The 226093-nt window shown below is 62.5% G+C and carries 217 protein-coding genes, 6 pseudogenes and 1 riboswitch (2 of these 224 cut by a window edge); of the genes and pseudogenes, 91 read left to right on the top strand and 132 right to left on the bottom strand.

The features are described 5' to 3' along the window. From QM694_RS19490 to ccmI, 10 genes are all read right to left on the bottom strand, one after another. On the bottom strand, positions 1-359 hold the 5' portion of the coding sequence (locus QM694_RS19490; RefSeq protein WP_415008564.1) for an RNA polymerase sigma factor. The gene continues 268 nt to the left of window position 1, outside the view; 359 of the gene's 627 nt are visible here — the first part of the coding sequence; its start codon is at positions 357-359; its stop codon lies off the left edge, out of view. 6 nt (positions 360-365) lie between these two features. Further along, on the bottom strand, positions 366-815 hold the full coding sequence (locus tag QM694_RS19485) for an EF-hand domain-containing protein (protein ID WP_415008563.1): 450 nt from the start codon (positions 813-815) through the stop codon (positions 366-368). A 63-nt stretch (positions 816-878) separates the two neighbouring features. Continuing rightward, on the bottom strand, positions 879-3653 hold the full coding sequence (locus QM694_RS19480; protein ID WP_415008562.1) for a bifunctional [glutamine synthetase] adenylyltransferase/[glutamine synthetase]-adenylyl-L-tyrosine phosphorylase: 2775 nt from the start codon (positions 3651-3653) through the stop codon (positions 879-881). Between the two features lie 31 nt (positions 3654-3684). Then, positions 3685-5073 carry a sensor histidine kinase gene (locus QM694_RS19475; protein ID WP_415008561.1) on the bottom strand — a complete coding sequence of 463 codons (1389 nt, stop codon included), beginning with the start codon at positions 5071-5073 and terminating at the stop codon, positions 3685-3687. Further along, positions 5063-5737, bottom strand: a complete 675-nt coding sequence (locus QM694_RS19470; RefSeq protein ID WP_415008669.1) for a winged helix-turn-helix domain-containing protein — start codon at positions 5735-5737, stop codon at positions 5063-5065. Before QM694_RS19470 ends, QM694_RS19475 begins: the two co-directional genes overlap by 11 nt. Positions 5738-5937: 200 nt before the next feature. Then, a complete protein-coding gene (locus QM694_RS19465; RefSeq protein WP_415008560.1) occupies positions 5938-7431 on the bottom strand; it encodes a Do family serine endopeptidase in 1494 nt (497 codons plus the stop codon). A gap of 100 nt (positions 7432-7531) precedes the next feature. Beyond that, a complete protein-coding gene (locus QM694_RS19460; RefSeq protein ID WP_415008559.1) occupies positions 7532-7975 on the bottom strand; it encodes a cytochrome c-type biogenesis protein in 444 nt (147 codons plus the stop codon). Continuing rightward, positions 7972-9951 (bottom strand): heme lyase CcmF/NrfE family subunit, encoded by a 1980-nt coding sequence (locus tag QM694_RS19455; RefSeq protein ID WP_415008558.1) that lies wholly within the window; start codon positions 9949-9951, stop codon positions 7972-7974. The genes QM694_RS19460 and QM694_RS19455 overlap by 4 nt, the downstream gene beginning before the upstream one ends. Beyond that, positions 9948-10394, bottom strand: a complete 447-nt coding sequence (ccmE, locus tag QM694_RS19450) for a cytochrome c maturation protein CcmE (RefSeq protein ID WP_415008557.1) — start codon at positions 10392-10394, stop codon at positions 9948-9950. The genes QM694_RS19455 and ccmE overlap by 4 nt, the downstream gene beginning before the upstream one ends. A 10-nt stretch (positions 10395-10404) precedes the next feature. After that, positions 10405-11499, bottom strand: coding sequence for a c-type cytochrome biogenesis protein CcmI (gene ccmI / locus QM694_RS19445; protein WP_415008556.1), 1095 nt, complete (start codon positions 11497-11499; stop codon positions 10405-10407). 156 nt (positions 11500-11655) lie between these two features. Here ccmI and QM694_RS19440 point away from each other — a divergent pair, with 156 nt between their 5' ends. From QM694_RS19440 to QM694_RS19425, 4 genes are read left to right on the top strand one after another with little or no spacing between them, the layout of a single operon-like run. Next, a complete protein-coding gene (locus QM694_RS19440) occupies positions 11656-12909 on the top strand; it encodes a sarcosine oxidase subunit beta family protein (RefSeq protein WP_415008555.1) in 1254 nt (417 codons plus the stop codon). A 13-nt stretch (positions 12910-12922) separates the two neighbouring features. Next, positions 12923-13276: a sarcosine oxidase subunit delta gene (locus tag QM694_RS19435; RefSeq protein ID WP_415008554.1), complete on the top strand. Its 354-nt coding sequence runs from the start codon at positions 12923-12925 to the stop codon at positions 13274-13276. Further along, positions 13273-16248: a sarcosine oxidase subunit alpha family protein gene (locus QM694_RS19430; protein WP_415008553.1), complete on the top strand. Its 2976-nt coding sequence runs from the start codon at positions 13273-13275 to the stop codon at positions 16246-16248. The genes QM694_RS19435 and QM694_RS19430 overlap by 4 nt, the downstream gene beginning before the upstream one ends. Further along, positions 16241-16843, top strand: a complete 603-nt coding sequence (locus tag QM694_RS19425; RefSeq protein WP_415008552.1) for a sarcosine oxidase subunit gamma — start codon at positions 16241-16243, stop codon at positions 16841-16843. Before QM694_RS19430 ends, QM694_RS19425 begins: the two co-directional genes overlap by 8 nt. Before the next feature lie 35 nt (positions 16844-16878). Here the strand turns inward: QM694_RS19425 and QM694_RS19420 are convergent, their stop codons facing one another. After that, positions 16879-17733 carry a methylenetetrahydrofolate reductase gene (locus QM694_RS19420; RefSeq protein WP_415008551.1) on the bottom strand — a complete coding sequence of 285 codons (855 nt, stop codon included), beginning with the start codon at positions 17731-17733 and terminating at the stop codon, positions 16879-16881. Continuing rightward, entirely contained in the window at positions 17723-17866 is a 144-nt protein-coding gene (locus tag QM694_RS19415; RefSeq protein WP_415008550.1) for a hypothetical protein, read from the bottom strand. Before QM694_RS19415 ends, QM694_RS19420 begins: the two co-directional genes overlap by 11 nt. Positions 17867-17957: 91 nt before the next feature. Between QM694_RS19415 and QM694_RS19410 the strand changes: the two genes are divergently transcribed. Then, the gene (locus tag QM694_RS19410) at positions 17958-18947 is read left to right on the top strand and encodes a GlxA family transcriptional regulator (protein ID WP_415008549.1); all 990 of its coding nucleotides are present in this window, start codon (positions 17958-17960) and stop codon (positions 18945-18947) included. Between the two features lie 178 nt (positions 18948-19125). Here the strand turns inward: QM694_RS19410 and QM694_RS19405 are convergent, their stop codons facing one another. From QM694_RS19405 to QM694_RS19395, 3 genes are read right to left on the bottom strand one after another with little or no spacing between them, the layout of a single operon-like run. Next, on the bottom strand, positions 19126-20505 hold the full coding sequence (locus QM694_RS19405; protein ID WP_415008548.1) for an ATP-binding protein: 1380 nt from the start codon (positions 20503-20505) through the stop codon (positions 19126-19128). Continuing rightward, complete coding sequence (locus QM694_RS19400; RefSeq protein WP_415008547.1) at positions 20495-21166, bottom strand: response regulator transcription factor; 672 nt, start codon at positions 21164-21166, stop codon at positions 20495-20497. Before QM694_RS19400 ends, QM694_RS19405 begins: the two co-directional genes overlap by 11 nt. Before the next feature lie 34 nt (positions 21167-21200). Beyond that, positions 21201-21530, bottom strand: coding sequence for a hypothetical protein (locus tag QM694_RS19395; RefSeq protein ID WP_415008546.1), 330 nt, complete (start codon positions 21528-21530; stop codon positions 21201-21203). Positions 21531-21753: 223 nt separating this feature from the next. Here QM694_RS19395 and QM694_RS19390 point away from each other — a divergent pair, with 223 nt between their 5' ends. From QM694_RS19390 to QM694_RS19365, 6 genes are all read left to right on the top strand, one after another. Next, positions 21754-22026: a LysR substrate-binding domain-containing protein gene (locus tag QM694_RS19390; protein ID WP_415008668.1), complete on the top strand. Its 273-nt coding sequence runs from the start codon at positions 21754-21756 to the stop codon at positions 22024-22026. A gap of 78 nt (positions 22027-22104) precedes the next feature. Next, the gene (locus QM694_RS19385) at positions 22105-22596 is read left to right on the top strand and encodes a formate dehydrogenase subunit gamma (RefSeq protein WP_415008545.1); all 492 of its coding nucleotides are present in this window, start codon (positions 22105-22107) and stop codon (positions 22594-22596) included. Continuing rightward, complete coding sequence (locus QM694_RS19380) at positions 22593-24146, top strand: formate dehydrogenase beta subunit (RefSeq protein WP_415008544.1); 1554 nt, start codon at positions 22593-22595, stop codon at positions 24144-24146. The genes QM694_RS19385 and QM694_RS19380 overlap by 4 nt, the downstream gene beginning before the upstream one ends. A 13-nt stretch (positions 24147-24159) precedes the next feature. Beyond that, complete coding sequence (gene fdhF / locus QM694_RS19375; RefSeq protein WP_415008667.1) at positions 24160-27045, top strand: formate dehydrogenase subunit alpha; 2886 nt, start codon at positions 24160-24162, stop codon at positions 27043-27045. 103 nt (positions 27046-27148) lie between these two features. Continuing rightward, positions 27149-27856 (top strand): formate dehydrogenase accessory sulfurtransferase FdhD, encoded by a 708-nt coding sequence (gene fdhD, locus QM694_RS19370; RefSeq protein WP_415008543.1) that lies wholly within the window; start codon positions 27149-27151, stop codon positions 27854-27856. A 4-nt stretch (positions 27857-27860) separates the two neighbouring features. Further along, positions 27861-28157: a formate dehydrogenase subunit delta gene (locus QM694_RS19365; RefSeq protein WP_415008542.1), complete on the top strand. Its 297-nt coding sequence runs from the start codon at positions 27861-27863 to the stop codon at positions 28155-28157. A gap of 2 nt (positions 28158-28159) precedes the next feature. On the opposite strand, the gene QM694_RS19360 is transcribed toward QM694_RS19365, so the two are convergent. Continuing rightward, positions 28160-30988 (bottom strand): caspase family protein, encoded by a 2829-nt coding sequence (locus tag QM694_RS19360; protein ID WP_415008541.1) that lies wholly within the window; start codon positions 30986-30988, stop codon positions 28160-28162. After that, positions 30985-31452: a YcgN family cysteine cluster protein gene (locus QM694_RS19355; protein ID WP_415008540.1), complete on the bottom strand. Its 468-nt coding sequence runs from the start codon at positions 31450-31452 to the stop codon at positions 30985-30987. The genes QM694_RS19360 and QM694_RS19355 overlap by 4 nt, the downstream gene beginning before the upstream one ends. Before the next feature lie 172 nt (positions 31453-31624). On the opposite strand from QM694_RS19355, the gene QM694_RS19350 reads away from it, so the two are divergent. Genes QM694_RS19350 through QM694_RS19340 form a run of 3 tightly spaced genes read left to right on the top strand, consistent with a single transcriptional unit; the run spans position 31625 to position 35135 of the window. Next, positions 31625-33985, top strand: a complete 2361-nt coding sequence (locus QM694_RS19350) for a transglycosylase domain-containing protein (protein WP_415008539.1) — start codon at positions 31625-31627, stop codon at positions 33983-33985. Between the two features lie 8 nt (positions 33986-33993). Then, the gene (locus tag QM694_RS19345; protein ID WP_415008538.1) at positions 33994-34545 is read left to right on the top strand and encodes a DUF1214 domain-containing protein; all 552 of its coding nucleotides are present in this window, start codon (positions 33994-33996) and stop codon (positions 34543-34545) included. Further along, complete coding sequence (locus QM694_RS19340; protein ID WP_415008537.1) at positions 34545-35135, top strand: hypothetical protein; 591 nt, start codon at positions 34545-34547, stop codon at positions 35133-35135. The genes QM694_RS19345 and QM694_RS19340 overlap by 1 nt, the downstream gene beginning before the upstream one ends. Before the next feature lie 237 nt (positions 35136-35372). Here the strand turns inward: QM694_RS19340 and QM694_RS19335 are convergent, their stop codons facing one another. Together QM694_RS19335 and QM694_RS19330 are read right to left on the bottom strand one after the other, a co-directional pair. After that, the gene (locus tag QM694_RS19335; protein WP_415008536.1) at positions 35373-35711 is read right to left on the bottom strand and encodes a DUF1491 family protein; all 339 of its coding nucleotides are present in this window, start codon (positions 35709-35711) and stop codon (positions 35373-35375) included. 6 nt (positions 35712-35717) lie between these two features. Then, a complete protein-coding gene (locus QM694_RS19330; RefSeq protein WP_415008535.1) occupies positions 35718-36368 on the bottom strand; it encodes a peptidoglycan-binding protein in 651 nt (216 codons plus the stop codon). Between the two features lie 186 nt (positions 36369-36554). Between QM694_RS19330 and QM694_RS19325 the strand changes: the two genes are divergently transcribed. Together QM694_RS19325 and QM694_RS19320 are read left to right on the top strand one after the other, a co-directional pair. Continuing rightward, entirely contained in the window at positions 36555-36968 is a 414-nt protein-coding gene (locus QM694_RS19325; protein ID WP_415008534.1) for a DUF5330 domain-containing protein, read from the top strand. Positions 36969-37001: 33 nt separating this feature from the next. Then, positions 37002-37448: a SufE family protein gene (locus QM694_RS19320; protein WP_415008533.1), complete on the top strand. Its 447-nt coding sequence runs from the start codon at positions 37002-37004 to the stop codon at positions 37446-37448. Here the strand turns inward: QM694_RS19320 and QM694_RS19315 are convergent. The 5 genes from QM694_RS19315 to QM694_RS19295 form a co-directional block, all read right to left on the bottom strand. Then, a complete protein-coding gene (locus QM694_RS19315; RefSeq protein WP_415008532.1) occupies positions 37412-38194 on the bottom strand; it encodes a DUF6456 domain-containing protein in 783 nt (260 codons plus the stop codon). The two genes, QM694_RS19320 and QM694_RS19315, sit on opposite strands and share 37 nt — an antisense overlap. Before the next feature lie 73 nt (positions 38195-38267). Next, a complete protein-coding gene (locus QM694_RS19310) occupies positions 38268-38729 on the bottom strand; it encodes a PAS domain-containing protein (protein WP_415008531.1) in 462 nt (153 codons plus the stop codon). 159 nt (positions 38730-38888) lie between these two features. Continuing rightward, positions 38889-39287 carry a MucR family transcriptional regulator gene (locus QM694_RS19305; RefSeq protein WP_415008530.1) on the bottom strand — a complete coding sequence of 133 codons (399 nt, stop codon included), beginning with the start codon at positions 39285-39287 and terminating at the stop codon, positions 38889-38891. Between the two features lie 66 nt (positions 39288-39353). Continuing rightward, positions 39354-40457, bottom strand: a complete 1104-nt coding sequence (locus tag QM694_RS19300) for a DUF2336 domain-containing protein (RefSeq protein ID WP_415008529.1) — start codon at positions 40455-40457, stop codon at positions 39354-39356. Next, positions 40381-41787 carry a hypothetical protein gene (locus tag QM694_RS19295; protein WP_415008528.1) on the bottom strand — a complete coding sequence of 469 codons (1407 nt, stop codon included), beginning with the start codon at positions 41785-41787 and terminating at the stop codon, positions 40381-40383. Before QM694_RS19295 ends, QM694_RS19300 begins: the two co-directional genes overlap by 77 nt. A 212-nt stretch (positions 41788-41999) precedes the next feature. Here QM694_RS19295 and msrB point away from each other — a divergent pair, with 212 nt between their 5' ends. Together msrB and QM694_RS19285 are read left to right on the top strand one after the other, a co-directional pair. After that, on the top strand, positions 42000-42395 hold the full coding sequence (msrB, locus tag QM694_RS19290) for a peptide-methionine (R)-S-oxide reductase MsrB (RefSeq protein WP_415008527.1): 396 nt from the start codon (positions 42000-42002) through the stop codon (positions 42393-42395). 5 nt (positions 42396-42400) lie between these two features. Next, positions 42401-44485, top strand: a complete 2085-nt coding sequence (locus tag QM694_RS19285) for a S9 family peptidase (protein ID WP_415008526.1) — start codon at positions 42401-42403, stop codon at positions 44483-44485. Between the two features lies 1 nt (position 44486). Here the strand turns inward: QM694_RS19285 and QM694_RS19280 are convergent, their stop codons facing one another. After that, on the bottom strand, positions 44487-45050 hold the full coding sequence (locus QM694_RS19280) for a histidine phosphatase family protein (protein WP_415008525.1): 564 nt from the start codon (positions 45048-45050) through the stop codon (positions 44487-44489). Between the two features lie 27 nt (positions 45051-45077). Beyond that, positions 45078-45216, top strand: a riboswitch (cobalamin riboswitch). A gap of 30 nt (positions 45217-45246) precedes the next feature. Between QM694_RS19280 and QM694_RS19275 the strand changes: the two genes are divergently transcribed. From QM694_RS19275 to QM694_RS19255, 5 genes are all read left to right on the top strand, one after another. Further along, positions 45247-45453 carry a CbtB domain-containing protein gene (locus tag QM694_RS19275; protein ID WP_415008524.1) on the top strand — a complete coding sequence of 69 codons (207 nt, stop codon included), beginning with the start codon at positions 45247-45249 and terminating at the stop codon, positions 45451-45453. A gap of 14 nt (positions 45454-45467) precedes the next feature. After that, the gene (locus tag QM694_RS19270) at positions 45468-46208 is read left to right on the top strand and encodes a CbtA family protein (RefSeq protein ID WP_415008523.1); all 741 of its coding nucleotides are present in this window, start codon (positions 45468-45470) and stop codon (positions 46206-46208) included. Positions 46209-46280: 72 nt separating this feature from the next. After that, on the top strand, positions 46281-46832 hold the full coding sequence (locus tag QM694_RS19265; RefSeq protein ID WP_415008522.1) for a hydrolase: 552 nt from the start codon (positions 46281-46283) through the stop codon (positions 46830-46832). A gap of 66 nt (positions 46833-46898) precedes the next feature. Continuing rightward, the gene (locus tag QM694_RS19260) at positions 46899-48077 is read left to right on the top strand and encodes an acyl-CoA dehydrogenase (RefSeq protein ID WP_415008521.1); all 1179 of its coding nucleotides are present in this window, start codon (positions 46899-46901) and stop codon (positions 48075-48077) included. After that, on the top strand, positions 48074-49162 hold the full coding sequence (locus QM694_RS19255; RefSeq protein ID WP_415008520.1) for a hypothetical protein: 1089 nt from the start codon (positions 48074-48076) through the stop codon (positions 49160-49162). Before QM694_RS19260 ends, QM694_RS19255 begins: the two co-directional genes overlap by 4 nt. On the opposite strand, the gene QM694_RS19250 is transcribed toward QM694_RS19255, so the two are convergent. Next, on the bottom strand, positions 49163-49906 hold the full coding sequence (locus QM694_RS19250; protein WP_415008519.1) for a cupin domain-containing protein: 744 nt from the start codon (positions 49904-49906) through the stop codon (positions 49163-49165). It lies immediately after the preceding gene. A 142-nt stretch (positions 49907-50048) separates the two neighbouring features. On the opposite strand from QM694_RS19250, the gene QM694_RS19245 reads away from it, so the two are divergent. The 3 genes and pseudogenes from QM694_RS19245 (at position 50049) to QM694_RS19235 (ending at position 52943) form a co-directional block, all read left to right on the top strand. Further along, positions 50049-50648 carry a superoxide dismutase gene (locus QM694_RS19245; protein WP_415008518.1) on the top strand — a complete coding sequence of 200 codons (600 nt, stop codon included), beginning with the start codon at positions 50049-50051 and terminating at the stop codon, positions 50646-50648. Between the two features lie 83 nt (positions 50649-50731). Further along, positions 50732-51773, top strand: a pseudogene (locus QM694_RS19240) (dipeptidase). A 42-nt stretch (positions 51774-51815) separates the two neighbouring features. Then, positions 51816-52943 (top strand): site-2 protease family protein, encoded by a 1128-nt coding sequence (locus QM694_RS19235; RefSeq protein WP_415008517.1) that lies wholly within the window; start codon positions 51816-51818, stop codon positions 52941-52943. Here the strand turns inward: QM694_RS19235 and QM694_RS19230 are convergent. After that, positions 52933-53589, bottom strand: a complete 657-nt coding sequence (locus QM694_RS19230; RefSeq protein WP_415008516.1) for a hypothetical protein — start codon at positions 53587-53589, stop codon at positions 52933-52935. The genes QM694_RS19235 and QM694_RS19230 overlap by 11 nt on opposite strands. A gap of 98 nt (positions 53590-53687) precedes the next feature. On the opposite strand from QM694_RS19230, the gene ribB reads away from it, so the two are divergent. The 4 genes from ribB to QM694_RS19210 are packed head-to-tail and all read left to right on the top strand — an operon-like array spanning position 53688 to position 57377. After that, positions 53688-54965 (top strand): 3,4-dihydroxy-2-butanone-4-phosphate synthase, encoded by a 1278-nt coding sequence (gene ribB, locus QM694_RS19225; protein WP_415008515.1) that lies wholly within the window; start codon positions 53688-53690, stop codon positions 54963-54965. Positions 54966-55006: 41 nt separating this feature from the next. Then, positions 55007-55465: an ATP-dependent zinc protease gene (locus QM694_RS19220; protein WP_415008514.1), complete on the top strand. Its 459-nt coding sequence runs from the start codon at positions 55007-55009 to the stop codon at positions 55463-55465. Then, entirely contained in the window at positions 55462-56367 is a 906-nt protein-coding gene (gene rimK / locus QM694_RS19215) for a 30S ribosomal protein S6--L-glutamate ligase (RefSeq protein ID WP_415008513.1), read from the top strand. Before QM694_RS19220 ends, rimK begins: the two co-directional genes overlap by 4 nt. Next, positions 56364-57377 carry a succinylglutamate desuccinylase/aspartoacylase family protein gene (locus tag QM694_RS19210; protein ID WP_415008512.1) on the top strand — a complete coding sequence of 338 codons (1014 nt, stop codon included), beginning with the start codon at positions 56364-56366 and terminating at the stop codon, positions 57375-57377. Before rimK ends, QM694_RS19210 begins: the two co-directional genes overlap by 4 nt. 34 nt (positions 57378-57411) lie before the next feature. Here the strand turns inward: QM694_RS19210 and QM694_RS19205 are convergent, their stop codons facing one another. Further along, positions 57412-58869 (bottom strand): helicase HerA-like domain-containing protein, encoded by a 1458-nt coding sequence (locus QM694_RS19205; protein WP_415008511.1) that lies wholly within the window; start codon positions 58867-58869, stop codon positions 57412-57414. Between the two features lie 84 nt (positions 58870-58953). Here QM694_RS19205 and QM694_RS19200 point away from each other — a divergent pair, with 84 nt between their 5' ends. From QM694_RS19200 to QM694_RS19190, 3 genes are read left to right on the top strand one after another with little or no spacing between them, the layout of a single operon-like run. Continuing rightward, complete coding sequence (locus QM694_RS19200; RefSeq protein WP_415008510.1) at positions 58954-59343, top strand: DUF2780 domain-containing protein; 390 nt, start codon at positions 58954-58956, stop codon at positions 59341-59343. A 16-nt stretch (positions 59344-59359) separates the two neighbouring features. After that, positions 59360-59893: a hypothetical protein gene (locus QM694_RS19195; RefSeq protein ID WP_415008509.1), complete on the top strand. Its 534-nt coding sequence runs from the start codon at positions 59360-59362 to the stop codon at positions 59891-59893. A gap of 46 nt (positions 59894-59939) precedes the next feature. Beyond that, a complete protein-coding gene (locus tag QM694_RS19190; protein ID WP_415008508.1) occupies positions 59940-61217 on the top strand; it encodes a TIGR03808 family TAT-translocated repetitive protein in 1278 nt (425 codons plus the stop codon). A gap of 9 nt (positions 61218-61226) precedes the next feature. Here the strand turns inward: QM694_RS19190 and QM694_RS19185 are convergent, their stop codons facing one another. Both QM694_RS19185 and QM694_RS19180 read right to left on the bottom strand, forming a co-directional pair. Continuing rightward, positions 61227-61994, bottom strand: coding sequence for a 2-keto-4-pentenoate hydratase (locus QM694_RS19185; protein WP_415008507.1), 768 nt, complete (start codon positions 61992-61994; stop codon positions 61227-61229). Positions 61995-61996: 2 nt separating this feature from the next. Further along, positions 61997-63844: a TPR end-of-group domain-containing protein gene (locus QM694_RS19180; RefSeq protein ID WP_415008506.1), complete on the bottom strand. Its 1848-nt coding sequence runs from the start codon at positions 63842-63844 to the stop codon at positions 61997-61999. 90 nt (positions 63845-63934) lie between these two features. On the opposite strand from QM694_RS19180, the gene QM694_RS19175 reads away from it, so the two are divergent. Further along, positions 63935-64771: a UPF0280 family protein gene (locus QM694_RS19175; RefSeq protein WP_415008505.1), complete on the top strand. Its 837-nt coding sequence runs from the start codon at positions 63935-63937 to the stop codon at positions 64769-64771. Here the strand turns inward: QM694_RS19175 and QM694_RS19170 are convergent, their stop codons facing one another. Continuing rightward, positions 64772-65506, bottom strand: coding sequence for a type 1 glutamine amidotransferase (locus QM694_RS19170; protein ID WP_415008504.1), 735 nt, complete (start codon positions 65504-65506; stop codon positions 64772-64774). Between the two features lie 135 nt (positions 65507-65641). Between QM694_RS19170 and QM694_RS19165 the strand changes: the two genes are divergently transcribed. Beyond that, entirely contained in the window at positions 65642-66613 is a 972-nt protein-coding gene (locus QM694_RS19165) for an asparaginase (RefSeq protein ID WP_415008503.1), read from the top strand. A gap of 3 nt (positions 66614-66616) precedes the next feature. On the opposite strand, the gene QM694_RS19160 is transcribed toward QM694_RS19165, so the two are convergent. Continuing rightward, positions 66617-67078, bottom strand: coding sequence for a RidA family protein (locus QM694_RS19160; protein WP_415008502.1), 462 nt, complete (start codon positions 67076-67078; stop codon positions 66617-66619). 59 nt (positions 67079-67137) lie between these two features. Between QM694_RS19160 and alc the strand changes: the two genes are divergently transcribed. Then, complete coding sequence (alc, locus tag QM694_RS19155) at positions 67138-68142, top strand: allantoicase (RefSeq protein ID WP_415008501.1); 1005 nt, start codon at positions 67138-67140, stop codon at positions 68140-68142. Continuing rightward, positions 68139-68612, top strand: a complete 474-nt coding sequence (locus tag QM694_RS19150; RefSeq protein ID WP_415008500.1) for an ureidoglycolate lyase — start codon at positions 68139-68141, stop codon at positions 68610-68612. The genes alc and QM694_RS19150 overlap by 4 nt, the downstream gene beginning before the upstream one ends. Positions 68613-68615: 3 nt before the next feature. Here the strand turns inward: QM694_RS19150 and QM694_RS19145 are convergent, their stop codons facing one another. The 15 genes from QM694_RS19145 to QM694_RS19075 form a co-directional block, all read right to left on the bottom strand. Continuing rightward, positions 68616-69335, bottom strand: a complete 720-nt coding sequence (locus tag QM694_RS19145) for a CBS domain-containing protein (RefSeq protein ID WP_415008499.1) — start codon at positions 69333-69335, stop codon at positions 68616-68618. A 105-nt stretch (positions 69336-69440) separates the two neighbouring features. Continuing rightward, a complete protein-coding gene (locus QM694_RS19140; protein WP_415008498.1) occupies positions 69441-70151 on the bottom strand; it encodes an amidohydrolase family protein in 711 nt (236 codons plus the stop codon). Further along, a complete protein-coding gene (locus QM694_RS19135) occupies positions 70148-70720 on the bottom strand; it encodes an amidohydrolase family protein (protein ID WP_415008497.1) in 573 nt (190 codons plus the stop codon). The genes QM694_RS19140 and QM694_RS19135 overlap by 4 nt, the downstream gene beginning before the upstream one ends. After that, positions 70717-71214 carry a 2-oxo-4-hydroxy-4-carboxy-5-ureidoimidazoline decarboxylase gene (gene uraD / locus QM694_RS19130; protein WP_415008496.1) on the bottom strand — a complete coding sequence of 166 codons (498 nt, stop codon included), beginning with the start codon at positions 71212-71214 and terminating at the stop codon, positions 70717-70719. Before uraD ends, QM694_RS19135 begins: the two co-directional genes overlap by 4 nt. Then, complete coding sequence (locus tag QM694_RS19125; protein WP_415008495.1) at positions 71211-73289, bottom strand: urate hydroxylase PuuD; 2079 nt, start codon at positions 73287-73289, stop codon at positions 71211-71213. The genes uraD and QM694_RS19125 overlap by 4 nt, the downstream gene beginning before the upstream one ends. Before the next feature lie 67 nt (positions 73290-73356). After that, entirely contained in the window at positions 73357-74430 is a 1074-nt protein-coding gene (locus tag QM694_RS19120; protein WP_415008494.1) for a BMP family ABC transporter substrate-binding protein, read from the bottom strand. A gap of 86 nt (positions 74431-74516) precedes the next feature. Further along, positions 74517-75443: an ABC transporter permease gene (locus tag QM694_RS19115; RefSeq protein WP_415008493.1), complete on the bottom strand. Its 927-nt coding sequence runs from the start codon at positions 75441-75443 to the stop codon at positions 74517-74519. Continuing rightward, positions 75440-76543 (bottom strand): ABC transporter permease, encoded by a 1104-nt coding sequence (locus QM694_RS19110; RefSeq protein ID WP_415008666.1) that lies wholly within the window; start codon positions 76541-76543, stop codon positions 75440-75442. The genes QM694_RS19115 and QM694_RS19110 overlap by 4 nt, the downstream gene beginning before the upstream one ends. Then, positions 76527-78074, bottom strand: coding sequence for an ABC transporter ATP-binding protein (locus QM694_RS19105; RefSeq protein WP_415008492.1), 1548 nt, complete (start codon positions 78072-78074; stop codon positions 76527-76529). The genes QM694_RS19110 and QM694_RS19105 overlap by 17 nt, the downstream gene beginning before the upstream one ends. After that, a complete protein-coding gene (xdhC, locus tag QM694_RS19100; RefSeq protein ID WP_415008491.1) occupies positions 78071-78985 on the bottom strand; it encodes a xanthine dehydrogenase accessory protein XdhC in 915 nt (304 codons plus the stop codon). Before xdhC ends, QM694_RS19105 begins: the two co-directional genes overlap by 4 nt. After that, positions 78982-81279 (bottom strand): xanthine dehydrogenase molybdopterin binding subunit, encoded by a 2298-nt coding sequence (gene xdhB, locus QM694_RS19095; RefSeq protein WP_415008490.1) that lies wholly within the window; start codon positions 81277-81279, stop codon positions 78982-78984. Before xdhB ends, xdhC begins: the two co-directional genes overlap by 4 nt. Beyond that, the gene (gene xdhA / locus QM694_RS19090; protein WP_415008665.1) at positions 81276-82724 is read right to left on the bottom strand and encodes a xanthine dehydrogenase small subunit; all 1449 of its coding nucleotides are present in this window, start codon (positions 82722-82724) and stop codon (positions 81276-81278) included. Before xdhA ends, xdhB begins: the two co-directional genes overlap by 4 nt. A gap of 9 nt (positions 82725-82733) precedes the next feature. Then, a complete protein-coding gene (gene uraH / locus QM694_RS19085; RefSeq protein ID WP_415008489.1) occupies positions 82734-83084 on the bottom strand; it encodes a hydroxyisourate hydrolase in 351 nt (116 codons plus the stop codon). 41 nt (positions 83085-83125) lie between these two features. Next, positions 83126-84067 carry a LysR family transcriptional regulator gene (locus QM694_RS19080; protein ID WP_415008488.1) on the bottom strand — a complete coding sequence of 314 codons (942 nt, stop codon included), beginning with the start codon at positions 84065-84067 and terminating at the stop codon, positions 83126-83128. Positions 84068-84077: 10 nt separating this feature from the next. Further along, the gene (locus tag QM694_RS19075) at positions 84078-85328 is read right to left on the bottom strand and encodes a glycerate kinase type-2 family protein (RefSeq protein WP_415008487.1); all 1251 of its coding nucleotides are present in this window, start codon (positions 85326-85328) and stop codon (positions 84078-84080) included. A 148-nt stretch (positions 85329-85476) separates the two neighbouring features. On the opposite strand from QM694_RS19075, the gene QM694_RS19070 reads away from it, so the two are divergent. Beyond that, on the top strand, positions 85477-85773 hold the full coding sequence (locus tag QM694_RS19070; RefSeq protein ID WP_415008486.1) for a hypothetical protein: 297 nt from the start codon (positions 85477-85479) through the stop codon (positions 85771-85773). Between the two features lie 70 nt (positions 85774-85843). Here the strand turns inward: QM694_RS19070 and QM694_RS19065 are convergent, their stop codons facing one another. From QM694_RS19065 to QM694_RS19055, 3 genes are read right to left on the bottom strand one after another with little or no spacing between them, the layout of a single operon-like run. After that, positions 85844-86827, bottom strand: coding sequence for a neutral zinc metallopeptidase (locus tag QM694_RS19065; protein ID WP_415008485.1), 984 nt, complete (start codon positions 86825-86827; stop codon positions 85844-85846). Positions 86828-86839: 12 nt separating this feature from the next. Continuing rightward, positions 86840-87832 (bottom strand): 2-dehydropantoate 2-reductase, encoded by a 993-nt coding sequence (locus QM694_RS19060; protein ID WP_415008484.1) that lies wholly within the window; start codon positions 87830-87832, stop codon positions 86840-86842. Beyond that, on the bottom strand, positions 87829-89331 hold the full coding sequence (locus tag QM694_RS19055) for an acyl--CoA ligase (protein ID WP_415008483.1): 1503 nt from the start codon (positions 89329-89331) through the stop codon (positions 87829-87831). The genes QM694_RS19060 and QM694_RS19055 overlap by 4 nt, the downstream gene beginning before the upstream one ends. An 87-nt stretch (positions 89332-89418) precedes the next feature. On the opposite strand from QM694_RS19055, the gene QM694_RS19050 reads away from it, so the two are divergent. Both QM694_RS19050 and QM694_RS19045 read left to right on the top strand, forming a co-directional pair. Further along, positions 89419-91044 (top strand): NAD+ synthase, encoded by a 1626-nt coding sequence (locus QM694_RS19050; RefSeq protein ID WP_415008482.1) that lies wholly within the window; start codon positions 89419-89421, stop codon positions 91042-91044. After that, entirely contained in the window at positions 91041-91355 is a 315-nt protein-coding gene (locus tag QM694_RS19045) for a hypothetical protein (protein ID WP_415008481.1), read from the top strand. The genes QM694_RS19050 and QM694_RS19045 overlap by 4 nt, the downstream gene beginning before the upstream one ends. Before the next feature lie 110 nt (positions 91356-91465). Here the strand turns inward: QM694_RS19045 and QM694_RS19040 are convergent, their stop codons facing one another. Then, the gene (locus QM694_RS19040) at positions 91466-92458 is read right to left on the bottom strand and encodes an aldo/keto reductase (protein ID WP_415008480.1); all 993 of its coding nucleotides are present in this window, start codon (positions 92456-92458) and stop codon (positions 91466-91468) included. 50 nt (positions 92459-92508) lie between these two features. Here QM694_RS19040 and QM694_RS19035 point away from each other — a divergent pair, with 50 nt between their 5' ends. From QM694_RS19035 to QM694_RS19025, 3 genes and pseudogenes are all read left to right on the top strand, one after another. After that, a complete protein-coding gene (locus QM694_RS19035; RefSeq protein ID WP_415008479.1) occupies positions 92509-93003 on the top strand; it encodes a DUF5063 domain-containing protein in 495 nt (164 codons plus the stop codon). A 39-nt stretch (positions 93004-93042) separates the two neighbouring features. Then, positions 93043-94358: pseudogene (gltX, locus tag QM694_RS19030) on the top strand (glutamate--tRNA ligase). An 18-nt stretch (positions 94359-94376) separates the two neighbouring features. Beyond that, positions 94377-95012 carry a glutathione S-transferase family protein gene (locus QM694_RS19025; protein WP_415008478.1) on the top strand — a complete coding sequence of 212 codons (636 nt, stop codon included), beginning with the start codon at positions 94377-94379 and terminating at the stop codon, positions 95010-95012. Here QM694_RS19025 and QM694_RS19020 read toward each other — a convergent pair. Together QM694_RS19020 and QM694_RS19015 are read right to left on the bottom strand one after the other, a co-directional pair. Next, complete coding sequence (locus QM694_RS19020; protein WP_415008477.1) at positions 95009-95773, bottom strand: phosphate/phosphite/phosphonate ABC transporter substrate-binding protein; 765 nt, start codon at positions 95771-95773, stop codon at positions 95009-95011. The genes QM694_RS19025 and QM694_RS19020 overlap by 4 nt on opposite strands. Beyond that, complete coding sequence (locus QM694_RS19015) at positions 95770-96615, bottom strand: helix-turn-helix domain-containing protein (protein ID WP_415008476.1); 846 nt, start codon at positions 96613-96615, stop codon at positions 95770-95772. Before QM694_RS19015 ends, QM694_RS19020 begins: the two co-directional genes overlap by 4 nt. An 82-nt stretch (positions 96616-96697) precedes the next feature. On the opposite strand from QM694_RS19015, the gene QM694_RS19010 reads away from it, so the two are divergent. From QM694_RS19010 to QM694_RS18990, 5 genes are all read left to right on the top strand, one after another. Further along, positions 96698-97603, top strand: a complete 906-nt coding sequence (locus QM694_RS19010; protein ID WP_415008475.1) for a fatty acid desaturase — start codon at positions 96698-96700, stop codon at positions 97601-97603. Positions 97604-97606: 3 nt separating this feature from the next. Continuing rightward, the gene (locus QM694_RS19005) at positions 97607-98341 is read left to right on the top strand and encodes a glycosyltransferase (protein WP_415008474.1); all 735 of its coding nucleotides are present in this window, start codon (positions 97607-97609) and stop codon (positions 98339-98341) included. Positions 98342-98517: 176 nt separating this feature from the next. After that, positions 98518-98811, top strand: a complete 294-nt coding sequence (locus tag QM694_RS19000) for an HU family DNA-binding protein (RefSeq protein WP_415008473.1) — start codon at positions 98518-98520, stop codon at positions 98809-98811. 149 nt (positions 98812-98960) lie between these two features. Then, positions 98961-101396: a GcvT family protein gene (locus tag QM694_RS18995; protein ID WP_415008472.1), complete on the top strand. Its 2436-nt coding sequence runs from the start codon at positions 98961-98963 to the stop codon at positions 101394-101396. Continuing rightward, a complete protein-coding gene (locus tag QM694_RS18990; protein WP_415008471.1) occupies positions 101393-101872 on the top strand; it encodes a YbaK/EbsC family protein in 480 nt (159 codons plus the stop codon). The genes QM694_RS18995 and QM694_RS18990 overlap by 4 nt, the downstream gene beginning before the upstream one ends. Here QM694_RS18990 and QM694_RS18985 read toward each other — a convergent pair. Beyond that, positions 101869-102657 carry a 2OG-Fe(II) oxygenase gene (locus tag QM694_RS18985; RefSeq protein WP_415008470.1) on the bottom strand — a complete coding sequence of 263 codons (789 nt, stop codon included), beginning with the start codon at positions 102655-102657 and terminating at the stop codon, positions 101869-101871. The genes QM694_RS18990 and QM694_RS18985 overlap by 4 nt on opposite strands. A 100-nt stretch (positions 102658-102757) precedes the next feature. On the opposite strand from QM694_RS18985, the gene QM694_RS18980 reads away from it, so the two are divergent. Next, the gene (locus QM694_RS18980) at positions 102758-103651 is read left to right on the top strand and encodes a LysR substrate-binding domain-containing protein (protein WP_415008469.1); all 894 of its coding nucleotides are present in this window, start codon (positions 102758-102760) and stop codon (positions 103649-103651) included. Here QM694_RS18980 and QM694_RS18975 read toward each other — a convergent pair. Genes QM694_RS18975 through QM694_RS18950 form a run of 6 tightly spaced genes read right to left on the bottom strand, consistent with a single transcriptional unit; the run spans position 103605 to position 110643 of the window. Next, the gene (locus tag QM694_RS18975) at positions 103605-104153 is read right to left on the bottom strand and encodes a sarcosine oxidase subunit gamma (protein WP_415008468.1); all 549 of its coding nucleotides are present in this window, start codon (positions 104151-104153) and stop codon (positions 103605-103607) included. The genes QM694_RS18980 and QM694_RS18975 overlap by 47 nt on opposite strands. Continuing rightward, on the bottom strand, positions 104146-107100 hold the full coding sequence (locus QM694_RS18970; RefSeq protein WP_415008467.1) for a sarcosine oxidase subunit alpha family protein: 2955 nt from the start codon (positions 107098-107100) through the stop codon (positions 104146-104148). Before QM694_RS18970 ends, QM694_RS18975 begins: the two co-directional genes overlap by 8 nt. Then, positions 107097-107339, bottom strand: a complete 243-nt coding sequence (locus QM694_RS18965) for a sarcosine oxidase subunit delta (RefSeq protein WP_415008466.1) — start codon at positions 107337-107339, stop codon at positions 107097-107099. Before QM694_RS18965 ends, QM694_RS18970 begins: the two co-directional genes overlap by 4 nt. Next, the gene (locus QM694_RS18960) at positions 107336-108595 is read right to left on the bottom strand and encodes a sarcosine oxidase subunit beta family protein (protein ID WP_415008465.1); all 1260 of its coding nucleotides are present in this window, start codon (positions 108593-108595) and stop codon (positions 107336-107338) included. The genes QM694_RS18965 and QM694_RS18960 overlap by 4 nt, the downstream gene beginning before the upstream one ends. 51 nt (positions 108596-108646) lie before the next feature. Next, positions 108647-109849: a multidrug effflux MFS transporter gene (locus tag QM694_RS18955; RefSeq protein ID WP_415008464.1), complete on the bottom strand. Its 1203-nt coding sequence runs from the start codon at positions 109847-109849 to the stop codon at positions 108647-108649. Further along, positions 109846-110643, bottom strand: coding sequence for a M55 family metallopeptidase (locus QM694_RS18950; protein ID WP_415008463.1), 798 nt, complete (start codon positions 110641-110643; stop codon positions 109846-109848). The genes QM694_RS18955 and QM694_RS18950 overlap by 4 nt, the downstream gene beginning before the upstream one ends. A gap of 60 nt (positions 110644-110703) precedes the next feature. On the opposite strand from QM694_RS18950, the gene QM694_RS18945 reads away from it, so the two are divergent. Beyond that, positions 110704-111918 carry a cytochrome P450 gene (locus QM694_RS18945; RefSeq protein ID WP_415008462.1) on the top strand — a complete coding sequence of 405 codons (1215 nt, stop codon included), beginning with the start codon at positions 110704-110706 and terminating at the stop codon, positions 111916-111918. A 9-nt stretch (positions 111919-111927) separates the two neighbouring features. On the opposite strand, the gene QM694_RS18940 is transcribed toward QM694_RS18945, so the two are convergent. Beyond that, positions 111928-113034, bottom strand: coding sequence for a hypothetical protein (locus QM694_RS18940; RefSeq protein ID WP_415008461.1), 1107 nt, complete (start codon positions 113032-113034; stop codon positions 111928-111930). Here QM694_RS18940 and QM694_RS18935 point away from each other — a divergent pair. Continuing rightward, positions 113033-114604 (top strand): trimethylamine methyltransferase family protein, encoded by a 1572-nt coding sequence (locus QM694_RS18935; RefSeq protein ID WP_415008460.1) that lies wholly within the window; start codon positions 113033-113035, stop codon positions 114602-114604. The genes QM694_RS18940 and QM694_RS18935 overlap by 2 nt on opposite strands. 3 nt (positions 114605-114607) lie before the next feature. On the opposite strand, the gene QM694_RS18930 is transcribed toward QM694_RS18935, so the two are convergent. Beyond that, the gene (locus tag QM694_RS18930; protein WP_415008459.1) at positions 114608-115558 is read right to left on the bottom strand and encodes a DMT family transporter; all 951 of its coding nucleotides are present in this window, start codon (positions 115556-115558) and stop codon (positions 114608-114610) included. A gap of 76 nt (positions 115559-115634) precedes the next feature. On the opposite strand from QM694_RS18930, the gene QM694_RS18925 reads away from it, so the two are divergent. Next, the gene (locus QM694_RS18925; RefSeq protein ID WP_415008458.1) at positions 115635-117086 is read left to right on the top strand and encodes an amidase; all 1452 of its coding nucleotides are present in this window, start codon (positions 115635-115637) and stop codon (positions 117084-117086) included. Here QM694_RS18925 and QM694_RS18920 read toward each other — a convergent pair. The 5 genes from QM694_RS18920 to QM694_RS18900 form a co-directional block, all read right to left on the bottom strand. Continuing rightward, positions 117080-117901, bottom strand: a complete 822-nt coding sequence (locus QM694_RS18920) for an alpha/beta hydrolase (protein WP_415008457.1) — start codon at positions 117899-117901, stop codon at positions 117080-117082. The two genes, QM694_RS18925 and QM694_RS18920, sit on opposite strands and share 7 nt — an antisense overlap. Next, positions 117898-118524, bottom strand: a complete 627-nt coding sequence (locus tag QM694_RS18915; RefSeq protein WP_415008456.1) for a dimethylsulfonioproprionate lyase family protein — start codon at positions 118522-118524, stop codon at positions 117898-117900. The genes QM694_RS18920 and QM694_RS18915 overlap by 4 nt, the downstream gene beginning before the upstream one ends. A gap of 76 nt (positions 118525-118600) precedes the next feature. Beyond that, entirely contained in the window at positions 118601-119308 is a 708-nt protein-coding gene (locus QM694_RS18910; protein WP_415008455.1) for a DUF1194 domain-containing protein, read from the bottom strand. Positions 119309-119322: 14 nt separating this feature from the next. Beyond that, positions 119323-120444: an ABC transporter ATP-binding protein gene (locus QM694_RS18905; protein WP_415008454.1), complete on the bottom strand. Its 1122-nt coding sequence runs from the start codon at positions 120442-120444 to the stop codon at positions 119323-119325. A gap of 77 nt (positions 120445-120521) precedes the next feature. After that, positions 120522-121766, bottom strand: coding sequence for an aminopeptidase P family protein (locus tag QM694_RS18900; RefSeq protein ID WP_415008453.1), 1245 nt, complete (start codon positions 121764-121766; stop codon positions 120522-120524). Positions 121767-121853: 87 nt separating this feature from the next. Between QM694_RS18900 and QM694_RS18895 the strand changes: the two are divergent. From QM694_RS18895 to QM694_RS18875, 5 genes and pseudogenes are all read left to right on the top strand, one after another. Further along, positions 121854-121937, top strand: a pseudogene (locus QM694_RS18895) (hypothetical protein); the annotation flags it as partial. A gap of 79 nt (positions 121938-122016) precedes the next feature. Continuing rightward, positions 122017-122784, top strand: a complete 768-nt coding sequence (locus tag QM694_RS18890; protein ID WP_415008452.1) for a LysR substrate-binding domain-containing protein — start codon at positions 122017-122019, stop codon at positions 122782-122784. 39 nt (positions 122785-122823) lie between these two features. Beyond that, positions 122824-124047: an MFS transporter gene (locus tag QM694_RS18885; protein WP_415008451.1), complete on the top strand. Its 1224-nt coding sequence runs from the start codon at positions 122824-122826 to the stop codon at positions 124045-124047. A gap of 31 nt (positions 124048-124078) precedes the next feature. Further along, entirely contained in the window at positions 124079-125083 is a 1005-nt protein-coding gene (moaA, locus tag QM694_RS18880; protein WP_415008450.1) for a GTP 3',8-cyclase MoaA, read from the top strand. A gap of 8 nt (positions 125084-125091) precedes the next feature. After that, entirely contained in the window at positions 125092-125973 is an 882-nt protein-coding gene (locus QM694_RS18875; protein WP_415008449.1) for a DMT family transporter, read from the top strand. On the opposite strand, the gene QM694_RS18870 is transcribed toward QM694_RS18875, so the two are convergent. After that, entirely contained in the window at positions 125964-126737 is a 774-nt protein-coding gene (locus tag QM694_RS18870) for a sulfite exporter TauE/SafE family protein (protein ID WP_415008448.1), read from the bottom strand. The genes QM694_RS18875 and QM694_RS18870 overlap by 10 nt on opposite strands. A gap of 64 nt (positions 126738-126801) precedes the next feature. Here QM694_RS18870 and QM694_RS18865 point away from each other — a divergent pair. Continuing rightward, positions 126802-127845, top strand: a pseudogene (locus QM694_RS18865) (type III polyketide synthase); the annotation flags it as partial. A 4-nt stretch (positions 127846-127849) separates the two neighbouring features. Then, a complete protein-coding gene (locus QM694_RS18860) occupies positions 127850-128368 on the top strand; it encodes an isoprenylcysteine carboxyl methyltransferase family protein (protein ID WP_415008447.1) in 519 nt (172 codons plus the stop codon). On the opposite strand, the gene QM694_RS18855 is transcribed toward QM694_RS18860, so the two are convergent. After that, the gene (locus QM694_RS18855) at positions 128369-128833 is read right to left on the bottom strand and encodes a copper chaperone PCu(A)C (protein ID WP_415008446.1); all 465 of its coding nucleotides are present in this window, start codon (positions 128831-128833) and stop codon (positions 128369-128371) included. A 52-nt stretch (positions 128834-128885) separates the two neighbouring features. Here QM694_RS18855 and QM694_RS18850 point away from each other — a divergent pair, with 52 nt between their 5' ends. After that, a complete protein-coding gene (locus QM694_RS18850; RefSeq protein WP_415008445.1) occupies positions 128886-129563 on the top strand; it encodes a DUF1194 domain-containing protein in 678 nt (225 codons plus the stop codon). A 124-nt stretch (positions 129564-129687) separates the two neighbouring features. Here the strand turns inward: QM694_RS18850 and QM694_RS18845 are convergent, their stop codons facing one another. Together QM694_RS18845 and QM694_RS18840 are read right to left on the bottom strand one after the other, a co-directional pair. Continuing rightward, complete coding sequence (locus QM694_RS18845; RefSeq protein ID WP_415008444.1) at positions 129688-131268, bottom strand: amidohydrolase; 1581 nt, start codon at positions 131266-131268, stop codon at positions 129688-129690. Beyond that, on the bottom strand, positions 131265-132695 hold the full coding sequence (locus tag QM694_RS18840; RefSeq protein ID WP_415008443.1) for a PLP-dependent aminotransferase family protein: 1431 nt from the start codon (positions 132693-132695) through the stop codon (positions 131265-131267). The genes QM694_RS18845 and QM694_RS18840 overlap by 4 nt, the downstream gene beginning before the upstream one ends. Before the next feature lie 71 nt (positions 132696-132766). Between QM694_RS18840 and QM694_RS18835 the strand changes: the two genes are divergently transcribed. After that, on the top strand, positions 132767-133414 hold the full coding sequence (locus tag QM694_RS18835) for a pyridoxamine 5'-phosphate oxidase family protein (RefSeq protein WP_415008442.1): 648 nt from the start codon (positions 132767-132769) through the stop codon (positions 133412-133414). A 2-nt stretch (positions 133415-133416) separates the two neighbouring features. On the opposite strand, the gene QM694_RS18830 is transcribed toward QM694_RS18835, so the two are convergent. Genes QM694_RS18830 through QM694_RS18815 form a run of 4 tightly spaced genes read right to left on the bottom strand, consistent with a single transcriptional unit; the run spans position 133417 to position 136987 of the window. Further along, positions 133417-133827 (bottom strand): ion channel, encoded by a 411-nt coding sequence (locus QM694_RS18830; RefSeq protein ID WP_415008441.1) that lies wholly within the window; start codon positions 133825-133827, stop codon positions 133417-133419. Beyond that, positions 133824-134180 carry a nuclear transport factor 2 family protein gene (locus tag QM694_RS18825; RefSeq protein WP_415008440.1) on the bottom strand — a complete coding sequence of 119 codons (357 nt, stop codon included), beginning with the start codon at positions 134178-134180 and terminating at the stop codon, positions 133824-133826. Before QM694_RS18825 ends, QM694_RS18830 begins: the two co-directional genes overlap by 4 nt. Positions 134181-134183: 3 nt before the next feature. After that, complete coding sequence (locus tag QM694_RS18820; protein ID WP_415008439.1) at positions 134184-135581, bottom strand: M20/M25/M40 family metallo-hydrolase; 1398 nt, start codon at positions 135579-135581, stop codon at positions 134184-134186. Between the two features lie 2 nt (positions 135582-135583). After that, complete coding sequence (locus tag QM694_RS18815; RefSeq protein ID WP_415008438.1) at positions 135584-136987, bottom strand: M20/M25/M40 family metallo-hydrolase; 1404 nt, start codon at positions 136985-136987, stop codon at positions 135584-135586. Positions 136988-137058: 71 nt separating this feature from the next. Here QM694_RS18815 and QM694_RS18810 point away from each other — a divergent pair, with 71 nt between their 5' ends. From QM694_RS18810 to QM694_RS18800, 3 genes are all read left to right on the top strand, one after another. Continuing rightward, complete coding sequence (locus tag QM694_RS18810; protein ID WP_415008437.1) at positions 137059-138612, top strand: SLC13 family permease; 1554 nt, start codon at positions 137059-137061, stop codon at positions 138610-138612. Beyond that, complete coding sequence (locus QM694_RS18805) at positions 138605-139630, top strand: universal stress protein (RefSeq protein ID WP_415008436.1); 1026 nt, start codon at positions 138605-138607, stop codon at positions 139628-139630. Before QM694_RS18810 ends, QM694_RS18805 begins: the two co-directional genes overlap by 8 nt. A 78-nt stretch (positions 139631-139708) precedes the next feature. Further along, positions 139709-140347: a glutathione S-transferase family protein gene (locus QM694_RS18800; RefSeq protein WP_415008435.1), complete on the top strand. Its 639-nt coding sequence runs from the start codon at positions 139709-139711 to the stop codon at positions 140345-140347. An 11-nt stretch (positions 140348-140358) separates the two neighbouring features. On the opposite strand, the gene QM694_RS18795 is transcribed toward QM694_RS18800, so the two are convergent. From QM694_RS18795 to QM694_RS18785, 3 genes are all read right to left on the bottom strand, one after another. Next, the gene (locus tag QM694_RS18795) at positions 140359-141051 is read right to left on the bottom strand and encodes a hypothetical protein (RefSeq protein ID WP_415008434.1); all 693 of its coding nucleotides are present in this window, start codon (positions 141049-141051) and stop codon (positions 140359-140361) included. 98 nt (positions 141052-141149) lie between these two features. Continuing rightward, positions 141150-142256, bottom strand: a complete 1107-nt coding sequence (locus QM694_RS18790) for an Mrp/NBP35 family ATP-binding protein (protein WP_415008433.1) — start codon at positions 142254-142256, stop codon at positions 141150-141152. Between the two features lie 57 nt (positions 142257-142313). Further along, entirely contained in the window at positions 142314-142928 is a 615-nt protein-coding gene (locus QM694_RS18785; RefSeq protein ID WP_415008432.1) for a uracil-DNA glycosylase family protein, read from the bottom strand. A 133-nt stretch (positions 142929-143061) separates the two neighbouring features. On the opposite strand from QM694_RS18785, the gene QM694_RS18780 reads away from it, so the two are divergent. Both QM694_RS18780 and QM694_RS18775 read left to right on the top strand, forming a co-directional pair. Beyond that, positions 143062-144558 carry a sensor histidine kinase gene (locus tag QM694_RS18780; RefSeq protein WP_415008431.1) on the top strand — a complete coding sequence of 499 codons (1497 nt, stop codon included), beginning with the start codon at positions 143062-143064 and terminating at the stop codon, positions 144556-144558. A 48-nt stretch (positions 144559-144606) separates the two neighbouring features. Next, positions 144607-146787: an EAL domain-containing protein gene (locus QM694_RS18775; protein WP_415008430.1), complete on the top strand. Its 2181-nt coding sequence runs from the start codon at positions 144607-144609 to the stop codon at positions 146785-146787. On the opposite strand, the gene cobT is transcribed toward QM694_RS18775, so the two are convergent. Further along, complete coding sequence (cobT, locus tag QM694_RS18770; protein ID WP_415008429.1) at positions 146755-147810, bottom strand: nicotinate-nucleotide--dimethylbenzimidazole phosphoribosyltransferase; 1056 nt, start codon at positions 147808-147810, stop codon at positions 146755-146757. The two genes, QM694_RS18775 and cobT, sit on opposite strands and share 33 nt — an antisense overlap. Positions 147811-147874: 64 nt before the next feature. On the opposite strand from cobT, the gene cobS reads away from it, so the two are divergent. The 3 genes from cobS (at position 147875) to QM694_RS18755 (ending at position 149564) form a co-directional block, all read left to right on the top strand. Then, positions 147875-148693 carry an adenosylcobinamide-GDP ribazoletransferase gene (gene cobS / locus QM694_RS18765; RefSeq protein ID WP_415008428.1) on the top strand — a complete coding sequence of 273 codons (819 nt, stop codon included), beginning with the start codon at positions 147875-147877 and terminating at the stop codon, positions 148691-148693. An 87-nt stretch (positions 148694-148780) separates the two neighbouring features. Further along, positions 148781-149254, top strand: a complete 474-nt coding sequence (locus QM694_RS18760) for a TIGR02281 family clan AA aspartic protease (RefSeq protein ID WP_415008427.1) — start codon at positions 148781-148783, stop codon at positions 149252-149254. Positions 149255-149324: 70 nt separating this feature from the next. Beyond that, the gene (locus tag QM694_RS18755) at positions 149325-149564 is read left to right on the top strand and encodes a DUF1289 domain-containing protein (RefSeq protein WP_415008426.1); all 240 of its coding nucleotides are present in this window, start codon (positions 149325-149327) and stop codon (positions 149562-149564) included. Between the two features lie 3 nt (positions 149565-149567). Here QM694_RS18755 and QM694_RS18750 read toward each other — a convergent pair whose 3' ends face one another. The 20 genes from QM694_RS18750 to QM694_RS18655 form a co-directional block, all read right to left on the bottom strand. Beyond that, complete coding sequence (locus QM694_RS18750) at positions 149568-150251, bottom strand: outer membrane protein (RefSeq protein WP_415008425.1); 684 nt, start codon at positions 150249-150251, stop codon at positions 149568-149570. Between the two features lie 33 nt (positions 150252-150284). Further along, positions 150285-151403 (bottom strand): autotransporter outer membrane beta-barrel domain-containing protein, encoded by a 1119-nt coding sequence (locus QM694_RS18745; protein ID WP_415008424.1) that lies wholly within the window; start codon positions 151401-151403, stop codon positions 150285-150287. Positions 151404-151465: 62 nt separating this feature from the next. Then, positions 151466-152467: a tRNA dihydrouridine(20/20a) synthase DusA gene (gene dusA, locus QM694_RS18740; RefSeq protein ID WP_415008423.1), complete on the bottom strand. Its 1002-nt coding sequence runs from the start codon at positions 152465-152467 to the stop codon at positions 151466-151468. Between the two features lie 137 nt (positions 152468-152604). Next, on the bottom strand, positions 152605-152781 hold the full coding sequence (locus QM694_RS18735; protein WP_415008422.1) for a hypothetical protein: 177 nt from the start codon (positions 152779-152781) through the stop codon (positions 152605-152607). 2 nt (positions 152782-152783) lie between these two features. Continuing rightward, entirely contained in the window at positions 152784-153185 is a 402-nt protein-coding gene (locus QM694_RS18730) for a hypothetical protein (protein WP_415008421.1), read from the bottom strand. A gap of 243 nt (positions 153186-153428) precedes the next feature. Further along, complete coding sequence (locus QM694_RS18725; RefSeq protein ID WP_415008420.1) at positions 153429-154742, bottom strand: right-handed parallel beta-helix repeat-containing protein; 1314 nt, start codon at positions 154740-154742, stop codon at positions 153429-153431. Between the two features lie 163 nt (positions 154743-154905). Then, a complete protein-coding gene (locus QM694_RS18720; protein ID WP_415008419.1) occupies positions 154906-155301 on the bottom strand; it encodes a type II toxin-antitoxin system VapC family toxin in 396 nt (131 codons plus the stop codon). Continuing rightward, positions 155298-155561, bottom strand: coding sequence for an antitoxin (locus QM694_RS18715; RefSeq protein WP_415008418.1), 264 nt, complete (start codon positions 155559-155561; stop codon positions 155298-155300). Before QM694_RS18715 ends, QM694_RS18720 begins: the two co-directional genes overlap by 4 nt. Positions 155562-155832: 271 nt before the next feature. After that, a complete protein-coding gene (locus tag QM694_RS18710) occupies positions 155833-157782 on the bottom strand; it encodes a hypothetical protein (protein ID WP_415008417.1) in 1950 nt (649 codons plus the stop codon). Further along, complete coding sequence (locus tag QM694_RS18705) at positions 157782-158201, bottom strand: hypothetical protein (protein ID WP_415008416.1); 420 nt, start codon at positions 158199-158201, stop codon at positions 157782-157784. Before QM694_RS18705 ends, QM694_RS18710 begins: the two co-directional genes overlap by 1 nt. A 55-nt stretch (positions 158202-158256) precedes the next feature. After that, positions 158257-159948, bottom strand: a complete 1692-nt coding sequence (locus QM694_RS18700; protein WP_415008415.1) for a flotillin family protein — start codon at positions 159946-159948, stop codon at positions 158257-158259. 49 nt (positions 159949-159997) lie between these two features. Continuing rightward, complete coding sequence (locus QM694_RS18695) at positions 159998-160702, bottom strand: bacteriorhodopsin (RefSeq protein ID WP_415008414.1); 705 nt, start codon at positions 160700-160702, stop codon at positions 159998-160000. Between the two features lie 27 nt (positions 160703-160729). Continuing rightward, entirely contained in the window at positions 160730-162109 is a 1380-nt protein-coding gene (locus tag QM694_RS18690) for an ABC transporter permease (RefSeq protein ID WP_415008413.1), read from the bottom strand. Then, positions 162106-163461, bottom strand: a complete 1356-nt coding sequence (locus QM694_RS18685; RefSeq protein WP_415008412.1) for an ABC transporter permease — start codon at positions 163459-163461, stop codon at positions 162106-162108. Before QM694_RS18685 ends, QM694_RS18690 begins: the two co-directional genes overlap by 4 nt. Then, positions 163458-164360 (bottom strand): ATP-binding cassette domain-containing protein, encoded by a 903-nt coding sequence (locus QM694_RS18680; protein WP_415008664.1) that lies wholly within the window; start codon positions 164358-164360, stop codon positions 163458-163460. Before QM694_RS18680 ends, QM694_RS18685 begins: the two co-directional genes overlap by 4 nt. 124 nt (positions 164361-164484) lie before the next feature. Next, entirely contained in the window at positions 164485-165174 is a 690-nt protein-coding gene (locus tag QM694_RS18675; protein ID WP_415008411.1) for an ATP-binding cassette domain-containing protein, read from the bottom strand. 58 nt (positions 165175-165232) lie between these two features. Then, positions 165233-166402 carry an ABC transporter substrate-binding protein gene (locus QM694_RS18670; protein WP_415008410.1) on the bottom strand — a complete coding sequence of 390 codons (1170 nt, stop codon included), beginning with the start codon at positions 166400-166402 and terminating at the stop codon, positions 165233-165235. A gap of 94 nt (positions 166403-166496) precedes the next feature. Beyond that, positions 166497-167429 (bottom strand): AttM family quorum-quenching N-acyl homoserine lactonase, encoded by a 933-nt coding sequence (attM, locus tag QM694_RS18665; RefSeq protein WP_415008409.1) that lies wholly within the window; start codon positions 167427-167429, stop codon positions 166497-166499. Positions 167430-167459: 30 nt separating this feature from the next. Further along, entirely contained in the window at positions 167460-168314 is an 855-nt protein-coding gene (locus QM694_RS18660) for an alpha/beta fold hydrolase (protein ID WP_415008408.1), read from the bottom strand. 31 nt (positions 168315-168345) lie between these two features. Continuing rightward, a complete protein-coding gene (locus QM694_RS18655; RefSeq protein WP_415008407.1) occupies positions 168346-168729 on the bottom strand; it encodes a hypothetical protein in 384 nt (127 codons plus the stop codon). Between the two features lie 238 nt (positions 168730-168967). On the opposite strand from QM694_RS18655, the gene QM694_RS18650 reads away from it, so the two are divergent. The 6 genes from QM694_RS18650 to QM694_RS18625 all read left to right on the top strand — a co-directional run bounded on the left by QM694_RS18650 (position 168968) and on the right by QM694_RS18625 (position 175556). Continuing rightward, complete coding sequence (locus QM694_RS18650) at positions 168968-169786, top strand: IclR family transcriptional regulator (protein WP_415008406.1); 819 nt, start codon at positions 168968-168970, stop codon at positions 169784-169786. A gap of 143 nt (positions 169787-169929) precedes the next feature. Next, entirely contained in the window at positions 169930-171057 is a 1128-nt protein-coding gene (locus QM694_RS18645) for a zinc-dependent alcohol dehydrogenase family protein (protein WP_415008405.1), read from the top strand. Between the two features lie 16 nt (positions 171058-171073). After that, the gene (locus QM694_RS18640; protein ID WP_415008404.1) at positions 171074-172570 is read left to right on the top strand and encodes an aldehyde dehydrogenase; all 1497 of its coding nucleotides are present in this window, start codon (positions 171074-171076) and stop codon (positions 172568-172570) included. A gap of 91 nt (positions 172571-172661) precedes the next feature. Next, a complete protein-coding gene (locus QM694_RS18635) occupies positions 172662-173057 on the top strand; it encodes an META domain-containing protein (protein WP_415008403.1) in 396 nt (131 codons plus the stop codon). A gap of 10 nt (positions 173058-173067) precedes the next feature. Continuing rightward, a complete protein-coding gene (locus tag QM694_RS18630) occupies positions 173068-174231 on the top strand; it encodes a M24 family metallopeptidase (RefSeq protein ID WP_415008402.1) in 1164 nt (387 codons plus the stop codon). After that, the gene (locus QM694_RS18625) at positions 174231-175556 is read left to right on the top strand and encodes an NAD(P)/FAD-dependent oxidoreductase (RefSeq protein WP_415008401.1); all 1326 of its coding nucleotides are present in this window, start codon (positions 174231-174233) and stop codon (positions 175554-175556) included. Before QM694_RS18630 ends, QM694_RS18625 begins: the two co-directional genes overlap by 1 nt. On the opposite strand, the gene QM694_RS18620 is transcribed toward QM694_RS18625, so the two are convergent. Further along, positions 175553-177931: a transketolase gene (locus QM694_RS18620; RefSeq protein WP_415008400.1), complete on the bottom strand. Its 2379-nt coding sequence runs from the start codon at positions 177929-177931 to the stop codon at positions 175553-175555. The two genes, QM694_RS18625 and QM694_RS18620, sit on opposite strands and share 4 nt — an antisense overlap. A gap of 123 nt (positions 177932-178054) precedes the next feature. Here QM694_RS18620 and QM694_RS18615 point away from each other — a divergent pair, with 123 nt between their 5' ends. Beyond that, positions 178055-178555: an Lrp/AsnC family transcriptional regulator gene (locus QM694_RS18615; RefSeq protein WP_415008399.1), complete on the top strand. Its 501-nt coding sequence runs from the start codon at positions 178055-178057 to the stop codon at positions 178553-178555. On the opposite strand, the gene QM694_RS18610 is transcribed toward QM694_RS18615, so the two are convergent. The 15 genes and pseudogenes from QM694_RS18610 to otnK all read right to left on the bottom strand — a co-directional run bounded on the left by QM694_RS18610 (position 178525) and on the right by otnK (position 190048). Beyond that, positions 178525-180486 (bottom strand): hypothetical protein, encoded by a 1962-nt coding sequence (locus QM694_RS18610; RefSeq protein ID WP_415008398.1) that lies wholly within the window; start codon positions 180484-180486, stop codon positions 178525-178527. The two genes, QM694_RS18615 and QM694_RS18610, sit on opposite strands and share 31 nt — an antisense overlap. A gap of 4 nt (positions 180487-180490) precedes the next feature. Then, positions 180491-181525: pseudogene (locus QM694_RS18605) on the bottom strand (ABC transporter ATP-binding protein). A gap of 74 nt (positions 181526-181599) precedes the next feature. Then, positions 181600-181932, bottom strand: a complete 333-nt coding sequence (locus QM694_RS18600; RefSeq protein WP_415008397.1) for an ABC transporter permease subunit — start codon at positions 181930-181932, stop codon at positions 181600-181602. Continuing rightward, positions 181922-182362 (bottom strand): carbohydrate ABC transporter permease, encoded by a 441-nt coding sequence (locus QM694_RS18595; RefSeq protein ID WP_415008396.1) that lies wholly within the window; start codon positions 182360-182362, stop codon positions 181922-181924. The genes QM694_RS18600 and QM694_RS18595 overlap by 11 nt, the downstream gene beginning before the upstream one ends. A 138-nt stretch (positions 182363-182500) precedes the next feature. Then, positions 182501-183283, bottom strand: a complete 783-nt coding sequence (locus QM694_RS18590; protein ID WP_415008395.1) for a carbohydrate ABC transporter permease — start codon at positions 183281-183283, stop codon at positions 182501-182503. 136 nt (positions 183284-183419) lie between these two features. Further along, a complete protein-coding gene (locus QM694_RS18585) occupies positions 183420-183659 on the bottom strand; it encodes a hypothetical protein (protein ID WP_415008394.1) in 240 nt (79 codons plus the stop codon). A 25-nt stretch (positions 183660-183684) separates the two neighbouring features. After that, positions 183685-184140, bottom strand: coding sequence for a hypothetical protein (locus tag QM694_RS18580; protein ID WP_415008393.1), 456 nt, complete (start codon positions 184138-184140; stop codon positions 183685-183687). An 80-nt stretch (positions 184141-184220) separates the two neighbouring features. Then, on the bottom strand, positions 184221-184427 hold the full coding sequence (locus tag QM694_RS18575; protein ID WP_415008392.1) for a hypothetical protein: 207 nt from the start codon (positions 184425-184427) through the stop codon (positions 184221-184223). A gap of 180 nt (positions 184428-184607) precedes the next feature. Then, positions 184608-185087 (bottom strand): hypothetical protein, encoded by a 480-nt coding sequence (locus tag QM694_RS18570; protein ID WP_415008391.1) that lies wholly within the window; start codon positions 185085-185087, stop codon positions 184608-184610. Positions 185088-185182: 95 nt separating this feature from the next. Beyond that, the gene (locus QM694_RS18565; protein WP_415008663.1) at positions 185183-186220 is read right to left on the bottom strand and encodes an NAD(P)-dependent oxidoreductase; all 1038 of its coding nucleotides are present in this window, start codon (positions 186218-186220) and stop codon (positions 185183-185185) included. Continuing rightward, a complete protein-coding gene (locus tag QM694_RS18560; RefSeq protein ID WP_415008390.1) occupies positions 186220-186996 on the bottom strand; it encodes an HpcH/HpaI aldolase family protein in 777 nt (258 codons plus the stop codon). The genes QM694_RS18565 and QM694_RS18560 overlap by 1 nt, the downstream gene beginning before the upstream one ends. 21 nt (positions 186997-187017) lie before the next feature. Beyond that, complete coding sequence (locus tag QM694_RS18555) at positions 187018-187326, bottom strand: putative quinol monooxygenase (protein ID WP_415008389.1); 309 nt, start codon at positions 187324-187326, stop codon at positions 187018-187020. After that, complete coding sequence (locus tag QM694_RS18550; protein WP_415008388.1) at positions 187323-188027, bottom strand: FCD domain-containing protein; 705 nt, start codon at positions 188025-188027, stop codon at positions 187323-187325. The genes QM694_RS18555 and QM694_RS18550 overlap by 4 nt, the downstream gene beginning before the upstream one ends. Before the next feature lie 126 nt (positions 188028-188153). Next, on the bottom strand, positions 188154-188789 hold the full coding sequence (otnC, locus tag QM694_RS18545) for a 3-oxo-tetronate 4-phosphate decarboxylase (RefSeq protein ID WP_415008387.1): 636 nt from the start codon (positions 188787-188789) through the stop codon (positions 188154-188156). Next, the gene (otnK, locus tag QM694_RS18540; RefSeq protein WP_415008386.1) at positions 188786-190048 is read right to left on the bottom strand and encodes a 3-oxo-tetronate kinase; all 1263 of its coding nucleotides are present in this window, start codon (positions 190046-190048) and stop codon (positions 188786-188788) included. The genes otnC and otnK overlap by 4 nt, the downstream gene beginning before the upstream one ends. Before the next feature lie 135 nt (positions 190049-190183). Between otnK and QM694_RS18535 the strand changes: the two genes are divergently transcribed. The 4 genes from QM694_RS18535 to QM694_RS18520 are packed head-to-tail and all read left to right on the top strand — an operon-like array spanning position 190184 to position 194395. Further along, the gene (locus QM694_RS18535; protein ID WP_415008385.1) at positions 190184-191011 is read left to right on the top strand and encodes a phosphogluconate dehydrogenase C-terminal domain-containing protein; all 828 of its coding nucleotides are present in this window, start codon (positions 190184-190186) and stop codon (positions 191009-191011) included. 6 nt (positions 191012-191017) lie between these two features. Beyond that, positions 191018-191791, top strand: a complete 774-nt coding sequence (locus QM694_RS18530) for a hydroxypyruvate isomerase family protein (protein ID WP_415008384.1) — start codon at positions 191018-191020, stop codon at positions 191789-191791. Beyond that, a complete protein-coding gene (locus tag QM694_RS18525; RefSeq protein WP_415008383.1) occupies positions 191784-193043 on the top strand; it encodes a ribulose-bisphosphate carboxylase large subunit family protein in 1260 nt (419 codons plus the stop codon). Before QM694_RS18530 ends, QM694_RS18525 begins: the two co-directional genes overlap by 8 nt. Continuing rightward, positions 193040-194395 (top strand): four-carbon acid sugar kinase family protein, encoded by a 1356-nt coding sequence (locus QM694_RS18520; protein WP_415008382.1) that lies wholly within the window; start codon positions 193040-193042, stop codon positions 194393-194395. The genes QM694_RS18525 and QM694_RS18520 overlap by 4 nt, the downstream gene beginning before the upstream one ends. Here QM694_RS18520 and QM694_RS18515 read toward each other — a convergent pair. Next, positions 194396-195164, bottom strand: a pseudogene (locus QM694_RS18515) (SDR family oxidoreductase). It lies immediately after the preceding gene. Between the two features lie 59 nt (positions 195165-195223). Between QM694_RS18515 and QM694_RS18510 the strand changes: the two are divergent. Next, positions 195224-196660: a protein adenylyltransferase SelO gene (locus QM694_RS18510; protein WP_415008381.1), complete on the top strand. Its 1437-nt coding sequence runs from the start codon at positions 195224-195226 to the stop codon at positions 196658-196660. On the opposite strand, the gene QM694_RS18505 is transcribed toward QM694_RS18510, so the two are convergent. Beyond that, complete coding sequence (locus QM694_RS18505) at positions 196661-197755, bottom strand: DUF4432 family protein (RefSeq protein WP_415008380.1); 1095 nt, start codon at positions 197753-197755, stop codon at positions 196661-196663. 72 nt (positions 197756-197827) lie between these two features. On the opposite strand from QM694_RS18505, the gene QM694_RS18500 reads away from it, so the two are divergent. Genes QM694_RS18500 through QM694_RS18480 form a run of 5 tightly spaced genes read left to right on the top strand, consistent with a single transcriptional unit; the run spans position 197828 to position 203883 of the window. Beyond that, on the top strand, positions 197828-198853 hold the full coding sequence (locus QM694_RS18500; RefSeq protein ID WP_415008379.1) for a LacI family DNA-binding transcriptional regulator: 1026 nt from the start codon (positions 197828-197830) through the stop codon (positions 198851-198853). Between the two features lie 11 nt (positions 198854-198864). Continuing rightward, positions 198865-200325: a xylulokinase gene (xylB, locus tag QM694_RS18495; protein WP_415008378.1), complete on the top strand. Its 1461-nt coding sequence runs from the start codon at positions 198865-198867 to the stop codon at positions 200323-200325. Beyond that, on the top strand, positions 200322-201632 hold the full coding sequence (gene xylA / locus QM694_RS18490) for a xylose isomerase (RefSeq protein ID WP_415008377.1): 1311 nt from the start codon (positions 200322-200324) through the stop codon (positions 201630-201632). Before xylB ends, xylA begins: the two co-directional genes overlap by 4 nt. Positions 201633-201650: 18 nt before the next feature. Next, positions 201651-202706 (top strand): sugar phosphate isomerase/epimerase family protein, encoded by a 1056-nt coding sequence (locus tag QM694_RS18485; protein WP_415008376.1) that lies wholly within the window; start codon positions 201651-201653, stop codon positions 202704-202706. A gap of 10 nt (positions 202707-202716) precedes the next feature. Beyond that, positions 202717-203883: a Gfo/Idh/MocA family protein gene (locus QM694_RS18480; RefSeq protein WP_415008375.1), complete on the top strand. Its 1167-nt coding sequence runs from the start codon at positions 202717-202719 to the stop codon at positions 203881-203883. A gap of 42 nt (positions 203884-203925) precedes the next feature. Here the strand turns inward: QM694_RS18480 and QM694_RS18475 are convergent, their stop codons facing one another. The 7 genes from QM694_RS18475 to QM694_RS18445 form a co-directional block, all read right to left on the bottom strand. Further along, positions 203926-205074, bottom strand: a complete 1149-nt coding sequence (locus QM694_RS18475; protein WP_415008374.1) for an L-lactate dehydrogenase — start codon at positions 205072-205074, stop codon at positions 203926-203928. Positions 205075-205078: 4 nt separating this feature from the next. Beyond that, positions 205079-206371 (bottom strand): L-rhamnose catabolism isomerase, encoded by a 1293-nt coding sequence (rhaI, locus tag QM694_RS18470; RefSeq protein WP_415008373.1) that lies wholly within the window; start codon positions 206369-206371, stop codon positions 205079-205081. A gap of 5 nt (positions 206372-206376) precedes the next feature. Next, on the bottom strand, positions 206377-208446 hold the full coding sequence (locus QM694_RS18465) for a bifunctional rhamnulose-1-phosphate aldolase/short-chain dehydrogenase (protein WP_415008372.1): 2070 nt from the start codon (positions 208444-208446) through the stop codon (positions 206377-206379). Positions 208447-208515: 69 nt separating this feature from the next. Then, positions 208516-209622, bottom strand: a complete 1107-nt coding sequence (locus QM694_RS18460; protein ID WP_415008371.1) for a substrate-binding domain-containing protein — start codon at positions 209620-209622, stop codon at positions 208516-208518. A gap of 62 nt (positions 209623-209684) precedes the next feature. Continuing rightward, positions 209685-210629, bottom strand: a complete 945-nt coding sequence (locus QM694_RS18455) for an ABC transporter permease (protein WP_415008370.1) — start codon at positions 210627-210629, stop codon at positions 209685-209687. Next, positions 210626-211603 (bottom strand): ABC transporter permease, encoded by a 978-nt coding sequence (locus QM694_RS18450; RefSeq protein ID WP_415008369.1) that lies wholly within the window; start codon positions 211601-211603, stop codon positions 210626-210628. The genes QM694_RS18455 and QM694_RS18450 overlap by 4 nt, the downstream gene beginning before the upstream one ends. Next, positions 211600-213129, bottom strand: coding sequence for a sugar ABC transporter ATP-binding protein (locus QM694_RS18445; protein ID WP_415008368.1), 1530 nt, complete (start codon positions 213127-213129; stop codon positions 211600-211602). The genes QM694_RS18450 and QM694_RS18445 overlap by 4 nt, the downstream gene beginning before the upstream one ends. Before the next feature lie 158 nt (positions 213130-213287). Between QM694_RS18445 and QM694_RS18440 the strand changes: the two genes are divergently transcribed. Next, positions 213288-214067 carry a DeoR/GlpR family DNA-binding transcription regulator gene (locus QM694_RS18440; RefSeq protein WP_415008367.1) on the top strand — a complete coding sequence of 260 codons (780 nt, stop codon included), beginning with the start codon at positions 213288-213290 and terminating at the stop codon, positions 214065-214067. Position 214068: 1 nt separating this feature from the next. Here QM694_RS18440 and QM694_RS18435 read toward each other — a convergent pair whose 3' ends face one another. Then, positions 214069-215568 carry a CoA-acylating methylmalonate-semialdehyde dehydrogenase gene (locus QM694_RS18435; protein ID WP_415008366.1) on the bottom strand — a complete coding sequence of 500 codons (1500 nt, stop codon included), beginning with the start codon at positions 215566-215568 and terminating at the stop codon, positions 214069-214071. 97 nt (positions 215569-215665) lie between these two features. Here QM694_RS18435 and QM694_RS18430 point away from each other — a divergent pair, with 97 nt between their 5' ends. Further along, positions 215666-216559, top strand: a complete 894-nt coding sequence (locus QM694_RS18430; RefSeq protein WP_415008365.1) for a LysR family transcriptional regulator — start codon at positions 215666-215668, stop codon at positions 216557-216559. Here the strand turns inward: QM694_RS18430 and QM694_RS18425 are convergent, their stop codons facing one another. The 4 genes from QM694_RS18425 to fghA are packed head-to-tail and all read right to left on the bottom strand — an operon-like array spanning position 216560 to position 220665. Next, positions 216560-217462, bottom strand: coding sequence for a sugar phosphate isomerase/epimerase family protein (locus tag QM694_RS18425; protein WP_415008364.1), 903 nt, complete (start codon positions 217460-217462; stop codon positions 216560-216562). Next, complete coding sequence (locus QM694_RS18420) at positions 217462-218619, bottom strand: aromatic ring-hydroxylating oxygenase subunit alpha (protein WP_415008363.1); 1158 nt, start codon at positions 218617-218619, stop codon at positions 217462-217464. The genes QM694_RS18425 and QM694_RS18420 overlap by 1 nt, the downstream gene beginning before the upstream one ends. Before the next feature lie 12 nt (positions 218620-218631). Beyond that, on the bottom strand, positions 218632-219759 hold the full coding sequence (locus QM694_RS18415) for an S-(hydroxymethyl)glutathione dehydrogenase/class III alcohol dehydrogenase (protein ID WP_415008362.1): 1128 nt from the start codon (positions 219757-219759) through the stop codon (positions 218632-218634). Between the two features lie 60 nt (positions 219760-219819). Continuing rightward, positions 219820-220665 (bottom strand): S-formylglutathione hydrolase, encoded by an 846-nt coding sequence (gene fghA, locus QM694_RS18410; protein WP_415008361.1) that lies wholly within the window; start codon positions 220663-220665, stop codon positions 219820-219822. Positions 220666-220732: 67 nt separating this feature from the next. On the opposite strand from fghA, the gene QM694_RS18405 reads away from it, so the two are divergent. The 3 genes from QM694_RS18405 (at position 220733) to QM694_RS18395 (ending at position 223571) form a co-directional block, all read left to right on the top strand. Continuing rightward, complete coding sequence (locus QM694_RS18405; protein WP_415008360.1) at positions 220733-221641, top strand: LysR family transcriptional regulator; 909 nt, start codon at positions 220733-220735, stop codon at positions 221639-221641. A gap of 99 nt (positions 221642-221740) precedes the next feature. Further along, positions 221741-222595, top strand: coding sequence for a VOC family protein (locus QM694_RS18400; RefSeq protein WP_415008359.1), 855 nt, complete (start codon positions 221741-221743; stop codon positions 222593-222595). Between the two features lie 10 nt (positions 222596-222605). Beyond that, positions 222606-223571: a glutathione S-transferase family protein gene (locus QM694_RS18395; protein ID WP_415008358.1), complete on the top strand. Its 966-nt coding sequence runs from the start codon at positions 222606-222608 to the stop codon at positions 223569-223571. Between the two features lie 219 nt (positions 223572-223790). Here QM694_RS18395 and QM694_RS18390 read toward each other — a convergent pair whose 3' ends face one another. The 3 genes in view from QM694_RS18390 to QM694_RS18380 are tightly spaced (at most 14 nt apart) and all read right to left on the bottom strand, a layout consistent with a single transcriptional unit that may run on beyond the window. Further along, the gene (locus QM694_RS18390) at positions 223791-224975 is read right to left on the bottom strand and encodes an amidohydrolase family protein (RefSeq protein ID WP_415008357.1); all 1185 of its coding nucleotides are present in this window, start codon (positions 224973-224975) and stop codon (positions 223791-223793) included. Further along, on the bottom strand, positions 224972-226009 hold the full coding sequence (locus QM694_RS18385; RefSeq protein ID WP_415008662.1) for a Gfo/Idh/MocA family protein: 1038 nt from the start codon (positions 226007-226009) through the stop codon (positions 224972-224974). The genes QM694_RS18390 and QM694_RS18385 overlap by 4 nt, the downstream gene beginning before the upstream one ends. Positions 226010-226023: 14 nt before the next feature. Beyond that, positions 226024-226093, bottom strand: partial view of a ThuA domain-containing protein gene (locus tag QM694_RS18380; RefSeq protein WP_415008356.1) — the 3' end only. It continues 716 nt past the right edge of the window; only the last 70 of its 786 coding nucleotides appear in the window; the start codon falls outside the window, past its right edge — the gene reads right to left on this strand; it ends in the stop codon at positions 226024-226026.

The following is a 226093-nucleotide window of genomic DNA, read 5'->3' as shown; positions in this document are numbered from 1 at the left end:
TCTTGCACCTCCGGCACATCGTCGAGCGGATTGTGCGGCTTCCGCCGCGCGCGGTCGATCACCGCATTGGAGGCGACGCGCATCAGCCAGCCCCTCAACGCCCCGGCCTGCCGCACCTGGGACGGGTTCTGCCAGAGCTTGAGAAAGGCCTCCTGGGCAATGTCCTCGGTATCTGCATGACCGCCGGTCAACCGCCAGGTGAGGCGGTAGACCGGCTGATAGTAACGGCTGACAAGCTCGCGAAAGGCCTGTGCGTCACGGGCGGCGGCGGCATGCAGCAGTTCCGCGTCGCCGCGCGATGCAGATGGTTCTTCCGCCGCGCCTCCCGCGCCTGCCCTCACACCGGCCTCGCTATACATGCCCGCTCAGTTTGGCTGGCTATCCTGCACGGGTTTTTTCAGCTTCGCCATACGGAACTGCCGCGCTTCGTCCAGCGTCACCGCGCCGTCGTGGTCCGTATCGGCGGCAGCGAAGACATCATCCACGGCCTTGTCGAGTTCGGCCACGCTGATGGCGCCATTGCCATCCGTATCGAGGCGCTTCATCAGCCGCGCCTTGCGCTGTTCAAGGCGCTTTTCCATGTAGGCGTTGAGTTCGGCTTCCGACACTTCGCCATTCTTGTCGGTGTCGAGGCGCGCCAGGCGCTGCTCAACACGCGGCTTGAAATCATTGAGGGTGATCTTGCCGTCGTGGTCGGCATCGAGGCGGTTGAATGCCTTGGTGGTGCGGGGCAGCACAGGTTCCACCGCCATGGCGGCGCCGGCAAACAGGGTTGTGCCGAGGATGGCAGCAAGCAGGATTTTCGATCGTGTCATTGGGGGTTCCTCCGTTGTTACGCCATCAAGACGGGGAACAAGAGGTGAATCCGTCGCTGGATTTCAGCCCACGGCGCCGATTTTTTCGTCGAACAGGGCGGCCGCCCGGCTTTGGGTCTCCGCCAGCAGCAATTCGGCTGCGGCGATATCGGGCGTTTCGGTGGCCGATGCCACGATGCGGTTCAGCCCGGCGGGCGACTGCGCGGGGTCGTATTGCCCGGTCACGCAGAGGCGCAGAACCTGCGTGACCCGCTGGTAAAGCAGGCTGGCCTGGCGCAGGAGGCTTTCCTCGCCGCGCCGCAGAATGCCCGCCGCTGCCAGCTTCTCCACCGCTTCAAAGGTATTCGTGTCGAGAATATCCGGGTGTTTCGCGGCATGGATAAGTTGCAGCGTCTGGGCGATGAACTCGACCTCAACCAATCCGCCCCGGGTGCGCTTGATATCCCACACGCCGCCATGGCCCTGCTCCTTCAGCATCAGGCGGCGCATGTCCAGCACATCAGCGCGGGTCTGGGTTTCATCACGCGGCTGGCACAGGGCCGCGCGGATTTCCTGCGAAAGCGCCCGCATCAATTGCGGATCGCCGCAGACGGGCCTCGCGCGGGTGAGCGCCAGCTTCTCCCATGTCCAGGCATGTTCCTTCTGATAGCCGCGGAAACTGTCGAGGCTCGTTGCCACAGGCCCCTTGTTGCCCGAAGGCCTGAGGCGCAAATCCACCTCGTACAAAATGCCCTCGGCGGTGGGGGCGGAAACGGCCGAGACAAGCCGCTGGGTGAGCCTTGTATAATATTGCGTGCGGCTGAGGGGCTTCGCGCCATCCGACAGGTCTGCATCCACCGCCGTCTCATAGACCACGATGAGGTCGAGGTCGGAGCCTGCCGTCATCTCCCGGCCGCCCAGCTTGCCCATGGCAATGACGGCACTGCGCCCGCCAGCGAACACACCATGGCGGGCCGCAGTATCATTAGTGGCAGCCTCGTGCAGACGCCCCACCAGAAGCCCCGCCAGGTCGGAAAAGGCGAACCCGGCATTGGCGGCGCTCACCGTTTCAGACAGCACGCGCACACCGATGCGGAAGGCCTGTTCCTTGCCGAACACGCGGGCGCGGTCCGCCGCCTCGTCCAGCGGAATGTCCGGGGGGATCATGGTGCGCAAGCCGCGCTCCATCTCCTCCGCCGTCGGCAATGCGCCGAAGAAACCGGGGTCCAGCACGGCGTCGAGCACCTTGGGCCTGCGGCTCAACTGCTCGGCGAGGCGGGGGGCTGTGCCCAGGACAGTGGCGAGCAAGTCAAGCAGGCGCGGATTGGCCTTGAGCAGCGAGAAGAGCTGCACGCCAGCAGGCAGGCCGCCAAGAAAGCGATCGAACGCCAGAAAGGCGTGATCAGCATCGCCGGTGCGCGACAGGGCGGTGAGCAAGGCCGGCATCAGTTCCGTCAGCAGTTCGCGGGCGCGGGCGCTCCGCGTTGCGCCATAACGCCCGAAATGCCAGCCGCGGATGGTGGCGGACATTTCGCTCACCCCCCTGAAGCCCATGCGGGTGAGGGTTTCCAGCGTTTCGGGATCATCCTCGCCGCCGGTGAAGACGAGGCTTCCGGTGTCCGTGCCGAGATCGCCCGCATCCTCGAACAGCCGCGCGTAGTGGCCCTGCACGCATTCAAAGGTCATACGCAGTTTTTCCGCGAAAGCGGCGCCATCGGCAAAGCCGGAGAAACGGGCGAGATTTTCAAAGGCCGCAGGATCCGTGGGCAGGATGTGGCTCTGCTCATCATTCACCATCTGGATGCGGTGCTCCACCATGCGCAGGAAGCGGTAGGCCTCCTTCATTTCGGCGGCGGTTTCGGGTGCGATCCATTTGGCATCCGCCAGAGCATCAAGCATCTCCAGCGTGGAGCGGCCGCGCAGGCCGGAATTGCGCCCGCCGGCAATCAGTTGCTGGGTCTGCACGAAAAATTCGATTTCGCGGATGCCGCCCCGCCCCAGTTTCACATTGTGCCCATGAATGGCGATGGTGCCGTGGCCCTTCACGGCATGAATCTGGCGCTTCAGGCTCTGCACATCGGCGATGGCCGCGAAGTCGAGATATTTGCGCCAGATATAGGGGCGCAGGCGGTCGAGGAATTCCTGGCCCAGCGCCAGATCGCCGGCGGCGGGCCTTGCCTTGATCATCGCCGCGCGCTCCCAGTTCTGGCCCTGGCTTTCATAATAGATGGCGGCGGCTTCAATGGAGATTGCCACCTGGGTGGCGCGCGGATCGGGCCTCAGGCGCAGATCGGTGCGGAAGACATAGCCATCCTCGGTCACATCCTGCATGATCGACACGAGGCGGCGGGTCATCCGTACAAAGAACATTCCCGGTTCGACGCCGGGATCGAGGCAATTCTCCATGGCATCGAACAGCACGATCAGGTCGATGTCGCTGGAATAGTTCAGCTCGAACGCACCATGCTTGCCCATGGCGAGGGCCACATAGCCGCAGCCCGCGATGTCCGCCCGCGCCGACTTGCCGCTTTGCACCGCATCATTGAGCAGCCATTTTACCGCCGCCTGAAGACACGCATCGGCGAAGATCGTCAACGCGCGGGTGACGCCATCAACATCCCACGCCCTGCCGACGTCGGCCACGGCGATCAGCAGATGGGCACGGGCTTTTGCAATGCGCAGCGCGCGCATGATGTCCGCCTGTGACGGCAAGCCTGCGGCGTCATCCACGTCGCGCAGGAGCCCCTTCAGCAGGGCATCAGCGGATTCGGAAAAAGCGCGCTCCGCAAATCCCGGGTCACGTCCCATCAGGGCGCGGAGATAGGGCGAACATTCCGATATGAGATCACGAACAGACACGCGCGAAGCATCCCGAAAGAGATACGCGCTTCTAGCCTGCCGCCTCTCGAACGGGAAGGATCAGCTTGGCGAGGAGGCCGGGATGATTGTCATCCAACACCAGTTGCCCGCCATGCAGCTTCATGACGCCCGCCACGAGGCTCAGGCCCAGTCCATTGCCCGGCAGAGAGCGGCTCTGGTCGAGGCGCACGAAGCGCTCCACCACATGATCGCGGTCTTCGGGCGGAATGCCGATGCCGTGGTCGCCCACGGCAATCACCACATGATCATCTTCAATGGCGCCGGACACCGTGATTTCGGGGCCTGCACCTTCCTGCGCGCCGTATTTCAGCGCATTGTCGATCAGATTGTTGATGGCCTGCGCCAGAAGCTGGCGGTCGGCGTGCAGAGGCAGCGGAACTTCCGCGTTGACGGTCAGTTTGCCGCCCTGCTCTTCCGCCAGAGGCTCATAAAGTTCCGCCACCTCGGCCAACACGGAACGCCCGTCGATCGGCTCCAGCCCGGAGCGCGAATGGCCTGCCTCGGCGCGGGCAATCGACAGAAGCGCATTGAAGGTCTGCAGCAGCTTGTCGGACTCCTCTACCGTCTTCTCCAGCGCCTCGCGGTATTCGCCGCTGTTGCCGGAGCGGAGTGCCGATTCCACGCGCGCCTTCACGCGGGTAAGCGGGGTTTTCAGATCATGGGCGACATTGCTGGAGACTTCCTGCAAGCCCGCCATCAGGCGGCCGATCTGGTCGAGCATTTCATTGAGCGCCTGGGCCAGCCGGTCAAGCTCGTCGCCGGAACCCGTGACGGGCATGCGGCCTGCCAGATTGCCGCCCATGATATTGCGGCTGGCATCGGTGATGGCATCGACACGGCGGAGGAAATTGCGGCTCATCAGCAGGCCGCCGCCAAAGCCCAGGCAGAGCGCAATGGCCAGCGCCCAGAACACAGTCTGGCGGATGATGTCGGCGAACTGCCGCATGGCTTCCACGTCCCGCCCGACGACGAGATCATAATCGCCCTGCAGATCGGCATGGAAGGCGCGGGCCAGATGCTGCTCGCTGTTGCCGCCGCGCTGCGTGGTGATGGGGAATTCGATCCAGTCCATGGTGCCGGTGGCTTGTTGCGGCAGCTTGTCGAGATTGCCCGCGACCGGTTGGGAGGCGGGATCGGTGAGGAGATACACCGAACCCGTGTCTTCCTTGCTGCGGCGCTGGATGGTGTCGATAATGCCGGCAAGGCCCCGCAGACGGTATTGGTCTGCAAGGCCCTGAACCTCGGCACGGATGGTCTCATCGGTCTGCCGCTCGAGCAGCAGCGCCGTGTTCCAATAGACGTAAGCCAGGATCGCGCCCACCGAGAGCGCGAACAGCACGAGATAAAGCGCGGAAAGCCTGAAGGTGGAGGTCTGGAAAAGCTTCAGGCTATGAGGCACGGATCATGTATCCGGCCCCCCGGACTGTCTGCAGCATGGGTTCGTCGAAACCCTTGTCGATCTTGGCGCGCAGGCGGGAGATGTGCACGTCGATGACGTTGGTCTGGGGATCGAAATGATAGTCCCAGACGTTTTCGAGCAGCATGGTGCGGGTGACGATGTGTCCGGCGTTGCGCACGAGATATTCCAGCAGCTTGAATTCACGCGGTTGCAGCAGGATGGGCTTGCCGCCGCGCGTGACGGTGCGGGTGAGAAGATCGATGTCCAGATCGCAGGCCTTGAGGCGGGTTTCGAGTGGCGCATCGGCCTTGCGGCGGCCAAGGCCTTCGACGCGGGCGAGCAGTTCGGAGAAGGAATAGGGCTTGCCGAGATAGTCGTCGCCGCCGGAGCGGAGGCCCTTCACGCGCTCATCCACTTCGCCAAGGGCGCTGAGAATGAGAACCGGGGTCTTGAGGCCAGCCTCGCGCACCTGGCGGATGATCGACAGGCCGTCGAGCTTGGGCAGCATGCGGTCGACGATCAGAACGTCATGCACGCCTTCCAGCGCCATGGCGAGGCCTTCCTCGCCATCGGCGGCGTGGTCGGCAATGTGGCCGCTTTCGGCGAGGCCCTTGACCAGCCAGCTTGCCGCTTCGCGGTCGTCTTCAATCACAAGAATGCGCATGCTCGACTGGATCGGCCCGTGAACGGTGTTTGAAATCTCTGTCTGTGCCATAGGTTGCATGTCCGGATGCTCCTGAGAAGGGGGTACGCGGAGGCCGGTGAAAACCGGGGAACCAGCCGGAAAGGCCGGCCTCCGCGCAAAAGGAACACACAAGGCGTTGGGGGTTGGGCGGGGCGCCCCGCGTGTTCCAGGGGTTTTCCTTAGCCGTTGCCGTTGGCGGGCAGCGCCACGAAGCGCTGGCCATCGGCGGTGCGCACCAGCATCAGCACACGCTTCTTAGCGGCAGGCGCCTTGAGGGCGTTGCGGATGTCACCGGGCTGGTGCACTTCCGCACCCGCGACCTCGAGGATCACGTCACCGGCCTTCAGGCCCTTGTCCTCGGCGGCGCTGCCGGGGGCAACAGAGAGGATCTTGACACCCGCTCCATCTTCAGCGGGCGCCACTTCGAGGCCAAGGCCGGCCAGCGTCTTGGTGGGTGCTGGCTCCGAGGTCGAAGCCATCTTCGGGTCCTTCGGCATGGTGCCGATGGTCACGTCGATGTCCATGGTCTTGCCATCGCGCACGATGGTGACGGGAACCTTGTCGCCCGGCTTGATCATGGCCACCTTGCGGGCCAGATCACGCGCATCGGCGATTTCCTTACCATCAACCGTCAGGATGGTGTCGCCGGCCTTGAGGCCAGCCGACAGTGCGGGAGAGCCTTCCGTGACATCGGCGACGATGGCGCCCTTGTCGCTCTTGAGGCCCATGCTTTCGGCGATGTCCGCGGTCACCGGCTGGATCTGCACGCCAAGCCAGCCGCGCAGCACCGAGCCATGATCCTTGAGGCTGTCGATCACCGTCTCAGCCGTTGAAGCCGGAATGGCGAAGCCGATGCCGACTGAGCCGCCCGAGGGAGAGAAGATCGCCGTGTTGATGCCCACCACCTCGCCATTGAGGTTGAAGGACGGGCCGCCGGAGTTGCCCTTGTTGATCGGCGCGTCGATCTGCAGGAAGTCGTCGTAGGGGCCGGAACCGATGTCGCGGCCACGGGCCGAGATGATGCCCTGGCTCACCGAGTTGCTGAGGCCGAAGGGATTGCCCACCGCCATCACCCAGTCGCCGACGCGCGGCTCGGTTTCGGAGAACTTCACAAAGTCGAACTTGGTGTCGGACTGGATCTTGATCAGCGCCAGATCGGTCTTGGGATCGGTGCCGATCACCTTGGCCTTGTATTCGGTGCCGTCCTTCATCTTGACACTCACCTCATCGGCGTTCTGCACGACGTGGTTGTTGGTGACGGCATAACCATCAGCCGAGATGATGAAGCCCGAGCCCAGCGCCATGCCGGGGTGCCGCTGCGGCTGCTGGCCGCCAGGCATACCGTTCCTGAACTGCGGGAACTGCTTGAAGAAGTCTCGGAACGGACTGTTGTCGGGAAGATCGGGCATGCCAGACTGGTCACCGTCATCATCGCCACCCGCGTCGGCGACATTGGCATATTTCACTTCGACGCTGATGACGGCGGGCATCACCCGGTCAACCAGATCGGCAAAGCCGCGCGAGGGATCAATGGTTGAAGCGGCGGCTGCGGTCTCGGCATGCACGGCCGTCGTCGGCAGAAGCATGGCGGAGGTGGTCATGGCGGTGGCCATGAGCATGCCGGCGGCGACGAGGCTGAGGATGCGGGGCTTACGAATGAGGGGGGACGTCATGTTCGGTCATCTCCATCGGGGATCGTTCGATGGTGAAAACCTAGTCTCCCGCCCCTTGCCCAAACATTTCAGAGCGGTGAATGTTTCGTAATCTCGATGGCTATTCCAAGGCGCGTAAAACCTGGGCTTTTTCCTCTTCCGACAGCGGCTTTTCGGGATCGCCGGAAAGCGGTTTGCGGCGGGCCAGCTTGAGGATTCCGAGCAGCAGCACGGCGAAGGGCGAAAGCCACAGAACGGCCGTTGCCGCATCGAAGCGCGGGCGCAGCAACACATAGTCGCCATACCTTGCCACAATGTAGTCCATGATCTGCCGGTCGCTCTCGCCCTTGCTGAGATGCTCGCGGATCAAGAGGCGCAAATCGCGCGCCAGCGGGGCTTCCGAATCATCGATCGACTGGTTCTGGCAGACGAGGCAGCGGAGCTGCTCCGACATGGCCCGCGCGCGCGCCTCAAGGACCGGGTCTTTCATCACCTCATCAGGCTGCACGGCGAAGGCGGGCACAGCCCACAGCAAAACCAGCAGGATGAAAATCGCGCGCTTCATTCCGCAGGCACCACTTCGGCCTTCGCAGCCCTGCGCGGCGCGCCAACGCGATAGCGCCGGTCGGCCATCGAGAAGGCGCCGCCCAGGAACATCACAAGTGCTCCGATCCACATGAGGTTCACCAGCGGGTTGAAATACATCCGCATGGCGCGCGCACCCTGGTCGTTCTCCTCGCCCATCACCACGTAGAGATCGCCGGCGAGCGTCTGGTGCAGGCCCACTTCCGTTGTTGGCATGCGGCTGGGCATGAAGATGCGCTTCTCGGAGGTGAGCGTGGTGACGTCCGCGCCGTTCTCCGTCACGCGGAAGGTGCCGCGAAGCCCGGTATAGTTCGGGCCAGTCATCGGCGTCGCGCCCTGGAATGTCACGTCATAGCCGTCGACCTTCAGGCTCTCGCCCGGCTTGATGGCGGCGATCACTTCTGTCCGCCACAGCGACACGGCGACGATCCCGGCCAGAAGAATCCCCGCCCCGCCATGCGCCAGGCAGGTGCCGATGGCCGATCCGGGAAGGCCCACGAGGCGCGCGAAACTCGTTGCAAGCGGCGCCTTGAACAGGGCGATCTTTCCGGCCAGATCGAGCAGCGCCCCCATCACCAGCCACGCCGCCAGCGCCATGCCCACGGGAGCGAGCCAAGGCCCCCGCACATTCCACACAAATACGCAGGCCGCCGCGAGCAGCGCCGCCGCAAGCCCGATCCACAACCTTCGCAAGGCCGCGCGCGCATCGCCGCGCTTCCACGCGAGGAAAGGGCCGATTGGTACAATAACAAGCAGCGCCGCCATGATCGGCCCGAAGGTCAGATCGAAATAAGGAGGGCCAACCGAAATCTTGGTGCCGTTCAGTGTCTCCAGCGCCAGCGGGTAAAGCGTTCCCACGAACACCGCCAACGCACAGACGCAGAGCAGCAGATTGTTCAGCACCAGCGCGCCCTCGCGGCTGACGGGCGCGAAGACGCCACCGGCTTTCAGCATGGGCGCCCGCCATGCGAACAGGCTTAATGAGCCGCCGATGAACACGCAGAGAATGCCCAGCACGAAAATGCCGCGCTGCGGATCGACCGCGAAGGCATGAACCGATGTCAGCACGCCCGAGCGCACAAGGAAGGTGCCGACCAGCGACAGCGAGAAGGCGAGGATCGACAGCAGGATGGTCCAGATTTTCAGCGCGTTGCGCTTTTCCACGACAATCGCCGAATGCAGCAGCGCCGTGGCGATGAGCCAGGGCATGAGGCTGGCGTTCTCGACCGGATCCCAGAACCACCAGCCGCCCCAGCCCAACTCATAGTAAGCCCACCATGAACCCATGGCGATGCCGATGGTCAAGAACATCCACGCCGTCAGCGTCCACGGCCTCACCCAGCGCGCCCACGCCGCATCGACGCGGCCATCGATCAGCGCCGCCACCGCGAAGGAGAAGGCAATCGAAAGCCCGACATAACCCGCGTAGAGAAACGGCGGATGAAAGGCGAGCGCCGGGTCCTGCAGGATCGGATTCAATCCGTTGCCTTCAATGGGCGCGGGATCGAGCCTTTGAAAGGGATCGGAGGTAAGAACGGAAAAGGCGAGGAATGCCACGCCAATCGAACCCTGCACCGCCAGCACGCGCGATTTCAGTTCCAGCGGCAGATTGTTGCCGAACAGCGCCACCGCCGCGCCGAACACGCTGAGGATCAGCACCCACAGCAGCATCGAGCCTTCGTGGTTTCCCCAGACGCCGGAGATTTTATAGAGCAGCGGTTTTGCCGAATGCGAATTCTCATAGACATTCAGCACCGAAAAATCCGAGGTGACATAGGCATGGATGAGAATGAGAAAGGCAAGCGCGATGAGCGTGAGCTGCAAAAGGGCGGCGGGCGCGGCAGTGAGCATCAGCGCACGGTCGCCACGCTGGGCGCCATAAAGCGGAATGAGGAACTGGAACAGCGCCACGCCAAGCGCGAGGACGAGCGCGAAATGGCCGATCTCGGCGATCATTGGGAGGCCTCCTTGCCCAGCTTCACACCTTTCGCCTTCAGGCTGTCGGCCACGTCCTTGGGCATATAGTTTTCATCGTGCTTGGCCAGCACCGTGTCGGCCTTGAAGGTGCCATCGGCCAGCAAGACGCCCTCCGTCACCACGCCCTGATTTTCCTTGAAGAGATCGGGCACGATGCCGTCATAGGAGACTTTCACGGATTTGATGGTGTCCGTCACCACGAAGGTCTGGTGCACGCCATCGCCCTTGTTCCAGCTTCCGGCTTCAACCATGCCGCCAAGACGGATGCGCTGGCCGGGCTGGATGTTTTTTTCCGCCAACTCACTCGGCACGACGAAAAAGGTGATGGTGCCGCTCAGCGCATAAAGCACAAGCCCCGCCGCCAGCCCCAGGATGGCGAGGCCGCCGAAGATCACAGACATGCGCTTCTGCTTGCGGGTCATTCTGTCCTGCCTAGAGGAGGTTCAGTTCGCGCGCCAGCCCATCGAGGGCCGCCTGCGCATCCGGCTTGTCCGTGAAGGCGGCGCGCGCCGAGGCCAAAGCCGCTTTGGCCTTGTCGGTCTCGCCCAAGACCGTCCGTGCGCGGATCAATTTCTGCCATCCCGCGAGATCGGAGCCATCGGCCTTGAGCTTCGCCTCCAGCCCATCCACCATGCCGTGGATCATCTGCGCCTGATCGCCCGCACTCATCGCCGCCCCGGCGGACATCTGCTCGTCGGTCAAGGCGGGCGGGCTGGCGTTGATGCCGGCGATCTCCTTTTCGAGCCTCGACCGCCACGGCGCATCGGCAGGCGAGTCGGCAAGGAAGGACTGGAACGCCGCCAGCGCCTCCGCCTGCTTGCCTTCCTGCTTGAGCGCCAGCGCCGCAAAATAGCGCGCCATCGGAAATTTGGGATCAAGCGCCAGCGCATCGCTGAAGGCGCGGTGCGCCTCCGCCGTGACCATGCCCTGATTGGCGAGATACAGCATTTCCCCGTAGTTTGAGAGCAATTCCGGCGTCTTCGGCGACAGGCGCAGGATATTGGCGAAAGCAGCCGCCGCATCGTCATAGCGCCCGGCCTTGCGGTAGGTTGAGGCCAGCACCTCCCAGCCCCGGAGGTCATCGGGCTTTTCCGCCATGTGTCGCTCGACCTTGACGACCATCGCATCGAGGTCGCCGTTCGCCACAGCGTTGTCGAGACGCGCCGCCAGCGGCACGTCCGGAAGCCGTGGCGTTCCAACCCAAAGATAGAGGCCCATCGCCACAGCCGGAACAATCAGCACGCCCAGCAGCGCCGCAATGGGGAATCCGCGATGCACCGCCGCAGCCTTGAGCTCCGGCACCTGCAGGATGCGGCGGGAAATCTCGTTGCGCGCCGCTTCCGCCTCAGCCGCGCCAATGGTCCCGCGGATCACGTCGCGGTCGAGTTCGGCCAGCTGGTCGCGGAACACCGCGCGATCATAGGCGCTGCGCGCCACGCCAGAATCCGCCCGCATGCGCAGCACCGGCAGCAAAAGCGCCGCCATCACCGCCATCGTCATGCCTGCGAAGATGAGCCAGATCATCATGGCCTATGAGATATTCTCCGGGCGGCGCAAAGCCAATTGATCCATATCATTGTTTTCATGTCGCATTGTCGCATGGCGGCATTGGGGCGTCGGAAAAAGCCTTGGTATCGGCACCCCCCTTTTGTTACATACGCCCAACCTCCCAAGGATATGCCCATGAAGCCGCGCTATTCCATCTTTTCGCTCGCGCGCAACGCGATGAATTACCACAAGGATTGGGAACGCGCATGGCGCTCGCCCGCCCCCAAGGCCGAGTATGACGCGGTGATCGTGGGGGCGGGCGGCCATGGGCTCGCCACCGCCTATTACCTCGCCAAGAACCACAAGATGACGAATATCGCCGTCGTCGAGAAGGGCTGGCTGGGCGGCGGCAACACGGGCCGCAACACCACCATCATCCGCTCCAACTATCTGCAGGACTCCTCGATCGCCATCTACGAGCTGGCGCGCTCGCTCTACGAAGGCCTGAGCCAGGAGCTGAACTACAACGTGATGTTCAGCCCGCGCGGCGTGCTGATGCTGTGCCAGACGCAGCATGAACTCCGCGCCTTCCAGCGCACCGCCCATGCCAACCGCCTCGCGGGCCTTGATTGCCGCATGGTGACGCCTGCGGAAGTGAAGCAGATCGTTCCCATCATCAATGACGATCCAAACTGCCGCTATCCCATCCTCGGCGCCTATTACCAGCCGCGCGGCGGCACGGGACGCCACGACGCGGTGGCCTGGGGCTATGCGCGCGGCGCCGATTCCCTTGGCGTCGACATCATCCAGAATTGCGAAGTCACCGGCATCCTGCGCGATGGCGGCAAGGTTTCGGGCCTCGAGACCACGCGGGGCACCATCCGTACACGGAAGATCGGCGTCGTCACCGCGGGCCACGTCTCGACCGTCATGGACATGGCGGGGGTGCGCATGCCCATCGAGAGCCAGTGCCTGCAGGCGCTGGTGTCGGAGCCGATCAAGCCGGTGATCGATTGCGTCGTCATGGCCAATACGGTGCATGGCTACATGAGCCAGTCCGACAAGGGCGAGCTGGTGATCGGCGGCGGCACCGACCCTTACAACAACTATTCGCAGCGCGGCTCCTTTCCGGCGCTGGAGCATACGATCTCGGCGCTGGTCGAAACCTTCCCCATCATCTCGCGCCTCCGCATGCTGCGCATGTGGGGCGGCATCGTCGACATGACGGGCGACCGTTCACCGATCATCGGGCAGACGCCGGTTGAAGGGCTTTATGTGAATTGCGGCTGGGGCACCGGCGGCTTCAAGGCCATTCCCGGTTCGGGCTGGGTGTTCGCCGACACCATCGCCAATGGCAGGCCGCATCCCATCGCCGAGCCTTTTGGCCTCAACCGTTTCGCCGAGGGACGCTTCATCGATGAAAGCGTCGCCGCGGCGGTGGCGCACTGACAGGAGAACAGCGATGCTCGTCGTAACATGCCCTGTCTGCGGTGCCGAAGGCGATGAAACGGATTTTCATGCCGGGGGGCAAGCGCATGTGCGCCGCCCCGCCACCTCCGATCCCGCTCACATCACCGATGAAGAACAGGCCACCTATCTCTTCACCCGCATCAATCCCAAAGGCCTGCATTTCGAGCGCTGGCGATGCGACCGCGGCTGCGGCAAGTGGTTCCACGCGGCGCGCGATACGGTGACGATGGAGTTCAAGGCCTTTTACGGCATCACCGAGCTGCCGCCCGCCGATGTGATGGCAGAGGCCAAAGGTCAGTGGGCGGAATACTTCAAGGCGCGCCTTGCCGCCGGAGACAAATCATGAGCGACAAGCCTTACCGCCTGCCCTCGGGCGGCAGCCGCATCGACCGCACCAAGCGCGTCAGCTTTTCTTTCGACGGCAAAACCTTGCAAGGCTTCGCGGGCGATACGCTCGCCTCCGCCATCATGGGCTCGGGCCAGCGCCTGTTTGGCCGCAGCTTCAAATATCACCGCCCGCGCGGCATGGTGGGTATTGGCGCCGAAGAAATGAATGCCCTCGTCGGCGTGGGCGATGGGGCGCGGCATGAGCCGAACCTCCGCGCCACGCAGGTCGAGCTTCACAATGGCCTTACCGCCATCAGCCAGAACCGCTGGCCGTCGCTCACCTTCGATGTCGGCGCCATCAACAGCAAGTTCTCGCGCTTCTTCCCGGGCGGCTTTTACTACAAGACCTTCATGTGGCCACAGCGCTTCTGGAAACATGTCTATGAGCCCTTCATCCGCCGCGCGGCGGGCCTGGGCAAGGCGCCGGAGGGCCGCGATCCCGACAGCTATGAAAATATCCACGCTCATTGCAATGTGCTGGTGATCGGCGCGGGCATCGCCGGGCTGGCGGCGGCGGATGCAGCAGCGAAGGCCGGCAAGAAAGTCATCATCGCCGATGAAAGCCCGGTGTTCGGCGGCATGGCTGATCTCAACGCCGGCACCATCGGCGGGCAACCGCTTGCTGAATGGGCCAGGGCAAAGGCCACGGAACTGGCCGCGGCTTCCAATGTGCATGTGCTGCCGCGCACCACGGGCGTGGGCCACTGGCACCATAATTTCGCAATGCTGTTCGAGCGCGTGGCGGAGCACGATCCCTCGGCTCTCGCGCGCGGTGTGCCGCGCCACCGGCTGTGGAAGGTGCGGGCGCATCAGGTGATCCTGGCCACCGGCGCCATCGAGCGTCCCATCGCCTTCGCCAACAATGACAGGCCGGGCGTGCTGCTCGCCTCCGCCGTCCGGGCGCTGGTTGAGCGCTACGGTGTCTCGCCCGGCGCCAATGGCATCGTCTTCACCAACAATGATGACGCCTATCAAACCGCGCTGGCCCTGAAGGCCGCAGGCATCGGCGTGCGCGTGGCCGACTCGCGTGCCCGCGCCGAAGGGGCGCTGCCGCGAAAGGCGCGGGAAGCAGGAATTCCCGTCGATACAAGCTCCTGCGTCTCCTCCGTTCACACGGAGTCCGGCGGGCAGGCGATCACCAGTGTCAAGATCGCCGCCTACCGCAAGGGCCAGGGCCGCGTCATCACCGAGAAGAAGGTCGATTGCGATTTCATCGCCATGTCGGGCGGATGGAATCCGGCGCTGCACCTCTGGTGCCACAATGGCGGCAAGATCAAGTTTGACGACAAGCTGCAGGCCTTCCGGCCCGACAGGCATCACGACAGGATCAGCGCCGTGGGCGCCGCCAATGGCACCTTCACGCTGGCCGGCATTCTGGCGGAAGCCTATGGCAAGTCAGCCCCCTCCTCCGAGGAACCGGCGCAGAATGCGCTGGAGCCGATCTGGTTTGCACCCGCCACCGGCAAATACAATGAAGGCAACAAGCACTTCATCGATTTCCAGAACGACGTGACGGCCGCCGATCTCGAACTCGCGCAGCGCGAAGGCTATGAATCGGTGGAGCACACCAAGCGCTACACCACATTCGGCATGGCGACGGACCAGGGCAAGACGTCGAACATCAACGGCCTCGGCGTTCTTTCGGAGGCCACCGGCAAGACCATTCCGGAAATCGGCATCACCACCTTCCGCCCGCCCTATACGCCTTTCAGCTTCGGCTCGATCGCCGGATCGCTGACCAAGAGCCTGTTCCTGCCCGTCCGCCGCACGCCGGTCTATGGCTGGCATCTCGAGCAGAACGCCACCTTCGAGCCGGTGGGCCAGTGGCGCAGGCCCTATACCTATACCCGCGCGGGCGAGGACAAGACGGGATCGATCACCCGCGAAATCCTCAGTGTGCGGAACAAGGCGGGCCTGCTCGACGCCTCGACGCTGGGCAAGATCGAGATCAAGGGGCCGGATGCGGCGGAATTCCTCGACCGCATGTACACCAACATGTTCTCGACGCTGAAAGTGGGCAAATGCCGCTACGGCCTGATGATGAACGAGCTGGGCTTCCTCACCGATGACGGCGTCACGGTGCGGTTGGCGGACGATCATTTCCTCATGCACACCACTTCGGGCGGCGCGGACCGGATTGCCGCCTGGCTTGAGGAATGGCTGCAGACGGAATGGACGCAGTACAAGGTGTTCGTGACGCCCGTCACGGAACAATGGGCGCAGTTCGCCATCGCCGGGCCAAAGGCGCGTGACGTTCTGGCGAAGCTCGAACCGTCCTTCGACATTTCGCACGAGGCGCTGCCGCACATGTCCTTCGTGGAAGGAAAGCTCGGCGCCTATCCCGTCCGCCTCTACCGCATCAGCTTCTCGGGCGAACTTTCCTATGAGGTCGCGGTGCCCGCCAATCTGGGCCGCGGGCTGTGGAACGAGATTCTGAAAGCCGGCGAGGAATTCGGCCTCGAAGCCTATGGCACCGAGGCGCTGCACATCCTCCGCGCCGAGAAGGGCTATATCGTCGTCGGCGACGAAACCGATGGCACGACCACGCCAATCGACGTTGGCATGGACGGCCTCGTCTCCAAGAAGAAGGCCGATTTCCTCGGCAAGCGCTCGCTGGAGCAGCCCTATCTCAAAGGCGCAGGCCGCAAACAGCTTGTGGGTCTTCTCACCGAAGACCCGAACGAGGTGCTGCCCGATGGCGCCTATGCGGTGAAGGTTCTGAAGGACAAGCCGCCGATGGAGATGATCGGCCAGGTGACATCCACCTATATGTCGCCGACGCTCGGCCGCTCCATCGCCATGGCGCTGATCGAGGATGGCCGCGCGCGCATCGGCGAAACGATCTCCTTCCCGCTGGAAGGAAAAACCATCCGTGCAAAGATCACCGACACGGTCTTCTACGACAAGGAAGGAGCGAAGCTGAATGTCTGAGCTTCACAGTGAAAGCCCGCTGGCCCATGTGGCGCAACCGCAGGGCCTCGCCGTCACGGTGCGCGAGATCACCGGGCGCGGCATGATCGACCTGCGCGGCCTCGCCTCCGACAAGAAATTCATGAAGGCCGCGAAGGAAACGCTGGGCGTGGCGCTGCCCACCAAGCCCCGCACCTCGGTGTCATGGGGCGACATCAAGGTGCTGTGGCTCTCGACCGACCAGTGGCTCATTCTGTGCGCGAAGGACAAGGCGGCGGAACTTTTGGCCGCTCTTCGCACCGCGCTGACCGGCCTTCATTCGCTGGCCGTCGATGTGTCGGACATGCGCGCCATCATCCGCATCGAAGGCGAGGGAGCGCGCGAAATCCTGATGAAGGGATCGTCGCTCGATTTGCTTGATGGGAGCTATGTGCCCGGCACCGTGCGCCGCATGCGTTACGCCGAAATCGCCGCCCTGCTACAGGTGATCGAGGATGACGCGTTCGACATCTATGTCTTCCGTTCCTATGCCGACTATGCGTGGACCTTCCTCACCACCAGCGCCAAGGAAGCCGCGGCGATCCGGCTGTTCGGCGCGCAGCCCGCGCCGGTTTAAGGCGGCGGGGGATTTCCCCCGCCACGCCCGCGCTTTTACCCAAGCTTGGGGCTCAGCCAGTCAAACAGCTTGTCGAAGCCGCCGAAGGGATACATGTGCGGGCCTGCCACCTTAAGTTCCGGATGGTTGAAATGCAGGTCCGCGAGGCCCGCCACGAAATCGTCGGGGGTGTTCACGGTCAAAAGCTTGGTGATGTTCATGGCCTGCTTGCGGATGAAGCGGGCGGAATTGCCCACGCCGCACATGGCGGCATATTTCACCAGCGTCTTGATGGTGGCGGGGCCGGGAACGCCCACGTAAATCGGCAGGTCGATGCCCGCAGCACGCAGCGTCCGCGCCCACTCGGCCACGGGGCCTGCCTCGAACAGGAACTGGGTGGCGATAAAGCCCTCGATCCCAGCCGACTTGAGCCAGGCCTGCTTCTGCTTCAGCGCCGCCAGCAGCGCCGCTTCGCCATGAAGTTTTGAAATGTCAGGATTGCCTTCGGGGTGGCCGGCTATGCCGATGCGGGTGATGCCATTGGCCTCGAACACGCCGGTTTCGAGAATCTGGATCGCCGCATCATATTGGCCGATGGGCTGCGGCGCGCCACCGCCCAGCGCCAGCATTTCGGTCACGCCAGCACCGGCCAATGCGGCCACACGGGCTTTGAGGTCGGCCTGGTCGCGCACGAAGCGGGCCGGGATATGCGGCACGGCCACGAAGCCCGCCTGCTTCAACTGTTTCGCCGCGTCGAGCTGGGCCGCCACGTCTGCGGGGTCAATCAGGGCGATGAACACGCGCGTGCCGGGCTTCAGCTTCGCCTGCAGGATCGGCAGCTTTTCGATCTGCTTGCCGGTGATCTCGATGGACATGCGCTGCAGGAAGGCCGAGGTCGGATCAAGGGTCATGGCGGGGGCTGCTGCGCTGGAATTGAAGGGTGCGTTCACGGTGTTTGCTCCACAAGGGATGCCCACACATGCCCGCCCCCACCGCGCAATGCCCGATGGATTGCGACAGCCGCATCACAATTGCGACCGCCATGCAAAGCTCCTGTCGTTTTCCGCGTGCGACATGACGTTAATGGACACAAGCCCAAATATTCGCCATATCAGCGGCAAGGAGCCTTCCAGCCATGTTCGGCGACAAGCCAAAACAATTGCCGCAGCACTTCGCGCTTATCCTGGTGCCGGAGTTCACGATGATGCCGGTTACCTCGGCGATCGAGCCGTTGCGGCTCGCCAACCGGGTTTCGGAAAAGCCCTATTACAAATGGACGATGCATTCTGTGGATGGCAAGCCGGTGGCCGCCTCGAACGGCATTCTCACCATGGTGGATGGCGATCTTTCGGCCATTCCCGACCATGCCACCATCATCATCTGCGCCGGCCTCAATGTGCAGCGCCATGAGGACAAGCGCCTCACCGCCTGGCTGCGCAAGATCGCCCGCAAGGGAACCGACATCGGCGCCGTCTGCACCGGCGCGCATCTTTTGGCGGAAGCGGGATTGCTGGATGGCTACCGCTGCACCATCCACTGGGAAAACCTGCCCGGTTTTTCGGAAGCCTTCCCGGAGATCGACGCCACCGGCGGTCTGTTCGAGATCGACCGCGACCGCTTCACCTCGGCTGGCGGCACCACGGCGCTCGACATGATGCTGACGATGATCGCCAGCCAGCACGGCTCCGATCTCGCTTCGGCGGTGGCGGAAAGCGTTCTCCATTCGCCGATCCGCCATCACAGCGAGCATCAGCGCATGTCGCTGCCCGCCCGCATCGGCGCGCGGCATCCGAAGCTCGTCGGCATCATCGAGGAGATGGAAGACAATCTGGAAGAGCCGCTGTCGCCCAGCCTGCTGGCGAAACAGGCGGGGCTCTCCACGCGCCAGCTTGAGCGGCTGTTCCGCCGCTATCTCGACCGCAGCCCCAAGCGCTATTACCTGGAACTCCGCCTCAAGAAGGCGCGCTCGCTGCTGCTGCAAACGGAAATGTCGGTGATCAACGTGGCGCTGGCCTGCGGCTTCTCAAGCCCGTCGCATTTTTCGAAATGCTACCGCGCCTTTTACGGCCGCACGCCCTACCGCGAACGCGGCATTCCGGTCATCCAGCAGGCTGCGGCGGGATAATCCGGCAAGAGAGCGGGTTCCGAAAAACCCGCTCTCCCGGCAAGTGAAGTCCGCGACCGGGGGTAACCTTACGGACAACACGCAGTCCCGGCGTCCGCAAAGACGCGCACTCCAGATTTTGGATGGACAGCCAATATCTAGTTGCAGTTGACGCGAAAATCAACATACGAACACTATTCTACATTGCAGCGGGTAATTTGATCTGGATTCTCAACCCCTTGGCGGGTGAATCATCAAGGCTCAACATGCCGCTGTACATCTGCGCCGTCTCGGTGACGATCGAGAGGCCCAGTCCAGAGCCTGGCTTCGTCTCGTCCAGCCGCCGCCCGCGCTTCACGGCCTCGGCGCGTTTTTCGGCGGGAAGGCCGGGACCATCGTCATCCACGGTGAGCATCATCCACTGGCGGCCGTCGGCAGACGGCTCCTTTACCGGCTGGGCAGAAACCTCGATGCGCTTCGTTGACCACTTGCAGGCATTGTCCAGCAGATTGCCGGCCATCTCCTCAAGGTCTTGCCGCTCGCCGCGGAATTTCAATCCCGGCGCGCAATCGACGGCAATCTCAACGCCCTTGTCGCGGAAGATACGCTGCAGGGTGCGCGCCAACCCGTCGAGGACCGGTTGCACCTCGGTCACGGCGCCCAAGCCCTGCGCGCGCGCCGCGCGCCGCGCCCGGTCGAGGTAAAGGCTCACCTGGTCGCGCATGACCTGCGCCTGCTCAGTCACCTTCGCCGCAAGCTGGCCCTTGTGCGCATTGGCTTCGTTGGTGAGAACGCTGAGCGGCGTCTTCAGCGCATGGGCGAGATTTCCCACCTGCGTGCGCGCGCGGTCGATGATTTCGGAATTGGACTGGATGAGAAGATTGAGTTCATCCGCGACCGGCTGGATTTCAGTCGGGAACTGCCCTTCGAGCTTTTCCGCCTTGCCCTCGCGGATCGCCGTCAGCCGCTCCTGCAGCACGCGCAAGGGCCGCATGCCAAAGCGCACCTGAACAAATACAGCGGCGAGAAGCCCGAGGCCCAGCAGCACCAGCACGCCGAACAGCGTTTGGCGGAAGGCCGCGATTTCGTCTTTCAACTCATCGAAATTGCCGGCCACCAGAAAGGAAAATTCATTATCGCTGCCCGGCAGCTTGAAGCTCTGCTGTATGGCCCGCAGCTTGGTGCCGTTGGAATCATCGAGATTGAATGCGGCAATGCCGTCCTTGTCGCGGGTCTTCAGCAGCGATGGATCAGGCTTTAACCGCTGTTCGAGCAGCGAGTCGGATGCGAGATCAGTCAGGCCCTTGCCGGGCGGCGGCTCCACTTCCCAATACCAGCCCGAAAGCGGCAGGCTGAATCGCGTGTCAGCCAGCTGCGTTGTGAGTTCGGGCGATCCCTTGTCGTCGAGATCGACATTGGCCAGCAGGCCGTCCATCACGGCGCGCAGGCGCTGGTCGAAATTGCGCTCCAACGCCGCCTGGAACAATCCGCCCAGCAGAATGGCGGCGGCGGCCAGCAGCACGAGGCTGACGAGGGCAGAGGAAAGAAGAAGGCGAAGGGAGAGTGAGTTAGCCCGCATTGTCCGGCTCGGACACGCAATAGCCCATGCCGCGGATGGTGTGGAGCACGTCGACGCCGAGCTTCTTTCTCAGGCGGCCCACGAAGACTTCAATGGTGTTGGAGTCGCGGTCGAAGTCCTGGTCATAAAGATGCTCGACCAGTTCGGTACGCGACACCACCTTGCCTTTATGGTGCATGAGATAGGAGAGCAGCCGGAACTCAAGAGACGTAAGCTTGATCGCCGTGCCGTCGACCGTCACGCGCGCGCTTTTGGTGTCGAGCAGCAAGGGCCCGCAGGCCAGTTCGCTGGTGGCATGGCCGGCACTCCGCCGAAGCAGCGCCCGCAGGCGCGCCAGCACTTCTTCCATGTGGAAGGGCTTGGCCACGTAGTCGTCAGCGCCGGCATCGAAGCCCGCCACCTTGTCGCTCCAGCGGTCGCGGGCGGTCAGGATCAGCACCGGCATTTTCTTGCCGGCGCGCCGCCATTTTTCCAGAACGCTCACGCCGTCCAAAACAGGAAGGCCCAGATCGAGGATCACACCGTCATACGGTTCCGTCTCGCCAAGGTAGTGGCCCTCTTCGCCGTCCGAGGCCTTGTCGACGACATAGCCCGCATCCTGAAGGGCAGAGACCAATTGACGGTTGAGATCGGGATCGTCCTCGACGACGAGCAGGCGCATGTCAGGTTCCTGTCAAAGCGGATAAGGGCCGTGGTCAGGGCGATACGGCACCCGTCGCCCCATCCACCCTGATCTGGCGCACAGTAGCACCGTCCTTGACCTTGACAACATAGCCAGCGCCGCGCGGCGCCACATTCAGGATCTGAACCTGCGGCATGATTTGCTTTATGTTCCGCAGTGCCATGGAGGGTGGAATGATGCGAACCGTCGGCGGTGCGACACGGACCGTCGGCACCGGTGCAACCTTCACCGTGGGGGCTACCCTGACGGTCGGCACCATGATTTTTACTTGCGCAAGGGCGGGACCGGCGGCCAAAACGGCAGCAGTCGCGGCAATCGCAACGGCACGGCACAGCTTAAGCACGGGCTCCGGTCTCCTTTCTGCCGTCCGTTCTAGCCGCCGTTAACTGAATGGCGGATGAACGGGAATGTGACTTCCGTCACAGACTAGAAAATCAGCACCCGGCACAGGGAATTCAACCCTTGCCCGACGCTTTCTTCACCCCCTCAGGAAAGACCAGGCCCGCCACCTTTTCCAGTGACCGGCCGCCGATGTAACCCCCCATTCCGATTGACAGAACCGCCGGATTGTCGACCGTGCCTTCCTCTCCGCCCAGGCCCACCCCTCGCCCCGGCTTGAGACGAATTCGATCATGAATCTCTTCGCCTCGGTGCGTTCGATGGGGCTGGCCAGCATCATGCCGGAGAATTTCCTCAATGTTTTGGGGCCGATGCAGGGAATCCTCGCCGTGCCGCTGGTGGAACCGCACGTGCAGCACACGGTCGGCCTGGTGGCGATCAGCCGCGAGCCGCTGTCGCCCCTCATCACGGCGCTGTTCGCGGCAGCAAAGAACTTTTGAACGATTCCATCATTCGTGCCTATCATCCCATAGGCCGGGGCGATTGGCGTTCCGCCATATTTTCGGGCATAAAACCGCATGACCGGAAAAACCACTTTGATCAATGCCTTGCCTCCCGCCGCGCAGGCGGCCACGGCAATGGCCCAGCGTCACGGCAACCGGCCCGACGCGCTCCTCGAAATTCTGCATGACCTGCAGCATGAGGAAGGCTTCATCGCCGAAGCCGCCCTCCCCGCGCTTGCCAAGGCGCTGAACCTGTCGCGGGCGGAAGTCCATGGCGTCGTTACCTTTTATCACGAGTTCCGCCGCGCTCCGGCGGGCCGCCATGTGGTGAAGGTCTGCCGCGCCGAAGCCTGCCAGTCGATGGGCGGCCGGGCGCTTGAGGCGGCGATCCGCAAGAGCTTGCAGATCGGCTTCGGCGAAACCACCTCTGATGGCGCGATCACGCTGGAGGCGGTCTATTGCCTCGGCAATTGCGCGCTCTCGCCCGCCATCATGGTGGATGAGAAGCTCATTGGCCGCGTCGATGCGCGGAAGTTCGAAGCGATCGCCACGGAGCTCCGGGCATGATCAAGGTCTATGTCCCCCGCGATTCCGCCGCCCGCTCGATGGGCGCGGATGAGGTTGCCGCCGCCATCGCCACCGAGGCGGTGCTGCGGAAGATCGGCGTCGAGATTATCCGCAACGGTTCGCGCGGCCTCCTGTGGCTTGAGCCGATGGTCGAGGTGGAAACGCCCCGGGGCCGTGTGGCTTATGGGCCGGTGCAGGTGTCCGATGTCGCGTCGCTGTTCGCGGCGAAGTTCCATGAAGGCGCCAATCATCCGCTGGCGCTGGGGCTGATCGAGGATCATCCCTATCTCAAGAACCAGGAGCGCCTCACCTTCGCGCGCTGCGGCATCACCGATCCGGTGTCCGTCGTCGATTATACCGCACACGGAGGATTTGACGGGCTCAGGAAAGCGCTCACGCTTGAAGGCACGGCCATCGTGGCGGAGGTTTCGGAGTCGGGCCTGCGCGGGCGCGGCGGGGCGGGCTTTCCCACCGGCATCAAGTGGAAGACCGTCCACGACGCCAGGGCCGAACAGAAATATGTCTGCTGCAATGCCGATGAGGGCGACAGCGGCACTTTCGCCGACCGCATGGTGATGGAGGGCGATCCCCTCATGCTCATCGAGGGCATGACCATCGCCGGCATCGCCACCGGGGCCCCCAAAGGTTTCGTCTATATCCGCTCGGAATATCCGGATGCCATCGCCGCCATGAAGCAGGCGATCAGGGCGGCGGAAGCAGCAAACTGGCTGGGACGGAATATTCAGAGTACCGATAAATCCTTCACGCTCGAAGTCCGGCGGGGGGCTGGCGCCTATATCTGCGGCGAAGAGACGGCGATGCTCGAAAGCCTCGAAGGCCGCCGCGGCATGGTGCGCCCCAAGCCGCCCATCCCGGCGCTCAACGGCCTGTTCGGCAAGCCCACCGTCATCAACAATGTGCTGAGCTTCGCCGCCGTGCCCTATATTCTCAGCAAAGGCGCTGCGGCCTACAAGAACTACGGCATGGGCCGCTCGCGCGGCACGCTGCCTTTCCAGCTTGCCGGAAACATCAAGCATGGCGGCCTCGTCGAAAAGGCCTTCGGCGTAACGCTCCGTGAACTGATCGATGTCTATGGCGGCGGCACCTTCAGCGGCCGCCCGGCGCGCGCTGTGCAGGTGGGCGGTCCCTTGGGATCCTACGTTCCCGCCTCGCAATTCGACATGCCCATGGATTACGAAACCTTCGCGGCAGCGGGCGCGATGGTGGGCCACGGCGGCATGGTGGTGTTCGACGATACCGTCGACATGGCCCAGCAGGCCCGTTTCGCCATGGAATTCTGCACGATCGAATCCTGCGGCAAGTGCACGCCCTGCCGCATCGGCTCGACGCGCGGCGTCGAGGTGATCGACCGCATCATCTCAGGCCAGGAGCGCGAGGAGAATCTCGAAATCCTCTCCGATCTCTGCCAGACCATGACCGACGGGTCGCTCTGCGCCATGGGGGGCCTGACCCCCATGCCGGTCATGAGTGCCGTCCGGCACTTCCCTGAAGATTTCGACCGGCCAGCCAAACTGCAAGCTGCGGAGTGACGCCATGAAGCCCATGACCCTCATCAAGGAAACCGACTTCGGAACGCCAGCCGTTGCCTCGCCCAATATGGTGACGCTGGAGATCGACGGCCACGCCGTCACGGTGCCCGAAGGCACGTCCATCATGCGCGCCGCCATGGAGCTTGGCACCAAGATCCCCAAGCTCTGCGCCACGGACTCGCTCAACAGCTTCGGTTCCTGCCGCCTCTGCCTCGTCGAGATCGAGGGCCGCAAGGGCACGCCCGCCTCCTGCACCACGCCCGTCGCTCCCGGCATAAAAGTCCGTACACAGACGGACCGGCTGGCCAAGCTCCGCAAGGGCGTGATGGAGCTTTATATCTCCGATCATCCGCTGGACTGCCTCACCTGCGCCGCCAATGGCGATTGCGAACTGCAGGACATGGCGGGCGCCGTGGGCCTGCGTGAAGTGCGCTATGGCTATGAGGGCGACAATCACGTCTTCGCCCGCAAGAGCGATGGCGAGGAGAATTTCCGCTTCAAGGCGAAAGATCAGTCGAACCCCTATTTCACCTTCGATCCCGCCAAGTGCATCGTCTGCTCGCGCTGCGTCCGCGCCTGCGAGGAAGTGCAGGGCACCTTCGCGCTCACCATCGACGGGCGCGGCTTCGCCTCCCACGTCTCGGCCGGCATGGACGAGAATTTCCTCAATTCCGAATGCGTCTCCTGCGGCGCCTGCGTTCAGGCCTGCCCCACCGCCACGCTCACCGAGAAGTCGGTCATCAAGCTGGGCCAGCCCGAACATTCGCTGGTCACCACCTGCGCCTATTGCGGCGTCGGCTGTTCCTTCAAGGCCGAGATGAAGGGCGATGAAGTCGTCCGCATGGTGCCCTACAAGGACGGCGGTGCCAATGAGGGCCATTCCTGCGTGAAGGGCCGCTTCGCCTGGGGCTACGCTACCCACAAGGACCGCATTACCAAGCCGATGCTCCGTGAACGGATCACCGATCCGTGGCGCGAAGTGTCGTGGGACGAGGCGATTTCTTTCACCGCGAAGAAGTTCACCGACATCCAGAAGAAATATGGCCGCACCTCGATCGGCGGCATCACCTCCTCCCGCTGCACCAATGAGGAAGTTTATGTGGTGCAGAAGATGATCCGCGCGGCGTTCAAGAACAACAATACCGATACCTGCGCCCGCGTCTGCCATTCGCCCACCGGCTACGGCCTCTCCAAGACTTTCGGCACCTCGGCTGGCACGCAGGATTTCAAGTCGGTCGCCGAGTCCGATGTCATCATGGTCATTGGCGCCAATCCGACGGACGGCCATCCCGTCTTCGCCTCGCGCATGAAGAAGCGTCTGAGGGCCGGTGCGAAGCTGATTGTCGTCGATCCGCGCCGCACCGACATGGTGCGCTCGCCCCACATCAAGGCCGACTATCACCTGCCGCTTCTGCCCGGCACGAATGTCGCGGTCATGAATGCGCTCTCGCATGTGATCCTCACCGAAGGGCTCGAGAACCGCGCCTATATCAACGAGCGCTGCGACACCATGGAGTTCGCGCGCTGGGAAGCCTTCATCAAGGACAAGAAGAATTCGCCCGAGGCGCTGGAGAGCGTCTCCGGCGTTCCCGCCGCCGATGTCCGCGCCGCCGCGCGCCTCTTCGCCACCGGCGGCAATGGCGCAATTTATTATGGCCTGGGCGTCACCGAGCACAGCCAGGGTTCCACCATGGTGATGGCGATGGCCAACCTCGCCATGGCCACCGGCAACGTCGGCCGCAATGGCGTGGGCGTCAATCCGCTCCGTGGACAGAACAATGTTCAGGGCTCCTGCGACATGGGCTCCTTCCCGCATGAGTTCCCCGGCTACCGCCATGTGAGCGACGACGCGGTGCGCCAGATGTTCGAGCAAGTATGGCAGACCTCGCTCGACTCCGAGCCCGGCCTCCGCATTCCCAACATGTTCAACGCCGCCGTCGAAGGCACATTCAAGGGCATGTTCGTGCAGGGCGAGGATATTGCCCAGTCCGATCCCAACACCAAGCATGTGAACGCGGCTCTTGAGTCTCTCGAATGCCTGGTGGTGCAGGATCTGTTCCTGAACGAAACCGCCGCCTTCGCCCATGTGTTCCTGCCCGGCACCTCCTTCCTCGAGAAGGACGGCACCTTCACCAATGCCGAGCGCCGGATCAACCGCGTGCGCATGGTCAAGGCTCCAATGCAGGGCAAGCATGAATGGCAGGCGGTGTGCGAGATCGCCACCGCCATGGGCTATCCCATGAGCTACACTGATCCCTCCGAGATCATGGACGAGATCGCCCATGTCACGCCCACCTTTGCGGGCGTCTCCTTCGCCAAGATCGAGGAGATGGGTTCCGTCCAGTGGCCGTGCAACGAGAAGGCTCCGAACGGCACGCCGCTCATGCATGTAAACGGCTTCGTGCGCGGCAAGGGCCGCTTCATGATCACCGAATTCGTGCCCACGCCCGAGCGCACCAACCGCTCCTTCCCGCTCATCCTCACGACGGGCCGCATCCTCTCGCAATATAATGTCGGCGCGCAGACGCGGCGCACCGGCAACGTGGCCTGGCACCCGGAGGACGTTCTGGAAATCCATCCGCATGACGCGGAGCTGCGCGGCATCCGCGACGGGCAGATGGTGTCACTCGCCAGCCGCATCGGCGCCACCTCGCTCAGGGCGATCATTTCAGACCGCATGCCTCAGGGCGTCGTCTACACGACCTTCCACCACCCGGTGACGGGCGCCAATGTCATCACCACGGATAACTCCGACTGGGCCACCAACTGCCCTGAATACAAGGTGACGGCGGTGCAGGTTACGCTCTCCAACATGCAGTCGGAGTGGCAGAAGGAGTGGGAGGCCCGCGAGGACGGGAACAAGCGCATCGCGGTGAAACCCCTTGTCGCGGCGGAGTAACACCGCCGCTTCCCCTCATGCCCCGCGGGAGGAAGAGAGAGGTTCCAGCTTAGCCCGCGGAACTCTGTACACGGAGCATGGGCCGGAGTGCGTCTCGTGGCAGGTGCCGGAAGAAACGCCGGTGGCGATCCAGTTCAATTCGAAGCCCTATGCGGTGATGATGGCGACGCCCGCCGATCTCGAGGATTTCGCGGTTGGCTTCGCGCTGGCCGAGGGCATCATCTCCCGCGCATCCGATATTCGCGGCGTGCTGGCGCTTCCCACCGATGACGGCATTGCCGCCGATATTGCGGTTGACGAGGCTCGCCTCAATCAGGACCGCATGGTCAGGCGCAGCCTCGAAGGCCGCACCGGCTGCGGGCTCTGTGGCGTGGAAGATATCGGCGACGCCATCCGCATGCCCGGCGCCCGCGTTCCCGATGTGGACTTCCAAGCAGAGGCCATCGCGCGCGCCTTCGCCGCGCTCCCCGGCCGCCAGCCGATCAACGCCGTCAACCGCAGCGTCCATGCCGCCGCCTGGTGCTCCGTGGACGGATCAATTCAGCTTGTGCGCGAGGACGTGGGCCGCCACAATGCGCTGGACAAGCTGATCGGCGCCATGGCGCGGGGCGGCATCAACCCGCGTTCCGGCTTCGTGGCGATGTCCAGCCGCTGTTCATTCGAACTGGTGCAGAAATGCGCGCTCGCCGGCATTGGCGCACTGGCAACTGTTTCTGCGCCCACCGCACTTGCGCTCACGCTGGCGCGCATCGCCCATCTCAAACTTGCCGCCCGCGCGCCGCGCGGCGTGATGATCTTCGACAAGGATTGATCCCATGGAAGTTTCCGACATGGTCCGCATGGCCAACCAGATCGCCGCCTTCTTCCAGAGCTATCCGCACGAGGAGGCGGTGAAGGAAGTGGCCGATCACATCAACCGCTTCTGGGAGCCGCGCATGCGCGTCGCCTTCCTCGATTACATTGCGGCGGGCGGCAAGGGGCTGGATCAGCTCGTCAAGGATTCGGCCTCCCTGGTGCGCGAGCCGAAAATCCGCCCCACCGCCAAGACCGGCACCGCGCACGCCCATTCCGGCGGCCAGCTTGAGGACGGATTGGAGACCGCCGACGCCTGATGTCACTTGAAAATGGTGAGCGCCTGCGCGGCGGTGTTGCGCATCTGGGTGATCATCAGCTTGTCCATGAAGCTGCCGTACTGCTGATAGACCGCGATGGATTTATCGTAACTGGCGAGCGCCTGCTCCACCTCGGCCTTCACCATATGCTTGGTGCCCAGCATGAACTGGATGGTGGCGACATCTTTCATCGCGGAAGCCCAGTCGAGGGGCGCCTTCTCCTTTGACGTCGCATCGAGCACCTGCAGCAGGACCACTTCCGCCTCCTTCATCGAGGCGTCGCCCTTTTCAAAAATCCCCTTGCCCTGAAGCGTTGTCGCGAGACCGGCGGAGGATGAGCGCCACTGGTCGGGGAACTTGTCGCGCGTATAGACCTCAAGCGTGGCGCGATAGGCGGCCACGGCTTCATCCGCCATCTTGATATCGCCCTTCGAGGTCGCGAGCGCCGAGGTGGTGGAGGCGAGAAGCGCCTGCGTTTCCGCCCATTGCACGGCGTTCACCTCGCGCGAGCGCACGGTGAGCGCACCGCGATATGCCTCCGCCGCCTGTTCCGTCAGCGCCTCGTCGCGGTTCATGCTGCCCACCACCTGCAGCGCCAGCCCGTAGGAATTCATGGTGCGGGCCCAGAAATCGGGAACCCGTTCCTTGGTCATTTCCTCGAAGGCCAGCTTGAACACCGGAATGGCCTTGGCGATCTGATTGATGTCACCGCTCATCGCCCCCTTGTTGGTCATGGCGATGGCGAGGCTCGCCTGCGCCTGCGCCCAGTCGAGCGGGAAGGTCTTGCGGTCGAACACCTCCAGGCATTGCGTGTAGGCGGCAATCGCCTTCTCGATCAGTGACACGTCATGGGCATTGGCCCCCTGCACGCGATAGGCGATGCCGAGATTGAATTTGGCCTTGGCCCACAGTACCGGGCTTTGGGCGCGCGTCAAAACGGTCAGCGCCTCCTCGATCTCCGCCGCCGCCCCCTTGATGCCGCTCACATCGCCGCTGCGCGAGGCCATATCGAAATCGAGGCTGGCGAGATTGACAGTGGCCTGCGCCCACGAAAGCGGGTCGGCGTCTCGGCCACGCGCAGCGATCGAGGCGAGGAAGGCGGTCCGCGATTGCGCGAAGAGATCCGCGTCATTGCGGCGGAGCGCCAGATCATGCAGTGCAATGCCGAGATTGGATTGCGTGATGGCGATGCCTTCCTGCCCGTCCAACCCGCCGCCGGGCGCGAGGATGTCGCGGTAGATCGCCACCGCCCTATCGAGATCGTCCGTACCCGTCCCAATTTCACCGATCCGCAGATAGGTGTTGGCGAGGTTGTTCTGCGTCTTCGCCCATTGGATGCGCTGGCCTTCGGGCGGAACCTCGCGATAGACGAGCTGATAGAGCGTCACGGCGGCATGAAGCGACTCCGTATCGCCTTTCTGGGTGCCGTGGGATTGCAGCGCATCGGCCTGCCGGGTCAGATACTTCGCAGCCAGCAGCGGGTCTTCATTCTTCACCCAGTCGAAGGCGGCGTTGTAGTCCTTGGCGGCGGCGAGAAAGTCGAAATCGAGTTCGGCGGCGGCGGCGCTCTTGTCCATCACTTCGGCATTGGCGATCTTCTTGGCCTTGAGCTTCGCCTCCACCGTCTCGATGGTGGCGCGGCCCTGCTCGATATGGGCCTTGGCCTGTTCGAGGAACTTGCGCGCCGTCTCGATGGCTCCTTCCTTCAGCGCCTGATCGGAAGCTGAGACGAGCTTCGCCAGTTCCGGATCATCCGTGGACAGAGCATTCTGCTCGCCCACCATGTCCTTGAGGCGGGCGGCCTGCGCCTTCAGCAGCGCATCGAGCTGGGCCGGGTCTTTCGGAAGGTCCTTCTCGCCCAGCGCCTTCAGCACGCCATAAAGCGTATCGAGCGGCACGCCGCCGGATTTGGCGATGTCCTCCACCTTCTTGCGCTCGGCGTCGGGCAAATCGGAAATCGTCAGCAGCAGCTTGCGGCGCTCACCGGTGATCTGGCCTTCCGGGCTGTCGTCCTCCTGCCCGGGTGCGCCGAAGAAGAGCTGCTTCCGCAGGCTCTCGTTCACCCATGGCCGCTGCTTCGTGCCGGTCTTGAGATAGACTTCCTCCGTCACCATGCGCATGACCAGCCCGAACTCCTGGCCCTGAAGGGCCGAGAGGTGGCGGAGGATCGCCGCCGCATAGGGGCTGTTCTCGCCGGGCGCGCCATCGAGCGCCGGCTGGCCCGGCTCCGCGGCATAGCCGATGAGCGTTCCCAGCGTTTCGCTGGAGTCGCTTCCAACCGGCGCGAAGCCGCGCGGCGTGCCCAGCCCTCCGGCTGCCACTTCCACGGGCTTTCCATCCTTCTTCGCCAGAGCGCCCGGCGGGAAGGGATTGGAGCGGCAGGCATCGACAAGGAAGATGGTGACCGGCACGGTGGATTTGAGTTCGTCCAGCGTGGCGCTCAGGGGCACCAGTGTCTTCTCCACATCTTCGAGCGAAGAGACATCCGCATCGATGGGCACCAGCCAGTTGTCGCCGCCCGCCTCGATGCCGTGGCCGGAATAATAGACCAGCGCTACATCAGCCCCTTCGGCATCCTCGCTGAAGCGTTCGAGATCGCGCTTCAGCTTCTTTCCATCCCGGTCGCTGACGGCGGTGACCTCAAAGCCCAGTTTCTCCAGCAGGTCGCCGATCGATTTGGCGTCATTGGCAGGATTGGGCAGGGCGGGAAGATGGCTGTATTTCGACTGGCCGATGACCAGCGCCACGCCTTTCAGCGCCTTGGCCTCCTCCGCATGGGCGGGAAAGGCCGCTGCGCACCAGAGCAGCAGGGAGATCAGCAGGTATTTCATCGGTTCAGTTTGCGCCGTGCCTTCGGAAGCCGCCAGATGTGGTCAAGAAGATCGTCAACACTAAGGCCTTCCTCTGAATAGGCCTCGCCCGCTACGCTGATCCCGGCTTCCGTCACCGTCTCGGCCCGGCCCGAAACCAGCGGATGCCACCATGGCAGGGATTTTCCTTCCGACAGCAGGCGGTAGGCGCAGGTATTGGGAAGCCAGCCCAGTTCCGGAACATTCTTCGGGGTCAAGGTGACGCAGTCCGGCACGATCCGCGAGCGGTTGGGATAATCCGTGCAGCGGCAGGTCTTGAGATCCAGCAATTTGCAGGCGGCGCGGGTATAGAGAAATTCGCCGCTATCCTCGTCTTCCAGCTTGTTCAGGCAGCAGCGGCCGCAGCCATCGCAGAGGGATTCCCACTCCGCGCGGTCCATTTCGGCCAGGGTTTTCGTCTTCCAGAACGGCTGTTCAGCGGGCATTTCCGGTTAAGGACCGCAAAGGAGGCACCCTTGTCAACGCCCCCGTTAACGGCGGCGAAAGCATTCACTGGAACCCTCCGGCATTTGTCTCTAATTTGATGGACCGGAAACGGGTTGGGAAAGGCGCTGGCGGCTGGCGCGCTTTCGACACATTCGTTTCCTAGCTGTCATCTTGCGTAGAGTATCCGGTCAGCCTGTGGCGAAAGAGCAGTTCCAGAACGATGTCACACGTTCCCTGTGGAAGATGGATGGCGCCATCAGTTCCGCGGTGTTCGAGTCATGGCAGACGCTGAAAGGCTGGGGCTCCGCCTATTCTTCTTTTCTTTACCGCTTCAAGGTCACCGGCCTCAAACGTCTGGTCGTCGATCTCCTGGATGACGGCGCGACCTTTGGCACCGTCATTGCCTTCGGGCTGCTGGCCTATGCGCTGCCACCCTTCTCCGGCACGGGGGACGTGTGGAACCGCGGCCGCGAATATGCGGTCACCTTCACTGACGCCAATGGCGAGATCATCGGGCGGCGCGGCATCCGGCAGGACGATGCGATTTCGCTGGACGAGATTCCGCCGCACCTCATCAAGGCGGTGCTGGCCACCGAGGACGCCCGCTTCTTCGATCATTTCGGCGTGGATGTGATTGGCACGCTCAGGGCCATCGTTCACAATGCGCGGGGCGACGGCAGCCTGCAGGGCGGCTCCTCCCTCACCCAGCAGGTGGCGAAGAACCTGTTCCTCTCGCCCGAGCGCACCATCCGCCGCAAGGTGAATGAAGCCTTCCTCGCCATGTGGATCGAGGCGCGGCTGTCCAAGCAGCAGATCCTGAAACTCTATCTCGACCGCTCTTATCTCGGCGGCGGCAACTATGGCGTCGAAGCGGCCTCACAATATTACTTTGGCAAATCGGTGCGCGATGTCACGCTGCCCGAGGCGGCGATCCTCGCCGGGCTGTTCAAGGCGCCGACCAAATATGCGCCCCACGCCAATATCGAGGAGGCGCGGGCAAGGGCCAATGTCGTCCTCTCGCGCATGCTCTCCGCAGGCTTCATCACGCAAGGCGAGCTGCTGCAGGCGCAACGGGCGCAGGTTTCGATCGTCAGCCAGAAGATCACCGACAGCCCGGACTGGTTTCTCGACAAGGCCTATCGCGACACGCTGGACATCGTCGACGCCAATCATCTGAACAGCGACTATGTGCTGGAGGTCAAGACCACCATCGACATGAAGCTGCAGACGGCGGCGCAAAAGATCATCAATGACGTGATCGACACGCAGGGCGAGCAGTATCACATCACCCAGGGTGCGGCCGTCACCATGACGCCGGGCGGCGCCATCAAGGCCATCGTCGGCGGCCGCGATTACGAGGCCAGCCAGTTCAACCGCGCCGTGAGCGCGCTGCGACAAACCGGATCGGCGTTCAAGCCCTTCGTCTATCTCACCGCGCTGATGGAAGGCATGAAGCCCACCGACATGGTTTTCGACGGGCCGGTGTCGATCGGAAACTGGTCTCCCGGAAATTACGGTGACAAATATGCGGGCCGCATCACGCTCGCCAATGCGCTGGCGCATTCCTATAATTCCGTCACGGTGCGGCTGCTGCTCGGCCTCGGCCATCCCTCGATCAAGGCCGGGCTTTCCAAGATCATCGACACGGCCCATCGCGCCGGCATCAAGGGCGAACTCGATACCTGGGCGCCGATGGTTCTGGGCACCAGCTCGCTCGCTCTTGTTGACTTAACCACGGGCTACGCCACCCTGGCCTCAGGCGGCAAACTGGCCGAGCCCTATACGGTGACGGAAATCCGCCGCGCCAATGGCGATCTCATTTACAAGCGCGATGACGCAGGCTTCGCACCGCCGCAGGTGCTGCCGGAAGACAAAGTCGCAGATCTCAATTCGATGCTCATGGGCGTCGTAAAAGCAGGCACCGCGAAAAAGGCCGACCTTGGCTTTGCCCCGCAGGGCGGCAAGACAGGCACCAACACGAATTACCGCGATGCGTGGTTCATGGGCTTCACGGCGCATAACGTCACAGGCGTGTGGTTCGGCAATGACGATTCCACGCCGATGAAGGAAGTGACCGGCGGCCTGATCCCCGCTCCCACCTGGAAACGCATCATGCTGGTGGCGGAAGATGGCGAGAAGCCGGAAGGCCTGCCCGGCATCCCGCTTGATGATAGCTACACGCAGGTGGCCTCCGCCACGCCCGCCGATGATCAGGATACGGATGAAACGGACCAGGCCTCGGCGGATGCCATTCCGGCGCAGGCCGATTCAGGCGGTGACGTGAACCAGGTTCTGAACGGCATGTTCAGCCTGTTCGATGAAACGCCGCCGCCGCCCAAGACCAAGCCTGCCAAGCCCGCCGCGCCCAAGGTTGCGCAGAACAAGCCCCCCACGCTGGTGCTGCCGAAGGCCAACACGGACCAGTCCGAATCGCGCAAGCAATCGTTCTTCGAGTCCATCTTCGGCGGCCTTGACGGTGGCGACCGCCCGAAGAAAAAGAAGAACAAGAAGCCGCTGTTCAGCTTCTATTAGGATCAGGGATGAGGCGCACTTTCGGAGGCCCGATCATTGTCGCACTCGGCGCGCTCGCGGGACTGGCGAGTGCGGGGGCGGCGATCACCTTCCTGGGCGTTGAACCGGCGGTCAAGGGCGGCCCGTGGGACTATCGCGACATCGCCCCCACCGACAAGGCGTCGCCTTATACGCTTGGCCATTATCTGATCGGCGGGCGCGTGCCGCCCGCTTCCGGCCAGATGCGGGAGTTGCAGGCGACGCGCGACAATTCAGGCAATACGCTCGACGGCGACTGCGATTTCATTCTTGAGGCGAAGCAGGCTCCAACCCTGTGGTGGAGCATCGCCGCCACGTCCGGGCCGGCGCGTGATCCGCGCGGCGTCATCTCATCCGACACAGCCGTGGCGGAAGCTGATGGGCGCGTGGTGATCACCGTCTCCCGCCTGCCGCAGACCGGCAACTGGCTCCGGCCACCATCAGGTTCGGACTATACGCTGCTCTATACGATCGCCACGCCATCGGCCGCTTCGTCCACGGCGGCCCTGCCACTCTTCACCATCACCAAGGGTGGGTGCTGATGGGAAAGCTTTACTGGATCGCCGCCGCCTTCTTCGCCGCCCTTGCCACCCATGCCGCGTTTGTACTCGCGGTTCCGGCCTATACGCTCGACAGGTCGCTGGCGGGCGTTCTCGAACATGCGGGCGCCAATCATTTCGTGGTTCTGAAGCCGGAGGATCAGCAGCGGCTGTTTCCCGGCTATCCCTCCAATTCCGTTGCAGGCATTTGTGCCTTCGATGTTTCGAAGGCGGATGTCAAATTCACCGCCGATATGGCGCCCGGCTATTGGACGCTGACGATCTATTCGCGTTCGGGACAGGTGCTCTACGCGCTCAACGATACGCAGGCCGGTTCAGGGCAGTTCACGGTGAAGCTCAAGCGTGCGCCGGGATTGATCGAGATGCTGACCCAGCCGGGTTCCGATGACGCGATTGCCGAAGCGGGATGGAATGTCGATACGCCGGAGCCGCGCGGCATCGCCGTACTCTGGCAGCCGGCCAGCGATCCGGCGGAACGGGCAGGAATTCAGCGTGGTCTCTCAAAGACCACCTGCGCGCCCATGCCGCCCAAGGTTTCGGTCAGCGCGCCTTCCGCGGCGAAGAAGGCGTAAGGCGCTCAGCGAGGCTCATGCTCTCGCGCTCGATCCGCACGCCCGGAAAAATAATCACTTCAGCCGAAGCTTCGCCCTGAGCCCGGCCTGTTTTGCCGGTGCGGTCCATCGGGAACTCAATCACAGCAGCCATCGCATCACTCTCGATTCCGTCCGCCCACCGCGGAACATGGCGAGAATTAACGCGCGTTTATCTTAAAACTTTCCTAAGCCTGTGCGCCAAAGCGGATTCAATCTTCACATCTTTGAAAGCGTGAGGCCGCCAAGGCCGGTGCGGTCTTCGATTTCGACGACCCAGATATCAGGATCAACCTTTCGCCGCCGCGCCAGAAGCGTATCGATTGATTCCTGATTCGCCGGGAATGGAATCTCTTCAATCCACAGCCTTTCCCCATCTTCGCTGAAGGTGGAGCCAGGCGGCGCTCCGAGAAAATGAAACGTGCCATCGAGATGATTGACGATCACATAGATCGCGCCTGCTTCTTCAGCACCCTTCTTCAGGACGGCGCCAAAATGGCCTTCCGCCTGCCCCCTGCGGAGAAAGGCCGCCACCCAGATGGCGCTCTTCAGGCGCATGGGCGATCAGTTCGACGAAATATCGGACTGGCCAGAAAGTTTTGAAAGTTCGGCGAGAAGATCCGGGGTGATCTTGCCGGTCTCGGCGAGGCCGCGGTCATGCTGGAACTTGGTGATGGCGCCCTTGGTCTGGTCATTCATCTTGCCATCGATCACGCCGGGGCTATAGGCAAGTTCGGCAAGGCCTGTCTGCACACGGCGTATCTGGGCGCGCGCTTCGGCATCGGGATCAGGCTCGACGCTGCCGGTGAAGATCGAAGCCTCGGCCACCTCGCGGGTATAGCGGATGTGATCGGCAAGATCGGGCGTGGGTTCGCCCGTCACCGTCAGGCCGTTGGCCTGTTGATAGGCCTGGATCGCCTGTTTGGTGCGCTTGCCGGTGACGCCATCGATATCGCCCTTGTAGTAACCTGAGGCGAGAAGCTGGCGCTGCACCTCTTCCACCACGGGATCGTATTTGAGCTGGATCGTCGTGCCGCTGGCGGCAGCGACATTCTGCGGATTATTGCCCTGCGCAACATCGGTGATGCCAGACTTTCCGCCCTGCAGCCAGAGCGTATTGTAAAGCACGCCCGTGCTGATCACCCCGATCGCGGCCCAGGCGAAAACAGTGGCCAGTTTCCACCGCCTTGGCTCGTCATCATACTCTTCGCGCATCGGAGAATTCCAAACTCGACCCACACCGCCGGGAAGGCAGAGATTGCAGCAGACGCGGTTAACACCGCCTTTCCGAACCATCGCTGGACGGGAATTAAGAGAGTGTTAACGAGATCATTAAATTTAGAGTCGACTCCCACCCCCCGTTTTCATCCTGCAGCAAGTGCAATCCTGTAAATCCGGGGCATGCGTATCATTCGGACCATCATACTTCTCACCGGGATCGGCGTTCTGCTGCCGTCTCCGCCTGAGACGGCCCATGGCCCGGACCAGGAGCAGGAGCAGGCTGATGTGAGCGCGCCCAGCGTGATCGGCAGCGCCACCATGGCCTTTGCCGATGTCACGTCCTTCTGCGGCCGCCAGCCCGGCGTATGTCAGACGGCGGGATATGTGGCGGGCAAGCTCGAGGCCAAGGCCAAATACAGCGTGAAGCTGATTTACGAGTGGGCTTCCGAATCGGCGGGCGATCCGCAGCCCCCACTGGGCAATCAAGCCAGCGCCGGTGATTCTGCGGCAAAGGTGGCTACTGACGATGGCCAATCCACCCTGAAGCCCGACGATCTCATTCCCGCCTGGCGCGCCCCGCCCAAGAAGAGTTGAGCCCAGGGCCATTCCCCCCTATCTGTGGCGGCGATGGACATTGACGATCTCAAAGCCGATTTTGAACTGCTTGAGGATTGGGAAGACCGCTACCGCCATGTGATCGAACTTGGCCGGGGCCTCGCACCCTATCCGGAAGACAAACGCGATTCCGCGCATAAGGTGATGGGCTGCGCCAGCCAAGTCTGGCTCACCTCCGATGTGTCCGGCCCTGCATCCGATCCGGTTCTCACCTTCACCGGCGACAGCGATGCGCTGATCGTGAAAGGCCTCATCGCCATTGCGCTGATCATCTATTCGGGAAAACCGGCGCGCCAAATTCTGTCCACTGATGCGGGCGTGCTGCTGCGCGAGCTGGGCCTCTCCGAACACCTCACGCAGCAGCGGTCTAATGGATTCGCCTCGATGATTACCCGCATCAAGAGCGACGCGCTGGCAGCCCTTCAGGCCTCGCCAGGCGAAGGGATGGCGGGCCGGTAATCCGCCGCGCCCCAATGGCCAAAGGGCTGCTTGCGGCGTGCCTGCTTGAGAAAGCCGTAGTGGCGCGCCAGCGCGGTGAGGGCCAGTCCCAGCACCGCCTTGCCGCTTCGCTGCGGCAATTCGAGCACGCGCTCGGCCTGCTCGATCCCGGCGGAGAGGCAGCAGACTTGCACGAGAATGCTCGCCAGTTCCGGCCCCACCACATCGAGCGCCCGCTGCAACGCCTCGCGGGCCGAAAGCGCGCTGTCGGAGAGATCGGCAGCCGCGTTCCGCCCCGGCCGCCCCGCCGCGGCCGACATGTCCCAATTGGCGGTCACACGAGCGCCAAGGCATCCCCGCTCATAGTCGGCGCGCAGTTTTTCACCGGCCATGAACTGCTCCGCCGAAATCAGCGCGCGGCCTGCCCTGTCCTTGCGCGCCCGCAGCCAGGCGAGCGGGCTTTCGGCGGCGTTGATCTCCGGCATCCGGATTTCCGACACCGCAGGCGGCCGCTGGTCGCCGAAGCTCCCGCTTCGCGCCATGCGCTGCCGCAGCGGCTCAAGCCCGCCACCCTTGCGCGGCACCAGATGGCCCTTCGCCACAAGTTCTGTGACGGCTGCTGACAGAATCCTGTCAACCGGGCGGGCATAGTCATTGCGGCGCACATAGACGCACCACTCGGTACCCCGTTCGATCACGTAGCCTTCTCCCGCCAGAAGGCGGTCGAGCAGGCGGGCAGCGGAGCCGGGATCGGGGATGTGGGTCATGCGGCACTTCTCCTTGTTTCCAACAAGACTACCGCAAGGGAATATAGGAATCAAGTCCTATTATATTTTCGTATCAAGCCATTGCTTGTGACATCAGCGATTCGTCTTCCGCCGCTGACTGGAAATAATCCAGGCAGAGCAGCATGCCTACGCCGCTGTGGCGGTCGCGGCTGAGCGGCAATTTCAGCCAGTATTGCACCAGATGTTCCTTGTTCACGCGGGGGCCGCGCACGATGCCCTGCGTGGGCTTGCCCTCCTCGATGGTGCGGCGGAAAGCGGCGACCCAGTAGTCGCGCTTGTCGCCCAGATCCAGCTCGTCAACCTCGAGCCCGGTGATTTCACGGTCATACACATCGCGCAACCTCGTTCCCGCGAGGCGCACACGGCATCCGCCGGTTTCAGACTGAACATCGATCAGGCTGATATTGGGAAGAAGCCTCGGGATATGGCCGGGGTGAATGTCGCTCCGGTCCGGCATGGCGCGGCCTGCGGCCTTGCTGATCCAGTAGTCATAGAGCTGGCGCTGCTCGGGCACGACAAGTTGCGCCCTGAAAGCGATATTTGTTGTTCCCGCCGACACTTTTCCCCGCCGTCCGCGAATCAGGGGTTCGTTCCCCGTTGGGGTTTTATGAATTGGCGTTAACGGTTCCGCAAGAGTCCGCAAGGGGAACAGACTTGATTCGTATACGGAGCATCAGCCGGAGCGTTTCTGGCCCAGCCCCATGCGCCGCGCCAGCTTGGAGCGCGCCGCCGCGTAATGCGGCGCCACCATGGGATAATCCGCCGGCAGACCCCATTTCTCGCGGTATTGGTCAGGCGTGAGATTATAATGCGTGCGCAGGTGGCGCTTGAGGGATTTGAACTTTTTTCCGTCCTCGAGGCAGATGATATAGTCGGAGGTCACGGACTTCTTGATGCTCACGGGCGGCCGGCTTTCAGCTTCCGCTAGTGGCGCGCCGGCCATTGCGGCATCCAGCGCGCGCACTGTGTCGGCAATCAGTCGCGGCAGATCGGCTTGCGGCACCGTGTTGTGGCCGACATAGGCCGCCACGATCTGGGCCGCGAGTTCCACAGACCTGTTCTTGCCATCCATGACTGAAGACCACCCCCCTCGCGACTCGTTCCTGCCTGAATATCGCGAGGGTGCGGCGGGCGCAGCTTAATTCTGGGGGGCGTAGGGTCCGGCCTTCTGCACGAACCAGTCCCAATAGGTCAGCAGGATGCGGGACTTGTTAAACGACAGCGTGTCGAAAATACCTTCCAGCTCGGCCAGCGAACGCCCGGGGCGCAGGATGCTGAACGCGCCATCGCGCAGCCGCTCCAGCGCGGGCCCGAATTTGCTGCGCGGGAACCCCATGGCCTTGAGCGCGACAGTGATCGATTCACCTTCCGCGTCGGACAGGATGCGGCGGGCCGTGGCGTGGCTGATGCGGCCCATGCCGGCCATCATGGCGGCCGCCAGCTCCAGATCGCCATCAACGATCACGTCGATCAGTTCGTCCAGCTTTTCCTTGGCCGGGAACTTGGCTTCGCCGCTGCTCTGCCCCGCCAGCGTGATCTTGAGAATGCGGTTGAGGTTCTCGGAGTCGGTGAGGAAGCGCGAGAAGATGAAGCGGCGCAGTTCCGGCGGCACGAACCAGAAGAGCTCAAAGGCGACGGTGGCGGGAAGGTCGGGCCTTGTGGTGAGCGGCGCCAGCAGCGCGTTGTGGCGGCTTGCAAGATCGGCGAGCGTATAAAAAGCCTCATGCGAGAAAGACGCGCCGGGATTGCGGATGAGCGTCAGCAGCACCGATGCATCGCCGATTTCAATCAGGTGATCGCACATCAGGGGTGACAGCACACGGCGGCGTGCGATCATGCGGCGCTTGGGGGAATCGCCTTCATTGGCCGCCGTCATCAGATCCTGATCGGTGATGTGCATGCAGCGCTCGACCAGCGGAGCCACCACTTCCGCACGGGGATCGCGGATAAGCCGCGCCACCAGCAGGGGCGGCGGGCTTTCCATGATCGCGATGCGCTCCACCACTGCGACAAGTTGCTTCACGGGGATTCGGGGCACCATGCGGAGCAGCGTATCGGCGGCGAGCGCGCGTTCCTGCGGCAGGGCCGTGCCGACACCGGACGACATCAGATCGATGAGAGAAATGGCCAGTTCGCCAGATGCCTCGTCGGCCTCGGGAGTTTCCTCAAGAGGCCGCTCCGGGAAGCCAGCGATCGGGCGCGACCCGGCACCAAGGGCTTCCGGCCTGGCTGGCTTGCGCAAGAGCTGTGAATTCGGGTCCGAGCCGTTCCGCCAAGACCTGAGCAATCGGCTCATCTGCGACGGAGGGCGGAAGGCTTTCCGGCAGGGGCGCTGTGAAATGCAGGCCGTCCGCGTCGTCTTCTTCAAGCTGCGCCGCGATTTCCCGCAGAAAGGCCGCGCGCTCCGCGGCCGTGGGCTTGGCGTAGATGGCGTCGACGACCGACTTCATCATCGAGTCGCGGAGTTTTTCGGTGAGCGGCGTGGTAAGTTTGGGAGAAAGCTGGGTGTCCGGCGTTTCGGCAGGCGTATTCGAAAACAGCGGCTTGAAAGGCTCGGCACTCGCCTGAACGTCTTCTTCGGCGGCTTCGCCCGCCAGCGTGTGCCCGGGCTCGAAATCCTGCTGTTCGCCCGGCTCCACACGCTCGATGGGCGGCTCCCCATCGGCATTATCTTCGGCCTCCTGGCTCAGAGACCGAAACTCGGGCAATGCCATGGTTTCAGGCTGCAGTTCGAAAGCTTCATGGGGATCAGACCCGTCCCGCACGGGTTCTGCGGCGGCGTCATCGACAGCCCATTCCGGCTCTTCAGGCGGAGGGACCACTGGGGCTGCAGCCTCCGGTTCGAAATCCGGTTCCGCTTCTTCTTCCGCGGGAGCGGGTGCTGTGTGCAGATTTGCTGTTTCCGGTGACTCCGGCTCATCGAAGACCGGCACGTCTTCAGCGCCGCCATCAAGCCCCTGCAACTCCGCGAGGAAATCGAAATCGGCCGTTCCTTCGTCTGCAGACTGCCATTCGGAAATACCCGGAAGCGCATCGTCCTCTTCTGCCCCGGATTCCACAAGATCGGGCGCGGCGAGGGCTTCGGAGACTGGCGCGTCGGGCTCGAGGCTGGCGATAGCAGGTTCAACTTCCGCTTCCGCGTCAAACGGGGCGGCCTCCTGTTGCGGAATGTCCTCGATGGCTTGGGGCTCCGCCGCCAGCGGTTGCCAGGGTGAGAGAGGCGCAAAAACCGGGAGGACCACATCCGGCAGTGGCGGGGCCTGCTCCTCCGCCAGCGATTCGTGAAGCTGCGGCAAAGGATCGGGCGTGAGGATCGCGGGCTCTGCAGTGCCGGGGTCCGGAACCACGGCCTCCCCAGCATCGAGTTGTTCGATGACAGGTTCAGGTTCCACGAACAGTTCTGGAATGGCGGGGAGCGGTTCCTGCGGCTCATCCTTGCGGAGGAGGGCGGTGAGCGCGCGGAAAGAAGTGGCGGTGATGCGTTTCCGGGCCTTGGCTGTGGCGCCAAACGCAAGCATGGCGGAGCCAGGGAGGCCGGCTTCGTCGTGAACCTTGCTGTCGGGATCCGTCATGGCGTCGCGCAAAAAATATCCTCCACCAACAAGACATGAAGGGGAAGGCTGTAAAACTCTTTAAGTTCACCGGTTTGCCCGGTAACCATGCCACATTGGCTGGGCTTATGGTTAAAGGCTGGTAAACCGTGGCTCGCCAAAGCGTGACTTCCGCGGGCTTCCCAAGACCGGCCCGATCCCCCATCTTGGGGGCTGAAACAGGGACATGACTCATGGACAAGACGAAAAAGACCGATGCCGAGTGGAAGAAGGAGCTTTCACCCGAGGCCTACCACGTGCTGCGCGAACACGGCACGGAGCGGGCGGGAACCAGCCCGCTCAACCATGAACATCGCGAGGGCACGTTTTATTGCGCGGGTTGCGGCAAGCCATTGTTCGCATCCGATACCAAATTTGATGCGGGATGCGGCTGGCCGAGTTTCTATGAAACAGCCTCAGAGGATGCGGTGGAGACGAAAATCGACCGCTCGCATTTCATGACCCGCACGGAAGTGCTGTGCGCCGATTGCGGCGGCCATCTGGGCCATGTCTTTCCCGATGGGCCGGAGCCCACAGGCCTCCGCTATTGCATGAATGGCGTGGCCCTCAACTTCAAGCCCAAGGCATAAGACCCATGGACAAGCCCACTGTGACGCCGCCCCTGGCGGAGAAGCGCCCCCATGCCGAGACGCAGCACGGCATCACCCGCAGCGACGACTATCACTGGCTGAAAGCGGAAAACTGGCAGGAGGTGATGCATGATCCTTCCGTCCTCCCCGCCGATATCCGGAGCTTTCTCGACGGCGAGAATGCCTATCACGAGGCTGTTATGGCCGATACGGCTTCCCTTCAGGAAAAGCTCTTCGCGGAGATGAAAGGCCGCATCAAGGAGGATGATTCTTCGGTGCCGGCGCCAGATGGTCCGTACTCGTATTATTCGTCCTATGTGACTGGGGCGCAGCATCCGCGCTTCCTGCGCAAGAAACGCGACATGACAGGGTCGGAGCAGCTTCTGCTCGACGGCAACAAGGAAGCAGAGGGCCTGGAATATTTCCAGATCGGCGGCCTCACCATGTCGCCCGATCACAGCCTGATGGCCTGGAGCTTCGACGGCAACGGCTCGGAATTCTATGAGCTGAAGGTGCGCGATGCCGCTTCGGGCGCTGAACGATCCGATATTCTTGAGAATACCGCAGGCGGCGCGACATGGGCTGCGGATGGCAAGAGCTTCTTCTACACGCTGCAGGATGAAAACCACCGGCCGCTCAAGACCTATCACCACGTTCTCGGCCAGCCGCAATCGGCGGACAGGCTGGTCTATGAGGAAAAGGACACAGGTCTCTTCACGGGCGTGGGCAAGACCTCATCCGACAAGTTCATCGTGATCGACATTCACGATCACGATACATCCGAATTGTGGGTCATCGACGCGGCGCGGCCCAACGATGGGCCCCGGCTGATCGCGCCCCGCGAGAAAGGCATCGAGTACGATCTCGAACACTGGGCTGACCGTTTCATCTTCAAGACCAATCGCGGCGGGGCGGAGGACTATAAAATCGTCTCGGCGCCGGTGAGCGACCCATCGCCCCAAAACTGGACCGACCTGATCCCGCACCGCCCCGGCTGCTTCATCGTCTCGATGTTCATGCTGAAGAACTGGATGGTGCGCATGGAGCGCGAGAACGCGCTGCCCCGCATCGTGGTGCGCGACATGACGACGGGCGATGAACATGTGATTGCCTTCGAGGAAGAGGCCTATTCGCTCGGCTTCGGCGAGATGCGGGAGTTTGATACCGACATCCTGCGTTTCACCTATTCCTCCATGACGACACCGGCCTCGGTCTTCGATTACAACATGCGCGACCGCACGCGCGTGCTGAAGAAGACGCAGGAGGTGCCGAGCGGGCATGATCCCAAAAACTATGTGACGCGCCGCATTCAGGCGCCCGCCCATGACGGCGAGTCGATTCCGGTCACACTGCTGTACCGGAAGACCGCGAAACTCGATGGCTCGGAGCCCGTGTGGCTTTATGGCTATGGCTCCTATGGCATTTCGATTCCGGCCGGCTTCAACACCAATATTCTTTCGCTCGTGGATCGCGGCTTTATCTACGCCATCGCCCATATCAGGGGCGGGCAGGAAAAGGGCCGCGGCTGGTATCTCAACGGCAAGCTGGCGAAGAAGACCAACACGTTCCGCGATTTCATTTCAGCGGGCGAGCATCTTGTGAAGGAGGGCTTCACGCGGCGCGGCCATATCGTGGCGCAGGGCGGTTCGGCGGGCGGCATGCTGATGGGCGCTGTCGCCAACATGGCGCCGGACCTGTTTCGCGGCATCGTCGCGGAAGTGCCTTTCGTGGATGTGCTGAACACCATGCTCGACGACACGCTGCCGCTCACCCCGCCGGAATGGCCGGAGTGGGGAAACCCCATTGCCGACAAGGCAGCCTATGACACCATCGCGGCTTATTCTCCTTACGACAATGTGGAGGCCAAGGCCTATCCGCATCTTCTCGCGGTGGGCGGCCTCACCGATCCGCGCGTGACCTATTGGGAACCTGCAAAATGGGTGGCGAAGCTCCGTGAACGGAAGATTGGCGACAGTCTGCTGCTGCTCAAGACCAACATGGGCGCGGGGCACGGCGGCGCATCAGGGCGTTTTGACCGGCTGAAGGAAGTGGCCTTCGTCTATGCCTTCGGGCTGAAGGTGGCGGACTGACTTAAAGTTCCAGAAGGCCGCGGCCGAGCGCACGGAGCGCCCAGCGGCGGCCATCATGGCGGAGGTCCGTCTCCGTGAGTGGGGCGATGTCGATTCGCCAGAAGGCCTCGAAGGGCGTAGACAGGACGCCCCCGATGCAGGCCCGGATGAAGGCGGCTGATGTGACGGCGATCACGGCCCCGTGGCCCTCGGCCATTGTATTCAGCCAATCGCCCGCGCGGGCGATGAAGTTTCCCAGGCTCTCGCCGCCATGGCCTGCGAAATCCGGGTCGCTCAACCAGCGGGCCAAATCCTCCGGCGCGATGTTGGCGAGGCCTTGGCCTGCCCAGCGGCCAACGTCCATGTCCTGCAAAGCCGGTTCAACAGTGCCGGAAAGCCCCAGAAGAGTGGCAGTTTCCTGCGCGGCACGGCTGGGGCTGACAAGAACCTGAGCGTATCCCTGCTTGACTGGCCCGGGGCGGTGTTTCCGGAGCGCCAGTTCCTCCAGCGGGTCATCGGCGGGAAAGGCGCTGACCCGGGTGGCTGCCGTGGCTCCCTGGCAGATCAATGTGAGACGTCTTGTCATGTTCTTGGCCCGTCCGGCGCCCCCGCCCTTCGTTGACAGTGCGGCTGATGTTCAATACTGTCCTGCTCATTACTGTTTGGGGAAGCCGGTGAAAAGCCGGCACGGTCGCGCCACTGTAACCGGGTTCATCCCGAAAGTCAGACCCTCAACCCGTATGAAGTTGCTGAAACAGGACGCGTCATCCTAGGAGATCATCATGTCCACTGCCGTATTGGCCCCCGCCCGCCCCATTCCCATCCCCGTGGGCGCCATTTTGCCCTGGGCGATCTTTGCCGGGCTCATCTGTCTGCTGGCCATCTATTTCGTGGGCGCCGAGGAAGGCGCAACCTCGATGATCCAGGGCATGTATGTGCACGAATTCGTGCATGATGCGCGCCACCTGCTCGGCTTCCCCTGTCACTAGAGGGGTGAACGCACATGGTTGGATCTCTTCTGCTCCGCGGCATGATCGTGGGGCTTCTCGCAGGTATTCTGGTGTTCGCATTTGCGCGGACCTTCGGCGAGCCGATGGTTGACCGGGCCATCGCCTTCGAGGAACAGGAAAGTGCGGCGAAGGGCGAAGCGCCCGAACCTGAACTCATCAGCCGCGCCACTCAGGCAAGTGTCGGCCTCGCTACTGGCGCCCTGTTCTTCTCAACGGCGGCGGGCGGCATCTTCGCGCTGGTCTTCGCCTATGTGTATGGCCGCATGGGAACGCTGGGCGCGCGCGCCACATCGGCGCTTCTGGCGCTGGCCGCTTTCGTTTCGATCGTGCTGGTGCCGCAGATCAAATATCCGGCCAATCCTCCGGCGGTCGGCAATCCCGATACGATCGGCGCCCGGACGGAACTGTTCTTCATTATGATCGTGCTATCCATTGCGGCCCTGTGCCTTGCAGTGGGCCTGGCACGGCGGCTGTGGGCGCAACATGGCGGCTGGAATGCCTGCATGATCAGCGCCATCGCCTTCATCGTGGTGATCGCGGTGATCCAGCTGCTTCTGCCCACGGTCAATGAAGTACCGGATAATTTCTCGGCGGTCGTGCTCTGGCGGTTCCGAATCGTGTCCATCGGCATGCATGTCATCCTCTGGACAATGCTGGGTTTCGTGTTCGGCGCGCTGGCGGAAAAGGCCCTGGAAGGCGGCTCGCAGCGTAGACTTGCTTACGCGGCGCGCTGAAATCTGTTTCAGTCAAAAAGAAAGCCTGCCCCAAAGGGCAGGCTTTTTTATTCTTTTCCGGGGATGTTCCGTATGCTGATCAATGCCCTAAAATCCTTCCTCCTGCTGATCGACATGCAGGAGAAGCTGCTGCCCGCCATGGCAAACGCGCAGGAGGCGGAGCATCGCTGCGGCATTCTTCTCGAGGCGGCGAAGACTCTCGATGTGCCGGTCATGACCTCGGAGCAATATCCCAAGGGCCTGGGCCATACGGTCCCCTCACTCCAGGACAAGCTCGGCAATGCGCCGGTGTTTGAAAAGTCCGCATTTTCCTGCTGGCGCGATGAGGCGATGAAAGCCGCATTGATCGCGCAGCATGAAGGTGGGCGGCCGCAGGCCATCATGGCAGGAATCGAATCGCATGTCTGCGTGCTGCAAACGGCTGTCGATCTCGCACAATCGGGCTTCGCCGTCTATGCGGTGGCCGATGCCATGAGTTCGCGCGCAGTTTCCTCCATCCCCCTGGCGCATGACCGGATGCGGCAGGAAGGGGTTGAGATCGTCAGCACCGAAATGGCGGTGTTCGAATTGCTGGGCCGCGCCGGAACGCCCGCCTTCAAGGCACTTTCGGCCCTCATCCGGTAGGGGCTTCCGCCATTTGACTTTTGCGCGGCAGTTTGGCTCATAGGCCCCGACGCGAAGGAGTATGCGATGGCAACCGCCGAATTCAACTGGGAAGACCCACTCGACCTCGAAAGCAGCCTCACCGACGAGGAGCGGATGATCCGCGATTCCGCCCGTTCCTTCGCGCAGGACAAGCTGATGCCGCGCGTCAAATCCGCCTTCCGCGACGAACGCTTCGACCGCGACATCATGAACGAGATGGGCGACATGGGCTTTCTCGGCGTGATGACAGGAGCCGAGCATGGCGGCTCCGGCCTCGGCTATGTGGCTTACGGGCTGGTGGCGCGCGAGGTGGAGCGGGTTGATTCCGGCTACCGTTCGGCGATGAGCGTCCAGAACTCGCTCGTCATGCATCCGATCGAGGCCTATGGCAGCGCCGAGCAGAAGAAGAAATATTTGCCGAAGCTCGCCACCGGCGAATGGGTGGGCTGTTTCGGCCTGACCGAGCCTGATGCCGGCTCCGATCCGGGGGGCATGAAGACCAAGGCGGTGAAGACAGCCGGCGGTTACTTGCTGAATGGCACCAAGATGTGGATTTCAAACTCGCCCATTGCAGACGTGGCGGTGGTGTGGGGCAAGACCGAAGACGGGGTGATCCGCGGCTTCCTCGTCGACCGTGGCATGAAGGGGTTTTCGACTCCCAAGATCGAGGGCAAGATTTCGCTCCGCGCCTCGGTGACGGGCGAGATCGTGCTCGACAATGTGGAAGTGCCCGAAAGCGCGCTGCTGCCTAATGCCAAGGGCCTCGGCGGCCCGTTCGGCTGCCTCAACAAGGCGCGCTTCGGCATTGCCTGGGGTGTCATGGGAGCGGCGGAGGATTGCTGGTTCCGGGCGCGGCAATACACGCTCGACCGCAAGCAGTTCGGAAAGCCCCTGGCCGCCAACCAGCTGGTGCAGAAGAAGCTGGCGGACATGCAGACGGAGATCGCGCTGGGGCTTCACGGCTGCCTGGCGCTGGGCCGGGCGCTGGAGCGCGGCACGGGCGCGCCGCCCGCCATTTCGCTGATGAAGCGCAACAATTGCGGCAAGGCGCTGGACGTGGCCCGCGCGGCTCGCGACATGCACGGCGGCAACGGCATCTCGGAAGAATATCACGTGATCCGCCACATGGTGAACCTCGAGACGGTGAACACCTATGAGGGCACGCATGACGTTCACGCCCTGATCCTCGGCCGCGCGCAAACGGGGCTGCAGGCGTTTCAGTGAAGGCAATCCGCCGCCGCCTTTTGGAGTTGGCCATCTCGTTAATGGCCTTCACCGGAACTGCGGCGGCTGCTGCTCCACCCGATTTGTCGCCGCTCCGAGTCGGAGAGAGCGTGGAGATCAAGGGATTTCACAAGACGCCTGACACTGTTCAATCGCTCCCCGCACTCCAGTTTTGCAAAGCAAAGCCATATCCGCAGAACTGTGATAATCTGCTGTTTCGCTTCGTGCGATTTACCGATCAGAGTTATTTTCTGTTGGTGAGCGAATCCAGTTTCACGACATCAACGCGGCTTTACGTTTCCACGGACGGCGGCCTTCAACCCGTCTTCCTAACAACCGGAACACCGGGGAGCGGATTTCAGGCGGATGACATTCTCGGCGGCGTCAGCTTTGATGTTGATCAGCAGACGCTCGAGATAAGCTGGTTTCTCGATCATTGCGGAGCCGATACGCCATGGCAGCCTGTGTATCACTATGCTCTGGAGGGCACGAAGTTCAACCTTGTGCGCATTGATGAAAGCCAGTGCCTGAGTCACGAGACGCGGCCCTTGTGGCGTGCCGGAGCATCAGCAAAGCCTGCAAGCGACTGGCCTCAACCTCGGCGCGGGCAGGTTCTCGAATTTACGGGGAGCAAAAACATTCCCGCTTCCATCCGCTCGGTGCCGGGGACATTGGCTGGAAATTGCGCGGATGAGAAAGACAGCGACAATAAGATTTACAATCCGGCACTGGCATATTTTGAGACATCCGGCGGCAGGACTTTCGCGCTCTTGGAGTGTGAGGGAATGCACGGCGGATTCACAAATGTTTTTGAAAGGACCGACGAAGGCGTGATCCGCCACTCTTTTGCCGACAGTTTCGATGACGGATTTTTTGCTTCGGACTATCTGGGTGAGACCGGAATTGTCGATCCCGCCTCCGGCGAAATCTCATCGTTCCAGCTGGAAGGGGCATGCGGCGAGACCGGGCAGGATTTCCTGAAGACATACCGCCTCTCGCCGGACGGATTTGCCCTTGTCAAATTTGAAGGCAGGCGCTGTCTTGGCGGACCGTGGCATGTGATCTGGGAATTGCAGAAGCGCTGATCACGCCTTCGGCTGGAAGATGCAGTAAATCTTCTTGAGGGTGCCTTCGCTCTTCCAGGCGTTGGGCGTGCCAAGCGGCACGAAGAAGGTGTCACCGGCCTTGAAGCTTTGCTTTTCACCCTTGTCGTCGGTGAAGGTGACGGAGCCTTGGAGCAGATGCATCAGCTCGTGGCGGGTGAAATCGATGAGCTTCCGCTCATAGCCCGTGGTCTGCCACACGCCCACCGTGAACTGGCCTGACGGATCGGTATAGACCTCGCGCGTGTGCTGGGTGGGCACAGGCGAATTGAGCATCGCGGCGGGCGGCGGGGCCGAGGGTGCGAGCGGCGCTTTGGTATCCACGATGATGGTTCCGGCGGAGGCATCCACCGTCTCCGGCCCGTCAAAGATGACGAAGAATTTTTTCACATGGCCGGGTTGCGTCCACCGGCAACGGAGGCCCTTGGGGATGATGAAGCTCTGCCCGGCCCTGATGGTGACGCTGCGCTTTTCCTCGACGATCACCACTTCGCCTTCGAGCACCTGCATGAACTCGGTGACGGGATAGTCCATCCAGCGGCTTTCGTTCGCGCCCTGCTCCCAGATGCCGGCGCTCAGGCCCCGCGCCTTGTCGTCCAGCCAGAGATGACCGTTCTGCTTGCGGGTGCCGCTGGTGATGTCTTCGGCGGGAAAATCATCCCACGCCTCCAGCTTGGCGGAGGCGGAGAACGGAATGATGCGGGGTTTCGTCGGGTTGGCGTCCATGGCGGCAGTCTAGCGCAGGAAATTCCGAAAGCAAGGCGGGCCGGAACTGCGGGGCCGCCATGCGCGTTCACTTATGTTCACTCGGTTGCACTGCAGCCGTCTTGGCCCTAAAAAGCCTTTCCCAAGTTTGAGGAGAAAAACAATGGCTCTGGAACTGCCCGCCCTGCCCTACGCCTATGACGCGCTTGGCCCCTATATGTCGAAGGAAACGCTGGAGTTTCACCACGACAAGCATCACCAGGCCTATGTGACCAACGGCAACAATCTGCTGAAGGACAGCCCGCTCAAGGACAAGTCCATCGAGGAGATCTGCAAGATCGCCTTCCAGGAAAAGAACGCCGGCCTCGTGAACAATGTGGGCCAGCACTATAACCACCTGCATTTCTGGAACTGGATGAAACCCAATGGCGGCGGCAAGAAGCTGCCGGGCGCGCTCGAAAAAGCGATCACCGCCGATCTGGGCGGCTACGACAAGATGCGCACCGATTTCGTGCAGGCCGGCGTCACGCAGTTCGGCTCCGGCTGGTGCTGGATCGCGGTGAAGGACGGCAAACTCGTCATCATGAAGACGCCCAACGGCGAAAACCCGCTGATGCACGGCGCGCAGCCCATCCTTGGCTGCGACGTGTGGGAGCACAGCTATTACATAGACTACCGGAACCTCCGGCAGAAATATCTCGAAGCCTTCGTCGACAGCCTGGTGAACTGGGACCACGTCGAATCCCTGCGCGTGAGCGCCTGAGCGTTCGCTAGCATGTAACGCATCTCCACGGGCCGGGGCGGACAAGCCGTTCCGGCCCGGTTTTATTCGAGGGAACAGTTTTGATGACACCGGTGTTCGACGGCCACAATGATGTGCTGCTGAGGCTGTGGCAGAAAAAATCCGAAGGGGCCGTTCAGGATTTCATCAAGGGCGACGGGCAAGGGCATCTCGACCTGCCACGCATGAAGAAAGGCGGCTTCACGGGCGGCTTCTTCGCGGTGTTCGTGCCGAACCCGCATGACGCACTGCCCGATGAAGACGACATGAACCCGCCGCCAGCCGGGGAGGTCAAGACCAACGCGGCCTTCACGCCCACGCTGGGCATGGCTTCCTTGCTGCTGCGCATCGCGCGCGAGGCGCCGGATCAATTCCGCATTTGCACGACCGCCGAAGACATTCGCAAGGCGATGGCCGATGGCGCCGTGGCGGCGATCTTCCATATCGAGGGGGCGGAGGCGATTGACGCCGACCTGCAATCGCTCGACGTGCTCCATGCGGCGGGCTTGCGCTCGCTCGGCCCCGTATGGAGCAGGCCCAATATTTTCGGCGAGGGCGTGCCGTTCCGCTTTCCCTCCTCTCCGGATACCGGCCCTGGCCTGACCGATACGGGCAAGGCCCTGGTGAAGCGCTGCAATGAACTCCGCATTCTCATCGATCTCTCGCATCTCAATGAAAAAGGCTTCTGGGATGTTGCCGGCTTGAGCGCGGCCCCTCTGGTTGCCACGCATTCCAATGCGCACGCGCTCTGCGCCTCATCGCGCAATCTCACCGACGAGCAGCTTCAGGCCATCGGCACATCAAAAGGCATGGTGGGGCTCAACTATGCCAATGGCTTCCTGCGCGCCGATGGCAGATGGACGAGCGAGAACGGCCTCGAACTCGATGCTGCGCCATCTCGACCACATGATGAAACATGCGGGCGAGGATCATGTGGGGCTCGGCTCCGATTTCGACGGCGCGCGCATTCCCTCGCAGATCGCCGATGCGGCGGGATTGCCCAATCTCATCGCCGCCATGAAAGCCCACGGCTATGACGACGCGCTGATCGAAAAGCTGGCGTGGAAGAACTGGATAGCTGTTCTGGAGAGGACATGGGGCGGGTAAGCAATTCCGGCTCAAACGGGGGGAAAGCGCGACGGGCCAACGATGTATGATCAAGAACTCAAACTGCTTGCTCTTTTCTTAGGGCTCCCTGCCGGGTTTGTGATCGGAAGCGTTGTTCACGAATTCGGACATGCCCTCGCGGCGCTGGCAATGGGCAGGCGCGTCTATCAAATCACCATCGGCCGCAGGAGATTAATGCTAAAGGCCAATCTTGGCTTTACCTGGCTTTACATCGGCAGCAATCCTGTTTCAGGTTATGTTCTGGCGAGCGCGCCTAAGCAGGATGCACCTTGGGCCAATCGATTTTTCTTACTCTCTGGCCTTCTCGCCAACACCGCATTGATGTTTTCCGCAGGCACGCTTGGGATTTTTATAGCCGGCGCGCATGAGGTGGCGGCGGCGCTTTTATACGGCATTGCCGTTGCTCAAGGCGTTATGATTCTAGTGAATACTATTCCAACTGAATACTGGCAGAACGACGGATCACGTCTGATAAATGATGGCCTGCGGTTATGGCGAAGTTTTTTTCCTTCAAAATACCCACTTCCTGCCGATGTGAAGGATTCCGTTGAAGCAATGATCCGTCCATACGCCGCCAGCGGCAATGTTGACCTTCTCTCGAGGCGATCACTCGAAGAAATTCTCGACGTTTTCTATTCCCTGCATTGCAGTATTCCAACCCTACCGCTTGTCATGCGGGCCGTTCTGGAACCTGGCGAGAATGCTCAACCTCTTCTGCCTGCGGTAGAATGTTTTCTGATCGATCATGCCGCTACGAATTGGCTGTTCACGGAAGATCGCCACCATCTCATTGACATGGATCGCCTCACGGCGCGGGGCATGGAGATTGGCGCGAGCCTGCGGGCGATGCGGCAGACTCGTGCCTCCATACTCGTCGAACTCGGACGTTACAAAGAAGCCATCGCGTTATTTCTCTCTACAGCCGACGTGCCAAACTCGCCGTTTGAAGACGCTCTTGTTTCGTATTTTCTTGCCAGAGCCCACGCAGGCACCGCCGACCTGGCGCAGGCGGAGAAATATTTGGAGAAACTTAGCGCTTTGGCAGCCTCGCCAGATGCATCGCCGCGTATCGCGCCGCTAGCGGAGAAGGCTCGCAAGGTGATCGACGCAGCAGCACAAGCCGTCCATCGCCCGGTTCCTACACCCTAAAATCGAAACTCGCCCTGGCGGGCTTTGCCGTTTCATCGACGGTGAGGAGCTGGCAATTCGGCAGGCCTTCGGCGATGTCGTCGGTATCGAAGGTGAGCTTGTCGCCGGGCCTGGCGGGCACGATAAGCTGGGTGGTGAGTTCCGGTTTGCCCGGCGCCCTGATCTTGAAATGATAGTGGCGGGTGCGGCCCGTGTACTCGCCGGGATAGATGGTGGTGAAGCGGTAGGCGCCGTCGGCGCCCGTCACCACGTAGCCGCGGAGCGCGATCTCCTCCGGCTTATAGTCCGTGGACGGACCATTTCCGTTGGGGTGGTAGGAACCATTGCTGTCGGCGTGCCAGATTTCCACCTGCGCGCCGGAAACTGGTTTCGCAAAGTCCAGCCCTTCATAGACATGGCCCGAGACTTCCACCGCCTCGCCGGGCAGATTGGTGAAGTTCAACATGCCGTCCTTGAGCTCGCCCACCCCCGAGACGTGATAGGGGCCCTCTGTCGCCTCCACGGTGATGGCGCAGGCGGCCTTCTCGGCTGCTGTCAGCTTTTTGACCGGCGGGCCGAAAAACGGAAATTGCAGGCGCGAGCCGAAATATCCCGCCACGCCGCCCGCCAGCGCCGCCCAAATTGCTGTCCGCCTGTTGAATGCCATGTGCTTGATCTCCCTCGCTTCTTCCTTTCATTGAAAGACGGCATTTTGCGGGAATTCCGGCACTTGCAGGCAATTATTAGTAATGCTAATAATTTCCCATGAAACTCGCGGACTGGCTGGCTAATAGCGGCACATCGCAATCCGAACTGGCGCGGCGGCTGGGGATCACCCAGGGCCGCGTGTCGCAGCTTGTGGGGGGCGCGCCGCCCTCGCTTGAGCTTGCGGTGAAAATCGCCGCCGCCACGGCCAACAAGGTAACGCCTCAGGATTTCAGGGACCCCGACATGACCGATATTGCACAGCTCGATTCCGTTGAAGACGCCATCAAGGCCATCGCCAATGGCGAAATGGTCGTCGTGGTGGACGACGATGACCGCGAGAACGAAGGCGACCTGATCGGCGCCGCTTCCAAGATCACGCCCGAGCAGATGGCCTTCATGGTGCGCCATACCTCCGGCATCGTCTGCACGCCGATCACCGCCGAAGACGCCAAGAGGCTGAAGCTCGACCCCATGGTGGCGCTGAACGATGCGCCGATGGGCACCGCCTTCACCGTGACCATCGACTACAAGGAAGGTCTCACCACCGGCATCTCGGCCAAGGAACGCGCCGCCACCGCCCATGCGCTGGCCAACAAGAATGTGCAGGCCGATGATTTCGTGCGGCCCGGCCATATCTTCCCGCTGGTGGCGAAATCGGGTGGCGTGCTGATGCGCTCCGGCCATACGGAAGCGGCGGTTGATCTCGTGAAGCTGGCCGGGCTGCATCCCGCCGGCGTCATCTGCGAGCTGGTGAATGACGATGGCTCCGTCAAACGCGGGCCGCAGGTGATGTCCTTCGCGCGCGAGCATGGCTTCAGGATCATTTCGGTGGCCGACCTCATCGCCTATCGCCAGAAGCGCGAGCGGCTGGTGGAGCAGACGGCGCAGTTCGACGTGCAGACGGCGATCGGCATGGCCAGGGGCTATTCCTATGTGACGCCGTTCGATGCGGTGGAGCAGCTGGCGCTGGTGTTCGGCGATGTTTCGGGCGGCAAGAATGTGCCTGTCAGGCTTCACCGCGAAAATGTGCTGGAAGACGTGTTCGGCAGCCGCCGCACGCTTGATGGCGTGTTCGAGGTTTTTAAGCGCGAGGGCAGAGGCATTCTCGTCTATCTGCAGGAAGGGACGGCCGGCGTTCCGGCCAGCCAGCTTCAGCCGGAAAAGAGCGGCAGCGCCGCGCAGCGCGAGAAATCCTGGCGCGATGTGGGGCTGGGCGCGCAGATCCTGCGCGACCTCAACGTCTCGTCCATCCGCCTCATCTCCTCGAGCCAGCGCCACTATGTGGGCCTCTCCGGCTTTGGCATCGAAATCGCCGAGACGATCAAGGTGGGGTAAGCCCTTCCTGAGCGGCGGGAAGTTCCGCTAACCTGCCCGTTATGCCGCGCCTCAAGCCACGGACCAAAGCTGAAACACCGCCGCCGCTCATCGGCTGGCGCGAGCGGGTGCGGCTGCCGGAACTGGCCGTGGGGCGCATCATGGCCAAGATCGATACGGGCGCGCGCTCGGCGGCGCTGCATGCCGAAGACATCCAGACCTTCGGGCACAGGGTGCGCTTTACCGTGCTCGTCAACGAGCGGCAGCATCATTGCGAACGGCCGATCATCGGGCGGCGGCGCGTCAAGAGCACCAGCGGCCACAGCGAAATGCGGCTGGTGATCGAGACGGACGTCAAGATCGGCGATCACCGCTTTCCCATCGAGGTGACGCTGACCGACCGCACCGACATGGGCGTTCCCATGCTTTTGGGCCGGGCCAGCATCCGCGGGCGCTTCGTCGTTCATCCCGGCCGCTCCTTCATCCTGTCGCGCAAGAAACGAAAAACCAAAGCATCATGAAGATCGCCCTCCTCACCCGCAACCCCAAGCTCTATTCGCATCAGCGGCTCATCACGGCGGCGCAGGCGCGCGGCCACGAGATCGTGCCCATCGATTATCTGCGCTGCTACATGAACATCACCTCCAAGAAGCCGGACGTGATCTATCACGGCGAGAAGCTGAAAGGCTTCGACGCGGTGATCCCGCGCATCGCGGCGTCTCATACATTTTACGGCCTTGCGGTGCTGCGGCAGTTCGAGATGATGGGCGTCTATCCGCTCAATGAATCAGTGGCCATCGGGCGCTCGCGTGACAAGCTGCGCTGCCTGCAGCTTCTGGCGCGCGATGGCGTGGGCCTGCCGGTGACGGCCTTCGCCAATGACACGACGCGCACGGATGATGTGATCGCCATGGTGGGGGGCGCGCCGGTGGTCATCAAGCTGCTGGAAGGCACGCAGGGGATCGGCGTGGTGCTGGGCGAAACGCATAAATCGGCGCGCTCGGTGATCGAGGCGTTTCATGGCGCCGAGGTGGCGATCCTCGTGCAGGAATTCGTGAAGGAATCGGAGGGGCGGGACATCCGCGCCTTCGTGATCGGGCGGCGCATCGTGGCCACCATGCAGCGCACCGGCTCCAAGGGCGATTTCCGTTCCAACCTGCATCGCGGCGGCACGGCCACGGAAGTGGAACTGACGCAGCTTGAAAAAACCACCGCGCTCAAGGCCTGCAAGAGCATGGGCCTGAACGTGGCGGGCGTCGACATGCTGCGCTCGGACCACGGACCGGTGGTGATGGAAGTCAACTCCTCGCCCGGCCTTGAAGGCATCGAGAAGACCACCAAGGCCGATGTGGCGGAGCAGATCATCACCTTCCTCGAAAAGAATGCGCGGCCCGGGCGCACCAAGACGCGGGGCGCGGGATGAAGCCGTTCCGCATCGGCGACCATCAGATCGCAGCCGGCAGCCGCGCCATCGTGGATCTGCCGGTGAGCGCGCTTTCCACCCACACGCGGATGAACCTGCCGGTGCATGTGCTGCACGGCGAAAAGAAGGGGCCGGTGTTCTTCATCTCGGGCGTGGTGCATGGTGATGAGATACAGGGCGTTGAGATCGTGCGCCGCCTGCTGCAGCACCAGTCGCTCGTCGAGATCAGAGGCACGCTGCTGGCGGCACCCATCGTCAACAGCTTCGGCTTCATGAACCATACGCGCTACATGCCGGACCGGCGCGACCTGAACCGTTCCTTTCCGGGGTCGGATCGCGGCTCGCTGGCGAGCCTGCTGGCGGATTTGTTTTTCCGCGAGGTGGTGCTGCGCTGCCAGTATGGCATCGACCTTCACACGGCGGCGCTTCACCGCACCAACCTGCCGCAGGTGCGCGTGGCGCCCGGAGACCCGGAACTGCTGGCACTGGCTGAGGCCTTTGCGCCGCCGGTCATCCTTGTTTCAAAGCTGCGGGAAAAATCGCTCAGGCTTTCCGCCAAAGAGAGCGGCGTGAAGGTGCTGCTCTATGAGGGCGGCGAGGCGCTGCGCTTCGACGAGCAGGCGATCGACGCGGGCGTGAAAGGATGCCTGCGGGTAATGGAGGCGGTGGGCATGATCACGGAGGCGCCGCGCAAGAGCGAGCATCAGATGGTGGCGGTCTCGACTGCCTCAAGCTGGGTGCGGGCACCCGAAGGCGGCATCCTGCACACCATCCGCCGCGCCGGTGACCGGGTGGGGAAGCAGGAAGTGATCGGGGTGATCGCCGATCCCCTCGGCGCGCAATCCGTGCCCGTCGTGGCGGAGGATGACGGCATCATCGTAGGCCGTACCAATCTGCCGCTCGCCAATCGCGGCGATGCGCTGTTCCACATCGCGCGGGTGAAGCCCAAGGCCGGCGTAAAGGCGAGGGAGCAAGCCGCGCCCCTATTTGACGAGGACGAGATTATTTGACGGCCAGCCCTTCTCCCCTTGCGGGAGAAGGAGTCTACCGCTTGAACAATCCGCCCAATATGCCGCGCACCAGGGCGGTGCCGACGCTGCGGCCGATGCTGGAGGCGGCGTTCTTGACGAAGCGGTCCGTTGCCGTGTCGCGCTGCGGCGCTGGGCGAGAGGCTTTGGCCTGCGTTTTCGCGGCCGTGGCTTTCGCCTGTGCATCGGCGGCCTTTGACGCTTTCACTTGCAGTTTTTCGTAAGCCGACTCGCGGTCCACCGCCTGCTCATATTCTCCGTACACGGGGGAATTCTTGATCGCCTGCTGCCGCTCGGCATCGGTGATGACGCCCATGCGGCTGGAGGGCGGGCGGATCAGCGTCCGATGCACCATTTCGGGCACGCCTTTTTGATCGAGCATCGACACCAGCGCCTCGCCCTTGCCGAGTTGCGAGATCACGTCCTCGGTTTTGAAGGCGGGATTGGGCCGGAATGTCGTGGCCGCCACCTGCACGGCCTTCTGGTCGCGCGGCGTATAGGCGCGGAGCGCGTGCTGCACGCGGTTGCCCATTTGCGCCAGCACGCTGTCGGGCACGTCGAGCGGGTTCTGCGTGACGAAGTAAATGCCGACACCCTTGGAGCGGATGAGCTTCACCGTCTGCTCGATCTTCTGCACCAGAGCGGGCGGCGCATCGGCAAAGAGCAGATGCGCCTCGTCGAAGAAGAACACCAGCTTCGGCTTCTCCTGATCGCCCACTTCGGGCATGCCCTCGAACAGTTCCGACATCAGCCACAACAGGAAGGTGGCATAGACCTGCGGCGAGGTGATGAGCTTTTCGGCGGCAAGAATATTCACGTAGCCACGGCCATCGCCAGTCTTGCGCATGAGATCGTCTATCTTGAGCGCCGGCTCGCCGAAGAATTTTTCGCCGCCCTGCTCCTCGATCACCACGAGGCGGCGCTGGATGGCGCCCACCGTCATGTCGGTGACGTTGCCGTAGTCGGTGGTGATCTGCTTGCCGCGCGAGGCAAGGTCCTTCAAAAGCGCGCGCAGGTCCTTGAGGTCGAGAAGGGCAAGCCTCTCCTCATCGGCGATCCTGAAGGCGATATTGAGCGCGCCCTCCTGCGCATCGGTGAGGCCCATGAGGCGCGACAGCATGAGCGGCCCCATCTCGGTGATGGTAGCGCGGATGGGGTGGCCCTTTTCGCCGAACACATCCCAGAAGATGGTGGGCGTGGGCGCGAAATCATAATCCGTCATGCCGATTTTCCTGGCGCGCTCCACCAGCGCGTCTTGGCGGGCGCCAGCCTGGCTGATGCCGGAGAGATCGCCCTTCACATCCGCCGCGAAAACGGGAACGCCGAGCCTTGAGAAGCCTTCCGCCATGATCTGCAGCGTCACCGTCTTGCCGGTGCCGGTGGCGCCGGTGATGAGTCCGTGCCGGTTGGCCATCGCCAGCAGCAGGTCTTCCGGCTTGGTGCTCCGGCCAATGAACACGGCGTTATCAGTCATTCCAGTCTCCGAAAGGGCAGGTCGATTTTGCCGTTGAGTCTGCTATAGATAGGCGACAGACGCAAACGGAAGACGGGAGCCTTTATGCAAGAACTGATCGGCAGGCTGGTGGCGCAAACCGGGCTTTCGGCTGAGAAGGCGGAGCGGGCGCTCGGCATCATGCTGGGGCTTCTGAAGACGCAAGGCAATCAGGCGAAGGTGCAGGAGCTGATGGACAGGCTGCCCGGCGCGTCCGAGCTTGCGGCGAAATTCGGCGGCGATGGCGCGGCCAAGGGCGGGCTTCTGGGCATGCTGGGCGGCGGCCTGATGGGCGGGCCACTGGCCGCGATCTCGAAGCTCACAGCGGCGGGGCTTTCGATGGACCAGATCAAGCAGGTGGGCACGCTGACGCTGGATTATGCGAAAGAGAAAGCCGGAGCACCGCTGGTGAAAGAGGTGGCTGGCTCCATTCCGGGATTGAGCGGCTATGTGTGACACCCCTGCGCGATCGATGCTAACACGCGCGCTTGCCATGTTTGCACTGGCGGTTCTGCTATGCGGCTGCGTGCTCGATGCGCCGGAGCCTCTGTTCAAGGAGGCGGAGGGGGAGATGATCTTCGGCAAGTCTGAGGCGCGGTTCGAGGGCTGGGCTCTCGACCATGGCACATGGTCACGCGCCGACAAGGATGCGGTGCTGATCCTCACCCCGGAAGGCCAGCACTATGTAATGAAGACGCCGGACCAGAAGCCGGAAGATGGCAAGGCCACCGTGCTGGCCGTTTCACTGCAAGGCGGGTGGTATGGGCTTCAGGTGGCGGAAGACACCAAGCCGCCGATTTATGCGGCGGGGAAATTTGACGGGAAAGATTTTTTCGTGACGCCCATCATGTGTTCCGACCTCAAGAAAAAATCGCTTGGCGGAACCGCCGTCACGTTCGATGGCATCGATTGCCACGTGAAAGCGGGACAGGACGGCAAGACACTCCTGCGCGATATTGCTGGCCATCTTGATCCCCCTGAAATGAAGCTCGTTCCCGCGCCTTGATCGGGGCGGCTTGGGAGTTGCATCACACGCGCAGGAGTGTGCCACAATGACCCTCGCGCGACGATCCCTGCTGGCCGGCCTGGCCGTCACCGCTGCCGCGCCCGCGCTGGCAAAGTCTTCTGATTTCAAAGGCTTGAAGACGGCACTTGAGAAAGCGATTCAGGGCGATGGCGTGCTTGATCTGCCCGCCGGGCGGTATGTGACCGACACGCTTGAGCTGGCGCAGCCTCTCTCCATTCGGGGCGTTCCCGGGCGGACAATACTAGCGGCGAAGGGCGGAGGCCCCCTGCTCTCGATCACCGGCACGGCGCATGTCACCCTGTCGGGCGTTACGTTCGACGGCGGCGATGCTCCGCCTACGGAAGATCAATCGCTGGTGTTCTGCGATACGGTGGAAGACCTGTTGATCGAGAACTGCGCCTTCATCAATGGCAAGGGCAGCGGGCTCCGGCTTAAATCCTGCGCGGGCCGCATCAGCGGAAACCGATTTTCCGCCATCGCGCAGACGGCGCTGTTCTCGCGCAACGCAAAGGGTCTCGAGATTTCCGGAAACGACGTGCGCGATATCGGCAACAACGGCATCCAGGTGTGGACGTCCGAAAGCTCCGAGGATGGAACGATCGTCAGCGGCAACCGCGTGGCGCGCATCGCGGCGAAGGCGGGCGGCGACGGGCAGAACGGCAATGGCATCAATGTCTACAAGGCAGGCAATGTGATTGTTGCCAACAACCGCATCAGCGATTGCGCCTTTTCCGCCGTGCGCAACAACCAGGGCTCCAACTGCCAGATCACCGGCAATTCGATCTCGCGCACCGGCGAGGTTGCGATCTACTGCGAGTTCGGATTCGAGGGCGCGGTGGTGTCCGGCAATCTCATCGCCGATGTGGCGTTTGGCATCTCCATCACCAATTTCAATGAAGGCGGCAGGCTGGCGGTCGTTTCCAACAATGTTGTCCGCAATGTCTCGGGCGGCGGCACCCTGCCCTATACCTCCGCCGTGGGCATCGGGGCGGAAGGTGATACGCAGGTGACCGGCAATGTGGTGGAGAATGCCGCTCAGACCGGCATCGGCCTGGGCTGGGGAAAATATTGCCGCAACCTCTCCGCCACCTCCAATCTCGTGCGCAACTGCGGGCGCGGCATCACGTTCTCGGTTTCAGACGGCGCGGAGCCGGTAATGATCACCAACAACCGCATCGCCGGATCGAAGCAGGCCGCCATTCAGGGCATGGACCAGAAGGAGCCTGTGGGGCCTGATCTGGCGGAGAATGGCGGGATTGTTCCGTCGAAAAGCGTGATTTCCGGAAATCTCGTCACCGCCTGACGCCGGCGGCTATATCGTCCGTGCGCTGATCGACCCCAGCCCGCCATAATCGGCGGTGATCCGGTCTCCGGGTTCGAGCGCCATGGGGGTGATGCAGGTGCCCGTGGTCACGAACTGCCCCGCCTTCAGGCCGCCGCAATAGCGCGCCGCCTCGTTGACGAACCACGCCAGTGCGATGACCGGCCCGCCCAACACGGCCTTCCCCGTGCCCTCTGCCACTTGCACGCCATTGCGAAAACCTGTCACCCGATGCTCAGCAAGGTCGATGCCGCGCCAATCCGCCTTGACCTCCGGCCCCAGCACCAGCCAGTTTGCGCACGCCGTATCGGCGATAAGCTGCGCGGCCCCCACTTTGGTGAAATCCTCATAGCGGCTGTCGGGAATTTCGAGCGACAGATGCAGGGCCGAAACGGCGGCAAGGCATTCCTCCTCCGTGTATGGATGATCGCGCGGCGGCAGTGCGATTCCGAAGCGGAAGGCGAATTCCGCCTCCGCCACCCGCATGGCATTTCCCGCCAGCGAAACCGCCGCTCCCGGCGGCAGAACGCGCTTCGCGTAGATGCGGCCAACCAGCGGCCCGTCGACATTGATATGCTTCTGCCCCGCCACGCTGGTGGCGGCGATCTTCCAGCCCGCCACCCTATCTCCGGTGAGCACTTCCATGTCAGCCGCAACACGATAGCCTTCCGCCCGGCCCGTAGGGCGGACAGGCTCGGGCAATTCGGCAAGGCGCTTCCCGGCGTTCCAGTAATCGAGCAGCACTTTTGCGGCGTTCAAGATCAGGCCTCCAGTCGCGCCAGCAGCGCGTGATAGCGCGGATGCTCCCGCACGACATCGAGATCGCTGTCCTTCAGCATGAATTCACGCAGGGATTTGAGCGAGCCGGGGCGGAGCGCCTGTTCAAGCCTGTCCAGCGAAGGTTCAATCTGCCCCAGCACCGCATAGGCACAGGCCAGATTATACTGCATGTAGCGGTCATCCGGCTCCATGATGGCGGCGCGCTCAGCCCAGTCGCGCGTGCGGTCGGCCTCGCCCAGATAGGCGAGAAGCCCCGCGCCGAAAGCCAGCGCGTCGGCATCATCGGGCCGGTCGGCCACCGCCTTTTCGGCCCGCGCCAGTGCTCGCTTGGCGGCGGCGGTCGCCTCCTGTTCACGGCCCAGAGACTTGAAGCACATGCCCTGAAGGCCAAGCGCCCGGAAATCATCCTGCTTCACATCGGCGGCCTTGCCAAACAGTTCCGCCGCCCGTTCAAAGTCGCCGCGGTTCAGGCAATTGCGGCCATAGAACAGATTGGCTTCGAAGAGATCCGGCTTGTAGGTCAACGCCGTCGTGAAGCTGGCGTCCGCCTCTTCGTATCGCCCTGCCGTGTAGAGTGCGAGGCCGCGCGAGGCATGCGCTTCGGCAACAGATGGGTCGATCGCCAGCGCTTTCTCGCTTTGGGCCAGGATATCATCGACGGAAATGGACGTGTCGCCCGCATCGAGGAGATGGGAGTCGCAATCGGCGATGCCCGCATGGGCCATGGCATAGTTGGGATCGATCTCCAACGCCTTCACGAACAATTGCTTCGCCAGACGCAGCAGCCGTTTGGTGTGACCGCGGTTGAAGAAGCCCCGCCCCATCAGATAATAGCGGTAGGCTTCCGGATTCTCCGTCGGGCGCTGACGCAACGTCGCCATCTCTCCCGGCATGATCCGCACACGGAGGGCTTCGACAATGGCGCGCGAAATTTCGTCCTGCAGCTTGAAGATGTCGTCGAAATCGCGGTCATAGCGTTCGGCCCAGATATGGCCGTTGCTGTTGCCGTCAATGAGCTGGGCGGTGATGCGCACCCGGTTGTTGACCTTGCGCACGCTGCCTTCCAGCACATATTGCACGCCCAGCCGCTGCGCCACCTGGTCCACTTCCACAGCCTGCCCCTTGAACACGAAAGCGGAATTACGCGACACGACGAACAGCGCGGAAATCTTCGAGAGGTCGGTGATGATGTCTTCGCTGATGCCGTCGCTGAAATATTCCTGCTCCGGATCGCCGCTCATGTTGGCGAAGGGCAGCACCACGATGGACGCCTGATGCACGGGCGCGGCGCGCCTGCGCGGGGCCTTGCTGGAGAGAACCGACACCACTTTATAAATCTGCAGCGGCGGAGAAATGTTCTTCAGCTGCCTGCGCCCCATGTCCTCGAAGCCGAAGGGCACATGGCGGTGGACATGATTGTACACGGATTCCGAAATGCAGATGCCGCCGGGCGGCGACAGCAATTCAATGCGCGCCGCCACGTTCACGCCGTCGCCATAGACGTCCGTTTCATCGGCGATGATGTCGGAGAGGTTGATGCCGATGCGGAAGGCCATGCGCTTTGCAGGCGACAATTCGGCGTTGCGCGCTTCATTCGCTTCCTGAAAATCCACCGCGAATTGCACCGCATTCACGACGCTCACAAATTCGGCCAGGAAGCCATCGCCGAGAAACTTGATCGGCCGGGCGCCGCGCTTGGCCATGAGCGGTTCGATCAGCGCCGAGCGTCTGATCGTGAGATCGGCCAAGGTTCCGCTCTCGTCCGCCTCCATGAGGCGGGAATAGCCAGCGATATCCGCCGACAGGATTGTCGTAAGACGCCGTTCCACAATATTGGCCCAAAACCGCAAGTTGTTGCAGGATAGGGTCAACAGGCGCATGGAGCAAACTGAATCGTGGGATTTTCGGGAGTTACGGGAATGCGGGCCATGATGCTGCCGGATGGCCACCGCCTGCATTTGCAGGATGGGCCGTTCGACCTGGTGATCGGCGCTGACGGGCCGGAGATGGAGGTGCATCGTGCCTTCGATGTGGCAATTGCCCGATTTTCCACCGTCCGCGCCGAGTTGAACGCCGAGATTTCGCTGCTCCGTCAGCCCACGGAGCGTTTGCCGGAGGGTGCTGTGGCGCGGCGCATGTATCGCGCCACGGCTGAGCACGCCAGGTCCGGCTTTATCACGCCCGTGGCGGCAGCTTCAGGCGCGGTGGCGGAGGAAGTGCTCTATGCCATGGTCTCCGCCGCCGCCGTCGAGCGAGCGCATGTGAACAACGGCGGCAGCATCGCCATCCATTTGACGCCCTGGCAGGAGTATCGGGCGGGCGTGGTGGACCGGCCGGATCATCCGCTACTGGTGGCGGAGGCGCTGGTGCACTGGACGGACGCCGTGCGCGGCATTTCAACCAGCGGCTGGCAGCGGAATTTTTCCTTCGGCATCGCCGATGCGGTGACAGTGCTCGCCGCCACGGCCAGCGGAGCGGAAGCGGCTGCGATGCTGGTGGCCAATGCCGTTGATTTGCCCGGCCATCCGGCGATCACGCGTGTGCCCGCAAGCGATCTTCGCCCGGAGAGCAGCCTGGGGGCCCGCCTTGTGACGCAGCATGTGGGAGACATCTCGCCGGGCGATATTCAGCAGGCCCTGGCGAACGGCGTGAGCGTGGCGGAAACGCTTCTGGCGCGGGAGCACCTGATCGCCGCAGCGCTGCATCTGGGCGGGGAAACGCGGATCGTTGGCGTGCTTCCGCTGGCGGCCTCCTGATCAGGCGGCGGCGCGCAGGGCCCGAGCGTCCAACAGGTTGGTGAACAGCGCCCGGCTGTGCTTCGCCATCAGCGGCATCAGCGGCAGGGCCTGCGCCCGCACCCGCTCATAGGCGCCGGCACCCAACGCCTCGTCCAGCCATTGCCGGTATTGCGGCAGATGCGCCCAGCGGTCCACAAGGTCAGGCGTCAGTTCGCCATGAAACTGGGTGGCCAGCGCGCAATCGCCAAGGCTCATGATCTGCACCGGCGACACGGCGGAAGATGCCAGAACCTCGGCACCCTCCGGCAATTGCTTCACCTCGGCATGATGCCACTGCATGAAGCGGAACTGCTTCGGCAGGGCCGCCGTCATGGCGTGACAGCGGCCAGTGCCGGTGAGCGACACCTTGCCGATTCCCACTTCCGCTGCCTTGGCGAGTCCCACCGTGCCGCCCGCTGCCTCGGCCAGAAGCTGCAAGCCCAGGCACACGCCGAAATACGGCCGGTTGCGCGCCATCACCCATTCGCGGATGGCCGCCTTCTCATCGATCAGCCAAGGGTTCGCGCCGGTCTCCCACACATCCATGGCGCCGCCCATCACCAACAGCACGTCATAGGGTGCCAGCGACGGGATGGCCTCGCCCCGGTGCAACATCACCGTATCGAGCGTAACGCCGCGTTCTTCCAGAAACGCGCCGTAAAGACCGGGCGGTTCATCGTCCATATGCTGGAAAACCAGCGCGCGGCTGAGCATCGGCGGCAATCCCTTGAAAGAAGAAGCGGCGTAAATAGTGAGCGCTGCGCGAATCGCAACGGTCGCTTTTGTCGCAGGAATCCGTTACGGCCTGATTACGGCCGCAGCAAGAACCGCGCAGAGAAGGAGCCTCCCATGCCCAATCCCGTCATCGCCGAAGTTACGCGCGGCGGCATCGTGGAGAGCCGCCATACCGGGGCTTTCGCGGTCGTTAACGCTGACGGGCAGATCGTGAGCGCGGCGGGCGACATTGGTTCAGCCGTTTTCCCGCGCTCGGCGGTGAAGGCCTTCCAGTGCCTGCCGGTGATCGAGAGCGGTGCGGCGGATCATTTCGGACTGACGGACGAGGAGATCGCGCTCGCCTGTTCCTCCCACAATGGCGAGCCTGAGCACGTGCGCGTGGCGCGCGCCATGCTGGCCAAGTGCGGCAACAGCGAGGAGGACTATGAGTGTGGCGCGCACTGGCCAATCGACAGCGTGGCGGAGCATGCCGCCGTGCGCGCTTCCGATGCGCCGCTGCAGGTTCACAACAATTGTTCGGGCAAGCACGCCGGGATGCTGGCGCTGGCTCGACAGCTTGGCGCGGAGCGCCATGATTATGTGAAGCCCGGCCATCCCGTGCAGCAGGCCATCGCCGAGACCATGGGCGCGCTGTGCGGCTGCGATCTGGCGCAGCAACCCGTCGGCATCGACGGCTGCTCGGTGCCCACATGGGCGATCCCGCTCCGCAATCTGGCGCTGGGCTTTGCGCGTTTGCCGTCGCGCCCGGCGGGCCAGCGCATCATTGCCGCCGTGCGTGCCCATCCTTTCATGGTGGCGGGAACAAAGAGATTTGACACCGATCTGATGGAAACCGTGCCGCGCGCCTTCGTGAAGACGGGGGCGGAAGGCGTCTATTGTGGAGCGATCCCCCATGCGGGGCTCGGCATCGCGCTTAAATGCGATGATGGCGCAGGCCGCGCGGCGGAGGTGGCGATGGCGCATCTTCTCGCCAGCCTCGACGTGTGGACGCCTGACGAACGCGAGGCGCTGGAGGCCTTCAGCCGCAAGCATCTCCGCAACTGGCGGAAGCTCGACGTTGGCGAAGTGCGCTGGCCCGCGCCCTGATCGTCAGGCCTTCACCGCGAAGAAAGCGGTGATCTCAACCGTAATGTTCTGCGGCAGGCTGCCCATGCCGACGGCGGCGCGGGCGTGGCGGCCCTGCTCGCCGAACACCTCCACCATCAGGTCGGAAAACCCGTTGATGACCTTCGGCTGCTCGGCAAATCCGGCAACGCCGTTCACCATGCCAAACACATTGAGCACCCGTTCCACCCGGTCGAGGCTGCCCAGCATGTCGCGCACGATGGCGAGAATGGCGAGGCCGGTACGGCGGGCATGAAGCTGTGCCTGCTCCACCGTGACGCCCTGCCCCACGATGCCTGACGCGAAGCTGCCATCTTCCAGAAGCGGCCCCTGCCCTGACACGTAGAGAATGCCATTGTGGATGACGCCCGGCACATAATTGCCCTTGGGCGTGGGCGGCGGCGGCAGGACAATGCCCTTGTTTTTCAGATTTTCTTCCGCGCTCATGCCTGTTTCCTCCGTGATTTCCGGCGTGCTAATTCTTCTGTGTCACACGGAAGGCAACCATGGCAACCACCACTCCCGAGCTTCCCTCCTTCGCCCGCAACGCCATCAATCTCGCGTCGCCCCGGCTTGGCGCCAAGGCGCTTTATGCGACGGATGAATTCTTCGCCGACAAGGCGCGCATGCTGGCCGATGCGCCGGCCAGTTTCGATCCCGACAAATATGACGACAACGGCAAATACATGGATGGCTGGGAATCAATTCGCCGCCGCCATGGGGGCCATGATTTCTGCATCGTGAAGCTGGGCGCGCCGGGGGTGATCCGCGGAGTCGACATCGACACCAGTTTCTTCACCGGCAACTATCCGCCCGCCGCATCCCTTGAGGCGTGCTCCAGCGCGCGGGATCCTGATGACAATACGGCGTGGACAGAGATTCTTCCCGCGGTGTCGCTCGGACCTTCGGCGCATCATTTCCATGCCATCGCCAGCGACACGCCATGGACGCATGTGCGGCTGCATATCTATCCCGATGGCGGCGTGGCGCGCCTCCGTGTCTACGGCGAGCCGGTGCCTTCCTGGGAAGGCAAGGACAAGTCCGCCGTGCAGGAGCTTTCGCTGGCCAACAATGGCGGGCGCATCATTGCCTACAACAATGCCCATTACGGATCGGTGTGGACGCTGCTGACGCTGGGGCGCGGCATCAACATGGGCGACGGCTGGGAGACGCGGCGGCGGCGCGAGCCCGGCAATGACTGGATCATCGTGAAGCTGGGCGGCACCGGCGTGATCGAGAAGGTGGAAGTGGATACCTGCCACTACAAGGGCAATTATCCCGACCGCTGTTCGCTTCAGGCAGCACTGGTGACCAACGCCACCGATCAATCGATCGTGACGGAAGCGATGTTCTGGCCCGCGCTGATGGGTGAGCAGAAGCTCGAGGCCAACCGCATTCACAGCTTCTCCGGCAGTTCACTTTTGCTGAAAGAGCCGGTCAACCATGTGAAGCTCAACATCTTCCCCGATGGTGGCGTGTCGCGGCTCAGGATTTTCGGAAAGCTGGCGTGACAGAGCTACGCGCCACCCCGCTTACGCCAGAGGATTTCGCGCCTTTCGGCGAGGTGATCGCGTGGGAGGGTGCGCAGCCGATAACGATCAATCAGGGCTATGCGCAGCGGGTGAACGGGCTGGCGCGCGTCGATGTTGGTGAAGGTCTCGTAAATGTCAGCCTGTTCGCCGGAAAGCCGCGGCCATTGGCTGTTGCGGTGATGGAGCGGCACCCCTTGGGCTCGCAGGCTTTCTATCCCCTGCAGGACAGGCCTTGGCTGGTGGTGGTGTGCGGGAACCCGCGCGACACTGGCAGCTATCGCGCCTTCACGGCCAGCGGGCGGCAGGGCGTGAATTATGCGCCGAACGTGTGGCACCATCCGCTGCTGGTGCTGGATGCGCAAAGCCGGTTCATCGTGGTGGACCGGAGCGGCCCCGGCGCCAATCTGGAGGAAGTGCTGCCGCCGGAGCCGATTTCGATTGTGCTCTGACGCTTACTCCGCGTCCTCACCCGGCCAGATGATATAGGTGCCCGATACCGGCTCCATCCAGGCGATGTGGTTGACGACGCTTTTCACGCCGCTCACATTTTCCGCCACCACGGCGGCGGCCTTGCGGCAATGATCGTCGAACACGGTACCCTGCAATTCGACAGCGCCGTCCTTCACGATGGCGCGGATGGCGCCATTGCCGGCCCAGGGCTGGTTTTTCAGGGCCTCCACAAGCGTTGCGCGGATCGCTTCGTCATCCTGCGAGGCAGGCGTCGAGGCTGGCCTCGCGCGCAGCATGGCGCGCATCAGGTCGGAGCGCGAAACGATGCCAACGAGCTTGCCGTTATCCACCACAGGCATGCGCTTGATCCTGCGGCTGGTCATCAATTCCACCAGATCATCGAGCGATGCCGAAGACGGGACCGTCGCCACATCCGCCGTCATCACGTCGGCGACCTTGCGGCCAGCCGCGTGGGTATATTCCTGCGCCAGCTTGCCGGAGGGCTGGAGAAACTCGATCCAGCGGGGGCGCTTCTTCGCCGTTCCCAATTCGCTGCGGCGCAGGAAATCACCTTCGGTGACGATGCCCACGAGCTTTCGGCTGGAAGTGATGACGGGAAGGCCGCTCACCCTGTTGCCCAGCATGAGGTTGACGGCATCGGCGACCTCAGTGCCGGGTTCGACGCCGATCACCGGCGTGGTCATGATGTCTGCAACGCGCATGCGCTTTCTCCGGAGAAGCCTGAAAACTGTGGTGGGCATACTCCCGACTGTCACGCGCCGGCTATGATTTGCATCAAGCCAGCAATGCGTTTTCCGCGCAGGGGGTCAGCGTGCGGCGTGCCAGCGGCGGCCCGCGATATAGGTGGCGGAAACGGCGCGGTCATCGCCGAGGATCATCAATGAAAACAGAATATCCTCGAGGGATTCAGACAAGGCATGGCGGGCCTTGAGAACCGGCGTCGCTTCCGGGTCCAGCACCACGAGATCGGCGAATTTTCCGGCCTCGAGCGCCCCGGTTTCAGCGTGGATGTGAAGCCGCTCCGCATTGCCGCGCGTGGCCATGTGAAAGAGCTGGGCGGCCGTGGGCTTGTAGCCGTTCAGCATCTGCACCTTGTAGGCCTCGCCCAGCGTGGCGAGCATGGAATAGCTGGTGCCGCCGCCCACATCGGTGGCAACGCCCAGACGCACGGGCCGACCCTCTTTCCGCAAATGCGGCATGGAGAGAAGCCCGGAGCCCAGAAAGGTGTTGGAGGTAGGACAGTGGACCACCGTTGATCCCAATTCCGAGAGCCGCGCCGCCTCGCGCTCCGACAGATGGATGCCATGCGCGAAGAGGCTCTTCGGCCCCAAGAGGCCGAAGCGGTCATAGACGTCGGTATAGTCCCTGGCCTTTGGGAACAAGTCCCTGACGAAGGCGATCTCGCGGGCGCTTTCGGAAAGATGCGTCTGCATCAAGGCGCCGGAGAGAGATTTCAGAAGTTCTCCGGCCAGCGCCAATTGCGCTTCGGTCGAGGTGATGGCGAAGCGCGGCGTCACGGCATAGCGGAGGCGCGCGCGGCCATGCCATTTGGCGTAAAGCTCGGCGGACTCGCAGGCGCTTTTTCCAACTCGTCCTGAACGGCAGGGATGGCATTGCGGTCCATCATCGTCTTGCCGGTCAAAAGCGCCATGCCGCGCCGCTCGCCAGCGGCAAACAGCGCATCGGCGCACACGCGATGCACCGAACAGAAGGCCAGCGCCGAGGTGGTTCCCGCAGCAGCAAGGCGGTCCAGAAACGCCTCCGCTGCCTGGTCAGCATAGGCCGCGTCGCCATAGCGGCTTTCCTCGGGCCAGGTGAAGCGGGCGAGCCAGTCCAGCAGGTCCTTTCCGGGCGCGGCGAGCATCCGGTATTGCGGGAAATGAATATGCGGGTCAATGAAGCCGGGAAGGATGAGGCATTCGCCATAGTCATCCGCCGTGAGCCCCCGGTAGTCTTCTGGCAATTGTGCATGATCGCCCGCCCAGGCAATGCGGCCATCGTCGCCGATGACCACAGCGCCCTTCGTGTGATGAACGGGAGAGGCATCGGCCGTGAAACTGACCGTCTGTCCACGGATGATCTTCATGCGCTGATACGGTCCTCGATGCGGAAGCGGAAGATGCGGGCGATCTGGCGGAGCGCCATGGCGAATTCATCGTCCGGGCTGTTGTTCACGCGCTCCGCGAAGCTTTCCAGAATCTGGTGCTTGCCCGCGCCCTTCACCGCGAAGATGAAGGGGAAACCGAAGCGCGATTTATAGGCCTCATTGAGCGTGGTGAAGCGGTGAAATTCTTCCGGTGTCAGCGTGTCCAGTCCCGCTCCCGCCTGTTCCCGTGAGGAATCAGCGGTGAGCCTGGCGCGGGTGGCGAGATCGGGGTGGGCGCGAATAAGGGCAAGTTGTTCTCCATGCGTGGCATTCTGGAGCGCCAATTCAAATGCGCCAATCATCGCTTCCCGATCAGTGAAAGGCCGCGCCCGCAGCGCCGCCTTCGCCACCCAAGGCGAATGCTCGGCCACGTCGCCAAAGGCAGACATGAAAGCATCCGGCGGCATGGCATTCACCTGCGCTAGCGTTCTCATTGCGCGGCGATCCATGCGCCGAGCTTTGCGCGCTCTTCATCGGTCATGCCGGTCTTGTTGCCCAGCGGCATGGCCTTGTTGCGCACCGCCTGCGTTTCGATCTCGCGGGTATAGCGGCGCAGGTCCTCAACCGTATCGAACATGATGCCTTTCGGTGCGGTGTGAATGATGAAATCGGTGGGATGGGCGGAGTGACAGGCTGCGCAGCGGTTGGCTGTGATCGACAACGCATCGGCATCGGTGACGGTTCCATTGAAAACCGGCAGCGTCGATGGCTGGGTGAGGAGAAGCGCCAGCGCCAGCGCCGCGCCAATCAGCGGCAGCGCCCATGCAATATCGGCCTGCGCATCGCCCACTTCGGTGCGCACGAGGAAATAGCGCGCCAGGGCGCCGGCAACCACGATCAATCCGGCCAGTAGCCACGCATGCGGGTGATCGGTGATGAAGGGATAATGATTGCTCACCATCATGGCGAGCACCGGCAAGGTGAGATAGGTATTGTGCAGCGAGCGCTGCTTGCCGATGGCCCCCAGGCGCGGATCGGGCGCTTCGCCTTTCACGAGAGCCGAGGTGATCTTCCGCTGGTTGGGGATGATCACCATGAAGACATTGGCAGCCATGATGGTGCCGATGAAGGCGCCGATATGGATGAAGGCGCCCCGGCCCGAGAAGACGTGCGTGTAGCCATAAGCCGCGCACATGATGAGCACGAACACCGCCAGCGCCAGCCATCCCGTGTGGCGTCCCAAGGGGGAACGGCAGAGCGCGGTATAGATGATCCAGCCGCCCGCAAGACTCGCCACGGAGATGGCAATGGCTTCCCACGGCGAGAGCGCCATGACGGCGGGGTCGATCAGATAGGTGGAGGCCTGCACATAATAGAGCAGCACCATCAGGCCGAAGCCCGTGACCCAAGTGAGATAGGCCTCCCATTTGAACCAGATCAGGTCTTTCGGGAGCGAAGCGGGCGCGGAAAGATATTTCCGCACATGATAAAAGCCGCCGCCATGCACCTCCCATGCTTCGCCTGCAACACCTAACGGCAATGGCACATCCTTGCGGAGGGAAAAATCGAGCGCCACGAAATAGAAGCTGGTGCCGATCCAGGCGATGCCGGCGATCATGTGGCCCCAGCGCAGCAAGAGCCCCGGCCAATCGAACGACAGAAGTGGTGCTGTGCTGAGCCACCATGCGAGAACCAGCGCCGCCGCGATGATGGGCAGCGTCCAGCCCGTCTTGCTTAAGGGGTCGCTCACTTCGGTGCGCACCAGGAATTGCCGGAGCGCGGCACCTCCCACGAAGATGGCGCCGGCCAGAAGCCAGGCGTGGGGCGCATCGGTGATGATGGCGTAGTGATTGCTCACCATCATCAACAGAACCGGCAGGGTAAGATAGGTATTGTGCAGTGAGCGCTGCTTGCCGATGGCGCCAAGGCGGGGATCGGGCAGTTCGCCACGGATCAGCGCGGCGGTGATCTTCCGCTGGTTGGGAATGATGACCATGAAGACATTGGCGGCCATCAGCGTGCCGGTGAAAGCGCCGAGATGGATGAAAGCGCCACGGCCCGAAAATATATGCGTGAAGAAGAAAGCAGCCGCAAGGACGAGAGTGAGCAGGAAGATGGCAAGGCCGCGTGTGTTGCGCCCCAAAGGAGAACGGCAGGCGGCATCATAGACGATCCAGCCGCCCGCCAAACTCGCCACCGAAATTGCAATGGCCTGCCATGGCTTCAGATCAAGGACGGCGGGATCGATCAAGTTGGCGGCGGGATTGAGATAGTAGGCGGCAATCAGCAGCAGGAAGCCCGACACCCAGGTGAGATAGGCCTCCCATTTGAACCAGGTGAGATGGCCGGGCAGGCTTTCGGGCGCTGAGAGATATTTCTGCACATGATAAAAGCCGCCGCCATGCACCTCCCACGCCTCGCCGCCGACGCCGGCAGGCAAACCGTCCGGCTTCCTCAACGAGAAATCCAGCGCCACGAAATAGAAGCTCGTGCCGATCCAGGCGATGCCCGCAACCAGGTGCCCCCAGCGGATGAGGAAGTTCAGCCAGTCCGCGATGAACGGGTCCATATGCCTTCCTTCGCAACAACGCCTGCCGCGGCATGATCCACGGCAGGCGCTTTCGTCCGTGTACTGCCTATTGCGGCAGCTTGTCGTCGATGCCCTTGATGTACCAGTTCATCGAGTTGAGATCGGCGTCGGAGAGAGACTTGCCCTTCTCGCCCACCACCGTTCCATCCTGCTTGGTGATCGGGCCGGCGAAGGGCAGCAGCGCGCCGGACTTGATGTCGGCCACCGATTTTTCGGCCATGGCCTTCACGTCATCCGGCATATTGGTGAAGGGCGAGAGCACAACCATGTCCTGCGCCATGCCGCCCCAGACGTCTTCCGACTTCCACTTGCCGTCCAGCACCTTCTTCACTTCCTGCACGTAATAACCGCCCCAGCTGTCGGTGTTGGCGGTGAGCTGCGCCTTGGGCGCGAACTTGATCATGTCGGAGGACTGGCCAAAGCCCAGCTTGCCCTGCTCCTCGGCGATCTGCAGCGGCGCTGTCGAATCCGTGTGCTGCACGATGATGTCGGCGCCCTGGCCAAACAGCACCTTCGCCGCATCGGCTTCCTTGCCCGGATCATACCAGGAGTTCACCCAAACGATCTTGACCTTGAAGTTGGGGTTCACCGACTGGGCGCCCAGCATGAAGGAGTTGATGCCCATCACCACTTCCGGAATGGGGAAGGAGACGATGTAGCCGGCGGTGCCGGTCTTCGACATCTTGGCGGCGATCTCGCCCATCACGTAGCGGCCTTCATAGAAGCGCGCGTTGTAGGTCGAGACATTATCGGCACGCTTGTAGCCCGTTGCGTGCTCGAAGAACACATGCGGGAATTTCTTGGCTACCTTGATGGTGGCATCCATGAAGCCGAAGGAGGTGGTGAAGATGATCTTGCACTTCTCGCGGGCCAGTCGCTCGATGGCGCGCTCGGCATCCGGGCCTTCGGCGACGTTTTCGAGATATTTCGTCTCCACCTTGTCGCCCAGTTCCTTCTCCACTTCCTTGCGGCCAAGGTCGTGCTGGAACGTGTAGCCGCCGTCGCCCACCGGGCCTACATAGACCCAGCATGCCTTGAGCTTATCCGCCGCCGATGCGCTGCCGGTGAGCAATGCCGTGCTTGCCATCAGGGCGGCCGCGGCGATCATCCAAGTCTTCATCTTCCTCTCCATCTTTCGACGCCTGTGTTGCGGCCTTTTTGATTTGCCCCCCGCCGTGGCCGCATGCCCGGCGAAACGCGAAATGCCTAGCGGTCGGGCACGAAGGGCTGACCAAGGCAAGCGGGTGTATTGGCTCTGGTGAGCGCACGATTGCCCGAGATGACCACCAATGCAAGGATGGTCACGATGTAGGGCAGCGCCGTCAACAGTTGCGAGGGGATGCCAAGGCCTTTGGTCTGCACCGCCAGCCCCAGGATGGTGATCATGCCGAAGAGATAGGCGCCGATCAGCACGCGGCGCGGCAGCCATGATCCGAAGACGACCAGCGCCAGCGCGATCCAGCCCCGGCCCGCCGTCATGTTCTCGATCCATTGCGGCGTATAGGCGAGCGACAGGTAGCCGCCGGCCAGCCCCGCGCAGCCGCCGCCAAAGGCCACGCAGGCATAGCGCACGGGGATCACCGGATAGCCCAGCGCATGGGCGGACTGGTGGCTGTCGCCCACCGCGCGGATCACCAGCCCCGCCTTGGTGCGGAACAGCACGTATGAGACGAACGCGGTGAGCAGGAGTGAGACGTAAACAAGAATATCCTGCCCGAAGACGATGGGGCCGAGCCATGGAATGTCGGTGAGGCCGGGAATGTAAATCTTCGTGAGCTTCGCTCCGGGCTGGCCGACATAGCCCTCGCCGATCAGGCCTGAAAGGCCAAGCCCCAGCAGCGTGAGCGCCAGACCTGTCGCCACCTGATTGGAAACGAGCGTCAATGTGAGGAAGGCGAAGAGCAGCGACAGCGCCACGCCTGCGAGAATGGCGGCGAATATTCCCACATAGGGCCCGAAGGCTAGCGCCGCGCCGAAGCCGCACACGGCCCCCACCGCCATCATGCCTTCAACGCCCAGATTCAACACGCCGGAGCGTTCCACCACCAGTTCGCCCATGGCGGCCAGCAGCAGCGGCGTTGCCGCCGTGATGATGGTGAGGATGATGGAAACCAGTTCGCCGTGATTCATCATGCGCCTTTCAGCTTGGCGGCGCGGTTGAAGACCAGGCGCGGGCGGTAAAGGATCATCGAGTCGCAGGCGAGAATGTAGAACAGCAGGATGCCCTGAAAGACGCGGGCGATCTTGTCGGAGATGCCGAGCGACACCTGCGCCGCTTCGCCCCCCAGATAGGAAATGGCGAGCGCCAGCGCCGCCACCAGCGCGCCGATGGGATTAAGGCGGCCAAGGAAGGCGACGATGATGGCGGTGAAGCCATAGCCGGGCGAAATGGAGGGCTGAAGCTGTCCCACCGTGCTCATCACCTCGCAGATGCCCGCCAATCCGGCGAGGCCGCCCGACAGCAGGAAGCAGAACCATACGGCACCTTCGCGCGAGAACCCGGCAAAGCGCCCGGCGCGGGGTGAAGCACCCAGCACGCGGATTTCAAATCCCTTCAGGCTCTTGCCCATCAGCACCGCCAGCGCCACGGCGGCAATGACCGCGAAGAGGACGCCGATGTGCAGCGTGCCGTCGAAGCTGGGCAGCAATTGCCAATCCGTGAAGGGGATGGTCTGCGGGAAATTATGGCCATTGGGATCACGCCACGGCCCGCGCACCAGCCAGTCGAGCAGAAGCTGCGCCACGTAGACAAGCATGAGGCTCGTCAGGATTTCGCTGGCGTTGAAGCGGTTCTTGAGAAAGGCGGGAATGGCCGCCCATGCCATGCCGCCGAGAATACCGAGCAGCAGCATGGCGATCAACGTGAAGGGCGTGTTCCAGTCCGGAAAGAATACCGGAATGGCCGCGCCAAGGATCGCGCCTGCGGTGAGCTGGCCCTCGGCACCGATGTTCCAGACATTGGCGAGATAGCACACCGAAAGCCCGGCGCCGATCAGCGCCAATGGCGCTGCCTTCACCGCGAGCTGCTCCAGCGACCAGAGATCATCCGGGTCACCCGTCCAGAGATATTTCAGCGGATCAAGGAAATAGACATGCAGCGCCTCGAAGGGATTGAGGCCCTGCAATGAGAAGATGACGAAGCCGGTGAGGACGGTGAGCAGAATGGCAATGACGGGCGACAGGAACACCATCGCCCGCGACCGCTCCTGCCGTTTTTCAAGCAGGAACTGCATGGCGCTCCGTGTCCTTCTCATGCGCGCCCGCCATCAGCAGGCCGATTTCCTGCAGGCTGATGTTCCCGGCGGGATAGGCCTTCGACACCTGGCCGCGCGAGATGACGGCGATGCGATCCGCCACTTCGTAGATTTCATCAAGGTCCTGACTGATGACCAGCACAGCGGAACCGCCACGCGCCAGATCGATCAGCGCCTGGCGGATGGTGGCGGCGGCTCCCGCATCGACGCCCCATGTCGGCTGGTTGACGACGAGAATGCCGGGCCTGCGGTCCAGTTCGCGGCCGATCACGAATTTCTGCAAATTGCCGCCCGACAGGGCGCGGGCTTCAGGATCGGGCTTTCCCTTCCGCACGTCGAAGGCCTTGATGACGCGCTCGCTCACCGTGCTGGCGCCGTTCTTTTGCAGGAGGCCGCCCTTGACCACGGATTGATCGGAGGAATGGCGCGTCAACACCACGTTCTGCGACAGGCGAAAGCCCGGCACGGCGCCATGGCCCAGCCGTTCCTCGGGCACGAAGGCGGCCCCCTTGTCGCGCCTTGCGTTCACGCCCATGTGGCCTGCCGGAACGCCATCGATCACCAGCATATCGGCGCCGGGCAGGCGGCGTTCGCCGGAAATGGCATCGAAGAGTTCCGACTGGCCATTGCCTGCCACACCGGCGATCGCCACCACCTCGCCCGCCGCCACATCCAGCGTGACATGGCGGAGCGCCACGGAAAATGCTCCGTCGGCTGACAATGAGAGACCGCGAAGCTCCAGCCTTGGTTTTCCGGCGGAGGATATTTTTTCGCTGTGAAGCTGGTGAATGTCCGCGCCCACCATGAGGCGCGCGAGACTGGCCGCCGTTTCCGTCTTCGGATCGACCTCGGCCACCACTTTGCCATGACGGAGAATGGTGGCGGTGTCGCAGAGGCGCTTCACCTCCTCAAGGCGGTGGCTGATATAAAGCACCGCGCAGCCTTCGCCCGCCAGGCGCTTGAGCACCACGAAAAGCTGGTCCGCCTCCTGCGGGGTGAGAACGGCGGTGGGCTCATCCATGATGAGAAGGCGCGGTTCCTGCAGCAGGCAGCGCACGATTTCGATGCGCTGGCGTTCACCAACGGAAAGATCAGCGACGGTGGCCGTGGGTTCGAGCGGCAGGCCATAGTCCTTCGAGACGCGGGCAATCTTTTCCGAGAGTGCCGCGAGATCAAACGCGCCGGGCATGGCAAGGGCAATGTTCTCCGCCACGGTGAGCGCCTCGAACAGCGAGAAATGCTGGAACACCATGCCGATGCCGAGTTTGCGCGCGGCGGCGGGATTGGGAATTTCAACCGGCTTTCCCAGCCAGCGGAATTCGCCGGAGGTTGGCTGCAGCGCGCCATAGATCATCTTGACGAGGGTGGATTTGCCCGCCCCGTTCTCACCCAGGAAGGCATGAATTTCGCCGGGGCGGATGCGCAGCGTCACATCATCATTGGCGCGCAAGGTGCCGAACACCTTCACGACATGGATCGCCTCGAGGAGATACTCCTCCTGCTCCGTCACCGCTTTGCCCCTTCTTGCAGTGCAACATGGTGGAGCGGATTATCCGCCGACGCAAGACGCAATGCCTCGTCCAGCACAAGAATCTGCGCGGCTGTCGCGGCGGCAATCACCGCCGGTTCCTTGCCCGCAATGCCCGGCACGCCGATGGGACAGATCAGGGCGGCGACGCGATGATCCGGCACACCTGCGGCTTTCAGGCGATGTTCAAAGCGGGCGCGCTTGGTGGCGCTGCCGATCAACCCCGTGTGGGCAATCGCCCCGTTGCGCAGCGCCGCATCGGTGATTGCCAGGTCAAGCGCATGGCTGTGGCTCATGATGAAGGCGAAGCTGCCTTTTTCCGCTTCGGTGGCCTCCCGCACCGGATCGGCGGCGGAGAGCGTGACGTTGGATGGCACAGCGGCTGGAAAAGCATTGGGGCGCGGATCGACCCACCGCACGGCACAGGGCAAAGGCGCCAGAGCCATCACCAATGCGCGGCCGACATGGCCTGCGCCGAACAGCAGGATGGCGCGCGTGCTTCCGCCGAACTTCAGCGTGACGCCATTGCGGGTGAGGTCCAGATCGCCTTCCGCCTCGCGCGCAGCGAGGGCTTGCGCCTCGTCAAGCTGGGTGGATGAGAAGGCTTCGGTCATCAGCGTCACCCGGCCGCCGCAGCACTGGCCCATGTCTGGCCCCAGCGCGTGGGCGGTGAGGCGCGCGGCTGGCCCCCGCTCCATCAGCGCCTGCGCCTGCGCCATAGCCTGCCATTCCAGCGTGCCGCCGCCGATGGTGCCGTGATAGCCCATCGGCGTCACCACCATATGCGCGCCCGCATCGCGGGGCGCCGAGCCCTGCGTCGACACGACCGACACCAGCGCGCAGCGGCCATCGCGCTCAAGTGCCAAGGCGATCTGCTGCCATACACGGCTCATGCCATGGCCCTCACCGCATTGAGGATCGCTTCCGGCGTGGCTGGTGCCTGCAGCGGCGGCACCTCGCCGGGCTTCAATCCGGCGATGGCGTCGAAGATCGCCGACCAGACGGAAATCGCCAGCATCAGCGGCGGCTCGCCTACCGCCTTCGACCTGTAGATGGTGGGCTCGCGGTTGCCTTTCGACTCAAAGAGCTTCACGCGGAAATCCTCCGGCACATCGGAGGCGCAGGGAATCTTGTAGGTGGAGGGCGCGTGGGTGCGGAGGCGGCCTTCCTTGTCGAACACCAACTCCTCGGTGGTGAGCCAGCCCATGCCCTGCACGAAGCCGCCCTCGATTTGGCCGATGTCCAGCGCCGGATTCAGCGAGCGCCCGACATCATGGAGAATATCAACACGGTCCACCCGCATCTCGCCGGTCAGCGTGTCGATGGTGACTTCGGAACAGGACGCGCCATAGGCGAAATAATAGAAGGGGCGGCCTTTTGCCTTCTCGCGGTCCCACACGACCTTGGGGGTGGCGTAGAAACCCGTGGATGACAGCGACACGCGCGCGGCATGGCAGCGCCTGGCCAGTTCTCCGAAGCTCATGCGGTGATTGCCGGCGGAGACGTGGCCTTCCGCGAAGGCAATGCGCGATGCCGCCACGTTCCACAGTTTCGCCGCCTCGCCGGTCATCCGCTCACGGATGATCTCCGCCGCCTGCTTGGCCGCCATGCCGTTCAGGTCCGCGCCTGATGAAGCGGCGGTGGCGGAGGTGTTGGGCACCTTGCCCGTCGTCGTGGCGGTGATGCGCACCTTCTCGAGGCCGATGCCGAAGATTTCGGCCACCACCTGCGCCACCTTGGTGTAAAGCCCCTGCCCCATTTCGGTGCCGCCGTGGTTCAGATGCACGGATCCATCGGTATAGACATGCACCAGCGCGCCCGCCTGGTTGAGATGGGTCAAGGTGAAGGATATGCCGAATTTCACCGGCGTCAGCGCGATGCCCTTGCGCAGTACGCCGCCCCTACTATTGAAGGCGGCAATGGCCTTGCGGCGGGCGCGGTAATCGGAGGTTTGTTCCAGTTCGCCGATCACTTCGAGCGCGATGTTGTCTTCCACCTTCATGCCATAGGGCGTGACATCGCGGCCCTTCGCATAGAGATTGCGCTTCCTCACATCGAGCGGATCGAGGCCCAGCCGCTGCGCGATGGCGTCCATCATGCGCTCGGCGAAGATCATGCCCTGCGGCCCGCCGAAGCCGCGGAAGGCGGTGTTCGATACGGTGTTGGTCATCAGCCGGCGGGTGCGGATGCGGGCCGAGGGATAAAAGTAAGCATTGTCCGCATGGAACATGGTGCGGTCGTTGATGGCGCCGCTCAGATCGGCGGAGTAACCGCAGCGCGAGAAAAACTCGACATCGGCGGCGCTGAGCTTTCCGTCACGGTCAAACCCTGCCGCATAGGCGATGCGGAAATCATGGCGCTTGCCGGTCATCATCATGTCGTCATCGCGGTCGAGGCGGCATTTGACGGGGCGCTTCAGTTTCTGCGCGGCGATGGCCGCCAGCGCCGCCCATTGCGCTGCCTGGCTTTCCTTGCCGCCGAAGCCTCCGCCCATGCGCCTGCACTCGCACGTCACCATCGCATCGGGCAGTTTCAGCGTACGGGCGATCAGGTGTTGCACTTCCGTCGGGTGCTGGGTGGAGCAATAGACGGTCATGGCGCCGCCCTCTTCGGGAACGGCGAGCGACACCTGGCCTTCGAGATAGAAATGCTCCTGCCCGCCCAGATCGAATGTCTCGTGCCAGCGCAAGGGCGCTGCGGCCAGCGCCTTCGTCACATCGCCGCGCGTGAAGGCATAGGGCGGGAGAATATCCTCCGTTTTCATCGCCAGCGCATCGGCGACGCTGACGGCGGGCGGTTCGGCGGCGATCCCGATTTTGGCGAGGCGGGCGGCACGGCGCGCCTGGTCGCGGGTTTCCGCCACCACGGCGAAGATCACCTGGGCGTGGAAGAGGATTTCCGCCTCCGCGAGGATGGGATCGCCGCCGATCGACGGGCTCACGTCATTCTTGCCCGGAACATCTTCATGGGTGAGGACCAGCACCACGCCCGGTGCTGAACGCACGGCGGAGAGATCGACGGACAATATCTTTCCGCGCGCACCGTCTTTCGCGAAGCCGGGCGCCACATGCAGCAGTCCTTCCGGTTCGCGCATGTCATCGATATAGGCGGCGCTGCCCTGCACATGCAGCGCGGCACTATCGTGCTTCTGCGCCTTGCCGACCGTCATGGTGGCGAGCGGCTTCATGCGGGAATCCGGATGCGGGTTTCAGCGGGTGTGCGCCCTGCGCATTCCATGAGGGCGCGGCGGAGCAGGCCCTTGGCCGCTTCGATGCGATAGGCGGCAGAAGCACGCATGTCACCGATGGGCTGGAAGTCCTCAGCCAGCGCCTGCTCCGCCGCAGCCCATGAGGCAGCGTTATGCAGAGAGAGACCGGCGAGCGCGGCTTCTGTATGCGCAGCACGCTTGGGCGTGGCGGCCATGCCGCCAAAGGCCACGCGGGCCGAGGCGATGTGGTCAGCCTCCACCGTGAACCTGAACGCGGCCATGATGGCAGAAATATCCTGGTCGAAACGCTTGGACAGTTTGAAGGCGAAGAAGCGCTCGTTGCCCTTCAGCTTCGGCACATCGATGCGCCAGACGAGTTCGCCGGGTTTCCGATCCTGCTTCCCATAGGCAATGAAGAAGTCTTCGAGCGCAAGGCTGTGTTCGGCATCGCCGTGGCGGAGCGTGAGCGTGGCATCGAGCGCGATGAGCATGGGCGGCATGTCGCCGATGGGGGAACCATTGGCGATATTGCCGCCCACCGTGCCCGAGGCCCTCACCTGTGCGGAGCCAATGCGGCGCAACACTTCGCCCATGTTGGGGCTCAAACCCGCAAGATGGCTCAAAGCTTCGGCATAGGTCGCGGCGGCGCCAATGGAGAGTGTGTCCGACGTCTCCACAATCCCGTGCAGTGCCTTCACGCGGCCGATGTGAATGATTTTTGGAAGCGCGCGCATCTGCTTGGTGATCCACAGGCCGACATCGGTTGCGCCCGCGAGGATCGTGGCATCGGGATGGGCGGCAGCAAGCGTCGCCAGCGACTCCGGGGACGCGGGTGCGGCGAAGAAGCTGTTCTCGCTGCCGATGAAAATATCCTCGCCGTCAGCCAGCGCCTGCAATTGCTGCGCCGTCTCCTGCGTACCCCAGTCATCTTCTGCCTGTCCATCACAGGCGTGAAGCGCCGCGTCGACGATGGGACGATAGCCGGTGCAGCGGCAGAGGTTTCCGGCAATCGCATCCAGCACATCCGCGCGGCCCGCCACCCTGCCCCTGTGCGAGAGCGCGAAGAGCGACATCACGAAGCCCGGCGTGCAGAAGCCGCATTGCGAGGCGTGGAAATCGACCATCGCCTGCTGCACGGGATGAAGCGCGCCCTCCCGCGCCAGATCGTCCACCGTCACGAGTTCCTTGCCGTCGATCTGGCCCAACATCAGGATGCAAGCGTTCACCGCTTCGTAAATGACGCGGCCATCGCCAGGCGTCCCCAGCACCACCGTGCAGGCGCCGCAGTCACCCTCATTGCAGCCTTCCTTGGTGCCGCGCGATTTTTCCTCAAGCCTGAGATAATCGAGAAGGGTGCGGGTGGGCGGGACATCGTGAAGCTCGACCATCCTGCCGCGGCGGAGAAACCGGATGGTGGCCCTCACGCCCATGCTTCAGCTTCCGCGATAGGTGGAATAGCCGAAGGGCTGGAGCAGCAGCGGCACATGATAATGCGCCGAAGGATCGGCGATGCCGAAGCGGATGGGAATGACATCGAGAAAGGCAGGCTCCGGCAGGGCCGTGCCCCGGGCTTTCAGATAATCCCCGGCGTGGAAGCGCAGTTCATAATGCCCACGCATCAGCGCCGCACCTTCGAGCAGCGGGCCATCAACCCTGCCATCGGCATTGGTCTGAACCGTCTTCAGATGAATGGCGCCGCCGTCGAGCAGGTAAAGCTCAACCTTCATGCCCGCCGCCGGCACGCCCGCCGCGGTGTCCAGTATATGCGTGGTCAATCGGCCCATTGCAAAAATCTATCACAGGCTTCGGCGTGCGCAAAAGCAGATTAGCGGCCACGCTTCGTGCTGTTTTTTCGCACAGGCGCTGCCTTGAAAATATGCATGGCCGCCGTTTCCAGAAAGGCATTTGTGGCGGGCCTGCCCTGCTGCCCCTTGCGGTGAACCATGGTGAAGCGGTCTATCGGCAGGCGGCGGTCGGTCAGGGGAATCCAGCGCAGCGTTCCGGCTTTCAACTCCTGGCCGATGCCGATGATCGTCTGAAAGGCGATGCAGTTTCCTTCTCGCGCCAGCGCCGCCATGAGGCGGAGCGAATTGCATTCATAGACAGGCCTGATCTTGCGCGCGGCGGGAATGCGCATCAGGATCGTGCGCAGGCTCAGGCCCTGCGCGGGCCAGGCCACGGCATGGTCGAGGCATTGCGCCAGCGTCAGCGCCTTGGCCTCAGCCAGCGGATGGCGCGGCGACAGGACGGCGCCGATCTGGAAATCCCGCGATGCGCCGATGGCCAGCCCGTCGAGCGAAGATGGATTGAAGGTGAAGCCCACATCGGCCTCATGGTTCAGCACCATTTCGGTCACGCGGTCAGACCCCGCGACGGTGATGGTGGCCTCGATGCCGGGGAAGCGTGCCGAAAATTCCATCAGCAGGCGGGGCAGCACCTCCACGGATATGCTTTCGACGGTGGCGATCCGCACGCGGCCGCGCTTGAGGCCGCGCAGCGCCGAGAGCCGCTCCAGCGTGTCTTCGTGGCCGTGGGCGGCGGTAATCAGTCCGTCTTTCAGGATTTCGCCGGCGGGCGACAGCGTGAGATGGCGGCCACTGCGGTCAAACAGCACGAGGCCAAGCTGGTCTTCAAGCAGGATGAGTTGCCGGCTGATGGCGGAGGCGGCGACATTCAGCACCCGCGATGCGGCACGCACCGAGCCTGTTTCGGCGACGGCGAGAAAATAGCGGTAGCCAAGGGCGGCAAAGCTTCCGTGATCCGGCATGGTTTCTCCGTCAACGGATCAATATGGCGCGGAAATCATTGACATTGGTGTGGGTCGGCCCGGTGATCACCTGATCGCCCAGCGCCTCAAACAGACTATGGGCATCGTTGTTCTCAAGCATGGCAACGGGATCAAGGCCCAGCGCACGGGCGCGCTCCAGCGTATCGGGTGCGATGATGGTGCCCGCCACAAGCTCCATGCCATCAACGCCATCGGTGTCGGCGGAAAGCGCATGAATGCGCGGCTCCCCGCCCAAGGACACGGCGAGCGACAGCGCAAACTCCACATTGCGCCCGCCCCGTCCATTGCCTTTCACCGTGACTCCGGTTTCACCGCCGGACAGGATCACGCAGGGTTTCGCCACCGGCGCATCATATTGCAGCACCTGTTTGGCGATGGCGGCATGGACCTTCGCCACTTCCCGCGATTCACCTTCGATGCGGTCGCCGAGATAGAGGACGTTCAACCCCATCGCTTTCGCACTGGCCGATGCGGCCTCGAACGATCCGTGCGCCGAGACGATCACGCGGGTGTCGTTGTCAGCGCGCAAGGGGCCTCTCGGAACATCCGGTGATTGAAGCCAGCGTTCCACCGATGGCGGAGCGGCGATGCGATAGCGGCGGAGGATCGCCAGCGCATCGGCATTGCGCGTGGGATCGGCGACGGTCGGTCCCGATGCGACGATCGCCGGATCATCGCCCGGCACGTCCGAGAGTACCAGCGTGTAAATGCGCGCTTCCCCCGCCGCGCGCGCCAGAAGCCCGCCCTTCACGGCGGAGACATGTTTCCTCACGCAATTCAGTTCAGCGATGTTGGCGCCGGATTTCAGCAGCGTGCGGATCAACCCGAATTTCTCGTCCATGGCGATGCCGGGCGCGGGCTTCGCCATCAGCGCCGAGCCGCCGCCCGAGATGAGCGCGATCAGCAGATCGTCCTTCCTCAGCGTGGCCGCGAGGGCCAGCGCCTTCTCCGCCGCAGCGAGGCTCGTTTCATCCGAGACGGGATGGCTGCCGTATACCGTTTCGATGCGCTTGAGCGGTGACGCATAGCCTTTGGGCGCCACCACGAAGCCCTCCAGCGGCCCCGGCCAGTTGTCCTCAAGCGCCTCCGCCATGGTGATCGACGCCTTGCCAGCCCCGATCACCACGGTGCGGCCTTTGGGAGCCACGGGAAGATTGGCGGCCACGGCCCTCGCCGGATTTGCAGCATCCACCGCGGCGCGGAACAGCGCGTTCAAGATGGTCCGTTCGTCGTCACGCATGAAACCGGCCTCCTTCGCGCGCGTGTTTGCCATGCGATGGGCCGCCCCGCCAGAGGTTTGCGGCTGTGGTGGCAGGAATTACCGACTCTGTTACCTCTTGCACATCCGGCTTAAGCCGGGGGCAACACATCCCATTGGGGGGACATTTATGGAAACACTTCTTCCGCTCGTCATTCAGCTCATCTCGGGCGCGGTCGGCGGCAACATTGCCGGTGCTGCACTGAAGGACAAGAGCCTCGGCGCGCTTGGCAACACGATCGCCGGAATCATCGGCGGCGGCCTTGGCGGCAAGCTGCTCACCATGCTCACGGGTGCGGCGGCCGCGGCCCCAGCAGCCGGCATCGACATCGGCACGCTGGTGCAGCAGATCGCCGGCGGCGGCGTGGGCGGCGCGATCGTCATGATCCTCGTCGGCCTGATCAAGAACATGAACAAGACGGCTTGAGTTCTTCTGCTTCGGCAAACGAAACGGGCGCCTTACGGCGCCCGTTTTTGTTTGGGGCTTTTAGAATGCCTCAATGGAAATCGCTGCTAAAGGTGTTGCAGTCGTTCAGGCTCTTGGCGGCAAAGCCGGTCTTGAACCAGCGCACACGCTGCTCGGATGTGCCGTGCGTGAAGGATTCCGGCACCACATAGCCCTGCGAGCGCTTCTGCAGGCGGTCATCACCGATCTGCGATGCGGCGTTGATCGCCTCGTCGATATCGCCCGCTTCAAGAATATGCTTCGTCGCATCGGCTTCCTGCGCCCAGATGCCGGCGAAACAGTCGGCCTGCAGTTCCATGCGCACGGAAAGCGCATTGGCCTCCGCCTCACTGGCCTGCGAGCGCGCCTGCTGCACCTTGTCGGCGATGCCAAGCAGGTTCTGCACGTGATGGCCCACCTCATGCGCCACCACATAGGCCTGCGCGAAGTCGCCGGGCGCGCCGAGTTTGGTTTTCATGTCCTGATAGAAGGAGAGGTCGATATAGACCTTGTGGTCGGCCGGGCAATAGAACGGCCCCATGGCCGATTGCGCCATGCCGCAGGCCGATTGCACGAAGCCCGAGAACAGCACCAGCGTGGGCTTCTCATAGGTCTTGCCCATCTGCTGGAATTCCGCCGTCCAGATGCGGTCGGTCGAGCCCAGAACGCGGGCCACGAAATCCTTGCCCGCATCGTTCGACACGTCATTGCCGGACACGCCGCCGCCGGTGGTGCCGGAATCGGTCACATCAGTGTTGGTGCCGGGAAGGGTGATCCCTGTATCGGTGCCGCCGCCGCTCATGCCGCCGCCACCATTGATCATCTGGATGAGATCAACGCCGAACACCATCTTGGCAATCAGATAGATGATGACCAGCAGGATGATGGTCTTGAGGCTGAAGCCGCCGCCGCCCGCGCCAATGGGAATGTTAAAGCCGCCGCCCCGCCCGCCGCCGGGAAACCCGAAGCCGCCACCACCGCCCTGCCCGCGCCGGTCTTCAATGTTGTCACTGGGCTGTTCATTGTCGAGACGCATTGCGTCACCTCCTCATTCGACGGCCTTGCGGGCCACGGCCGGCCTCGTCCGGTATTTGACGAGATCGTAGACCATTTTCAAGCCCGCCGCACCATGACCGGTTTTTTGCGCCAATTCGATCACAACCCCAAGCAGCGCATCGAGTTCCGTGGGGCGGCCGGCATCTGCATCCTGCAGCATGGACGAGCGGTGCGCGCCCACCTTTGCCGCCATGCCGATGCGCTCATCGATTCCGACGGGAAAGGTGACGCCCAGGCCGGTGGCAATCGCTTCCGCCTCTTCCATCATGGTGCGAATGACGCGGCGGGTGCCGGGGTCTTCGGCCAGATCGATCAGCGTCGCCTCGGTCAGCACGCTCACCGGATTGAAGGAGAGATTGCCCCACAGCTTCAGCCAGATTTCATTGCGGAGGCTGGGCTTCACCTGCGATTTGACACCCGCCTCATTAAGCAACTGGCTGAGCTTGGTGACGCGCTCCGTCTTTTCGCCCGAAGGCTCCCCCACCGGCATGCGGTCGCCGTAGTGATGGGCGATGACGCCGGGCGCTTCCACCTCTGCCGCCTGCCAGACGACCGTGCCCAGCGCCCGCTCCGGCCCCAGTCGCTCCCAGATGACGCCGCCGGGATCGACGCTCTCCAGCCTTGTGCCGTCATAGGGGCCGCCGTGCCTGTAGAAATACCACCACGGCAGGCCATTCTGGGCAAAGAGGATGGCGGTGTCCCGGCCGATCAGCGGCTGCATCGCGTCGATGACGCCGCTGACAGCATGGGCCTTGATGGCGAGGATGATGAAATCTTGATGGCCCAGTTCGCGCGCGTCATCAGTTGCCCGGACGTTCATCACATGGGTTTCGCCAGCCTGTTTCAGCGTGAGGCCATTGGCCCTGATGGCTGCGAGATGCGGTCCCCGCGCCACCAGCGAGACATCGCTCTCGCCCTTCAGCGCCAGCTTGGCGCCCACCAGCCCACCGATCGCCCCCGCGCCGAAGACACAGATTTTCGTCATGTCAGTCCCAGCTTTCCGGCGAGCCCGATGCGCTGCAGCTTTCCCGTTGCGCCTTTCGGAATTTCAGCGACGATGAGAATGCGCCGCGGCACCTTGAAGGCGGCAAGGCGCTGGGCCGCAAAGCCGCGCAGCTCCGCCTCATCGGCGGTGAGACCCTCGCGCAGCACGATGGCCGCTGCCACGTCCTCGCCCAGCTTCTCATGCGGCATGGCGAAGGCCACGGCCTGCATCACGGCTGGATGCTGCAGCAGCACTTCGTCGATCTCGACGGGCGCCACCTTCTCGCCACCCCTGTTGATGATCTCCTTCAGCCGTCCGGTGATCTTGAGAAAGCCATCCGCATCCATGAAGCCCTGATCGCCGGTGTGGAACCAGCCATGCGCAAAGGCCTCTGCATTGGCTTTGGGATTGGCAAGATAGCCCTTGGTGACATTGGGCCCGCGCGTCACCACCTCACCCTCCTCGCCCACGCCGAGCAATCGTCCATCGGGCGACATGACGGCCACCTCCGGCCCCGCCGCGCAACCCACGAGGCCGGGCTTGCGCAGGCCCGGCGGCAATTGGCTGGAGGTCATCTGGTGGGCATTCTCGGTCATCGCATAGGCTTCGATCACCGGGCAGCTGAAGGCCTTTTCAAGTTCATGGAACACGGGTGCCGGAAGCGAGGCGGAGCTTGAGCGGATGAAGCGCAGGGGATTGGCGGCAATCGCGTCCCGGTTGCGGTCGGCGCGCGCGAGGATCGCCTGATGCATGGTGGGCACCGCCGTGTACCAGGTGGGTTTCGCCTCAGCCATCCAGCCGAAGAATTTGAGCGCGTTGAAGCCCGGCGTACAGAACACCGACCCGCCCGCCGAAAGGCTCGCCAATATGGCCGCCACCAGCCCGTGAATGTGAAACAGCGGCATGATGTTGAGGCAGCGGTCGGCTGGCGAGAGCGCCAGCGTGAGCTTGATATGACTGGCGGAGGCGAGAAGATTGCCGTGTGTCAACGGAACGATCTTAGGCCGCGACGTGGTACCGGAGGTGTGCAGCACCAGCGCCACATCTTCGGCGCCGGCAAGGCCATCGTCTTTGGCCGGCCCCGCCGCATCGCCCGAGATCGTGAATGACCCCGCTTCGCCTTCAGGCTTCAACCACAGCACCGGCAATCGCAGCCGCTTTGCCGCCGCGATGGCGGGCGAGGCGCTGCCCTCCTCCACCAGAAGTGCCGCCGCCTTCAGGTCCTCCATATAGAAATGGAACTCATCCTCGAGATAGGCGGGATTGAGGGGGGCCGCCGTCAGCGCCGAACCACAGGTGACGAAAGCCGCCGCCATGTCCGGCCCATTGGGGAGGACAATCGCCAGCGTATCGCCATGCCCCAGCCCCAGCGCGTTCAACGCATCGCATGTGCGGTCGCACAGGGCGGCGAAGGCGCCAAACCCGAGCGGCTGCCGGTCTGGCGCCAGAAGGGCCTTTGTCCCCGGCGCCTTGGGGGTGAGAAGGGATTTGAGGATCATGTGTTTCCTCAAGTCTTGCGCGGCTTTCAACAGAGCGTCAACGCCCGCGCAATTGCTGGGAGGAAAGCCTTCCGCTATGACGCCGCCATGACCGACAGACTTTCCATCGCGCTGGCGCAGCTCAATCCCACGCTGGGCGCCGTTTCAGCCAATCTCGCCAAGGCGCGGGAGGCGCGCGCGGCGGTGAAGGATTGCGACCTGATCCTGTTTCCCGAGCTGTTCATCTGCGGCTATCCGCCGGAAGATCTGGTGCTCAGGCCGTCTTTCGTCGAAGCCTGCAAGGCGGCGGTGGAAGAGCTGGCGCGCGATACGGTGACGGGCCCCGCCATCCTCATGGGCACGCCGTGGCGCGACGGCCCGCTGCTTCACAATGCCGTGGCGCTGCTCGCCAACGGCAAGGTGGAAACGCTCCGCTATAAATATGATCTCCCCAATTACGGCGTGTTCGACGAGAAACGCGTGTTCCAGCCCGGCCCCGCCCCCGGCCCCATCTCTTTCAAGGGCGTCCGGCTCGGCGTTCCCATCTGCGAGGATGTGTGGACGGAAGAGGTGTGCGAGACGCTGGCCGAAACGGGAGCGGAGATTCTCCTCGTTCCCAATGGCTCGCCCTTCGAGCGCAACAAGGATGACGTGCGGCTGAACCTCATCGTGGCGCGGGTGACGGAGACGGGCCTGCCGCTTGCCTATCTGAACCAGGTGGGCGGGCAGGACGAGCTGGTGTTCGACGGCGCCTCCTTCGTGCTGAATGCCGACCGTTCTCTGGCGTTGCAGATGCCGATGTTCGAGGAGGAGATCGCCGTCACCCAATGGCAGCGGGGCGAAAACGGCTGGCATATGCTGCCGGGCGAAACCGCAAAGCTTCCCGAAAACGAGGAAGAGACGTGGAAAGCCTGCGTGCTGGGCCTCCGCGACTATGTGCTGAAGAACCGCTTTCCCGGCGTGGTGCTGGGGCTTTCGGGCGGCATCGATTCCGCCGTCGTCGCCGCCATGGCGGTTGATGCGCTGGGGGCGGAGCGCGTGCATTGCGTGATGCTGCCCTATGCCTATACCAGCCGCGACTCCCTGGTTGATGCCGAGGAATGCGCCAAGCTGCTCGGTGTCCGCTATGACGTGGTGCCGATCAAGCAGCCGGTCGAGGGATTTCTGTCGGCGCTGGAGCCGATGTTCGAGAACACGCAGCGCGGCATCACGGAGGAGAATATCCAGTCGCGCTCGCGCGGCGTGATCCTCATGGCGATCTCCAACAAGTTCGGCTCGATGGTGCTGACCACCGGCAACAAGTCTGAAATGTCGGTCGGCTATGCCACGCTCTATGGCGACATGAACGGCGGCTATAATCCGATCAAGGATGTCTACAAAACGGAAGTCTACCGCCTCGCCGCGTGGCGCAACACGCAAGGCTTCGTGATCCCCGAACGCATCATCACCAAGGCGCCGACGGCGGAACTGCGCGAGAACCAGAAGGACCAGGATTCGCTGCCGCCCTATGACGTGCTGGACGATATCCTGAACGGGCTTGTGGAGAACGAGCAGCCGGTGGCCGAGATCGTCAGGCGCGGCCATGACGAGGCGCTGGTGAAGCGCATCCAGCACATGCTCTATATCGCCGAATACAAGCGGCGGCAGGCAGCGCCCGGCGTCAAGATCACCCGCCGCAACTTCGGCCGCGACCGGCGCTATCCGATCACCAATGCGTTCCGGGACGGGCGATGAACACAAAGGACTTCTCCAGGCAACAGAAGGCGGCGGAGAAAAAGCTGGATGCCGCTCTTGAGCGCGTCACGGACCAGAAGACATTCGTTGCGTTCCTGCTTGCGCTTTCCGAGGACTATGCGCTGGAGCGAAAACTTCAGCCAGAACCGGACTGGATGGTGGAAGGGCCGCTCGGCTGGGTCAATTTTTCGATTGATGCGTTCCTGGAGGCTGGCGCATACCAAACCATTGACAGCGGTTATGAGAATCTTTCCGCCAATATCTGGCGGCGATGTGCCGAAATCATCGCGGCTGGCAAGTTCTACGAATGAAGCGGTCTCTTTAAGATTTAACGCGAAGCATTTCCCTCATCTCTCGATGGCCGCCCTTCATGTTTAGCCCGGCCAGGGAAATAAGATCGTGATAATTCCGCTCAAAAAGATCAACAATACTTCTCCGTCCCCGCCTCCTGCTGATCGGAATAGCGGTGGCCGTGGGCGAAGCCGGGCGGGAGGATGGTGTCGATCTCTTTCATGTCGGCTTCGGTGAGAGTGATCGCCGCGGCGGCGGCATCATCGGCGAGATGGCTGGGGGTGCGCGTGCCGGGAATGGGAATGATGTGCGGTCCCCGCGCCAGCACCCACGCCAGCGCCAAGGATGCCGTGGTCCAGCCGCGCGCCTTCGCGTAATCGCGGAAGGCCCGGATGCGCGCCATGTTGCGGGGATAGTTTTCGGCGGAAAATCGCGGCAGGCGCTTCCTGAAATCGGAGTCCGGAAACTGCCGCGGATCAAGATCGACATCGCCCAGAACGCCGCGCGCCAGCGGCGAGAAGGCGACGAAGGCCGTGCCCAATCTTTCGCAGGCCTGCAGCATGCCCAGTTCCGGCTGCCGCGCCCAGAGCGAATATTCATTCTGCACGGCGCGCACGGGATGCACCGCCGCCGCGCGCTCCAGCGAGGCGGGCGAGATTTCGGAATAGCCAAAGCCGCCGATCTTGCCCTCGCGCACGAAGCCCGCCAGCGTCTCCGTCACCTCTTCGATGGGAATGGCATGGTCGCGGCGGTGAACATAATAGAGGTCCACATGATCGACGCCCAGCCGCTTCAACGAACTCTCGAGGCACTGGCGCAGGAAGGCGGGAGAATTGTCGAAGCGGCGCGGATCGGGATGAATGCCGCCCTTGGTGGCGATGGAAAATCGCTGCCTCGCCGCCGGATTCTTCCTGAGATAGGCGCCGATGAATTCCTCGGAGGTGTAGGGGCCATAGATCAGCGCCGTGTCGATATGGGTGACGCCCAGATCGAGGCAGCGGTCCAGCGTCTTGTGGCTGGTTTCCATGTCGGTGGGACCGAAAAAGCCGCCGAAGCTCATGGCGCCAAATCCCACTTCGCCCACCGGCGGCCCATCCGCCCCCAAAACTCTCTGCTTCATCATGTCTCTCCAGCCAATAAAGCCGTTTCAGGCAACGGGCACCAAAGAGTCAAATGCCGATATTGAACATCTCTCCCGCTTATGTGAGCGTTGTAGACATGGGTGAAACACAAACCATATCGTTGATCAGGGATACCCTTCACCTGCTGCTGGATGGCGAACCGCCTTCCACCGAGCAACTGGCCGAGGCACTGGACCGGCTGATGGCGGCCCTCCATGCTTCTCCGGCAGGAGATGTCGCCGAAACGGCGGCGGAGCTGCCGCATCAGCCTTATGACGAGCGTTACTTCGCGCTTAAAAGAAGATTTCCTGACTTTGGATTATACGCAATTGCCGACCCATCCGATCTCAGCCTTGCAACGCCGATGACCGGCGATGCAATCGATGATCTTGCAGACATTTCCACCAATTTGGAAGAAGTGCTCTGGCGCGCAGAGCACATCGGAATCGAAGATGCTCTCTGGCATTTCAGGTTTCTTTACCAGACCCATTGGGGCCAACATCTGCGTGAGTTGGCGCTCTATCTCCATGCCAAAATCTATGCCTAGCGTTGACGCGCGCACGCCTTGGGGCTACCGCACAGCGCCATGACCCACGTCCGCTTCGCGCCATCGCCCACCGGGCGCATCCATATCGGCAATGCCCGCACCGCCATCCTGAACTGGCTGTTCGCCAAGAAGACCGGCGGGCAATTCCTGCTGCGCTATGACGACACGGACACGGTGCGCTCGACGGAAGAATTTGCGCGCGGCATCGCCGAGGATGTGGCGTGGCTGGGCATCACGCCGGACCGAGTGGAGTGGCAGTCCAAACGCTTCGCCCGCTATGACGCGCAGGCCGATCATCTGCGTTCCTCGGGCCGACTCTATGCCTGCTACGAAACGCCGGACGAACTGGATCGCCGCCGCAAACGGCAGATGGCGCGCGGGCTTCCCCCATCTACGACCGCGCGGCACTGAAACTTTCGGCGGAGGAGCGCGCGAAACTTGAAGCGGAAGGCCGCAGGCCGCACTGGCGCTTCAAGCTCGATGGCAAGCGCGTGGAATGGAATGATCTCATCCGCGGCGTACAGCACATCGACACCGCGACGCTATCTGATCCGGTGCTGGTGCGCGAAGACGGCACCTATCTCTACACCTTCACATCGGTGGTGGATGACATCGATCATGCCATCACCCACGTGATCCGCGGCGAGGACCATGTGGTGAACACGGCGGTGCAGATCGAGATCACCGAAGCACTGGGCGGCGGCATTCCCGCTTACGCCCATCACAGCCTGCTGACGGGCGCGGACGGCAAGGGATTGTCGAAGCGCCTGGGCTCCCTCTCCATCCAGTCGCTGCGCGAGGCGGGGCTGGAAGCGATGGCGGTGGTGAGCCACGCGGCGCTGCTCGGCACATCCGACAATATTCATCCGTGTGCGGATTATCGCGAGCTGGTGGAGGGCTTCGATCTCGGAAAGCTGTCGCGCGCGCCCGCACGGTTCGACGAGGCGGAACTCCGCCATCTCAATGCCAAGCTTCTGCACATGCTGCCGTGGGAGGCGGTGAAGGAGCGTCTGGGCTATGGCTCGGAAGCGTTCTGGCTGGCCATTCGCGGGAATATCGAAATACTATCCGATTCAAAGGCTTGGTTCGATATCATCACAAACAGAATCAAACCCGTGGTGGCGGAAGAAGATCGCGCGTTCGTGCAGTCCTCGGCGGCCTTGCTGCCGCAAGAGCCATGGGGCGCGACGACATGGAAGACATGGACGGATGCGCTCAAAGCGCAGTCGGGCCGCAAGGGCAAGGCGCTGTTCATGCCGCTCCGCCTCGCCCTCACCGGCCTCGATCACGGCCCCGAACTTGCGCAGCTCCTGCCACTGATCGGGCGCGAGCTGTCACTTGAGCGGCTGCAATGACCGGTCCATGATGAGGCCATGATCCTCATCGGCCAATATGACTCGCCTTTCGTGCGCCGCGTGGCGGTGACGCTTGCGCATTACCACATGCCCTTCACGCGCAATCCGCTGTCGATCTTCGGCGATGCGGAAAAGGTGCAGGCGCTCAATCCGCTGCTGCGCGTGCCGGCGCTGGTTCTCGAAAGCGGCGAAACGCTGATCGACTCGGGCGCGATCCTCGACCATCTCGATGAGCAGGCTGGCCCCGCCCGGGCGCTGATCCCGCCGCACGGAGCCGAACGGCGGAAGATCCTGCAGGCCATGGCGGTCTCCACCGGCATTTCGGAAAAGATCGTGGCGCTGTTTTTCGAGCGTCTGTTTCACAAGAAGGACGCCGTGAGCCACACGCTGGAGAAGCGGCAGCTCTCGCAGATCGCCCATGGCCTTGCGCATCTCGAACGGGAATGCGGAAGCCCATGGTTCATCGACAGCCGCATGAGCCAGGCCGACGTGACCATCGGCTGCATGTTGAGTCATTTGAAGCTCCGTATGCCCGAGCTGTTTCCGGCCACCAAATATCCCAAGCTCCACGCGCTTTCGCTCCATTGCGAAACGCGCGATGAATTCGTCGCCTGCCGCCCCGGCGAGGATGAGACAGTGCCGTCCGCGTCCTAGGAGAGAATGAGGCCGCCGCGCTTTTCCATCTCCTCTTCGAGGCGCAGGATGCGGTCATAATCTTCCGGTTTGAGAATGCTGGCTCCGCTGATGAAAAGCCGCTGCCGCGCCTCGGCCAGTTCAGGGTCCGCGAGCGCGGCCGAAAGGGCATTTCGCAGCACTGTCACATCGCCTGCCACGGTCACATAGGGAAGCCCCGGAACATGTGGCGAGCGGCTAATTTCCTGTAATCCCTCCAGAAGCTCTGGTTCGTAACGCTTCACCATCGCTACACAGACGGCATCGATCGCGCACACATCGGCCGCGCCATCGCGCACCGCCACGAGGGATTTCCGGTGGCCGCCCGTCTCCAGCGCCGAGGCGAAGAAACGGCCCTTCTCCGCCAGCGGCGCGAAGACGAGTTTCAGCGCCAACATGCCGGACATTAAGTCATGACCGTTCAAGGCCGAGCGACTGCCGCGAAAGGCGTCCAGCGGCTTCTTCTCCCGCGCGAAGATGAAGCTGCAATAGTTTGGCCCGTCGCAGCCGTCGCAATCATAATGCGGGGTGGCGACGAGCTTCAGCCTGCCCCGGAATTCATGCGTGAAGGGATAGCCGCAGGTCTGGCTGAAGACCAGCGCGGGATCGCGCCACGGAGCGGCGTAATCGCCTTCGCGCGTCAGCGCGATCGACAGCCCGGCATGGCGTGCGATGCCTGTCCACCATTGATCCGTCGCGTCCCGCACTTGCGGAAAATCATACATGGGCAGCGAGGCAATCATGGCGTGTCCTTCATCAGCCTGCGGATCAATGTAGGCACCTCATTGGGCTGCACGCGGGCATTGCGGATGAGATCATCGAAATGGCGGGTGAGCAAGCGCACGTGGTCGGGCGACGTGAAGACCAGAAACTCGGCTCCCAGATACAGCGCCGCGCGCGTCTGACCGAACACGGTGTAAGGAGCAGAGAAGCGCTCGCGCCCGTCAAACAAAAACCAGCGGTAGGCGGGGTAAAGCTCTTCCGCCACATCGGCCATGTGCTCAAGCTGCCGCCGCCGGTCACGCAACGACAGTTTTCCCCACATGCCCTCCCCGCGCGCAAAACCTTCCAACGCCTGGCGGGACGTGCAGACTTCGATTTCGCTTTCGGCCTTGCGCATGTGAGCGATGCGGCCCCGCGCCCATTCCGCAAGTGCCGCAGCCTCGGCCATGGAATAGCGGGCATTCTCATAGGTGATGACGGCCTCGGTCTTGAGTTGGTCAGGTAGACCCGAAGGCACATAACGGATCTTCGCGCTTTTCGCTTCGGCATGCCAGAGCGCCAGTTGCGCGCTTGAGGGATCATCCGCCCCTTCCGCCACCGTAGGCTGCGCCGTGATGCCGGCGGCGGAGCCCCTGGCGTCCGACAAGCCCAGAAGCCAGTCCACCGACGCCCCGTTCACGCCTGCGATGCGCGCGATGGTTTCAGCGCGCGGCAGGCGGACATTCTCTTCGGACAGAAGCTGCGACAGGGTGGAGCGGTCCAGCCCGGCGCGGGCGGCGAAGCGCGCGCGGCTTTCGCCCGTTCCGGCGATCAGGCCGGTCAGGCGCTCCCGGAAAATGGAAACGATCTCACGCTTGGGCATGTGTTTACAATCGTCACCATTGTAGACGTTTGTGGATCAGTATCAACAGATTTGCGGCAGATGACGGAGTATGATTTCCCACATGATGCGCCGCTCCGCTATCGAATGGCCCACCCTTGCGCTCATCGCTGCCGACTACGCGGTATTGGCGCTGATCGTCTGGCACCACGCCATGCTGCCGTGGTGGATCATCCTGCCCATCGGCGCCTGCTGCGCGGCGCTTCACACCTCTTTGCAGCATGAGGTGCTGCACGGCCATCCCACCCGCAGCCGAGTTCTCAACGAAGCGCTGATTTTCGTGACCCCCACCTTCTGGCTGCCCTTTCCGCGCTACCGCGAAACGCATTTGATCCACCACAATGACGCGCATCTGACCGATCCCGCGCGCGATCCCGAATCCTATTATCTTCTGCCGGAGGACTGGAACGCTCTGCCCGGCCTCAAGCAGCGGCTTTACCGCCTCAACAATACGCTGGCGGGCCGCATGATCATGGGACCGGCCATCAGCATCATCCGCTTCTGGTCATCGGAGTTCGCGGCAATCGCGCGGGGCGATGCGCCAACCGCGCGCGCCTGGGCCTATCATGCCGCGGCTTCAGCACTCACCATCTTTTTGATCTCGGGCGTGGCGGGCATGCCGCTGTGGCAATATCTGCTGCTCATCGCCTATCCCGGCATCGGGCTGGCGCTGGTGCGCTCCTTCTGCGAGCACCAGGCAGCGGAACGTCCCGAACACCGCACCATCATCGTCGAGGCGTCGACCTTCTGGTCGCTGCTCTTCCTCAACAACAATCTGCATGTCGCGCATCATGTGCGGCCCGCGCTGCCCTGGTATCAGCTCCCCGCCTATTACCGCGCCGAACGCACAGCACTGATTGCCCGCAACAACGGATACCTGATGAAGGGCTATCACGAGATTTTCGCGCGGTGGTTCCTGACGCCGAAGGAACCGGTTCCCTATCCGCATCCGGAGTGGCTAAAAGACTGAGCCATGCTCAGTTTTTCGGTGATCATCCCGACGCGCAACCGGCCGCAGTTCCTGCGCGGCGCCGTGGAAAGCGCGCTTGCGCAATCGCATCCGCCGCTTGAAGTGCTGGTGGTGGATGATGGCAAGGGCGCGGCCTCAACACTTCATGGCCTGTCTTCCGTGAAAATTCTCGACAACACAGAACGCGGCCCCGTGCCGGCGCGCATCCTCGGTGTCGAGCGCGCGCAAGGCGATGTGATTGCCTTTCTCGATGATGACGACTGGTGGACGGACAGGAGCTGGCTGGCAAAGGCTGCAGTGCGCTTTGCGGAAGGCGCCGAGTTCTGCTTCGGCGATGGCACGCTGGTGTTCGATGATGGCCGTCCCGCCCTGCCCTTCGCTTATGATGCCAATGCGGAGACGCTGGCACGCGACAACACGATCCTCATTTCCGCCGTCTGCTACCGCCGCATGCTGCATGAAATTCTCGGCGCGTTCGATGCCACGCTTCCCTATTATTGGGATTGGGACTGGTATCTCCGCGTGGTGCGGAGCGATGCGTCTTTCGTGCATCTTTCTGAGCCTGTGGTGGCCATCCGCGTTCACGCGCAGAACATGTCGGGCGCGGAGCAGGAGCAGATGCGGCGGGAAAATCTCGAGCGGCTGGCGGAAAAACACTGGCTCCCGCCCATTCCGCTAAAAAACCATCTCGATATTGCCGAGGCCGGAACGGCAGATCAGAAGCCTTCCAAACTATGAGTCATCCCCTTGGAATGGCTTGCTTATTTCATTTTTCAAATTAGTGACGCGGCTTTCCCCCTGCAATTTCGGGCGTTTTTGCGGCGCTGCACTTTAAAAAGCCCATGAAATAAGGGTTTTCACGAATCACTCGTTGAGCTAACGCTCAGCCCGCCAATTCGACAAAGGAGAGAGAAATGGCTGACGAGAAGATTCTGACGATCCCGCTGTCCAAGCTGGCCGGCGAGTTGGCGGAAAAGCACGAGATGTCCAAGAAGTCCGTGAACGAGCTTCTCGGCGCTTTCGTCGATCTCACCGTGAAGAATCTGAAGAAGGGCCACAAGGTACGCGTCACCGGCCTCGGCATTTTCCAGGTGAAGAAGCGCCCCGCCCGCCTCGGCCGCAACCCGGCCACCGGCGAGCAGATCAAGATCAAGGCGTCCAAGAAGCTGGCGTTCCGCGCCGCCAAGGAAGTCAAGGAAGCGATCTAAGCGATCCTTTCCGTGTTTGAGAATGGCCCTGCCCTCACCGGCGGGGCCATTTCTTTTGATGAAATCTTTTCACCACAGAGGCACGTTGCGAGCGGCAGCCGCAATCGTCTATTGAGGGTGAGAAATCCCCATTCCATCAGGAAAATCAGATGAAAACCCAGGCGCGTGTTGTGGTGATCGGCGGCGGTGTCGTCGGCTGTTCGGTGCTTTATCATCTCACCAAGGCGGGGTGGAAAGACGTGGTGCTGGTGGAGCGCGACATTCTCACCTCCGGTTCCACCTGGCATGCGGCGGGCGGCTTCCACACGCTGAACGGCGATCCCAATGTGGCGAAGCTGCAGGGCTATACGATCGCGCTCTATAATGAGCTGGAGAAGATTTCCGGCCAGGCCTGCGGGCTTCACCGCTCGGGCGGGCTGATCCTCGCCGATACGCCGGAGCGCATGGAATGGCTGAAGATGGCGCATGCCCGCGCCCGCTATCTTGGCCTCGAGACCGAGATCATCTCCATGGCGGAGGCCAAGAAGATGCATCCGCTTCTCGAAGAGAAGTTTTTCGTGGGCGCGATGATCGACGCGGCGGACGGCAACCTCGACCCGGAAGGCACCACCCATGCCTATGCCAAGTCGGCGCGCATCGCCGGCGCTGAAATCTATCAGGACACCAAGGTCGAAGAGCTAAAACCCCGCGCCGACGGCACATGGGACGTGATCACCGCCAAGGGCAACATTCACGCCGAGCATGTGGTGAACTGCGGCGGCCTGTGGGCGCGCGAGGTGGGCCGCATGGTGGGCCTCGAACTTCCCGTCCTCGCCATGGAGCATATGTATCTCGTCACCGACGAGATGCCGGAGGTCGTCTCCTACAACAAGGAGCGCGGCCATGAGCTGCCGCACATCATCGACTTCAAATCGGAAATCTACATGCGCCAGGAGCGCACCGGCATGGTGCTCGGCACCTATGAGCGCGCCTGCGTGCCGTGGAGCCCGAAGCAGACGCCGTGGGGCTTTGGCCGCGAGCTGCTGCAGCCCGATCTTGACCGCATCGCGCCCAATCTCGAGCTTGGCTACAAGCATTTCCCGGCGCTTGCCACGGCGGGCATCAAGCGCGTCATCAATGGGCCTTTCACCTTCACCCCGGATGGCAACCCGGTCGTCGGCCCGGTGCAGGGCCTTAAAAATTTCTGGTGCGCCTGCGGCGTGATGGCGGGCTTCAGCCAGGGCGGCGGCGTTGGCCTTGCCCTCTCACAATGGATGGTGAATGGCGATCCGGGCTTCGACGTGTGGGCCATGGACGTGGCGCGCTTCGGCGAATGGGCCACGCGCAGCTACACCAACGAGAAGGTGCGCGAGAATTATTCGCGCCGCTTCTCCATCCGTTTCCCCAATGAAGAACTGCCCGCCGCGCGCCCGCAGCAGACGACGGCGCTTTACGACACCATGCTGGCGCAGGGCGCGGTGATGGGCGACAGCTGGGGCCTTGAGACGCCGCTGTGGTTTGCGCCCAAGGGCGTTGAAGCCAAGGACATCGTCTCCTTCCGCCGCTCCAATGATTTCCCGCATGTGAAGGCCGAGGTGATGGGCACGCGGAACGGCGTGGGCGTGACGGAGATCGCCAATTTCGCCAAATACCGCTTCACCGGCCCAGGCGCCGAAGCCTTCCTGTCGCGGCTGATGACCAACAGGATGCCGAAGACCGGGCGCATCATCCTTACGCCGATGCTGAACCCCGCAGGCAAGCTCATCGGCGATTTCACCATCGCCAAGGCCAAGGATGATTGCTTCTACATGTGGGGCTCAAGCCAGGCGCAGAAATATCACATGCGCTGGTTCGAACAGCATCTGCCCACCGATGGATCGGTGAAGATTCACCGCTATGACATGGGACTCGTTGGTCTCTCCATCGCCGGCCCTAAATCGCGTGATGTGCTGCAGGCGCTGACCGACGAGGATGTCTCCAACGCGGCCTTCAAGTTCATGGACCACCGCGCCATGGACATTGCCAACACGCCCGCCCTCATCAACCGCGTCACCTACACGGGCGATCTCGGTTATGAAATCTGGGTGGCGCCCGACTACCAGCGCCGCCTCTATGCGGAAATCATGCGCGCCGGTGCGCCACATGGCATCGTCAACTTCGGCATGCGCGCGCTGCTGTCGATGCGGCTCGAAAAGAATTTCCCCACCTGGTACCGCGAGCTCCGCCCCATCTATGGCGGATTTGAAGCGGGGCTCGACCGCTTCATCGACATGGCCAAAAATGATTTCATCGGCCGCGAGACGGCAATGGAAGAAAAGCTGAGCGGGGGCACGCTCCGCCGCGTATCGATGGTGGTCGACGCCGCCGACGCCGATGTGCTGGGCGATGAGCCGATCTGGCACAAGGGCAAGGTGGTGGGCTGGGTCACCTCCGGCGGCTTTGCGCATTACGTCGGCCAGTCGCTGGCGCAGGGCTATGTTCCGAAGGAACTGGCGGGCGACACGGCGGAGGGCGCGTTCGAGATCGAAATCATCGGCGACCGCCGCAAGGCCCGCATCATCACCGAACCGCTGTTCGATCCCGAAGGCAAGAGGATGCGGGGGTGAAACCCGCCTCCCATCCCGATGCGCTGCGGATTCAATCTCTGCTTGGGCTGCAGTTCAGCGTGGTTGAATTCGAGGACAGCACCAAAAGCTCGGCGGATGCTGCGGCGGCGATTGGCTGCTCGGTGGCCGAGATCGCCAAGTCGATCGTGTTCAAGACGGTGAAGGGACAGGAGCCGGTGCTGGTGATCGCCTCGGGCAGCAACCGGGTGGATGAGAAGAAGATTTCCGCTCTGCTCGGCGAGAAGGTGAAATCCGCTGACGCCGAATTCGTGCAGCGCGTCTCGGGCTTCATCCCCGGCGGCGTTGCGCCGGTCGGCCATCTGACACCGCCAAAGGTCTTTCTCGATCAGGATCTCAAGGCTTTCACCACAATCTGGGCGGCGGCGGGCACGCCCAATGCGGTGTTTGAACTGAGCTTCGCCGATCTTGAACGCCTCACCGGCGGGGTGACGGGCGATGTGGCGAAAGCGCCTTAAGCCGCGCGGCCGTAGAAGCCCATCTGCTCTTCCCTGCTGAAGGTCACGCCGGGGCGGTCGAAATAGGAGAACACGGCGATCAGCCGCGCGCGGTTACCTTTCACCGTGCCCACCTTGTGGGCGGTGTTCTTGCCACGAAAGACATTCAGCGTTCCGGCGGAAAGGATCAGCGATTTCACTTCAGCGTCTTCGCCGCGCAGCAGCTTCGCCACGCCATCGTAATTCGGATCATCGTCGCTGCGGAGATCGCTGCGGTAGATGAATTCGCCGCCGCCTTCTGGCGCCTGCAAGAGCAATGTGGTGGTGAATTCGCTGCGATCAAAATGCCAGTTCAGCGTTTCGCCCTCGCGATAGGCCATCACATTCACGCGCGCCAGCGCATCGCGCATCGGGAACAGTGCATCCTTCTCCATCGCCGCGGCGAGTAAGGTGATGAAGGGCGGCCACTCGTAGATCCACAGCGGCACCGCCTGCATGATCTGGTCGGCGCATACCGTGTGGTTCACGGTATCGCACAGGTGAAGGGCGGGATGATCCGGGGCAAGCCCCGGAATCTCCTTGCGGAAATAGATGTTGTGCCGCCGCTTGTGGGTGAAGGAAAGCGTGTCCATCACCGGCATGATTTCAGCGATGGCCTTGGCGATGGCCTCGGGCTTCACAAGGCCTTCCAGATTGAACATGCCGTCGCGCTTCAGATCGGCGCGGCAGCGGGCCACCAGCGCTTGCCAGTCCGGGCTGCCGGGGCGATCCAGCGGATAACGGTCGAGATCGAGAATGGCGCGCATGGGCAAGTCTCCTTCTGCCGCAGCAAGCGCCGCTTCGGCTTTCCGCTCAAGCCAGAAAAATGCTAGGCTGGATTAGAAAATATAAGTCAGAGCATGTGACATGGCCCAGCTCCCGCCGCTCAACGCCTTGAAATCATTTAAATCGGCTGCCCGCACCGGCAGCTATGTGGCCGCCGCTGCCGAACTGAACGTCACGCCAGCGGCCATCAGCCAGCAGGTGCGGACACTTGAGGCCTTCCTCAAGCGCAAGCTGTTCACCCGCTATAACAACCGCATCGTGCTCACCGATGCGGGGCAGGCCTATTTTGCCGCGGTCACGCCATCGCTGGACGATATCGCCACCGTCACCTCCCGCGTCATGACGGGCAACACGCGCTCCAAACTCGTGGTGAGCGTTGTTCCCTCGCTCGCTGAAAGCTGGTTCATGCCGGCATTCGAAGCATTCGCCAAGGAGACGCCGCGCCTGCGCATCGATTTGCGCATTGAAGAAGCCATGCCGGATTTCACGGTGGCGGGGATCGATCTCAGGCTTTGTTATGGTGGCAAGAATGAGGGCGCGCAGATCACCGAGCCATTGTTCCGTGACGAGGTTCTGCCGCTCTGCTCTCCCGCACTCGCACAAGATGTCTCATGCGAGACAGCAGACGACAGCCTGCTCATCCATACGGCATGGGGCGAAAGCTATGGTTCGCATCCCGGATGGACGGAGTGGCTGGCGCGGTACATGCCATCGCGCCGGGTGGATGCGCGCAAAGGCCATCACGCCGGTTCGTCTTTTCTGGCCCTTGAGTTCGCGCGGCGGGGGCTTGGAATCGCGCTCGGGCAGCGGGCACTTGCGCGTGAGATGATTCAGAAAAACCAACTCGTTGCTTTGCATGACGGCACGCTGCCGCTCGGCCAGGATTATTGCGCCGTCTATCCCCTCGCCCGCGCGAAAGCGCCGGGACTTAGGGAGTTGCTGGCGTTCCTGAAAACACAAGCGCAGCATCCGTGAGCCACTCCCACACCGTCATGGCGAAGGTGCGCATGGCGTAGAGGTGAAACCTGTTCTCATCAACGCAATGCACCAGCACCGGCATGTGGTGCAGGCCGGTCATCGCGAACATGCCGGGGGTGAACACCTTGGGGTGAAAGTCGATGGCCATGCCCTTGGCGAGGACATCACGCGCCGGGCCGCCCTCGATCAGGATGCGGGTGCGGCTGTGCGAGAGTGGCACGACGGCGCAGAGGCCGTGCAATTTCTTGGCAACATCGTCCGCCTCGGGGCCGATGATCCACAGTTGCTCTGGCCCGGTGCGCAGGAGCGTGCGGCCTTCGTGTTCCACGGCCACGCCGATCTTTTTCGGCAGCGCCCCCACCACGGGGCTGAGCTTCTTCTGGAAATCCTTCGAAAGGCCCGATGCCTGGGTGAGCGAGAAGCCGCGATGCTCCGCGATCTTCAGCACATCGCTTTTGTAGGGATGCGCCGCCGCCAGTGCCGATACGCGCTCAAGCATTGAGCCTCGCTCCTTCCCTGTCGATGAAATGCGGCGAGACGATCTTTGCCCTGGTCAGTTCGTCCTTCAGCGGGAAGGCGCAGATGATGTCCTCGCCCTCATGCTTGAGGCCGCCCTGATAGAGGGCCAGCGCAATCGTCTTGCCGAGTTCTGTCGACCATGTGACGGACGTGATATAGCCCCGGCCATGGCCCTTGATCTCGTCACTGGATGAAAACAGGATCGAGCCGCCGCGCAGCTTCTTCTCCGGCTCCAGCAGTTCCAACCCCACGAGGCTCCAGCGTTCCGGCGCCTGATAGTTTTCACGGAAGCGCAGCGCCTTGCCGGCATAATCCTTTTCCTTGCCCGCCATGCGGCCAAGGCCCAGATCGTCCAGCGTGTTGCGGTGATCGAGTTCGAGACCCGCCACGTGGCCCTTCTCGATGCGGAGGCTCGCCAGCGCCTCAAGGCCATAGGGCCTAATGCCCATCGGCGCTCCTGCCTTCAGGACGTGTTCCCACAGCGGGATGGCATAATCAGCCGCCACATGAACTTCATAGGCGAGTTCGCCCGAGAAGGAGAGGCGCAGCAGCCGCACGCGCACGCCCTCATGCAGAATGTCGAGGCAGCCCATATAGGGAAGATTGGCGTTCGACACGTCGGCATCGGGGAAGGCGAGCGCCAGCGCCTCCCGCGATCTGGGGCCGGAGATCGCCATGCCTGCCCATTCATCGGTGAGCGAGGCCACCTGTACGTTCAACTCCGTCCAGTGGCATTGCAGAAGATATTCGAGCCATGACATCACCTCGCCCGCCTGCGCTGTCGTGGTGGTCATGTAGAAATGATCGTCGGCCAGCCGCGTGGTGGTGCCGTCATCCAGCACCACGCCGTCATCGTTCAGCATCACGCCATAGCGCGCGCGGCCCACCGGCAATTTGAGGAAGCCGTTGACATAGACGCGGTTCAGAAACTCCGCCGCATCCGGCCCCTGAATGTCGATCTTGCCCAGCGTCGAGACATCGGCGAGGCCCACACCCTGCCGCACCAGTTCCATTTCCTTCACATAGGCCGTTTCGGGCGTATTGCCCGCCCAGGCATAATACCAGGCGCGTTTCCACAGCCCTGCGTCGATGAATGTCGCGCCATTGGCCGCGTGCCAGTCATGCAGCGGCGAAAGGCGTGACGGGCGGAAATGCCGGCCAATGCTCCGCCCGGCGATGGCGCCCATGGTGAGCGCCGAATAGGGCGGGCGGAAGGTGGTGGTGCCCGCTTCGGCAATCGACAGCCCGCGCTGCTCAGCCATCATCGCCAGCGCGTTGATGTTGGAGGTCTTGCCCTGGTCGGTGCCCATGCCGAGCGTGGTGTAGCGCTTCAGGTGCTCGACCGAGAGATAGCCCTCGTCATGGGCGTTCTTCACGTCCTTGGCCGTCACGTCATTCTGGAAATCGACAAAGGCCTTGCCCTTCGCCTGTTTCGATGGCGACCAGACGGGCGCGATGGCATAGCTCCGGTCGTGCATGGATTCGAGGGCCAGCACCGGCTTGGTCTTGCCGTGTCCCACATGAGACGAAGTAGCCGCGCCCGCCACGGCGCCTTCGGCAATGGCTGCCGCCAGACCGAAGGTGCCCATCATCGCGCCCGCGCCGAAATGGCCTGATGCGAATCCGCCGGGAACGAAACCGGCAATCGTTTCCTCATAGCGGGGCTTGATGCCGCCGTGGGAGGAGAGATGCACGGCGGGAGACCAGCCGCCCGCCATGGCCAGCACATCGCATTCGACATGCGCGCCGTGCGCACCCGAAAGCTTCACGGCGGTGAGGCCCTTGGCGCCCTCCACATCGGCAATGCCGGTACCCGGAAAAACGGCGATGCCCGCCGCCGCCACCTGCCCGATGATCGCAGGATTTACACGCCCGCGATGGTCAGCCACCGTCACGGCAACGCCGGATGCCGCGAGATCGAGCGCCGTCTGATATGCGGTGTCGTTGTTGGTGAGGATCACCGCGCGTTGTTCGGGTGCCACGGCGAAGCGGTTGAGATAGGTGCGGATGGCGGAGGCCAGCATGACGCCCGGCCGGTCATTGTTGGGGAACATCAGCGGGCGCTCCAGCGCGCCCGTTGCCAGCACGATGCTCCGTGCACGGAGCGAGCGCAGGATCATGCGCGGCTCGCCCTTCTCGCCCGCGGGCTTCAGGTGATCGCGGCGCTCCGCCAGCACGGCGAGATTGCCGTCGTAAAGCCCCTGCACGGTGGTGCGGGTGAGGATGGTGACGTTCGGCAGCGTGGAGAGCTCGGCAATCACCCCCGAGGCCCAGCCCGCATTGGCTTCATCGCGCGCCGAGAGAAGGCTGCCGCCCAGCTCCAGATCCTGCTCGGCCAGCACCACGCGGGCGCCGCTGCGGCCTGCCGTCAATGCCGCGGCAAGCCCCGCAGGTCCCGCGCCCACCACCAGCACATCGCAGAAAGCGTGGACGTGTTCATAGCGGTCGGGATCACGTTCATAGGTTCCCGCCCCCAACCCTGCCGCCTTGCGGATGAAGGGCTCATAGAACATCCACGAGCCTTTGAACGGCCCCATGAAGGTCTTGTAGTAGAATCCGGACTGGAACAGGGGCGCGGCCAGCGAATTGACGGCCATCATGTCAAAGCCGGGATTGGGCCAGGCATTCTGCGAGCGCGCCATGAGCCCTTCCACCAGGTCGGTCATGGTGGCGGGAATATTCGGTTCGGTGCGCCCGCCCTCGCCAAGCGTGAACAGCCCGTTCGGCTCTTCCACCCCGGCGGACAGGATTCCGCGCGGGCGGTGATATTTGAAGCTGCGGCCAATGACGATGTGATTGTTGGCGAGCAGCGCGGAGGCCAGCGTGTCGCCCGCGAAACCCGGCAGGGCAGCGCCATTATACGCGGCGCGCACCGGCTTTGCACGGTCGATGCGCCCACCTGAGGCGAGGCGCCGGAACTTGGTCATGACGCCTCCCCCACCTCATTGGTGGCGGTGTTGCGGGCCAGCCTGAACCAGCGCCTGCAGCCCAGCACATGCTGCCAATATTCCGTATGCGGACCTTTGGGGTTGTCGAACAGGAAATAATAATCGTGCCACGCCTTGAGACCGCCAGTGCCATGGGCCGGGCGCTGCTTCGTGGCATCGCCGCCATAGCGGAATTCGGAATGGTCGCGGGGGCCGCAATGGGGACAGGGAATGATCATTGCTTGTAGGTCCAGTTGCCGATGCCATAATCGTCAAGCTCGCCGCCCTTTTCAAAGCGGTCGAGGGAATAGCAGCGGTTCAGCTCATGTTCGGCGTCATGCGCGATGGTGTGCGCGAAGGTCCAGCCGGAAGCGGGCGTTGCCTTGAAGCCCTGATAGCACCAGCCGCCGTTCAGATAGAGATTGCGCACCTCCGTACGGCAGATGAAGGGGCTGCCATCGGGCGTCATATCCATGATGCCGCCCCAGTGGCGCAGCAGCCGCAGCCTTGAAATGAACGGCATCAGTGACACGGCTGCCTCCGCCACCTCGCGGATTTTCGGAAACTGGCCGCGCTGCGTATAGGTATTGAAGCCGTCGATATGGCCGCCGAAGACGAGGCCGCCCTTGTCGGACTGCGAAAGATAAAACAGCTCCGCGCCCCACGACACCACATGATGCACCATGGGCTTGATGGGCTCGGTCACGAAGGCCTGAAGGATATGGCTTTCAACCGGAAGCCTCAGCCCCGCGAGCTTCGCCACATGCGAGGTGTGGCCCGCCACGGCGATCCCCACCTTGCCCGCATTGATGCGGCCGCGCGTGGTTTCCACGCCGGTGACGCGGCCCTCTTCCATCACGAAGCCGGTGACCTCGCAATTCTCGATGATGTGGACACCATGCTGGTCGGCGGCGCGGGCGTAGCCCCAGGCCACCGCATCATGGCGCACGGTTCCGGCGCGCTTCTGCAGGATGCCGCCATAGACCGGCCAGCGCGCCTCACTTGAATAATCGAGATAAGGCAGCAGCTTCATCACCTCGCCGCGGTCCAGCAATTCGGCATCAATGCCGTTCAGCCGCATGATGTTGCCGCGCCGTGCAAACACATCGAGCTGGCCGGGATTGACGGCGAGAACGATCTGTCCCCGCTGCGAGACCATGCAGTTGAAGTTCAGGTCATGCGAGAGGCCTTCCCACAGCTTCAGCGAATGCTCGAAGAACTGCGTGTTGCCGTCGATCACATAGTTGGAGCGGATGAGCGTGGTGTTGCGCCCCACATTGCCGGAGCCGATATAGCCCTTCTCGATCACCGCGACATTGCGGATGCCGTGGTTCTTGGCGAGGTAATAGGCGGTGGCGAGGCCATGGCCGCCGCCGCCCACGATGACCACATCGTAGGAGGGCTTGGGATCAGGGGAATGCCAGGCCCTGGGCCAGGGAAGATCCGGCTGCAAGGCATGGCGGGCGAGGGAGAAGGCGGAATAGCGGTTTGACACGGTATTGCGTTGCTAACAGAACTTCGCGCCGCCTCGCAAGGTCAGGAAAATTCACGCCTTGCGGCGGCGGCGTTCGGCCCATTCCGTGCACAGGAAAGCGAGAATGCCCAGCCCCAGATAGCCGCCCACCAGCGACATGACGGTGCCGTCATAAAGCCTGCCGATCAGGCTTCCGGAAACCAGCGCCAGCAGGGTGGACAGCGCCCCCGAAATGGCCGACGCCATCCCCGCGATGCGGCCCATCGGCTCCATGGCGATGGCGTTGTAATTGCCGAACAGGATGCCGCAGCAGAAGAAATTGCAGAAGAGATAGACGCCAAGCGTGATGAGCGGCGGGTGGCCGTGATAGATCAGCGACAGCACGAAGAAGATGGCGGAAAGAATGATCTCGGCCCGGAGCGCCCATTTGGACAGCTTCCGCATGCCATAGCGCACCACGAGCCGTGCATTCAGCATCATGGCCAGCGCCAATGCCAGCGCGAAGGCGCCGAACCACAGCGCGAACCAGTCGCCCTGATTATACTGCTCGGCGAAAATCTGTTGCGAGGTGCCGACATAGGCGATGAAGCCGCCGAAAATGCAACCACCCGCCAGCGTATAGCCCAGCGCCACCGGATTGGTGACGACGGCCACCGCCGCCTGCGCGATGGTGGCGAGCGCGAAGGGCTGGCGGTATTCGCGCTTCAGCGTTTCCGGCTGGCGGAAATAGAGCAGGAGCCCGGCGATGCTGGCCATGCCGATGAAGCCTAAAAAGATCAGCCGCCAGCTTCCGGCAAACAGTACGAGCTGCCCCACCGAGGGCGCGATGATCGGCACCAGCATGAACACCGACATGACGAAGGACATGACCTGCGCCATGGCTGCGCCCTTGTAGCCGTCGCGCACCATGGCGATCGCCACGATGCGGGGGCCCGCCGCGCCAAAACCCTGAATGAAGCGGCCCACCAGCAGCATGGTGAAGCTACCGGAAAAAGCGCACATGGCGGCTCCCACCAGATAGAAGCACAGGCTGCCGATAATGGCGGGCTTTCGCCCCGTACTGTCGGAGACGGGGCCGGAGACCAGCGTGCCCAGTGTCATCCCCGCGAAGAACAGGGTGATGACAAGCTGCCGGTCGTTTTCATGCGCGGCGCCCAGCTCATGGGCGATGATGCCCAGCGCCGGCAGCATGGTGTCAATCGACATCGCCACCATGGCGGTGAGCAGCGCCACGATGATGATGAACTGGAGATTGGGTTTCTGGACGTCCGTCATGTCACATAATTCAGCATACGGAGAATATCGAGATAGTCTTCGGTCTCGAAGCGGATTGTGCGGTTGCCGATGTGGGAGGCGCCGGGATAATGCTGGTGGCGGGTGGCCAGCACCGGATCATTATAGGCGATTTCCATCACGATCTTTTCCGGCACCTGCAGCAGGCACTGCTTGAAGTCCGACCTCAGCGCGTGTTCGGCGCTTTCATAGATCGCCTTGCAGGCGGCATCGGGCGTCATGGAGAGCGTCGACTGGCCCCGCCCCTCCTTCACGGCGCAGCGGGTGATGTGAACATTGGTGGCCTCCACCTCCTCCATCAGGCCCTGATCGCCCGACACCATCACTGTGGGAACGCCCAGCATGGAGGAGGCCAGCGCGTGGATCAGAAATTCCGACGCCTTGACGCCGTTGAGGCGGATTTCCGCAGCATCGAGCGACAGAGTGTGGGCGAGGCTGTTGGTCTCCGCTCCCGCACGGCTGTGATAGCCCACCATCATCACCGCATCGAAGCTCTTGTCCAGCTCCTGCACCATGCACAGGGGATGGCCCGCCCAGGCGCGTACGATCCGCACGCTGCCGGGGAGTTTCGAGAGAATCAGGTTGCGGCCCGAGGAATGGGCGTCCTTCACCAGGATTTCCGTAGCGCCCGCCGCCTGGGCGCCCTCGATGGCGGCTACCGCCTCGCGCGTCATGATTTCGCGGAATTCGTGATAATCGGCGTGGCCCTTCTTCGCCTCATCCCAATGGGTGATGCCGGCGCAGCCTTCGATGTCGACGCTGATGAAAACCTTCATGTCCAATGCTCCTCGGGTCCTTCTAGCCGCTCTTGCGATGCGGGGGAGGATTGATAGAAGATGGCAGCCATGCAGATCAATCCTGCCACATCAACCGTCTCGCTCGATCCTTGCGACCCGGAGTTCTACCAGAATCCCTATCCCTTTTATGATGCAATCCGCGCCGCTGTCCCGGCTTTCAAATGGGAACAATATGGCTACTGGTGTTTCGCCACCCATGCGGATGTGAGCGCGCTGTTGCGCGACCGCCGCTTCGGGCGGCAGATCCTGCATGTGGCGACGCGCGAGGAGCTGGGCTGGCCGGACACGCCTGAACGCCTCGAACCCTTTTATGACTTCGAGCAGCATTCGCTGCTGGAACTGGAGCCGCCCGTCCACACGCGGCTGCGCAGTCTTGTGAACCGCTCTTTCCTGTCGCGGCAGGTGGAGCGGCTCCGCCCGATGATCGGAGCACTTTCGCATTCGCTGATCGACCGTTTCCCGGCGAAGGGCGAGGCAGACCTTCTAACAGAATATGCCACACCCATTCCGGTGATCGTCATCTGCGACCTGCTCGGCGTTCCGGCTGACATGTCGCAACAGCTTCTGTCATGGTCGCATGACATGGTGGCGATGTATCAGGCGCGGCGCGACCGGGCGGTCGAGGATGCGGCGGTGAAGGCGACGCTCGATTTCAGCGCCTTCATGCGCGGCTATATCGCCGAGCGGCGGAAGGCGCCAGGCAGCGATCTCCTGTCAGAACTGATCCGCGCCGAGGAGGAAGGACAGAAGCTCAGCGAGGATGAACTGGTCACCACCGCCATCCTACTGCTCAATGCCGGGCATGAGGCAACCGTTCACGCCATCGGCAACAGCGTGAAGGTGCTGCTGGAGCAGGATATCAGAAGCTGTATCGGCCCGGGCCATGTGGAAGAGGCGCTCCGCTACGATGCGCCGCTGCATCTCTTCACCCGCTATGCGCTGGAAGATCTGGAATATGGCGGCATCCGCTTCCGGAAGGGCGAGAGCGTGGGGCTTTTGCTGGGGGCCGCCAATCGCGACCCGGCGCGCTTTGCCGATCCCTCCCGGTTCGATCCCGCCCGCGCGCCCAATCCGCATGTGAGCTTCGGGGCGGGCATTCATTTCTGCATCGGCGCGCCGCTGGCGAGGCTCGAACTCGAAATCGCCCTGCCTGCGCTATTCAAGCGCCTGCCGAACCTCCGCCTCGCCGAAACCCCACACTACCGCAACAGCTATCATTTCCACGGTCTGGAGCGGCTGAGAGTGGCGTTGTGACGGCTCAGGCTATTGGCAATGATTGAACATGCACATGGCGGGTGCCCACACGTGCTCATCCTCACCGACCATGCACAATCCCTCGCTGGCCCCTCGCGCTGGGTGGTCATCACATTTTTTCGATGTATCGCCCAAAGGAACCCGGCAATGGAATGACGGCGGGCCTGTTCGAAACCACTTTCCCTGATAGACGGACAGAAGCCGGGGAATAACTCCGCGTTGCGGCCATTCGCCCTCACGATTGACCGTGTGCGGAGCAATCACCAGGCTGAGAAGCAATTTGCTGCAACCTTTTGCATCGCAATCGAAACCATCACGCTGCAGGTCATGCTGCAATTCCAGCCATGTTGCAGGCTCCGCTTGGGCAAGGCGCGTAAATTCCGGTTCAGTCTTCATTCCCTGCTGAAAAGGAAATTTGGCACAAAGAGCTTCGCCTTCGGGAATGGTATTGTTCACCATCGCATCGAAAACCGCTCGGAAAGCCACACTGGATTGCCCTGCCGGGCCGCCAAAAAAGCAAACGCGAAACATGCCGCTTGCGGGTGAGCTGGGCACCGTTTCGCAAGCTTCGAAGGCGGACTTTAGATTTCCCTGCACACTATCGATCGCGTTGGATGCGGTGACATCTGCCATGGACTGGCTGCTGCCGATCAGATTGAGGACAGGCGCGAGCGGCACATCCGCAGACGAAGGCTTGAGCGTCTTCTCACAGGCCTCCTCATCAACTGCCCTCAAACTCGGCTGGCCGAGATGGAGAATTGCCGGTTCATGCGCTGGCGCGTAATCAACCGCCGCCATGCCACCGCAGGAAATCTGGATGGCGTGAAACTGCCGGACAAGGGTGGCCGCTTCGTCTCCGGGCTGGGTCTGGTCCGCCAGCGCAGGCGCACAGGCCAACAAGACTGCCGACAGCCCAATCCTGATTCTCACAGTTTCCCCCTGAAATGCCCATTCGCCAACTCTTTCAATCCTTTCGGGCAGCAAGGTGGCGGAGCGGCAGAGGCCACGGGAATGGCGTCGTTTCCGGGCCATGGGCTGACGCTTCTCCCCGCGCCGGGCGGGGGTGTTGAGCGTAAACAGCCTCGCAGGTGAAACTTCCTCAACAGGCTTGCCCATGACCGACGTTCAGCCCGCCCCCACCGGACGCCGCGCCCGCGGAGGAGCGGACGCCCGCCGCGCCGCGCGCACCTCCACCGCCATCAGGCAGGCAGGCTTCATCCGCCGCAAGATCAAGCTCTATGAGCCCTTCTCCGACGAGCAGCTTGAGCTGATCGAACGCAATGCCGAAACGGTGCTGCAGGAAACCGGCATCGACTTCTACGAAGACGAAGAAGCGGTGGCGATGTGGAAAAACGCCGGCGCCGATGTGAAGGTTTCGGAAAAAGACCCCCGCCGTTTCCGCGTGCGCTTCCCCAAGGGGCTGGTGCGTTCGCTCATCAAGACGGCGCCGCGCGAATACACGCAATATGCCCGCAACCCCGAAAACAACGTGGTGATCGGCGGCAACAACACGGTGTTCGCCCCCGTCTATGGCCCGCCCTTCATCCGCAATCTCGATGAAGGCCGCCGCTATGCGACGATCGAGGATTTCCGCAACTTCGCCAAGCTCGTCTACATGCTGCCATCGCTGCATCACGCGGGCGGTACGCTGTGCGAGCCGGTGGACATTCCGGTGGCCAAGCGCCACTTGGACATGACCTATACCCACATCAAATATTCCGACAAGCCGTTCATGTCCTCGGTCACGGCGGGCGAGCGCGCGGCAGATTCCGTCGCCATGTGCGAGCTTCTGTTCGGCAAGGAGTTCGTGGATCAGAACTGCGTGATGACCTCGCTCATCAACGCCAACTCTCCCATGGTGTGGGACGGCGTGATGCTGGGCGCGCTGAAAGTTCTGGCGCGCGCCAACCAGGCGTGCGTCATCTCGCCCTTCATCGTGGCGGGTGCCATGTCGCCCACCACCACCGTCGGCACGCTCACCCAGATTCTGGCCGAGGCCTCGGTCGGCATCGCCTTCACGCAGCTTTGCCGCCCGGGTGCGCCCGTGGTGTTCGGCACCTTCGCGGCGTCGATGTCGATGCAGTCGGGTGCCCCCACCTTCGGCACGCCGGAACCGGCGCTCGTCACCTTCGGCGCGGCGCAGCTGGCGCGGCGGATGGGCGTTCCCTTCCGCTCGGGCGGCGGCCTGTGCGGCTCCAAGATTCCCGATGCGCAGGCGGCTTATGAAAGTTCCAACACGCTGTGGCCCACGCTGCTGTCGGGCGTGAACTTCTGTCTCCATGCGGCGGGCTGGCTGGAAGGCGGCCTCGCCTCCGGTTATGAAAAGCTCATCATGGACGCCGACCAGCTTTCGATGTTCCAGAAATTCTGCGAGGGCGCTGACTTCACCGAGAACGGGCAGGCGATGGATGCCATCGCCGAAGTGGGGCCGGGTTCGCATTATCTCGGCAGCACGCACACGCAGGCCAATTTTGAAACGGCGTTCTGGCGCTCAGGCCTTGCCGACAACAATTCCTTCGAGCAGTGGCGCGATGACGGCGAGAAGGACATCGTGGTGCGCGCCAACACGCGGTGGAAGAAGTTGCTGTCTGACTATGAAGCGCCCGCTCTTGATCCGGGCATCGACGAGTCGCTCACCGAATTCATGGCCAAGCGCAAGGCCGTGCTGCCGGACTCCGTCAGCTAACGGTCACGCCGCCTCGATCTCGACCGGCAGCGTTTCGCGTTTTGCGGGCGCGCGCTTCTGGTCGGCCACCGCGAAGATGGCGATGCCGGCAATCACCATGGCGGAGCCGATCGCGTCGAAGATGGTGAAACTCTCGCCCAGCACAGCCACCGCCAGCGAAATGGTGACGATGGGCGAGATCGAGGAAATCATCGCGTTGGACTGGGCGGTGACGCGCGACAATCCGGCATTGACCAGAAAGCTCGGCAGCACGGTGGCGAAGATGCCGCAGCCGAAGGCCAGCCAGTAGAAGCGGTGTGAGGCCGAGAAATCCACCCCGCCCGACACTACGATGTAGTGGATGATGCAGGCCACCGCCGAAGCGGAGAGCGCCACGCCGGTGAACAGCAGGCTTCCCATCACGGTGATGAACTTCTTGGCCAGCAATTGATAGATCGCGAAGGTCAGCGCGCAGCCCAGCACCAGCACGGTGCCGATCACCACGTCATGGCCTCCTTCCGGCAGGGCCTTCAGGAACACCAGCAAAAGCCCGGCATAGGTGACGGCGGAGCCTAGCACGCTCATCCAGGTGATCCGGCCGCCGAAGAACATCCAGCCGATCACAAGCACCATGACGGGATAGGTATAGAGCACCAGCCGCTCAAGCTGCGCGGTGATGTAGATCAGCCCCTCGAAATCGAGCAGCGAGGAGAGGTAATAGCCGAGGCAGCCCGCAAGGATGGCGCTGATCCATAGTCTACGCGGCGGCAGCGGCTTGCCGTCTCGTTTGGCCTTCCACACCACCCAGATCACCGCGCCGAGAAAAAACGGCAGCGAGGTCGCCATGCGCAGCGCCAGCATCAGCGGCGCATCCACCCTTTCCATGTAGGCGAGCTTGATGAAGATCGCCTTGGTGGAAAAGAGCGCAGCGCCGGTTGCCGCATAGACATAGCCGAGCAGGGTTTGACGGTTCATGCGGCTCCTCTTAGAAGTTCAGTCCGGTTTTGTCGCGTTCTCCCCTCCCCGTTTCCCGCATAGGTCGTCTTCCGCCATGACTGAACTCGTCTTCAAGCCCGCCCATGAACTCGCCACGCTCCTCAAGGAGCGCAAGATTACCTCACGGGCGCTCCTCGATGCCTGCCTCGACCAGTTCGCGCGCTACAACGCGAAACTCAACGCGGTGATCGTCACCGATATCGAGCGCGCCAGGAAAGCCGCCGATGCCGCCGACAAGCGCCTCGCGGAGGGAAAGCCAATCGGCCCCTTCGACGGCGTGCCGATGACCGCCAAGGAATCCTTCGACTGGACGGGCACGCCCTCCACCTGGGGCGTTCCGGCGCTGCGCGAAAACATCGCCAAAACGGACGCGGTGGCGATCCAGCGTCTCACGGCAGCGGGCGCCATCATGTATGGTAAGACCAATGTGCCGCTGATGCTGGCCGACTGGCAGAGCTATAACGACATCTACGGCACCACCAACAATCCGTGGGATGTGACGCGCGTGCCCGGCGGCTCGTCGGGCGGTTCGGCGGTGGCGCTCGCCACCGGCATGAGCGCGCTCGACATCGGCTCCGACATCGGCGCGTCGATCCGCAACCCCGCGCATTATTGCGGCATCTTCGGCCACAAGCCCACGTGGAACGTGGTGCCCTATCGCGGCCATCTGCTGCCCGGCATCGTGCACACGGGCGACATCACGGTGGCGGGCCCGCTGGCGCGCTCGGCAAAAGACCTGTCGATGATGATGGAGATACTGGCCGGTGCGGACGGGGCGGAGGCGCGCGGCATCACCATTTCGCTGCCGCAGGCGAAGCAGACATCGCTCAAGGATTTCCGCGTCGCCGTCATGCTCACCGATCCGGTGAGCGAGGTGGACCAGCCGATCCAGGACATGATCGGCAAACTCGCCGACTGGCTGACACGGCGGGCGGGCAAGGTGTCGATGACGGCCAGGCCCGATTTCTCGACCCGCGAGGCGATGGACGTTTATGTGGCGCTGCTCCGCGCCGCCACGGCGCGGCGCCAGACGGATGCGGACTTTGCCGCCAATCAGGCGCGCGTGGCGGCGTTCGCGCCCGATGACGACTCCTATTTCGCCAAGATGACGCGCGCCTATGTGCTGCCGCACCGCTCATGGCTGGTTGCCAATGAGCGTCGCCACCAGATGCGGCTGTTGTGGGAAGCCTTCTTCGATGACTGGGACGTGCTGATCTGCCCCGCCGCCGCCTCCGATGCCTTCGTCCACAATCATGTGGGCGAGCGGCATGAGCGCACCATCCCGGTGAACGGCCATGAGGTGGCGGTGACGGACCAGCTCTTCTGGGCGGGCTATTCAGGCTGCTTCCTGCTGCCCTCCACCATCGCACCGCTCGGCCTCACGCCGCGCGGGCTTCCGGCGGGCGTGCAGATCATCACGCGGGGCTATGGCGACATGACGTCGATCCGCTTCGCCGAGCTTCTGGACAAGCATTATTGCAGCTTCACGCCGCCGCCCGGCTATTGAGGCAGCGCAAACACCTTGCGGAAAAAGTCCGTTTCGCGCCCGAAGGTTTCGTCGTTGAAGATGATGTGCCCGGCCCCCGGAATGGTCACGAACTGCTTGGGCTCATTGGCCATTGCGAAGAGCTTCTGGCCCAGCGCATAGGGCACCGTTACGTCCTTGTCGCCGTGCTGGATGAGCAGCGGCGCATGCATCTTGCCGATCTCATCACCAGCCGCGATGGGATTGCGGATCAAAAGCCTCGCAGGCAGCCACCAGTAATGGGACGCCGCGACATCGGCCATCGAGGTATAGGGCGCTTCCAGCGCCACGGCGGCGGCGGGACGCTGTGCCGCAAGCAGAACCGAAATGCCGGTGCCAAGGGATTCGCCCACCACGGCGATGTTTGACGGCGGAATCCCCTTGGCCGCCAGCCAGTCATAAGCGGCTTCGGCATCGGTCACCAATCCCGTGCCGCTGGGCGTGCCGGTGCTGCCGCCATAGCCCCGGTAATCGATGAACAGCGCACCGAAGCCCTGTTTGGTATAGTAAGCAAAACGCTCGGCGCGGCCGCTGAGATTTCCCGCATTGCCGTGCAGGAACAGGATGGTGGGCATGCCGTTCGCAGCGGGCGCGTACCACGCGACGAGTTTTTCACCATCGGGCGTGGCGATGGTTTCTTCCGCCGCATTAGCCAGGCCCAACGCAGCAGGCGGCACGCGCGTGGCATCGGCGCGGAACAGCAGCTTTCCCTGCATCAGATAAACGGCGATCACCAGAACGGCGTAAGCCGCGATCGCCGCCACCACTGCAGTCCTGAGCGCCGTGAAGAGCGTCACGATTCAACGAGCCTCGCGGAAGTGCCCGTGTCGTGCGTCCAGCTCCACACGGCGAGCAGCGGCTTCTCATGCGTGATGGTGGCGTGAATGACATTGGAGGGATGCCAGATCACCGCCCCTTGCGGTTTTTCAACGAATGGCCCGTTGCCCTTCTTCCATTCCGTCGGCCCCGTGAGCGGCCAATAGAGTTCGGGGGCGGGATGATAGTGATCCTTGTAGTGCCGGTTCGGCCCCAGCATCAGAATGCCCAGCAGAAAATCATCGCCCTTGAAGAAGCCATGGGGGCCGACGATTTCCGCCCAGCCATAATTTTCGGAAAAGCCCTCGCCCAGGATGGCATCGGTATAGCTCGCCGATTGTCGCCACCAGAAATGCCCGTCGAGTGCCGCCAGCGCCGCCGCCAGATCCGGGTCCATCAGCATGGTTTCGGCCACGCATTCGGAATAATGCCGCAGCACCGGCAGCGTGGTGGGCTTTGGCGAAAGGAAGGCGCGGGCGCTCACGTCCTGTTCGGCCAGGCGCTCCAGCACCGGCTGCACGCCCTCGGCTGGCCTTGCATGAAGGCCGCGCGCGATGGCGCCGATCAGCCAGCGCGAATCTTCAAATGTTTCATCATGGCTCATGCGGCGGATTTAACACGAAAGCGCAGCGAATTCCCAAGCGTCATCCAGAGTTATGGTTGGCGATCATGCTTTAGAATCAGGAAATGCCGGGGCCGGTGATCTCGCGCAGCAGCTTCTTGTGAATGGCTTCGGCATAGGACTCATAGTCTTTGGCGGGAATAACGAAATGACCTTCCCCGCCCACCACCTGGCGCTCGAAATAAGTATCAAGCGTCGGCCATTCGTTCATGATGGTCACCGCGTTGATGGTGACCCCTTGCGCCACCAGGCGGTCGCGCACGGCATTCACCGGCGGGCCGACATTGTTGCGGCCATCGGAAGAGACATCGATCACCTGCCGCGGCGCGCGGGGTGCCGTGGCAAAGAGGGCATCGCCAAACAGAAGTGCCGCTGAAATCGAGGTGCCGCCCTCCGCCAGCTTGCGCGGCATGGCGGCCAGCGTGCGGCCCACCTCGTCGGCATCGGCGTCACCGGAGAGAATGACCCACGGCAGGATCACCGCCTGCGTATCGGCGTCCGACCATTCATAGGCGGTGATGGCGATCCGCTGATGCGCGCCGGCGCGGATGGCCGCCTTCACATCGGGGCGCATGAGCGCCTGCCCCAGCCCTTCCATCTGCTGGCGGAACTCGGATGAATCGACGCTGAAGGAACAGTCGATCGCCAGCACCAGCGCGAGATCGACCTCCGTATCGTCAGCCCGCGTCGGCGCGAGAAGGAGAAAGCCCGCAGCCATGACCGCGGCAAGGCGTGAGAGGAAAGTTCCGCTCCGCCCGCCCGGCATGCGCTAGCCCGCCATCAGTGCGCGAACTCGACGTAATCAAGCGCGCGGCAATCGGCGGCTTTCCAGCCGACATTCACCTCGCGGCCTTGGGCCACGGCATCGCTGCCCATCGCCTTGTTCGGCACCTTCACCACGAAATCATTGTGGCCCGCCACTTCAAGCCGGGCGCGGATATGGTCGCCCAGATAAATCAGTTCGGCGATGCGGCCCTTGAGCGTCACATCGGCTGAGCCCTTGGCGGGGTTGATCTCGACGCGTTCGGGGCGCACCGACAGCAGGGTCTGATCGCCCTTCTGCTTCACGTTCACCGCCAGCGCCTTCACCATGTCGCCTGAATCGAGCTTCACGGTGCAGGTCTTGCCGTCGCCGATATCGGCCACGCGGCCTTTCAGCTTGTTGTTCTCGCCGATGAACTGCGCCACGAAGGAATTGACGGGGCGCTCGTAAAGTTCGGCCGGCGTCGAAAGCTGCTGCACCACGCCATCGTTGAACACGGCAATGCGGTTCGACATGGTGAGGGCTTCCGACTGGTCATGGGTGACATAGACCACCGTCACGCCCAGCCGCTCGTGGATATGCTTGATCTCATATTGCATCTGTTCGCGCAGCTGCTTGTCGAGCGCGCCCAGCGGTTCGTCCATCAGCACCAGTTCCGGCTCGAACACCAGTGCCCGCGCCACGGCAATGCGCTGCTGCTGGCCGCCCGAAAGCTGTCCGGGGCGGCGGTTGCCCATCTGCGGCAGTTCCACGAGCTTCAGGATCTTCGCCACGCGGTCCTCGACCTCGGCCTTGCCGAAGTTCCTCACCTGCAGCGGGAAGGCCAGGTTCTCGTTGATGGTCATGTGCGGAAACAGCGCGTAGTTCTGGAACACCATGCCGATGCCGCGCTTGTGCGGCGGCACATTGTTGATGGGCTGGCCCTTCAGATAAATCTCACCATGGGTGGCGGGTTCAAACCCCGCCAGCATCATTAGCGTCGTCGTCTTGCCGGAGCCCGATGGCCCCAGCATGGTCAGGAACTCGCCCTTGGGAATATCGAGGTTCAAATTCTTAACGACCAGCGTCTCGCCGTCGTAGCTTTTCTGCACGTTCACAAAGCGGACGATAGAGTCCGGAACCGCTGCTTCCTTGGCCATGCTTCCCCTGCTCAAGATTTTTGCTTGTTGTTGCGGTGCATCATAAGATGGCAGGGCGGGCTTGGAAAGAAAAACCTTCAGCGGCTCGTGCGGCTTTTCTTCCGGGCCGGAACGATCAGGTGCTCAGGCCCATAAGGGAAGCCGGTAATATTGCGGTTGCCCTTTTCGGTGATGACCAGAATGTCATGCTCGCGGTAGCCGCCGGCCCCCTTGCGGCCTTCCGGCACCATGATCATCGGCTCCATCGAGACGACCATGTTGGGCTCCAGCACCGTGTCACAGTCCTCGCGCAGTTCGAGCCCACCCTCGCGGCCATAGTAGTGGCAGAGGACGCCAAAGGAATGGCCATAGCCGAAGGTGCGGTATTGCAGCAGGTCATGCCCGGCATAGATGGCGTTCAGCGCCTTGGCGACATCCGAGCATCTGGCGCCCGGCACCAAGAGCTTCTTGCCCTCATCATGCACCTTGCAATTGATCTCCCACAGGCGGAGGTGTTCCTTCGACGCTGTTTCGGCAAACAGCGTGCGCTCCAGCGCCACATAATAGCCCGCCACCATCGGAAAGCAGTTGAGGCTCAGGATGTCGCCGCGCCTGATCTTGCGCGAGGTGACGGGATTATGCGCGCCATCGGTGTTCACGCCGGACTGGAACCATGTCCAGGTGTCCATCAGTTCGGCATTGGGAAATACCCGGGCGATCTCGCGCACCATGGCTTGCGTGGCGTGAAGCGCCACCTCATGCTCGGGCGCGCCCACGGCAATCGCCTCGACGCAGGCCGCGCCGCCCAAGTCGGCGATCTTCGTCATCTTCGAGATATGCCTGATCTCCTCCGCCGACTTGATCATCCGCAGCCGCATTGAAGGTGCAGCCACATCCACGAACTCGACGCCCGGCAGCGCATCCTGCAGGGCCTTGCGGAAATCGAGGTTCACATGGTCGAACTCGATGCCCAGCTTTTTCACGCCCGGCAGCAGGCCCTTCACGGCGGTGAAATAGTTCTCCCGCGACCAGTCGGTATAGGTGACGTTATGGCCGAAGGTGCGCCTTGCGGGCTGGCCGCCGTCAATCGCCGCCGTCACCGAAGCCGCCTGGCGCTGGGTGATGACGAGGCCATAGCGGCGGCCGAAATAACAATAGAGGAAATCCGAGAGATAGCAGATGTTGTGATAGGAGGTGAACAGGCAGGCATCGACGCTGCTCTTCGCCATCCAGCCGCGGATGGCATCCTGCCGCCGCTGCATCTCGGCGGCGGAGAAGGTGGGCTTCGGCTTCCTGCCGTTGTTGCGGTAGTCGACGAGGGCGGGGCGTTCAAGCGCGGTCATGGGGCATCTCCAAAATCGCGCCCCTTGTTGGATGAATCCGCGCTTGTGTCAAAAGATCATCACTCACATAATCCATGAAGGAAATTCATGGGAAACGCCGTGACACGCCTGCCCCCGCTCAATGCCCTCAAATGCTTCGAGTCCGCCGCCCGGGCGGGCAGTTTCTCGAAGGCGGCGGAAGAACTGCACGTCACCCAGTCTGCGGTGAGCCACCAGAATCCGCCTGCTGGAAGACTGGTTCGGCCAGAGTTTGTTCGAGCGGCAGGGGCGGCGCACCATCCCCACCGCCAAGGGACAGGAGCTGGCGCAGGCGCTGGGGGAGGCTTTCGGAATCATGGGCGTGGCTTGCCGGAGGATGGCGCAAAGCGATTCAGGACCGGCGCTCACCATCGCGGCTTTGCCCTCGATCGCAACGATCTGGCTCATACCCCGCATGTCGCGGTTCTTTGCCGCGCATCCGGAGATCGCCATCAAGGTGGTCTATGCCTTCGACCGGCCCGAGCTCAATTTTGACGACTATGATCTCGCCATCCTGTGGGGTCCGCCGGACTGGCAGAACTGCAAGATGACCAGGCTTCTGGCCGGAGACACCGTGGCCGTGTGCAGCGCCAGCTTTCTCGAAAAGGAAGGCCCCTTCGCCGATCCCGATATCCTCAGCCGCAAAACCCTGCTGCACGACACCGACCGCACGGGCTGGCAGAGCTTCATGCGGGCCATCGGCCTCAAACACGCCGGGCCCGCCGCCGGGCCGATCTTTCAGGATTTCAACCTGCTGCGCGCCGCCGCACTTGCCGGTCAGGGCCTTGCCCTGTGCCCGCGCGCCCTGATCGAGGACGATCTGGCGAGCGGGCGGCTGGCCCAGCCCTTCGCCGCCTCCATCAAGCCCGACCATGCCTATTGGCTGCTGGAGCCCGAGGACGGGCAGAGTCGGCAGGCCGCAGCCATTGCGCTTCTCAAGTCATGGTTGCTTTCGCAGGCCGACAGCGCGCCGCCGCGCATGCCTTCCCTGCAGGGATAGCGTTGGCCGGACTGGAGGATTTCCCTTATGGAAGCGCCCATGTCGACAGCAACCCTTGATACGCCTTCGCGCGCCTATACGGGCACCGTCTATGCCGTTCTCTTCGCGGTGACGGCCGGCCATTTCTTCAATGACACGATGCAGGCCATCCTGCTGTCGATCTATCCCATGCTGCGCGAGGCCCATGCGCTCACCTTCACACAGGTGGGCATCATCACCATGGTGTTTCAGGCTACGGCCTCCGTGCTGCAGCCCATGGTGGGCTATTTCACCGACAAGAAGCCCCTGCCCTTTTCGCTTCCGGTGGCCCCCGCCGTTACGATGATCGGTCTCATCACGCTGGGCCTTGCCGCCAATTATGAAATGCTGCTGATCGCCGCCGCCTGCATCGGCATCGGCTCTTCCATCTTTCACCCCGAAGCCTCGCGGGTGGCGCGTCTCTCCTCCGGCGGGCGCTATGGCTTCGCGCAATCGATGTTCCAGGTGGGCGGCAATTTCGGCACGGCGGCGGGGCCGCTTCTGGCGGCGCTGTTCATCATTCCGCACGGCCAGCAAAGCGTTGTCTGGTTCGGCGCGCTGGCGCTGCTGTCGATCGCCGTCCTCTCCTATGCCGGCAGCTGGTATGGCCATCACATTTCGCCCAAGAACGGGGCGCGCAAGGTTGTGGCGCAAACGGGCACACTGCCGCGCAGCACGGTGCTGATCTCGCTTGGCCTGCTGCTGTGCCTGATGTTCTCGAAGTTCCTCTATACCTCCAGCATGAGCAGCTTCTACACCTTCTACCTGATCGACACGTTCCACCTGTCGGTGAAGGAAGCGCAGGTCGATCTGTTCATCTATCTCGCCGCCTTCGCGGCGGGCACACTGCTGGGCGGCCCCATCGGGGATAAAATCGGCCGCAAGGCGGTCATCTGGTTCTCGGTGCTGGGCGCGCTGCCCTTCACGCTGGCGCTGCCCTATGCCAATCATTTCTGGACGGTGGCGCTGTCGATCCCCATCGGCTTCATCCTGGCCTCGGCCTTCTCTGCCATGCTGGTCTATGCACAGGAACTTATGCCGGGCCGCGTGGGGCTGATTTCCGGCCTGTTCTTCGGCCTGGCCTTCGGCATCGGCGGGGTGGGAGCAGCGGCGCTTGGGACTGTCGCGGACTGGACCTCGATCAGCTTCGTCTATCACGTCTGTTCCTTCTTGCCGGCGATCGGCCTGCTCACCATGTTCCTGCCCAATACGGCGGAACTGAACGCCAAGCGCAGCGCGGGTTGACGTTAACCGCGCCTACGGGCAAAGGTTGGCTATGGCGAAGACAGACATGATCGACCCGTTCGGCCGGGCGATCACATATCTCCGTGTTTCGGTGACGGATAGGTGCGACTTCCGCTGCGTCTACTGCATGGCGGAAGACATGACCTTTCTGCCCAAGCGCGACCTGCTGTCGCTCGAGGAGCTGGACCGAGTCTGCTCGGCCTTCATCGAAAAGGGCGTCAAGAAGCTCCGGCTCACGGGCGGCGAACCGCTGGTGCGGCGAGGCATCATGACGCTGGTGGAAAGCCTTGGCCGCCACCTCCGCAGCGGCGAACTCGAAGAGCTGACGATCACCACCAACGGCAGCCAGCTTGCGAAATACGCGGATGAACTGACCCGGCATGGCGTGAAGCGCATCAATGTCTCCGTCGATACGCTGAATGACCAGAAGTTCCGCGCCATCACCCGTTGGGGCGAATTGGCGAAGGTGAAGGACGGCATCCGCGCCGCGCAGGCGGCGGGGCTGGCGATCAAGATCAATGCCGTGGCGCTGAAGGGCGTCAACGATGCGGAAATTCCCGAGATGATCCGCTGGGCCCATGGCGAAGGCATGGACCTGACGCTGATCGAAACCATGCCGCTCGGCGACATCGACGGCGACCGCACGGACCAGTATCTGCCACTTTCGCAGGTGCGCGCCAGCCTTCTGGAGCGTTTCACGCTTGAGGACATTCCCTACAAGACGGGCGGCCCGGCGCGTTATGTGAGGGTGAAGGAAACCGGCGGCCGGCTGGGCTTCATCACCCCGCTCACCCATAATTTCTGCGAAAGCTGCAACCGTGTGCGCATGACCTGCACCGGCACGCTCTATATGTGCCTGGGCCAGGAAGACGCTGCCGACCTCCGCACGCCGCTCCGTGCATCTGAAGGCAATGATCTTCTGAACGCGGCGATCGACGAGGCCATCGGTCGCAAGCCCAAGGGCCATGACTTCATCATCGACCGCCGCCACAACCGGCCCGCCGTCTCCCGCCACATGAGCGTGACCGGCGGCTGAACCTCTTCATGCCCGACCGCTTCCTGCCTGCCCAGGCCAATGCGCGCGCAGGATTCTACATGGTGGTGGCGATGGCGTTTTTCGTCTGCAACGACACGCTGGTCAAATATGTTGGCGCTACCCTGCCAGTGGGAGAACTGGTGGTGCTGCGCGGCATCGTGGCCTCGAGCCTGATCCTGCTGATGGCGGCGCGGCAGAAGGTGCTGGCCGCCCTGCCGCAGGTGGCGAGCAGGCCGGTTCTCATTCGTGCCGCATTCGACGTGGCGGCGACGCTGCTGTTCATCATCGTGCTCATCCACATGGGCATCGCCAACCTCACCGCCATCATGCAGGCGGTGCCGCTGGCCGTCGTCCTGCTGTCGGCGCTGTTGATGGGCGAGCGGGTCGGCTTTCACCGCAGCGCCGCCATCGCGGCCGGATTCATCGGTGTACTGATGATCGTCAAGCCGCTGCCGTCGAGCTTCACCCGCTATGACCTGATCGCCCTCCTCATCGTCGCCTGCGTGGCGGGGCGCGATCTGATGACCCGCAAGATCCCCACCCGCATTCCCAGTTCCATCGTGGCGCTGGTGAACGCGGTGTTCGTGATGCTGGGCGGCGCAGTGCTGTCGCTGTTCGAAGGCTATGCGTGGCCAGAAGGATGGCAGCTTCTGGTCATCGCGGCGGCGGCGTTTTTCCTGGCGGGCGGATACACCATGATCGTGCTGACGCTGCGCACCGGCGACATCACGGCCTCGGCCCCCTTCCGCTATTCCGTGCTGGTGTTCGCGATCATCTCCGGCATCCTGGTGTTCGGCGAATATCCCGATGGCTGGGCGCTCCTTGGCATGGCGCTGATCGTGGCGGCGGGGCTTTATTCTGCACGGCGCGAGGCGGCGCGTCAGAGATAGCGCCAGAAGGCCAGCGCGGTGAGGCACACCGCCCAGACGAGGATGCAATAGCGCACCACATGCGGCGGCACGCGCTTGGCGATGTTCACGGTGAAATAGCCGCCGACGATGGCGCCCGACATCATGATCAGCGACGGCAGCCAGCGGATCACCCCGGCGCGCGCGAAAATCACGATGCTCACCAGCGTCATCAGCGTGATGGTGATGTTGCGGATGGCGTTCGCTTGATGGATCGTCATGTGGGAGAAGATCGAATAGATGGCGAACATCACGATCCCCATGCCAAGGCCGAAATAGCCGCCATAGACGAACACCAGAAATTCGAGAATGAACGACAGCCACATCCAGCGGCTGCCGTCGAAGGCGAAGTCGCGCTCCAGCTTCTGCTTGATCCATGGCCCCAGCGCGAAGGAGAGCGTGGCGAAGGCGAGGAGCCAGGGAATGGCCTTCTGGAACGCCGCCTGCCCCGTTTCGATCAGGATGATCGACCCCAGGATGCCGCCCACCACGGCCAGCACCAGCCGGAGCCCCAGATATTTCCGGACACTCTGCAATTCGCCGCGATAGACCCAGGTGCCGACGATATTGGCGGGCACCACGGCCACGAAGTTCGAGGCATTGGCCTCGATCTCGGTCATGCCGGCGGCGAGCAGCAGCGGAAAGGTCATGAAGCCGGCGCCGCCGGCCATCACGTTGATCACGCCGGCCAGCAGGCCGCCCGCAAAAAGAAGAATGATTTCCTTGATTTCCAAGATCAATCTCACGGATTTGTCATTCTTATGCATGGCATGATGGTGCTTCGGCAAGCGTAGGACCGCAGAGGAGACATGCATGCCCGCGCAATTGCTGAGCCTTGCCACCGCAACGCCAAGTCACGTGTTGCAGACAGAAGATGTGATTCACGAAGCGGCCGCCATTTTCGCCGGTCATCATCAGGATTTTGAGCGGTTGAGGCCGGTGTTCGCCAATACCGGAATCCGCACACGCCATTCCGTGCGGCCCTATGGCTGGTTCCGGTCCGGCAAGGGCTGGCCAGAACGTAACGAGGCATTCATCGAGGGCGCGTCCGCCCTGTTTCGCGACGCTGCGGGCAAGGCACTTGCGCAGGCGCACATTGCGGCAAGCGGCATCGGCACTATCGTGACGGTTTCATCCACCGGCGTCGCGACTCCCACGATCGAAGCGCGCGTCCTGAGCGAAATGGGTTTCAGGGACACTGTGCGGCGCGTGCCGATGTTCGGGCTAGGCTGCGCGGGCGGCGTTTCGGGGCTGTCGCTTGCGGCAAGGCTGGCGGCAGCGGACCCCGGATCGAAGGTTCTTCTTGTGGTGATCGAGCTCTGTACCCTCGCCTTCCGGCCTGATGAGATGACCAAATCCAACGTCATCGCCACGGCGCTGTTCGGCGATGGCGCGGCTGCCGCCGTTCTCTCCACCACTGGCGAAGGCCTGGCAGCGATTGAACACGCAGGCGAACATACGTGGCCCGGCACCACGGATATCATGGGCTGGCGGATGGATCCGCAAGGCTTCGGCGCCATCTTCTCACGCTCGATTCCCGATCTGGTGCTGTCAGACTTGAGGCCCGCGGCGGACGGATTTCTCACCCGTCATCGCCTCGCCCTCCCGGACATCTGCAGCTATTCCTTTCATCCCGGCGGCGCCAAGGTGATCACGGCGCTGGAGACGGCTTTCGCGCGTTCGCCCGGTTCGCTTGTTCACGAACGGGAGGTTCTGTCCGGATTCGGCAATATGTCCGCACCGACCGTGCTGTTTGTGCTGGAACGCGGATTGGCGGAAGGCCAGAGCGGGCGGCGCTTCGTTGCGGCGCTTGGGCCGGGCTTTACCGCCAGCTTCCTGACCGTGCTACAATAGCGCCATGAACTGGACCATTTTCACCATTCTCGGCCTCGTCACGCTGCAACGGCTGCTGGAACTCTATATCGCCCACCGCAATACGCGCCGCCTGATCGCCAAGGGCGGCTTCGAGGTGGGCTCGAACCATTACCCGCTGATGGTGCTGCTGCACGCGATCTGGCTGGCGGGATTGTGGTATTTCGCGTGGAACGGCACCGTCGAATGGCCATGGATTTTTGCCTATCTCGTTCTCGAGGCGGCGCGTGGCTGGATCATCGCGGCGCTGGGCAGCCGGTGGACCACGCGCATCATCGTGGTGCCGGGGGAAGAGCTTGTCGATGAGGGCCCATATAAATACTTCCGCCATCCCAACTACATTGTGGTGGCGGGAGAAATCTTCATCCTGCCGATGGCATTCGGTCTTTTGTGGTATGCGGTTCTGTTCGCGGCGCTGAATGCCGCGATGCTTTACTGGCGGATACGCTCGGAAGATGCGGCGCTCAAACCGCTGCGGGATGTGGACAAAGTGCCCGAGGCCTGATCAGGGAGTCATCGCGCCAACACCGCCCACCGGCACATCGGCATGGATGGTGCCGGCCTTCGCGAAGGTGAGGTCGAGGCCAATGTGGCCGCCCTTCTTCAATGGTGCCTTCAGCCCCATCAGCATGATGTGCAGGCCGCCCGGCTTCATCACCACCGTTTCCCCGGGGGCTATGGCAAGGCTTGCCACCGGCGTCATCGAGGCTACGCCATCCTTCATCTCGGAATTGTGCAGATGCGCCATCTGCGCGGCATCGGTCGCCACGCCCGTGAGTTGGTCCGCAACACTCCCCGTGTTGGCAATCGTCACATAGATCACCCCCGTCTCCGCCGTGGGAGTGGCGGAGGCGCGGGCAAAGGCCTCGCTCACGATGACGTCATTGGCCCTGGCGTCGGCAACCGTGGTCAGGATAGCGGCCAGTGTCAGGGCCGTGGCGGTGATGAGTTCCAGAATCAACTTGCGCATGGAGAAACCTTTTCATCCGATATGGGCAGGGATCGGGCGAGGCGCCCGCGTCATGGCGTCGCGCGGGCTGCTGGCGCTTTGTCTGTGCATCGGCGCGGCGGCCCGCGCCGAGGATACGCCGGTCTTCGTGGAACTGGTGCTGGCGCTCGATGCTTCGGCCAGCGTCGACAACCGCGAATTCCGCCTGCAAATCGAAGGCCTCGCCGCCGCCTTTGCCGATCCGGAGGTTCTGAAGGAAGTGGAGGCGCTGAAGCCCCTGGGCGCTGCCGTTGCGGTGGTGCAATGGGGTGGCCCCGGTGACAGCCGCGTGGTGCTGCCCTTCATCCCGATCGCCAGCGCCCGGGATGCCAAGGCTTTCGGCTATCGCGTGCGCCTCATCAACCGGTGGATCAGGGCCAGCACCACCTCGATTGCCTCCGCACTCGACGACAGCCGCATGCTGATGGACAAAAACGGCTATGACGGATTCCGCAAGATCATCGACGTGTCGGGCGATGGCGCCGACAATGGCGGGCTTGATCTCGACGCCGCGCGGGCGCGCGCCAAGGCGGACGGCATCACCGTGAACGGCCTGCCGATCATGGCCGATGATCCAACGCTCGCCGATTATTACGCCGCCCACGTCATCACCGGCCCCACCGCCTTCATCGAACCGGCGCGCGATTTCGACGACTATGTGCGGGCAATCCGCGAGAAGCTGCTGCGGGAACTGCGGCCGGTGGAGTCGTGACCCGTTTATGTTGACATGTCACCCCGGCGAAAGCCGGGGCCCAGGCTTGCCGCCCTTTCAATGCTTGAAAGTCTGGTTCCCGGCATTCGCCGGGATGACAGATGATGACGATGGAATGGTGCCTCTACCTCTCCAGCGCCCGGTCATCCGCCGTGGCGGGAATCCACCAGGCGCGGCCGCGGGGCGTTTCCACATATTCGGGCCACGGAAAATCGATGGGCGGTTCATAGTCACACCAGGGCGCGGGATCGGCGCTGGCGGTCTTGCGCGCCCGGAACTCTTCCTGCGCGCGGGCAAGTGCGTTCCTGTCGGTCATCAGATCAAGGATGGTTCCGGCGATCGTCTTCCCCGCCGTCATGATGGTGGGATCGATGCTCGCCGGAATGCCGCCCAGCGCATTCATCACCCAGTCGGGATAGGCAAAGCCCGGCGGGGCCTTCAGCACGGGACGGGCGATATAGAAGCGCACCGTGGGCGCGAACCATGTCATGTCGGTATAGTCATCAGAAGTGTAATGCGTCTGCCAGGCGGGAATCGTCTGGCGGATGCGGCGTTCGGCCTCTTGCGGTTCGATCAGTTCCGACAGTTCATCCGCATACGGATTGTCCATCGGCGTAAGGCCCAGCTCCTTTTGGATGGCGCGGGCCGCCTGCACAGCCTCGGCGCCATAGCTGGGCGCTCCCGCCTTCCAGAGATTGCGATAGGTGATCTCCGCCATGGCATGATTGGCAAGGCCGGGCTTTGATTTCGAGACCCAATGGCGCTTCACCGTGCAATGGGATGCAAGGGCCGCGGCCGCGGCGTTGCGGTCGAGTACGTCATAGATGTTCTTCAGCATCGCCACATCGGGGCAGCGGGCGGCGAACATGATCATCGCCATTTGCGCGGCCAGATTGTCGGCGGTGGCCTGCCCCGAGGCGAGGATGGTTTCGTTCAGCGTCCAGGTGCCGGTGTGCGGCAGCATGTGGTCGCGCATCATTTTCGACAGCGTATACATGGCGACGACCGCATCATTGGCGCCGGGTGCGCGCGCCGAGGTGTGGGCGGCGGGAATGGGGCCGCCTTGTGCATCGGCCAGCCAGGTCTCGGGCGTTTCGCAGAGGAACTCATAGATTGCCGCATAGTACGGCCCGCAATGGGTGTCCCAGCGCGCCGTGTTGCAATAGGGCATCATGTAGAAGGGATGGAAGGAGATGATGGCGTCGAGGCCGTTGTAATAACCCCTGGCGGCATGGATAGGCTTTGATCCGCGCACTTTTTCCGCAGGCTCGCCCATGAAACGCAGCGTGCCGGTGATGCCGTGCTGCTGCATCGCCGCCTTGGCCGCCAGTGTTCCCACCAGCGATCCCATGCCAAGGGCTGAATGGGGATCGGTGTGGCCGCCCGCGAAACGCGACAGGCCCTTGCGCGGCGCACGGTACGTATCGGCGATCTGGCAATTGCCGGGCACCGCGTCATATTCGGCATAGGCCATGATGGTGGGGCCGGGGCCATTGCTCCATGTGGCGGAGAAGGCCGTGGGCATGCCGCCCGAGCCCTGCTCCACCGTAAAGCCTTCGGCGCGCAGCTTCTCCACATACCACTGCGACGAGCGGTATTCGCGCCATGCCGTTTCGGCGAGATCCCAAATATGGGCATTCCATGCCGACCAGTGCGGATGATTGTGCGTCACCCAGTCGAAGGCGGTTGATTTTGCGTCGGTCATCGCGAAAGCACTCCCATCAGGTTGCGGGCCGAGGCCTCGAGGTCTTTTTCCGCAAAGCCGGCGAAACTCAGCACCAGGCCCTGCTCCTTCCTCCGCCCCGCATAGTCAGCCGAGAGCGGATGCACCTCGACGCCAGCTTCGGCAAGCGTATGCGTCAGCGCTACGTCATCCGCGCTGGCCGGAAGCCTCAGCAACAAAGTGAGCCCGGCGGGCGAAGCATCGAGCGTGTAGAGGGTTCCATCGCCGGGTTTCAGCGCGTTCAGCAACGCGGCGCGGCGGTTGGCATAGATGCGGCGCATGCGGCGGATGTGAATGGCGAAAGCCCCGCTGGCAATGAATTCCGCCAGTGCCGGCTGCGCCATCAGCGAAGGCGGTGAACCATGCGACAGGCGCTCCTCGCGGAAACGCGATGTCAGCCCATGCGGCACGACGAGAAAGCCCAACCGCAACAGCGGCGAAAACACCTTCGAGAAGGTGCCGGAATAAATCACCCTTGCCGTGCCTCCCAAACTCATTAGCGCGGGAAGCGGGCGGCCGACATAGCGGTACTCGCTGTCGTAATCATCCTCGATGACGATGGCATCCGCCTCCGCCGCCCAGTCGAGAAGCTCCAACCGTCTCGCCAAGGGCATGGTCACGCCGGTTGGATATTGCCGCGCGGGCGTCACGAAGGCGGCGCGGGCATCCGGCGCCTTGTCGCGGCCCTTCGCCACCGAAAGGCCATCGCCATCGACGGGCACCGGGATGGTGGCAACGCCTCCCAGCGAAAACACGCGGCGCGCGGTTGGGTAGCCCGGCTCCTCCATCCACACCCTGTCACCCGGCGAGAGAACGGCGCGGCTGATCAGGTCGAAGGCATCCATCGCCCCCGCCGTCACGATCACATCAGCCGCGTCACAGGAGATGCCGCGCCATTCAAAGAGGTGGCGGGCAATCGCCTCGCGCAGCGGCAGCCAGCCGAAGGCATCATTGTGTTCGAGAAGTGCGATCGATGGATTGCGCCACACGCGCCCCACCAGCCGCCCCCACTCGTCATGGGGAAAATTCTCCCAGTCCACGAGGCCGGAGCGAAAGGGCTTGGCGGGCTGGCGGCGCTGGTCGGCACGGTGGGCCTTGAAAGGTGCAGCCTTCACGGGCGCGGTCAGCAGCGCCTCAGGCAGAACGGGCGCAACGCGGGTGCCGGAGCCGGTGCGGGTTTCGATATAGCCCTCGCTCAGCAATTGCTCATAAGCCTCGACCACCGTGGCGCGCGCCACGTCCAGCTCTTCCGACAGGGCGCGGGTGGAAGGCAGCTTGGCCTGAGGCTTCAGACGCCCGGAGAGCACCAGCGCCCTGATCTGGCGGGCGATCTGTTGCTGAATCGGCTCGCGGTCGGCGCGGTCGATGCCGATCTCGCTGGCGCTGGTGCCGAGAAGTGGTCTGTTCATTGGAGCAATTTTTGGTCCTTTCCATCAGACCATATCGCAGCCATTCAGCACGCGCAAATGCGAGGACAGCCATGAGTGAAGCCCCCAGCGAACTGACGCGCGTGAAGCGCATGCACAAACGCGCCAAATATGACGAGGAAACCGTGCACGGCATCCTCGACGCCATGCCGATCTGCAATGTCGGTTATGTGTTCAACGGCAAGCCGGTGGTGACGCCCACGCTTCAATGGCGCGAGGGGCACCACATCTATTGGCATGGCTCCTCGGCCAGCCGCATGCTGGAACATTGCGAGGAGGCGGAGGTCTGCGTCTCGGTGTCGATCATCGACGGCTTCGTGATGGCCCGCTCTGCCTTCAACCATTCCTGCAACTACCGCTCGGTGATGGTCTTTGGCCGCGCCTTCAAGGTGACGGATGCGGCGGAGAAGGAAATGCGCCTCAAGAATTTCACCGACCAGCTCTGGCCGGGCCGCTGGGACATCCTGCGCGCCGCGACGCCCAAGGAAATGAAGGCCACCACCGTGCTCGGCCTGTCGCTCGATGAATGTTCGGCCAAGGTGCGGAACGGCCCGCCCGGCGATGACGAGGAAGACTATAGCCACCCCGTCTGGGCGGGGATCATCCCTGTCCGCATGGAGGTTCTTCCGCCTACGGACGATCCGCGCCTGCTGCCCGGCCTGACGCCGCCAGGGCACGTCGAGGACTTCCGCATCGGCTAGGCTCAGGCGGTGCGGCGGACGAGCTCCACCATATAGGCTGTCGACCAGCCGAAGAGGAGAAAGCCGTTCGCCGCCGTCATGCCCGAGAGCAGCCGCCAGTCCGGCGGCAGGGTGATGTCGCCAAAGCCGACGGTCGTATAGGAGACGAGCGCGAAATAAAGCGAGGGCTCCAGCGTTTTGAACGCGCCGGTGAGCAGGAACACCACCGCCCACAGCCAGACATTGATCGAATGCACGAGCAGGATGAACAGCACCGCGAGGATGATCGCGCCGGTGTTGGCGAAGCGGTGCAGATAGCGGCGTTCAAAGCGCAGCAGCATATCGAAGCGCGTTGACAGCAGGTTGAACATCTCCGCCTGAATCGCCACGCTGATGGCGATGACCAGCGAGCCGATGGCGAGTTGAAAAATCACCGGTCCTCCACCTGAACCCTGCGGATCAGGCCATCCTCATCGAAGGTCACCGTCTCGACGCCAGAGCGCAGCGTCTGCTGGCCGGTGGTTTTCGAGGTGGCGGCGAGACGCCATTCCGAGCGCACCCTGTCCGGCGCCACCTGCTCCATCACATCGTCAACCGCCACCTGGTCGGGATATTCCGCGAAATAGCCGGACATGGCGGCGATGATGGCGCGGCGGCCCACCAGCACGCCGACGCCCGGCGAATGATATTCAGCGTCAGCGGAAAAGAACTTCGACACCTGCACCGGGTCATAGGCGTTGAGCTGCGCGTGATAGGCCTCAACCCGCGCCACAAGATCGCGCGCCATCGCTCACTCCGCCAGGGCACCCATGATCCTGATCCAGCTCCGGATGCCGCGCCGGAAACTTTCGAGATCATATTTCTCGTTGGGGCTGTGGATCGCATCATCGTTGAGGCCGAAGCCGACGAGGATCGAATCCATGCCGAGAATGTCCTTGAAGGAGCGGCAGATGGGAATGGAGCCGCCCGAGCCCATCAGCACCGTGTCGCGGCGGAATTCATCCTTCAGCGCCTTGGCCGCCTTGGTGATCAGCGGATTGTCCTCGCGGATTTCGGTGGCCGGGCTGCCGCCGCCGCGCCCCGAAAAGGTGATCTTGCAGTCGGCGGGCACATGCGCTTTGGCGAAGGCCTGAAACGCCTTCAGCACTTTCTTCGGGTTCTGCTTGCCGACGAGGCGGAAGGTCAGCTTGGCATGGGCGGTTGAAGGAAGAACCGTCTTGGTGCCGGCCCCCGTATAGCCGCCCCAGATGCCGTTCACCTCCGCCGTGGGCCTGGCCCAGATCTGTTCCAGAACGCTTTTGCCCTTCTCGCCCGCCGCCGCCTTGAGGCCGACATCGCCCAGGAACTTCTTGTCCGAGAACTTGAGAGACTGCCATTGCTTCCGGGTGGGCTTGGGCAGATCGGCCACGCCATCATAGAAGCCGGGGATCGTCACCCTGCCTGATTTGTCGTGCAGCGCCGCGATCAGTTTCGTCAGCACACGGATGGGATTCATGGCCGGGCCGCCATACATGCCCGAGTGAAGGTCAATGCGCGGGCCGGTGATGGTGATTTCCTCATGCACGAGGCCGCGCAGCCTCGTCGTGATGGCCGGCGTTTTGGCATCCCACATATTGGTGTCGCACACGAAGGCAGCATCGCAGGACAATTCTTCGCTGTTGGCTTTCAGGAACGGGATCAGCGAGGGCGAGCCGGACTCCTCCTCGCCCTCGATCAGGAAGGTGGCCCTGATCGGCAGCGATCCGGTGGCGGCGATCCAGGCGCGCGCCGCCTCCACGAAGGTCATGAACTGTCCCTTGTCGTCGGCGGTGCCGCGGCCATACATGCGCATCACGCCCCTGGCATCTTCCTTCACCGTCGGCTCGAAGGGCGGCGTCTTCCACTGGTCCAGCGGGTCGGCGGGCTGCACGTCATAGTGGCCGTAGAAGAGCAGATGCGGCGTCTTGGCGCTGGCGTCCTTCGGCGTGTAATGCGCCACCACCATGGGCCGTCCGGGCGTCGGCCTCACGCTGGCCTCAAAGCCCATCGCCTTCAGATCTTCCACGACCAATTCCGCCGCCTCCTGGCAATCGCCTGCATGGGCGGGGTCGGTGGAGATCGAAGGGATGCGCACGAGATCGAACAGCCGCGCCAGCCCCTGGTCGAAATCGAGCGCCGCGACATCGAGAACGGATTTCACATCGGCCATGGTCAAACCTTTCCGGAAAGTTCAGCGATAATGCGCGCCCAGGTGCGGATGCCCTTGCGATAGGACTCGACATCATATTTTTCATTGGGGCTGTGCACGCGGTCATCCTCAAGCGCAAAGCCCACCAGCAGACTGTCCACGCCAAGCCGCTTGCGGAAGGATTCCACGACCGGAAGCGATCCGCCGGAACCCACCTCGACGGCGGGCCTCCCCCATTCCGCGTTCAGCGCCACATGGGCGGCGGCGATATAGGGCGTGTCATTGGCAACGGTGATGCCGGAGCTGTCGCCGCCGAAATCCTGAAAGCGCGCCTTGCAGTCTTTCGGCAGCAGCGCTTTCACATGGGCGCGGAAGGCTTTGCGGATTTTCTTCGGGTCCTGTCCCGCAACGAGACGGAAGCTGATCTTGCCGGTGGCTTCCGATGGCAGCACCGTCTTGGAGCCGGCCCCGCGATATCCGCCATAGATGCCGTTCACCTCGGCCGTGGGCCTCGCCCACATCTGTTCCAGCGGTGAAAAGCCTTTTTCGCCCGCCGGGATTTTGAGGCCCACGTCGCTCAAAAATTTCTTCGGCGAGAATTTGAGCTTCGCCCATTGCTTGCGCTGCGCGGGCGTTGGCGGCTTCACGCCATCATAAAAGCCCCTGATGGTGACGCGGCCGTTCCTGTCGTGGAGGCCGCCGAGAATCCTGGCCAGCACCTTGATGGGGTTCACGGCGGCGCCGCCGTAATAGCCGGAATGAAGATCGATCCTCGGCCCGGTGATCGTCACCTCATCGCAGATGCAGCCGCGCATCATGGTGTCGATGGCGGGCGTCTTGGGATCCCACATGCCGGAGTCGCAGATAAACACGGAGTCGCAGGCAAACTCCGCCGCATTGTCCTTCAGGAAAAGGTCGAGATGGGTGGAATCGCCCTCCTCGTCACCCTCCAGCAAAACGGTGAGGCGGAACGGCAGTTGGCCATGGACCGCAAGCCATGCCCGGCTGGCTTCGAGAAACGTCAGGAGTTGGCCCTTGTCGTCGGAGGCACCACGGGCAAAGATGCGCTGCCTGCCGTCCTTCCCCGTCCTGATCTGTGGTTCAAACGGCGGCGTTTCCCACAGGTCAAGCGGGTCTGCTGGCTGCACGTCATAATGACCATAAAACAGGATATGCGGCGCATGGGGCTGGCTTTGCCCGGCAGGAGATTTTCCGACGACAACGGGCTGGCCCGTGGTCTCGCGGGTTTCCGCCTGCAAGCCCAGTTCGCCCAGCAGGCCCACCAGCCAGTCCGCCGCCTTGCGGCACTCGCCATGATATTTGGGATCGGTGGCGACGGTCGGAAAGCGGATGAGCGTGAACATGCGCTCAAGGCTTGCCTCAAAGCCTTTTTCCGCCGCTGCCAGCACGGGTTCAACGTCGGCCACGATCACTCCTGCCCTTCATGGAATCGGGCGCAGTTTCCCATGCTGACGGCGTGCGCCGCAAGGGTTACGCCATGACGGCAGCGCCTGCCTCCTTCTCGCTGGCGCGCGACAGCCTGCAGGCGCACCAGCCGCAAACCCGCATCGAGCGGTTCCGGCGGCGCGGCTACCAGCGTTACCGGCTGGTGATGTCGAACATCGACTTCGCCTTCCTGTGGCGGAAGCGCTGGTTCATCATCACCATGATCGTGGGCTTCACGCTGATGGCGCTGCCCACGCCTTCGGGCCTCACGCATCAGGGGCAGATCGTACTCTCCATGTCGATCATGGCGACGATGCTGTTCGTCTCGGAAGCCGTGCCGCTGCCCACCGTTCCGCTGCTCATCATTATCGGCGAGGTTCTGCTGCTGAAAGCCGATCCCACCGCCGTGGCGCAAAGCCTGATGACCGATTCCGTTCTCTTCATCATGGGCTCGCTGATGCTGGCGGTGGCCATCGTCAAGCAGCGGCTGGACAAGCGCATTGCCTGGTGGATCGTCCGCTTCACCGGCACCAACGTCTACTGGATTAGCTTCGGCATCACGGCGGTGTGCGGCACGCTGGCCGCCTTCATCGGCGAACATACGGTGGCGGCGATGATGCTGCCGGTGGGCGTCACGCTCATCACCCTCACCTCGAACGACCCGAAGAAGGTTCACAATCTCGCGGCGGTGATCCTGTTCTCGATTTCCTATGGCTGCTCGATCGCCGGTGTCGCAACGCCCTCCGGCGGCGCCCGCAACGCCATCATCATCAGCTACTGGAAGGATTTCTTCTACGATCCCGTCGATCCCGCCACCCGGCGCTATCTCATGGATTATGTGAGCTGGATCATCTACGCCTTCCCGATGTTCCTGATCCGGCTGCCCATCGTGGCGGCGCTGCTGATTTTCACCTTCAAGCCGGAGATGACGGATATGTCGCGCGCCATCAGCAGGCTGCGCACGCAGGTGTCGATGCAGGGGCCGATGCGCGGCTCGGAGCTGATGACAATCATCATCTTCCTCTGCACCATCCTGGGCTGGGTTGCCTTCTCGTCCAGCGTCGGCCTCGGCGTGGTGGCGATCTCGGGCGCGGCGGCGTTTCTCGTGTTTGGCCTGGTGCGCTGGGAAGACATCAATTCCGGCGTCAACTGGGGCGTCGTGCTGCTCTATGCGGCGGCAATCTCGCTGGGCGTGGAAATGAAATCGACGGGGGCCGCGCAATGGGTGGCCAGCAGCGTCATCGGCGGCATGCAAGCCATGGGAGCCGGCAGCGATTTCGGCTTCAATGCGGTAATCTCGCTCCTCACCATCGGCGTCTCCAACACCATGACGGCGGGCGCCGCGGTGGCGGTGCTGGCGCCCATCGTTCTCAAGACGGCGGTGGCAGCACACGAAGACCCGCTGAGCGCCGGCTTCATCATGGCGATCTCCTCGGCCTTCGGTTATCTCACGCCCGCCGCGCAGCCCGCCTTCACCATCATCTATGCGTCGGGCTATCTCAAGGGCTCGGACTTTTTCAAGATCGGCATCCGCATGATGCTGCTGTCGCTCGCCGTGCTGCTGCTGATCGCCACCTTCTACTGGCCGCTGCTTGGCCATGGGTAAAAGGATCGCCAGCTTCTTCCGCCGCTCCACGCTCTCCGACCGGCAGGAGGCGGCGGTGCAGAAAACGCTGCAGCATCTCCGCGCCCAGCGGCGCAGCCGTTTCCGCATCCTCGCCTGCATCGACGGGAGCGAGGAATCCTTCGTCTCCGTCCGCGCCGCCGCCCGCATGGCGGTCACCCCGGATTGCGATATCATCATCCTCTATGTGCGGCCCATCGATACGGGCCTTCATTCCGGCGGCCTGCAGGTGCGGCTGGCCCGGCAGAACATGATGGAGGCGGGCTTCGAGCTTCCGGGCGTGCGCCATCTCAAGACGGCGCTCGCCATCCTTCAGGACGAAGGGATCGACACCACAGACTGGCCGCGCACCACCGAATATCAGGATGCCTGGAACGATCCGGCAGGTGACACCAAGGTCGAGTACAAGGAACCTGAAGGGCGGAGCGTCGTCCTCAAGCTCAAGACCGCGCCTGACGTGGCGAATGGCATTCTCGATCAATATGAACTCGGCCCCTACAATCTGATGATCCTCGGCGAACCTTCGCGCTGGCGGGGCGAAGTGCGCGCCTTCTTCGATGCCGGGATCGTGCAGATGATCACCACGCTGGCGCCCTGCTCGGTGCTGGTGGCGCGGCAGAGCCTCGAGAAGCGCGGCTATTTCATCTGCACCGATGGCACCTCGCGCTCCATGCAGGCGGTGCGGCGGGCGGCGGTTCTGGCGCATATGACGGGCGAACCCATCACGCTCTTTTCGGTGGCGACCACGCAAGAGGGCCGCGCGGCGGCGGAAGAAGCGGTGGCCAATGGCAAGGCTTTGCTCAAGGCGATGAAGATTCCGGTCGCCGAAACGAAAGTGGCAGTCGGCAGGCCGGATGAGGAAATCGTCGAGTCTGGCTCGCTCTACCGCGTCATTGTGGTGAGCGATGAGGGCCGCTCGCGGTTCCAGCGCCTGCTGCGCGGATCGCTGGCGACGAACGTGGTGCGCAAGGCGCGCACCTCGGTGCTTGACGTGCGCTAGGCGCAGATCGCGCCTCGCAATTGCCATGTTGCGCCAGCACTCAATTACAATCACAGTAACGCAAGGGATATGAAGGCCATGGCGGATTTCAAGCTCTATTGCTTCGCGGAATCAGGCAACGCCTACAAGGCGGCGCTGATGCTGGAGCTGTGCCGCCTCGACTGGGAGCAGGTATTCGTCGATTTCTTCAATGGCGAAACGCGGGCCGAACCCTACCGCAAGACCGTGAACGAGATGGGCGAGGCGCCGGTGCTCGTCCATGACGGCAAGACGCTCACCCAGTCTGGCGTCATCCTCGATTATCTCTCAAGCCTCACCCGCAAGTTCGGACCCAAGAGCGAGGATGAAGGCCGCGAGATCTGGCGCTGGGTGCTGTTCGACAATCACAAGCTCACCGCCAATCTGGCGACGCTGCGCTATCTCATCCAGTTCGCGAAAACCGGCGAAACGCCGGTCACCGAATTCCTGCGCGGGCGCTGCGTGAACGCGCTCAAGATCGTGGACGGGCATCTCATGCAAAACCATTTCATGCTGGGCAAGCGCGCCACCGTGGCCGATCTCTCGATGTGCGGCTATCTCTTCTATGGCGAGGAGCTGACCGTCCCGCTTGATCCCTACACGAATGTGCTGAACTGGCTGGACCGCATCAGGGCGCTGCCCGGCTGGAAGCACCCATACGATCTGATGCAGCGCGCCTATCCGCCCAAGAAGGCGTGAGGCCTCACGGCTTATGACGGAGACATGGCCTCGACATATTCGTTGAGGTGTTCAAGGTTCTCGAAGCGCATCCAGCCTTCGTCGGTTTCCGCTTCCACCGTGCCGTCCGAGAGAATGCGGGCCGGACGATTGTGGATGGTGCGTTCCTCGACCACGTAAAGCTGTTCGCCGCTGCTCTCCTCGGCCTCTTCCTCGTCTTCGGGCGCTGCCTCTTCGGCGGCAACGAGAGGCTCATTGGCTTCGGCATGTTCCGCAGGATCAACCTCTTCCACGGCCTCGGCCACCGCGACGGTTTCGGCGGCGGCGGGTTCATCACCAAACGCCTGGCGGATATTGCTCTTGGCCTGCTCCAGTGCGCGGATGGTTTCGGTGACTTCGGGAGAGACGTCGGGGGCCGTTGCGGCGGCTGCCGTCGCCACGGCGGCGGTCTCCGCCGCACGGCGGCCGAATTCCGGGATCGAAGCTGTGGCGGGCCGCGGTTCCGCCGTGCGGGCTGGCCTGGCCGGTACGCCGCCTTCAATTGCCGCGATCACGCCGCCAAGCCCGAACGACAGGATGCCGCCCACCAGCGCCGTCATCGCCACTTCCGGCGTGATGCCGAAGCCCGCCATCTCCCCGGAGGTTTTGGAGAAGAAAATCATCAGGCCAAGCGCCACCGCGGCGGCCGTCAACAGCACCCCCGCGATCATCATCAGTTTCGACATGGCGACCCTCCCCATCGGTCACAGGCGATTCGCCCACAGCCATTTTGCATTAACAAGCGTAATGATGGTTAATTTTTCCGCAAGGCTGGCGGTTCTCCTCAGTTTTCGACCACAATCCGTGGGGCCGCCCGGCCCAGATTACCACCTTCGATAGCGGCCCACACCTTTTTCGCGATATCCCGGTAAATCCCGGCGTGCAGCCCTTCCGGCACCGTGGCGGCCACCGGTTCGCCCCGGTCTGAGCGTTCGCGTACATCCTTGTCGAGCGGCACTTCGCCCAGGAAGGGAACGCCAAGCCGTTCCGCCTCCTCGCGCGCCCCGCCGTGGCCGAAGATCTCATGGCGCTCGCCGCATTTTGTGCAGATGAAATAGCTCATGTTCTCGACGATGCCGAGAACCGGCACATTCACCTTGCGGAACATGTTGAGGCCCTTGCGCGCATCGATCAGCGCCAGGTCCTGCGGCGTCGAGACGATCACCGCGCCGGCCAGCGGCGTCTGCTGGGCGAGGGTCAGTTGCGCATCGCCGGTGCCGGGCGGCATGTCGACGATCATCACGTCGGTCTCGCTCCATTCCACCTCGCGCAGAAGCTGGGTGAGTGCTGACATGACCATGGGACCGCGCCAGATCATCGGCGTATCTTCCGGCACCAGGAAGCCAATGGAAATCACCTCCACGCCGAAGCGTTTCATCGGCTTCATCTTCTTGCCTTCGGCGTCGGCCGCCTCGGGCTTGCCGTCCAGCCCGAACAGCTTCGGCATCGAGGGGCCATAGACATCGGCATCCAGCACCGCCACCCGGAGACCCAGGCTATGCAGCGCCAGCGCCAGGTTGACGGCGGTGGTCGACTTGCCGACGCCGCCCTTGCCCGAGGCCACCGCCACAATATGCTTGATGCCCGGCACGCCCTGCCCGCGCGGCGCCGCCTGCTGCGGCTGCGGGGCACGGCCGGGCGTGCGTTCGGCGGTGAGCGCGATCATCGCCCGCGACACGCCGGGGATGGCCAGCACCGCCTTCTCGGCGGCGGCGCGCGTGCCTTCCATTGCCTTGAGCTGTGCCGGATCGGTTGTCAGGGCAAACATCACCGAACCGCCGTCAATGGCGATATCCGACACGAGGCCCGCCGAGACGAGATTGCCGCGCCCGTCCGGCGCCGCGATCCGCTTCAGAACCTGCGTGACATCATCCTTGCTGACTGCTGCCATGTGTCGATCCTCAATTTCAGGCCGGAGATAGACCGGGGGGGCCAGGTGCGGCAAGGCCTACATCCTCAACGCCACTTCAGCACGCAGCACCGGCAGAAGCTCCGCCTCGAACCACGGGTTCCGCTTCAGCCAGCCGCTGTTGCGCCATGAGGGATGCGGCAGGGGAAACAGCATCGGCGTCCGCGCCAGCCCCTGCCGCCAGTTGCGCACAGTGTCATCCACTTTGCCCGCCCAATCCTTCCCCATGTGCCAGCGCATCGCGTGGGAACCCAGCAGAATGATCAGGTCAATCTGCGGCATGGCGGCCATCAGGGATGCGCGCCAATGGGCGGCGCATTCAGGCCGGGGCGGCAGGTCGGCGCCATCGGCGGTGAGGCCGGGAAAGCAAAATCCCATCGGCACGATAGCAATCCTGCTATTATCGTAAAATTGTTCTGAACTTACATTTAGCCAGTTGCGCAGGCGGTCACCGGAAGGATCGGTGAAGGGTGCGCCCGACGCGTGGACGCGCGTGCCCGGTGCCTGCCCGGCAATCAGAATACGCGCGGTTTTGCTGGGCCTGAGCACGGGCCGCGGCTCATGCGGCAGCGGCTTGCCGCGCGGCTTCTCCACGCAGATGCGGCACCGCGCGATGTTAGTGAGTAATGTCTTAAGCGCCGGGGACTTGGCCATTCCGTCAAAACTATCTTCAATTTGAGCAACCCCGAAAATCCCCCTTTAGGAACACCAGACGTAGCTTGCTTCAAATTTGGTGCAACCCGGATGGGACTGGGGTGGTGGGATGAACCAGGATAACGCGGCTCAAATGATGCTGGACAGGCAGAACTTCAAGCCAGACCAAACTGCCGGAGACAAATCCGGCCTGCCTGCGGGCGACGATATTCCGTGGCAGCGCCAGCTGGTCGGCATGTTCGTGCGCAACCAGCTTCAGGTCGCGCCGGCCATGCCCATTCTCGGCCTCCTGCTGGTGTTCACCAGTATGCTGTGGTCGAAGCCGATCGTCTCCATCTGCTGGTTCCTCGCGGCAATCATCTGCCAGGGCGTCCAGTGGTTCCTGTGCCAGAACTACGACAAGAAGCAGAGGACACCCATCGAGCAGAGCGACTGGATCGGCATGCTGGCGGCATCTGAACTGCTGCTGGCCATGTGCTGGTGCCTGCCGCTGTTCATCTTCTGGAACACCGCAAGCACCACGCAGCAGATCTACCTGATCGCGCTGGTGATGGCGGCCATCCCTGTGCGCCTCCTGATCGTCAACAACTTCATGCCGGTGCTGATCGCCGGAACGGGCATGCTGACGGTGGGCATTGTGGCGCGCTGCGTGACGGCGCCCGAACCCATTTATCTGGCGCTTGCCGGAACGATCATCGCGCTTGAGGTGTTTTTCCTGATGGTGGCGCGCAACCTGCAGGAAACGGCGCGCGACATGCTCATCTACAAGGCCCAGAAAGATACGCTGATCGAAAATCTGCAGGGCGCCATGGCGCGCGCGGAGGACGAACGCCGCAAGGCCGAAGAGGCGAGCCGCGCAAAATCGGCATTCCTCGCCACCATGAGCCACGAGTTGCGCACGCCGCTCAACGCCATCATGGGGTTTTCGGAAATCCTCAAGCGCGAGATGTTCGGGCCGCTGCATGTGCCCGCTTACCGCAACTACGCCGACGACATTCATCATTCCGGCCATTACCTGCTGGCGCTGATCAACGATATTCTCGATCTCTCCCGCATCGAGGCGGGGCGGCGCGAAGTTCAGGAAGAACCCGTCAACATTCTCATCGCCGTCGAGGAGGCCAATCACCTCGTGCTCATGCGGGCGGTGGAGAAGAAGCTCGATGTCCGCGTGGATGTCCCGGCGGCCTTGCCCAAGGTGCTGGCGGACAAGCGCGCCGTGAACCAGATCATGATCAACCTCCTCTCCAACGCCATCAAGTTCACGCCGGCGGGCGGCAGGATCAAGGTTGCAGCCGGCCGCACGCCATCGGGCGGAGTCAGCATCAGCGTGTCCGACAATGGGCCAGGCATCCCGCCGCAGGAAATCGAACTGGCACTCGGCGCGTTTTCACGCGGCAGCTATGCCAAGCGCAAAGCCATTGATGGCGCGGGCCTTGGCCTGCCGATCGTCAAGGGGCTGATGGACGTGCATGGCGGAGACATCGAAATCCGCAGTGAAGCGGGCACGGGCACCGAGGTTACCGTGACGTTCCCGGCCAAGCGGGTTCTCGACGGGCCGCGCGGCGAGGTCATGGCAGCACCTTCCATAGCGTCAGAAAGCCAGCGCAAACTCATTGCGATCACTGGTTAAATTCCCTCGCAATCTCCCAGTGATCGTTAATGTTTCCGGCGTAGTGTGATGCTCCATTCACAAAGCTCGACCATGCCGGAAAGCAAGCCCTTCGTCACCGATTTCGGACTGAAAGTGTTCCTGCCGACCCTGGCGGCAGCGGTGGGCATGGCCTTGCTGCTGCTCTATCTGTTCAATTCGATTTTCCAGGAAACCAACAATCTCGACGATGCCTATGCCCGCCGCGCCGCGGCGGCCGCGGTGATGTCGTTGCAGGAGCAGCTCGAGTCCACCGTGCAGGACAACGCGCGCTGGAACGATGCCGTGGAGCACAGCTACGGCACAGCGGACCAGGAGTGGCTCGCCTATAACTGGACCGTCGATGACAACCAGACCCTCTATGACGCCGTCTTCGTGGTTGATCCGGCGGGCAACACGGTGTTTTCGTCCGAGCGCAATCTCAGCCCGGGGATCCGCGACGCCGTCACCAACTATATGGATCCCGATATCTCGCTGCTCCTGGGCAAGCTGCCCGCGCGCGGCGGGGCATTTGCCAAGGCGTCCGGGCTCGTCGGCAGCCGCCAGGGCGTGAGCGTGGTTGCAGTCGCCACGATCGTGCCGAACAGCAGCGACGTCGCCATGCCGGATGCCCCCACGCTCAGGCTCGTTCTGGTGCGCACGCTGACGCCACGCGTCTTCGAAAAGCTGGCCAAACAATTCGTGCTGGATGGCCTGCATCTCCAATCCACGGCAGAACTTTCGCAGACAGCCCTCGATATTCACTCCCCGTCCGGGCAGACCCTCGGCACGCTGGCCTGGAATGAACGCAGCCCCGGCTGGGCGCTCCGCACCAAATACGCGAATATCGTATGGTCGGCGATCACCCTGTTCCTGGCCATGGTCGGCGCGCTCATCTATATCTGCTGGCGCGGGTTCCGGCAGGCGCATGAAAACCGCGCCGAAGCGGTATCGGCCTCGCTCCGGGACGAGTTGACGGGGCTCGCCAACCGCCGCCACCTGATGACGGTGCTGGCCGAAAAACTTGCCGACGCCCGGCAATCGGGCGGCGGTCTGTCGGTCGTCTATGCCGATCTCGACGGCTTCAAGGAAGTAAACGATTCCTACGGGCACGAAATTGGCGACCAGCTCCTAAAAACGGCAGGCCGGGGTTTTGCCGCATTGGCTGTGGATGCCGACATGGTGGCGCGGCTGGGCGGCGATGAATTTGCCATGATCGTGTCGGGCCCCAATGCGGCGGGGCGGGCGCGTAAGATGGCGCAGGCAATGATCGCCTTCGTGGCCGAACCGCTGATGCTGGAGCATGAGGTCACCGGGGTGACCATCAGTGCCGGAGTGGTGGACGCCACCCACGACGATGCCGACATCGAGGAGGTTCTGCGCCGCGCCGATGTCGCCATGTACGCGGCCAAGTCCGCGGGCCGCAACCGCCTGCACAGCTATGATCCGGCGCTCGACTGGAAACGCGAAGAACATCGCGCCATCGCCCGCGAACTGCGCGAGGCGATGGATACCGGTACGCTGAACGTCGCCTATCAGACGATTATCGATGCGCGCACGCGCCGGACGGTGGGTGTAGAGGCGCTCGCACGCTGGCCCAATTCGGACGGGCGGCATTTTGGCCCCGAGATTTTCGTGGCGGTGGCGGAACAGTTCGGGATGATCCACGAACTGGGCCTCATGGTGATGCGCCAAGCCTGCCACGATGCCGCCAGATGGTCCAATATCTTTGTTTCGGTCAACGTCTCGCCGATCCAGTTTATGAACCCGGCCTTCGCCGAAACCGTCGAGAAGGTGCTGCGCGAGACAGGCCTCGATCCACACCGGCTTGAGCTTGAAGTCACGGAAAGCGTGATCATCAGCAACGCCGACCGCGCCGCCGCCATCATCGAGCGCCTGCACAATATCGGCGTTTCGCTGGCGCTCGACGATTTCGGCACCGGCTATTCCAGCATCGGCCATTTGCGCCGGTTCAAATTCGACAAGCTGAAGATCGACCGCTCGATGGTGGCGGACATCCTGCACCAGCCCGCCGCACTCCGCCTCGTGCAGGGCACCATCGCCATGGCGGATGCGCTGGGCATGCGGGTCACCGCCGAAGGCGTTGAGGACGAGCATCAGGTTTCGGTCCTGCGCCTCGCCGGATGCAGCCAGTTCCAGGGCTATCTGTTCTCGACGCCGAAGCCCGCCGCCGAAATTTCAGCCGCACACATCGAGCGCCAGTCGGCCTAAGAACTCCTTGCCGCTCACGCCAGCGCTCTCGAAGGTCGCCATGTCGTTGTGAAGGTTCACGGCCGCCTTCACCAGGCCTGCCGCCATGGCCGCACCTGAGCCTTCGCCCAGACGCATGCCGAGATCGAGGATGGGCTTGAGCCTCAGCTTCTCCAGAAGCGCCCGGTGCGCGGGCTCGGCCGAGACATGGGCAGCCATGCAATGATCGAGCGCATCATCGCGCATGGCGAAGAGGATGGCTGAGGCGGCGGTCGCCACATAGCCGTCGATCAGCACCGGCACATTGCGCAGCCGGGCGGCCAGAACCGCGCCCGTCATGGCGGCGAGTTCGCGCCCGCCGACCCGGCGCAGCACCTCCAGCGGATTGCCGAGGTGTGCGCGGTGCAGCGCCACGGCACGGCGCACGGCATCGGCCTTGCGCGCCAATCCGGCGCTGTCGACGCCCGTTCCCGGCCCCACCCAGTCCTCAGGCTTGCCGCCGAACAGGGCATGTGAAATCGCCGCCGCGATGGTGGTGTTGCCAATTCCCATTTCACCGATACACAGCAAATCCGCGCCTTCGATGGCCTCCATGCCATAGGCCATGGTGGCCGCACAGTCGGCCTCGTCCAGCGCCGCATCCTGCGTAATGTCGCGGGTGGGATGATCGAGCGCCAGCTCAAACACCTTGAGGCCGAGGTCAAAGGTCTTGCAGATCTGGTTCACGGCGGCGCCGCCGCCCTGGAAGTTCGCCACCATCTGCGCCGTCACGGCCTGCGGATAGGCCGCCACCCCTTGCGCCACCACGCCATGATTGCCCGCGAATACCGCCACCACCGGACGCTCGATCCGGGGCGGATAGCGATGCTGCCAGCCCGCCACCCATTCCGCCATCTGCTCCAGCCGGCCAAGCGCCCCCGGCGGCTTGGTCAACCCCGCATCATGGGCCTTGGTTTTGGCGATGGCCTCCGCATCCGGCCCCTCGATGGCATTCACAAGGTTGCGAATATCGTCGAACGGCAATCCGTTTGATGCATTTGTCATTTTGCGGGAACACTCCTATTCACAGGGCATTATCTCATCACAGGATTCGGACGGCGCGCGCAACATGAGCGACGAGTTTGAGCTTTCCAGCGAAGGCCGCCGGGGTTTCCGTCCTTTTGCCGAGTTTCTGGTCGCCCTGCGCTTCCTCACGCGCCTGCCGGTGCCCTTCATCCGCACGCTCGATCCACCCTCCCTTGCCTCCTCGATGGGCATGTTCCCGGTGGCGGGCGCGGTCGTCGGGGCGCTGACGGGCGCAGTTCTGGTGCTGGCGGCCTTTGCACGGTTGCCAGACTATTTTTGCGCGGCGCTTGCTTTGGGCGCGGGCGCGCTGATCACCGGCGCGTTGCATGAGGATGGGCTGTCTGATGTCGCGGATGGTTTCGGCGGCGGGGCGACGCGCGAGCACCGGCTTGACATCATGCGTGACAGCCGCATCGGGGCCTATGGCGCCATGGCGCTGATCGTCGTCACGCTGGCGCGGGCTTCGCTCTATGTGGCGCTGCTCGATGCGCCGCCGCTCCATGTTCTCGGCCTCATGGCGGCGGCGGCAGCCTTTTCGCGCGCCCTGATGGTGGACCTGTTGTGGGCCACCCGCCCCGCCCGCACCGATGGGCTTTCGGTGATGGCCGGAAGGCCCAGCCGCAACACCACGCTGATCGCCCTGGCAATCGGCGGCATCGGGGCTGGCGTGGCGGGCGCCATGATGCTGGTGCCGGCTGCAGGCCTCGGCGCGCTAGTGGCCGCCGGCGTCGCGGTCGCCATGGTGCGCGCCCTGGCGATGCGCAAGATCGGCGGGCAGACCGGCGATGTCTGCGGCTCCGCGCAAATCCTGGCCGAAACGGCGATGCTCGCCGTCTATGCGGCAACCCTTTCTTTACCGTGATGAAAAGGGTGAACGCCCCGTTCACCATTCCTTGAATTCGTGCCGTCCAGTCTCGGGCCAGACCGAACCGCACAATGGACGCCCGCCATGCGCCTGCCCTTGCTGCCGCCTTTCCTCGCCTGCGTCATGCTCGCCGCCGGCGGCTTTCCGCCTGCCCATTCCGATGACGCGCTGCCGGAATTGCGGTTGATGTCGGCGACGGAGCTCAAGGCCGGCACCAACGGGCATTTCGTGACGCGCGCCGAGATCAACGGGTCAGATATCACCGTGCTGGTCGACACCGGCGCATCCGCCGTGGCGCTCAGCTATGAAGATGCGGAGTCGGCCGGGCTTCATCCCGGCAATCTCGATTTCAATATTCCTGTGCAGACGGCCAATGGCACGGCGAAGGCCGCCAGCGTCAAGATCGACCGCATCGAGATCGATGGCGTGAAGGTCGAGGATGTCGATGGCATGGTGCTGCCCGAAGGCGCACTCCACGGCACGCTGCTGGGGATGAGCTTCCTGTCCCGCCTGTCCAGCTTCAAGGTCGAGGATGGCGTCCTCTATCTCAAGGACTAGTCGCGTTCAGGCGATCAAGTGGCGCTTGCAGGCTTCTGCAACGGGCGGGCTTACCTAGATTCAAGACGTGATGAACGCATCCTCCCATCCCGCCATCGAAACGCCCTGCATCAAGGTGTGCGTGATCGATCCCGAGACCGGCTTCTGCATCGGCTGCGGGCGCACGGGCATGGAGATCGGAGGCTGGCTGGGGCTTTCAGCCGATGAGCGCCGCGCGATCATGGCGGCGCTGCCAGAGCGTGTGTCCACCCTCACGCAGCGCAAGACCCGGCGCGGCGGCAGGCGCGGACGGTTGGGTGCGGCGGGTTAAAGGCTAGAACCTGAAGTTCATGCCTGCACGCGCCACGTGGAAATGGTTCTTGCTGGTGATGTCCATGTCCGCGTCCTCATAGACATCCTGGCTCTGCATCTTCACGTAAAGATATTCACCGAACACGGTAACGCTGTCCGACAGGGCATATTCAAGCCCGGCACCCGCCGTCCAGCCCATGCCGGTGTTAGATTTTGAAAAATTGTCGGTCCCGTCATCGAGGTTCGTCTTCGTGTGGGCGTAGGCCAGGCCGCCCGTTGCGTAGACAAGCACCTGGTCATTGAAAACAAAGCCCGAGCGGAGGCGCGTGGTGCCAAACCAGTCAATGCGCTGGCCAGCATTGGCGTCGGTATCGTCATCATGGATGGTCAGGCGGCCATCGATGTGGGCCCACTGCAGGTCTGACACGATGCCGATGAGAAAGCCGGAGCCGGGATCGTTCCAGTCGTAGCCAATCTGCCCGCCGGCCATGAACCCGCTGGACGTGACGTCGACCGATGCGGGATCCCCGTCAATGGTGCCGCGCAAATCCACCCGGCCGCCGCCATAACCGCCGTTGATGCCGGCGTAGAAGGCGCTCCAGTCGGAAACCGGCGCAGGGCCAGGGCCTGATGAACCATAATCGGCCGCCGCAGCAGGAGCCGCCATCACCACGGCTGCTCCGATCAAAGAAACAAAGTAACGCATGTCCACCCTCGCATTCCTGGCGCGGGGGAAATCCTAAATTTTCATGGTTAAGTTTCTGCTAAGCCGCCCGGTCAGAACTGGATCGCCAGATTCTGCTTCGCCGGAATAGGTATTGAGATCCTTGTTCAGGAGGCCGCCCGCCTCGGCCGTCAGGGCCAGTTGCGCATTGCTGCCAAAGCCGAAGTTCAGGCCCAGTTGCAGGCGCAGGTCGGCGTTCGGATCATTGCTTGCCTTCAAGCCATCAGGCTTGGTGCGGCTCAGGAAGGTGTAATCGAGCGCCGCACCGGCCCACGGCTCCATCGTCGTCTTGTCGGAGAGGTGAAGCGTCTTGCCGATCTGGATGCTGGGCGTGAGGGCAGCGGTCTGAACCGTCTGATCGTTGACCGGCCCCGACTTGGCGTCCATCCACTCCTTCGAATAGCTCAGGCTGACGGCGGGGGTGAAACGCCAGTTGTCCTTGTACCAATAGCCGGTGATCGCGCCTGAGGTCTGCCAGCGCGGGCCTTCATAGCGCACATCGCCGCTCTGCTTCGTGGTAATGTCCGAAAGCAGCGTGTTGGCCGAAAACACGATGTTGTCGGTCAGCATGATGCCGAGATAGGCGCCGCCGCCCACGCCGCTCGAACGGGTATCCACGGAATCGCCGTCGTAATGAGACGCTTCAACCGATCCGAGGAGGCCCAGCGTCACCTTGCTGGTGAGCTTGTAATCGATTCCGAGCAGGCCGTTGAACAGCGGCCCGTCGAGATCGAAGTTTCGCTCGCCATTATCGTTCCAGGTATATTTGCCGTCGAGCCAGGTGTTCCACTTCGGGCTGGGCGCTGCGGCCGGAACATCGGCCGTCGGATCAATGTGAATGCCGTTGCCGCCCACCAGGCGCTGCAAGGCCTCGTCCTCGCTCAGGCCCGTCATGCCGGCGGGCATCATCTCGTCAGGCCCCAGGCCAAAGCTGGTGGCGAGCGCGCGGGAGACGGCATCATTCAGATGAATCTGCACCTCGCGGCTGTTCTGCTGGGCGGTGCATCCGGCGGGATAGCTGTAATTGGGGCGGTAATCGCCATCCCAATAGCGGCTGGGCGTATCGCAATCCGCGTAGGCGGCGGCAGGCGCCGCCACAAGCAATCCGGCGGCAATCAAAAAACGCGTGTTCATCCCAAAAGCCCGGCAGTTTCCCTGACGTCTTGTAACACAATCAAAGGGTGTTTCGCCACCCGCTATTCGGCGGCGGCGGGAAGATGGGGGGAATGGCGCTGCATTTCGGCAACAGCCCGGTCGATCACCTCCAGCCCTGCCCCCGGCCTTGTTCCCTGTTCGGAGAGCACGCGCCGCCAGTGCTTGCCGCCGGGCAGCCCGTGAAACAGGCCCAGCATGTGGCGGGTGATGTGCTGCAGCCACACGCCCTTCGCCAGTTCGGCGGCGATATAGGGCTTCATGGCCTCCACGGCTTCCACCGGATCATGCAGGCGCCCGGCCTCTCCGAAAAAGCGATGGTCCACGGCGTGAAGGATCCATGGCGTGTGATAGGCGGCGCGGCCCAGCATCACGCCGTCGGTTTGCGCCAGATGCGCCTCCGCCTGATCCAGCGTCTCGATGCCGCCGTTGATGATGACGGTCAGTTCCGGGTGGCGTCGCTTCAGGGCATAGACGCGCTCATGGTTGAGCGGCGGAATTTCGCGGTTCTCCTTGGGCGACAGGCCTTTCAGCCACGCCTTTCGCGCATGGACGATAAAAGTAGTGCAGCCGGATTGCGCCACTGTGGTGATGAAGCGCTCGAAATCCTGCTCGTCATCCTGATCGTCGATGCCGATGCGGCATTTGACTGTCACGGGAACGCGCACGGCATCGCGCATCGCACCCACGCAATCGCGCACCAGTTCCGGCTCGGCCATCAGGCAGGCGCCGAAGCGGCCGGACTGCACGCGGTCGGACGGGCAGCCGACATTGAGGTTGATCTCGCAATAGCCGAAATCCTCGCCCACCCGCGCCGCCTCGGCAAGAAGGGCCGGCTCGCTGCCGCCAAGCTGCAGAGCCACCGGCTGCTCGCCCAGGCTGAACCCCAGCAGCCGCGAGCGATCACCATGCCGCACCGCCTGCGCGGTGACCATCTCGGTATAAAGCAGCGCGCGCGACGACAGCTGACGGTGGAACATCCGGCAGTGCCGGTCCGTCCAGTCCATCATCGGGGCTACGGCGAAGGTTTTTTGCCTATTTATCAATAGAGTATCTCTATCGTGTGATGGGAATATACAGTAACATGTGAAAATTTATTGTCTTCATTTTCCGTTCGCCTGGTAACGAGCCATTGGGCGCAACATTATTCTTTTCGCCTGGAGGCGCTCCAGCATACATGCAACTAATTGTATCGGGAAGCGATTAGCTCCTCGATTTGTTTTTCAGCCTCACGAATATTTTCTACCACGCCTGTGTACTTGTTCTTTCGGGCTCGCTTCCGCACCGTTTGCAGTTGTTGCAATATTTTTCCGAGCTCCCCATGCTCTGGAAAAATATAATTGCTAGCAACCTTTTTCATGGTCAATCCACATCGCATGCAATCCTAGACGTTTCCGGATGTGCTCGCTCGCCGGGGTGTGGTTGAAGCATTTCGAGGTATAGTTCTCGCAACGCCTGCATTTCTTCGGTCGTGAGGGCCGGGATTGCCGGAGCATTGACGCTCAATGACCGAATGAATTCCTGCTCTTCCGGTGTCGGAACCTTGTAGGTGGCGAGTCCCGAAGCTTCGTAGAAAGCTTTACTCAAACACCATCGCAATTTCTCGAATACGGTTTCTCTTGCATTTTGGTGAAGTGATAAAATCATATCGGAAATGTCCGAAGCTTTCTCCCTGAGTGCCTTTTCCGGTACGAGAAAGGTCCCATCCCAATCCGGATGGTCAAGCGCCATCGCGTCCGGACTCGCCTGTCCTGACTTTTTCATTAGAAAATCCATACTTAGAGCCGTCGAGCCGAAGATGAGGCTCAATTCCGTAACGTAATGTGTTTCCTTTGACAGGCAACCAACTACAGGATGCAGTTTTGAACCTTGTTTGGTTCAAATGTATCGAAAACCCTATGAATCCAGCCGTTATTAGAGGTTGAATTTTTTTTAATGTTTTTTCGAAGCAGGCGTTGAGTGCTTGCGGCGCACCTTGCGTATCGCCTTCCCAGAAGGTGACCAGCTTCATTGAATTTGGGCCACGGCCGGATCAATCAGGTATTGGTTCCATCTGAAATTGGAAATCTTGTTGCCGATGAGCTTGTTGCCGCTTCCAGCACCTTGCTGGGCCAGAATCCCAACCTTGCCGTTCCGCCCTAGATCAATAAGGTTGTCTTTTATGGTGTTGTTTCTCGGCAATTGGGTTGTGGATCCGTTCGCAGTTATGCCGATGCCAAAGGTAGTGTTCGGCTCCCACGAATGGATAGTGTCAATTCCAGTAATCGTATTGCTCAAAATCACGTTTCCGGATGTATCTCCCACATCGGGAGAATTGGAGCCAGACAGGACGATCCCGCCCAAGCCAGCATTGGTAATCTGATTCAGTTGTACCCTGTTCTTTTTCGCACCATGGATCAACTTGATGCCGAAGTTGTAGGTGTTCCTGATCCGGTTTCGGGAAATCATGCTCGTGTTTCCGAAGTGGTCGATCCCTTCGCCCACGAAGCGAATGTCGTTGAGCACAAAATGAAGGCCCGAGGTAAGGGGCTTTACCGTATTGATGCCGTCTGTCTGATAACCAAACTTTGCCAGAAACACCGGCCCGACTGTGAGCCGCCATATCTTGTTTTGCGTGACAAAAACATTCTTTGACGGCGGATCGTCATTGTCAAATTCAATGCCGGTGATCTGCCCGTAGGTTTCGGCGTTGGTATAGACGTCGTGGATGAAGTTTTTTCGGACAACGCCTCCGGAAACTGCGCCGAGATAGACCAGCCCAAGGGACTTGCTGAAATTCGAGATGTCGTTGTTCTCAACATCAACGTCGAAGCAGTGCTTAAACGCAATCGCCTTCACGTAGCGATTGTCAACGTAGGTTTCAGGCTTGATGACGACGCCACGCACGAAGGGCTCGTCAATATAGTCGGCTCGAATTCCGACCGCGTTGGAGGCATAGCGCGTAGAGGCAGAGTTTGAGTCGTTGTCGAATTCGCCTATTCCCGTTCCCATGAGGATCGTTGAAGTGCCGTCTCCTTCTATGCCGCCGCCGTCCTTGCTGATAATCAGCGAACGCGTGATCCTGTATTGCTTGTTTGGCTCAAGATGAAGCACGCCTTGCTCATCAAGCACCTTCTGCATGTCCGCCGTATCATCAACATATGCGGTATACCCTTCATCGCTCAATGACCCTGTAGGATAGAATATCTTCACGTCATCAGCTTGCACCACGGCTGGCAATGCAGCGGCCAATACAAGAACGGCAACGGCATTCCAGAATCCCTTGGTGCAGAAAGCAGCAGTTTCGGCGACGACGCGAATGCAGCCGGGCAATTGGATCATGGGAGACTCGGAAGGAGCGATCCATGCCAAATTGAGGATGATGCCCTGTGCGAACCTTGCAATCTTGGTGCCTGCAGGGCGTCCCCAAGATCAGTCTATGGAAACATCATCCCAGGATGGGCAGAACCCGCCAGCGTGCTTAAAATACAAAATTTTTAAAATCTTACCAACTTACTGAATGCAAATCCGGCACGCGCGCAAATGCCTTGTCGCGCGTGACGAGCGTGGCATCGGCTGCCAGCGCATGCGCGGCAATCATCATGTCGAGCGGCGAAAGGATCACGCCTTTCGCTTCGCAGGCCGCGCGCAGATCGCCATAGCGCCGCGCGGCCTCATGATTCCAAGGCAGCACATCGACCCGAAAAAGGAACTGCCCGACACGTTCGGACAGAGCTTTCGGGTAGCCGCGTTTGGCAAGGCCATAGGCCAATTCGCCTTCGGTGACGGCGGAAATGGCAATATCAGTTATCGGAAGCGATGCCAGACGGTGGGTGATGTCCTGGCTGTCGCCCCTGATGACGTGGCTGGCGATATTCGTGTCCAGCATCCAAAGCGTCATTCCTTCCAGCCCTTGAATGGATCGCGGTCTTGTGGCGGCTGGTTCCGGTCAGCCGGCCCCATGAAGCCGTCCTCCACGCCGTCCTTGCCGTAAAGCGCGAAGAGACCATCCCATGACTCTGGCTTGCGCGAGAGAATGACATCGCCAGTCCGGGGATCGCGACGCACAAACACCTCGCTCCCCTCGAAGCGGAATTCCGCCGGAAGCCGGACCGCCTGACTTCGGCCCGTCGTGAAAATCTTGGCGGTTCTGGACGTCATGACATCATGCCCTTCTGGTATGTATCATGATATATATCAATTGAGTGCTGACCTCAAGGGAGGACCGCCTCCACCCAAATTGACAGAGTCAATTTCACCCGCATCGAAACAGCATGTTTTTGGCAACCAAAATGCAACGCCAGAGCATGTTTTCGCACCATTGCAGCATCAAAAAGCATCGAAAATGCAACGTTTTCTTCTCTAGGAATATGTTCCACGTGAAACATCGGCCGTGGAAATTTCCATTCCCGGCGGCAGCGATTTTTTGACCTCAGCGCCCGAACGTCCAGGCGAGGAGCGCAATGCCGGCCCCGATGGCAAGGACGATCCACACCAGCGCCGCCAGCCTGTCGGTGTTCATGCCGGGGTTGCGCTCGGGCATGCGGTAGACCTCTTCCGGCCCTTCGATCCGCTGCGTCACAGGCTTCGCAAGCTCCATGCGGTAGGCGAGGAACCAGATCATCCCCACGCCCAGCGCCCAGGCGATCATCACCCACACGATGAGCGAGGGAAGGCCGAGGATATTGCTGGCGCCCTGATCGGTGGTGCGCACGAAGGCGGCGTTGCCCATCACAAGGCCAGGCCCCACGCCGAGGAACAGCCAGGCCAGAAACACCGACCACGCCGTCGACCACAGAAGCCCGACGCGCGGCGAGCCCTGCAGCACCGCGCCCACGAACTGCGCACGCGCCTGCCAGAGCGCGCCCTGCTCGCGCTTTCGCGTGATGACGGAAATCACCAGAACCGCCAGCAGGTTGAAGAACATGCCCCACAGCGCCGAATGCATCGTCCAAGGCCAGCGGCCCCACGGCAGTTCAACGCCCACGAAGCGCAGCATCCAGTGGCCCGCATCCTCCGTCAAAATCACGCAGACCATGCCGATGATCGCTCCCGCCGCCGCCGCCTGCCGCGTGATGCCGCGCGCAAAGCAAATCCCGATCAGCGCGGGCACGAGCTGGAAGCTCAGGGGAACGCAAAGCGCCGAGAGCGCCGCTGTTGCCGCCGGCAAGGATGCGGACAGCAGCGCCGATATGACGACAAGCACCGCGATGGTGACGCGAATCAGCACGGTGGCCAGCCCGTCATCAAGGCCCTTGTGAAAGTTCCGGCGATAAATATCGGCCACCAGGATATTTGCCGCCGTGAAATGGCAGGCCGCTGCAAACACAAAGGCCAGCGACACCAGGCAGAAATAGAGCGCCGCCAGCATCCACGGCGACCAGCGCGCCAGATCAGCCATCATCGCCTCGATCACCGCCGGCTGATTGGAAGCGATGCCAAAACCGCCAGCTACCAGCGCCAGTACGAGGGTGAGCCCGCCGAACACCGCCGCCGTCACCCACGTCTGGCCCGGCGCGATGCCGCGCGTGTTGCGGCTGGCGACGACAAGCTGGTGAATGGCCGGAGACGCCTGCACCCCCATGAAGCCGATGACGGAAGAGAACACCATCATCGCGGTCCATCCGCTGCCCGATGGCGCGTCGAGCCCCAATCCGCGCGTGAACTGGATGACGCCGCTGGTGGTGAACAATGCGGCCGTGTCAGCACCTTTCGCCTCGACCGCCGCCAGCGTCGCGGCAAGCGCGCCATAGCCATTGGAGAGATAGAGCGTCAGCGCGATCAGCCCCAGAATGCCTGCCACGCCCAAGACCCCTTGCAGTGTGCCCAGATAGACAAGCCCGCGGATTCCTCCCGCCACCAGATAGGCGGCAAGCATGAAAGACAGCAGCGCCAATGAATAGAGAGGATTGAACCCGGCGCCCGAAACATCGCTGAACAGCAGCGCCATCTCCGCCAGCACCCGCCCGCCCAGCGTCAGCGCGAACAGAACGGCGATCATGGCCGAAAGCACGGAGAGCGTCTTGCTCTCGTAAAAATCTTCAAGGAAGCGCGCCTGATTGTACGATCCGAAGCGCAGGCTCAGCGCCCAGATACGCTTGAAGAACAGAACGCCGGTCAGCGGCACCACTACGCCGCCAAGGGCTATGGCCGCGAAGCCGAACCCCTGCACGGCCACGCCATCGGCGAAGTTCATGGCCAGAAACGGCCCGAAGCTGGCGGCACCAATGGTCATCACGGCCATGAAGGGCGCCGCCGCCCGCACCGGGCGCAAAAAGTTCTGAACAGGCGTTGCCTGCCGCGCGGCGATCCGCGCCCAGAACATGAGAACGGCGAGATACGCCGTTCCGAATGCGAAGAGCCAGATGAGCGGCGGCGCCATCATTCGTCCTGCCCGTCCGCGCCCCGGGTGTGGAAGCGGGAAAACATCCCGCGCACGCCGAAGCGGTGAACGAGATAGGCGAGCACGCTGACGAGGAGCACGAACATCAGGGCGCCGGCGATATATTGCCCGGTGAGCGTGGCTCCGCCCGTCATCCATCCCATCACGACGAGAGCGGCGATCACCGTTCCCGCCGCCGTGCCAAAGGCGATTTCGCCCTGCGTGAAGTCGGTTCCGAACACCGCGTTGACGATGATATGCCCGATGAAGCCCGCCACCAGAACCGCAACGCCGCTCAAGCCAAGCAGCAGGGCGTTGGCCGAGATTCCCTGGAGAACAAGGCACAGGCCAAGCGTGCCGAGCGTCATCCACACGGCGAAGACGGCGGCCCGGCGCTCGATTGTTTTCTCATTCTCCATTCAGGCCTCCGCAGCCGGGCAAGACGCGGGCTTGGCAAAGCCCGCGATGGCCCCGCTACTTGTCCTTCTTCCGCTGTGCTGGCTTTTCTTCCGGCGCCAGAGGCGGCTTCACCGCATCGGGCTGCGTGTAGACCAGCTTCGACAGGTTCTGCAGGTTTTCGATCTTGTGCACGCTGTCGCCCGACATGCCAATCTCGCCCAGCATCATGTCAACGAAGGGCGCATGGGTGCGGTAGCGGAGTGCTGAGCTCACCACCTGTTCCGCGAGGTTTCCATCCGGCGGCACGGTGTTGCCAGGTGTGCCGCCTCCACCGCCGCCATTGCCGCCGGCGGTGACACCAGCCAAGCCCTCCACCTGCACGATCTTGATCTCGCTGATCTTTTCCATCGGCTTGACGCTTTCGCGGATGATGGCGGGCAGATTTTCCATGAGGCGCTGATGAAGGCCGCTGCGGCGGCTGGCATCGGAACGCATGTTCTCCGCCTCATTGGCCCACCGCTTGCCTTCGGCCTCAACAGCGAAACGCTCCTTGAGCGCGGCCACCGCAATCCGGTCGGCATCGGCCCTGTCCTTGGCGGCGGCTTTTTCAGCCTCGGCTGCCACCTTGAGGCGGATCGCCTCGCGTTCGGCCTGCTGCTGCGCCTCTAGGATTTCGACGGCCTTGCGGCGGTTGGCGATTTCCATGTCGCGCACGGTGAGGGATTTTTCCTGTGCCTCCACTACCTTGATGCGCGCCTGCTCGGCCACCGCCAGCATTTCAGAACGCTCCTTGGCCTTTTGCGCGAGCGCAATTTCCTTCTGCTGCTCCTCGATGGCGCGCGCCTGATCGCGCTGGATTTCCAGCAACTGGATCTGCTGTTCCAGTTCGATGCGGGCGCGTTCCACGGCCTCGCGTTCCTTGATGCGGCGCTCCTCGATCTGGCGTTCACGAAGGGCGCCATCCTGCGCTACTTCGGCACGCTGCTGCGCCCGCCGCAGGGCGACTTCGCTCTCCTGCGCCAGCCTGGCATATTCGCTTTCGCGCTGCAGGTTGAGCGTGAGCTTTTCGGCTTCCAGATTCTTCTTGCGGATGGAGATGGCCGTATCCTGCTCGATGTCGTTGCGCTTCTTCTTGCGTGACTCGATCTCCTCGGTGAGGCGCGTCAGGCCCTCGGCATCGAAGGCGTTGGACGGGTTGAAGAGCTTCATGTCCGTCTGGTCGAGTGAGGTGAGCGACACGGCCTCGATCTCCAGCCCGTTGGGCGTGAGAGTCTGGCCCACCTCATGCTTAACGGCCTTGATGAAGGTGTCGCGATGCTCGTGCATCTGCTCCATGGTCATGGAGGCGGCGACGGCGCCCATGGCGTCGACGAAGCGGCCCTGCACCAGTTCCTTGAGGCTTTCCGAGTTCATGGTGCGGCTGCCCAGCGTGCGGGCGGCGGTGGCGACCGATGCGGCATCGGGGATCACGCGCACGAAGAATTCAACGATCAGCTCGACGCGCATGCGGTCCTTGGTGATGAGCGATTTCTCGCGCACCCGCTGCACTTCGAGTCGGAGCGTGTTCATGCTCACTTCCGTCCAGTCATGGATGATGGGGAGCACGAAGGCGCCGCCGCCCATCACCACCTTTTCGCCGCCGAAGCCGGTGCGCACGAAGGAAATGTCTTTGGTGGACCGCCGGTACAGCCAGTGCAGCAGATAGGCCAGCACGGCGATGATGATCGCGACGAGAATGACGATTGCAATGATATCTGCGCCGTTCATGGGGCCATATCCTTCTTGGAACAGGTCTTGGTCAGGGAGGGTTGCGCGCTCATGGCTTGTCCTCCGGGCTTTCAATCAGGGCGATCGCCAAAAGCGCCAGGCCAAAGGCGATGCGGTTGGGAAATTCAAACAGGCTGTAAGTGAGGCTGACGGCGCCGGAACTCACCACATTGCCGCTGCTGAGCAGGAACTGCACCAGCGGATAGATGGCCCAGCCGATGGCCACGATGAGCCGCAGCCAGAAATAGCCGCGGCGAAGAACGGGCATGCGGGATTTCGCCACTACTTCATCCATGCGGCCGAAAAACAGTTCTCCGAGAACATAGAGCCACAGGATGATGCCGATGAGGAAACTCAGCGTGGCGTTCATGTAGCCCGCATCACCGAGATAGCGCACCAGCACCATGAGCGCGGTGATGCCGATCATCCGCCAGAAAAGCGCCACAGAAAGCGCCCCGGCCTGGCGCACCGCGAAGTAAAGCGCCGCGATCTGCAGCGGCATCGAGACGAACCAGCAGGCGTAGAAATAATCGAGCGGCGTTGCCGCCGTGGCGATCCAGGCATTCCGCGCCTCCTGGGTGCTGAGCGCTCCTGCGAGCGCGGCAATGGCAGCCAGCAGCACCGGCAGCTTCCAGCCGCGTCTGACCCAGCCGGTTCCCACGAGAAGCAGCACCGCGGCGCAGGCCAGCGCCAGCAGGGCGGTGGAAAATCCCGCCGCCACCAGGTCTGACGCTTTCATGAAGTTTGATGACATGTGTTGCTCCGGCGCTTTCTCTCTCGATCAGATTTGGGTGCGGATGTGCGGTGAACGGGCATAGAGCGCCACCATGGGCAGGATCAGCAGCCCGAAGATGAATTGCTGCCACTCGAACTCGAGTCCCAGCCCGACGAGGAAGGACGTCAGGACCTGCAGCACGAGCACGCCGATCACCGTGAAGCCATAACCGCCATTGCCGCCGAGCAGCGAGGTTCCGCCGACGACGACGGCAGCGATGGTCATGAACAGGTAAGGATCACCCACCCCGATAAAGCCGCCGCCGCTCCAGCCCAGCAGCAATGATCCGGTGAAGGCCGAGAACGCGCCGCTGATGATATAGGCCCAGAACCAGTAGGCGCGCTCGGAGATGTTGACGCGGCTGGCCGAAACCCGGTTGACGCCAAGCGCATAGAGATACCGCCCGTAGACAGTGTAGTTCAGCCCAAAGATCAGCACGATGGCGACAACGGCCCAGATGGCGATGACGGCCGGGAAATTCATGCCGAAGGTGGTGCCGTTCATGGCGGCGATGTTGCTGAGCCACGGGGGCACCACGCCGAACACGTTGCCGCTGTAAGCAGAGCCAAGCGAGGTGATGATCTGCGTGCCGCCCGACACGGCAAAGCCCACGCCCAGCGTGACGATCAGCGCCTGCCCTTGCAGCCTGTAGCTCAGGATGCCGTTGATCAGACCCACGAGGGCGCCGCCGAGGATGATGAGGATAAAGGCCAGCCACGGCGGCACGCCAAGGCCGATGATATAGAGCAGCAGCACATTGGCGCCGCCGATGACGAAGGGAATGGAAAGATCAAGCCCGCCCAGAAGCGCCACCAGCGTTTGCCCCACGCAGGCAAGCCCAAGGAACGCCGCAAAGACCAGCATGGACTTTACGTTGTCCAGCGAGGCGAAGCCTTCGATGGTCATCGAGCCCACCGAAAAGAGCCCGGCCAGCACCATGAGGCCGATGAAGGACGAGCGGTTCTCCGCCATGTAGCGGCTGAACTTCACCGTGAGCACGATGATCGCAATGAGGATCAGCGCCGAAATGATGGAGTAGATGTTGAAGAAGCCGTCAACGGTGATCGACAGGATGGCGAAGAGCGCCGCGAAGATCAGGAAGCCGATGATCGCCAGCTTGTGCTGCGCCCAGGCGGCGCGCGCCTCGGACGGCTGCGGCACCGCACCCGCGATCGCCTCGCTCGCCTGGAACTGAACGGCCAGGAACCGCCACACCCAGACGGAAAGCGCGAGGGTCGCGACGGCGGACAGGATGATATACTGCACCGGCAGCGATTGCTGGAAGCCAAGGACGACGCCGCCCGCCGTCAGGCCGAGCGCCAGCAGCAGCCCTATCAGGCGCGTCATCAGGCCAAGGCGCGGCTGCGGTGTATATTCGATGCTCATGGCTTCACCTGAGCGCCCATCAGGCCATGAGAGATCGCATAGGCAACAAGCAGGATGAGCGCGATGACCACCACATATATGGCGGGCGAAATATCACTCTTGCCCGACCGCTGCACGAGAATGCGCAGCAGCAGCGGAATGGTGACGCCGACAAAAGCAGCCGACAGCCAATAGGTGAGAAGCGATGCGTGCCCGCCTGCGGCGAAACCCAGATCGACAGGCGTGAAGAGCTTGGGCGCCGGGCCGCTGGCAAGCTTCAGGGCAGCGTAATTATAAGTGGCGTGCAGGATCACGCCGAATGCGCCAACCGCCAGCACGACGAAATAGAGAAGCGCCGAAAACTTGTGAACATGGCGCTGTATGAACGGCAGGATGAGGGTCATCAGCAGCGAGATCACCAGGATCGCGCCATAGGAGAGCTGGGTGACGAAGCTCTGCACTGTGCCGAAATTGAAAGTCGAGAGGCAATAACTGATCAAATAGATATTGATGGCGCCCAGCAGCGAGCCCATCACACCCGCGCGCCCCCCGCCCAGCGATGCGCCACCCAGCACCAGGGCGGTCACCGCCGTCAAAGTGTAGGTGGTGCCCTGCCCCGGATCTCCCGAACTGATGAGCGAGGTGAAGCAGATCGAGGCCAGCGCCGCGAAGATGCCGGAAATCACATGCGCGCCGATGCGGACCTTGGTGATGGGAATGCCAGTCGTGAAAGCTGCCCGCTCATCCGAACCCATGAGGCGCAGATGGGTGTAGAAGGCCGTGCGCTTGAAGAGAAGCCAGAAGACCGTGGCCAACACCACGATGGCAAGGGACGGCGAGAACACGGAAGTTCCCGCGCCCCAATCCGCCATGAAATCCGGCGCGACGCCGCCCGGCCTTGGCAGGATCACCAGATTGATGCCGGACAGCGCAAGGTAGCCGCTGAGCGATACGATGATTGGCTGCACGCGCACGTAAATCACGATCAGCGCCATTACGACCTGATAGGCGATGCCGGCGAGAATGCAGTAGATAAACACGGAAATGGGAGACCCGATGAGGCCTGCGCCGACGAGTTGGATCATCGTGACGTTGATGAAGCTGATGAGCGGGCCAATAGCGAGATCAACCGTTCCCCGCCCGGCGATCACCGTGGCCATCAGCGCATAGGTGGCAAGGATGAGCGGCGCCGCCACGATACTGGCCGCGCCGATGCCAGCCGATGAAATCAGCATGGGCGAACGAATGACGGCCATGATCAGCAGCGCGAACATGAGCGTGATCGGCATCAGCAGTTCGACGCTGGACGTGCCGCCGCGCGCCGGACGGGATTCGGCCTCCTGCGCGGGAAGGATGAGTGCTTCCGCCGTCATCGCGCACTCCGCGACACGACTTCGCCGTTTTGCCCATATTCAACCACGCGGATGTGGCGGCGCTCCGGAACAGGAACGGGCGATTCCACCAGCCGGATCGGCGGGCGCGGTGTTTCTTCCTCAGACGGGAACATCTCCGGCTTTTTATGTTGCAGGGTGCCGGCACCCTTCTGCCCAAACATCGCTTCCAGAATGCACCGGCCGTCCAGCGTCTCGCCGTCGAAAGACGCAAAGGGGCTGCCATGGCGAAACACGATCACCCGCGTGGCAAAGCCCATGAATTCCTCAAGCTCGCTCGACATATAGACAACGGATTTGCCGCTTACGGCAAAGGCCCGCAGATGCTTATAGAGTTCCGACTTGGCGCCCACATCGATGCCGCGCGCCGGATCGTTCAGCACCATGATATTGGGTCGCATGGCGAAGCCCCGGCCGATCAGCACCTTCTGCTGATTTCCGCCGGAAAGCGAGGTGATGCGGTCTCCTTTGTCGCCATATTTGATGAGCAGGTTCTCCGCGCCGCGCCGGAACGCGGTGGCAAGCGCGGTCCAGTCGATGATGCCGAGCTTTCCGCCATGGGTGCGCTGGCGGTAAAGCGGCATCACCATGTTCTCGAAAATGCTGAGCGAGGCAAAAATGCCTTCGCGCTTGCGGTCGCCCGACACATAGGTGACTTTCGAGTCCGACGCCGCCGACAATCCGTCGATGAGTTCGCTCTTGCCGTCCGGCTTGAAGACCTCGACGAAACCCGAAAGCGGCGGCTGGACACCGGCCAGAGTTTTCACGAATTCGCTTTGCCCCTGCCCGTCTAGCCCGACGACGCCAACCACTTCGCCCTTGAGCAGTTCGAAATCGAACGGCGCGCCAGCCGGCCAGACCACCAGATTTTTCCCGCGCATGATGACCTCGCGCGCTTCGGGGCGCGGCGGCTTCTGGTCATGCGAAGTCTTGGCGTGATCACTGCCGGACATCAGCGAAAGAAGATTGGCTTCGGTGATCTGGCCCTTCTCGAGCACGCCGACATCACGGCCATCTCGCAGCACGGTGGCTCGGTCGGAGATTTCGATGAGTTCGGCAATGCGGTGCGTGACGATGAGGATGGTGGTGCCGGCATCGCGCATCTCGCGCATCTTGGCGAACAGGCGGCGCGTGCTGTCGAGATCGAGCGCCGCTGAGGATTTCATCGAGAATGAGGATTTTCGGATTCGCCAGCATGGCGCGGGCGATGGTGATCCACTGTTTGATATTCAGCGGCAACGTGCCCGCCAGCGCCAGGGGATCGACGGCTTCGCCGGACAGTTCGCGCATCATGCGCGCCGCGCGTTCAATCTTTTCGTCCCAGGGAATGACGTTGGAGAACAGGTCGTCGGCGCCCATGAAGAGATTGTCGACGACACTGCATTCATCCGCCACCAGCACTTCCTGAAACACGGTGGCGATGCCGATGGCTCGGGATTCTGCCGGCGTGGTGGGCGTCTCGCCAAGAATCGACACCGTACCGGAGTCAATCTCGAGAACGCCGGAGACAACCTTGGCCATGGTGCTCTTGCCGCAGCCATTGCCACCGACGACCGCGTGGATCTCGCCCGCCACGGCGGAGAAGGAGCAGCCGTCCAGCGCGCGTGTGGGGCCAAAATACTTCTTCACATTGGAAACCGCGATGGTGACGGGCTTCCCCTGCGAAGATGTTTCGATGGCCGCTTCACGCTTCACTGTGCTGTTCCGGAGAGACATGCCGCCCGGCTTTCGCCGGACGGCACATGATCAGTGATCAGGGCTTGTAAGCCGCCGGATCGGCGGGATGCACGAAGAACTGGTCGAGCACCGGTCCGCCCCACTTGTCGGAGCCGACCGCCAGCCATTCCTGGCTGTTCTCGTCGCAGTTTTCCGGCACCAGCTTCATGATGTCGTCGTGGGTGAGCTTCACCGGCGCCATCAGCACCGACTGCACCTTCGGACCCTGGCCTTCAAGCGTGCGCATCATCAGACCCCACGCCATTTCCATTTCGTCCTTGGGCGGCCAGCCCTGAATCGCCACGTCGATCAGCTCAGGATTTTTCCGCCAGGTGCAAAGCGCCCCAAGCTCGCCGCCAATGGCGACCTTGATGCCCTTGCGGCCGGACTGCGCCAGCGCGCGCAGCACGCCCATTTCAGCGGCGGACTGGACGACGATGCCGTCAAGCTTGCCGGGGTGCGTGGCGAGCCACTTCTGCACTTCGCCCTGCGCCACCTGGTCCGTCCACATGCCGGCGATGGAACCTACCACCTTGATGCCGGGCGCCGACGCAAGGCCCGCCTTCACGCCGCGGTCCTGGCTGTCGGACGTCGACGTTCCGGGAATGCCTTCGACGACAAGCACATTGCCCTTGCCGCCCAGCGCATCGGCCATCGACTTGCCGATCTCGAATCCCGTCACCTGATAGTTGGACGAGGTGTTGATCGAATATTCCGACGTCGCGTAGCCGGTGAACGTGACGACCGGTACACCCTTGTCATAGGCATATTTGATCGTCTGGTTCAGGGCGGTGGGGTTCGAGCAGCAGATGATCAGGCCATCAACGCCCTGGTCGATCAACTGGCGCATCTGCTGGATCTGCGTCGAGTCGTTGAGATTCGACTGCGTGACGATGATGTCCTTCACGAGACCCAGCTTCTGCCACTGGGGAACGATGTTCTTCAGCAGATGGTCAAGCGCGTTGGCGCGCCAGGTATTGCCGGCGTAGGAACTGGCATAGCCGATGAGCCAAGGGCCCTTCTTCGCCTTGAAGGTGCGATAGGGGCTGGGGCCGATCGGCTGCGCCGGATCGATCATGTCCTTGTTGTAGAGCTGCTTCACGAGGTCCGGGCTCAATTCGTCAAGCCCGTCCGCCTTGGCCTGGCCGGCCAGGGCGGCAAGGCTGACCACGCAGGCTACCGCCATCGATTTCAAACTGAATTTCATTCTCTTTCCTCCCGTTGGTCTTGACCGTCTTGAATCCCGCTTTGGGCCGGGGTTGTGGGGCGGTTTCATCCGCGCTTCCGGCGCGGAATTTTGCTTAGTCGTAAAAAGAGTCAGGCGCCTTGCGGAAATTCTTCCACAGGACGGGGTCATGGCCGGTCACCACTTGGGCGCCGGTCATCTCGGCGACGCGGCGCAGCTTGGCGACGGAATGCGCAGATTCGACCGCTGATGTCAGGAAGCCAGGCAGCGCCTTGTCGTTCCAGTGATCTATTGTGTAAGCCGCATCGACGGTGAGCAGGATGGGGCCTGAATTCGGCAGCGTAATCAGGAACGACTGGTGCCCCGGCGAATGGCCAGGCGTGAAGATCATGCGGATCACCCCATCGCCAAAAAGATCGAAATTGTCGGTGTATTCACCACCGAGGAATTTCCAGTCGAGGCCCGGCCGGTCGAAATCGGCGCGGATATAACCCGCCGCCGCGAACCAGTCCGGCTTGAAAGCATATTCATATTCAATACTCTGCACGATGTGCTGGGCGCGCGGGAACCGGCCAATGGCGCCGGAATGATCAAGATGCAGATGCGACTGCACGACATAGCGCACGTCATGCGGCTCAACGCCCACAGAACGGCACTGGTCGACGCAATTGTCGCGGATGTTCATGATGGGGTCATAGGCATCCACCACATGGCCCCAGTGGGCGCGCGGATCGATCGCCGCCTCGATGGCATTGCCGCCGTCGATCACCACATTGCCGAGCGGATGCTTGATGAGGAACCACGGCACGGGGATTTCGTAGTCCTCGTCGCTGAAGTTCATCTTGATGTATTTGAGCTTGGTGCGCAGCGTTCCGGTCTGGAACATATAGAGCTTGATGTCGGAATTGCCGCGCCCGCTGGTGACGCTCCTTGCCGGGGCGAGCGTGAACGGCCGCGGGGCGAGATGACTTTGCGTTCCGGCCGGAGTAACCGACCGGCTGTCCATCTCGACCTGCCGCCCCTTTTCGTCAAAGCTTACGATTTTCATATCTAATCTCGCGTTTCCTTGGGGCGTTCGTCAGGCCGAGGCCTTGCGATCGATGATCTTCAGGGCTTCGATGAGATAGGTGCGGAACACCGGGTAATTTTCGCTCATGGGGAAATGCCCGATGTCTTCCATTTCGATATAGATGCCGCCGGGAATTTTGCTGGCCGTGGCTTCGGTGGCCTCGGGCGGGGTGAGATAGTCATAGGTTCCCGTCATCATCACCACCGGGCAGCGCCGTGTATCGATATTCTGCAGATCGTTCCGGAGATCATGATCGACGGAATAGAAATAGAGATCGCCGCGGAAGGCCTCTGAACCTTGCGTGTAATAATGCCAGGTCAGCCAGCGGTCGCGGTCTGGGCTTTGCGGCGCCATTAGATCCCACACGCCGCTGGCGCAGACCTGCGCGGCATTGGCATGGGGATGACGCCACCATTCGAGGAAAAAGCCCGGTGCGTGCGCGGCGGCTTCAACCGGGATCACGGCGCGGAATCGGTCTGGATAATGCAGCGCCAGTTGCAGCGCGACGTTGCCGCCGAAGGAGGAACCCATGAAGATCGGCTTCTCAAGCTCCAGCGCATCGCAGAACTTGACGATGAATTTCATGTAGTGATCGGCGGTGAGGCGGTATTCCTCTTTCCACCATTCCTTGTTGAGCGGCGGATCGGACTTGCCATGGCGCGCAAGGTCGTAGGCAATCACGTCATATTTGGCGGTGATGTCGGAATCTTCCAGAAGGTCGCGCCACTGATGATTGTGGCAGCCTGCCGTGTGCTGGCACACCAGCGGCTGGCCCCTGCCGTTGCGCAGGTAGAACACCTTGTACTCGCAGCCATCGACATCGATCGTCACGTAGCGGCCGATGACCGGGGAATGCTTCACCATTTGAAATCATCCTTGTGCATCGGGGCCGCCATCACACCGGCACGCCGGTCTTGCGCAGCAGTTCGAACTGCAGCGTGATGTTGCGGAGGTTCTGCATCAAAACCAGCGTATTGCCCTCGATCTTGAGATCCTTGCGGAAGGAGGCGGCCCAGATTCCATGATACATGGGCTTGGGCACCGGCCTTGCGAACTCGCGCCATGTCTCGGCGGAGGCCCTGAGCGCGAAGTCATAGGCGTCCATGGGTCCGGGGCTGATGTTGATGCGGTAGACCTTGCCGTCAACCATCTCGATGATGGCCTTCTCGGAGCCCATGTCATAGAGATAGGTGCAGGTGAAATCCTTCGCCATGGCCCCAATGGCGGGATCGCCGTCCGAGGCCTCGCCAAAGCGCACAGCCCACTCATTCATCCGCATCGTCATCTCTTCCTGAGCACAAGCCCAGGCGCGAAGCAGGAAAAACCGCGCTTTCAGGGCGCGATTTCAATCAAACCACAATTGCGGAGGCTGATCCTGTTTCCACCCATTGCCTGCAGTTCATTTAGCTGAACTTTGTCTTGTAAGCTGAACCATAATTGAGCTATGCATTGGAAGTCAAGACTTGAGGCAGATGCCAGCCAAAAAAACAACGGCATCGCCGACAATGGGACAGGAAATGCCGAAAGCCATCCACGCCACAAAGCGCGCGCCACGGAAGAAACAGGCCGCCGCCCTCGTGCCGGCGCTCACCCGCGGCGCTGCGATTCTCGATTTCATCGCCGAGTCGAAACAGCCTGTAACAGCCCAGCAAATCGCCGACGCGCTGGATCTGCCCAAAAGCAGTGCACATAATTTGTGCGCCACGCTGCTCGAGCTGAATCTCATTTTCCGCAAGGCCGACCAGACCTACACGATCGGCCCGCATGTGATGCGCTGGGCGAATGTGTTTCAGCAGCGGAGCGACGTTGCGGCGGAGTTTGCGAATATCTGGGATGAAAGCACCGGCCTGCCGGGCGCTACGATCGCGCTTTCGGTGCGCGATGGCGCCGAGATTGTTTATGTTGCGACGCGCAATTCCGGGCGCACGCCGGGGATGAACTTCCGCATCGGCATGCGGCTTCCCGCTGCATTTACGGCAACCGGCAAGGCGCTTCTCTCGCATTTGCCCGATGCCCGTATCGCTGAACTGTTTGAAAATGGCTTTCCCAAACCCCTCACCCGCTATTCCGTGCAAACGCTAGAGCGGCTGATGACCGATGTGCGGAAATACCGGAAGGACGGCTATTCCATCGACAATCAGGAAACCAGCGAAGGCATGATCTGTTTCGGAAGCGCGGTTCTCGATTCGGGCAATCATCCCATTGCCGCCATTGCGGTAAGCATTCCCGCCAGCGATCCGATTCTCAAGAACCGCGATACGGTGATCGCCGGTGTGAAGGATTTTGCCGGGCGCATTTCAAGGCGGCTCGGCGCCACGCTCGAGGAGCCGCAATAACATGGCGATATGGCCTGTAGCGTTTTTTGATAGTTTGAATTTCACATCGCGGGGTTTCTAGTGGCAGCGCGCAAAACCTCGCAGCAACGGGAACACGGGCCGCTTTCCGACAGCGCGCCTGCGCAACGAGGGAGGAAACGAACATGAAAATCCAGGCAGCGGTACTTGAGGAAATGGGCCGCCCCGGCCCTTACGCCAAAGCCAAACCCATGGTGGTGCAGGAGCTTGACCTTGAGGCTCCCCGCTCTGGTGAAATTCTGCTGCGCATCGTCGCCGCGGGCCTCTGCCATTCCGATCTTTCCGTCATCAACGGCGACCGCCCGCGCCCCGTGCCGATGGTGTTGGGCCATGAGGCAGCGGGCATCGTGGAGGCTGTCGGCCCCGACGTGCACTCGCTCAAGGTTGGCGATCACGTCGTCTGCGTGTTCGTGCCGACCTGCGGCCATTGCTCGCCCTGCCAGCAGGGCCGTCCGGCGCTCTGCGAAAACGGTGCGAAATCAAATGGCGCGGGCGAGATGTTGGCGGGCGGCTTCCGCTTGAGCCGTAAGGGCGAGCGCGTGTTCCACCATTGCGGCGTCTCGGGCTTCGCAGATCATGCCGTTGTGTCGCAGCATTCGGTTGTGAAGGTCGACAAGGAACTGCCGCTGCATATCGCGGCCCTTATGGGCTGCGCCGTGCTGACGGGAGCGGGCGCCATCTTCAACACCGGCAGCGTTCATCCCGGCGCCACCACCGCCGTTGTGGGGCTGGGCGGCGTGGGCCTTGCCGCCATTCTGGGCGCGGTGGCGAGCGGCGCCGAGCGTATCGTCGCAGTTGATACGCTCGATTCAAAGCTCGCCTTCGCAAAGGAATTGGGCGCCACCGATACGTTCAATGCCGCCGATCCCGATGTCACCGCCAAGGTGCGCGAGGCGACCAAGGGCGGCGTCGATGCGGCGCTTGAATTCGCAGGCTCGGCGCGGGCGCTTGAATTTTCCTATTCGATCACCCGGCGCGGCGGCACCACGGTAACAGCCGGGCTTCCCAACCCCAAGGCAATGATGCAGCTCGCTCCTGTCACGTTGGTGGCGGAAGAGCGCACCCTCAAGGGTTCCTATCTCGGATCGGGCGTGCCCACGCGCGATATCCCGCGCTTCCTCGGCCTTTACAACCGCGGCAAGCTGCCGGTGGACAAGCTGATGACGCATCGCCTCAAGCTTGGCGAAATCAATGAAGGCTTTGACCGTCTGCATGAGGGTCAGGCCATCCGGCAGATCATCGATTTCGCCTGAGACAACGGAGCTTTTCATGCCGCGCCAGCCCGCCACCAAGACCTATCAATGCTTCATCGGCGGCGAATGGGTGAATGCCTCGACCGGCGAGAGTTTCGACTCCTTCGATCCTTTCACCGGCAAACCCTGGGCGCGCATTCCCAAATGCGCCCCTGCTGATGTGGACCGCGCGGTCGAGGCCGCGCGGCGCGCCCTGGAGCACGGCGCATGGGCGGCCATGCATCCCTCCCAGCGCGGGCAATTGATGCGGCGCTTCGCCGATCTGATCGCACGGGACGCGGATCATCTGGCGGCCATCGAGGTGCAGGACAATGGCAAGCTGATCGCCGAAATGCGCGGTCAGGTGGGCTATATCCCGCAATGGTATCACTACTTCGGCGGCCTTGCGGACAAGATCGAGGGCGGCGTGCTGCCGATCGACAAGCCCGACATGTTTGCCTACACGCGGCATGAGCCGGTGGGCGTGGTGGCGGCCATCACGCCATGGAACTCTCCCCTCCTCCTCACCACATGGAAATTGGCGCCTGCCCTCGCGGCGGGCTGCACGCTGGTGCTGAAGCCATCGGAATTCACCTCCGCCTCAACGCTCGAACTCATGAAGCTGGTTGAGGAGGCAGGGTTTCCGCCCGGCGTCATCAATGTGGTGACGGGATTTGGCGCCGATGTGGGCGAGGCTTTGACCACCCACAAAGGCGTCGACAAGATCGCCTTCACCGGTGGCGAAGCCAGTGGCCGCCACATCGCGCAAAATGCCATGGCGGGTTTCAAGCGCGTCAGCCTCGAACTGGGCGGCAAGTCGGCGCAGGTGATTTTCCCCGATGCCGACATCGGCAACGCCGTGAAGGGCGTCGTCTCCGGCATCTTCGCGGCAACCGGGCAGACCTGCATCGCAGGTTCGCGCGTGCTGGTGCATGAAAGCGTTCATGACCAGTTTCTGGAGCAATTCCTGGCGCTGGCGAAAACGGCGCAGATGGGCGATCCCATGGAGCGCACCACGCAGGTGGGCCCGGTGACAACGCAGTCGCAATTCAAGCGCATCCTCTCCTGTATCGACATGGCGAAGACGGAAGGTGCCGAATGCGTGATGGGCGGGGTTCCCTCCACCAGGCCCGAGTGCGGCGACGGCTGGTTCATCGAGCCGACGGTTTTCGACCGGGTGAAGAACTCCATGCGCATCGCGCAGGAAGAAGTGTTCGGGCCTGTGCTGTCCGTCATCACTTTTAAGGAAGATGACGAAGCTTATGCTCTGGCCAACGATACGAATTATGGCCTGGCCGCCGGCATATGGACGGCAAGCCAGCGCCGCGCCTTCACGGCAGCAAAGCGGCTGAAAGCCGGCACGGTGTGGACAAACTGCTACCGCGCCGTGAGCTATATGGCGCCCTTCGGCGGCATCAAGCATTCGGGCCTTGGCCGCGAAAGCGGGCAGGATGCGATCTATGACTTCCTCGAAACCAAATGCGTATGGATGGACTATGGCCCCGCGCAAGCCAATCCCTTCGTGATGCGCTGACGCCCAACGCGACGCCAGCCTAACGCCCGCGCCATTTGAAGCAGCTGGCGATGCTGTCTATAACGGTCCTCCGAAGCGTGAGGATCAAATCATGAATAAAGTTCGGACTATCAGTGCGGCGATGTTCTTCGTTTCTGCTCTGGCATGTCAGGCTGCAGAAGCACCAAAGCTTGACGGTGAATGGCATATCATGTCGGTGACGGGAGCTGACGGCATCGACAGTGGCAAAGCGGTGCTCAAATTCGATGGTGGCCATGCCTCCGGCACCATCGGCTGCAACCGTATCGCCGGCGGCTATAAGTCATCCGGCGACACCTTCACCTTCGGCGCCATGGCGGCGACGATGATGGCCTGTCCGCCGCCACTGGACATGCAGGAGCAGGCTTTTCTCAAGGCATTGGAGAACGTGAAGACCGTTGCGATCAAAGGCGATGAGGCAGCACTGAAATCCGGTGACGGCGCCACACTTATCGAACTGAAGCGTTAGGACAAATAATATGCTGGAAAAATTCGCAGCCTTCAGCGAGGCGGAGCACAGGGCGCGGCTGGCGCAGGTGCGCGCGCTGATGAAGGACAAGGGCATTCACTGCGCCATCAGCATCGCGCCGGAGTCGCACTACTATTATGGCGGCTATGACTCCTGGGTCAGCGTCAACAGCCCGCAGGCGCTGATCTTCACGGCGGACGATGACGCGCCCACCATCGTGCTGCGCGACACCGATCTGTCGCTCGCTTATGAAAGCACATGGGTGCGCGATATCCGCCCCTACCGCCTGATGTTCGACAATGTGGCTTCGGCCATTGCATCGGTGGCGAAAGAAAAAGGCGCCACGCGCGGCAAGATTGGCATTGAGACGCAAAGCTATGCGCTGCCGCACGCATTGGGCCTGGCGCTGGCTGAGCAATTGAAACCTGCGGAGATCGTCGACACCACAACTCTCATGGGCCTGCCGAGACTCGTCAAATCTCCGGCGGAATTCGCGTATCTGCGCGAGGCTGCGCAACATGCGAGCGCGGGCCTTAGCGCCATGCGCAAGACGATGCGCGCGGGAATTACGGAAATTGCGCTTGCCGCCGAAATTGAACACGCGATGCGCTTTTCAGGCAGCGATTACTGGTCGATCCCCACCGAGCTTTCGGGCGGCACGCGTTCGGCCGGCGGCCACGCCACGCCACGCAGCAGGATCATCAAGAGCGGCGATCTCGTGCATGCGGAATTCGCAGGCGTTTCGGCGCGCTATCACACCACAGCCATCCACACCATGGCGGCAGGTGAACCCACAGCGCGCGCACGCAAGGTTTATGAGGTGGCGCGGCAGAGTCTCGCCGCCGGGATATCGGCGGCGGGCGATGGTGTTGCGGTGGGCGACATCGAAGAAGCGTCGCTGGAGCCGGTACGCTCGGCAAATATGGAGGATGCCGCCGTAATGCGCTTTGGCTATGGCATCGGCATTGCCTATCCGCCGATCTGGCTGGAGCCTTTGCAGATCAGCCGCGGGCCGAACCAGCGCCTGCAGAAAGGCATGGTGTTCGTGCTGCATTCCTATCTGCAATTTCCCGATGAAGGCCTCGGTGTGATCCAGGGGGGCACCTATGCGCTAACGGACAAGGGCGTGGAGATGCTCATTGGTAGCGGCGACACGCCGCTTGAGGTGGCGTGATGCCGGTCGAGATCGGCAAGGTCGAGAGCGATACGCAGATTCCCGCCGAGACGGATGTGGTGGTGATCGGAGGTGGCATCATTGGCGCATCTACCGCCTATTTTCTCGCCGAAGCGGGACAGAGGGTGGTGCTGTGCGAAAAGGGCGTGATCGCGGGCGAGCAATCGAGCCGCAACTGGGGCTGGTGCCGCTCCATGGGGCGCGACCCGCGCGAAATTCCGCTGATGCTTGAAAGCCTGTCGATCTGGCGCGGGCTGAACCGCAGGCTAAATGATGAAACCGGATTTCGCCAGACCGGCACGCTCTACATCTGCCCCGATGACGAGGCCTTTGCGAAGCGCGAGGCGTGGCTTCCCTATGCGAAAGAGCATGGCATTTCCTCGGTGCTGTTGCGTGGGTCCGAGGTCAACAAGGTTCTCACGGGTGCTGTGCCGGAGTGGAAGGGCGCGCTTCACACGCCGGCCGACGGGGTAGCGGAACCCAGCCTTGCGGCTCCGGCGATCGCGCGCGCGGCGCAGAGGCTAGGCGCCATTGTCCTGCAGAACTGCGCGGTGCGCGGACTGGACATGCAGGCGGGCCGCGTGGCGGGGGTGGTGACCGAGAAAGGGCGCATCCGCGCCAGCCGCGTGGTGCTGGCGGGCGGCGCATGGTCCAACCTGTTTGCCGGAACGGCTGGCGTGCGTTTTCCGCAGTTGAAGGTGCTGGCCTCAGTTCTGCGCACCGGCCAAACATCGGAAGGCCCCGCCATCGCAGCATGGGGACCGGGCCTCGCGCTGCGGAAGCGCCTTGATGGCGGCTATACGGTGTCGAGCGGTTCGGTGATCGCGCCCATCGTGCCTGACAGTTTCAAGTTCTTCTCCGATTTCCTCCCGGTGCTGAAACAGGAGTGGTCCGGACTCTCGCTGCGCTTCGGGCGCGATTTCTTCGACGAATGGGCGCTTACGCGGCGCTGGGCGCTTGATGCCGTGTCGCCGTTCGAGAAAGTTCGGACACTTGATCCCGCACCATCCGCCTCATCCATCGCGCTGGCGCGGCGCAATCTGGAAGAGACATTCCCGGCCTTCCGTTCCGTGCCCACGGCGGCCAGTTGGGGCGGGATGATCGACGCGACGCCCGATCTGGTGCCGGTGATCTCGGAGATTTCCTCCGTACCCGGATTGATTCTTTCATCGGGCTATTCCGGCCACGGCTTTGGCATCGGTCCAGGCGCGGGGCGGCTGACGGCGGATATCGCGGCAGGGAAAACGCCAGTGGTTGATCCAACGCCATTCCGCTTCTCGCGCTTCACCGACGGCAGCAATCCCAGGCCGTTGACGGGTTTCTAAATCCGTTCGGAAATTGGTTGCCCGTCCACCAGCGCCGATGCGGCCTTGACGATGCTGGCCGCGTCTATGCCGTGATGGCGGTAAAGATCGCCGATCGATGCGGATTGTCCGAAATGCTCAACGCCCAGCGCGATGGTGCGATGGCCACGTACCGATCCAAGCCAGGCCAGCGTGGCGGGATGCGCGTCGGTCACGGTGAGAATCGTGCAGTCACGCGGAACATCGGCCATCAACCGGTCCGCAAGGCTTGCCCCGCTTGGCGATCCGCGCATGCGCGCGCGCTGCGCGGCGGTCCATCCGGCATTCAGGCGGTCTGCCGAGGTGATGGCCAGCACGCCCACATCGCGCCGCGCCTCGCCGATCATGGCCGCGGCGGACACCGCTTCCGGCGCGATCACGCCCTGATAGGCGATCACCACCTCCGCATTGGGGCCCGGACGGCGCAACCAATATGCGCCTTCAATGACGCCTCGCGTGAAAGCAGGATTGTCTCTCCATACCGGCTGCTCCAGCGGGCGCGTGGAGAGCCTCAGATACACAGAGCCGCCGGTTTCATCGCGCAGCCAGCTTTTCTCACCCGGATCATGCTCGCCGCCGCGCTGCAGATAATCGAAAGACCAGGCCACTATGGCGGCCAGTTCGTCGGCAAAGGCCGGCTCAAAACTGGCAAGGCCATCCTGCGCCATGCCGATCAGCGATGTCCCGATCGACTGATGCGCGCCACCCTCGGGCGCCAGCGTAATCCCGGACGGCGTGCCCGCGATGATGAAGCGCGCATCCTGATAGCAGGCGTAATTCAGCGCATCGAGGCCGCGCGCGATGAAGGGATCATAGACAGTGCCTATGGGAATGAGCCGTTCACCGAAATGGCTGTGCGCCAGCCCCGCCGCGCCCAGCGCTAAAAACAGATTCATTTCCGCAATGCCCAGCTCGATGTGCTGCCCTTGCGGCGAGAAAGCCCATTTCTGCATCGAGGGAAGCGAGCGGTCGCGGAATGTATCCGCGCGCGCATCACGGGCAAACAGGCCGCGCCGGTTTACCCATGCTCCGAGATTCGTTGAGACGGTGACATCGGGCGACATGGTGACGATGCGATCCGCCAGCGCCCCGCCCTGCCGCGCGATCTCATCGAGGATGCGGCCGAACGCCGCTTGCGTGGAGATCGTCCGTTCACTGAGTTTTATGGGAGCGGCTCCAGGCACATGAGGGGCGGACCTCCGGCGCTGGACTTCGTCAAAGAACGGCACGCGCTTCAGAAAGTCCGTGAAGGAGGCCGCATCTTCAACAGCCGCGAGGGGATCCCATTCCTCGCCCTCGGGAACGCCCAGTTCACCACGCAGGCTTTCGATCTGTTGCGGCGTCATCAGCCCGGCGTGATTGTCCTTGTGGCCGGCGAGCGGCGTGCCCCAACCTTTCACCGTATAGGCAAGGAATACCGTCGGCCTATCATCCCTCACCTTGTCAAACGTGTCGCACAGCGTCTCAAGACAATGACCGCCGAGATTGGCCATCAAGGTAGCAAGTTCGGCATCGGACCGGCGCGCAATCAGAGATACTGTTTCCGCATCGCCGCCAAGATCAGCCAGAAGCTGGGTTCGCCAAGCGGCACCTCCCTGATAAAGAAGTGCGGAATAAAGCGCATTGGGACAGGTTTCGATCCAGTCCATGAGCGCCGCACCACCAGGCTCTTCAAAAGCTGCGCGCTGCAGGGCGCCATGCTTCACGCGCACGACGCGCCAACCGAACGCTTCAAAGACGGATTCAATGCGCTGCCACAGGCCCTCATGCACCACGCCATCAAGACTCTGGCGGTTGTAATCGATCACCCACCAAACGTTACGCAGATCGTGCTTCCAGCCCTCCTGCAAACATTCATAGACGTTGCCCTCGTCAAGTTCCGCATCACCGACCAATGCCACCATGCGGCCCGTCCCGTCGTTGCCCCATCCATGCGCCGCGACATAATCCTGCATGATCGAGGAGAAACATGTGATCGCCACGCCAAGGCCGACAGAGCCTGTTGAAAAATCAACATCGTCCACATCCTTGGTGCGGCTGGGATAGGCCTGCGCGCCGCCAAAAGCGCGGAAGTCCATGATCTTCTGCAGCGGCAGGCGGCCCATCAGATATTGCGCGGCATGAAACACGGGCGCGGCATGCGGCTTCACAGCCACGCGGTCTTGTGGGCGGAGCGCGTGAAAATAAAGAGCGGTGAGAATCGACACGGCGGAGGCGCAGGAGGCCTGATGGCCACCCACCTTCACGTCCCCCTCCTCCTTTGGCCTCAGGTGATTGGCATTGTGAATCATCCACGACGCCAGCCAGAGCAGCCGCTTTTCAACAGTCGCCAGCGGAAGCGTGTCATTGCGGATCATCGCCGGGGTCCTTTCACATGATCGACCATGCCATGCCAAACGGCACAGGTGTTGTCGAATCTCATTGCTGCGATAGAGCTTTTCGGAATAATGTGCTGGCAATTTGCATTTATGAGGAATTTTATGCTGGATGACGCTGACCGCCGGATTTTGAAGGTGCTGCAATCCGCCGGGCGGATCAGCAATGTCGAGTTGGCGGAGCGGGTTGGCCTTTCTCCATCGCCCTGCCTGGCACGGGTGAAGGCGCTGGAACAGCGCGGGGTCATCAAGCACTATGCGGCGCTGGTCGATCCTGACTCCGTGGGCCTCGGCATCAGCGTGTTCATCCAGATCACGCTGGAGCGGCAAATCGAAAAATCACTCGATACCTTCGAGAAGCGCATGGCGGCACTCGATGAGGTGATGGAATGCTATCTGATGACCGGTGACAGCGACTATCTGATCCGCGTGGTGGTGGCCGATCTCCGCGCGCTTGAACGCTTCATCGTGCGGGACGTCAGCACCATTCCGGGCGTCGCCAACATCCGCTCCAGCATGGCGCTGAAGCAGGTCAAATATAATACCGCGCTACCGCTCGCCGGAGCCGCTTCGCCTCAAAGGGGCAGGAAACGCGCCACGGCATAGGGTTCGAGATCGACGCCGCCCACCTTGCGCAGCGTCTCGCCCTTGCCTGAGAGCCACGCGGGGGATTTGCAAGCCGCCTCGAAGCTTCCCGCGTCCAGCACATGCAATGCCGCCGCGCCTTCAACGCCCTTCACTTTTACGGCCTGCTTTTCTCCGGTGAGATTGGCGAGCCACAGTATAGCGCCAGCCTTGGACTTGTGCGACAACGCGGCGACTTTTGCCGGAGAGGAGGATTGCGTGGCCACGCGCTTCATGCCGCCGGCCGGGGCCAATCCAGCCAGCACATGATAGGCGGGATAAATCTTCGCGCTGCCGCCATCGAACCACGGCTGCGCCTCATCACCCTTGCGATAGATGATGCCTTGTGGGCCAGTAAGGGAACCGAGCGCCACGGCGTCGACACCCGCTTCCGCGGCGCGGGCGAGGTAACCGAGATTCCACGCCGCCGCATAAAGCGCGCGCTGGCGCGGATCGATGGTGGAAAGGCATACACGGCCATTTTCCGGATTGGGCGCTGCGGCGCGGCCATAGGGATTATCGCGGCAGGGAATGTTGGTGGGGCCAATGTGATAAGGCGTCTTGCCGATCATCGCCCGCGTGGAGGCGAAGATCCATGGCAGCGACTCCAGCGTTTCCATCACCGAGATATCATCCGCCGCATGCACGATGGGGCAGCCGGAATGGGTGACGAAATCAAACACGCCCTGCGGCACGGGCTTGCGGTTAAGTTCGGTGAAATAGGACAGCATGCCGCCGCCCACCTTCACGCCCGGGAAAGACGCGCGGACGGCTGTGGCCATCTCTTCATAACCCGGCCCCCAAGGCCGCTGCGCGCCGGGCTGGAAGGATTTGAGATCATGCGCCTGGGTGACGACGACACTCTTAGGCTTCAGTCCTGCGCCATGCACCATCTGCGCGATGGCTTCGACTTCCGAGGCGGCGCCCTGCTGCGCGGGAAGAATGATTTCCAGTTTCACCGGCTTTCCCGTGCGCTCCGCAAGGGCACGGAAAGCTTCGGCTGCTGCCGCCTGGCCATCCTGCCGTCCATCGATCTGGCATATAAGTTCGGCGGGATTGGCGAGCGACACAAGAGGCCCGGCGGCCACGGCATGCTGAGCCTCCGCCATGGACACCGCAGCGCCAATGCGCGGAATGGCATTCTGCGCGCCGCCCAGTTCCACTTCGATCTTGCCGGACGCGCGCTTGCCCGAAGACTTGGCAGGCTTGCCCGCAATCGACAGCGTGATGGACTGCGTGAACGGTTCACCCTTCCTCAGCGTGTAAGGCCAGGGATCGAGCAGTGAGCACACATAGGTTTTGTAGGAGGCATCCATCCAGTTGCGATGATCCTCCATCTCGAATTTGTTGCCTTCCATCAGCACCGTCACCGAAAGCCCCGGCACCGGTTCGTGCTTCAACTGGCGGATTTCAAAGATGGGCTGGCCCGGGCTGATGAGCTTGGGGAAATTTGCCTTCTCTTTTTTGCCGTCCGTATGGACGACTTCGACGGGTCGGCCAGCCACGCCATCAAGCGGATGCAGCACCACGAAACCGGTGCGGCAGGTGAGATAATCGGAGAGCGGCGTGCCGGTGGCGGAAAAACGCAGCGTGCCCTTGGCGGTGGCCTCGATCTTCGCGTCAAATTTCAGAGACTGCTCGCCATCCCTGCAGATGGCAGAATAGGTGATTGTGAAAGCCTCCTTCGACTGGCGGACTTGCAGGTCTTGAATGTTTGGCGAATAGGTTCCCCAGTTCTTGTCACGGCTGAGCCAAGCGATGCCACGCAGAATTTCAAGCCCATTCCATGAAATATAACGGAGCGCGCCGCTGTCGAAGGTGGCCGAAAGTGGCCCGGCGCCGACAATACGGCGCTTTCCGTCCGGCACTTCGGTGCCAAAGAGCTTGATGAGGCGGCTGGGTTTCTTCGCCATTGGATCAGTCCCGGATCACAGCTTCGGTTTTTGGATCGATGATGATGGCGCGCGTCATGTCGATGTCGATCGAGGTTTTCTCGCCCGCCGCGCTCACGTCATGGGCGGCAAATTCCGCCGTGACACTGGCCCCGCCGAGCGGCATGTTCACCTGCATGCGCGAGCCCGTGGGCTGAACCAGTTCCACCGTGACGGGCACGCGCGCATGGTTCGCGGCAAGCGCGGCGCCGGCCTTGGCGATGTGCTGCGGGCGGATGCCGAGGGTCACAGCATCTCCTGCCTTGACGCCTTTTGGCAGCCGCATGTCCAGCGCCGTGCCATCGCTCAGCGTCACGCCTCTCGGCGATACGGTGGCGGGAATGAAATTCATTTTCGGGCTGCCGAGGAAACCCGCCACGAAGCGGCTGGCCGGCCGCTCGAACAGATCAAGCGGCGAGCCCTCCTGCTCGATCACCCCGTCGCGCATCAGCACGATGCGGTCGGCCAGCGTCATCGCCTCGATCTGGTCATGCGTCACATAGATCATCGTGCGGCCCAGCTCCTGGTGCAGGCGCTTGATCTCCCCCCGCATCTCGTCGCGCAACTGGGCATCGAGATTGCGACAACGGCTCGTCGAACAGGAAGAGCCTGCGGATTGCGCACGATGGCGCGGCCGATGGCGACGCGCTGGCGCTGGCCGCCCGAGAGCTGGCGGGGATAGCGGTCGAGCAACGCGCCGATGCCGAGCATGCGCGCGGCGCGATCGACGCGCTTTGCGATCTCACCCGCTTCGGCATCTTGCGGGCCTCGCAGCGCCGAAGCCGATATTGCGCCTCACCGTCATGTGCGGATAGAGCGCGTAGTCCTGGAACACCATCGCCACGTCGCGGTCGCGCGGGCGCATGTCGTTCACCACCTCGCCGTCGATGCCGATCGTGCCGCCGGATGACCTCCTCGAGCCCTGCGATGATGCGCAGCAGCGTGCTCTTGCCGCAGCCCGACGGGCCGACGAGCACGGTGAACTCGCCGTCCGGCGATCGTCGAGATCGATGCCGCGCAGCGCGCGTGGAACCGCGCCGTAATCGCTTGTGCAGGCCGTTGATCTTGACTGTCGGCCATCTCACGTCCAATCCGTCATCCGCGCACCGCGCCGAGCGTCAGTCCGCGCACCAGATGTTTCTGCGCCAGCGTGCCCAGCACGATCGACGGCACGAGCGAGACGATGGCCAGTGCGCTCGCCTCGCCATATTGCGCGCCCTGGAAGCCGAGGAAGGCGCGGAACACCGTCGGCAGCGTGAAAGCGTTGCGGCTGGTCAGGATCAGCGCGAAGAAGAACTCCGTCCAGCAGGCGATGAAGGCGAAGACTGCCGCCGCCACGATTCCCGGCACCGCGAGCGGCACGCCGACGCGCCAGAAGGACTGCCAGCGCGTGCAGCCATCGACCAGCGCCGCCTCCTCAAGCGACACCGGCAAGCTGGCGGAAATAGGCGAACATCATCCACACCGTCACCGGCAGGGTGAACACCGTATAAGCGAGGATAAGGCCGATCTTGGTGTCGTGCAGACCGACCATGCGGTAGATCAGGAAGATCGGAAGCACGATCGCGACCGGCGGCAGGAAACGCTGCGACAGCACCCAGAAGGAGAGATGCTGCCCGCCGGTATTGAAGCGCGCGAGGCTGTAGGCCATCAGCGTGCCGATGATCGCCGACAGAATGGTCGCAGCGATCGAGATGATGAGGCTGTTGATGAGGCCTTGCAGTCCGCGATAGGCGAAAAGCGCCGCGGTGTAGTGGATGATCGTCGGCTCGTCCGAAGGAAACCACACCGGCGGAATGGCGAGATAGTCGTCGCTCGGCTTGATCGAGGTGACGAACATCCAATAGAGCGGTGCCAACACGAAGAGCGAGATAGACGAGAAGATGAACGGCCGATCGCCAGCGATCGACGACGCTGTGCGCCCCCGCCATCATCGTGACACCTCCGGCATTCAGCAGGCGGCGCACCAGCAGGCTGACAATGGCGAGCGTCAAGATCAGGAAGATCCAGCTTCCCGCCGTCGCCTCGCGAAAGATGGAACTGCGTGAAGCCCAGCGTGTAGAGATAGAAAGACGCGGTATAGGTCTTCGTGCCCGGGCCGCCGCCGGTCATGCATGAAGATGGTATCGAACATCTTGAGCGCGTCGAGAAGCCGGAAGGTGAGCGCCAGCAGGATCATCGGCGCGATATAGGGAATGGTGATGTTCCAGAAGGTTTTCCAGGCGCCGACGCCATCAAGCTCCGCCGCCTCGTAAATGTGATGCGGCACGGAAGTGAGGCCCGCCAGCAGGATCACGAACATGAAGGGTGTCCACTGCCAGACATCGGCGAGGATGATGGCGAAGAAATTCCACGGCGCGTTGATCAACCAGTCGATCGTCACCTCATGGCCAACAATCTGGCTGAGAATGTAATTGGTCGGACCAAAGGGCCGTTGCAGCAGCAGCGCCCAGGCCTGGCCGACGATCACCGGGCTGATGAACAATGGAATGATGATGAGCGCCATGATGACGCCGCGGCCGCGAATGTCTTTCACCATCGCCAGCGCCAAGGCGAGGCCCAGCAGGAATTCTATCAGCACGGTCGAGGTGGTGAGGATAGCGGTCACAACGACGGACCAGCGCGCGACGGGATCGGCCAGCACGCGGGTGAAATTGCGTAGGCCCACAAAAGCGTGACCGGGAACGCTGAAATCATAATTGACGAAGGCTACCCAGATGGAAAACAGCAGCGGATAAACCGAAAACACCAGGATCAGCGCCACGGCCGGCGCCACCATCAGCCATTTGAAGTGCTTTTCGCACCAGGCGCTGAAAGCCGGAGCTCCTAGGCATCCGTCCGTGATCGGTGGTGGTCATTCAAAATCCTGTGGAAGGAGAAAGCCGGGGCAGCCCGATGAGCTGCCCCGGTTTGCATCAATCGAGCTTCACCGCCATGCCGAGCTTTTCCACCGTATTATCGGCGGAAGAACCAGGCAGCTTCTTGTATTCCTCGTAGAAGGCTTTCTGCGAAGTCCTCGCCCAGGCGGTCGGTCGTCGGCATCCCACTCGGCGGCGGCTGTTTCCAGCGCCGTCTTCGGGATCGGCCCCGCCCCAGACGGATGAGCACATGCGGTCCAATGAGAGCGCATAGTCCTGCCAGCCTGGCATGATCATGTCGAGCACGCCCTTATTGGCTGATTCACAGAGATTGGAGAGATATTCCTTCGCCGTCGGGAACAGCGACTGATAGAGCTCCGACTTGAAGTGCGACAGGCGATACGGATCGCGCAGCGCATAGGGCACCATCACGCGGGCGAGCGAGACCGGCGGCGAGGTCGCTCCACTGCATGAAGAGATAGGCCGCTTCCGCATTGGCCGAATCCGCCGCCAGCGCCTTGTTGTAGCCCGTGGCATGTTCCGGATTGCCAGGCACCACGGCATAGCCGACCTTGTCCTTCACGACCGACTGCGGGACGAAGCTGATCGCCTTGTCGCTCTGCGAGTAGTTGGCGGTCATGCGTCCGGTCGGCGGCCAAGAATAGATCATCGCCACCTTGCCCTGCAGCCACGCCGCCCACACCGACACGGCATCGAGCTCGTTGTTGCCGGGCATCGAGGCCGCATTGGCGGCGATCATGTTCTTCAACGTCTTCATGCCGGCAGTCAGAGGCAAGCTGCGCCTTCATGTCGCCATCGAAGAACACGCCGCCATTGGCGCGGTACTGCTGGAGGAAGTCATACTGGTTGCCCGGGCGAACCGGCCTTGCGGAAATGCGCCGCGCCATAGACGTTGGGCGCCATCTGGTCGGTGATGAACTGCGCCACCTGGGCATAGTCCTCCCAGGTCTTTGGCACTTCCAGCGCCTTTCCGAACTTCGCCTGATAGGCATCCTTCATCTTCGGGTCCTCGAAGATGTCCTTGCGGTAATAGAGGGCGAACATGTCGCCATCATCGAAGAAGCCCCAGATCTTGCCCTTGTAGGTCGGCAGCGCCTTGAACAGGGGGTGATAGTCGTCGAGGTCCGCCTGGTGTTCATGAACTTGGCGATATAGTCGTCAAGCGGCGCGATCACCCCGCCGTCGGCGAGAGACGGCGTCCATGCCGGCTCGATGTCGAGAATGTCATAGGCACCGGAATTGGCGATGTGCTCGGCCACCGGCTTCGAATACTGGTCGGGATGCGAGAGTTCGACCACATTGGACTTGATGCCGGTCAGGCTTTCCCACACAGGGCCGGAGATAATTGCGCGGGTCCAGCGCCTGCAGGCCCGCCTCATAGGTCATGTTGAGGGTAACGCCCGAATACTGCTTCGCCGCCTGCACGGCGCGATAGGCAGATCCATCAGCCGGGCCATCGGTTGAAGCCTTCATGGCAGCCGCCTGCGCCTTGCCGAGCGGTGTCGATGGATCAGCGAGATCGAGCTTCGCCTGCGCCAGCGCGAATTGCGCGGTGGCCGGGATGATCGAGCCCGATATGGCGAGCATGCCGGTGAGCTGCCCGAATTTCTTGATGAAGCTGCGGCGCGTCGGATCGCCCCTCAGCCAGGCGTCGACATCGGCGGCAAGCCCTGCCTCGAAGTCGCGGCGTTCACGGTCGTTCATGATGTGGGTCCTCCCATGACGTTTTCGGTTTGGTTTCATTGTGTCACTGGTCTGCACGTTGCGGGTTTTCTCCCGCTTCTTGTCCTCCTGATCGGTCAGGCGTTTTTCCTGTAGGCGGCAAGCTTGGCCTTGAATCCTGGGCGGTCAAGCACATCGCGGTTCACGACGCCGCGCGGGATTTCACCTTTCATCACATCGAGCACGGCCCTGACATCGGCGGCGCCATTGCCGGCAAAGCACTGGTCTGTCCAGCACAGCGCATGTGGCGCCACAATGATGTTGTCGAGCCTGAACAGCGGATCGTCCGGATCGGTCGGCTCCTGCTCGAACACATCGAGCCCGGCGCCTGCGATCTTGCCCGAAGCGAGCGTGGCGGTGAGGGCCTTCTGGTCAACAAGCGGCCCGCGCGCGGTATTGATGAAATAAGCCGTGGGCTTCATCAACGCCAGGCGCTCGGCGTTCACGAGGTGATGGGTTTTCTCCGAGAGCGGGCAATTCACGGTCACGATGTCGCCGCGCGCGAACACATCTTCAAGCGACACGAGTTCGATGCCCAGATCCTGCGCCACTTTCGGATCGGCATAGGGATCATGGGCGATAAACTTCATGTCGAAGGGCCTGGCAAGACGGAACATTTCCGCACCGATATTGCCGACGCCGACGGAGGCGAGTGTCTTGCCGACCAGCCCCACGCCCATGTGCTGGCCCCGCGCATTGAAGCCGGGCGCACCCTGCCGCGCAAGCTTGTCTTTCACCATCATCTTGCCGGTCAGCGCCAAAATGAAGGTGATGATCGACACCGCAACCGGGCGGCGCACGCCATCGGGCGTGATGCACAGAGCGATGTCATTCGCCGTGCAGGCCGGCACATCCACCGTGTCATAACCCACCCCGAAGCGGGCGATCACCGAAAGCCTGCCGCTCTCCGGCACGCTTTCTGGCGCGAAGCGGTGCGCCAGCAGGATCAGCGCGTCGAAATCCTCAAGCTGATCGCCACGCAGCGGATTGGCGTTGTCGAGATAGACCATCTCGACGCCCTTGGCCGCAGCCAGCGGTGCGGTGTCAAAATCCTTGAACACCGGCGAGCCGTCGCTCTTGCGGAAATCACCGGAGAGCGCCACGCGATAGACCATCACACGCACTCCGCCCTGAGCTTGCCCATGGCATCCGCCAGCGCATCGCGCAGCACCCACACATCGCCGGAATAGCAGATGAAATCGAAGCCCTGCTTGTAGTGGTCCGTGCCCTGCTGGACATTGGGCACGAGGCGGCCCAGAGATTTCTTGTGCTCCTTCGCGGCGGCGATGATGCGCTCCATCGCCGCCTTGAATTTGGGATGGCCGAATTCACCGGGAATGCCGAGCGAGACGGACAGGTCGAAGTGCCCCACCCACAGCGCGTCAACGCCGGGAAGGGCCGCGATGCTATCCACGTTTTCCGCGCCATCAGCCGTTTCGATGAGGCAAATGACGGCGGTGCGGTCATTGGCGGCTTTCAGTGCGTCCGCAACTGGCGCGGAGCGGTAGTTGTCATGCGCCAGGGCCAGCCCCACGCCGCGCTTGCCCATGGGGTGATATTTCACGCTGTCTACCATGGCCTGCGCTTGTGCAACGGTTGAGATCATCGGCGCGATCAGGCCTTCGGCGCCCATGTCACAGGCGCGCGCCAGCATGTCATTCTCCTGTCCCGGCACACGCACGATGACCGCCACATCCGCCGCCTCAAAATAGCGGATGGCGCTCTTCAGCGTCTCGAAACTGAACCCCGAGTGCTCCATATCGAAAAACACGAAATCGCATCCCGCAGCCTTGACAAGATGGCCGATGCCCGGCGTTGCGAATTCGACGATGAAATGCCCGAGCTTGGCGCTTCTGGTGCGCATCATTTCCTTCAGGCGGGTTCTTGACATGGCTGCTCTACTCCCAAAGATTCACGCGCGCGATCCTTCGCATACGAGTTTGAAGTCTTTGACCGTCTTTCCTTCCACCAGCGGCGCGCTGTCCCGGTCGAACACCGCGAAGTGCGGCGTCTTGAGATGCGCTTCAAAGGCGGCGCGGTCCTGATAGATCTCATAAAGAAACACGGTGTCATCCCGTCCCGGCGGCACCAGCACGTCAAACCTGTGGCAGCCCTGTTCGTCACGGCAGGAGGCGCGGGCGTTTTCATCCATGAGCTTGCGGAAGGCCGCCATGGCGCCGGGCTTCACCTGAAACGTCACGGTGATCACATAGCCGCTCATGGCGTTGCCTCCCGCACTTTCCAATAGTGATCGCGCACTTGCTCGAGGTGACTGCGCATCGCTTTCGCCGCAGCGTCTTCATCGCGCGCCTTGATGGCGGCGAAGATTGCCTTGTGTGCTTCGCAGGCCTGATTGAGCTGTCCGGGAAAATTGAGCGTCACGTGGCGCTGCTCCATCAGCCATTCGAGAATGGCCGAATGCAGCACCCGGTAAATAGGGTTCTGCGGAATCACGGCGATGGCATAATGAAAGCCCACGTCGGTTTCCTCGAATTTCCGCAAATTGCCGACCGACGCGAGATTTTCCGCCAGCGCCCGTTCGAGATTTCCAATGTCTTCGTGCGTTGCCATGCGGACTGCATCGCGCACGAGGCCGGCTTCAAAGAGAATGCGGGCGTCCTGGAAATGCCGGATGCCTTCGGCCTCCGAGAGGAGATAACGCGCCGACCCGGCGAGCGACGACATCATCGCCTCGGGGCTCGGCGCTTTCACACGGGCGCGCGCGCCGTTTCGCAATTCCACCAGCCCCATCTTCTCCAGATGGAAGAGCGCCTCGCGGACTGCGGGCCGGCCGACGCCAAACTCCTTCATCAGATCGCGCTCGGAGGCAAGCTCGTCGCCGGGCGCAACATCACGATCACGGATCCTCGTTTCGAGAATGTCCGCAACCTGCTCGTACAGTCGTGCCCGCTTGAGAACCATAGGTTGGTATACCTGTTATACCAGTCGATGGGACGCTATGGAGGCTTCACAGGAAAGTCAATGTGCACTGCACAAAAGTGCGGAAAAGCCTGCAATGCAGAGGTTTCTGTACCCTTGGCAACTCTGTCAGGCGGAGGGAAAGCGCCGCTTCAGGTCGGCGATCTGGTTCGCGGAAAGATAGCGTGTCGGCCGACCGTGCAGCAGCAGATAGAGCCTCGCCGTTTCTTCCAGTTCCTCGATCGCATCCGTCGCGGCGGAGAGCGTGGTTCCGGAGACGACAGGCCCATGATTGGCCAAAAGCATGGCGGAATGTCTGGCCGCCGCGCGGCCCACCGCTTCGCCCAACGTCCTGTCGCCCGGCGCGTAATAGGGAATGAGCGGAAGCTTGCCGACGCGCATCACATAATAGGCCGTGATGGGCGGCAGCACATCCTCATGGTCAATGCCGTCAAGGCAGGACACGGCGACGGAATGGGTGGAGTGAAGATGCACCACGGCACCTGCTCCCACGCGCTCGCGGTACATGGCGAGATGCAGAAAACTCTCTTTCGTGGGAGCATCTCCCGCAACATGGCGGCCTTCGAGATCAATCTTCGAGAGCGCATCCGGATCAAGGCGGCCCAGCGAAGAGCCAGTGGGAGTCATCAGCCAGCCATCCTCAACCTTCACACTGATGTTCCCGGAACTGCCGAAGGTGAGTCGGCGCTCGAACATCGAGCGCGCGATATCGACGATCAGTTGGCGTGCTGCGCTCTCTTTCATGACAGCACCTGCAACGCTTCCGTGAAAAATGACGGGCCGCCGAAATTGCCGGATTTCAGCACCAATGCAAATCGTTCGCTTCCAATGGAAATTGTCGCGGGAACGCCGGGCACGATCTGGGGGCCGATTTCCAGTTGCTTCACGCCCAGCGCCTGCACCACGGCGCCCGATGTCTCGCCGCCTGCCACGACGAAACGGCGGATGCCGGAAGACGCCAAGCTCTTGGCAATGTCCGCCATGGTTCGCTCGATCATCTCGCCCGCATGCTCGCGGCCGAATTCAGCCTGAACGGCCTTCACCTTCGCGGCATCGGCTGTTGAATAGATGAGGATGGCATTGTCACCCTCATGAGCCTGAGCAAACGCCATCGCGTCTGTGAGCGCGGCCCCTGGCATTTGCACGGCCTTGCTCGCGTCGATCTCGAAGGCCTTGCCGCCAGCCCTGATAAAATTCTCCACTTGGCCCTGCGTGGCGGTGGAGCAACTGCCGGAAACGATCACCGCGCGGCCACAGAGTTTGGGCAATGACGCGGGCCTTGCCTGTGCGGGCAGGATGCCCGCTTTCCTGAAATTCGCAGGCAGTCCCAAAGCAATGCCGGAGCCGCCTGTGATGAGAGCCATTCCGCTACAGGCTTCCCCGATGGCGAGAAGATCCTGATCGGCAACCGCATCGACGATGGCGTGGGAAATACCCTGTCCTTTCAGGCTTTCAAATTCCTGCATGATCCGCGCCGCGCCCTGGCGCACCGCATCGTGTGCGACGAGTCCTACCGTTCTCGAAGTCTGGCGGCCCAGAACGCGCACCAGATTTAAGTCCGTCATCGGCGTGAGCGGATGATTGCGCATGCTCGATTCGGAGAGGAGATCACGCCCCACGAACAGGTGTCCCATGTAAATCGAGCGCTTGTTTTCTGGAAAGGCCGGGCAGGCGATGGTGAAGCTGCTGCCCAGCTCATCAAGAAGCGCATCCGCCACGGGGCCGATGTTGCCTTGATCGGTTGAGTCAAAGGTAGAGCAGTATTTGAAAAGAATTTGCCGTGCGCCGTTCCGCTTTAGCCAGCGGCAGGCTGAAAGCGATTGCGAGACGGCTTCAGCGGCGGGAATGGTGCGCGACTTCAGCGCTACGACAATCGCATCGGCTTCAGGCGCCGCGCCATCCGGCACGCCGATCACCTGCACGGTGCGCATACCCTGTATCGTCAGCGTATTCGCCAGATCGGTGGCGCCGGTAAAATCGTCGGCAATGCAGCCCAGGATCATGCCCGGCTCCTCCCAGAGTGTTCCCGGTCATCTTGCCGAAAAGGCATGTCGGGTCAACGCCGGGCGCGTGCGGCGCACATTGACTGGACGAAGCAGCCATGAAAAGAGTGCGCGAAATTTCAAAAGGACAAAGCCATGTCAGTGATCGCGCTGTTCGGCGCCGGCGGTAAAATGGGAATGAGGCTTGGCGCCAATCTGCAGAAAGCTAAAGCCAATGTTCGTTATGTGGAGGTGAGCGAGGCAGGCAAGGAGCGCCTGAAAAGCGGCCTCGGCGTTGATGCCGTCGATCCAAGGAGCGCGCTGGCGGGCGCGGATACGGTCATTCTCGCGGTGCCCGACACGTTGATCGGCAAGGTGGCGACCGAAATCATCAACGATCTCAAACCCGGCACCATGATCATCATTCTCGATGCGGCAGCGCCTCATGCCGGTCATTTGCCGAAGCGCGGCGACATCACCTATTTCGTGACGCACCCCTGCCATCCGCCGATCTTCAACGACGAGACCGATCCCAAGGCCAAGCGCGATTTCTTCGGCGGCATCGCGGCCAAGCAGCACATCGTCTGCGCGCTCATGCAGGGGCCGGAAGCGGACTACGCCAAGGGCGAGGCCATTGCCAAGATCATCTGGGCGCCGGTGATGCGCTCGCATCGCGTGACGGTGGAGCAGATGGCCATCCTCGAGCCCGGACTTTCGGAAACCCTCTGCGCCTCGCTTCTGGACGTGATGCGCGAGGCGCTTGACGAGGTGGAGCGGCGCGGTGTTCCGCGCGAAGCGGCGCGCGACTTCCTGCTCGGCCACATGAATGTGCTGGGCTCGGTGATCTTCGGCGAAACGCAGGGCGTGTTCTCCGATGCCTGCAACAAGGCGATCACCTTCGGAAAACCGGTCCTGATGAAGGACGACTGGAAGCGGATATTCGAGCCGGAGGAGATCATGGACAGCATCCGCCGCATCACCTGAGGTTTCATGCGCTTCTCCGCCAACATCGGATTTCTTTATAGCGACCGGCCCCTCCTCGACCGCATCCGCGCGTCGGCCGAGGCGGGCTTTTCAGCCGTCGAAATGCACTGGCCCTATGACATTCCCTCTCAGGAGGTGAAGGCCACGCTCGATGCCTGCGGGCTGCCGATCCTTGGCGTCAATACGCCTGTCGGATCACAGCCCGGCGACTTTGGTCTGGCGGCAATTGCCGGACGCGAGGCGGAATTCCGCGAGAGTTTCGCGATGACCCTCGCCTATGCGCGGGCCATCGGCGCCAGCGCCATCCATTGCATGGCGGGCGTCGCAGATCCGGACGCGGCAATGCCGGTGTTCCTCGCCAATCTCGACCACGCGGCAAAGCTGGCGGAGAAGGAGAACGTGACGCTGTTGCTTGAACCGATCAACCAGCGCGACAAGCCGGGCTACATGCTGCGCAACACGGCCCATGCCTTGCGCGTCATCCGCGAGCTGGGGCACGGCAATGTGAAGCTGATGTTTGACTGCTATCATGTGCAGATCACGGAAGGCGATGTGACCGAGCGCTTCGAGGCGGCCCTGCCATTCATCGGCCATGTGCAGATCGCCGCGGCCCCCAGCCGCCAGGAGCCCGATGGCGGTGAACTCAACTACGAGTATGTGCTGGGCGCGATGAAAACGCTCGGCTACGAAGGCTGGATCGGCGCTGAGTACAAGCCCCGTAGCCGCACCGAAGATGGCCTTGCATGGCTCGCTCGATGGAAAGACAAATTCGATGCTTGAGCGTATCGAAGCCGATTATCTCATCGAAACCGCGCTTGATCCCCGCAAGGCAGCGGAGGTGATGGCGGGCGAGCAATCGAGCGGCACCTTCATTGCCGTGCCGGGCGAAACGCCGGAGTTGAAGGAACGCTCGGCGGCACGCGTCGAGAAACTGGAGATTATCGGCGAGGTCCCATCACCCTCGCTTCCCGGCGGCAAGCGCGCCAAGGATAATCCTCATGGGCCCATCCAGCAAGCGCATGTCACGCTGTCATGGCCCGCCGCCAATGTGAACGCTTCGCTTCCCAACCTTCTGGCGACACTGGCTGGCAATCTTTTCGAGTTGGGCGAGTTTTCGGGATTGCGGCTTCTGGACATGCGCCTCACTGCCGATTTCGCCAAGGCCTATCAGGGTCCGAAATTCGGCATTGCCGGCACACGCAAATTCGCCAATGCGCCGAAAGGGCCGCTGATCGGCACGATCATCAAACCGTCGATCGGCCTGTCTCCCGGGGAAACAGCCGCGCTCGTTGACCGGCTCTGCGCTGCCGGGATCGACTTCATCAAGGACGATGAGTTGCAGGGCGATGCCAGTCATTGCCCCTTCGATGACCGCGTTCGCGCGGTGATGAAGACCATCAACCGCCACGCTGACAAAACGGGCAAGAAGGCCATGTATGCCTTCAACCTGACAGGCGATCTCGACCAAATGCGCAAGCGGCACGACCTCGTATTGCAGGAAGGCGGCACCTGCATCATGGCCAGCATCAATTCGGTGGGCCTCACAGGCATGATCGAACTGGCTCGCCACACGGCGCTGACGCTGCATGCGCACCGCAATGGCTGGGGCTATCTCACGCGCGCGCCAGCGCTCGGCTTCGACTATATGGCATGGCAAAAAATCTGGCGTCTCGCGGGCGTCGATCACATGCATGTCAATGGCATCGGCAACAAGTTCTCCGAAAGCGATGAAAGCGTGGTGCGCTCTGCCCGCGCCGTGGCGCAGCCGCTTTTCAAAGACAAGCCCTGCATCATCATGCCGGTGTTTTCATCCGGCCAGACCGTTCTGCAGGCCCGCGCCACCTTTGAAGCGGTTGGCGGTGATGACCTGATCTATGCGGCAGGCGGCGGCGTGATGGCCCATCCCGGCGGCCCCGAAGCCGGCGTACGAAGCCTGCGCGAGGCGTGGGAGGCGGCAATGGCGGGCGTTGCCATCGAGACCCATGCCAGGACGCACCCCGCCCTTCAGCAGGCGCTGGGCACATTCAAATGAATGAGGCGCTGCCCGCCGGGCTGCTGCTTGCATTCTATGGCGATGATTTCACCGGCTCCACCGCGACGCTCGAGGCACTGGCATTTGCCGGCCTCAAGACCATCCTGTTCTTTGAAACGCCGGACGAAGGATTGCTCAACCGTATCGAGGGCTATAAGGCCATCGGCATTGCGGGGTTGTCGCGATCCAAATCACCGCGATGGATGGAGGAGCATCTGCCGCCAGTGTTTGCGGCGCTCAAAGATACGAAGCCGCAAATCGCGCATTACAAGATTTGCTCCACCTTCGATTCGGCACCAAACGTTGGCTCGATCGGCAAGGCCATCGCGTTGGGAGCGGCAACATTCGGCAATGACTGGACGCCGGTGTTCACCGCCGTGCCGCAACTGGCGCGCTGGCAGGCCTTCGGCAATCTGTTCGCGGGCGCAGGCGGCATTCCCTATCGCATTGATCGCCACCCGGTGATGAAGCGCCACCCGGTAACGCCGATGCATGAGTCCGACCTTCGCCTGCACCTCGGCCAGCAGACGGACTGGAAGATCGGGCTCATCGACCTTGCCGATCTCAAGAGCGGAAATGCGGACAGGAAGATTGCTCGGGAAACCGCAGATGGCGCGAAGGTACTGCTGGTCGACGCCATTGATGACGAGACGCTTGCGGCGGCCGGGCAGATCATGTGGGAGGGCCGCGCAAGAAGGCCGTTCACCGTGGGATCGCAGGGCGTGGAATATGCGCTGCTGGCGCATTGGCGCGCGAACGGTGTGTTGCCCCCTCCTCCTCCCCTCCAACCGATGCGGAAGGTTGAGCGCTTGGCCGCAGTGTCCGGTTCGGTTTCTCCGATTACAGCACAGCAGATCCGCTTTGCCGGGCGACACGGTTTTGACGTCATCGCGCTTCAGACGCGCAAGGCCGTTGATGATCGCGCATGGGCGGAGGAACTGGAGCGCGTAAAACGATCAGGGCTCGCGGCATTGCGCGAAGGCCGCGATGCGCTGATCTGTTCCGCGCGAGGGCCGGACGATCCGGAGGTGGCGGCATTGAATGCAGCCATCGCGGCAGCAGGCTCGGAAAAGGAAGCCATCAGCCTGAAAGTGGGCTCAGGGCTTGGCCTCGTTCTCAATGAGTTGGTCCGCGATGCGAAGCTTGAACGGGCGGTGATTTCGGGCGGTGACAGTTCAGGGCAGGCCTGCATCGCGATGGGTCTCTCCGGCGTCACGGCGCTGGCGCCGCTGGCCCCCGGTGCGCCGCTTTGCAAGGCCCTCGCCCATACGTCTCACCTCGATGGGCTGGAGATCGCATTGAAAGGCGGTCAGATGGGGGCCGAAGATTTCTTCGTGCGCGCCAAGGGCTGACTACAGAACAGACGTGATGCCGCCATCGACATAGAGCACATGGCCATTGATGAAGGAGGCCGCATCGCTGGCGAGGAACACCGCCGCGCCCATCAGCTCATCCACCTCGCCCCAGCGGCCGGCAGGCGTGCGCTTTTCCAGCCAGGCCGTAAACTCCGGATTCTCCACCAGCGCCTTGTTCAGTTCGGTGCGGAAATAGCCGGGTCCGATGGCATTCACTTGCAGGCCATGTTTCGCCCAGTCCGCGCACATGCCCTTGGTGAGCATCTTGATCGCCCCTTTCGTGGCCGTGTAAGGCGCGATGCCGGGCCGGCCCAATTCACTCTGAACGGAACAGATATTGATGATGCGGCCCCGTTTGCGGGAGATCATATGGCGGGCCACCGCCTGCCCCACCAGATACACGCTATCGATATTCACCCGCATCAGTTCGCGCCATTTCTCGAAGGGATAATCCTCAAGCGCGGTGCGAAACTGCATGCCCGCGTTGTTGAAGAGAATATCAATTGAGCCAATGGTGTTTTCGATCCGCTCGACGGCAGCCGTCACGTCCGGTGCAGATGTCACGTCGAAGGCGGCGATGTGAACCGTTGCCCCTTCCTTCCTGAGCTCCATGGCAGCGGTTTCAAGGCGCGCGGCATCGCGGCCGTTCAGCACAACGGAAGCACCTGCCTGTGCCAGCCCCCCGCGCAATGGCGAGGCCCAACCCCTGACTTGACCCGGTGACAAGGGCCAGCCGCCCGGCAAGACCGAAAAGATTGGCTGTCATGGGATCAAACCGGAGGAATTTCGTTCATGGCTTTCTATATGCTACGCCAAGAGGCCGCCATGACACAGATGATTTTCCCGTTCGACAACAGCTATGCCCGCGACCTTCCCGGTTTCCACGTTGAGTGGAAACCTGCGGCGGCGCCTGAGCCAAAGCTCGTCAAATTCAACGCCGCATTGGCCAGCGAACTGGGGCTCGATGCAACGGCGCTGGAGGGCGAGGTTGGAGCGGCGGTTTTTTCCGGCGCGGCCATTCCCGAAGGTGCAACACCGATCGCGCAGGCCTATGCGGGGCATCAGTTTGGCGGCTTCTCGCCACAGCTTGGAGACGGGCGGGCGCTGCTTCTGGGCGAGATCGTGACGCCCACGGGACAGCGTTTCGACATCCAGCTCAAAGGCTCAGGACGCACGCCTTTTGCGCGCGGCGGCGACGGCAAGGCGGCCATCGGCCCGATGCTGCGCGAGTATCTTGTGAGCGAGGCGATGGCGGCGCTCGGCATTCCGACAACGCGCGCGCTAGCCGTGACGCTTACGGGCGAAACCATCTACCGTGACTCAGCACTTCCTGGTGCTGTGCTCACGCGCATAGCGGCAAGCCATATCCGCATCGGCACCTTCCAGTTCTTTGCCGCGCGCAGTGAAACGGACAAGGTGAAGCAACTGGCCGATTATGCCATCGCCCGGCATTTTCCAGAGCTTGTCACGGAAGATAATCCCTCTCTCGCCCTCCTCGCGCGGGTTCGGACATTGCAAGCTGCGCTCGTGGCACAGTGGCTCAGCGTGGGGTTCATCCATGGGGTGATGAATACCGACAATGCCGCCATCTCCGGCGAGACCATCGACTATGGCCCCTGCGCCTTCATGGATGCTTACGATCCCCGCACCGTATTCAGTTCCATCGATCATCAGGGCCGCTATGCCTATGGCAACCAGCCGCTGCTGACGGGCTGGAACGTCGCGCGCTTCGCCGAAACGCTGCTACCGCTGATCGACGCCGATCAGGAACGCGCCGTTGCTTTGGCCACCCAATGTGTTGAAGGATTCGAGGCTGATTTTCACGGCACGTGGACGTCGCTGATGCGCCGGAAACTGGGCCTTGCCGGTGAAGATGCAGGCGATGCGACGCTGATTGCCGATTATCTGGTGCTGCTTGAACAGGCTGAAGCCGACTTCACATTGTCCTTCCGCCATCTGGCTGGTCTGGCGCGCGGTGAGGAAACGGAATTCTTTTCCACAGCCTTCGCGCCATGGCTCGCGCGCTGGAGGCCACGGCTGCATGCCGCGTCGGCGTTGGACATGGATGGAGTGAATCCGCTCTACATTCCGCGCAATCATCTCGTCGAAGAGGCGCTGGCCGCCGCCACGCAAGGTGGCATGGCGCCGTTCAATGAGCTGCTTGCCCTGCTGCAAAGCCCCTTCGATGAACAGCCGGGCAAAGAGCGTTATGCCGAACCGGCGGCGAAAGACCCAAGCTACAGGACATTCTGCGGCACCTGATCAGACCGAGTCTCTCACCTTGCCGATATGCTGCGCCATCGCGGCGGCTTCATCCCCACTCAATGCGCCGAAGGCCATGGAGCAGCGGAAAGCCTCTCCGGGCGGTACAATGACGAGATTGCCCTTGGCCTTTTCCGCCGTGTAGCCATCGGCATCCGCCGTGGCGGGGAGAAACAGGCCCAGCGCAGCCTGGTCCGGCGTGCGGCACATCCAGCGCACGCCGCGCGGCAATTCCGAGGGGCGGTGGCTCACCAGATCGGCTGTGCCATCGGGCAGCATCTGGATCGAATGCGCCCAGCCATCGGCATCCGCCTTGAAATCAAGCCCCATCACCAACTCCGGATCGATGGCGCGGCCGGGCACGATGTCACGGTGCAGCCAGGGCTTTGCCGCCACCTCGGCAATCATCGCCTTGAAAGCCTCGCTGGGCTTGAAGATCGGCGGGATGGTCGTCCGTACACGGAAGGCCTTTTCGTCATCCGGCACCGTGTCGAAGATCGTAGCCCCATCAACCGGGCGGAAATTGATGTGGGCGAGGTACATCACCTCCATTGGCGTGGCCTTGAGATTGTGGACGGCCACATCCATGGTCATGCGCCCGGTGCCCGCGTGCAACTTGAGGACAGGCTGCGTCTCGCAATTCTGCGCGAAAGCCACGGTGTAGCGGGTCTTGCCGGTGAGCGCGATATAGGCCCCTGCCTCATCCTCGCCGAGCAGAAGCTGTGCCGCGTGGTAAGGCGCGTGCGGCACCTCGCCATGCAGCGGATGCGCATCGCCCGGCCCCGGATTTCCCATTGCCGTCACGCCGCAGTGCAGGAAGAACGCACCATAGTTTTGCAGATAGTTCGTTGTCGCCACGGGATCATCGAACATGCTGCGCATGGTGAGCCGCCGCCCGTGAAACGTCGCATCCCAGATCTGCTGGCCATGAAACGGCAGCACGATGATCTCGCCCACGTTGTTGCGAATGCGAAGAGCCGTGACGCCGGATGCATAACGGAACGCGCTTGCAGCAAAATCAGGCGTTTCCACAATCACAGTTTCGGCCGATGTGAAATTCACGCCATCCAGCTTGATGGCCGCGCGGATCGCCATGGACAACCTCCCATTTATTGATATACGCCTATCAGGAATTGATACAGACCGGCAACGGCAGTCTACGTTCAGATGGGAAAGGCGACAATCGAGGATGTTGCGCGGCAGGCGGGCGTAAGCGTCGCCACGGTGGACCGTGTGCTCAATGCAAGGGCCGCCGTGCGCCCCACCACGGTGCAGCGCGTGCAAAGCGCTATCCGCCAGCTCAACTACCAGCCTGACCGTCTGGCGGCCAGGCTGGCGCGGGCGCGTGAATACCGCTTCTGCTTCGTGGTGCCCGAGGGCAGCAACAGCTTCATGGCGAGCCTCGCGGAAGAAGTGCGCGCCGCAGCCACGCGCATGCTGCAGGAACGTGTCGCCATCGACCTCGTCCTTGCCGATGTGTTCGACGCCGAGGTGCTGTCCTCCAGCCTTGACCGGATCGGCGACAATTATGATGGCGCGGCCATCGTGGCGCTCGATCATCCGCGGGTGCGCGAGGCGATCAATGCGCTGACCGACCGCGGTGTCTCCGTCGTGACGCTGGTGTCGGATGTGCCCTCCTCGAAGCGCGCGCATTTCGTGGGCGTGGACAATTCGGCCGCCGGGCGAACCGCTGCGACTCTGATGGGACGTTATCTCTCAGGGCGCAGCGGCACGGTGGGCATGATCGCCGGATCGCTGGCGCTCCGCGATCATGTGGAACGGCAATTCGGTTTCGAGCAGGTGATGGGGCAGGAATTCCCGTCGCTCCGCGTGCTTCCCGTGCGCGAGGGCCGCGATGACTGGCGCAAGGTGGAAGCGGTAGCGCAACAGTTGCTCGAAGAGCACCCGGACTTGATAGGGCTCTACAATGTCGGGGGCGGCACGCGCGGCATGATCGCGGCGCTGGAGCGTTCGCGTCATTCGCCCCGTGTAGTTGCCATCGCGCATGAGTTGACGCCAAAAACACGGCCTGCGCTGGTGAACGGCACCATCGACGTGGTCATCAACCAGGATGCCGGCCATGAGGTGCGGAGCGCCATCCGCATCCTGATGGCCAAGGCCGACAAGACGCCCATCGTGGATGCCATGGAGCGCATCCGCATCGACATTTTCGTCCGCGACAATCTTCCTTGAGGAAAGCACCCATGTATCTCGGTCTCGATTTTGGAACATCATCCGTCAAGGGCGTGCTGATCGACGGCAAGCAGAAGATCATCGCCACCGCCAGCGCGCCACTCAAAGTATCACGCCCTCATCCCGGCTGGTCGGAACAAAATCCCGATGACTGGTGGAAGGCGTGCAACATCGTCGTCAAGACACTGGGCAAGATGAAGCCCAAGGCCATCGCCGCCGTGGAAGGCATCGGGCTTTCCGGCCAGCAGCATGGCGCGACGCTGGTGGACAAGGCGGGCAAGCCGCTCCGCCCCTGCATTCTCTGGAATGACGCGCGCTCGTTCCGCGAATGCGATGACATCATCAATGCCGAACCAGGCATCGTCGAGCATGCGGGAAATATTCCGCTTGCCGGTTATACGGCGCCCAAGCTCGTGTGGGTGAAGAAGCATGAGCCCAAGATCTTCGAGCAGGTGGGCAAGGCGCTACTGCCCAAGGACTACATCCGCTTCCGCATGACGGGTGAGTATGGCTCCGACATGTCGGATGCCTCGGGCACCTTCTGGCTCGATGTCGCCAACCGCAAATGGTCGGAAAAGCTGCTGCGTGCATCGGGCATGCGGATAGACCAGATGCCCAAGCTCTATGAGGGTACGGAATCCACAGGCCAGCTCACGCCATCGGTCGCCAAAAGCTGGGGCATGCCGAAGCGGCCCGTGGTGGCGGGCGGCGGCGGCGACAATGCGGCTGCGGCCTGCGGCATCGGCGCCATCACCGACAATGCGGCTCTGGTGTCGATCGGCACCTCGGGCGTGCTGTTCGTTTCTAACGATCAGTTCCGTCCCAATGCGGCACGCATGGTGCATGCCTTCTGCCACGCCGTTCCCAACACCTGGCACCAGATGAGCGTGATCCTTTCGGCAGCGGCCAGCCTCGAATGGCTGGCGGGCGTTCTTCAAACGCCCGCACCCGCGCTCACGAAAGCCCTTGGCACCAAGATCAGCGGCTCCTCACCCGCACTGTTTCTGCCCTATCTCTCCGGCGAGCGCTCGCCAGTGGGTGATGCGCAGGTGCGAGGCGTATTGATGGGGCTGGGCCATGAAACCGACCGCAAGGCGCTGACTCATGCGGTGCTCGATGGCCTCGCCTTCGCCTTCCGCGATAATTTCGATGCCCTGAAGGATGCCGGCACCAAGATCAAACGCGTCACCGCCGTGGGCGGCGGCACCAAGTCCGAACTGTGGCTCAAGATCATTGCCACGGTGCTGGGCGTTCCCGTCGATCTTCCGGCGGCGGGCGATGTAGGCGGCGCGTTTGGCGCGGCGCGCCTCGGCCTTATCGCCGCGACGGGCGCTGATTTCCATGAGGTGCTGACCGCGCCGAAGACAGCCCGCACCATCATGCCCGACCCCAAGCTGCTGGATGCCTATGAGGCGCAATACCGCCGCTACCTTCAAATCTATCCCGCAATCAAGGAGATTGGCAGATCATGAATTTTTATTCGATCAAGGAACCCATCCGTTACGAAGGGCCGAAAAGCGAAAGCGAACTGGCCTTCCACTGGTATAACCCCACGCAGAAGGTGATGGGCAAGACCATGGCGGAGCATTTGCGCTTCGCCGTGTGTTATTGGCATACGCTGTGCTGGCCAGGGCTTGATCCGTTCGGCGGTGACACGTTCCTGCGCGCCTGGCATCACGACAGCGACGGCATGCATGCGGCGCGCACCAAGGCCGACATCATGTTCGAGACGCTGGATCTCCTGGGCGTCGAGTTCTTCACCTTCCATGATCTCGACATTGCGCCCGAGGGCAACTCGCTCAAGGAGTTCAATGCCAATGTCACGGCCATCGCCAAAATCCTGGAAAGCAAGATGGCGAAAGGCAAGAAGAAGCTGCTGTGGGGCACGGCCAACATGTTCTCCAACCGCCGCTTCATGGCGGGGGCGGCAACCAACCCCGATCCCGATGTCTTCGCCTATTGCGCCGCGCAGGTGAAGCACTGCATGGACGTGACGAAGGATCTGGGCGGCGAAAACTATGTGATGTGGGGCGGGCGAGAAGGCTACGAAACGCTGCTCAACACCAACATCGGCCACGAGATCGAACAGGCCAAGCGCTTCCTGTCGCTCGTCGTCGATTACAAGCACAAGATCGGCTTCAAGGGACCGATCCTGATCGAGCCCAAGCCGCAGGAACCGACCAAGCATCAATATGACTATGACGTCGCCACCTGCTATTCGCTGATCTCCTCGCTCGGCCTCGAGAAGGACGTGAAGCTCAATGTCGAGCAGAACCACGCGATCCTCGCCGGCCACACCTTCGAGCATGAAATCGCGCTGGCCTCGGCGCTCGGGATTTTCGGCTCCATCGACATCAACCGCGGCGACTATCAATCGGGCTGGGACACCGACCAGTTCGCCATGAACATTCCGGAGATGGCATTGGCCATCTATGAAATCCTCAAAGCCGGCGGCTTTACCACCGGCGGCATGAATTTCGACGCCAAGGTGCGCCGCCAGTCGATCGACCCCGATGACATCCTGCATGCCCATGTGGCCTCAATGGATGCCTGCGCGCGCGGGCTTCTGATCGCTGCGAAGATGATGGAGGACGGCAAGCTCGCGAAACTCGTCAGTAGCCGCTACGCCAAATGGAATACGGCGGAAAACAAGGCGATGCTTGCCGGCAAGGAAAACCTTGAGCAGATCGCGGCGCGCGTGCTTTCGAAGGGCATCGAGCCGCAGCCCGTTTCAGGGCGGCAGGAATATTACGAAAATCTGCTCAACAGCTATATCTGATCAAGGGAGACCCTCATCATGGCAACCAACATCAAGGGGCCAGCCATTTTTCTGGCCCAGTTCGCGGGCGATGCCGCACCGTTCAATTCCTGGAAATCGATCACCAAATGGGCGGCGTCGCTCGGCTACAAGGGCGTGCAGATTCCGACCTGGGATGGCCGCCTGTTCGATCTCAAGAAGGCCGCCGAGTCCAAGGCCTATTGCGATGAGGTGGCGGGCGTTGCGAAAGAAAACGGCGTCGCCATCACCGAACTTTCGACCCATCTGCAAGGCCAGCTTGTGGCGGTGAATCCCGTTTATGATGAAGCCTTCGATGCCTTTGCGCCTGCCGCCGTTCACGGCAAGCCGAAGGAGCGGCAGGCCTGGGCTGTGGGCCAGGTGAAACTGGCGGCCAAGGCGTCGCGCCATCTCGGCCTCAACAGCTCCGTCACCTTCAGCGGCGCGCTGGCGTGGCCCTTTGTCTACCCTTGGCCGCAGCGCCCCGCAGGCTTGATTGAATCGGCGTTCGGCGAACTGGCGAAGCGCTGGAAGCCCATCCTCGACATCTATGACGAGAACGGCGTGGACATGGGTTATGAAATCCATCCTGGTGAAGATCTGTTCGACGGCGCCACGTTTGAAATGTTCCTCGATGCGCTGAAGGGCCACAAGCGCTGCCAGATCAACTATGACCCATCGCATTTCCTGCTGCAGCAACTCGACTATCTTTCCTTCATCGACATCTATCACGAACGCATCTGCGCCTTCCATGTGAAGGATGCGGAGTTCAATCCGGATGGGCGGCAGGGTGTCTATTCGGGCTTCCAGCCGTGGGTGAAGCGCGCTGCGCGCTTCCGGTCGCTGGGCGACGGGCAGGTGGATTTCGCGGGCATCTTCTCGAAGCTCGCCGCCTATAATTATGATTCATGGGCGGTGCTGGAATGGGAATGCTGCCTCAAGCATCCTGAACAGGGTGCCGCGGAAGGCGCGCCCTTCATCGCCGATCACATCATCCGCGTCACTGAAAAAGCCTTCGACGATTTCGCGGGCGGCAAAACCGATCAGGCGCAGATCAACCGGCTGCTGGGCATCTGAGGAGGTTTCGATGGCAAAGAAGAAACCGGCGGCAACAGGCCGCGTGCGCCTCGGCATGGTGGGCGGCGGACAGGGCGCCTTCATTGGCGCCGTGCACCGCCTCGCCGCGCGCATGGACGACCAGTACGAGTTCGTGGCGGGAGCGCTCTCCTCCGACGCCGCGCGGGCCAAGGCATCAGGCGCGGAACTGAATCTAGCGCCCGGCCGCATCTATGCAGACTACCGCGAGATGGCGAAGGCAGAAGCGGCGCGGGAAGACGGCATCGAGGCGGTCTCCATCGTCACGCCGAACCACATGCACGTGCCGGTGTGCAAGGCCTTCGTGGAGGCGGGCATCCACGTGATCTGCGACAAGCCGCTGGCCTTCAGCCTCAAGGAAGCGAAGCAGCTTGATGCGCTCCTCAAGAAGAAACCGGGCCTCATCTTCGGCCTCACGCATAATTATTCCGGCTATCCGATGATCCGGCAAGCGAAAGAAATGATCGCCGCCGGAGCGCTGGGTGATATCCGCTATGTGCAGGCGGAATATGCGCAAGGGTGGCTTGCCACCGATCTGGAAAAGTCGGGCCAGAAGCAGGCGTCCTGGCGCACCGATCCCAAGCAATCGGGTGCCGGCGGCGCGGTGGGCGACATCGGCACCCATGCGATGCAGCTTGCCAGCTTCGTCACGGGCCTCTCGCCGGATGAGCTTTCGGCCGATCTCACCAGTTTCGTGAAGGGCCGCAAGCTCGACGACAATGTGAGCGTGATGCTGCGCTTCAAGGGCGGGGCCAAGGGCATGTTGTGGGCCAGCCAGATCGCCATCGGCAATGAGAATGCGCTGACGCTGCGCATCTATGGCACCAAGGGCGGGCTCGAGTGGGCGCAGGAGAATCCCAACTATCTGGGCTTCACGGAGCTGGGCAAGCCGCGCACCATCCTGACGCGCGGCGGCGCGGGCGCAGGGCCTGCGGCCTCACGCGTCACGCGCGTGCCGTTCGGCCATCCGGAAGGCTATCTCGAAGGCTTCGCCAATATCTATACCGAAGCGGCGCGCGCCATCGTGGCGGCGCGCAGCGGCAAGAAGCCCGCCAAGGAGGTCACCTTCCCCGGAATCGCCGATGGCGTGGCGGGCATGGCCTTCATCGAGGCCTGCGTGAAGTCCTCGGCCAAGAATGGCAAGTGGATGAAGGTCTGAGAAACGAAATCAAAGAAAGCCGGGCCTGCGCGCCAGGCTTTTTTATGCGCCAAAAGGCGGCAGGAGATTGTGCCGTCCCACATGGGTGATGAGGCGTTCGCCGCACAGCGCCATTGTCGTATCGAGTTCCTTGCGGATGATCTCGATGGCGCGCGTCACGCCTTCCTCTCCCATCGCACCCAGCCCATAGAGGAAGGCGCGGCCGATATAGGTCGACTTGGCGCCGAGGCAGAGCGCCTTCAGCACATCCTGGCCTGAGCGGATGCCGCCGTCGAAATGCACTTCGATGCGGTTGCCCACGGCGTCAACGATTTGCGGCAGCATGGCGATCGACGATGACGCGCCATCAAGCTGGCGGCCGCCATGGTTCGAGACGATGATAGCATCGGCTCCTGTGGAGACAGCACTCCGTGCATCTTCCGCGTCAAGAATGCCCTTGATGATCAGCTTGCCGCCCCAGCGCTCCTTGATCCAGGCCACATCATTCCACGACAGCTTGGGATCGAACTGGTCCGCCGTCCAGGAGGAGAGTGAAGACAAATCGCCAACACCCTTCACATGGCCCACGATGTTGCGGAAGGTGCGGCGCTTGGTGCCCAGCATGCCTAAGCACCAGCGCGGGCGCATGGCCATCTGCATGATGCTGCCGGCGGTGAATTTGGGCGGAGCCGAAAGCCCGTTGCGGATATCCTTGTGTCGCTGGCCCAGAACCTGGAGATCAAGCGTCAGCACGAGGGCTGAACAGTTTGCCGCCTTGGCGCGGTCGATCAGATTGCCGATGAACTCGCGGTCCTTCATCACATAAAGCTGGAACCAGAAGGGATGGTTCGTGGCCTCGGCAATATCCTCGATGGAGCAGATGCTCATGGTCGAGAGCGTGAAAGGAATGCCGGCCTTCTTGGCGGCGCGGGCGGCGAGGATTTCGCCATCCGGATGCTGCATGCCGGTGAGCCCTGTTGGAGCCAAGGCCATCGGCATGGAGACGGGCTGACCTACCATCTCAGTCGCCAGCGAGCGGTTGGTCATGTCGACCGCCACGCGCTGGCGGAATTTGATCTGTTTGAAGTCATCGACATTGGCGCGATAGGTGCCTTCGGTGAAGGAGCCTGAATCGGCATAGTCGTAGAACATGCGCGGCACGCGCGCCTTGGCAAGGGCCTGCAGGTCCTTGATTTCGAGTATCTGCTTCATGCCTTCAAACGATCCCGGCAGTCACCTCGCCCGATGCGGGGCGTTCCTTCGCCTTGGCGTTCCGATAGCCGGAAGCGCGGTAGACCGCAATCGGGTCAATTGCCCCGCCCTTGCGCCGCCGGGCTTCAGCAATGATCGGCGAGACATCGGTGTTATAGGCCTGCTTCAGCAGGCGGTGGCCGCCCAGCGCATCGCTCGCATCCTGCATCTCAGCAAGCTCCGCGCGTTTCACCAGCGAAGCCTGTACGAAGGCGCGGAGGATTTCCACCGCCGAACCAATCAGGCTTTCAATGGGATCGCTGACATTGTGCGACTGGTCGATCATGTAGGCGGGCGAAAAGCCCGGCGCCTTGCGAAGCTCCGCATCCACCAGTTCGTTGAAGATCAGGAAGAGGCGGAACGGCTCGATGGCGCCCGAGTCGAGATCGTCATCGCCATATTTCGAATCGTTGAAGTGGAAGCCTGCAAGCTTCTGCACGCGGATCAGCCGCGCCACGATCTGCTCGATGTTGGTGTTGGGCGCATGATGGCCGAGGTCCACGAGGCAGCGCGCCTTTGGCCCAAGCTCCGAGGCAGCCATGAGGCTCGAGCCCCAGTCTGAAATCACCGTCGAATAGAACGCCGGCTCATATTGCTTGTGCTCGAGGAAGACCATCCAGTCCTTCGGCAGCGCCTCATAGATCTGCTTCAGCGAATCCATGTAGCGGTCGAAGGATTTGGAGAGACTGCTCTGCCCCGGAAAATTCGAGCCGTCGCCGATCCACACGGTGAGCGCCGTTGAACCGAGCTTCCTGCCGATGTCAATGCATTCGAGATTGTGTTCGATGGCCTGTTGCCGCGTGGCGCTGTTGGCATGGCTGAGCGAGCCGAATTTATAAGAAAGCTTCTGGCCCTTCTGATCCTGAAAGGTGTTGGAGTTCATGGCGTCGAACCCTAAGTCCTGCGCCGCCGCGGCCTGTCGCAGGGCCGAGTAATCCGAAACCTTGTCCCATGGAATATGCGGCGACACGGTGGGCGTGGCTTTGGAGAGCTGGTGGATGACGCCGCAATCCTCGATCTTGTCGAAGAGGTGGCGGGGTTCTCCCGGCCCCGGAAAGCGCGCGAAGCGCGTGCCACCGGTGCCCACGCCCCAGGTCGGCACGGCCACGGCATAGGCCATGGCGCGCTGCGTCGCCTGCTCGATGTCGATGCCGCGCCGCGCCAGTTGCCTGCCCAGATGCGCATAATCCTCGGCGAGCGCGGCTTCGTTTTTGCGGTTCTGTTCGCCGATGAAATCCGCGCTGATCGAGAAGGACATGGATCTTACCTCGTGAAGGATGCGGCATTGCCCGCATCGATGTTGAGGAAATTGCCGGTGGACTTGTTGGAGAGATCACTGGCGAAGAAATAGACGCCCTCGGCGATATCTTCCGGATAGACCGAGCGCTGCAGCAGCGAGCGCTTGCGGTAATGCTCCTCAAGTTCACCCTCGGTGATCTTGAGCGAGGCGGCGCGCTGCTGCCGCCACGGGCCCTGCCAGATCTTGGAGCCGCGCAGCACGGCATCGGGATTGACCACATTGACGCGGATGCCCGAAGGCGCGCCCTCCAGCGCCATGCAGCGCGCCAGATGAAGTTCCGACGCCTTCACTGAACAATAGGCCGAAGCGCCCGGGGAAGCCGCCACCGCATTCTTGGAGCAGATGAAGATCATCGAGCCGCCGAGGTTCTGGCGCTTCATCAGCTTGTAGGCCTCGCGCCCGACGAGGAAATAGCCGGTGCCGAGGATGGAAATATTCTTGTTCCACAGATCGAGTGTGGTGTCTTCCACCGCCGCCGCGAGCGTGATGCCAGCATTGTTGACCGCGATGTCCAGCCCGCCATAGGCAAGGATCGCGGCGTTCATCGCCTCGATCACCGCGTTCTCACTGGTCACGTCCATGAGCACGCCGCGCACATTGTCCTTGCTATAGGTCTTGGAGAACCCGCCGACGACTTCATCCAGCGATTTCTGGTCGATGTCGGCCAGCACCACATTGGCACCCTCGGAGAGCAGCTTGGAGGCGATGGCCGAGCCGATGCCGCCCGCGCCGCCCGTCACCAGCGCAACACGGCCCGCGAGGCTTTTGGGCTTCGGCATCCGCTGGAGCTTTGCCTCCTCCAGCAGCCAGTATTCGATGTTGAACGCCTCCTGCGCGGGCAGGCCCTGATAGGCGCTCACCCCGTTGGCGCCGCGCATCACGTTGATGGCGTTGATATAGAATTCCGCCGCGATGCGCGCCGTCGCCTTGTCCTTGGCGAAGGAGAACATGCCCACCTGCGGCACGAGGTAGATCACCGCATTGGGATCGCGCATGGCCGGGGAATTGGGATGTTTGCAGGCTTCGTAATAGGCTGCGTAATCCTTGCGGTAGCCGTCGATGAGCTTGTCCAGCGCCGCTGCATCGGCATCGTGCGGAATGATCAACGGGCGGATTTTTGTGCGCAGGAAATGGTCGGGGCAAGAGGTGCCAAGCGGCGCCAGCGCATCCAGTTCCTTCGAGTTGACGAATTCCAGAACCTCCGGCGCATCGGTGAAATGGCCAGACTTCATTTCCGCGTTGGAAATCCGACCGCGGATTTCCGGCATCAGGCGGATGGCGGCGGCGCGGCGTTCGGCATCGGAAAGCGTCTTCACCTTTTCGCCGCCGAAGGATGGCTTCTTGCGGTTGCGCTCCAGCCATACCGCCGCCTTGTTGATGATGCGCAGCGTTGTGTCGTAGCAAGTCTTGGCGTCATTGGCCCAAGTGAACAGGCCGTGGCTGCCCAGCACCACGCCCACATATTCGGGATGGTCTTTCGCCATCTGGCCAAGCTTGATGCCGAGATCGATGCCGGGGCGCTGCCAGGGCAGATAGCCCATTTCGCCGCCGAAGATTTCTTTCGTCAGCCGCTCCTGATCCTTTGACGCCGCGATGGCGATCACCGCGTCGGAATGCACATGGTCGACGTGCTTGTAAGGCACATAGCCATGCAGGCAGGTGTCGATCGAAGCGGCGCGCGGGTTGAGATTGAAGGTGCAGTGATTGAGGTTGTGCACCATCTCGTCTTCCTGATCGAGGCTCTGATAGAGGCCTTTGAGGCTTTCGAGCTTGTCCATGTAAAGCGTCGCGAAACCGTCGAGCTTCATCGAGCCGATGTCGCCGCCCGATCCCTTGACCCACAGAACCTCGGCCTTCTTCTTGGTGAGAGGGTCCACCATCTCGACTTTCGCCGAAGTGTTGCCGCCGCCGAAATTGGTGATGCGCAGATCCGCGCCCAGAAGGTTGGAGCGATAGAGCAGCAGGCCCGGCTCATCGAGCTTTGCGGCCTTGGCATCATCCCAGAGGGAGGGAACGGTGATGGAATTGTCCATGGATCGGTCTCGCTTGTTGAATGAAGCTGCGCCGGAAAGGCCCGGCGCAGCGCGTTGCGTTTCAAAAAATCAGAAGTCGAATTGGCCGATGTTTTCCTTGGTGAAGGTGTAGGGCGCGCCGAGCAGAATCTCGGAGCCGTTGATCACCTGAAGTTCACCGAGCTTGCCGGCCTTCACGGAGGTGGCGCCCGGCTTCAGCGTGCCATCAGCCGCCGCGCGCAGCACATACATGGCGGCGTAGCCCAGATCGACGGGGTTCCACAGCACCACGGACTTCACGCAGTCCTTCTCCACATAGGGCTTCATGGCATTCGGCGTGGCAAGGCCGACGACGGCGATCTTGCCGCACATGTTGGCCTGCGTGACGGCTTCAGCCGAAGCCGGCGTCGCCACCGAAGTCATGCCGAAGATGCCTTTCAGCTGGTCGCCATATTTGTTGATGAGCGTGGTGGCCTGGTTGAAGGACAGGTTGTTGTCTTCCTGCGCTTCCACGGTTTCCAGCCACTTCATTTTGGGATGGCACTTCTCCTGATAAGCAGCCATTTCGGCGATCCAGCGCGCCTGGTTGGGCGTGGTGAAGGTTGAGGTGACGATGGCGAATGCGCCATCCTCGCCGATTTCCTTCGCCATGTTGTCAACCAGCGCCTTGGCGATGCCGTTGAACTGCGCCTGGTTCACGAACCACTGGCGGGCGTCGGGCGTCGAGTTGGCGTCATAGCCCACGACATTGATGCCCTTCGACAGCGCCTTCTTCAGCACCGGCGCGATGGCGACGGGATCATTGGCGGCGAACAGGATGCCGTCCACTCCGCTCGTGATGTAATTGTCGAGGAAGGTGATCTGCTCGTCGATATTGGCCTTGGTCGGGCCATCGGTCTTGGCGTCGACATTGCCCAGTTCCTTGGCGGCGTCGGCGATGCCCTTGGAGGTGGCGTTGAAATATCCGATGCCGATCAGCTTTGGCACGTCAACAACGGTGATCTTCTTGCCGTTGCGGTCGGGCGCGCCGGTGGGCTGGCCGCCGTCATAGGGCATGGAGGCGGCAGCAGCCGCTGTTCCATCGCAGGCCAGCGGATTGGTCGCCTGATCGTCGCCGCCGGTCCACGCCGAAGCCGCCAGCGCCGTTCCGCTCATGAGGCCCAGCCCCAGGAGCACGCCCAGTGTCATTCTCTTCATGGTCTCTTCTCCCATTCATCCCCAGCCACTGGCGGTTGGCTTTCAGGGGATACCTCCCAGTTTCAGCCGCCTCTGTTCCTGTCAAAAACAGCGCCCGCGAGAATGGCGCCGATCAGCACCACGCCGATGACGACGATGGTGCCGTCTCCCTTTACGCCCGACAGCGCCAGGCCGTTCTTCAGCGCCTGAATGAGGATCAGGCCCAGCGCCGTGCCGATGATGGTGCCGCGCCCGCCGAAGATCGACGTGCCGCCCAGGACGACGCCGGTGATGACGTCGAGTTCAAGCCCCGTGCCCATGTCGGAGCGCGTTGTCGTGACGCGCGAGACGAAGATGATCGCCGCCAGCGCCGACATGAATCCGGCGGCGGTATAGATCCACAGCTTCGTGGCATTGACGCGAATGCCGGAGAAACGCGCCGCCACTTCATTGGCGCCGATCGCATAGGTGGCGCGGCCAAAGGGCGTCATGCCGAGGATGACCGCGGCAATCACCGTGGCGATGCCGAGTATCCACAGCTGGAAGGGAACGCCCAGCACCTCGCCCTGGCCGAAAAAGAAAAACCATTCGGGATAGCCCCGCACCGAGCGCGCCTGGCTGATGCCTTCGGCAAGCCCCCGATAAAGCGCCAGCGTGCCCAGCGTGGCGATCAGCGGCGGCACATTGAAGCGGGTGATGATGAGGCCGTTGCCGAAACCCGCCAGCGTTCCGCAGGCCAGTGCCGCCGCCATGGCAAGCGGCAGTGGCATTCCCACATTGTGCCAGAACACGCCGAGCAAAATAGCAGTAAGGCCGAGGATCGAACCCACCGACAGATCGATGCCGCCCGTCACGATCACGAAGGTCATGGGGAGCGCCACGAGACCCACTTCCGACATCAGGCGGCCCTGGTTCAAAAGGTTTTCAGCGGTGAAGAACTTGTCGGACTGAAACGCCAGCACGATCAACGCCAGCACCGTGAGCGCGGCCAGGATCGTTTCATGGCGCAGCCATTTCGAGGCGGTCATGTGGACCTCCGGCGGCGCGCCATGTCGGCCAGCACGGTGGCAAGGATCATGAGGCCCAGTACCGAGCGCAGCCAGTAGGCCGAGACATTGAGAAACACCAATGACGAGTTGATCGCCGCGAAGAGAATGGCGGCCAGCGTCGAGCCGATCACCGTGCCCGTGCCGCCGAGGATCGACACGCCGCCGATGACGGATGCGGTGATGATGGTGAGTTCCAGATTGGGTGGCACGGTGGACTGGATCACCTGCAATTGCGTGGCGTAGAGAATGCCGGCAATCCCGGCGAAGAGGCCATGCAGCGCGAAGACGCCCACCACGGTGCGCTCGGGATTTAGGCCCGCCGCGCGCGCGGCTTCCGGGTTGCCGCCCACCGCATAAATGGCGCGGCCAAAGGCCGAGTAGCGCATGAAGATGGCGGCGAGAATGGTGAGTATCACCATGAACCACACGGCGGAAGGAAGATTGAACAGCCGCATCTGGGCAATCATGAATCCCGGCGGCAGATCGCTGATCCACGCGCCTGCCGTGGCGCTGATCAAGCCGCCCTTGAGGATCGACAGCATGCCCAGCGTCACCACGATCGATGGGATTTTCGTATAGGCGACAAGAGCGCCGACGCCCGCATTCACCGCCATGGCGAACAGGATGGGAATAAGCCAGCACAGCCAGATCGGATAATGGTTCACCGCCAGCGTGCCGGCGATGGTGGCGATCACGCCGATGAGCGAGCCCACCGAAACGTCGATATGGCCGGAAATGATCACCATCGACATCCCGATGGCGGCGACAGCGATATAGGCATTGCCGGCGAAGATGGAATTGATGTTGGTGTTAGAGAGGAAGCGCGGATTGTAAAGGCCCACGCCCACAAACAGCACCGCGATGGCCAGCAAGACCACAAGCTCCTGCCCGTAACCGCTGATGAAGCGGCGCAGGGGCGAGCGTGACGCGGAGGGAAGCGCGATATCGGTCATGCCGCCCGCTCCGCCCGTCCCGCATGGGTCATCATCGCCTGGCCCACGGCCTCGGGCGTTGCGTCTTTGCGCGGGAATTCCCCGGCGATGCGGCCGCTGTTCATCACCATCACGCGGTCGCTCATGCCGAGAACCTCGGGCAATTCGCTGGAGATCATCAGGATTGCCATGCCCTCATCCGCGAGCTTGCGCATCAGCACATGGATTTCCGCCTTGGCGCCCACGTCGATGCCGCGCGTCGGCTCATCGACGATCAGGATTTTGGGGTTGGTGGCCAGCCATTTTCCCAGGACCACCTTCTGCTGGTTGCCGCCAGAGAGCTGGCGCACCAATTGCCCGGGGCCCCGCGCGCGGATGCCGAAGCGCTTGATCGCCTCAACTGCGTCCTGCCTGATGCGGGCCGTGTCCATGAACAGGCCGCGCGTCAACCGCTTCAAGCCAGCGAGCGCGATATTGTCCTCGATCGTCTGAATGCGGATCAGGCCCTGAAGCCCGCGATCTTCCGGCACATAGGCAATGCCCAAATCACGCGCCGCCTCGGGGCTGGCGATACTGACAGTCTTGCCATCGACGAGAATCTCTCCCGCCGTCGCAGGCGTGATGCCGAAGATCGTCAACGCGGTTTCGGTGCGGCCTGAGCCAACGAGACCGGCCAGACCCAAAATTTCGCCGCGCTTCAGCGTGAAGGAAATGTCGCGGATGACATTGCGATACGAGACGCCGCGCAGTTCCAGCGCTGCCGCCCCTGCCTCGCCATGGCCTTGCGGATAAAGACGGTCGATGGCCCGGCCCACCATCATCGCCACAAGCTGGTTTTCATCCACTTCACCAATCGCCTTCGTGCCGACATGCGCGCCATCGCGCAGCACCGTCACGCGGTCGGCCAGCGCGAAGATTTCCGGCATGCGGTGGCTCACATAGACAATCGCCACGCCGCGCGCCTTGAGCTTGCGCACGATGGCCATCAGGCGTTGCACATCGGCTTCGGCCAGCGCCGCCGTCGGCTCATCCATGATGACGATGCGCGCATCCTGCGAGAGGGCGCGGGCAATTTCGACACGCTGCCGGTTTGCCACCGAGAGGCTGCCGACCTTCTGGTCCACATCCAGTTCGCGGCTGTCGAGATCATCGAGCAGGGCGCGGGCGCGGCTGCGCATTGTAGACCAGTCAAGCGCGCCGAGTTTGGTGCGCGGCGCCTGCCCCAAGAAGATATTCTCTGCCACGGTCAGTTCGGGGAACAGCAGCAGTTCCTGATGCACGGTGGCGATGCCCGCTGCGTGGGCCTCACGCGGCGAAGCGAAGGTCACCGGCTTGCCGTTCACCCGCATCTCGCCGCCGCTCGGCTGGTGCAGGCCGGCGATGATCTTGATGAGGGTGGATTTGCCCGCGCCGTTTTCGCCCATCAGGGCGTGCACTTCGCCGGGGCGCATGTCGAAATCGACATTCGTCAGTACACGGATTCCGCCAAAGGATTTGGAAACGCCTTTCAGCTCAAGCAGCGGGCTTTCCGGCATCCCATCCGTCATCGTGTCTGCGGCTCCCATTCGCGGGCCGTTTACAGCCCGTCATTGATGAGCAATAATAAACATCTGTGAGCAAATAGCGTCAAGTGAGTTAGTTCATGAGCATTTCATGACGACCGCAATGCACAATTGACGAACTTCGCTCACAACGGGAGAGTTCCATGACTGAAGCGGAGCGGCATCGCCTGATGCTCGATTTCCTGAAAGACCGGCCCTTCGCGTCGGTGCGCGATCTTCTAATGATTGTCGATGCTTCGCCTGCCACCATCCGGCGCGACATCCAGAAACTTCACGAGACGGGCGCGGTGCGCAAGGTGTTCGGCGGCATCGCGGCGGCCGAACATTTGAGCGCGCTTGAGCGTCTTGCCGCAAAGCCGTTTGAAGAAAATCAGATGCTCGGCGTTGCAGCAAAAAAATCCATCGCCGAGGAAGCCGCCAAGCTTGTGCGCGACGGCGATGCGCTGATCATCCATGGCGGCAGCACCTGCCATCTCTTCGCGCTGCTGATCGCCAATCGCAACCTGCGCATCTATACCAATGCCATGCCGCTGGCGGCCGCCCTATGGCAAAAGGGCTCCTGCCAGGTCACCGTGGCGGGCGGCGATCTCTACCGCGAGCCGGGTGTCATCTATTCGGCGACCGCCGGGCCGCCAGAATTCTATGCGTCAAAATTCTTCCTGGGCGCGCAGGCCATCACATCGGCGGGCATGTTCGAATCGCATCCGCTCATCGTGCGCGAGACGGAAAAACTTATCACCCGCTGCGACGAGGTGATCGTGCTGGCCGACAGCCGCAAATTCGGTTTACGGGCGCGCCATCAGGTGATGAATCTCAACCGTATCGGCACGCTGGTGACCGATGACGGGCTCTCGGACGCCAATCACAAGATGCTCACCGACGCGGGGATCAAGGTGGTGATCGCCCCGCGCCGGCCGGAATAGTTTACCGCATCGTCGGCATCACGAACTCGGCGCCGGCGCGAATGCCGGTCGGCCAGCGGGTCGTGATGGTCTTGAGGCGGGTATAGAAGCGGATGCCCTCCGGCCCATGCATGTGATGATCGCCGAACAGCGATGACTTCCATCCGCCGAAGGAGTGGAACGCCATGGGCACCGGGATCGGCACGTTGATGCCCACCATGCCCACCTGGATCTGGTTGGCGAATTCGCGCGCCGCATCGCCATCACGCGTGAAGATCGCCGTGCCGTTGCCGAATTCATGCTCGTTGATCATCTTCGCCGCCGCGTCATAGCTTTCGGTGCGGACGACCGAGAGCACAGGCCCGAAGATTTCTTCCCTGTAGATTTTCATGTCGGTGGTCACGTTGTCGAACAGCGTGCCGCCGATGAAATAGCCGTTCTCATAGCCTTGCAGCTTCAGCGGGCGGCCATCGACGACAAGCTTGGCGCCTTCTGCGACACCCGCGTCGATATAGCCGCGAACCTTGTCGAGATGCTGCTTCGTAACCAGCGGGCCCATCTCGGCTTCGGGATCAGTGCCCGGCCCGATCTTCAGAGCCCGGACTTTCGGTTCGAGCTTGGCCATCAGCTTGTCCGCCGTCGCTCTGCCCACCGGCACGGCAACCGAGATCGCCATGCAGCGTTCACCAGCCGAGCCATAAGCCGCGCCCATCAGCGCATCAACGGCCTGATCCATGTCGGCATCCGGCATGATGATCATGTGGTTCTTGGCCCCGCCCAGCGCCTGGCAGCGCTTGCCGGTGCGGGCGGCGGTTTCATAGATATAACGCGCGATGGGCGTCGAGCCGACGAAGCTGATGGCGCTGATCCCGGGGCTGTGCAACAGGGCATCGACAGCTTCCTTGTCGCCATGCACCACGTTGAAGACGCCGGGCGGAAGCCCCGCCTCTTCCAGCCACCTGGCCATCAGCAGCGAGGCAGACGGATCGCGCTCAGAAGGCTTCAGGATGAAGCAGTTGCCCGCCGCGAGCGCGACCGGAAACATCCACATCGGCACCATGGCCGGAAAGTTGAAGGGCGTGATGCCGGCCACGACGCCCAGCGGCTGGCGCACCGCATGGCTGTCGACGCGGGTGCCGACGTTCTCGGTGATCTCGCCCTTCAAAAGCTGCGGCGCGCCGGTTGCGAATTCCACCACTTCAATTCCGCGCTGCACCTCGCCCTTGGCGTCGGAGAACACCTTGCCATGTTCGGCGGAGACCACGGCGGCCAGCTCATCGGTGCGGTCTTCGAGAATGCGCAGGAACTTGTTGAGGATGCGGGCACGGCGGAGCGGCGTGGTGCTGGCCCAGCCGGGGAATGCCTTTAGGGCCACGTCGACCGCCGCATTCACATCCGCCGTGCTGGCGAGGGTGACGGTGCCGGTCTGCTCGCCGGTGGCCGGGTTGAACACGGGCGCCGAGCGGGTGCTTGTGCCTGTGAAGGCCTTGCCGCCGACGTGATGGGTGATCTGGGTTGCCATGGTTTTCCTCCGCATGTGATGCGGCCTTTTGCGCCTTTCAAAAATGCACATCAATGCGAAGTCTTGCACTTTGGTTGTGCAAATTTTATCATCAGCCATGGACTGGGACAGAATCCGCGTTTTCCTCGCCGTGGCGCGCGCCCGGCAATTGCTGGGGGCCGCGCAGCAACTGGGGCTGAACCATGCCACGGTGGGGCGGCAGATTACCGCGCTTGAGGAAGAACTCGGAACCAAGCTCATCGAGCGGCAGACCAATGGCTGCACGCTCACCGAAGCCGGAGAGGCACTGCTGGACAGTGCTGAAAAGGTGGAAGCGGAATTGCTCCGTGCCGGCGCTCGGCTGTCGGGCACCGAGGCAGCGCTCACCGGCACGGTGCGCGTCGGCGCGCCCGATGGCCTCGGCAATTATTTCCTGGCGCGGGAATTGGGCGCGCTGGCCGAGCAGCATCCCGGCCTCACCATTCAGCTCGTGCCCCTGCCCCGCACCTTCTCACTGTCGCGGCGCGAGGCCGACATCGTGGTCACGCTGGACCGCCCTAAGCAGGGCCGCCTGATCATCCGCAAGCTCACCGATTATTCGCTCAGCGTCTATGCCGCCAAATCACATCTGAAAAAGCACGGGAGCATCCGCGCGGTTGATGATCTGGCGGGCAGGCTCTTCGTCACCCATGTCGAGGATTTCGTCTATAGCCGGGCGCTTGATTACGCGGCGGAACTCGGCAAGCTCATGCAGCGCCATTATGAATGCGGCAGCGTGGTTGCACAGATGGAAGCGGTACGGGCGGGCCACGGCATCGGCATCCTGCACGACTATGCGGCGATGAATTATCCCGAACTCGTCCGCGTTTTGCCTCAAATCCGCTTCACCCGCACCTATTGGCTGATGTCGCATCCCGATACGCATGACACGCGGCGGGTGGCCGATGTTTATCATCATATCGCGGCGCGCGCGCAAGCGGCGCGCAGCCGCTTCGTGCTGCAGGACGAATGATTACTTCCGGTATTTGTCCACGTAGCGCTGGATTTCCTTGCGCATGAAGCGGCTCGACTCTTCCGCCCTGTCTTCCCAAGCGAAGACGCAGGCCGTCACGATGCCATCGAATTTAACCTCGGCCAGCGTGCCGAAGAAGATATCCCAGTCTACTTCGCCCTGCCCGATGTCCAGATGCTGGTGCACCGTCACCTTGGCGCCAGGCGGGTTGACGATATAGCGAAGCCCGGACGAGGCCTTGTGGTTCAGCGTATCCGCCACATGCACATGCGCAAGGACGGATGCGCAATCACTGATCATCTGCGCAATGTCATCGCCGAAATAAAATGTGTGCGGCGCGCAATAGAGAAACTTCACGTTCTTCGAATTGATCATGCGAATCATGTCGACCGCCGGGTGCAGCGTCTCCACCCAGTCTTCCGGGTGCGGCTCGATATGGAGATTGATGCCTTCCTTCTCGAATACCGGCACCAGTTCTTCCATCGAGCGCCACCACGCGGCCTCGCTCGATTCAACCGAATAATGCCCGCCGCAGCAGTTGGAGAGGCTGGCGCGATCGGGCGACGGCCCGCGGCCAAATTCGGAATTCATCGTATCGACGCCCATTTCCACGGCGATCTCGATGGCCTTCTTCCAGTAGGAAACAGCGGCCTTGCGCTCATCCTCATGCGGGCTTGCCCAGCGATACATGGGCAGCAGCGAGGCGATCTTCACGCCGTGGTCCATCAGCGACTTTTTGAACTCCCGCATCCGCTCGGGGTAAGCGCGCGGCTGCACCCACCAGGCGAGGAAATCGGGGCGCGGCGAAAGCTCAAGATATTCATAGCCCATGTCCGCCGCGAGCCGCGGCAACTCAGTCAGCGGCAGATGCCGGTGCATGTGCGGATCAAGCGCGATCTTCATTATTCTGCCGCCATCGGAACTGGGTCGAAGCGGCGTTCAAAGCCGCCCAGCTTTTCGGCGATATATTGCGCGAAATCGAAATTGGGCCGTTCGAGATGGCTCAGGTGCCCGGCCTTCGCCGCCCCCGCGCTCACGCCCCTGAACACGCGCTCGGTGCAGCCCCGGTCTTCCACGTTCACCTCATCGAGCAGCACTTTCAGCTCAGCGAAATGTTCCTGTGCTTCGGGCGCAATGGCGAAATCCGGTGAAAGCCCGCCGCCGAAAATGATCCGCACCTGTCCCGGCCCATGGGGATGCAGCGAGAGATACCAGAAATAGCCGGGCGTGAGCGTGATGAGCAGGCTCGGATAGATAGCGAGGAGAAATGTCGTGCGCCGCCGCTCGCCGGTCATCCGCATATTGTTGGGATGGGCCAGCGCGATCTTGAGGCGGTCATCCTTCAGGATGGTGTGATAGTTGAAGGCGCGCCTGCCTGCCGGGCAGATCATGTCATCGAGCCGCGACAGCCCGCCAATGGTGCCGGCATGGCAGACGGGCAGGTGATAGCTCTCCATGAAATTCTCGGCGAGGATCTTCCAGTTGGTGTCCCAGATGTGAGTCTCGCGGAAGGACTCGACATAGTCCGCCATGCCGTAGTCGGCGATCAGCCCTTCCACCTCGCCAAGCTGTTCGGAAACCGGCGGCGCATCGGGATTGAGCGACACCATGATCCAGCCCAGCCAGTTCTCGCATTTGAGCTGCGGCAGGCGGTATTGCGCCTTGTCGAAACATTCATTGTGCGTCATGGCGGGCGCGCCGCGCAACGTGCCGTCGAGATTGTAGGTCCAGCCGTGATAGGGGCAGGTGATCGAACGCTTGTTGCCGCTGCCTTCAAGAAGCGTCGACATGCGGTGCAAGCACACGTTGGATTGCGCCTTGAGCGATCCATCCCTGTCGCGCATCACGAAGATCGGCTGGCCCGCCAGCTCATAGGTCATGTAGTCGCCGGGATTGGGCAGCGCGCTGGCGCGGCCAAGGCACACCCAGTCGCGGGCGAAGATATCCGAGACTTCCGCCGCATTGAAAGCGGCGCTGGTATAAACAGAGGGCGGCATGGCATGCGCCTGGCTGAACGGCACGCTCACATTCCGCAAGAGATCATTCAGCGGCTCGATCATGCTGTCCTCCCGTCAGAACACCACGACGCTGCGGATGGACTTTCCCTCATGCATCAAATCGAAGCCCTTGTTGATGTCCTCGAGCTTCAGCGTATGGGTGATCATCGGGTCGATCTGGATCTTGCCGTTCATGTACCAGTCGACGATTTTTGGCACATCGGTGCGGCCGCGCGCGCCGCCAAAGGCCGTGCCTTTCCAGACGCGGCCCGTCACAAGCTGGAAGGGCCGCGTTGAAATCTCCTGCCCCGCGCCCGCCACGCCGATAATGATCGACTGGCCCCAGCCGCGGTGCGAACATTCCAGTGCCATGCGCATCACCTTCACATTGCCGGTGCAGTCGAAGGTATAATCCGCGCCGCCGATCTGGTCGGCGCCGCGCTTCGTCATGTTGACGATGAAAGCCACCAGATCGCCTTCGATCTTCGAGGGGTTGACGAAATGGGTCATGCCGAAGCGCTTGCCCCATTCCTTCTTGCCGTCGTTGAGATCGACGCCGATGATCATGTCGGCGCCCGCCAGCTTCAGCCCCTGAATGACATTGAGGCCAATGCCGCCCAAACCGAACACGACGCCCGTGGCGCCCGCTTCCACATTGGCGGTATTTAGCACCGCGCCGACGCCTGTCGTCACGCCGCAGCCGATGTAGCAGATCTTGTCGAAGGGCGCTTTCTCATTGACCTTGGCCACGGCGATTTCCGGCAGCACGGTATAGTTCGAGAAGGTGGAGCAGCCCATGTAGTGGTGGATCTTCTGCCCCTTGTAGGAGAAGCGCGACGTGCCGTCGGGCATCACGCCCTGCCCTTGCGTGGCGCGGATGGCGGTGCAGAGGTTGGTCTTGCGCGAAAGGCACGACGGGCACTGGCGGCATTCCGGCGTATAGAGCGGGATCACGTGATCGCCCTTCTTCACCGAGGTGACGCCCGGCCCCACATCCACGACAATACCAGCCCCCTCATGGCCGAGGATCGCCGGAAACAGGCCCTCGGGATCAGCGCCAGACAGCGTGAATTCATCGGTGTGGCAAATGCCGGTGGCCTTGATCTCCACCAGAACCTCGCCGGCCTTCGGGCCCTCCAGATCGACGTCTACGATTTCGAGCGGCTTTCCGGCGGCAAAGGCAACGGCGGCGCGGGTCTTCATGGCAACCTCTTGGGGTAAATCAGAACGGGGGGCGGACTGTCGCGCAAATGCTGCGATGATTCAAGACGCGCCCAGATAGCGCGCATGCCAGGCGACATGCTCGGCCATGAAGGTGGAGATGAAATAATAGGAGTGGTCATAGCCCTCCTGCATCCTCACATGCAGCGGCATCCCGGCCTTGGCGCAGGCCTCTTCCAGAAGCCATGGACGCAAACCGTCATTCAGGAAGAAATCGGCGCTTCCCTGATCCACCAGCGCATGCTCCAGCCGCGCGCCATCCTCGATCAGCGAAACGGCGTCATAGGCGCGCCACGCCTTTTCATCTTTGCCGAGATAGGCCTCGAAGGCGGGCTTCGACCATCCGGCGGTTGAAGGCTGCACGATCGGCGCGAAGGCCGAGCAGCTTGCGAAGCGCCCCGGATTACGCAGCGCCATCACCAGCGCGCCGTGGCCGCCCATCGAATGCCCGGTGACCGCCTGCCGCGTCATGTCGGCGGGGAAATTGGCGGCGATCAGCGCCGGCAACTCATCGCGGACATAGCTATACATCCTGTAATTGGCCGCCCACGGCGCTTCCGTCGCATCCACATAGAAACCAGCGCCCATGCCCATTTTCCAATTGTCCGCCACATCGGCCACGCCCTCGCCCCGGGGGCTGGTGTCGGGGCAGACGATGATCACGCCATGCTTGGTGGCGGCGGCGCGGTATTCGCCCTTCTCCATCACATTGGCATGGGTGCAGGTGAGGCCCGAGAGATACCACAGCACCGGCAGCTTCATGCCCTTGGCATGGGGCGGCACATAGACGGCGAAGGTCATGGGGCAGCGGCAGGCCTCGCTCATGGCGGAATAGATTCCCTGCACGCCGCCATGGCTCTTCACTTCCGATTTTATCTCCAGCGTCATGGGCGTTCTCCTCGTGCTTTGGCGAATGTGCGGCGAACTGATAGTCTGTCCGGCGACTGGAGGCCAGATGGAACGGCTGGATTGCGACCGCATGTTTGTAGCGGTTCTGGAAACAGGAAGCTTCGCGCGCGCCGCGCAGCGCCTCGGCACGAGCTCGGGGCAGGCCTCCAAGATGATCTCGCGGCTGGAGCAGGATCTGGGGGTAAGGCTTCTCAACCGCACCACGCGCGCCATCGCCGCGACGGAAGTGGGCCAGGCCTATTTCGAGCGCATCCGCGATCTGCTGGAAGAGATTGACGCGCTGGACCAATCGGTCAAAAGCCAGTCGGGTGCGGCCACCGGCAAGTTGAGGCTCACGGTGCCCGTTTCCTTTGGCACCAGCCAGTTGATCCCCGTGCTCATGGACTTCGCCCGCACCTATCAGGACATCGATCTCGACGTGAGCTTCTCCGACCGGATCGTGAGTCTCGTGGACGAAGGATTCGATGCGGCTGTCCGGGTGGGAAATCCCGCCGACACAAGCCTCGTGGCGCGGAAGCTGTGCGAGGCTAGGCTTCTGCCCGGCGCGTCGCAGGAATATCTCGACGCCCACGGCGAGCCGCGCGAGCCTGCCGATCTGGCGCGCCACGTCTGTATTCTCGATACCAATGTGCGCGAGCCCACGCTCTGGCGCTTCCGCGACGGCGGGCATGACACCACCATGACGGTGAGCGGCCGCCTGCGCTTCTCCAATGCCGAAGCCTGTCTCGCTGCCGCGGCGGGTAATCTCGGCATTGCCTATCTGCCCACCTTCATCGCCGGGCCAGCCTTCCGGGATGGCCGGGTGGTGCCGCTGCTGCGCGCACATGAGGCGCCGCCGCGCGGCATCCATGTGCTTTATCCACCGGGGCGGCACCTCGCCATCAAGGTGCGGGTTCTGGTGGATTTTCTGGTCTCCCACTTCCGGGGCGATCCGGAGTGGGACAAGGGTTGGTAGTATTCCTTCCTGATTGGAAGGGATATCATCCCTTTGAGGGGCGTTCACAACCCTTCGGGAAAGGCCCATTTGAGGATCATCCCATTCAGGAGGAACACCATGACCGTCCTCGACAAACCCAAGACTTCTGCCCCCGAAGCCGAACGCATCGCGTGGACTGCGCCCTTGCACATCGGCACCGTCACCCTCGTGGTGCGCGACCTCGCCCGCATGAGCGCCTTCTACCAGCAGGTGGTGGGCCTAACTGTCATCGCTGAAACCCCGGGTTCGGTGAAACTGGGCGCGGGCGGCTTGGCCTTTCTGGAACTCATCGAAAACCAGGAGGCGCGTCAGCGCTCGCGCCGCGAGGCCGGGCTGTTTCACACCGCCTTCCTGCTGCCGTCGCGCGGCGATCTCGCCCGCTGGCTCGGCCATGTGACCGCTAACCGCGTGCCGCTTCAGGGCGCATCCGACCACATCGTCAGCGAAGCCATCTATCTGGGCGATCCGGAAGGCAATGGCATCGAAGTCTATGCCGACCGTCCCCACAAGGACTGGCAGATCCGCAATGGCGAAATCCAGATGACGACCGAGGCGCTGGACATCGAGGATCTGATGAAGACGGCTGGCGATGCGCCATGGGCCGGAGCGCCCGCCGGAACCTTCGTGGGCCATATCCATCTGCAGGTGGGCAACATCCCGGAGGCGGAGAAATTCTATGCCCAGCTTCTCGGCTTCGACATGACCTACCGCATGCCGAGCGCCAGCTTCTACAGCACCGGCGGCTATCACCACCACATCGCCACCAACATCTGGAACAGCCGGGGCGCTCCCGCCGTCACCGATGCGGCGACGGGCCTCAAGGGCTTCGAACTGGTGGCGCGCGATGACGCCGCTTTCGCGGAAGCGGAAAAGCGCTTCGGAACGGCGCTCGCCGATCCGTGGGGCACCGCCATCACCCTGAAAAAGGCTTGAGGAGTCCGCAATGCTTGTCGATGGAAAATGGGTGGCCGACTGGCAGCCGGTGCAGGCCAAGGACGAGAAAGGCGGCTTCGTGCGCCAGGTCTCGAGCTTCCGCAACTGGGTGACACCCGACGGAAGCGCTGGCCCCACCGGCAGCGGCGGCTTCAAGGCCGAAGCCGGGCGTTATCATCTTTATGTGGCGCTGATCTGCCCGTGGGCCAGCCGCACGCTGATTGGCCGCGCGCTGAAAAAGCTTGAGGACGCGATCACCGTAACGATCGTGGAGCCGCAGGTCACCAATGAAGGCTGGCGCTTCGCCACGCCGGACCCGGTCAATGGGGCCAGCTACATGCACCAGATCTATACCAAGGCCGATCCGAATTTCACCGGACGCGCCACGGTGCCGGTGCTGTGGGACAAGAAGACCGGCACCATCGTCAACAATGAATCAGCCGATATCCTCCGTATGCTGAATGACGGCTTCGGTGCGCTTGCCTCGCCGCAGTTCGATCTCTACCCCGAGGCTCTCCGCCCGGAGATCGAGGCGCTGAACCCGCGCATCTACGCCATGCTCAACAATGGCGTTTACCGCACCGGCTTCGCCACCACGCAGGAGGCCTATGAAGAGGCGTTCTGGGGGGTGTTCTCCATGCTCGATGAGCTGGAGCAGCGGCTGGCGAAGGGGCCCTATCTCTTCGGGCAGGCCTTTACCGAAACTGATGTGCGGCTGTTCGTGACGCTGGTGCGTTTCGACGCCGCCTATCACGGCCTGTTCAAGGCCAATTTGCGCCGCATCGCCGATTATCCCAACCTGTCGGCCTATCTGCAGCGCGTGATTGCCATTCCCGGCGTGCGCGGCACGGTGAGCATCGATCACATCAAACGCGGCTATTATTCCATCAAGGCGCTCAATCCCACAGGCATCGTTCCGGTGGGGCCGGATTTGCCGGGGCTGGACGAGGTGAGGCCGCCCGCCCTCGCGGCATAGCGCCGGGGAGAAAGCAGAAGCCCGGACAGCATCAACGTGAAGCCCGCAGCATACCAGGCATCGCGCATCCATTCGCCGGGCATCATCACAAGCTGCACCGAGGTGAACAATACCCACGCGAGGCCGCCTATGATGACGACGCGCGCGACTGCCAGCTTCAGCGAAGCGATAAATCCACTGTTCATGCGCCTGAGATAGCGCGCGGATGTGACAGCGCGATTACGGAACCGCGACGATCAGTTTTCCGGCTTCGGCAATAAGCCGGCCATTCCGCACGATCATGCGATCTTTGGGCCGCGCCGCCACCGCCTCGCCCAAGGTTTCCGCAGCCACCAGCATGAAATTGGCGGGCGCGCCCACGCTCAACCCATAGTCGCTGAGGCCAATGGCGCGCGCGGCGGAGGCTGTGGCGCAATCGAAGGCTTCCGCCAGTTCCCCATCCTTCGACCAGTCATAGTGGAAGGCCAGCAGGAAGGCGCGCTCCAGCATGTCGCCATTGCCGAAGGGTGACCACGCATCGCGGATGCCGTCCGATCCGCAGCACACCGTCACGCCCTGCTCCTTGAGATAAGCAACGGGTGGAATTTCAATATCGGCGGGGGCGGAGGTCATGAGCGAGATGCGCAAATCGGCCAGCCGCCGCGCCAATCCCTCAACGCGCGCGCGCGGCGCCTGCCCCAGGCAATAGGCATGGGAGATCATCACGCGCCCGGCAAGGCCCGTGGCCTCGGTGAAATCGGCGATGCGGCCAATCTCCCACAAGCCGAGTTCGCCCCTGTCATGAAGGTGAATGTCGACGCCCACACCGTGCTTCACCGCCAAATCAAAAACAATACGGAGATGCGCTTCAGGATCGTCATCAATGCCCGCCGGATCGAGCCCGCCCACCGTTTCAATGCCCATCGCCAGGGCGCGGTCAAGCAATTCCGCCGTGCCGGGTGCGATCAGCAGGCCGGTTTGCGGAAAGGCCACGAATTGCAAATCCACGAGATGGCGCCACGCTTCGCGCAGGTCCAGCATCGCCTCGACATGGGCGAGGCCAACATCTGGGCCCACATCGATATGCGAGCGCACGGCCAGCGAGCCTTGGGCGATCATGTGCTGAAGAAGCGCCCCGGCGCGCGTGCGGATCGGCGTCTTCACCGCTTTCAGAATGGCGCGCTCATTGGCGATCATGTCCTTGAGCGTAGGGCCCGCCGTATTGGGACGCCACGGCTCGCCCCAAAGCGTCTTGTCGAGATGCACATGCGGCTCGACGAGCGAGGGCAGCAGCAAGCGGCCACCGCAGTCAATCTTCGCATCACCCCGCCGCTCATCATCAAACGCAGCGATGCGGCCATCGGGAGACACCGTCAGGGCGGTGGCCTTGCCGTCCGGTGTTCTGAGATTGTGAAAGACAGTCATGGAATTTGCATTGCTGTGTTGGCGGCGAAACAGAGATCGAGAATTTTCTGCAACTCCGCCGCATGGCGGAAGGAGGGTTCGGCATTCCTGCCATCCACAATCGCCGAAATGAAGCGGCGGTAGATCGTCTCGACCGGATCGGCAGCCACGCGCCGCCATGCTTGCGTATGTACATCCTCGCCCGTGCAGGCGCGAAGCTCTGTCCACTCCATGCCGTGATCGATCCCGATGGCCCCCTTGGTGCCGAACACATCCAGCTTCAGCACATTGGCATAACCCGTCATATAGCGGCTGGCGTGAATCACCCCCAGCGCGCCATTGGCGAATTCCACCGACAGCATGGCGCTGTCATTGGCATCCAGCGTGTATTCGCCAATCCTGCCGCCCTCAGCCTTGTTGAAGGTCTTGAGACGCGCTTGCAGCGACACCGGCATCATGCCGATGGCATAGGTCACGAAATCGAGAATGTGAATGCCCACATCGCCCAGCACGCCTTTGGAGCCATGCGCCTCCGAGAGCCGCCACAGCCAGGTCGGATCGGTTTTCCAGTCGCCCCAGTGATGGCCGACGAGCCAGCTTTGCCGGTAGGAGGCTTCGACATGCCGCACCTCGCCGATCTCACCGGCCCCGATCATCGCCTTCGCCTTCCGCAGCGCCGCGACATTGCGATAGGTGAAGTTCACCATGTTGATAACGCCAGCCTCTTCGGCAGCTTTGGTCATTTCATCCGCCAGCGGATAATTCTCGGCCAGCGGCTTTTCGCACAATACGTGCTTTCCCGCCTTCAGCACCGCCATGGTGGTGGGATGATGCGCGCGGTCGGGCGTGACGTTGGAGACCGCATCGAAGCCGCCCCACGCGAGCGCTTTGTCCAGCACACCAAAGGACTTTTTGATTCCGAAACGGCCTGCGAATTTTTCCGCCCGCGCTACATCCACATCGGCGCAGGCGGCAAGATCAACGCGCGGATCGCTTTGAAAAGCGCGCGCATGGCTCGCCGCCATGTTGCCGGTGCCGAGCAGGAGCAATCGGATCTTTTTGGCGGGCATCAGCGGTATCCGGCCTCGCCGTCATCGTGCAGGCGTGGCCCTTTCACCTGCAGCGGCACGGGCGCCTTG

The sequence above is a fragment of the Aestuariivirga sp. genome (genome assembly GCF_047602625.1).
Taxonomy (GTDB): Bacteria; Pseudomonadota; Alphaproteobacteria; order Rhizobiales; family Aestuariivirgaceae; genus Aestuariivirga.
This window is presented reverse-complemented; position numbering and strand designations above follow the sequence as displayed.

Bases quoted from the DNA above. Each gene is read 5' to 3' on its own strand.
- QM694_RS19485 (WP_415008563.1), bottom strand. From the start codon at position 815: ATGACACGATCGAAAATCCTGCTTGCTGCCATCCTCGGCACAACCCTG.
- QM694_RS19470 (WP_415008669.1), bottom strand. From the start codon at position 5,737: ATGCGCATTCTTGTGATTGAAGACGACCGCGAAGCGGCAAGCTGGCTG.
- QM694_RS19465 (WP_415008560.1), bottom strand. From the start codon at position 7,431: ATGACGTCCCCCCTCATTCGTAAGCCCCGCATCCTCAGCCTCGTCGCC.
- QM694_RS19460 (WP_415008559.1), bottom strand. From the start codon at position 7,975: ATGAAGCGCGCGATTTTCATCCTGCTGGTTTTGCTGTGGGCTGTGCCC.
- QM694_RS19455 (WP_415008558.1), bottom strand. From the start codon at position 9,951: ATGATCGCCGAGATCGGCCATTTCGCGCTCGTCCTCGCGCTTGGCGTG.
- ccmE (WP_415008557.1), bottom strand. From the start codon at position 10,394: ATGACCCGCAAGCAGAAGCGCATGTCTGTGATCTTCGGCGGCCTCGCC.
- ccmI (WP_415008556.1), bottom strand. From the start codon at position 11,499: ATGATGATCTGGCTCATCTTCGCAGGCATGACGATGGCGGTGATGGCG.
- QM694_RS19440 (WP_415008555.1), top strand. From the start codon at position 11,656: ATGAAGCCGCGCTATTCCATCTTTTCGCTCGCGCGCAACGCGATGAAT.
- QM694_RS19435 (WP_415008554.1), top strand. From the start codon at position 12,923: ATGCTCGTCGTAACATGCCCTGTCTGCGGTGCCGAAGGCGATGAAACG.
- QM694_RS19430 (WP_415008553.1), top strand. From the start codon at position 13,273: ATGAGCGACAAGCCTTACCGCCTGCCCTCGGGCGGCAGCCGCATCGAC.
- QM694_RS19425 (WP_415008552.1), top strand. From the start codon at position 16,241: ATGTCTGAGCTTCACAGTGAAAGCCCGCTGGCCCATGTGGCGCAACCG.
- QM694_RS19420 (WP_415008551.1), bottom strand. From the start codon at position 17,733: ATGACCCTTGATCCGACCTCGGCCTTCCTGCAGCGCATGTCCATCGAG.
- QM694_RS19415 (WP_415008550.1), bottom strand. From the start codon at position 17,866: ATGGCGGTCGCAATTGTGATGCGGCTGTCGCAATCCATCGGGCATTGC.
- QM694_RS19410 (WP_415008549.1), top strand. From the start codon at position 17,958: ATGTTCGGCGACAAGCCAAAACAATTGCCGCAGCACTTCGCGCTTATC.
- QM694_RS19405 (WP_415008548.1), bottom strand. From the start codon at position 20,505: ATGCGGGCTAACTCACTCTCCCTTCGCCTTCTTCTTTCCTCTGCCCTC.
- QM694_RS19400 (WP_415008547.1), bottom strand. From the start codon at position 21,166: ATGCGCCTGCTCGTCGTCGAGGACGATCCCGATCTCAACCGTCAATTG.
- QM694_RS19385 (WP_415008545.1), top strand. From the start codon at position 22,105: ATGACCGGAAAAACCACTTTGATCAATGCCTTGCCTCCCGCCGCGCAG.
- QM694_RS19380 (WP_415008544.1), top strand. From the start codon at position 22,593: ATGATCAAGGTCTATGTCCCCCGCGATTCCGCCGCCCGCTCGATGGGC.
- fdhF (WP_415008667.1), top strand. From the start codon at position 24,160: ATGACCCTCATCAAGGAAACCGACTTCGGAACGCCAGCCGTTGCCTCG.
- QM694_RS19365 (WP_415008542.1), top strand. From the start codon at position 27,861: ATGGAAGTTTCCGACATGGTCCGCATGGCCAACCAGATCGCCGCCTTC.
- QM694_RS19360 (WP_415008541.1), bottom strand. From the start codon at position 30,988: ATGAAATACCTGCTGATCTCCCTGCTGCTCTGGTGCGCAGCGGCCTTT.
- QM694_RS19355 (WP_415008540.1), bottom strand. From the start codon at position 31,452: ATGCCCGCTGAACAGCCGTTCTGGAAGACGAAAACCCTGGCCGAAATG.
- QM694_RS19345 (WP_415008538.1), top strand. From the start codon at position 33,994: ATGAGGCGCACTTTCGGAGGCCCGATCATTGTCGCACTCGGCGCGCTC.
- QM694_RS19340 (WP_415008537.1), top strand. From the start codon at position 34,545: ATGGGAAAGCTTTACTGGATCGCCGCCGCCTTCTTCGCCGCCCTTGCC.
- QM694_RS19335 (WP_415008536.1), bottom strand. From the start codon at position 35,711: ATGCGCCTGAAGAGCGCCATCTGGGTGGCGGCCTTTCTCCGCAGGGGG.
- QM694_RS19330 (WP_415008535.1), bottom strand. From the start codon at position 36,368: ATGCGCGAAGAGTATGATGACGAGCCAAGGCGGTGGAAACTGGCCACT.
- QM694_RS19325 (WP_415008534.1), top strand. From the start codon at position 36,555: ATGCGTATCATTCGGACCATCATACTTCTCACCGGGATCGGCGTTCTG.
- QM694_RS19320 (WP_415008533.1), top strand. From the start codon at position 37,002: ATGGACATTGACGATCTCAAAGCCGATTTTGAACTGCTTGAGGATTGG.
- QM694_RS19315 (WP_415008532.1), bottom strand. From the start codon at position 38,194: ATGACCCACATCCCCGATCCCGGCTCCGCTGCCCGCCTGCTCGACCGC.
- QM694_RS19305 (WP_415008530.1), bottom strand. From the start codon at position 39,287: ATGGATGGCAAGAACAGGTCTGTGGAACTCGCGGCCCAGATCGTGGCG.
- QM694_RS19295 (WP_415008528.1), bottom strand. From the start codon at position 41,787: ATGACGGATCCCGACAGCAAGGTTCACGACGAAGCCGGCCTCCCTGGC.
- msrB (WP_415008527.1), top strand. From the start codon at position 42,000: ATGGACAAGACGAAAAAGACCGATGCCGAGTGGAAGAAGGAGCTTTCA.
- QM694_RS19285 (WP_415008526.1), top strand. From the start codon at position 42,401: ATGGACAAGCCCACTGTGACGCCGCCCCTGGCGGAGAAGCGCCCCCAT.
- QM694_RS19280 (WP_415008525.1), bottom strand. From the start codon at position 45,050: ATGACAAGACGTCTCACATTGATCTGCCAGGGAGCCACGGCAGCCACC.
- QM694_RS19275 (WP_415008524.1), top strand. From the start codon at position 45,247: ATGTCCACTGCCGTATTGGCCCCCGCCCGCCCCATTCCCATCCCCGTG.
- QM694_RS19270 (WP_415008523.1), top strand. From the start codon at position 45,468: ATGGTTGGATCTCTTCTGCTCCGCGGCATGATCGTGGGGCTTCTCGCA.
- QM694_RS19265 (WP_415008522.1), top strand. From the start codon at position 46,281: ATGCTGATCAATGCCCTAAAATCCTTCCTCCTGCTGATCGACATGCAG.
- QM694_RS19260 (WP_415008521.1), top strand. From the start codon at position 46,899: ATGGCAACCGCCGAATTCAACTGGGAAGACCCACTCGACCTCGAAAGC.
- QM694_RS19250 (WP_415008519.1), bottom strand. From the start codon at position 49,906: ATGGACGCCAACCCGACGAAACCCCGCATCATTCCGTTCTCCGCCTCC.
- QM694_RS19245 (WP_415008518.1), top strand. From the start codon at position 50,049: ATGGCTCTGGAACTGCCCGCCCTGCCCTACGCCTATGACGCGCTTGGC.
- QM694_RS19235 (WP_415008517.1), top strand. From the start codon at position 51,816: ATGTATGATCAAGAACTCAAACTGCTTGCTCTTTTCTTAGGGCTCCCT.
- QM694_RS19230 (WP_415008516.1), bottom strand. From the start codon at position 53,589: ATGGCATTCAACAGGCGGACAGCAATTTGGGCGGCGCTGGCGGGCGGC.
- ribB (WP_415008515.1), top strand. From the start codon at position 53,688: ATGAAACTCGCGGACTGGCTGGCTAATAGCGGCACATCGCAATCCGAA.
- QM694_RS19220 (WP_415008514.1), top strand. From the start codon at position 55,007: ATGCCGCGCCTCAAGCCACGGACCAAAGCTGAAACACCGCCGCCGCTC.
- rimK (WP_415008513.1), top strand. From the start codon at position 55,462: ATGAAGATCGCCCTCCTCACCCGCAACCCCAAGCTCTATTCGCATCAG.
- QM694_RS19210 (WP_415008512.1), top strand. From the start codon at position 56,364: ATGAAGCCGTTCCGCATCGGCGACCATCAGATCGCAGCCGGCAGCCGC.
- QM694_RS19205 (WP_415008511.1), bottom strand. From the start codon at position 58,869: ATGACTGATAACGCCGTGTTCATTGGCCGGAGCACCAAGCCGGAAGAC.
- QM694_RS19200 (WP_415008510.1), top strand. From the start codon at position 58,954: ATGCAAGAACTGATCGGCAGGCTGGTGGCGCAAACCGGGCTTTCGGCT.
- QM694_RS19195 (WP_415008509.1), top strand. From the start codon at position 59,360: ATGCTAACACGCGCGCTTGCCATGTTTGCACTGGCGGTTCTGCTATGC.
- QM694_RS19190 (WP_415008508.1), top strand. From the start codon at position 59,940: ATGACCCTCGCGCGACGATCCCTGCTGGCCGGCCTGGCCGTCACCGCT.
- QM694_RS19175 (WP_415008505.1), top strand. From the start codon at position 63,935: ATGCGGGCCATGATGCTGCCGGATGGCCACCGCCTGCATTTGCAGGAT.
- QM694_RS19170 (WP_415008504.1), bottom strand. From the start codon at position 65,506: ATGCTCAGCCGCGCGCTGGTTTTCCAGCATATGGACGATGAACCGCCC.
- QM694_RS19165 (WP_415008503.1), top strand. From the start codon at position 65,642: ATGCCCAATCCCGTCATCGCCGAAGTTACGCGCGGCGGCATCGTGGAG.
- QM694_RS19160 (WP_415008502.1), bottom strand. From the start codon at position 67,078: ATGAGCGCGGAAGAAAATCTGAAAAACAAGGGCATTGTCCTGCCGCCG.
- alc (WP_415008501.1), top strand. From the start codon at position 67,138: ATGGCAACCACCACTCCCGAGCTTCCCTCCTTCGCCCGCAACGCCATC.
- QM694_RS19145 (WP_415008499.1), bottom strand. From the start codon at position 69,335: ATGCGCGTTGCAGACATCATGACCACGCCGGTGATCGGCGTCGAACCC.
- QM694_RS19135 (WP_415008497.1), bottom strand. From the start codon at position 70,720: ATGAAGATCATCCGTGGACAGACGGTCAGTTTCACGGCCGATGCCTCT.
- uraD (WP_415008496.1), bottom strand. From the start codon at position 71,214: ATGAGAACGCTAGCGCAGGTGAATGCCATGCCGCCGGATGCTTTCATG.
- QM694_RS19125 (WP_415008495.1), bottom strand. From the start codon at position 73,289: ATGGACCCGTTCATCGCGGACTGGCTGAACTTCCTCATCCGCTGGGGG.
- QM694_RS19120 (WP_415008494.1), bottom strand. From the start codon at position 74,430: ATGAAGACTTGGATGATCGCCGCGGCCGCCCTGATGGCAAGCACGGCA.
- QM694_RS19115 (WP_415008493.1), bottom strand. From the start codon at position 75,443: ATGATGAATCACGGCGAACTGGTTTCCATCATCCTCACCATCATCACG.
- QM694_RS19110 (WP_415008666.1), bottom strand. From the start codon at position 76,543: ATGCAGTTCCTGCTTGAAAAACGGCAGGAGCGGTCGCGGGCGATGGTG.
- xdhC (WP_415008491.1), bottom strand. From the start codon at position 78,985: ATGAGCCGTGTATGGCAGCAGATCGCCTTGGCACTTGAGCGCGATGGC.
- xdhB (WP_415008490.1), bottom strand. From the start codon at position 81,279: ATGAAGCCGCTCGCCACCATGACGGTCGGCAAGGCGCAGAAGCACGAT.
- uraH (WP_415008489.1), bottom strand. From the start codon at position 83,084: ATGGGCCGATTGACCACGCATATACTGGACACCGCGGCGGGCGTGCCG.
- QM694_RS19080 (WP_415008488.1), bottom strand. From the start codon at position 84,067: ATGCCGGATCACGGAAGCTTTGCCGCCCTTGGCTACCGCTATTTTCTC.
- QM694_RS19075 (WP_415008487.1), bottom strand. From the start codon at position 85,328: ATGCGTGACGACGAACGGACCATCTTGAACGCGCTGTTCCGCGCCGCG.
- QM694_RS19070 (WP_415008486.1), top strand. From the start codon at position 85,477: ATGGAAACACTTCTTCCGCTCGTCATTCAGCTCATCTCGGGCGCGGTC.
- QM694_RS19065 (WP_415008485.1), bottom strand. From the start codon at position 86,827: ATGCGTCTCGACAATGAACAGCCCAGTGACAACATTGAAGACCGGCGC.
- QM694_RS19060 (WP_415008484.1), bottom strand. From the start codon at position 87,832: ATGACGAAAATCTGTGTCTTCGGCGCGGGGGCGATCGGTGGGCTGGTG.
- QM694_RS19055 (WP_415008483.1), bottom strand. From the start codon at position 89,331: ATGATCCTCAAATCCCTTCTCACCCCCAAGGCGCCGGGGACAAAGGCC.
- QM694_RS19050 (WP_415008482.1), top strand. From the start codon at position 89,419: ATGACCGACAGACTTTCCATCGCGCTGGCGCAGCTCAATCCCACGCTG.
- QM694_RS19045 (WP_415008481.1), top strand. From the start codon at position 91,041: ATGAACACAAAGGACTTCTCCAGGCAACAGAAGGCGGCGGAGAAAAAG.
- QM694_RS19040 (WP_415008480.1), bottom strand. From the start codon at position 92,458: ATGATGAAGCAGAGAGTTTTGGGGGCGGATGGGCCGCCGGTGGGCGAA.
- QM694_RS19035 (WP_415008479.1), top strand. From the start codon at position 92,509: ATGCCGATATTGAACATCTCTCCCGCTTATGTGAGCGTTGTAGACATG.
- QM694_RS19025 (WP_415008478.1), top strand. From the start codon at position 94,377: ATGATCCTCATCGGCCAATATGACTCGCCTTTCGTGCGCCGCGTGGCG.
- QM694_RS19020 (WP_415008477.1), bottom strand. From the start codon at position 95,773: ATGATTGCCTCGCTGCCCATGTATGATTTTCCGCAAGTGCGGGACGCG.
- QM694_RS19015 (WP_415008476.1), bottom strand. From the start codon at position 96,615: ATGCCCAAGCGTGAGATCGTTTCCATTTTCCGGGAGCGCCTGACCGGC.
- QM694_RS19010 (WP_415008475.1), top strand. From the start codon at position 96,698: ATGATGCGCCGCTCCGCTATCGAATGGCCCACCCTTGCGCTCATCGCT.
- QM694_RS19005 (WP_415008474.1), top strand. From the start codon at position 97,607: ATGCTCAGTTTTTCGGTGATCATCCCGACGCGCAACCGGCCGCAGTTC.
- QM694_RS19000 (WP_415008473.1), top strand. From the start codon at position 98,518: ATGGCTGACGAGAAGATTCTGACGATCCCGCTGTCCAAGCTGGCCGGC.
- QM694_RS18995 (WP_415008472.1), top strand. From the start codon at position 98,961: ATGAAAACCCAGGCGCGTGTTGTGGTGATCGGCGGCGGTGTCGTCGGC.
- QM694_RS18985 (WP_415008470.1), bottom strand. From the start codon at position 102,657: ATGCGCGCCATTCTCGATCTCGACCGTTATCCGCTGGATCGCCCCGGC.
- QM694_RS18980 (WP_415008469.1), top strand. From the start codon at position 102,758: ATGGCCCAGCTCCCGCCGCTCAACGCCTTGAAATCATTTAAATCGGCT.
- QM694_RS18975 (WP_415008468.1), bottom strand. From the start codon at position 104,153: ATGCTTGAGCGCGTATCGGCACTGGCGGCGGCGCATCCCTACAAAAGC.
- QM694_RS18970 (WP_415008467.1), bottom strand. From the start codon at position 107,100: ATGACCAAGTTCCGGCGCCTCGCCTCAGGTGGGCGCATCGACCGTGCA.
- QM694_RS18965 (WP_415008466.1), bottom strand. From the start codon at position 107,339: ATGATCATTCCCTGTCCCCATTGCGGCCCCCGCGACCATTCCGAATTC.
- QM694_RS18955 (WP_415008464.1), bottom strand. From the start codon at position 109,849: ATGACGGACGTCCAGAAACCCAATCTCCAGTTCATCATCATCGTGGCG.
- QM694_RS18950 (WP_415008463.1), bottom strand. From the start codon at position 110,643: ATGAAGGTTTTCATCAGCGTCGACATCGAAGGCTGCGCCGGCATCACC.
- QM694_RS18945 (WP_415008462.1), top strand. From the start codon at position 110,704: ATGGCAGCCATGCAGATCAATCCTGCCACATCAACCGTCTCGCTCGAT.
- QM694_RS18935 (WP_415008460.1), top strand. From the start codon at position 113,033: ATGACCGACGTTCAGCCCGCCCCCACCGGACGCCGCGCCCGCGGAGGA.
- QM694_RS18940 (WP_415008461.1), bottom strand. From the start codon at position 113,034: ATGGGCAAGCCTGTTGAGGAAGTTTCACCTGCGAGGCTGTTTACGCTC.
- QM694_RS18930 (WP_415008459.1), bottom strand. From the start codon at position 115,558: ATGAACCGTCAAACCCTGCTCGGCTATGTCTATGCGGCAACCGGCGCT.
- QM694_RS18925 (WP_415008458.1), top strand. From the start codon at position 115,635: ATGACTGAACTCGTCTTCAAGCCCGCCCATGAACTCGCCACGCTCCTC.
- QM694_RS18915 (WP_415008456.1), bottom strand. From the start codon at position 118,524: ATGAGCCATGATGAAACATTTGAAGATTCGCGCTGGCTGATCGGCGCC.
- QM694_RS18910 (WP_415008455.1), bottom strand. From the start codon at position 119,308: ATGCCGGGCGGGCGGAGCGGAACTTTCCTCTCACGCCTTGCCGCGGTC.
- QM694_RS18905 (WP_415008454.1), bottom strand. From the start codon at position 120,444: ATGGCCAAGGAAGCAGCGGTTCCGGACTCTATCGTCCGCTTTGTGAAC.
- QM694_RS18900 (WP_415008453.1), bottom strand. From the start codon at position 121,766: ATGACCGCGCTTGAACGCCCCGCCCTCGTCGACTACCGCAACAACGGC.
- QM694_RS18885 (WP_415008451.1), top strand. From the start codon at position 122,824: ATGTCGACAGCAACCCTTGATACGCCTTCGCGCGCCTATACGGGCACC.
- moaA (WP_415008450.1), top strand. From the start codon at position 124,079: ATGGCGAAGACAGACATGATCGACCCGTTCGGCCGGGCGATCACATAT.
- QM694_RS18875 (WP_415008449.1), top strand. From the start codon at position 125,092: ATGCCCGACCGCTTCCTGCCTGCCCAGGCCAATGCGCGCGCAGGATTC.
- QM694_RS18860 (WP_415008447.1), top strand. From the start codon at position 127,850: ATGAACTGGACCATTTTCACCATTCTCGGCCTCGTCACGCTGCAACGG.
- QM694_RS18855 (WP_415008446.1), bottom strand. From the start codon at position 128,833: ATGCGCAAGTTGATTCTGGAACTCATCACCGCCACGGCCCTGACACTG.
- QM694_RS18850 (WP_415008445.1), top strand. From the start codon at position 128,886: ATGGCGTCGCGCGGGCTGCTGGCGCTTTGTCTGTGCATCGGCGCGGCG.
- QM694_RS18845 (WP_415008444.1), bottom strand. From the start codon at position 131,268: ATGACCGACGCAAAATCAACCGCCTTCGACTGGGTGACGCACAATCAT.
- QM694_RS18840 (WP_415008443.1), bottom strand. From the start codon at position 132,695: ATGAACAGACCACTTCTCGGCACCAGCGCCAGCGAGATCGGCATCGAC.
- QM694_RS18835 (WP_415008442.1), top strand. From the start codon at position 132,767: ATGAGTGAAGCCCCCAGCGAACTGACGCGCGTGAAGCGCATGCACAAA.
- QM694_RS18825 (WP_415008440.1), bottom strand. From the start codon at position 134,180: ATGGCGCGCGATCTTGTGGCGCGGGTTGAGGCCTATCACGCGCAGCTC.
- QM694_RS18820 (WP_415008439.1), bottom strand. From the start codon at position 135,581: ATGGCCGATGTGAAATCCGTTCTCGATGTCGCGGCGCTCGATTTCGAC.
- QM694_RS18810 (WP_415008437.1), top strand. From the start codon at position 137,059: ATGACGGCAGCGCCTGCCTCCTTCTCGCTGGCGCGCGACAGCCTGCAG.
- QM694_RS18805 (WP_415008436.1), top strand. From the start codon at position 138,605: ATGGGTAAAAGGATCGCCAGCTTCTTCCGCCGCTCCACGCTCTCCGAC.
- QM694_RS18800 (WP_415008435.1), top strand. From the start codon at position 139,709: ATGGCGGATTTCAAGCTCTATTGCTTCGCGGAATCAGGCAACGCCTAC.
- QM694_RS18795 (WP_415008434.1), bottom strand. From the start codon at position 141,051: ATGTCGAAACTGATGATGATCGCGGGGGTGCTGTTGACGGCCGCCGCG.
- QM694_RS18790 (WP_415008433.1), bottom strand. From the start codon at position 142,256: ATGGCAGCAGTCAGCAAGGATGATGTCACGCAGGTTCTGAAGCGGATC.
- QM694_RS18785 (WP_415008432.1), bottom strand. From the start codon at position 142,928: ATGGCCAAGTCCCCGGCGCTTAAGACATTACTCACTAACATCGCGCGG.
- QM694_RS18780 (WP_415008431.1), top strand. From the start codon at position 143,062: ATGATGCTGGACAGGCAGAACTTCAAGCCAGACCAAACTGCCGGAGAC.
- QM694_RS18775 (WP_415008430.1), top strand. From the start codon at position 144,607: ATGCTCCATTCACAAAGCTCGACCATGCCGGAAAGCAAGCCCTTCGTC.
- cobT (WP_415008429.1), bottom strand. From the start codon at position 147,810: ATGACAAATGCATCAAACGGATTGCCGTTCGACGATATTCGCAACCTT.
- cobS (WP_415008428.1), top strand. From the start codon at position 147,875: ATGAGCGACGAGTTTGAGCTTTCCAGCGAAGGCCGCCGGGGTTTCCGT.
- QM694_RS18760 (WP_415008427.1), top strand. From the start codon at position 148,781: ATGCGCCTGCCCTTGCTGCCGCCTTTCCTCGCCTGCGTCATGCTCGCC.
- QM694_RS18755 (WP_415008426.1), top strand. From the start codon at position 149,325: ATGAACGCATCCTCCCATCCCGCCATCGAAACGCCCTGCATCAAGGTG.
- QM694_RS18750 (WP_415008425.1), bottom strand. From the start codon at position 150,251: ATGCGTTACTTTGTTTCTTTGATCGGAGCAGCCGTGGTGATGGCGGCT.
- QM694_RS18745 (WP_415008424.1), bottom strand. From the start codon at position 151,403: ATGAACACGCGTTTTTTGATTGCCGCCGGATTGCTTGTGGCGGCGCCT.
- QM694_RS18735 (WP_415008422.1), bottom strand. From the start codon at position 152,781: ATGAAAAAGGTTGCTAGCAATTATATTTTTCCAGAGCATGGGGAGCTC.
- QM694_RS18730 (WP_415008421.1), bottom strand. From the start codon at position 153,185: ATGAAAAAGTCAGGACAGGCGAGTCCGGACGCGATGGCGCTTGACCAT.
- QM694_RS18725 (WP_415008420.1), bottom strand. From the start codon at position 154,742: ATGATCCAATTGCCCGGCTGCATTCGCGTCGTCGCCGAAACTGCTGCT.
- QM694_RS18720 (WP_415008419.1), bottom strand. From the start codon at position 155,301: ATGACGCTTTGGATGCTGGACACGAATATCGCCAGCCACGTCATCAGG.
- QM694_RS18715 (WP_415008418.1), bottom strand. From the start codon at position 155,561: ATGACGTCCAGAACCGCCAAGATTTTCACGACGGGCCGAAGTCAGGCG.
- QM694_RS18710 (WP_415008417.1), bottom strand. From the start codon at position 157,782: ATGGCGCCGCCGCTCATCTGGCTCTTCGCATTCGGAACGGCGTATCTC.
- QM694_RS18705 (WP_415008416.1), bottom strand. From the start codon at position 158,201: ATGGAGAATGAGAAAACAATCGAGCGCCGGGCCGCCGTCTTCGCCGTG.
- QM694_RS18700 (WP_415008415.1), bottom strand. From the start codon at position 159,948: ATGAACGGCGCAGATATCATTGCAATCGTCATTCTCGTCGCGATCATC.
- QM694_RS18695 (WP_415008414.1), bottom strand. From the start codon at position 160,702: ATGTCATCAAACTTCATGAAAGCGTCAGACCTGGTGGCGGCGGGATTT.
- QM694_RS18690 (WP_415008413.1), bottom strand. From the start codon at position 162,109: ATGAGCATCGAATATACACCGCAGCCGCGCCTTGGCCTGATGACGCGC.
- QM694_RS18685 (WP_415008412.1), bottom strand. From the start codon at position 163,461: ATGACGGCGGAAGCACTCATCCTTCCCGCGCAGGAGGCCGAATCCCGT.
- QM694_RS18680 (WP_415008664.1), bottom strand. From the start codon at position 164,360: ATGCGCGGGAAAAATCTGGTGGTCTGGCCGGCTGGCGCGCCGTTCGAT.
- QM694_RS18670 (WP_415008410.1), bottom strand. From the start codon at position 166,402: ATGAAATTCAGTTTGAAATCGATGGCGGTAGCCTGCGTGGTCAGCCTT.
- attM (WP_415008409.1), bottom strand. From the start codon at position 167,429: ATGAAAATCGTAAGCTTTGACGAAAAGGGGCGGCAGGTCGAGATGGAC.
- QM694_RS18660 (WP_415008408.1), bottom strand. From the start codon at position 168,314: ATGGTGAAGCATTCCCCGGTCATCGGCCGCTACGTGACGATCGATGTC.
- QM694_RS18655 (WP_415008407.1), bottom strand. From the start codon at position 168,729: ATGCGGATGAATGAGTGGGCTGTGCGCTTTGGCGAGGCCTCGGACGGC.
- QM694_RS18650 (WP_415008406.1), top strand. From the start codon at position 168,968: ATGCCGAAAGCCATCCACGCCACAAAGCGCGCGCCACGGAAGAAACAG.
- QM694_RS18645 (WP_415008405.1), top strand. From the start codon at position 169,930: ATGAAAATCCAGGCAGCGGTACTTGAGGAAATGGGCCGCCCCGGCCCT.
- QM694_RS18640 (WP_415008404.1), top strand. From the start codon at position 171,074: ATGCCGCGCCAGCCCGCCACCAAGACCTATCAATGCTTCATCGGCGGC.
- QM694_RS18635 (WP_415008403.1), top strand. From the start codon at position 172,662: ATGAATAAAGTTCGGACTATCAGTGCGGCGATGTTCTTCGTTTCTGCT.
- QM694_RS18630 (WP_415008402.1), top strand. From the start codon at position 173,068: ATGCTGGAAAAATTCGCAGCCTTCAGCGAGGCGGAGCACAGGGCGCGG.
- QM694_RS18625 (WP_415008401.1), top strand. From the start codon at position 174,231: ATGCCGGTCGAGATCGGCAAGGTCGAGAGCGATACGCAGATTCCCGCC.
- QM694_RS18620 (WP_415008400.1), bottom strand. From the start codon at position 177,931: ATGATCCGCAATGACACGCTTCCGCTGGCGACTGTTGAAAAGCGGCTG.
- QM694_RS18615 (WP_415008399.1), top strand. From the start codon at position 178,055: ATGCTGGATGACGCTGACCGCCGGATTTTGAAGGTGCTGCAATCCGCC.
- QM694_RS18610 (WP_415008398.1), bottom strand. From the start codon at position 180,486: ATGGCGAAGAAACCCAGCCGCCTCATCAAGCTCTTTGGCACCGAAGTG.
- QM694_RS18590 (WP_415008395.1), bottom strand. From the start codon at position 183,283: ATGGTGGCGCCGGCCGTGGCGCTGATCCTGGTGTTTTCGGTTTATCCG.
- QM694_RS18585 (WP_415008394.1), bottom strand. From the start codon at position 183,659: ATGATCATGCCAGGCTGGCAGGACTATGCGCTCTCATTGGACCGCATG.
- QM694_RS18580 (WP_415008393.1), bottom strand. From the start codon at position 184,140: ATGAAGACGTTGAAGAACATGATCGCCGCCAATGCGGCCTCGATGCCC.
- QM694_RS18575 (WP_415008392.1), bottom strand. From the start codon at position 184,427: ATGTTCGCCCTCTATTACCGCAAGGACATCTTCGAGGACCCGAAGATG.
- QM694_RS18570 (WP_415008391.1), bottom strand. From the start codon at position 185,087: ATGAACGACCGTGAACGCCGCGACTTCGAGGCAGGGCTTGCCGCCGAT.
- QM694_RS18565 (WP_415008663.1), bottom strand. From the start codon at position 186,220: ATGGTCTATCGCGTGGCGCTCTCCGGTGATTTCCGCAAGAGCGACGGC.
- QM694_RS18560 (WP_415008390.1), bottom strand. From the start codon at position 186,996: ATGTCAAGAACCCGCCTGAAGGAAATGATGCGCACCAGAAGCGCCAAG.
- QM694_RS18555 (WP_415008389.1), bottom strand. From the start codon at position 187,326: ATGAGCGGCTATGTGATCACCGTGACGTTTCAGGTGAAGCCCGGCGCC.
- QM694_RS18550 (WP_415008388.1), bottom strand. From the start codon at position 188,027: ATGGTTCTCAAGCGGGCACGACTGTACGAGCAGGTTGCGGACATTCTC.
- otnC (WP_415008387.1), bottom strand. From the start codon at position 188,789: ATGAAAGAGAGCGCAGCACGCCAACTGATCGTCGATATCGCGCGCTCG.
- otnK (WP_415008386.1), bottom strand. From the start codon at position 190,048: ATGATCCTGGGCTGCATTGCCGACGATTTTACCGGCGCCACCGATCTG.
- QM694_RS18535 (WP_415008385.1), top strand. From the start codon at position 190,184: ATGTCAGTGATCGCGCTGTTCGGCGCCGGCGGTAAAATGGGAATGAGG.
- QM694_RS18530 (WP_415008384.1), top strand. From the start codon at position 191,018: ATGCGCTTCTCCGCCAACATCGGATTTCTTTATAGCGACCGGCCCCTC.
- QM694_RS18525 (WP_415008383.1), top strand. From the start codon at position 191,784: ATGCTTGAGCGTATCGAAGCCGATTATCTCATCGAAACCGCGCTTGAT.
- QM694_RS18520 (WP_415008382.1), top strand. From the start codon at position 193,040: ATGAATGAGGCGCTGCCCGCCGGGCTGCTGCTTGCATTCTATGGCGAT.
- QM694_RS18510 (WP_415008381.1), top strand. From the start codon at position 195,224: ATGACACAGATGATTTTCCCGTTCGACAACAGCTATGCCCGCGACCTT.
- QM694_RS18505 (WP_415008380.1), bottom strand. From the start codon at position 197,755: ATGGCGATCCGCGCGGCCATCAAGCTGGATGGCGTGAATTTCACATCG.
- QM694_RS18500 (WP_415008379.1), top strand. From the start codon at position 197,828: ATGGGAAAGGCGACAATCGAGGATGTTGCGCGGCAGGCGGGCGTAAGC.
- xylB (WP_415008378.1), top strand. From the start codon at position 198,865: ATGTATCTCGGTCTCGATTTTGGAACATCATCCGTCAAGGGCGTGCTG.
- xylA (WP_415008377.1), top strand. From the start codon at position 200,322: ATGAATTTTTATTCGATCAAGGAACCCATCCGTTACGAAGGGCCGAAA.
- QM694_RS18485 (WP_415008376.1), top strand. From the start codon at position 201,651: ATGGCAACCAACATCAAGGGGCCAGCCATTTTTCTGGCCCAGTTCGCG.
- QM694_RS18480 (WP_415008375.1), top strand. From the start codon at position 202,717: ATGGCAAAGAAGAAACCGGCGGCAACAGGCCGCGTGCGCCTCGGCATG.
- QM694_RS18475 (WP_415008374.1), bottom strand. From the start codon at position 205,074: ATGAAGCAGATACTCGAAATCAAGGACCTGCAGGCCCTTGCCAAGGCG.
- rhaI (WP_415008373.1), bottom strand. From the start codon at position 206,371: ATGTCCTTCTCGATCAGCGCGGATTTCATCGGCGAACAGAACCGCAAA.
- QM694_RS18465 (WP_415008372.1), bottom strand. From the start codon at position 208,446: ATGGACAATTCCATCACCGTTCCCTCCCTCTGGGATGATGCCAAGGCC.
- QM694_RS18460 (WP_415008371.1), bottom strand. From the start codon at position 209,622: ATGAAGAGAATGACACTGGGCGTGCTCCTGGGGCTGGGCCTCATGAGC.
- QM694_RS18455 (WP_415008370.1), bottom strand. From the start codon at position 210,629: ATGACCGCCTCGAAATGGCTGCGCCATGAAACGATCCTGGCCGCGCTC.
- QM694_RS18450 (WP_415008369.1), bottom strand. From the start codon at position 211,603: ATGACCGATATCGCGCTTCCCTCCGCGTCACGCTCGCCCCTGCGCCGC.
- QM694_RS18445 (WP_415008368.1), bottom strand. From the start codon at position 213,129: ATGACGGATGGGATGCCGGAAAGCCCGCTGCTTGAGCTGAAAGGCGTT.
- QM694_RS18440 (WP_415008367.1), top strand. From the start codon at position 213,288: ATGACTGAAGCGGAGCGGCATCGCCTGATGCTCGATTTCCTGAAAGAC.
- QM694_RS18435 (WP_415008366.1), bottom strand. From the start codon at position 215,568: ATGGCAACCCAGATCACCCATCACGTCGGCGGCAAGGCCTTCACAGGC.
- QM694_RS18430 (WP_415008365.1), top strand. From the start codon at position 215,666: ATGGACTGGGACAGAATCCGCGTTTTCCTCGCCGTGGCGCGCGCCCGG.
- QM694_RS18425 (WP_415008364.1), bottom strand. From the start codon at position 217,462: ATGAAGATCGCGCTTGATCCGCACATGCACCGGCATCTGCCGCTGACT.
- QM694_RS18420 (WP_415008363.1), bottom strand. From the start codon at position 218,619: ATGATCGAGCCGCTGAATGATCTCTTGCGGAATGTGAGCGTGCCGTTC.
- QM694_RS18415 (WP_415008362.1), bottom strand. From the start codon at position 219,759: ATGAAGACCCGCGCCGCCGTTGCCTTTGCCGCCGGAAAGCCGCTCGAA.
- fghA (WP_415008361.1), bottom strand. From the start codon at position 220,665: ATGACGCTGGAGATAAAATCGGAAGTGAAGAGCCATGGCGGCGTGCAG.
- QM694_RS18405 (WP_415008360.1), top strand. From the start codon at position 220,733: ATGGAACGGCTGGATTGCGACCGCATGTTTGTAGCGGTTCTGGAAACA.
- QM694_RS18400 (WP_415008359.1), top strand. From the start codon at position 221,741: ATGACCGTCCTCGACAAACCCAAGACTTCTGCCCCCGAAGCCGAACGC.
- QM694_RS18395 (WP_415008358.1), top strand. From the start codon at position 222,606: ATGCTTGTCGATGGAAAATGGGTGGCCGACTGGCAGCCGGTGCAGGCC.
- QM694_RS18390 (WP_415008357.1), bottom strand. From the start codon at position 224,975: ATGACTGTCTTTCACAATCTCAGAACACCGGACGGCAAGGCCACCGCC.